The sequence below is a fragment of the Microbacterium testaceum StLB037 genome, from assembly GCF_900104345.1.
Lineage (GTDB): Bacteria > Actinomycetota > Actinomycetes > Actinomycetales > Microbacteriaceae > Microbacterium > Microbacterium testaceum_A.
The window spans coordinates 279,879-496,646 of sequence record NZ_FNJN01000004.1 but is presented as its reverse complement, the minus strand read 5'-3'; the positions used below and the strand labels follow the sequence as shown (position 1 = coordinate 496,646).

194 protein-coding genes, 3 tRNA genes, 1 other RNA gene and 1 pseudogene (1 of these 199 cut by a window edge) are annotated in these 216,768 nt (G+C 69.1%); 69 read left to right on the top strand and 130 right to left on the bottom strand.

Annotation, left to right across the window (positions count from 1 at the left end):
• Window positions 1–322: pseudogene (locus BLS25_RS11430) on the bottom strand (hypothetical protein); the annotation flags it as partial.
• Between the two features lie 97 nt (window positions 323–419).
• Here BLS25_RS11430 and BLS25_RS11425 point away from each other — a divergent pair.
• On the top strand, window positions 420–1,475 hold the full coding sequence (locus BLS25_RS11425; protein ID WP_074695770.1) for a hypothetical protein: 1,056 nt from the start codon (window positions 420–422) through the stop codon (window positions 1,473–1,475).
• A 723-nt stretch (window positions 1,476–2,198) separates the two neighbouring features.
• On the opposite strand, the gene BLS25_RS11420 is transcribed toward BLS25_RS11425, so the two are convergent.
• From BLS25_RS11420 to BLS25_RS11405, 4 genes are all read right to left on the bottom strand, one after another.
• Window positions 2,199–2,390 (bottom strand): hypothetical protein, encoded by a 192-nt coding sequence (locus tag BLS25_RS11420; protein ID WP_074695768.1) that lies wholly within the window; start codon window positions 2,388–2,390, stop codon window positions 2,199–2,201.
• Window positions 2,391–2,511: 121 nt separating this feature from the next.
• Window positions 2,512–3,051, bottom strand: coding sequence for a primase-like DNA-binding domain-containing protein (locus tag BLS25_RS11415; RefSeq protein WP_074695766.1), 540 nt, complete (start codon window positions 3,049–3,051; stop codon window positions 2,512–2,514).
• A 937-nt stretch (window positions 3,052–3,988) separates the two neighbouring features.
• Entirely contained in the window at window positions 3,989–4,306 is a 318-nt protein-coding gene (locus tag BLS25_RS11410; protein ID WP_074695764.1) for a hypothetical protein, read from the bottom strand.
• On the bottom strand, window positions 4,296–4,925 hold the full coding sequence (locus BLS25_RS11405; protein ID WP_176786357.1) for a uracil-DNA glycosylase: 630 nt from the start codon (window positions 4,923–4,925) through the stop codon (window positions 4,296–4,298). The genes BLS25_RS11410 and BLS25_RS11405 overlap by 11 nt, the downstream gene beginning before the upstream one ends.
• Window positions 4,926–5,130: 205 nt before the next feature.
• On the opposite strand from BLS25_RS11405, the gene BLS25_RS16685 reads away from it, so the two are divergent.
• The 5 genes from BLS25_RS16685 (at window position 5,131) to BLS25_RS11380 (ending at window position 7,713) form a co-directional block, all read left to right on the top strand.
• Window positions 5,131–5,502: a hypothetical protein gene (locus BLS25_RS16685; RefSeq protein ID WP_143017923.1), complete on the top strand. Its 372-nt coding sequence runs from the start codon at window positions 5,131–5,133 to the stop codon at window positions 5,500–5,502.
• On the top strand, window positions 5,499–5,822 hold the full coding sequence (locus tag BLS25_RS11395) for a hypothetical protein (protein WP_074695761.1): 324 nt from the start codon (window positions 5,499–5,501) through the stop codon (window positions 5,820–5,822). The genes BLS25_RS16685 and BLS25_RS11395 overlap by 4 nt, the downstream gene beginning before the upstream one ends.
• On the top strand, window positions 5,819–6,970 hold the full coding sequence (locus BLS25_RS11390; protein ID WP_074695759.1) for a WXG100 family type VII secretion target: 1,152 nt from the start codon (window positions 5,819–5,821) through the stop codon (window positions 6,968–6,970). Before BLS25_RS11395 ends, BLS25_RS11390 begins: the two co-directional genes overlap by 4 nt.
• An 18-nt stretch (window positions 6,971–6,988) precedes the next feature.
• Window positions 6,989–7,438, top strand: coding sequence for a hypothetical protein (locus BLS25_RS11385; protein ID WP_074695757.1), 450 nt, complete (start codon window positions 6,989–6,991; stop codon window positions 7,436–7,438).
• A 77-nt stretch (window positions 7,439–7,515) separates the two neighbouring features.
• Complete coding sequence (locus tag BLS25_RS11380; RefSeq protein WP_074695755.1) at window positions 7,516–7,713, top strand: antitoxin VbhA family protein; 198 nt, start codon at window positions 7,516–7,518, stop codon at window positions 7,711–7,713.
• Window positions 7,714–8,179: 466 nt separating this feature from the next.
• Here BLS25_RS11380 and BLS25_RS11375 read toward each other — a convergent pair whose 3' ends face one another.
• The 7 genes from BLS25_RS11375 to BLS25_RS11345 form a co-directional block, all read right to left on the bottom strand.
• Window positions 8,180–9,247 carry a PDDEXK family nuclease gene (locus BLS25_RS11375; RefSeq protein WP_074695753.1) on the bottom strand — a complete coding sequence of 356 codons (1,068 nt, stop codon included), beginning with the start codon at window positions 9,245–9,247 and terminating at the stop codon, window positions 8,180–8,182.
• 395 nt (window positions 9,248–9,642) lie between these two features.
• Window positions 9,643–10,302 (bottom strand): hypothetical protein, encoded by a 660-nt coding sequence (locus BLS25_RS11370; RefSeq protein WP_143017922.1) that lies wholly within the window; start codon window positions 10,300–10,302, stop codon window positions 9,643–9,645.
• A 67-nt stretch (window positions 10,303–10,369) separates the two neighbouring features.
• Window positions 10,370–11,512 (bottom strand): plasmid recombination protein, encoded by a 1,143-nt coding sequence (locus tag BLS25_RS11365; protein WP_176786356.1) that lies wholly within the window; start codon window positions 11,510–11,512, stop codon window positions 10,370–10,372.
• Between the two features lie 283 nt (window positions 11,513–11,795).
• Window positions 11,796–13,412: a Rep family protein gene (locus tag BLS25_RS11360; RefSeq protein ID WP_143017921.1), complete on the bottom strand. Its 1,617-nt coding sequence runs from the start codon at window positions 13,410–13,412 to the stop codon at window positions 11,796–11,798.
• A 245-nt stretch (window positions 13,413–13,657) separates the two neighbouring features.
• Window positions 13,658–14,059 (bottom strand): helix-turn-helix domain-containing protein, encoded by a 402-nt coding sequence (locus BLS25_RS17290; RefSeq protein ID WP_371129335.1) that lies wholly within the window; start codon window positions 14,057–14,059, stop codon window positions 13,658–13,660.
• Window positions 14,060–14,641: 582 nt separating this feature from the next.
• A complete protein-coding gene (locus BLS25_RS11350) occupies window positions 14,642–14,914 on the bottom strand; it encodes a hypothetical protein (RefSeq protein ID WP_074695743.1) in 273 nt (90 codons plus the stop codon).
• A 178-nt stretch (window positions 14,915–15,092) separates the two neighbouring features.
• Complete coding sequence (locus tag BLS25_RS11345; protein WP_074695741.1) at window positions 15,093–18,437, bottom strand: type ISP restriction/modification enzyme; 3,345 nt, start codon at window positions 18,435–18,437, stop codon at window positions 15,093–15,095.
• Between BLS25_RS11345 and BLS25_RS11340 the strand changes: the two genes are divergently transcribed.
• Both BLS25_RS11340 and BLS25_RS11335 read left to right on the top strand, forming a co-directional pair.
• On the top strand, window positions 18,436–18,789 hold the full coding sequence (locus BLS25_RS11340) for a hypothetical protein (protein WP_143017920.1): 354 nt from the start codon (window positions 18,436–18,438) through the stop codon (window positions 18,787–18,789). The genes BLS25_RS11345 and BLS25_RS11340 overlap by 2 nt on opposite strands.
• Window positions 18,786–21,275: an AAA family ATPase gene (locus BLS25_RS11335; RefSeq protein WP_074695737.1), complete on the top strand. Its 2,490-nt coding sequence runs from the start codon at window positions 18,786–18,788 to the stop codon at window positions 21,273–21,275. Before BLS25_RS11340 ends, BLS25_RS11335 begins: the two co-directional genes overlap by 4 nt.
• Window positions 21,276–21,309: 34 nt before the next feature.
• On the opposite strand, the gene BLS25_RS16680 is transcribed toward BLS25_RS11335, so the two are convergent.
• From BLS25_RS16680 to BLS25_RS11325, 3 genes are read right to left on the bottom strand one after another with little or no spacing between them, the layout of a single operon-like run.
• Window positions 21,310–21,471 carry a DUF4244 domain-containing protein gene (locus tag BLS25_RS16680; RefSeq protein ID WP_256335579.1) on the bottom strand — a complete coding sequence of 54 codons (162 nt, stop codon included), beginning with the start codon at window positions 21,469–21,471 and terminating at the stop codon, window positions 21,310–21,312.
• A gap of 34 nt (window positions 21,472–21,505) precedes the next feature.
• Window positions 21,506–22,414, bottom strand: a complete 909-nt coding sequence (locus BLS25_RS11330; protein WP_081349801.1) for a type II secretion system F family protein — start codon at window positions 22,412–22,414, stop codon at window positions 21,506–21,508.
• Window positions 22,411–23,391 (bottom strand): TadA family conjugal transfer-associated ATPase, encoded by a 981-nt coding sequence (locus BLS25_RS11325; protein WP_176786355.1) that lies wholly within the window; start codon window positions 23,389–23,391, stop codon window positions 22,411–22,413. The genes BLS25_RS11330 and BLS25_RS11325 overlap by 4 nt, the downstream gene beginning before the upstream one ends.
• Before the next feature lie 442 nt (window positions 23,392–23,833).
• Between BLS25_RS11325 and acs the strand changes: the two genes are divergently transcribed.
• Window positions 23,834–25,801: an acetate--CoA ligase gene (gene acs / locus BLS25_RS11320; protein ID WP_074695735.1), complete on the top strand. Its 1,968-nt coding sequence runs from the start codon at window positions 23,834–23,836 to the stop codon at window positions 25,799–25,801.
• Window positions 25,802–25,856: 55 nt separating this feature from the next.
• Here the strand turns inward: acs and BLS25_RS11315 are convergent, their stop codons facing one another.
• The 3 genes from BLS25_RS11315 to BLS25_RS11305 all read right to left on the bottom strand — a co-directional run bounded on the left by BLS25_RS11315 (window position 25,857) and on the right by BLS25_RS11305 (window position 27,416).
• The gene (locus BLS25_RS11315; protein WP_074695733.1) at window positions 25,857–26,600 is read right to left on the bottom strand and encodes a phosphatase PAP2 family protein; all 744 of its coding nucleotides are present in this window, start codon (window positions 26,598–26,600) and stop codon (window positions 25,857–25,859) included.
• A gap of 133 nt (window positions 26,601–26,733) precedes the next feature.
• Window positions 26,734–27,201, bottom strand: a complete 468-nt coding sequence (locus BLS25_RS11310; RefSeq protein WP_074695732.1) for a RidA family protein — start codon at window positions 27,199–27,201, stop codon at window positions 26,734–26,736.
• Complete coding sequence (locus BLS25_RS11305) at window positions 27,198–27,416, bottom strand: Sp36 family protein (protein WP_056229468.1); 219 nt, start codon at window positions 27,414–27,416, stop codon at window positions 27,198–27,200. The genes BLS25_RS11310 and BLS25_RS11305 overlap by 4 nt, the downstream gene beginning before the upstream one ends.
• A 118-nt stretch (window positions 27,417–27,534) precedes the next feature.
• Between BLS25_RS11305 and BLS25_RS11300 the strand changes: the two genes are divergently transcribed.
• The 4 genes from BLS25_RS11300 (at window position 27,535) to BLS25_RS11285 (ending at window position 32,992) form a co-directional block, all read left to right on the top strand.
• The gene (locus tag BLS25_RS11300) at window positions 27,535–30,228 is read left to right on the top strand and encodes a transglycosylase domain-containing protein (protein ID WP_074695730.1); all 2,694 of its coding nucleotides are present in this window, start codon (window positions 27,535–27,537) and stop codon (window positions 30,226–30,228) included.
• Window positions 30,228–31,151: a metallophosphoesterase gene (locus BLS25_RS11295; protein WP_074695728.1), complete on the top strand. Its 924-nt coding sequence runs from the start codon at window positions 30,228–30,230 to the stop codon at window positions 31,149–31,151. The genes BLS25_RS11300 and BLS25_RS11295 overlap by 1 nt, the downstream gene beginning before the upstream one ends.
• A 190-nt stretch (window positions 31,152–31,341) precedes the next feature.
• Complete coding sequence (locus BLS25_RS11290; protein WP_074695726.1) at window positions 31,342–32,784, top strand: hypothetical protein; 1,443 nt, start codon at window positions 31,342–31,344, stop codon at window positions 32,782–32,784.
• A gap of 131 nt (window positions 32,785–32,915) precedes the next feature.
• A tRNA-Pro gene (locus BLS25_RS11285) sits at window positions 32,916–32,992 on the top strand.
• A gap of 62 nt (window positions 32,993–33,054) precedes the next feature.
• On the opposite strand, the gene BLS25_RS16675 is transcribed toward BLS25_RS11285, so the two are convergent.
• The 4 genes from BLS25_RS16675 to BLS25_RS11265 form a co-directional block, all read right to left on the bottom strand.
• A complete protein-coding gene (locus BLS25_RS16675) occupies window positions 33,055–34,044 on the bottom strand; it encodes a hypothetical protein (protein WP_143017919.1) in 990 nt (329 codons plus the stop codon).
• Between the two features lie 636 nt (window positions 34,045–34,680).
• Window positions 34,681–37,005 (bottom strand): glycoside hydrolase domain-containing protein, encoded by a 2,325-nt coding sequence (locus BLS25_RS11275; protein ID WP_081349790.1) that lies wholly within the window; start codon window positions 37,003–37,005, stop codon window positions 34,681–34,683.
• Window positions 37,006–37,304: 299 nt separating this feature from the next.
• Window positions 37,305–37,685 carry a peptidoglycan-binding domain-containing protein gene (locus tag BLS25_RS17180; RefSeq protein WP_256335580.1) on the bottom strand — a complete coding sequence of 127 codons (381 nt, stop codon included), beginning with the start codon at window positions 37,683–37,685 and terminating at the stop codon, window positions 37,305–37,307.
• A 383-nt stretch (window positions 37,686–38,068) separates the two neighbouring features.
• On the bottom strand, window positions 38,069–40,099 hold the full coding sequence (locus tag BLS25_RS11265; protein WP_143017918.1) for a chymotrypsin family serine protease: 2,031 nt from the start codon (window positions 40,097–40,099) through the stop codon (window positions 38,069–38,071).
• A gap of 169 nt (window positions 40,100–40,268) precedes the next feature.
• Between BLS25_RS11265 and BLS25_RS11260 the strand changes: the two genes are divergently transcribed.
• Window positions 40,269–40,634 carry an META domain-containing protein gene (locus BLS25_RS11260; RefSeq protein WP_074695719.1) on the top strand — a complete coding sequence of 122 codons (366 nt, stop codon included), beginning with the start codon at window positions 40,269–40,271 and terminating at the stop codon, window positions 40,632–40,634.
• A gap of 143 nt (window positions 40,635–40,777) precedes the next feature.
• The gene (locus BLS25_RS11255) at window positions 40,778–41,557 is read left to right on the top strand and encodes an HAD-IIB family hydrolase (RefSeq protein ID WP_074695718.1); all 780 of its coding nucleotides are present in this window, start codon (window positions 40,778–40,780) and stop codon (window positions 41,555–41,557) included.
• A 19-nt stretch (window positions 41,558–41,576) separates the two neighbouring features.
• Here the strand turns inward: BLS25_RS11255 and BLS25_RS11250 are convergent, their stop codons facing one another.
• The 7 genes from BLS25_RS11250 to BLS25_RS11220 all read right to left on the bottom strand — a co-directional run bounded on the left by BLS25_RS11250 (window position 41,577) and on the right by BLS25_RS11220 (window position 49,076).
• Window positions 41,577–42,398, bottom strand: a complete 822-nt coding sequence (locus tag BLS25_RS11250; RefSeq protein ID WP_074695717.1) for a siderophore-interacting protein — start codon at window positions 42,396–42,398, stop codon at window positions 41,577–41,579.
• 10 nt (window positions 42,399–42,408) lie between these two features.
• Entirely contained in the window at window positions 42,409–43,182 is a 774-nt protein-coding gene (locus BLS25_RS11245) for a FadR/GntR family transcriptional regulator (RefSeq protein ID WP_074695716.1), read from the bottom strand.
• Between the two features lie 63 nt (window positions 43,183–43,245).
• The gene (gene galE / locus BLS25_RS11240; protein ID WP_074695715.1) at window positions 43,246–44,274 is read right to left on the bottom strand and encodes a UDP-glucose 4-epimerase GalE; all 1,029 of its coding nucleotides are present in this window, start codon (window positions 44,272–44,274) and stop codon (window positions 43,246–43,248) included.
• 49 nt (window positions 44,275–44,323) lie between these two features.
• Window positions 44,324–44,929: a thymidine kinase gene (locus tag BLS25_RS11235; RefSeq protein WP_074695714.1), complete on the bottom strand. Its 606-nt coding sequence runs from the start codon at window positions 44,927–44,929 to the stop codon at window positions 44,324–44,326.
• Window positions 44,930–44,936: 7 nt separating this feature from the next.
• A complete protein-coding gene (locus BLS25_RS11230; protein ID WP_074695713.1) occupies window positions 44,937–46,409 on the bottom strand; it encodes a malate:quinone oxidoreductase in 1,473 nt (490 codons plus the stop codon).
• A 98-nt stretch (window positions 46,410–46,507) separates the two neighbouring features.
• Window positions 46,508–47,578, bottom strand: coding sequence for an aspartate-semialdehyde dehydrogenase (locus BLS25_RS11225; protein WP_074695712.1), 1,071 nt, complete (start codon window positions 47,576–47,578; stop codon window positions 46,508–46,510).
• Window positions 47,579–47,789: 211 nt separating this feature from the next.
• A complete protein-coding gene (locus BLS25_RS11220; protein WP_074695711.1) occupies window positions 47,790–49,076 on the bottom strand; it encodes an aspartate kinase in 1,287 nt (428 codons plus the stop codon).
• Window positions 49,077–49,257: 181 nt separating this feature from the next.
• On the opposite strand from BLS25_RS11220, the gene BLS25_RS11215 reads away from it, so the two are divergent.
• Window positions 49,258–50,655 (top strand): threonine/serine exporter family protein, encoded by a 1,398-nt coding sequence (locus BLS25_RS11215; RefSeq protein ID WP_056229506.1) that lies wholly within the window; start codon window positions 49,258–49,260, stop codon window positions 50,653–50,655.
• Between the two features lie 69 nt (window positions 50,656–50,724).
• Here BLS25_RS11215 and BLS25_RS11210 read toward each other — a convergent pair whose 3' ends face one another.
• The 20 genes from BLS25_RS11210 to BLS25_RS11115 form a co-directional block, all read right to left on the bottom strand.
• Window positions 50,725–51,546: a hypothetical protein gene (locus tag BLS25_RS11210; RefSeq protein ID WP_143017917.1), complete on the bottom strand. Its 822-nt coding sequence runs from the start codon at window positions 51,544–51,546 to the stop codon at window positions 50,725–50,727.
• A gap of 10 nt (window positions 51,547–51,556) precedes the next feature.
• On the bottom strand, window positions 51,557–52,330 hold the full coding sequence (locus BLS25_RS11205; protein WP_225310381.1) for a phosphate ABC transporter ATP-binding protein: 774 nt from the start codon (window positions 52,328–52,330) through the stop codon (window positions 51,557–51,559).
• Window positions 52,331–52,889: 559 nt separating this feature from the next.
• Window positions 52,890–53,729, bottom strand: coding sequence for a sortase (locus BLS25_RS11200; protein ID WP_074695707.1), 840 nt, complete (start codon window positions 53,727–53,729; stop codon window positions 52,890–52,892).
• Window positions 53,730–53,857: 128 nt separating this feature from the next.
• A complete protein-coding gene (locus BLS25_RS11195) occupies window positions 53,858–54,655 on the bottom strand; it encodes a hypothetical protein (protein ID WP_074695705.1) in 798 nt (265 codons plus the stop codon).
• Entirely contained in the window at window positions 54,652–55,752 is a 1,101-nt protein-coding gene (locus BLS25_RS11190) for a hypothetical protein (RefSeq protein WP_074695703.1), read from the bottom strand. Before BLS25_RS11190 ends, BLS25_RS11195 begins: the two co-directional genes overlap by 4 nt.
• Before the next feature lie 164 nt (window positions 55,753–55,916).
• Window positions 55,917–57,512, bottom strand: a complete 1,596-nt coding sequence (locus BLS25_RS11185; RefSeq protein WP_074695701.1) for an Ig domain-containing protein — start codon at window positions 57,510–57,512, stop codon at window positions 55,917–55,919.
• A gap of 33 nt (window positions 57,513–57,545) precedes the next feature.
• Window positions 57,546–58,712: a hypothetical protein gene (locus BLS25_RS11180; protein ID WP_074695699.1), complete on the bottom strand. Its 1,167-nt coding sequence runs from the start codon at window positions 58,710–58,712 to the stop codon at window positions 57,546–57,548.
• A 63-nt stretch (window positions 58,713–58,775) separates the two neighbouring features.
• Window positions 58,776–61,406: a hypothetical protein gene (locus BLS25_RS11175; protein ID WP_143017916.1), complete on the bottom strand. Its 2,631-nt coding sequence runs from the start codon at window positions 61,404–61,406 to the stop codon at window positions 58,776–58,778.
• 155 nt (window positions 61,407–61,561) lie between these two features.
• Window positions 61,562–63,172 (bottom strand): phosphate ABC transporter substrate-binding protein PstS, encoded by a 1,611-nt coding sequence (gene pstS, locus BLS25_RS11170; RefSeq protein ID WP_143017915.1) that lies wholly within the window; start codon window positions 63,170–63,172, stop codon window positions 61,562–61,564.
• Window positions 63,169–64,506, bottom strand: coding sequence for a phosphate ABC transporter permease PstA (gene pstA / locus BLS25_RS11165; protein ID WP_074695695.1), 1,338 nt, complete (start codon window positions 64,504–64,506; stop codon window positions 63,169–63,171). Before pstA ends, pstS begins: the two co-directional genes overlap by 4 nt.
• On the bottom strand, window positions 64,506–65,525 hold the full coding sequence (gene pstC / locus BLS25_RS11160) for a phosphate ABC transporter permease subunit PstC (RefSeq protein WP_074695693.1): 1,020 nt from the start codon (window positions 65,523–65,525) through the stop codon (window positions 64,506–64,508). Before pstC ends, pstA begins: the two co-directional genes overlap by 1 nt.
• Window positions 65,526–65,784: 259 nt before the next feature.
• Window positions 65,785–67,449 (bottom strand): protein kinase domain-containing protein, encoded by a 1,665-nt coding sequence (locus BLS25_RS11155; RefSeq protein WP_074695691.1) that lies wholly within the window; start codon window positions 67,447–67,449, stop codon window positions 65,785–65,787.
• Between the two features lie 58 nt (window positions 67,450–67,507).
• On the bottom strand, window positions 67,508–68,047 hold the full coding sequence (locus BLS25_RS11150) for a hypothetical protein (RefSeq protein WP_143017914.1): 540 nt from the start codon (window positions 68,045–68,047) through the stop codon (window positions 67,508–67,510).
• A 287-nt stretch (window positions 68,048–68,334) separates the two neighbouring features.
• The gene (gene recR / locus BLS25_RS11145; RefSeq protein ID WP_056229546.1) at window positions 68,335–68,928 is read right to left on the bottom strand and encodes a recombination mediator RecR; all 594 of its coding nucleotides are present in this window, start codon (window positions 68,926–68,928) and stop codon (window positions 68,335–68,337) included.
• Window positions 68,928–71,906, bottom strand: coding sequence for a DNA polymerase III subunit gamma and tau (locus BLS25_RS11140; RefSeq protein ID WP_074695687.1), 2,979 nt, complete (start codon window positions 71,904–71,906; stop codon window positions 68,928–68,930). The genes recR and BLS25_RS11140 overlap by 1 nt, the downstream gene beginning before the upstream one ends.
• 332 nt (window positions 71,907–72,238) lie before the next feature.
• On the bottom strand, window positions 72,239–74,776 hold the full coding sequence (locus BLS25_RS11135; RefSeq protein WP_056229552.1) for a glycoside hydrolase family 65 protein: 2,538 nt from the start codon (window positions 74,774–74,776) through the stop codon (window positions 72,239–72,241).
• A gap of 122 nt (window positions 74,777–74,898) precedes the next feature.
• A complete protein-coding gene (locus BLS25_RS11130) occupies window positions 74,899–75,633 on the bottom strand; it encodes an HAD family hydrolase (protein ID WP_074695685.1) in 735 nt (244 codons plus the stop codon).
• 126 nt (window positions 75,634–75,759) lie between these two features.
• Window positions 75,760–76,992, bottom strand: a complete 1,233-nt coding sequence (locus tag BLS25_RS11125) for an acetate/propionate family kinase (RefSeq protein ID WP_074695683.1) — start codon at window positions 76,990–76,992, stop codon at window positions 75,760–75,762.
• Window positions 76,989–79,133: a phosphate acetyltransferase gene (gene pta, locus BLS25_RS11120; RefSeq protein WP_074695681.1), complete on the bottom strand. Its 2,145-nt coding sequence runs from the start codon at window positions 79,131–79,133 to the stop codon at window positions 76,989–76,991. The genes BLS25_RS11125 and pta overlap by 4 nt, the downstream gene beginning before the upstream one ends.
• A gap of 58 nt (window positions 79,134–79,191) precedes the next feature.
• The gene (locus BLS25_RS11115) at window positions 79,192–79,953 is read right to left on the bottom strand and encodes a DeoR/GlpR family DNA-binding transcription regulator (protein WP_074695679.1); all 762 of its coding nucleotides are present in this window, start codon (window positions 79,951–79,953) and stop codon (window positions 79,192–79,194) included.
• 41 nt (window positions 79,954–79,994) lie between these two features.
• On the opposite strand from BLS25_RS11115, the gene BLS25_RS11110 reads away from it, so the two are divergent.
• Complete coding sequence (locus BLS25_RS11110) at window positions 79,995–80,663, top strand: NUDIX domain-containing protein (protein WP_074695677.1); 669 nt, start codon at window positions 79,995–79,997, stop codon at window positions 80,661–80,663.
• 45 nt (window positions 80,664–80,708) lie between these two features.
• Here the strand turns inward: BLS25_RS11110 and ffs are convergent.
• The 7 genes from ffs to BLS25_RS11075 all read right to left on the bottom strand — a co-directional run bounded on the left by ffs (window position 80,709) and on the right by BLS25_RS11075 (window position 89,526).
• Window positions 80,709–80,805, bottom strand: an RNA gene (gene ffs / locus BLS25_RS11105) — signal recognition particle sRNA small type.
• A gap of 99 nt (window positions 80,806–80,904) precedes the next feature.
• Window positions 80,905–83,931 (bottom strand): alpha-mannosidase, encoded by a 3,027-nt coding sequence (locus BLS25_RS11100; RefSeq protein WP_074695675.1) that lies wholly within the window; start codon window positions 83,929–83,931, stop codon window positions 80,905–80,907.
• A 29-nt stretch (window positions 83,932–83,960) separates the two neighbouring features.
• Window positions 83,961–84,872: a carbohydrate ABC transporter permease gene (locus tag BLS25_RS11095; RefSeq protein ID WP_143017913.1), complete on the bottom strand. Its 912-nt coding sequence runs from the start codon at window positions 84,870–84,872 to the stop codon at window positions 83,961–83,963.
• The gene (locus tag BLS25_RS11090) at window positions 84,869–85,801 is read right to left on the bottom strand and encodes a carbohydrate ABC transporter permease (RefSeq protein ID WP_056229602.1); all 933 of its coding nucleotides are present in this window, start codon (window positions 85,799–85,801) and stop codon (window positions 84,869–84,871) included. The genes BLS25_RS11095 and BLS25_RS11090 overlap by 4 nt, the downstream gene beginning before the upstream one ends.
• A 2-nt stretch (window positions 85,802–85,803) precedes the next feature.
• Complete coding sequence (locus tag BLS25_RS11085) at window positions 85,804–87,162, bottom strand: extracellular solute-binding protein (protein ID WP_074695673.1); 1,359 nt, start codon at window positions 87,160–87,162, stop codon at window positions 85,804–85,806.
• 137 nt (window positions 87,163–87,299) lie between these two features.
• Window positions 87,300–88,505: an ROK family transcriptional regulator gene (locus BLS25_RS11080; RefSeq protein WP_056229609.1), complete on the bottom strand. Its 1,206-nt coding sequence runs from the start codon at window positions 88,503–88,505 to the stop codon at window positions 87,300–87,302.
• Window positions 88,506–88,593: 88 nt separating this feature from the next.
• Window positions 88,594–89,526, bottom strand: coding sequence for an ROK family protein (locus tag BLS25_RS11075; protein WP_074695671.1), 933 nt, complete (start codon window positions 89,524–89,526; stop codon window positions 88,594–88,596).
• 168 nt (window positions 89,527–89,694) lie between these two features.
• On the opposite strand from BLS25_RS11075, the gene BLS25_RS11070 reads away from it, so the two are divergent.
• The 3 genes from BLS25_RS11070 to BLS25_RS11060 are packed head-to-tail and all read left to right on the top strand — an operon-like array spanning window position 89,695 to window position 94,308.
• Complete coding sequence (locus BLS25_RS11070) at window positions 89,695–90,747, top strand: AAA family ATPase (RefSeq protein WP_081349786.1); 1,053 nt, start codon at window positions 89,695–89,697, stop codon at window positions 90,745–90,747.
• The gene (locus tag BLS25_RS11065) at window positions 90,744–92,000 is read left to right on the top strand and encodes a DUF58 domain-containing protein (RefSeq protein WP_235556986.1); all 1,257 of its coding nucleotides are present in this window, start codon (window positions 90,744–90,746) and stop codon (window positions 91,998–92,000) included. The genes BLS25_RS11070 and BLS25_RS11065 overlap by 4 nt, the downstream gene beginning before the upstream one ends.
• The gene (locus BLS25_RS11060) at window positions 91,987–94,308 is read left to right on the top strand and encodes a transglutaminase TgpA family protein (RefSeq protein ID WP_081349785.1); all 2,322 of its coding nucleotides are present in this window, start codon (window positions 91,987–91,989) and stop codon (window positions 94,306–94,308) included. The genes BLS25_RS11065 and BLS25_RS11060 overlap by 14 nt, the downstream gene beginning before the upstream one ends.
• A gap of 51 nt (window positions 94,309–94,359) precedes the next feature.
• On the opposite strand, the gene BLS25_RS11055 is transcribed toward BLS25_RS11060, so the two are convergent.
• The 4 genes from BLS25_RS11055 to BLS25_RS11040 all read right to left on the bottom strand — a co-directional run bounded on the left by BLS25_RS11055 (window position 94,360) and on the right by BLS25_RS11040 (window position 97,881).
• A tRNA-Ser gene (locus tag BLS25_RS11055) sits at window positions 94,360–94,451 on the bottom strand.
• A gap of 156 nt (window positions 94,452–94,607) precedes the next feature.
• The gene (locus tag BLS25_RS11050; protein WP_056229621.1) at window positions 94,608–95,534 is read right to left on the bottom strand and encodes an acetamidase/formamidase family protein; all 927 of its coding nucleotides are present in this window, start codon (window positions 95,532–95,534) and stop codon (window positions 94,608–94,610) included.
• Window positions 95,531–96,955, bottom strand: a complete 1,425-nt coding sequence (locus tag BLS25_RS11045; RefSeq protein ID WP_074695669.1) for an APC family permease — start codon at window positions 96,953–96,955, stop codon at window positions 95,531–95,533. Before BLS25_RS11045 ends, BLS25_RS11050 begins: the two co-directional genes overlap by 4 nt.
• Before the next feature lie 35 nt (window positions 96,956–96,990).
• Window positions 96,991–97,881, bottom strand: a complete 891-nt coding sequence (locus BLS25_RS11040) for a proline iminopeptidase-family hydrolase (RefSeq protein WP_056229628.1) — start codon at window positions 97,879–97,881, stop codon at window positions 96,991–96,993.
• A 78-nt stretch (window positions 97,882–97,959) separates the two neighbouring features.
• On the opposite strand from BLS25_RS11040, the gene BLS25_RS11035 reads away from it, so the two are divergent.
• On the top strand, window positions 97,960–98,703 hold the full coding sequence (locus BLS25_RS11035; protein WP_056229632.1) for a FadR/GntR family transcriptional regulator: 744 nt from the start codon (window positions 97,960–97,962) through the stop codon (window positions 98,701–98,703).
• Between the two features lie 3 nt (window positions 98,704–98,706).
• Here BLS25_RS11035 and BLS25_RS11030 read toward each other — a convergent pair whose 3' ends face one another.
• Both BLS25_RS11030 and BLS25_RS11025 read right to left on the bottom strand, forming a co-directional pair.
• Complete coding sequence (locus tag BLS25_RS11030; protein ID WP_081349784.1) at window positions 98,707–99,282, bottom strand: GNAT family N-acetyltransferase; 576 nt, start codon at window positions 99,280–99,282, stop codon at window positions 98,707–98,709.
• The gene (locus tag BLS25_RS11025) at window positions 99,279–99,650 is read right to left on the bottom strand and encodes a MerR family transcriptional regulator (protein ID WP_056229636.1); all 372 of its coding nucleotides are present in this window, start codon (window positions 99,648–99,650) and stop codon (window positions 99,279–99,281) included. The genes BLS25_RS11030 and BLS25_RS11025 overlap by 4 nt, the downstream gene beginning before the upstream one ends.
• Before the next feature lie 118 nt (window positions 99,651–99,768).
• Between BLS25_RS11025 and BLS25_RS11020 the strand changes: the two genes are divergently transcribed.
• Window positions 99,769–101,262, top strand: coding sequence for a SulP family inorganic anion transporter (locus BLS25_RS11020; RefSeq protein ID WP_074695667.1), 1,494 nt, complete (start codon window positions 99,769–99,771; stop codon window positions 101,260–101,262).
• Window positions 101,263–101,288: 26 nt separating this feature from the next.
• Here the strand turns inward: BLS25_RS11020 and BLS25_RS11015 are convergent, their stop codons facing one another.
• Window positions 101,289–102,224 carry an AraC family transcriptional regulator gene (locus tag BLS25_RS11015; protein WP_056229644.1) on the bottom strand — a complete coding sequence of 312 codons (936 nt, stop codon included), beginning with the start codon at window positions 102,222–102,224 and terminating at the stop codon, window positions 101,289–101,291.
• Window positions 102,225–102,664: 440 nt separating this feature from the next.
• Here BLS25_RS11015 and BLS25_RS11010 point away from each other — a divergent pair, with 440 nt between their 5' ends.
• Entirely contained in the window at window positions 102,665–102,991 is a 327-nt protein-coding gene (locus BLS25_RS11010) for a hypothetical protein (RefSeq protein ID WP_081349782.1), read from the top strand.
• A gap of 37 nt (window positions 102,992–103,028) precedes the next feature.
• On the opposite strand, the gene BLS25_RS11005 is transcribed toward BLS25_RS11010, so the two are convergent.
• Window positions 103,029–103,481 (bottom strand): MarR family winged helix-turn-helix transcriptional regulator, encoded by a 453-nt coding sequence (locus BLS25_RS11005; RefSeq protein ID WP_056229651.1) that lies wholly within the window; start codon window positions 103,479–103,481, stop codon window positions 103,029–103,031.
• A 217-nt stretch (window positions 103,482–103,698) separates the two neighbouring features.
• Here BLS25_RS11005 and BLS25_RS11000 point away from each other — a divergent pair, with 217 nt between their 5' ends.
• The 5 genes from BLS25_RS11000 to BLS25_RS10980 all read left to right on the top strand — a co-directional run bounded on the left by BLS25_RS11000 (window position 103,699) and on the right by BLS25_RS10980 (window position 108,235).
• Entirely contained in the window at window positions 103,699–103,887 is a 189-nt protein-coding gene (locus BLS25_RS11000; RefSeq protein ID WP_074695665.1) for a hypothetical protein, read from the top strand.
• 173 nt (window positions 103,888–104,060) lie between these two features.
• Window positions 104,061–105,257, top strand: coding sequence for a glycosyltransferase (locus tag BLS25_RS10995; protein WP_074695663.1), 1,197 nt, complete (start codon window positions 104,061–104,063; stop codon window positions 105,255–105,257).
• Between the two features lie 77 nt (window positions 105,258–105,334).
• On the top strand, window positions 105,335–106,429 hold the full coding sequence (locus BLS25_RS10990) for a type III polyketide synthase (protein ID WP_074695661.1): 1,095 nt from the start codon (window positions 105,335–105,337) through the stop codon (window positions 106,427–106,429).
• A gap of 38 nt (window positions 106,430–106,467) precedes the next feature.
• Window positions 106,468–107,130 carry a methyltransferase domain-containing protein gene (locus BLS25_RS10985; protein ID WP_081349798.1) on the top strand — a complete coding sequence of 221 codons (663 nt, stop codon included), beginning with the start codon at window positions 106,468–106,470 and terminating at the stop codon, window positions 107,128–107,130.
• Complete coding sequence (locus tag BLS25_RS10980) at window positions 107,123–108,235, top strand: FAD-dependent oxidoreductase (protein WP_074695658.1); 1,113 nt, start codon at window positions 107,123–107,125, stop codon at window positions 108,233–108,235. The genes BLS25_RS10985 and BLS25_RS10980 overlap by 8 nt, the downstream gene beginning before the upstream one ends.
• Before the next feature lie 167 nt (window positions 108,236–108,402).
• On the opposite strand, the gene BLS25_RS10975 is transcribed toward BLS25_RS10980, so the two are convergent.
• Window positions 108,403–109,230 carry a UbiA family prenyltransferase gene (locus BLS25_RS10975; RefSeq protein WP_081349781.1) on the bottom strand — a complete coding sequence of 276 codons (828 nt, stop codon included), beginning with the start codon at window positions 109,228–109,230 and terminating at the stop codon, window positions 108,403–108,405.
• A 238-nt stretch (window positions 109,231–109,468) separates the two neighbouring features.
• Between BLS25_RS10975 and BLS25_RS10970 the strand changes: the two genes are divergently transcribed.
• Entirely contained in the window at window positions 109,469–110,359 is an 891-nt protein-coding gene (locus tag BLS25_RS10970) for an SDR family NAD(P)-dependent oxidoreductase (RefSeq protein WP_074695656.1), read from the top strand.
• A gap of 55 nt (window positions 110,360–110,414) precedes the next feature.
• Here the strand turns inward: BLS25_RS10970 and BLS25_RS10965 are convergent, their stop codons facing one another.
• Window positions 110,415–110,909: a DUF2231 domain-containing protein gene (locus BLS25_RS10965; protein ID WP_056229941.1), complete on the bottom strand. Its 495-nt coding sequence runs from the start codon at window positions 110,907–110,909 to the stop codon at window positions 110,415–110,417.
• 71 nt (window positions 110,910–110,980) lie between these two features.
• Window positions 110,981–111,862, bottom strand: coding sequence for a manganese catalase (locus tag BLS25_RS10960; RefSeq protein ID WP_056229673.1), 882 nt, complete (start codon window positions 111,860–111,862; stop codon window positions 110,981–110,983).
• Window positions 111,863–112,106: 244 nt separating this feature from the next.
• Here BLS25_RS10960 and BLS25_RS10955 point away from each other — a divergent pair, with 244 nt between their 5' ends.
• The gene (locus BLS25_RS10955; protein ID WP_056229676.1) at window positions 112,107–112,562 is read left to right on the top strand and encodes an Hsp20/alpha crystallin family protein; all 456 of its coding nucleotides are present in this window, start codon (window positions 112,107–112,109) and stop codon (window positions 112,560–112,562) included.
• 203 nt (window positions 112,563–112,765) lie between these two features.
• On the opposite strand, the gene BLS25_RS10950 is transcribed toward BLS25_RS10955, so the two are convergent.
• Window positions 112,766–113,125, bottom strand: a complete 360-nt coding sequence (locus BLS25_RS10950) for a hypothetical protein (RefSeq protein ID WP_056229680.1) — start codon at window positions 113,123–113,125, stop codon at window positions 112,766–112,768.
• Window positions 113,126–113,283: 158 nt separating this feature from the next.
• On the opposite strand from BLS25_RS10950, the gene BLS25_RS10945 reads away from it, so the two are divergent.
• The 4 genes from BLS25_RS10945 to BLS25_RS10930 all read left to right on the top strand — a co-directional run bounded on the left by BLS25_RS10945 (window position 113,284) and on the right by BLS25_RS10930 (window position 116,504).
• Complete coding sequence (locus BLS25_RS10945; RefSeq protein ID WP_074695654.1) at window positions 113,284–114,216, top strand: helix-turn-helix transcriptional regulator; 933 nt, start codon at window positions 113,284–113,286, stop codon at window positions 114,214–114,216.
• A 115-nt stretch (window positions 114,217–114,331) separates the two neighbouring features.
• Window positions 114,332–114,658, top strand: a complete 327-nt coding sequence (locus BLS25_RS10940) for a DUF7882 family protein (RefSeq protein ID WP_056229691.1) — start codon at window positions 114,332–114,334, stop codon at window positions 114,656–114,658.
• Window positions 114,659–114,742: 84 nt separating this feature from the next.
• The gene (locus BLS25_RS10935) at window positions 114,743–115,936 is read left to right on the top strand and encodes an NAD(P)/FAD-dependent oxidoreductase (RefSeq protein WP_074695652.1); all 1,194 of its coding nucleotides are present in this window, start codon (window positions 114,743–114,745) and stop codon (window positions 115,934–115,936) included.
• A gap of 115 nt (window positions 115,937–116,051) precedes the next feature.
• Window positions 116,052–116,504 (top strand): SRPBCC family protein, encoded by a 453-nt coding sequence (locus tag BLS25_RS10930; RefSeq protein WP_056229698.1) that lies wholly within the window; start codon window positions 116,052–116,054, stop codon window positions 116,502–116,504.
• A 64-nt stretch (window positions 116,505–116,568) separates the two neighbouring features.
• On the opposite strand, the gene BLS25_RS10925 is transcribed toward BLS25_RS10930, so the two are convergent.
• On the bottom strand, window positions 116,569–117,561 hold the full coding sequence (locus BLS25_RS10925; protein WP_056229702.1) for an aldo/keto reductase: 993 nt from the start codon (window positions 117,559–117,561) through the stop codon (window positions 116,569–116,571).
• 158 nt (window positions 117,562–117,719) lie between these two features.
• Between BLS25_RS10925 and BLS25_RS10920 the strand changes: the two genes are divergently transcribed.
• A complete protein-coding gene (locus BLS25_RS10920; RefSeq protein ID WP_056229707.1) occupies window positions 117,720–118,190 on the top strand; it encodes a hypothetical protein in 471 nt (156 codons plus the stop codon).
• Window positions 118,191–118,243: 53 nt separating this feature from the next.
• Here BLS25_RS10920 and BLS25_RS10915 read toward each other — a convergent pair whose 3' ends face one another.
• From BLS25_RS10915 to BLS25_RS10900, 4 genes are all read right to left on the bottom strand, one after another.
• Complete coding sequence (locus BLS25_RS10915) at window positions 118,244–119,572, bottom strand: Cpe/LpqF family protein (protein WP_056229711.1); 1,329 nt, start codon at window positions 119,570–119,572, stop codon at window positions 118,244–118,246.
• 50 nt (window positions 119,573–119,622) lie between these two features.
• A complete protein-coding gene (locus BLS25_RS10910; protein ID WP_074695650.1) occupies window positions 119,623–121,047 on the bottom strand; it encodes a PepSY-associated TM helix domain-containing protein in 1,425 nt (474 codons plus the stop codon).
• 275 nt (window positions 121,048–121,322) lie between these two features.
• On the bottom strand, window positions 121,323–121,925 hold the full coding sequence (locus BLS25_RS10905) for a hypothetical protein (RefSeq protein WP_056229721.1): 603 nt from the start codon (window positions 121,923–121,925) through the stop codon (window positions 121,323–121,325).
• Window positions 121,926–121,976: 51 nt separating this feature from the next.
• Window positions 121,977–122,774: a hypothetical protein gene (locus BLS25_RS10900; RefSeq protein ID WP_074695648.1), complete on the bottom strand. Its 798-nt coding sequence runs from the start codon at window positions 122,772–122,774 to the stop codon at window positions 121,977–121,979.
• 74 nt (window positions 122,775–122,848) lie between these two features.
• Here BLS25_RS10900 and BLS25_RS10895 point away from each other — a divergent pair, with 74 nt between their 5' ends.
• Complete coding sequence (locus BLS25_RS10895; RefSeq protein ID WP_074695646.1) at window positions 122,849–123,853, top strand: epimerase; 1,005 nt, start codon at window positions 122,849–122,851, stop codon at window positions 123,851–123,853.
• A gap of 78 nt (window positions 123,854–123,931) precedes the next feature.
• Here BLS25_RS10895 and BLS25_RS16945 read toward each other — a convergent pair whose 3' ends face one another.
• On the bottom strand, window positions 123,932–124,090 hold the full coding sequence (locus BLS25_RS16945) for a hypothetical protein (RefSeq protein ID WP_176786354.1): 159 nt from the start codon (window positions 124,088–124,090) through the stop codon (window positions 123,932–123,934).
• Window positions 124,091–124,232: 142 nt separating this feature from the next.
• On the opposite strand from BLS25_RS16945, the gene BLS25_RS10890 reads away from it, so the two are divergent.
• On the top strand, window positions 124,233–124,505 hold the full coding sequence (locus BLS25_RS10890) for a hypothetical protein (RefSeq protein WP_074695644.1): 273 nt from the start codon (window positions 124,233–124,235) through the stop codon (window positions 124,503–124,505).
• Between the two features lie 4 nt (window positions 124,506–124,509).
• Here the strand turns inward: BLS25_RS10890 and BLS25_RS10885 are convergent, their stop codons facing one another.
• The gene (locus BLS25_RS10885; RefSeq protein WP_074695642.1) at window positions 124,510–125,484 is read right to left on the bottom strand and encodes a helix-turn-helix domain-containing protein; all 975 of its coding nucleotides are present in this window, start codon (window positions 125,482–125,484) and stop codon (window positions 124,510–124,512) included.
• A gap of 42 nt (window positions 125,485–125,526) precedes the next feature.
• On the opposite strand from BLS25_RS10885, the gene BLS25_RS10880 reads away from it, so the two are divergent.
• Entirely contained in the window at window positions 125,527–125,991 is a 465-nt protein-coding gene (locus BLS25_RS10880) for a GNAT family N-acetyltransferase (protein ID WP_074695641.1), read from the top strand.
• 65 nt (window positions 125,992–126,056) lie between these two features.
• On the opposite strand, the gene BLS25_RS10875 is transcribed toward BLS25_RS10880, so the two are convergent.
• The 11 genes from BLS25_RS10875 to BLS25_RS17175 form a co-directional block, all read right to left on the bottom strand.
• Complete coding sequence (locus BLS25_RS10875; protein ID WP_074695639.1) at window positions 126,057–126,950, bottom strand: SDR family oxidoreductase; 894 nt, start codon at window positions 126,948–126,950, stop codon at window positions 126,057–126,059.
• Window positions 126,951–127,003: 53 nt separating this feature from the next.
• On the bottom strand, window positions 127,004–128,812 hold the full coding sequence (locus tag BLS25_RS10870; RefSeq protein ID WP_074695637.1) for a glycoside hydrolase family 15 protein: 1,809 nt from the start codon (window positions 128,810–128,812) through the stop codon (window positions 127,004–127,006).
• A 130-nt stretch (window positions 128,813–128,942) separates the two neighbouring features.
• Window positions 128,943–129,440, bottom strand: coding sequence for a hypothetical protein (locus BLS25_RS16670; RefSeq protein WP_143017911.1), 498 nt, complete (start codon window positions 129,438–129,440; stop codon window positions 128,943–128,945).
• 727 nt (window positions 129,441–130,167) lie between these two features.
• A complete protein-coding gene (locus tag BLS25_RS16665) occupies window positions 130,168–130,617 on the bottom strand; it encodes a hypothetical protein (protein ID WP_143017910.1) in 450 nt (149 codons plus the stop codon).
• Between the two features lie 372 nt (window positions 130,618–130,989).
• Window positions 130,990–131,508: an RHS repeat-associated core domain-containing protein gene (locus tag BLS25_RS17285; protein WP_371129339.1), complete on the bottom strand. Its 519-nt coding sequence runs from the start codon at window positions 131,506–131,508 to the stop codon at window positions 130,990–130,992.
• 926 nt (window positions 131,509–132,434) lie between these two features.
• Window positions 132,435–133,094, bottom strand: coding sequence for an RHS repeat domain-containing protein (locus BLS25_RS10850; protein WP_074695629.1), 660 nt, complete (start codon window positions 133,092–133,094; stop codon window positions 132,435–132,437).
• A 6-nt stretch (window positions 133,095–133,100) separates the two neighbouring features.
• Entirely contained in the window at window positions 133,101–133,412 is a 312-nt protein-coding gene (locus BLS25_RS16660) for a hypothetical protein (protein WP_143017909.1), read from the bottom strand.
• Between the two features lie 257 nt (window positions 133,413–133,669).
• The gene (locus BLS25_RS16655; RefSeq protein ID WP_143017908.1) at window positions 133,670–134,272 is read right to left on the bottom strand and encodes a hypothetical protein; all 603 of its coding nucleotides are present in this window, start codon (window positions 134,270–134,272) and stop codon (window positions 133,670–133,672) included.
• 506 nt (window positions 134,273–134,778) lie between these two features.
• Window positions 134,779–135,282 (bottom strand): hypothetical protein, encoded by a 504-nt coding sequence (locus BLS25_RS16650; RefSeq protein ID WP_143017907.1) that lies wholly within the window; start codon window positions 135,280–135,282, stop codon window positions 134,779–134,781.
• Window positions 135,257–141,586, bottom strand: coding sequence for an RHS repeat-associated core domain-containing protein (locus tag BLS25_RS10835; protein WP_074695625.1), 6,330 nt, complete (start codon window positions 141,584–141,586; stop codon window positions 135,257–135,259). The genes BLS25_RS16650 and BLS25_RS10835 overlap by 26 nt, the downstream gene beginning before the upstream one ends.
• Window positions 141,583–142,164 (bottom strand): hypothetical protein, encoded by a 582-nt coding sequence (locus BLS25_RS17175; RefSeq protein ID WP_256335576.1) that lies wholly within the window; start codon window positions 142,162–142,164, stop codon window positions 141,583–141,585. Before BLS25_RS17175 ends, BLS25_RS10835 begins: the two co-directional genes overlap by 4 nt.
• Window positions 142,165–142,406: 242 nt before the next feature.
• On the opposite strand from BLS25_RS17175, the gene BLS25_RS10825 reads away from it, so the two are divergent.
• Complete coding sequence (locus tag BLS25_RS10825; protein WP_074695623.1) at window positions 142,407–142,967, top strand: Dps family protein; 561 nt, start codon at window positions 142,407–142,409, stop codon at window positions 142,965–142,967.
• A 93-nt stretch (window positions 142,968–143,060) separates the two neighbouring features.
• On the opposite strand, the gene BLS25_RS10820 is transcribed toward BLS25_RS10825, so the two are convergent.
• Together BLS25_RS10820 and BLS25_RS10815 are read right to left on the bottom strand one after the other, a co-directional pair.
• Window positions 143,061–145,655, bottom strand: coding sequence for a DEAD/DEAH box helicase (locus tag BLS25_RS10820; protein ID WP_074695621.1), 2,595 nt, complete (start codon window positions 145,653–145,655; stop codon window positions 143,061–143,063).
• A 105-nt stretch (window positions 145,656–145,760) separates the two neighbouring features.
• The gene (locus BLS25_RS10815; RefSeq protein ID WP_074695619.1) at window positions 145,761–146,531 is read right to left on the bottom strand and encodes a hypothetical protein; all 771 of its coding nucleotides are present in this window, start codon (window positions 146,529–146,531) and stop codon (window positions 145,761–145,763) included.
• 90 nt (window positions 146,532–146,621) lie between these two features.
• Here BLS25_RS10815 and BLS25_RS10810 point away from each other — a divergent pair, with 90 nt between their 5' ends.
• Both BLS25_RS10810 and BLS25_RS10805 read left to right on the top strand, forming a co-directional pair.
• Window positions 146,622–147,656: an LLM class flavin-dependent oxidoreductase gene (locus BLS25_RS10810; RefSeq protein WP_056230183.1), complete on the top strand. Its 1,035-nt coding sequence runs from the start codon at window positions 146,622–146,624 to the stop codon at window positions 147,654–147,656.
• Window positions 147,657–147,777: 121 nt separating this feature from the next.
• Entirely contained in the window at window positions 147,778–148,248 is a 471-nt protein-coding gene (locus tag BLS25_RS10805; RefSeq protein ID WP_074695617.1) for a GNAT family N-acetyltransferase, read from the top strand.
• Between the two features lie 75 nt (window positions 148,249–148,323).
• Here BLS25_RS10805 and BLS25_RS10800 read toward each other — a convergent pair whose 3' ends face one another.
• Window positions 148,324–148,707 carry a hypothetical protein gene (locus tag BLS25_RS10800; RefSeq protein WP_074695616.1) on the bottom strand — a complete coding sequence of 128 codons (384 nt, stop codon included), beginning with the start codon at window positions 148,705–148,707 and terminating at the stop codon, window positions 148,324–148,326.
• 117 nt (window positions 148,708–148,824) lie between these two features.
• Here BLS25_RS10800 and BLS25_RS17170 point away from each other — a divergent pair, with 117 nt between their 5' ends.
• The gene (locus BLS25_RS17170; protein WP_074695614.1) at window positions 148,825–149,991 is read left to right on the top strand and encodes a GNAT family N-acetyltransferase; all 1,167 of its coding nucleotides are present in this window, start codon (window positions 148,825–148,827) and stop codon (window positions 149,989–149,991) included.
• 4 nt (window positions 149,992–149,995) lie between these two features.
• Here the strand turns inward: BLS25_RS17170 and yiaA are convergent, their stop codons facing one another.
• The 3 genes from yiaA to BLS25_RS10785 all read right to left on the bottom strand — a co-directional run bounded on the left by yiaA (window position 149,996) and on the right by BLS25_RS10785 (window position 152,488).
• A complete protein-coding gene (gene yiaA / locus BLS25_RS10790) occupies window positions 149,996–150,463 on the bottom strand; it encodes an inner membrane protein YiaA (protein WP_074695817.1) in 468 nt (155 codons plus the stop codon).
• Window positions 150,464–150,889: 426 nt separating this feature from the next.
• Window positions 150,890–151,474, bottom strand: coding sequence for a hypothetical protein (locus BLS25_RS16645; protein ID WP_143017906.1), 585 nt, complete (start codon window positions 151,472–151,474; stop codon window positions 150,890–150,892).
• A gap of 57 nt (window positions 151,475–151,531) precedes the next feature.
• A complete protein-coding gene (locus tag BLS25_RS10785) occupies window positions 151,532–152,488 on the bottom strand; it encodes a hypothetical protein (protein WP_143017905.1) in 957 nt (318 codons plus the stop codon).
• A 300-nt stretch (window positions 152,489–152,788) separates the two neighbouring features.
• Here BLS25_RS10785 and BLS25_RS10780 point away from each other — a divergent pair, with 300 nt between their 5' ends.
• Window positions 152,789–154,096, top strand: a complete 1,308-nt coding sequence (locus BLS25_RS10780) for an HNH endonuclease (RefSeq protein WP_074695610.1) — start codon at window positions 152,789–152,791, stop codon at window positions 154,094–154,096.
• Between the two features lie 240 nt (window positions 154,097–154,336).
• Window positions 154,337–155,308 carry an NAD-dependent epimerase/dehydratase family protein gene (locus BLS25_RS10775; RefSeq protein ID WP_074695608.1) on the top strand — a complete coding sequence of 324 codons (972 nt, stop codon included), beginning with the start codon at window positions 154,337–154,339 and terminating at the stop codon, window positions 155,306–155,308.
• Here the strand turns inward: BLS25_RS10775 and BLS25_RS10770 are convergent.
• The 5 genes from BLS25_RS10770 to BLS25_RS10750 all read right to left on the bottom strand — a co-directional run bounded on the left by BLS25_RS10770 (window position 155,305) and on the right by BLS25_RS10750 (window position 159,431).
• A complete protein-coding gene (locus BLS25_RS10770) occupies window positions 155,305–155,871 on the bottom strand; it encodes a ribonuclease H family protein (RefSeq protein WP_056230202.1) in 567 nt (188 codons plus the stop codon). The two genes, BLS25_RS10775 and BLS25_RS10770, sit on opposite strands and share 4 nt — an antisense overlap.
• Before the next feature lie 90 nt (window positions 155,872–155,961).
• The gene (gene gnd / locus BLS25_RS10765) at window positions 155,962–157,023 is read right to left on the bottom strand and encodes a phosphogluconate dehydrogenase (NAD(+)-dependent, decarboxylating) (protein WP_074695606.1); all 1,062 of its coding nucleotides are present in this window, start codon (window positions 157,021–157,023) and stop codon (window positions 155,962–155,964) included.
• Between the two features lie 86 nt (window positions 157,024–157,109).
• On the bottom strand, window positions 157,110–157,613 hold the full coding sequence (locus BLS25_RS10760; RefSeq protein ID WP_074695604.1) for a bifunctional nuclease family protein: 504 nt from the start codon (window positions 157,611–157,613) through the stop codon (window positions 157,110–157,112).
• A gap of 37 nt (window positions 157,614–157,650) precedes the next feature.
• Window positions 157,651–158,271 carry a response regulator gene (locus BLS25_RS10755; RefSeq protein ID WP_074695602.1) on the bottom strand — a complete coding sequence of 207 codons (621 nt, stop codon included), beginning with the start codon at window positions 158,269–158,271 and terminating at the stop codon, window positions 157,651–157,653.
• Window positions 158,268–159,431: a sensor histidine kinase gene (locus BLS25_RS10750; protein ID WP_056230213.1), complete on the bottom strand. Its 1,164-nt coding sequence runs from the start codon at window positions 159,429–159,431 to the stop codon at window positions 158,268–158,270. The genes BLS25_RS10755 and BLS25_RS10750 overlap by 4 nt, the downstream gene beginning before the upstream one ends.
• A 146-nt stretch (window positions 159,432–159,577) precedes the next feature.
• On the opposite strand from BLS25_RS10750, the gene BLS25_RS10745 reads away from it, so the two are divergent.
• Both BLS25_RS10745 and BLS25_RS10740 read left to right on the top strand, forming a co-directional pair.
• Complete coding sequence (locus tag BLS25_RS10745) at window positions 159,578–160,639, top strand: ABC transporter permease (RefSeq protein WP_074695600.1); 1,062 nt, start codon at window positions 159,578–159,580, stop codon at window positions 160,637–160,639.
• Complete coding sequence (locus tag BLS25_RS10740; protein WP_074695598.1) at window positions 160,636–161,331, top strand: ABC transporter ATP-binding protein; 696 nt, start codon at window positions 160,636–160,638, stop codon at window positions 161,329–161,331. Before BLS25_RS10745 ends, BLS25_RS10740 begins: the two co-directional genes overlap by 4 nt.
• Here the strand turns inward: BLS25_RS10740 and BLS25_RS10735 are convergent.
• A complete protein-coding gene (locus tag BLS25_RS10735) occupies window positions 161,312–161,674 on the bottom strand; it encodes a hypothetical protein (protein WP_056230221.1) in 363 nt (120 codons plus the stop codon). The genes BLS25_RS10740 and BLS25_RS10735 overlap by 20 nt on opposite strands.
• 230 nt (window positions 161,675–161,904) lie before the next feature.
• Between BLS25_RS10735 and BLS25_RS10730 the strand changes: the two genes are divergently transcribed.
• Both BLS25_RS10730 and BLS25_RS10725 read left to right on the top strand, forming a co-directional pair.
• Window positions 161,905–162,186 (top strand): metal-sensitive transcriptional regulator, encoded by a 282-nt coding sequence (locus BLS25_RS10730; protein ID WP_056230224.1) that lies wholly within the window; start codon window positions 161,905–161,907, stop codon window positions 162,184–162,186.
• Between the two features lie 9 nt (window positions 162,187–162,195).
• Complete coding sequence (locus tag BLS25_RS10725) at window positions 162,196–162,537, top strand: heavy-metal-associated domain-containing protein (protein WP_074695596.1); 342 nt, start codon at window positions 162,196–162,198, stop codon at window positions 162,535–162,537.
• 41 nt (window positions 162,538–162,578) lie between these two features.
• Here the strand turns inward: BLS25_RS10725 and BLS25_RS10720 are convergent, their stop codons facing one another.
• A complete protein-coding gene (locus tag BLS25_RS10720) occupies window positions 162,579–162,872 on the bottom strand; it encodes a hypothetical protein (protein ID WP_074695594.1) in 294 nt (97 codons plus the stop codon).
• A gap of 100 nt (window positions 162,873–162,972) precedes the next feature.
• A complete protein-coding gene (locus BLS25_RS10715) occupies window positions 162,973–163,518 on the bottom strand; it encodes a PadR family transcriptional regulator (RefSeq protein WP_056230229.1) in 546 nt (181 codons plus the stop codon).
• Window positions 163,519–163,649: 131 nt separating this feature from the next.
• Between BLS25_RS10715 and BLS25_RS10710 the strand changes: the two genes are divergently transcribed.
• From BLS25_RS10710 to cydC, 4 genes are read left to right on the top strand one after another with little or no spacing between them, the layout of a single operon-like run.
• Window positions 163,650–165,089 carry a cytochrome ubiquinol oxidase subunit I gene (locus BLS25_RS10710; protein ID WP_056230233.1) on the top strand — a complete coding sequence of 480 codons (1,440 nt, stop codon included), beginning with the start codon at window positions 163,650–163,652 and terminating at the stop codon, window positions 165,087–165,089.
• Window positions 165,090–165,098: 9 nt separating this feature from the next.
• Window positions 165,099–166,130, top strand: coding sequence for a cytochrome d ubiquinol oxidase subunit II (cydB, locus tag BLS25_RS10705; protein ID WP_074695592.1), 1,032 nt, complete (start codon window positions 165,099–165,101; stop codon window positions 166,128–166,130).
• A gap of 7 nt (window positions 166,131–166,137) precedes the next feature.
• Window positions 166,138–167,847, top strand: a complete 1,710-nt coding sequence (gene cydD, locus BLS25_RS10700) for a thiol reductant ABC exporter subunit CydD (protein WP_074695591.1) — start codon at window positions 166,138–166,140, stop codon at window positions 167,845–167,847.
• A complete protein-coding gene (gene cydC / locus BLS25_RS10695) occupies window positions 167,844–169,529 on the top strand; it encodes a thiol reductant ABC exporter subunit CydC (protein WP_256335575.1) in 1,686 nt (561 codons plus the stop codon). The genes cydD and cydC overlap by 4 nt, the downstream gene beginning before the upstream one ends.
• 1 nt (window position 169,530) lies before the next feature.
• On the opposite strand, the gene BLS25_RS10690 is transcribed toward cydC, so the two are convergent.
• From BLS25_RS10690 to modA, 3 genes are read right to left on the bottom strand one after another with little or no spacing between them, the layout of a single operon-like run.
• Window positions 169,531–170,574, bottom strand: coding sequence for a sulfate/molybdate ABC transporter ATP-binding protein (locus tag BLS25_RS10690; RefSeq protein ID WP_074695811.1), 1,044 nt, complete (start codon window positions 170,572–170,574; stop codon window positions 169,531–169,533).
• Window positions 170,571–171,350, bottom strand: coding sequence for a molybdate ABC transporter permease subunit (modB, locus tag BLS25_RS10685; RefSeq protein WP_056230243.1), 780 nt, complete (start codon window positions 171,348–171,350; stop codon window positions 170,571–170,573). Before modB ends, BLS25_RS10690 begins: the two co-directional genes overlap by 4 nt.
• The gene (gene modA, locus BLS25_RS10680; protein ID WP_074695589.1) at window positions 171,347–172,105 is read right to left on the bottom strand and encodes a molybdate ABC transporter substrate-binding protein; all 759 of its coding nucleotides are present in this window, start codon (window positions 172,103–172,105) and stop codon (window positions 171,347–171,349) included. Before modA ends, modB begins: the two co-directional genes overlap by 4 nt.
• A 252-nt stretch (window positions 172,106–172,357) precedes the next feature.
• Here modA and BLS25_RS10675 point away from each other — a divergent pair, with 252 nt between their 5' ends.
• Together BLS25_RS10675 and BLS25_RS10670 are read left to right on the top strand one after the other, a co-directional pair.
• Window positions 172,358–173,203: a helix-turn-helix transcriptional regulator gene (locus tag BLS25_RS10675; RefSeq protein ID WP_056230250.1), complete on the top strand. Its 846-nt coding sequence runs from the start codon at window positions 172,358–172,360 to the stop codon at window positions 173,201–173,203.
• Between the two features lie 90 nt (window positions 173,204–173,293).
• Window positions 173,294–174,205 (top strand): SDR family oxidoreductase, encoded by a 912-nt coding sequence (locus BLS25_RS10670; RefSeq protein WP_074695587.1) that lies wholly within the window; start codon window positions 173,294–173,296, stop codon window positions 174,203–174,205.
• A 25-nt stretch (window positions 174,206–174,230) separates the two neighbouring features.
• Here the strand turns inward: BLS25_RS10670 and BLS25_RS10665 are convergent, their stop codons facing one another.
• Entirely contained in the window at window positions 174,231–174,626 is a 396-nt protein-coding gene (locus BLS25_RS10665) for a TOBE domain-containing protein (protein ID WP_074695585.1), read from the bottom strand.
• A gap of 74 nt (window positions 174,627–174,700) precedes the next feature.
• Here BLS25_RS10665 and moaA point away from each other — a divergent pair, with 74 nt between their 5' ends.
• Genes moaA through BLS25_RS10640 form a run of 5 tightly spaced genes read left to right on the top strand, consistent with a single transcriptional unit; the run spans window position 174,701 to window position 178,647 of the window.
• Window positions 174,701–175,921 (top strand): GTP 3',8-cyclase MoaA, encoded by a 1,221-nt coding sequence (gene moaA / locus BLS25_RS10660; RefSeq protein WP_074695583.1) that lies wholly within the window; start codon window positions 174,701–174,703, stop codon window positions 175,919–175,921.
• Window positions 175,918–176,700, top strand: a complete 783-nt coding sequence (locus BLS25_RS10655) for a HesA/MoeB/ThiF family protein (protein ID WP_074695581.1) — start codon at window positions 175,918–175,920, stop codon at window positions 176,698–176,700. The genes moaA and BLS25_RS10655 overlap by 4 nt, the downstream gene beginning before the upstream one ends.
• 14 nt (window positions 176,701–176,714) lie before the next feature.
• The gene (locus BLS25_RS10650) at window positions 176,715–177,938 is read left to right on the top strand and encodes a molybdopterin molybdotransferase MoeA (RefSeq protein ID WP_074695579.1); all 1,224 of its coding nucleotides are present in this window, start codon (window positions 176,715–176,717) and stop codon (window positions 177,936–177,938) included.
• The gene (moaC, locus tag BLS25_RS10645; protein WP_074695577.1) at window positions 177,935–178,414 is read left to right on the top strand and encodes a cyclic pyranopterin monophosphate synthase MoaC; all 480 of its coding nucleotides are present in this window, start codon (window positions 177,935–177,937) and stop codon (window positions 178,412–178,414) included. The genes BLS25_RS10650 and moaC overlap by 4 nt, the downstream gene beginning before the upstream one ends.
• Complete coding sequence (locus BLS25_RS10640; RefSeq protein WP_074695575.1) at window positions 178,411–178,647, top strand: MoaD/ThiS family protein; 237 nt, start codon at window positions 178,411–178,413, stop codon at window positions 178,645–178,647. The genes moaC and BLS25_RS10640 overlap by 4 nt, the downstream gene beginning before the upstream one ends.
• A 35-nt stretch (window positions 178,648–178,682) precedes the next feature.
• Here BLS25_RS10640 and BLS25_RS10635 read toward each other — a convergent pair whose 3' ends face one another.
• The 3 genes from BLS25_RS10635 to BLS25_RS10625 are packed head-to-tail and all read right to left on the bottom strand — an operon-like array spanning window position 178,683 to window position 181,262.
• A complete protein-coding gene (locus BLS25_RS10635; RefSeq protein WP_074695573.1) occupies window positions 178,683–179,111 on the bottom strand; it encodes a molybdenum cofactor biosynthesis protein MoaE in 429 nt (142 codons plus the stop codon).
• A complete protein-coding gene (locus BLS25_RS10630; RefSeq protein ID WP_074695571.1) occupies window positions 179,108–179,590 on the bottom strand; it encodes a MogA/MoaB family molybdenum cofactor biosynthesis protein in 483 nt (160 codons plus the stop codon). Before BLS25_RS10630 ends, BLS25_RS10635 begins: the two co-directional genes overlap by 4 nt.
• A gap of 58 nt (window positions 179,591–179,648) precedes the next feature.
• Entirely contained in the window at window positions 179,649–181,262 is a 1,614-nt protein-coding gene (locus tag BLS25_RS10625) for an SDR family oxidoreductase (protein WP_074695569.1), read from the bottom strand.
• 130 nt (window positions 181,263–181,392) lie between these two features.
• On the opposite strand from BLS25_RS10625, the gene BLS25_RS10620 reads away from it, so the two are divergent.
• Complete coding sequence (locus BLS25_RS10620) at window positions 181,393–182,874, top strand: MFS transporter (RefSeq protein ID WP_056230286.1); 1,482 nt, start codon at window positions 181,393–181,395, stop codon at window positions 182,872–182,874.
• A gap of 69 nt (window positions 182,875–182,943) precedes the next feature.
• On the opposite strand, the gene BLS25_RS10615 is transcribed toward BLS25_RS10620, so the two are convergent.
• From BLS25_RS10615 to BLS25_RS10605, 3 genes are all read right to left on the bottom strand, one after another.
• Window positions 182,944–184,944: a helicase HerA-like domain-containing protein gene (locus BLS25_RS10615; RefSeq protein ID WP_074695567.1), complete on the bottom strand. Its 2,001-nt coding sequence runs from the start codon at window positions 184,942–184,944 to the stop codon at window positions 182,944–182,946.
• Window positions 184,945–184,954: 10 nt separating this feature from the next.
• Window positions 184,955–185,653: a phosphatase PAP2 family protein gene (locus BLS25_RS10610; RefSeq protein WP_074695566.1), complete on the bottom strand. Its 699-nt coding sequence runs from the start codon at window positions 185,651–185,653 to the stop codon at window positions 184,955–184,957.
• Window positions 185,654–185,853: 200 nt separating this feature from the next.
• Window positions 185,854–187,191, bottom strand: coding sequence for a multidrug effflux MFS transporter (locus BLS25_RS10605; RefSeq protein WP_176786351.1), 1,338 nt, complete (start codon window positions 187,189–187,191; stop codon window positions 185,854–185,856).
• Between the two features lie 231 nt (window positions 187,192–187,422).
• On the opposite strand from BLS25_RS10605, the gene BLS25_RS10600 reads away from it, so the two are divergent.
• Window positions 187,423–188,130 carry a DUF3105 domain-containing protein gene (locus tag BLS25_RS10600; RefSeq protein ID WP_056230298.1) on the top strand — a complete coding sequence of 236 codons (708 nt, stop codon included), beginning with the start codon at window positions 187,423–187,425 and terminating at the stop codon, window positions 188,128–188,130.
• Window positions 188,130–188,801 (top strand): DUF305 domain-containing protein, encoded by a 672-nt coding sequence (locus BLS25_RS10595; protein WP_074695564.1) that lies wholly within the window; start codon window positions 188,130–188,132, stop codon window positions 188,799–188,801. The genes BLS25_RS10600 and BLS25_RS10595 overlap by 1 nt, the downstream gene beginning before the upstream one ends.
• A 243-nt stretch (window positions 188,802–189,044) precedes the next feature.
• Here BLS25_RS10595 and BLS25_RS10590 read toward each other — a convergent pair whose 3' ends face one another.
• The 3 genes from BLS25_RS10590 to BLS25_RS10580 form a co-directional block, all read right to left on the bottom strand.
• Entirely contained in the window at window positions 189,045–190,022 is a 978-nt protein-coding gene (locus BLS25_RS10590) for a carbohydrate ABC transporter permease (protein WP_056230304.1), read from the bottom strand.
• Window positions 190,019–191,371, bottom strand: a complete 1,353-nt coding sequence (locus BLS25_RS10585) for a carbohydrate ABC transporter permease (RefSeq protein WP_371129334.1) — start codon at window positions 191,369–191,371, stop codon at window positions 190,019–190,021. Before BLS25_RS10585 ends, BLS25_RS10590 begins: the two co-directional genes overlap by 4 nt.
• Before the next feature lie 129 nt (window positions 191,372–191,500).
• A complete protein-coding gene (locus BLS25_RS10580) occupies window positions 191,501–192,829 on the bottom strand; it encodes an ABC transporter substrate-binding protein (protein ID WP_056230307.1) in 1,329 nt (442 codons plus the stop codon).
• 238 nt (window positions 192,830–193,067) lie between these two features.
• Between BLS25_RS10580 and BLS25_RS10575 the strand changes: the two genes are divergently transcribed.
• Complete coding sequence (locus tag BLS25_RS10575) at window positions 193,068–194,078, top strand: LacI family DNA-binding transcriptional regulator (RefSeq protein ID WP_056230310.1); 1,011 nt, start codon at window positions 193,068–193,070, stop codon at window positions 194,076–194,078.
• Between the two features lie 52 nt (window positions 194,079–194,130).
• Here the strand turns inward: BLS25_RS10575 and BLS25_RS10570 are convergent, their stop codons facing one another.
• From BLS25_RS10570 to BLS25_RS10545, 5 genes are all read right to left on the bottom strand, one after another.
• Window positions 194,131–198,804, bottom strand: a complete 4,674-nt coding sequence (locus BLS25_RS10570; protein WP_256335574.1) for an ExeM/NucH family extracellular endonuclease — start codon at window positions 198,802–198,804, stop codon at window positions 194,131–194,133.
• A gap of 303 nt (window positions 198,805–199,107) precedes the next feature.
• Window positions 199,108–199,491: a 50S ribosomal protein L7/L12 gene (gene rplL, locus BLS25_RS10560; RefSeq protein WP_056230314.1), complete on the bottom strand. Its 384-nt coding sequence runs from the start codon at window positions 199,489–199,491 to the stop codon at window positions 199,108–199,110.
• Between the two features lie 49 nt (window positions 199,492–199,540).
• Complete coding sequence (rplJ, locus tag BLS25_RS10555) at window positions 199,541–200,029, bottom strand: 50S ribosomal protein L10 (protein ID WP_056230317.1); 489 nt, start codon at window positions 200,027–200,029, stop codon at window positions 199,541–199,543.
• A gap of 380 nt (window positions 200,030–200,409) precedes the next feature.
• Window positions 200,410–201,396: a type IV toxin-antitoxin system AbiEi family antitoxin domain-containing protein gene (locus BLS25_RS10550; protein WP_143017904.1), complete on the bottom strand. Its 987-nt coding sequence runs from the start codon at window positions 201,394–201,396 to the stop codon at window positions 200,410–200,412.
• Between the two features lie 223 nt (window positions 201,397–201,619).
• Window positions 201,620–202,021, bottom strand: coding sequence for an SIP domain-containing protein (locus tag BLS25_RS10545; protein WP_056230324.1), 402 nt, complete (start codon window positions 202,019–202,021; stop codon window positions 201,620–201,622).
• A 102-nt stretch (window positions 202,022–202,123) separates the two neighbouring features.
• Here BLS25_RS10545 and BLS25_RS10540 point away from each other — a divergent pair, with 102 nt between their 5' ends.
• From BLS25_RS10540 to BLS25_RS10525, 4 genes are all read left to right on the top strand, one after another.
• Entirely contained in the window at window positions 202,124–202,804 is a 681-nt protein-coding gene (locus BLS25_RS10540; RefSeq protein ID WP_056230328.1) for a YqaJ viral recombinase family protein, read from the top strand.
• A 99-nt stretch (window positions 202,805–202,903) separates the two neighbouring features.
• Window positions 202,904–204,598: an MDR family MFS transporter gene (locus tag BLS25_RS10535; RefSeq protein WP_074695560.1), complete on the top strand. Its 1,695-nt coding sequence runs from the start codon at window positions 202,904–202,906 to the stop codon at window positions 204,596–204,598.
• Entirely contained in the window at window positions 204,591–205,064 is a 474-nt protein-coding gene (locus BLS25_RS10530) for a MarR family winged helix-turn-helix transcriptional regulator (protein ID WP_074695558.1), read from the top strand. Before BLS25_RS10535 ends, BLS25_RS10530 begins: the two co-directional genes overlap by 8 nt.
• 169 nt (window positions 205,065–205,233) lie before the next feature.
• Window positions 205,234–206,253 carry an NADP-dependent oxidoreductase gene (locus tag BLS25_RS10525; protein ID WP_056230335.1) on the top strand — a complete coding sequence of 340 codons (1,020 nt, stop codon included), beginning with the start codon at window positions 205,234–205,236 and terminating at the stop codon, window positions 206,251–206,253.
• Window positions 206,254–206,255: 2 nt separating this feature from the next.
• Here BLS25_RS10525 and BLS25_RS10520 read toward each other — a convergent pair whose 3' ends face one another.
• Window positions 206,256–207,140 (bottom strand): LysR family transcriptional regulator ArgP, encoded by an 885-nt coding sequence (locus BLS25_RS10520; protein WP_074695556.1) that lies wholly within the window; start codon window positions 207,138–207,140, stop codon window positions 206,256–206,258.
• A gap of 69 nt (window positions 207,141–207,209) precedes the next feature.
• Here BLS25_RS10520 and BLS25_RS10515 point away from each other — a divergent pair, with 69 nt between their 5' ends.
• On the top strand, window positions 207,210–207,875 hold the full coding sequence (locus BLS25_RS10515) for a LysE/ArgO family amino acid transporter (RefSeq protein WP_074695554.1): 666 nt from the start codon (window positions 207,210–207,212) through the stop codon (window positions 207,873–207,875).
• 55 nt (window positions 207,876–207,930) lie between these two features.
• On the top strand, window positions 207,931–208,206 hold the full coding sequence (locus BLS25_RS10510) for an acylphosphatase (protein WP_056230345.1): 276 nt from the start codon (window positions 207,931–207,933) through the stop codon (window positions 208,204–208,206).
• Window position 208,207: 1 nt separating this feature from the next.
• On the opposite strand, the gene BLS25_RS10505 is transcribed toward BLS25_RS10510, so the two are convergent.
• The 11 genes from BLS25_RS10505 to BLS25_RS10455 form a co-directional block, all read right to left on the bottom strand.
• The gene (locus BLS25_RS10505) at window positions 208,208–209,251 is read right to left on the bottom strand and encodes an NAD(P)H-dependent flavin oxidoreductase (RefSeq protein WP_074695553.1); all 1,044 of its coding nucleotides are present in this window, start codon (window positions 209,249–209,251) and stop codon (window positions 208,208–208,210) included.
• Between the two features lie 29 nt (window positions 209,252–209,280).
• Window positions 209,281–210,084 (bottom strand): amino acid ABC transporter ATP-binding protein, encoded by an 804-nt coding sequence (locus BLS25_RS10500; RefSeq protein ID WP_074695551.1) that lies wholly within the window; start codon window positions 210,082–210,084, stop codon window positions 209,281–209,283.
• Complete coding sequence (locus BLS25_RS10495; RefSeq protein WP_056230356.1) at window positions 210,071–210,736, bottom strand: amino acid ABC transporter permease; 666 nt, start codon at window positions 210,734–210,736, stop codon at window positions 210,071–210,073. The genes BLS25_RS10500 and BLS25_RS10495 overlap by 14 nt, the downstream gene beginning before the upstream one ends.
• A gap of 88 nt (window positions 210,737–210,824) precedes the next feature.
• On the bottom strand, window positions 210,825–211,628 hold the full coding sequence (locus BLS25_RS10490) for an amino acid ABC transporter substrate-binding protein (RefSeq protein ID WP_056230359.1): 804 nt from the start codon (window positions 211,626–211,628) through the stop codon (window positions 210,825–210,827).
• A gap of 204 nt (window positions 211,629–211,832) precedes the next feature.
• Window positions 211,833–212,525, bottom strand: a complete 693-nt coding sequence (gene rplA, locus BLS25_RS10485; RefSeq protein ID WP_056230364.1) for a 50S ribosomal protein L1 — start codon at window positions 212,523–212,525, stop codon at window positions 211,833–211,835.
• Window positions 212,526–212,536: 11 nt separating this feature from the next.
• A complete protein-coding gene (gene rplK / locus BLS25_RS10480; protein ID WP_013585556.1) occupies window positions 212,537–212,968 on the bottom strand; it encodes a 50S ribosomal protein L11 in 432 nt (143 codons plus the stop codon).
• 298 nt (window positions 212,969–213,266) lie between these two features.
• On the bottom strand, window positions 213,267–214,391 hold the full coding sequence (gene nusG / locus BLS25_RS10475) for a transcription termination/antitermination protein NusG (protein ID WP_074695549.1): 1,125 nt from the start codon (window positions 214,389–214,391) through the stop codon (window positions 213,267–213,269).
• 60 nt (window positions 214,392–214,451) lie between these two features.
• Window positions 214,452–214,727 carry a preprotein translocase subunit SecE gene (gene secE, locus BLS25_RS10470; RefSeq protein ID WP_056230372.1) on the bottom strand — a complete coding sequence of 92 codons (276 nt, stop codon included), beginning with the start codon at window positions 214,725–214,727 and terminating at the stop codon, window positions 214,452–214,454.
• A 42-nt stretch (window positions 214,728–214,769) separates the two neighbouring features.
• Window positions 214,770–214,842 (bottom strand) — tRNA-Trp (locus tag BLS25_RS10465).
• 229 nt (window positions 214,843–215,071) lie between these two features.
• Window positions 215,072–216,433 (bottom strand): NAD-dependent succinate-semialdehyde dehydrogenase, encoded by a 1,362-nt coding sequence (locus tag BLS25_RS10460; RefSeq protein ID WP_074695547.1) that lies wholly within the window; start codon window positions 216,431–216,433, stop codon window positions 215,072–215,074.
• Between the two features lie 22 nt (window positions 216,434–216,455).
• Window positions 216,456–216,768, bottom strand: partial view of an APC family permease gene (locus tag BLS25_RS10455; RefSeq protein ID WP_074695545.1) — the 3' end only. Its footprint extends 1,250 nt past the window's final position; only the last 313 of its 1,563 coding nucleotides appear in the window; its start codon lies off the right edge, out of view; it ends in the stop codon at window positions 216,456–216,458.

Genomic DNA, 216,768 nt, shown 5'->3' with positions numbered 1-216,768 from the left:
CGACCGCCCACGAGACCAGGTACCACACGAGAGCCGCCGCGGCGATGTACCCCGTTACGAGGCCGACGATCGCGAGCTTCCGGCCGACGCCCACCCGGCGGCTGGCGCTGAACCCCAAGTGGCCGAGGAGTATGGCGGCGATCGCGCTGAGAATAGCCAACGGCAGGAACAAGAGCCCCAGGAGCGGCACGATGTTGAATGCCGTGAAGACGAGAGCGACCACTCCGAGGACTGTTGCCGAGGTCGCGAGACCGTTTGAGGCGGGGCGGACGGAGGCCGTCTGGGCGGTCTGCGGGGTGGGCGGCAGTGGGGGGATGGTCACAAGTCGAACCTATCGAGTCACGTGACGGGAGGAAGCGAGCTGGACGGGGAGCGAAACACCGGGCCGACGAGCTCCCCGCGGCTGAGAGAATCGACACGTGACGGACGATCTCCCGCCTCAGGACGGCTCCCGAGACGTCGCCTTCGAGGACCCGGATTGGTCTCCCACGCGTCTTTACGGCCTGTTGTCGCCGGAGGCTCGAGCTCTGTATGAGGTCGTCCCGGGTGCGCAGGAGCTGTTCCGCCCGACCGCGGCCTCCCAGGGGGCGCTGCGGCGGGGACTGCGGCAGGACGACGCTTTCCGCAATCTCCTTCGCGCGGCGATGCAGGGAACCGCCGAGCCGCGTGGGTGGCAGCGCAGCGAGTGGCCCGACGAGGAGGTCGCTCGAGCGGCCGCGGACCCGCAACTGCGCGCCGCCGCGTGGGCAGCGTCGAAGAGCCACGCCCAGATCGACTGGAAAGCGACCTGGAAGAGGCGCCAGCAGAAAGAAACGACGATCCAAGCGGTCTTCGCTTACTCCCTCATGGCCATCCCCACGGCGTTCCTCATCAACATTCCCTGGCTGGCGCTCATCGGGCTAGCGGGAGTGCTCTCCGTGGTGGGATATCTGATCTGGCGTCGGCGTATCGGAAACCAACCGAGACGCGAGCCGCGCCCCGTCCTCCGGGAAGAGAGCGCTCCGCCGAAGGATGACGACTCCCCACGGCCTCTCTTCGTCGTCGAGCGTGCCCCCTCGCAGCATCTCATCGCCCGCGGTACGGGTCTCGTCATCCTCGCGGGCGCGGTCATCCTCGCCGTCACCGCGATCGTCGAAGGCGGCCCCCTCGCCGTCGTCGGGGTCACCATGTGGTTGAGCACCCTCGGCGTTCTCGGTGCGGTCATCTTCGTCTGGGCGCTCTCGGTCGGGCGCGCGCGCATCGTCGGCTTCGATGATCACCTGGTTGTCCGCCCGGGACTGCGCCGCTCGCGGGTGGTCCCCGCGTCCGAGATCGCGTCGCTCGCGTCTCTGTCGGCCGGGCGGCTGCGGGGCAGGGACGCGCGGGGCCGAACGCTGTTCACGACGATGAGCGTCTACGACGACTTCCCCGACCTCGCCGCCTGGCTGAAGGTGAAGACGCCGCAGCAGTGGGCCGACCTTCAACAACGCCGCTGACGCTGTAGCGACGGTCACGGGGTCAGCTGTGGCTAGTGCCAGTCATGCTGCCGCACCTTAGCTGTCGTTGCGACGTCGACCCGACTGCGTTGGGAGGGCGGCCGCCCACGAGACCTCGTATCGCGGCGGGTCCGCTCAGCTGACAACCCCTTCACTATCTCGACGCCCACCACGTCGGCAGAGGCTCAACCACGAGCGCTGTGTTTCGATGCAGCGAATAGTGTGAGTCGGCTGGTGTGTGGCCCATAAAGCGCTTTGGGCGTCGGAAAGTGTGTCGAATTCGCCGACGGGGTGCGCGTTGCTATTGAAGGCTGTCCACACGCCGGCGGGACTTCGACTGATGAAGCCAAAGGGCCTATGGGCGCAGGCCCCGAGCACGAAGTCGTCTTCCACGCAGTTCCAATTCGGCTGCGTGGTGAAACCTCCCGCTCGGAACATGAGTCGCTCCTTTGCGTTTCCGATGTGATGGAGTATTGCACCGATATGGGCCGTGAGAACGTAATTCGCGCCAACAGAACCAAGCGGTCGACGCGTAGAAGGCGAGAGGCCCGGCGGTCTTGCCGCCGGGCCTAGCCGCGGGGAGCTGATCAGGAACCTCCGGCCTAGCCGGGATCGTAGACCACGGCGGGGAAATGTATAGGCCCCCACCGTCAGGGGACTGGCGAGGATCGCCAATCGCGTCCGCCGGCCAGGTATCGGGAGCGCGCGAGAAATGGGCTCGCGTCAGTAATGAATGGACGGACCGTTCGCGATCGGCAGCGAGGGCCGGTAGTGGACGACCTCCGCCTGCACGGTGACGGGGGCGACCGCGGCGGAAACCGCGGGGATGACAGTCAGGGCCGCTCCGACGGCAAGGGCCACGGGAACAGCGGCGGCAACGAGACGGGAAGACCGAAGCGAGTTCGTGAAGGACACGTTTGTTTCCTTTCGATAGGGTTTGGTAAGACGATCGTATAGCCAGTCTTTCCGCTGTTGATGAGGAGTTGGCTGAGAACGTGGGGGCTGAGCGCCTCGCGTGATTCCGCGCAGGCGTCGCTCACGACGCCTGCCGACGAAGCCCGTAGGTCGCGGCGCTTCCGCCCGGGCGCCACTTGATCCCGCGGGCCAGCGGCTCGTCGACGCGGGCGAGAGCGCCGATGCGAGCCCGTGTGTAGCGCCAGGCGCCGCGGCCGGGGAGGATGCGCCGCAGAGCCCTGCTGAACGCGAGCCGGGTCAGCTGATCCGCGGACGGGTGCCGGCGCCGCATCCAGTCGATGTAGATCTCGTGGACCACGACCGTGGGTACGAAGTCCCAGGTGAACTGGTCGGAGTGCTCACGCCAGAACGCCGCGACGTGGGCGTCGGGGGAAGGGGTCGCCACCGTGGCACTCGAGGGGTGCGGCAGAGCCGCGGCGACAGCGTCCCACATGGGCGCGGTGTTCGGATCCGCGCGCAGCTCGGCGGCGTAGCTGTCGAACAGGTCGGAGATCTGCTCGCGGACGCCGTGGAGCGTGGTGAGTCCCTCGAACGAGGCCTTGGGCTCGGACAGGAGTCCGCTGAGCGAGCTGATGGCGGTAGCGATGGTCTGCGTCTGCATGATGCTCCTTCGAGTGGAGATGGGAGTGTGGCCCACCGTTGCGGAGCCATCGGAAACCACCCGTCGGCGGCTTTGCCGTCGCCGGTACCCACAAGCTCGATGGGGCATGATCCGCGTGCAGTCGCAGCCGATGCACGCAGTCCCGATGCAGGCAATCTCGATGCACGCTGGGCTCGCTGGCGGGGCGCAAGGGCTGCGGAAGTACCACGTAGCCGGATGCATCTGGTACGCACCGGCGTCAAACAAATACCAGCTCAGGGGTGATATTTATGCACGCCAGGCTTTGCCACGTACCGGGAGCGATTTTCTTCCGGTACGCACTCCAGACCCCGTTCCCGCCCGGTTTTCCGGGGCTTTTGGAGAGAGAAAGAGTGAATGTACCGGGAGTACCACCTATATCTACAAACTCCACACGTACGCGCATGCGCACACACGTGCATGAGGTTGAGCGCGCCAGGTGGTACACGTGGTACTTCGGCGCAAAAGACCAGGTCAGCGAATGGAATCGAGCGAGTCAGCGTGGTACCGCAGCCGGTACGCCCACGCGCGAACTCGACCTGTATAGGAAGCCTGAACTGGGGTTTTTGCCATTCGACGCGGCGAGCACGCGTACCGGATGCCCTGGTACGCGATGCAGCGAGAGCGGTGAGCGAGACTAAAGCCCCCGAGGAGCAGATGCTCCCCGGGGGCTTCTTGAACCGTTCGCGCGCTGGGCGCCGAGCTCGGGCAGAGTGCGCCATCAGGGGCGCTCTCAGAATCTCCTTCTACCGCTGGTAGGCGAGATGCGGGGTGGGCCAGCCACCCCCGGTCTTAGCAGGGACGGGTGCCGCCCATACCGTTGTCCGCGACGCAGCCACCGCCGCCTCCGATCTGGCCACCCGCGGGGGGACCACCGCTGCCGGGTCGCGAGCCACCGGAGGACCCGGTGTGGGCGATCTCAGCGGTAGCAGCGCCAGCCGTAGGAGGAGCTATAGGTGAGCACGGCGTATGCCCCGGCGCCGTGGTTGATCCGGCAGACGTCGTCCATCGCCGCCTTGCCCGACACGGCGACCGATGACCCGGGCTTCACGCAACGCCACCCGTAGGGGTCGGATGCGTTCACCGTGACCGCAGACCAATCGTTGCCGAGCCACGCCTTGCATGCAGCGGTGATGTTGAGCCCGCCGATGTCCGATGCCGCCTGTGCGGGGCCGGTGAGAACGCTGGCCCCCGCCTCCGGCGCCGCGATGACGCCGACACTTCCGTCAACTGTCAACGACCAGCTCCGCCGCTTGCCGCACGGTCGCAGCGAACTCGTCCTTTCGCGCCTGCGAGATCACTCCCCGCTTGGACGGATGCCAGGTGGTCAGGACCACCGGGCTATCCGTCAGGTACGGCGCGACGTGCCTCCGCCACCCATTGCGGGCGTACGCGCCGCAGAGGACGACCACCTCGAGATAGGGCAGCAGAGTCAGCATCTCTCGCAGGTCCGCGCCACCTTGCGCGAGCTCGGCAGCGTTCGGCTTCACAGACGCGTCCCCGAGGTACCAGGGGACGATGTTCCAGTGCAGCGCCCCATCTGAAAGGTCGGCGGCCGCACGGCAGCGCCACACGAACGCCGCTGTCTCATCGTCGTTATCGACTGAGATGAATCCGGACCCGGAGAGGGGGTTTCCAGCATTGGTCATGGGCCCTGGAGCTTCGAGAACGAAGAGCACCTTCGCGTCGACGCCTGCTTCCGCCGGATCGAACTGAGGGACCGTCACGCCGCGATCTCGCTCGAGGGCGTTCGCCCATGCACGTAGTGGCTGCACGCTCGGCTCGGTGGCCAGCATCGCGAGGCGCTCGGCGACGCGGTTGGGGTGTGCAAACCCGCGGGGATGGTCGAGGAACATGTCCGGATGCTATCGGGCCAGAACAGGTCGCTTCGAGCTAGCCTCGTGGCGGAGAATCACCCAGCACAGCGTTGCCCGAGAAGATGTATCGCTCAGAGGCGAGCTCACATGGGAAAGTTCTAATCCACCGGCCGGCAGGTGAGTCGTATCGTCGAAAGTCGCAGATACGAAGGGGGCTCGTATGGTCTGGGGTGCGGACGAGGCTATGCAGCGTGTGCAGGACGATGTTCGCCGCGCGCAGAGCCGTGCGGAGCGGTACCCAGCTCTGCAATCAGCCCTCGATGGTGTTCGAGGTGGTGCGATCTCGGTTCGACGCGATCTGTCGGTCGAAGTGGATGCGTCGGGGGTTCTGCGAGATCTCCGCATCGGAGACGGTGCTCTCGAACGTGGTGGCGACCGCCTCGCTGGCGAGATTTTCGAGCTAATCAGCAAGGCGACCCGGGAGGCTCGGGCGCGAACGCTCGCGGCCACGACAGAGATCATGGGTGATGACGATCCCATCGTGAAGACCATCGCGGCGGAGCTCGACGCGCGGAACGCAGACGATGACCTCGGGCGCCCCGGAGGCACGCGATGAGCGCGGGGGACATTCGCGTCGACGCGGATCTGTTGCATGAGCACGCAGCACGGATCGAGCAGCTCTCTGGCGACGCCGCGCAGGCGCTGTCCGCACTACAGTCGATCAGTCTCTCCGGCGGGGCGTTCGGAGTGTTGTGCTCGTGGATGGTGCCGCCATTCTCGATGGCCACGGACGCGGTGGGAACCGCAATCCGGGCCGGCGAGGACGTGATTGAGCGAACCGGTGAGGCCGTCCGCGGGATGGCGAGCGATTTCCGGGAGTTCGAAGACTCCGTCATCGACGTCGTACGAAGTCTCGAGCAAGGACTCGGCGGATGAGCGATAACCCCCTGGTCGCGACCGCTGCCGCATCTCAGCCCACGGCGTTTGGCGGGGCATACCTGCTGCAGGACGCGGCCGACCTTTCTCACGCTCTGCAGTCTGGCGACTGGGTCGAAGGGGGAGTGGCAGCTTTCTCCACGGTCTTGGACACCGTCGGCGCTGTCATCGACCCCATCGGAACCCTCATCGCCAACGGGCTGGGTTGGGTGATCGACCACATCGAGCCGCTCCGGGGCTGGCTGCAGGACCTCTCCGGCAACGCCGCCGAGGTGCAGGCGTTCTCGCAGACCTGGGCCAACGCCGCAGGAAAGCTTCAGCAGGTCGGCGGAGACATCGCCCACCGGCTTGGTGACATCGAGGGGATGAGCGGGGAAGCGGTCGACGCCTACCGCGCGCACGGACAGCGCATGGCTGACTCCGTGTCGTCGATGGGAACGTGGGCGAACGCGGTCAGCTCAGGCCTGGAGATCGCGTCTACCCTCGTGCAGGCCGTGTACGAATTGGTCCGCGACGCCATCTCACAGGTGGTGGGAACAGCGATCAGCGCCGCCATCACCACGGCTGCGACAGCGGGCTTCGGCGCACCCGTCGCGGTAGGGCAGATCGTCACAAAGGTCGCCTCCCTGGCGACCAAGGTGGGTCGATTCCTCGAGCACCTGCTGACGTCACTGCGGCGCGCGGTTCCTCTCATCGACAAGCTCGCCGGAGCAGCAAGCAAGGTCGCCGGCCACATAGCCGACTGGCTCCGGGGCTTCCGCCCCGGCGCAGCGCCGTCGAAGGTGGAAGTCACCCCCGTCGTGCACCCGCCTGCGTCCTTCGGGGTAGCCCCGCGGATGCAGTATCGAAAGACCTTTCTCGAAGCGCACCCCGAGATTGCGCCTGGTGATGTGACGGTGCACCATGCCGTTGAGCAGCAAGTCCTCGTCAACATTCCGGGCCTCGTGACTCCAAGCCAGATGCATTCCCTTGAGAATTTGCGGGGAATCCCAAATGAGATAAATTCGCCCCTTCACCTCAAGACCATTCGCAGAGAATGGGATGTATTCTACGAAATGAACCCGGACCCATCGGTTCAAGACCTGCTCGACCACGCGACATACATCGACGACAAATACGGACACCTCTTTATCCCGCCGATTCGATGAGTTGATAGGCTGACTACCATGACGTACACGCGAGTCCAGCTGGAAGTGCCCTTCAGCTACGGCGACAAGGCGGTCATCGACCAAGACCCTTCGCACCGGCGTCATGGGCGGAAGCCTTACATCACTATCGACCTGAACGTGCTCGAGCTTCCGGTGCCCGATCTGAGCACGGTCTACGGCGCCTACCTCGCTACGCCTGAGCTCGCTGCTCAGTTGCGACAGTTCTCAGGGCTCAGGGAACGCCAGTTTACCCTCGGGCTCGACCCCCAGGCCGAAGAGCTGGGGCAGTTCGAGGGTAAAGAAATTCCCGAACTCATTTGCTTCGAGGCGATCGGCGATTTTCCTCGCGACGACTTCGCGCTACGCGAGAAGGTTCCCGGCCTGCTCATTTCCGAGCGAGCGTGGGATGTCATCAAGCGCTTCAACATCGGTGAAGCCGACGTCGAAGCCTACGAGCCAAATTCGTAGACGCCCCATGGTTCCCGCCTGATGAGGAGTCCGCATGACCACGCCTCCTCGCGCCATCCCTTCATGAGCAGGCGAGAGTGGTGAATGTCGCGCAAGGGCTCGCAGCGATTCAGAAGGGGCAGCAGCTTGCAGGTCACTTCCCCACCGACGCGATGCTGGATCGCGCTCGGCGAGTCCTCAGCGGCGAGCTCAGCCCAGACGAGGCTGAGGCCGAGATAAACGATGCGCTCGCGCGCATTGTCGCCCGCGAGAAGGGCGCCACGCGCGACGGCTGACCACTCTTACATGGTCTGCAGCAGTCGCGGTGTGCTTGGAGATGAGCTTGGTCCAGTCACCAAGACGAGCGTGACCACCGGACAAAACGTGTCCGCCACCAGCGGATCGCTAGTAGCAGCTCGGAGCCGATTTTCGATCGACGCGGTCAGATGTATCTGTGGATCGCCCAACTACGCCCTCTCTTGCCGGTGCTCGGCCGGCAGCGATTTGTAGGCCAGGAGTTGAATGTAACCGCAGGCACATCGGGCCGACCAAGAGCTAGGTCATGGCCTCGCACACAGATGGGCCCCGAAGCGCATTTGCGCCTCCAAGGGCCCACCGAGGTGTGCGCGACGATCCAAGCCCGTCGCTCGAGAGCAATCCTAGTGGTGCTGAAAGTCCTGGGCGGGCGACAAGTGCACGTAGCCCAGGGATACCCGGGTACTGCTCGACGCTATGGAGCGGTGACCGGGTACTCGGTTTACTTCAGGTACTAGCCGAGATTCGTTCGTAGCCGGAGAGATGCTGACCATCCCTTGGCAGACGCCACCCGTCCACTAGGTGCGTCATCTGCTCGCGTTCGAGCGCCGGATCGCCGTGCCAGTACCGTCGAGCCGCACGCCACTCGCCGGTCAACGCAATCGCCTGGGCCAACTCCCGAGAGAAGGTCGGGCCAACAACTAGACGAGTAACGCCCAGTGAGGCCTGTTCTTTCGCCCACCACGCGTACAGCCCTTCTAGAAGCGGGTATGGAACGAATGATGTTGCAAATCGAGGAAGGAACAGTAGTACGAAGCAGAGGACGTCTTGGTCCGCCTTGCCCTCGCGGAGTTTGGCGGTCCTCTCTTTGGTGGGAGGAAACAAAGTGTCGAGGCGCGCGAGTAAGCGATCAGTGCTCTGTTCGACGGCGTCAAGAGTCGCCGAGCGCAGTCCCAGTAGCTCGACGGATTCTTGGGCACGAGCGTCCCCAGGCGCGAGCGGCCGAGTCACTGTCAGCCACGTCTCTTTCGCGCAGTCATACTTCTCCAGCAGGCAGAGGCCTACGGCCAGGCCGTGTCGGCGCGCGAACTGCAGTGCGCGAAACGTCGTGGTGTCCACGCTCCGCGCCACGAACAGGATGCGGGGAGAGCAGCGTACGTCGGAGGGAAGACGGAGCCCGAACCGCCGGTGGAAAGCTGCGGCGAGGGTGAGGGAATCTTCGCCGACTGCGTGTGCCTGCGCTCGATAGGTGGCGTAGATGGCGTCCAATGCCTCGCGGTCCAGCTCGGCCACCCAAGCGCTGTAAGACACGGCTTGTCCGATCGCCGTGGCTGGCAGCCGGTCCCGCTTGACCTCTATGACCGTTGGGTGAGCGTGCGAGTCGAGTGCGAGCAAATCGAGAATGCGTCCTTCGGATGTGACCACCTGACGACCGATGATGAGTAGGTCGTCTTGGAGCAGTTCCGGACATGTCTCGATCAACTGCTCGAGGGTCGCCTCACGCTCAAACCCACTAGACGCGACCAGGGTGGCGCCGTCCGCCGTCAATCGCCAAAGCGGGGGTTTCATCGACATCTCAAATCCAGTCCTGTCTCGACTCATCTGCATAGATCTTCGGCTCCAGCCCGGTGGCTGTGGCGTGACCAACACCGTAGGCGTGTAGGCGCGAGCGTGGGCGAGGACTGATCACTCGAGGAGTGACCGTGCCCTGGCCAGGTGCTGGTCCCTTTGCGGTCGAGGACTGAGTCCATAGGCCCCAAAACGAAGAGGCAATGGCCGAAAACCGGACTGTGGCCACATGGAGGCCAGCCCGTGGCCGTCAAGTGACCAGTTTGCGGTCACGATCTGGACCAAAGCAAAATTGATGCCGGCGAAAAATATCCGGCTAATTCAAAGGATCGGCCCGCGAGCGCAGTCCTTTTCACGAAGCATCTTTCGCAATACGGCCATCGAGTTGGGCCAGGTGCATTTCAGGTCTGGGTCCGACTCTTCCTCACCAGGATCGCCTTGAGCGCGCCGATCTCGCCGCCCTGGCGGAACCACTCGACGGGTGACTGAGCGCCAAACGACTCCATCTCTGACTGCTTAGTCGACATGAGGCCGGCCAACGAGATCCAGTTCATGGTTCCAACCAGCTCGATGATTTCCGGGAGGTGAGGCAGTAGCTTGCCCGGCGACGAGAGGCTGAACTGCCACATGGGGAATCGACGCATGCCGGCGACCTCAACAGCGTGAAGCTTCCTGGTTTCCACGGCGTGATCGAGCTCGGCGGCTTTGAGATCGAGAAAGCCCCGAACGTCGTCGTTCGACATGCTGCTATAGACGTGCGCCACGAGCGTGTTCGCCACTACCGCTGGGAGGGAGCCTCGCCGAACCTTATCGCTGATATCTGTCAACTCTTCTCGCGTGAAGGCTCCGGATGCGACGAGAACGTCGGCCTCTGCGCCCGACAGCGGGGGCTCATCGCTGATCGGTCGCTCTGCAAGAAGCGCTTCCGTGAGCAGGCGGGCGATGTAGTCGCCGTCGCCGTTCACTCTGGTGATCGCATTCTCGAGCGCGTTCATCGCTTCTCTGCTGGGACGGGGCACTATGCGGTGCGTGTGCACAAATCTGCTCTCCGGGTTTGTCATATCGACAGGCTACGAGTTCCTCCGCAGGGCGGGAGGGGAACTGTGTGAGTTGCCCCTCCCATCCTGCTCAGAGCTCGAGGCCTCCAGCCTCTTTGTCCGTGGGTATGGTCAAGAATTCCTTCTCGATCCCAAGCTCGCTGCGCATTCTGTTCACATCCGCCTCGTATCTCGCACGCAAAGGGTGGCCACCAGCCTTGGTCCTATCGAGCCAGCGTTCGAAGAAGGGCGGCACCGCGCTGAGACGTGCAGCCAATTGACTAATCCTCTCGCGATCCGATTCCACTGCTGCGACGGCGTTCTGTGCCGATTCATGCAATTCGCGTGCGTGTTTCCAGGCTTTTCGAACTGCTTCGGATTGTTGCGCCGACATCGCACGGCTTTGGAGGACCTCATTCTCACGCGCAGTCGCTCGTTTTTCCCGTTCCGCAACCAGTCTTTCCTCCTCATCTAATCGAATCGCGCGTTCTGCCATCTCGCGCTTCATCCTCGTGCTGATGTCGCGCTCGAACTCGAGTTCGGTCGCGGTTCGATGGAGTTGTATCGCTCTGGCCTGAAATTCACTGCTGCTGAGATGCTCTTTCGAGCGTTCTGTAACGCGATACTCAACGTCGTATCCCTCTGCGGCGACTGCATTCCTGACGTCCCGATGTTGGCGTTTGAGGTCGGCGGGCCCTTTGAAGAACTCTTTCTGAGCCAAACGACCGTCTGAAGTCACCGGAGTCATCATCAACTGCAGCCCCGGGTTGACCTCATCTAGATGCATCGACATCCCGACGATGTTCCGCTGCCCAAACTCGGTTTGAGCCCACTGCACTACCGCGCGAGTGTACTTCGCAGCATCGGCGTTCAAGCCTTCCTCGCGCCAGCCGGGATTGTGCTGATCGAACCACTTAGGGTCTAGTTGGAGCACCACACCGCGGATGAGCACGGCATCTTTACGCAGCGACTTCGAGACTGTGCTCAATCGCCGCCGAAGGTAGTCATCGAACTCGTCGCTCGGAGGCCGTCCGTCGATCGACTCCGGGCGCCTGAAGCCGCCGTTCCCATCGTTGACAAATGTGCTGTTGAGTCGCGTCCGCTCCACTGCGATATTCGGATTCTTCTGGGGGAATGAGAAGCCGGCCGCTTGATCGACGTCTCTGGCGATGTGTCGGAAGAACGCTTTGGCGTGCCCGCCGCGTCCCACCTTGTGGGACACGTCGTAGGTCATCGTGTAACTCATCCTTCGTTCCCATCGACCCCGTTCGTGGTCTGTTCCGTCCTCGACGCAACAGACCACGAAGCCACCGGCGGCTCTCCCGAGGGGCTTCTCCTGTCGCTCACTCGAACAGCACCCTGATTCCTTCGGAGTGTGGTGTTCTCCTTCGCGTCAAAAGAAGGTGTAGCCCCATACACTTCTGAACCCGCTGCGCTCGTCAGAAGCTCCTGGCGCCCTCCGGGGGCCGCTGCGCGGGCACACGCCCTCCGCCGCGATACCCAACAATCGGCGCCCATCAGATGCCGCCTGTCAGCTGCGCAATTGCACCAGCGCGCTCGATGCGTGTCTTGTCCGATATCACCGCGCAAGCAGTCGAGTGGTGGATGTCCGGACCCTCCGGGCATCCCGACCCACACGAACACATCGCGCCCCGTTGAGCACTATCCGCGATAGTGCGGTGCCGCTGCTCGAGCAGAACCACCTGACGCCGAAGAACCGCATCGCGATCGGCTGCCGCCGCCTGCTCTGGAGTAAGCACTTCAATCGAGGCGAGCAACTCGCCGACCACCTCGGCGCTTCCGCGCGTCGGACTCGCGCGAAGCCTGTCGTGCTGGTCGAGCATCGGGCCCAACAGGACCTGACCGATCTCGTGAGTGGCTGCCTCGCGCTGTGCGTCGTCCTCGATCGAGTCGAGGGCAGAGGAGATCTGTCGCATGCTGGCCTTCATGCGCGCGACCGTCTGGTAAGACAGGAAGTCGTCCGTGTCGCTTACTACCCCCCGGTTAAGCAACATCTCGATGCTGTCGACGGTCACTTCGAACACAACTGGGAAGCGACCCCACGACTGATTACGATCTTCCGCGTGGTGGCGTTTGCCGCCCCTATCGATGTACTCACCTGCCAGACCATCGAGGAACTCGGCATAGGGCGTTGTCTTGGTGATGATGTTGACCGTGTGAACCAGACGAGTCGTTCCGTATTTGATGTTCACGTCAGTCGCGCTGGGGTGATCATCGAACACCTGCCAAACGGAGGAGCGACCACCCAAAGCCTCCATAAGGTCTAGTGCGTTGTAGTCGTCCCAGATGATGACCGGCTGGCCCGCATAGTTCTGGAGCGGCGCTCGGGGGTCGGTAGCCACGTGGTAACACTCAGCTGCATCGAGCCCGCGAAAGAGGGATCTCGCGAACAGCTTCGCGAGCGTGGTTTTCCCCGTGCGGCCCTTTCGCGGGTCGTCCGCTTTGCCGCCCATGAAGTAATTAGTGCGGTGTCGCGGGGCCGGCTGGTGAAGCCGACTATCTTGTTGAAGCTTCTGGAGATGCGTGAGATCTGCCACATAGACCTCCGGTTCGTTCTCGCGGACCCACTTCAGCGAGACCTCTCCGCGCATTATCCTCAAGCGCACTTCGTCGCGCGTCCGAGTAGCGGAAGATCCGCGCCGAACGCCGCGCGAGCGCGATGCAATGTGGCGGTCCAGCTCCGAGGAGAAGTCGAAGTTCGCAACCACGACCGAGCGGTCGTACTGATGCTTACCGGACTGCTTTCGGTTCTCGTGCGTGAGGTACTCACCGAAGTCGAAAAACGCTTTCTCTCTCGCGCCGTTGCCGCGATACTCGCCCTCCTCGCTCGGAATTTTCACCCGAGCTGAGGGGATCATCAGCCAGTTCGAAATTTGACGGATCGAGTAGTTGTCCTCGCACTGCAGCACCACGTGCACGTGCAGCGGCTTCAGGTCACCCACCTCGACCTGGCGCCCCTTCGACTTCTGATGTTCCACGTCCGCAGCATCGAACTGATCCTTATCGTGCCAGGCGTAAGCCCACCGCTTGATCGACGTCCTCTGGAGTCCACGGTCGAGTTGGGCCTGCGTCATCATGACTTCACGGGTCTCGGCATGCTGCGCGTACTGCATGACCGAGAACACCCGAGCGGTCCGTGTAGCTCGCTTTTTCTGGTGTTCAGTTTCGACCGACCTTAAGCGCTCGAAGAAGACGCGAGCGGAATCGAGGTTCGCAGCCTCACTAACCTCACAAACCTCAGTAACGAGCGGGGGGCACCCAAGGAGGCCCCCCGCGGACAGTTGCTGACTAGTGGTGGGTGGAGCCTCACAAACCTCAGAAGTTCGCGATTCGATCAAGGCGTGAGCAAGTTCGTTGGTCACGCAGCGGCTCCCAGGATTACCGCGAGCCGTTCTCGCTGAGCCTCTGTCAGCCGCGGCGCGGCCTCTACAACTCGAGAGATTGCGGACTCTACCGCGCGGTCGGCTGACGGCCGACCGACCACGGGAGTACTCATCGCATCAAGGTGTTCAGGGCGAACAAAGATGCGGCGACCCACGCGTTGTGACGGCAACGAGCCGTCTGACACGCGCTTTCTAAGGGTGGAGTAGCCGATGCGATGCAGGCGAGCAGCTTCGCTGAGGGTGAGGCGAGCATGTGGGGGCGATACGGTGAGAGCAGGCACTTGCCGCTCCTCTCTTGAGAGAAGAGCACCTGCACATCTCGTGGGGCGCCTGCCGGCGCGTTTTCCCACCAGAACCGCGAGTGGGCGGTTCGCCATTCACCAGTGTCAACCGATCGAGCTCACTGCGTGCTGGTGATTACGCTGACTCGAGGCTTTGGAGTTGTATTCAGCAGGAGGGATCCAACCCCGGGATCCTGCCGGGTGCGATCCGGTTCTCGGATCGCTCAAAACGTAGCACGAGTGAGCGCTCTGTCGCATTTTGGGTCTCGTATACGAGCAGAATGCAGGGGCCATCCCTCGTGCGTCTGTGACGCTAGAGAGCTCGTGTAGGGGTCACACGTGCACTAGGCGCTTCCCCGACTATCGGATGGACACCTGGCGGCGGCGCCATCGCCGAACAGCCAGCACTTGCTGCTGTGACAGTCTCGACCTGAGCAGGGAGGAGTACGCAACCTCCGCTTTCGGATCGCGTGGACAAGCGTGCTCAGCAGCCAGAAAAACTCAGCGTAGATACACGCTGTAGCCGGTCCTTCTTGTACCGCCACCCGTAAGGCCAACGCCGCCGACACGAGCCGACTCGACGAGCAAGCGACGCGCAGCCCAGTAGCGGGGCAAGGTGGATAGGGGAGTCCACGACCTCCCTATCCACCTCCGAGAACCCAGTCGAGCGAGCGCCGATCAGCCGCCGCACGAGGCCTTCATCACAGCTGCTCCAAGCAGTGCAGCAACGATTACCAGCAACAGGCCCACTAACGCGAATGCTGCAACGCGTGTGCTCCGTGCGGCGCGGTGGTGCTTGTTGTTATCCAGGAGGATGTCGAAGCCCGCGAGGATGGGCACCGCGATGACCGCAGCAATTGCGCTGAGACTCGCCGCGTCAATCAGGCTTCCGGTCACCCGCGCCGTTCCCATGATGGAGACGGCTGTCGAGAGTGCGACGAACCAGGCCACCGCGGCGATCGGTAAAAGGAACCAGACTCCGTATCGCGTGAACCTACCCGATATCGAGGACGACGTTGTTGATGTAGTTGGTCGCTGCACTGACGCACACTCCGTACTGCCCATGAATGCCCCATCCGGGTGCAAGCCGATCTTGGCACGCAGCGTCACCGTATCGGCAGTCAAGTGCTCATGACTGTGTCTCGTCCATCTCGACCCGTTCCAGATCATCGAAGTCGAATCCGACCTGACCCGCCTGCGAGGCGCGCGACTGTGTCACCGCATGCTTGGCAGCAGGGGTTGCAGAGGATTCATCTTCACCAAGCCCAGACAAGCCCTCTAGCGTCTCGCCGTTAAGAATGTCTTGTAGAAGCGTCGACTGGTCGACGCCGAGCTCAACCAACAGCCCGATTACATTCAACAGATCCACGAGGTCGCTGGTGTAGTCGGTGAGCCAGTGGTCTGGCTGAATTTTCATGAGATCAGAGATGCGTCTATCGCCGATGACCGGTCGTGACCGATCCGCCTTTCGGTAGGAGAACCACTTGTCGACGACGTTCACGCCGTCAACCGAATAGGCGCGCATCTCAGGTGTCACGTTATCGATCACACCCCCGCCCACTGAGAGACGCATCGCATCGGCATCATAAGCGAGGGAATTTGGGAATCCATCGGGAGTAGTCGGGATCGCAATTACGTTGTGCGGGGCCCGATCGGCGGGTAGCCGCGGCGAACCGCCAGAAGTCGTGAGCCGGTCTGCTTGCTTCATTCGCAATCCATACGTCTGGTACCAGATGCTCTGCTTGCCAAGCGACACCGCTCGATCGAACAGAGCAACTTGCCGGGGGAATGGAACCCGAATGCCGGGTGTGACCAGATCGCTGGCGAACCTTTGCGTGTAACCCGCGTTCGACGTGACACCGACGATATAGGAGACGACCTCCTCTGCGGTCACAGAGCGCATGTACGCCTCACTCAAGACTTCCAGCGCTGTCGAACGCACATTGGATACGGAAGCAGCCTTATCTGCCCAGAGTGGATATACCCGGCCCCCACCATGCCCACGATGGTGGTGCATGTCGGGGGGCGATGCCGCGACGGTAACAGCAGGTCCGTGAGTGGGGGAATCCGAGTTGGGCGCCGTTAGGTACACCTGTGCGTCTGACGCTGTCGCCCAAAGGGTCGGGTTCGGTCTATTCAACACCCGCTTGTCTGGGATTATCCACGCGCGGTCGAGATGCCTAAACGAGTAACGGATAGGGGCTTCCGTGCTGGTGTCGCTAGCAATGGGGAGCGGCCTGACGGAGTATCCCGGCAGTCCCTCTTTCAGCGCTTTGTCAACCCGCAATCCGGCGCCCTCAATGAACAACGCGCGCTGGCGGAGGAGGTCAGGCTCTCCCTGGAGTGCCTCAATCCTCCGGTTCAGGGTCCAGGCGTCGGAGCCAACGACCCACGTGCGGCCGGGCATAACGCCGGAGGCGTCATAAGCGAACAGGTCGCCGAGCAGGGGATGCCGTGTCCAGGTGAGATTGCCTACGGCGGTGAACGGCGCACGAGGGGACGTAGAAACGGGAGACCAGCCATCGTCGTCGAGCTTAATCTTCGCCAGTTCCTGAAACTTCTCGGCTCGGTCGCCAGCTGTCAGCGATCGGACTCTGACAGTAGCGGGATCCGAGCCACCCCCAGGGCGTCGCACTGCCATCACGATACATACGGGGTGCGGGACTGCTTGGAAGATGCGGGTGCTGACGGGAGGCATTAGCCCCTCAGGCGAGCACTCAATGACGAAGATGTCCGTCGCCTGATTTCGCAAAGATGCCCGCATCTGTTGAAAACCATCGCCGTCCAGAAACCCCGCGACGGTGATGAACGTAACGATTCCAGGCGCATCCTTAGGCACCGAGTCGAAAACCTTCCACGTCGCCCACCGCCAGAAGTAGACGTAGGAGTTCCGCAACTGCTTCACGTGCGGCCCGAGCTTCCACTCCTTCGGTGGCGTGTAATCATTCAGAGGCACAAGACCGTCATTCGCCCCAGTCTCGATCCACCCACCCTTACCCTTCGCCTTGTCCTTGTAGGGCGGGTTACCCAGGACGACCAGAATCTGCTCGTCCCGCTTGATGCGATCCGCGTTTCGCCGGGACTCAGCAATCGGTTCGTAAAATTGACCAATAGTTCTGTGTTCCGCGTTTGGATCGCTCAGAGTGTCTGCAACGTACGTGCGGAGTTCGTCGGCGGTGGCGGCTGAACCGAGCGCAGTGAGCTCCGCAAGGAGGCGCAGTTGAGCGACAGCGTAGGGACCGAGTTGGATCTCGAACCCAATCACCTTTTTTAGTCGTTCGGTAAGCGCCGGCCCTTGAGCTGCCGCTCCGTAATCGGCCGCGTGACGGTCCGCCACGAGGCGGAGTGCCTCCAGGAGGAACGCTCCCGTTCCCATCGCTGGGTCAATCAACGTAACAGCGTCGTCCGCTAGCCCCATCTGAAGGCCGAGCAGGCTTCGAATCGCCTCGTCCGTCAACCTCGTCATCGCAGCGACTACTGGAATCGGCGTGTAGTAGCTTCCCGTTTGCTTGCGCAGGTCGCTGTCGTAGGTTGCGAGGAAGTCCTCGTAGAAGTACAACCAGGCGTCGCGCTTGCTGCCCTTCTCCAGCTTGGGCCAGTCCACAGTTGAGAGCACCCGTTTCGCAGTATCCAGAACGGCTTTCAACCCGGATTCGTCCTCGGCGACAGAGCCAAGCACCTGCATGGCGCGCCCTACTAGCGAGTTCGTGGCGCCGAGTTGCTTGCCGATTTGGTCCGTGTCCTGCTCGATGGATATGCCCTTTGCCCGGGCGATCAGGAGGCCAAACATCACAGCTTGTGCGTATCCATCAGCGAACTGCTCGTCCGAAGCCGTTGGGAAGAGAAGATGTCTCCAGTCGTCGGCGGTGGATCGAAGAGTCCGTGCTCCATCGCTGAGTTCTGCCACGACCTCCGCCCGAAATAGACGGCACAGGCGCGCTGAGACGCGCGCCAGCTCGCCCGCATTTGACGGCGGGATCGGTTTCCAACTGAGGAACGCTTGAAGCATTCCCTCGAACCAGTCACCGCTGGCGAGCGCGTCCCCCGCGCTCCTCACGTCACCGTCAAGATGCTCGACGCGACCTACGAGTACCCCGTTCTGCCACAACGACCAGGACTGGGAGTCGGTGTAAAGCACGTTCGGAAGCAATTTCAATCGTTCAAACTGAGCTTTGTCGTGCCCCTTGTATGTGCGAGGATCGGCTCCCTTGCCGAGGGCCTTGATCTCCACGAACCCAGTCAGCGCGTTCCCCAGGGTCAAGGCGAAATCCGGCCTAGAGGAGACGTCCGCCATTTTGACTTCACCGATGACGTTTACATCCGCGAACCCTAGCAACTCGGCAATCGTCCGAAGGAAAGAGTCCAACGGAGTCCGCAACTGATCTTCAGGGTCGCCAGTCACGGACGGCTGCGCGAGCTTGTGCTTGAGTTCTTTCCCGAGCGCACGGACTGCGGGTTCGACCATCGACGGCATGAGCTTCACACTAGTGACACGACTGGGTGTGCGCCCGCCTGCCGGGCCCTCGTCGTGGATTCAAGGGCTGCCCGGACTCGCTATGCTCGGTCCGTCAATGACGCAACGGGGGGTCGCCATGCCAGATAGTTTTCAGCTGAACGGTGCAGGACTGGACTTGGAGTTGCAGGATTTCCTGCACCATATGTCGTCCGTGAATGCCGAAATGACGTCGATCCTCACCGAGCACATCCGCATCTTGCGGGCGGGGTCGTCCGATGATTCGCGCCGTGCCGCTCGCTCAGAATTCAACACCGCGGTCAGAAACCAGATACTGAGCAGCCTTGCTGAGCGATCGGAGATTGAGCGTTGACCCGCTACTTTTTGACTCGCGTCTCAGTCGAAGGTTTCCGCGGTGTCAACAACGAGGGCGCTCCCCTTACACTCGACTTCAAAACTGATCGAGTGAACTCGGTGTTCGCCCCGAATGGGTCTGGGAAGAGCTCTTTTTATGAAGCGCTGGAGTACGCGTTCCGGGGTCGCGTCGGGCGCCTCGGCGAGATGCAGTCCGCCGAGAACCCGGACAATTATGTAGCAAACCTCTTCCACTCACGCAGGCACTCAACCATCGTCGTGACTCTTGTCCCAGACGATGGGGGCTCGAGCATAGAGATCAAGATCGAGCGAGATGCCGGCGGCGTCCGGCGAGTGTCCTCCACGGATACCAGCTCGCCCGATTCGCTCCTCGCTTCCATGAACGAGGACTTCGCGCTCCTCGACTATGCCGCGTTCAACCGGTTCATTGAGGACACAGCACTCGATCGCGGCCGATCTTTCTCTTCGCTTCTTGGCCTCTCCGAATACGGTGACCTGCTCCGGTCGCTGAAGGCGGTGTCGAACTCCCAGACATTCAGAACAGACTTCAAGACGCCGGAGCTGGAAGCCAATCAGGCTAGCCTTCGAGAGCAGGCGGAACGCGCACTCCGTGACTTCTCTACTCATTACGCCTCACTGACCTCGAAGCGTGTTGACGACGTGTCGCTTGCACCGTCTTGGGGGCAAGATGTCGTGCAGGCATTGCGTGGCGTGAAGTTGCTTGCTCCGTTGCTCACTGAAGTGGAAGATCTCGATTCGGTCGACTTCGCCGTCCTCAAAAGAACTATTTTCGAAGCAGAAAATGGCGAGTTGCGCGAGCGCTATACGGGACTTCTTGAAAGAAAAAGCGCGTTGCTTGCATCTATACGCTCGCGCGCATCCGTGGAGGCATCTCAAGAACTGAAGATGCGAGTTCGGAGGTACGACGAAGCTTGCGCAGAGGCAACCGAAGCTCAACTGCAGAATCTTCTCCTGGCGGCCGAAGACTACTTGCAGGGCCACACTGAGGAGGAGTCAACGTGTCCGCTCTGCGAGCGTCCGGGCGCTGACAATCTTGGTGAGCGCGTGACCGAACGTCTGAGCGCACTACAGCAGATGCAACATCACTGGGCGTCAGTGCGTGAGGAGGTTGCTAGCGGCGCATTCATCGCGCGCCTCAGCGAACTAGAGAGCCGCGTCTCTCCGCGGCTCGACGATGAAGGTTCCATCGCAAGCGCGATCCGGGAACGTGTACAAACAGGTTCTGGGCTGAACCAAGAGCTCATCCGAGAAGGAGAAACCCGCCTTCAGAAACTCGAAAATCTGCTCGCCGCGCGATTGGCGGACGCGGATGCGGACCTTGAGCAGATGGAAGCGTCCTTGCCTCCCTCTCTAGTGCAGCTCGCGGAGCAAGTCGCTGCGGGTGAAGCGGCGAGGTCTGCCCTCTCCAGATATCGTGATGCTCGAGCGGCACTCGAAAAGGTGGAGACGGAACTGCGGTCGTTCGACGGCTGGAAGAGATTTGTCGACACCGCCTACCGTTCCTTCGCGGCGGCTGAAGCTGACATGTCGCAGCGAATCCTAGATGAGCTGCGCCTTGAGTATCAGGAACTCTTCAAGGGCGTGATGAGTGTGGGCGACATTGTGCCCACGCTGACGCGCTCTGCGGGAAGTGAACAGCTCGCTGTTGAACTGTCCGACTTTCACGGAGCCAGCTCCGTCTCGGCGCGCGCCGTGCTTTCGGAGAGCTACCGAAACGCCCTCGCGATCTCGGTGTTCCTATCCGCTGCGGCGCGCCACGGCAAAGCCCCGCGTTTCGTGATTCTCGACGACGTGACATCAAGCTTCGACGCTGGCCACCAATTCAAGCTCATGGAGCAGCTACGCACGCGATTGCAGCACGATGGCTCGAACGATGGTCTCCAAGTGATCTTGTTGAGTCACGATGTAACCCTCGAAAAGTATTTTGATCGTCTCGACGACGGCCGAAGTTGGCACCACCAGAAACTCCAGGGATGGCCCCCTCTCACACCGGTCACGGCTCACAATCAGAGCGCCGATCGACTCCGAACCGACGCCGAGCGCTACCTGCAGGCAGGACAGGTTCCGGAGGGATCCGGCCTGATCCGGCAGTATCTCGAGTTTGTTCTTCAGCAGGTAATTCGCAAGGTCCAGATCCCTGTCCCCATTGATCTTGCTGTGAACGACCACTCGAAGATGGTCGGTGCATGCCTAGACGCGATCGTCGACGCAGTGACGCTCCGTCAAGCGGCAGGCACCATCGTGCTCGAGACCCAGCAGATCGCGGACCTCACGGGCCACCACGTCCCGGCGATCGTGGCGAATTGGGTGAGCCACTACGGCACAGCTGCATCCGCGAGCTTTTCTCCAGCGTCGCTCCTCGGAGTGCTCGGGGACATCGACGCGATACGGCGGTGCTTCCAGTACGACGCCTCCGGAACCGGAGACTGGCGCTTCTATAAGTCTCTGACGCGCCGCTCGTAGCGAGCTCGACGCAAGCGTCTGGCCGGCGCTGAGTTTAAGTACGCCCCTTAGTCTCCACGGCGGCCATGGTCGCGATGGCGTACTCGGCGGTCGCCGCGCCCCGCTCGTCGAGGAACAGGGCGCCCGCGCGTGCGCTGGTCAAGGGCGGCAGATCAACGGGGCCGCGCTTCGAGACGGGTCGAGGGAATCGGATCATGGAACTACTCCTTCTTCTTTGTGGACGATCGAGGTCACGGCAGTGCCGTGGAGCGGAGGACCGCGAGCGCGGCAGGGACGACGGCGATGAGCAGGAATGCCGGCAGCGTGCAGAGCCCGAGCGGCACGAGCAGGCGGGTGGAGAGTCTCGCCGCAGCCACCCGACCGTCGGTTCGGGACCGGTACCGCGCGATCCACGCGTCCCCCCGGAGGAGTTCGGCCGCGGGCACTCCCGCTCGGGTCGCCAGGTCCAGCGTCTCGGCGACGGCGGTGCGGTTCATCGTGCCGACGCCCAGACCTTCGATCAGTCCGCGGGCCCGGTCGATCGACACGCCAGCCGAAAGGGCGACCGCCCAGAGCTCGGCCTCGAGTCCCGGGATCACCGGAGGGGGCTGAGCCCGGCGGGACAGCCTGCGCATCCAGACGTACGCTGCACCCATCAGGCCGAGCCCGAGGGCGAGGCATCCTTGCCCGAGCGGATCCCGGAGCAGAACACCGACGGGGTCGAAGCCGAGAAGACCGCCCAGAGGGATGCCGACGAGGGGAAGCCACCCGAGGAGCCGGGCCGTGGCGACCGGCTCCGCGAGAGCGACGCGGATGTCGGCCGAAACCTCCACCGCGTCACGGAGGGCGCCCACGACCGAGCGCAGGGCATCGGACAGGGGCGCTCCCGTGGCTACGGCCACGCTCCAGATCGCGGCGGTCCCGCTCCACGACTCACCCGCCGCCCGGAGGACGGCACCGACATCCGCCCCACGGGCAGCGGCGTCGGCCGCCGCGCTCAGCGTGGGGTCGCCGCCCTCTGCCAGGTATCTCCACGCGTACGCCGGGGCTGTTCCCCCGGACAGCAGGACGGCGAGGCGGAGAACCGTCTCGATCGGATCAGCGGTCCGAGGGTCGCGTCGCGCGCGAAGATGCGGCGTCCGCGAGCCGTGAGCGCTCACGTCCACTTCTCCGGCTCGATTCGGAGACGCCCCTCGTGCACGACGGGTCGTCCCCACCCGGTGACGCGACGTCGCCCGGCGATCCGTTCGACGTACACGACGGCGTCGATTGCCCCGGCACTCTGCCGCGCGCAGGTCTCGGCATCCATTCCGGCGAGCGCTGCCAGGGCTTCCAGTCGCGCCGAGACGTCGACGAGGCTACTCGCGTGGAGCGTCCCCGCTCCCCCGTCGTGCCCGGTGTTCAACGCCATCAGCAGTTCGCGGATCTCCTCTCCGCGACACTCCCCCAGCACCAGCCGGTCGGGACGCATGCGCAGGGCCTCCCTGACCAGCCGCGAGAGGGAGATGCCGCCGGCGCCCTCGATGTTGGCCTGCCGCGCCTCGAGCGCGACGTGATGCGGGTGGTCGGGGTGCAACTCCGCCACCTCCTCGATCGTGATGATGCGCTCGGTCGATGGCACCCGCGACAGCAGAGCAGCCAGGAGCGTGGTCTTGCCCGCGCCCGTCGCGCCGGCGATGAGGGTGTTCTCGCGTCGATCGACGAGACGTTCGAGCCTGTCCCGCTGGCGCGCTGAGAACATCCCCGCGCGCTGGAGAGCCTGCAGGTCGGGCCGCGCGAACGCCGGCACGCGGACGGAGATACTCGTGCCGCTCGCGGCCACGGGGGCGAGCACGGCGTGTACTCGCACGCCCCGATCGAGCCGGACGTCGACGCAGGGCGTGGCGTCGTCCAGGTGCCGCCCGCCGAGCGCGATGAGGCGGACCGCGAGGCGGCGGACCTCGGTCTCGGACGCCCGCCACGAAGGCACGTGCTCGATGCCGTCACCGCGATCGACGAAGAGCCCCCGATCGCCGTTGACGAAGAGATCGGTCACGCGAGGGTCGTCGAGGAACGGACGCAGGAACGCCACCGCCGGGTCGGGGGCGTCGACTGTCGCGGGGTCGAGGCCGCTGCAGGGCGGGGCGAGGGAGGTCACGACGACGACCGTAGGGTCGGGCCGGATCGATCCGCGGGCCCGCAGAAGCGATCAGTGGATTCGCCGCGAAGATCCCCACCTGTGGAGGAGCGAGCGACGAGAACGTCGCTCGAATCGTCATCGGGGAGGAACTCCGCCGGAAAAAGAAGGGGGCGGCATCCCTACAGTGGGGGGCGAGGGATGCCGCCACGCGCCGGGGAAAAATTGGGGGGCTCCCCCCGACGCGAGTGCCGGAAGCGATGTTCGGGCGCTAGCTAGAGTACGCGTGCAGGTGAGTCCGGCCAACTCAACCCGACCTATTCATTGCGATATATCACCTGTTTCCCACCGTCGGAGATCCCATCTATCGGAGGTGGCCGGTGTCGGAGGGGGTCGCTAGCGTGACCGGGGTGAGGACGCCGCGCGCAGGTGCGCGGGTCCGTGAACGCGAAGGAGCGCCGCGATGAGCAGCCAGATCGACCACCTCCTCAACGAGACCCGCCGGTTCGCGCCGTCGGCCGAGTTCTCCGCCCAGGCCGTCGCCCAGCACGATCTCTACGAGCGCGCGGCGGCAGACCGTGAGGGTTTCTGGGCCGATCAGGCCCGCGAACTGCACTGGCACAAGCCCTTCACCCAGGTGCTCGACTGGTCCACTCCCCCGTTCGCCGAGTGGTTCGCCGACGGGGAGCTCAACGTCGCCTACAACTGTCTCGACCGGCACGTCGAGGCCGGCAACGGCGACCGCATCGCTCTGCGCTGGGAGGGCGAGCCGGGCGATCAGCGCAACGTCACCTACGCCGAACTCACCGACGAGGTGAAGCGCCTGGCGAACGTCCTCACCGAGCTCGGCATCGAGCGCGGCGACCGCGTCGCCCTGTACCTCCCGATGATCCCCGAGGCGATCGCCTCCATGCTGGCGGTCGCACGCATCGGCGCCGTGCATTCCGTCGTGTTCGGCGGGTTCTCGGCCGACAGCCTGCGCGCGCGCATCGACGACGCCGGCGCCAAGCTGGTCATCACCGCCGACGGCGGGTGGCGGAAGGGCAAGGTCTCGCCTTTGAAGCCGGCGGTCGACCAGGCGCTCGCCGACCGCAACGGCTCCGGCGAGCAGGAGACCGTCGAGCACGTGCTCGTCGTCAAGCGCGGCGGCAACGAGGTCGACTGGGCGGACGGCCGCGACCTCTGGTGGCACGACGTGGTTCCGAAGGCCTCCGCGGACCACGAGGCCGAAGCCTTCCCCGCCGAGACCCCTCTCTTCATCCTCTACACCTCGGGCACCACGGGGAAGCCGAAGGGCATCCTGCACACCTCGGGCGGGTACCTGACCCAGGCCGCGTTCACCAACCGCGTCGTCCACGACGTGCACCCAGAAACGGACGTGTACTGGTGCACCGCCGATATCGGCTGGATCACCGGACACACCTACGTCACCTATGGTCCTCTTGCGAACGGCGCGACACAGCTGCTCTACGAAGGCACCCCCGACACTCCTCACCCGGGTCGCTGGTGGGAGCTCATCGAGAAGCACGGCGTGACCATCTTCTATACGGCGCCGACCGCGATCCGTTCGTTCATGAAGATCGGACGCGACGTGCCGCAGAAGTTCGACCTGTCGTCGCTTCGCCTGCTCGGTTCGGTGGGCGAGCCCATCAACCCCGAAGCCTGGATCTGGTACCGCGAGATCATCGGCGCCGACAAGGCCCCCATCGTCGACACGTGGTGGCAGACCGAAACGGGGGCGATGATGATCTCGGCCCTGCCCGGCGTCACCGAGACGAAGCCCGGCTCCGCCCAGGTCCCGATCCCGGGCATCTCGATCGCCGTCGTCGACGAGCAGGGCGAACCGGTCGGCAACGGCAGCGGCGGCCTTCTCGTGGTCACCGAACCGTGGCCGAGCATGCTGCGCGGCATCTGGGGCGACCCCGACCGTTACCGCGAGACCTACTGGGACAAGTTCGCCGACAAGGGGTACTACTTCGCCGGTGACGGCGCGCGCCTCGACGACGACGGAGACGTCTGGCTGCTCGGCCGCGTCGACGACGTCATGAACGTCTCGGGCCACCGCCTGTCGACCGCCGAGATCGAGTCCGCCCTCGTCGGCCACGAGGGGGTCGCCGAGGCCGCCGTCGTCGGGGCGAGCGACGAGACCACCGGCCAGGCGGTCGTCGCTTTCGTCATCATCAAGAGCCGCTACCTGAAGGAGCACCCCGTCGAGGGTCTGGGCGACGAACTGCGCACCTGGGTCGGACAGCAGATCGGCCCGATCGCCCGTCCCCGCGATGTCTACATCGTCGGCGAGCTCCCCAAGACCCGCTCGGGCAAGATCATGCGCCGCCTCCTCCGCGACGTCGCCGAGGGCCGCGAGGTCGGAGACACCACCACGCTCGCCGACACCGCCGTCATGAGCGTGATCAGCGCCCAGGTGAAGTGAGGTCCGATCCCGGATGCCGGAACTCACGGCATCCGGGATCGACTCGCCAACGAAATCAGCGGCCGATCGAGGTCCCGCGACCCGAGCGGGCAGTGCCCAGCCGGCGCGTCACGAGTGCGTCCACGCGGGGCACCACCGCAGCGCCGACGGCCCGCACGGCGGGGTAGACCCCCGCTACCCAGACGATCGACGCCAGAGCGTCGCCGGCGTAGTGCACGCCGATGACGACGACCGACACCGACATTCCGACGACCAGAACGACGCCCACGACGATTCCGAGCGCCCGCCAACGCGTCGACCACAGTGCGCAGATCAGGACCGCCGCGAAGGATGCCGTGAACGCCACGTGACCGCTCGGGAACGAGGGGTCGGCCGTCGCGCCGATGGCCTGGGTCATGGCCTCGGACATGCCCGGGCGCGGTCGGGCGACGACGAGCTTCGCGGCCTCCGCGAGGCCCCAGGTCACGGCGACCCCACCGCAGAAGGCGACCGCGACCTGCCACCGTCGCGTCAGCAGGCCGACCGCGACCGTGGCGACGATCATGATGCCCGCGGCGGGCAGCGGCTTGAGCGAGCGGTAGAACGCCTCGGCCACCTGTGTGAGCACGGGCGCGTGAAGGTGGTGCACCGCGTCGGAGAAGGCCACATCGAGCGGAACGAACCGCAGCAGGAATCCCACCGCGATCACGGCGAGCACGGTGCAGACGGCCCACACGACGGCGCGCCGGATGGAGGGCGAGGGAGCGAGGAGGGCGTTCTCGGGGGAGGACGGGCCGCCCACGCCGGAAGAGGAGGTCACGGGGGAATCCTGCTCCCGTTCACTTCTGAATCAGCCGAGTTCCCCCGCGGCCGAGAACGACGGAAGGGACGCCCCGAGCGACCGGAGCGTCCCTTCCGTGTGGAGGCCGGGGTGCCGGCATCCGGGATCGTCGTCAGGCGACCGTGAAGATCACCTCGACCTCGACGGGGCTGTCGAGGGGAAGGACGGGCACACCGACCGCGGAACGCGCGTGGGCGCCGGTCTCGCCGAACACCTCACCGAGGAACTCGCTCGCGCCGTTGATGACGCCGGGCTGCCCGGTGAACTCGGGGACGGATGCCACGAAGCCGGTGAGCTTGAGCACGCCGGTGAGGTTGTCGACGCCGCCGACGAGAGCCGCAGCCGCGGCGATCGCGTTCAGGGCGCACTGGCGCGCGTAGGTCTTCGCGTCGGCGGGGGCGATGAGTCCGTCGGACTCGCCGACCTTGCCGGTCGCAGGCAGGGCGCCCTGGACCATCGGCAGCTGACCCGAGGTGTAGACGACGTCGCCGTGACGCTTGGCGGGAATGTACGAGGCGACGGGCGGGACGACCGCCGGAACGTCGACGCCCAGCGCGGCGAGGCGCTCCGAGACGCTCACTGCTGTCCCTCGAACTGACGGGCGGCGGTCTCGGCGGCGCCGAGGCCGGCGTTGGCGGCGCCTCCACCGGTGGGGCGCTTGAAGTAGGCGACGAGTCCGCCCTCGGGGCCGGTCACCACCTGAACGAGCTCCCAGCCCTGCTTGCCCCAGTTGTTGAGGATCGCGGCGGTGTTATGGATGAGCAGCGGAGTGGTGAGGTACTCCCACGTGGTCATGTCGGGCTCCCGGAGGTGGCTCGGAGCGCGCAACGTCGTGCGCGCGGTGATGGACGCGTACGCGCGCGAGGGCCTGCCTTCGAGGCATCGCCCAGCAACGTCGCTTAGCATCAAGCCTATGCCCGAGAACAAACGAACGGCTAGCGGTGCCCTCGGCGGCATCGTCGGCCTCGTCGGCCTGAGCGCGGTCGCCGGACTCCTGGTCACCGCTGCCGTGACGCCGGCCATCGCCGTCTCCGGTGCCGCTGCCTCCAGCGCGATCACCGTCTTCGACAACATGCCCAGCTACCTGAAGCCCGACGAGCTCATGCAGCCGACGACGCTGACGGCCGGCGACCGGGTGCTGGCGAAGTTCTACGACCAGAACCGCTCCCCCGTCACCTTCGACCAGGTCAACCCGGTCATGTACGACGCGATCCTCTCGTCGGAAGACCCCCGCTACTACCAGCACGGCGGCGTCGACCTCATCGGAACGACCCGCGCCCTGCTCAGCAACGCCTCGGGCGGTGAGACGCAGGGTGGATCGTCGATCAGCCAGCAGTACGTCAAGAACGTGCTCGTGCAGCGGTGCGAGCGCGACGCCAAGGCCGTCGAGGCGACCGACACCACTCCCGCGATGACGCGCGACGAAGCCCTGCAGAAGTGCGCCCTCGAGGCCGTGCAGTCCGACGGCGCCGCCGGCTACCAGCGCAAGCTGCAGGAGATGCGGTACGCGATCCAGCTCGAGAAGGAGTACACGAAGGACCAGATCCTTCTCGGCTACCTGAACATCGCCAACTTCGGCGGCACCACCTACGGCATCGACGCCGCGGCGCGCTACTACTTCAACACCCCCGCCGCGAACCTGAGCGTCGGACAGGCGGCGGTTCTCGCGGGCATGGTGCAGAACCCCAACCGCTTCCGCATCGACCGCCCCGACGGCTCGATCAGCGACGGTGAGACCGCCTGGAACAAGGCTCCCGACGGCTCGATCGACGACGTCGACCAGAGCACCATCCAGGCGCTCTACACGCTGCGCGACAACGGCGAGATCACGCAGGAGCAGCTGGTCAACGCCGCCGACGGATACAGCGAGACCAAGGGCCGCCAGCTCTACGTTCTCAGCCGCATGGAGGTCGACGGCAAGATCACGCACGAGCAGTACGTCGCCGCGGCGATCGAACCCATCACCCCGGAGATCACGCCTACCAGCCAGGGGTGCGCCTCGTCCGCCGCGCCTTATTACTGCCAGTACGTGGTGTCGACGATCCTGAACGATCCGGCTTTCGGCACCGACACCGACGACCGCGTGCGCGCTCTCCGCCAGGACGGCCTGACCATCCAGACGACGCTCGACTGGCGCGTACAGGATGCCGCGCAGAACGCGATGATCGCGTACACGCCCGCGAGCGTCGACGGCATGAACTTCGGATCGACCGTCGTCAACCTCGAGTCGAAGACCGGTCGCATCCTCGCCATCGCGCAGAACACGAAGTTCACGCAGGATCCCGGGCAAGCGGAGTCCGATCCCTCGTACAACTCCGTCATCTTCGCGGGCGACAGCACGAACGGCGGGTCCATCGGTTTCAACGCGGGATCGACCTTCAAGCTGTTCACTCTCGTCGATTGGCTCGAGAAGGGCCACTCCCTCAATGAGACGCTGAACGGTCGTATGGGCCCCGTGCCGAACATGACGAACTCGTGCACGGGCAACTACGTGAACAGGAACAACGACCGCATCAACAACTTCGGCAACGACGGCGGGTACGTGGGAACGCCGATGATGTTCACACGAGACTCGCTCAATACCGGCTACCTGCAGATGGCAGCGGAGCTCGATCTGTGCGACATCGCGAAAACGGCCAAGAAGCTCGGCGTGACCCGCGGTGACGGCTCGGACATCACGATGCAGTACGCCAACAACGTGATCGGCAGCGACAATGTCTCGCCCATCGCGATGGCCGGCGCCTACGCCACGGTCGCCAATGGTGGGACACTCTGCCAGCCCAAGGTGATCGACAAGGTCACCGACAGCAGCGGCGCGGAGCGTGCCATCCCCGAGCGCACCTGCTCGGCTGCACTGACCCCGGAAGTCTCTGCAACGGCCGCCTACGCTCTGCAGGGCGTCATGGCCCGTGGCGGAACCGGTAACCGCGGCAACCCCGGCGATGGCACTCCCGTTCTCGGCAAGACCGGTACGCACGAAGAGTGGCAGACCTGGATGATCGAGTCGTCGACCAACACGACGACCGCTGCCTGGGTCGGCAACTACGAGGGTGGCGTCAACGTCTTCAAGAAATTCTGGGGCGGTCGCGCTCTATCGGACATCCGTTATCCCCTGGCGGCCGATGTGCAGCGCGCGTCCGACGACTTCTACGGCGGCGACCGGTTCCCCGACCCCTCGTCGAATCTGCTGCGTACGCAGCAGCGCGATCTGCCGAACGTGGTCGGTCAAAGCATCTCCGACGCGACCTCGACTTTGCAGGCGGCCGGTTTCCGCGTCTCGGTGGGTGACCCCGTCGATTCCCCATCGGGTCCCGACACCGTCGCCGCCCAGAACCCCGGCGGAGCAACGGCTCCCGCGGGCTCGCAGATCACGCTGAGCCCCGGCAACGGGCAGGGCGCCACTGTGCCGAACGTGGGCGGTCAGACCGTTCCCGCAGCTCAGGCGGCGTTGAACGCGGCCGGATTCTCGAACGTGTCGATCGGCGCATGCCAGGCCGATGGCAATGCTCCGAATGAGGGCCGCGTGACGGCGACGAACCCCGCCGCCGACACCGCGACGAACAAGAGCACCGCGATCGCTCTGTCCATCGTCGCGAAGAAGTGCTGATGACGCGTCCTCTCGTGACGGCCGCCCTCGCACCCCTCGGGGTCGCGGGGGCGGCCGCTGTCGGGGCCGCCGTGTGGGGAATGGGCATCGAGCGCTACCTCTTCACGGTCCGCTATCACGCCCTGCGCGTCCTCCCGAAAGGTGCCGAGCCGATCCGCGTGCTGCACGTCTCCGACGCGCACATGGCCCCCTGGCAGCACCGCAAGCAGGAGTGGATGGCCCGTCTGGCCGAGCTGTCTCCCGACCTCGTCGTGAACACGGGCGACAATCTTGGTCACCGCGACGGGCTCACCGGCATCCGCACAGCCTTCGCTCCCCTGCGCGACGTTCCCGGTCTCGTCGTGCACGGATCGAACGACTTCCAGGAGCCGGCTCCTCGCAACCCTCTGCGCTACTTCACCGGGCCATCCGGGCACCAGCCCGCGCACAAGCATCTCGATGTCGAAGCGCTCGACCGATACTTCGCCGATGACCTCGGTTGGAAGATCCTCGATGACACCGCGGTGTCGCTCGAGGTGAAGGGGCTGCGCGTCACCGCCTTCGGTGTCAACGACGCCCACCGCAAGTGGGACCACCCCGAGCTCATCCCCCCAGTTTTGGAACGCCTGGATGCCGCCGACCTCACGCTCGGCGTGATGCACGCGCCCTACCGGCGTACTCTCGACACGTTCACCGACCTCGGCGCCGACGTACTGCTCGCCGGTCATACGCACGGTGGACAGGTGCGGGTGCCGTTCCGCCGCGAGGCGCTCGTGTCGAACTGCGACATCCCGCTGGATCAAGCGCGCGGGCTCAGCGACTGGACCCACGAAGGGCGCACCGTGCCGTTGAACGTCAGCGCGGGGCTCGGTCACTCCATTTACGCGCCCGTGCGTTTCGCCTGCCGCCCCGAGGCGTCGCTGCTCACGCTGCTGCCGCGCTGAGAACTTCTCCACAGACGCGCCAGGGCCCGATCCGTTCACGGATCGGCCCCTTCGCACGTCGGGAGGACGTGTCGTTTCCCGAAGATCGAGTTCCTCGACCGAAGGGACTCCCCCGATGTGCCACCATCCACCCTCTCTCCGACGTCTCCCCGCCGTCTTGACGCTCGTCGCCGTGATGTTAGGCGTCGCCGTGGCGCCGGCTGCGAACGCCGCCGATCGAGGCACGGGCTTCGGTACCTGGGCTCCGCTCTCCCGCACCGGCTGGCACGGCTCCATGCGGGTGGCAGACGTTCACACGTACTGCATCCACCCCGGTCTCCCCGTCGCCACCGGAACCACGACCGACCACGGCGTCTCGACCGACGTCAACGGGCTGACCCCGCAGCAACTCGTCTCGATCAACTACCTCGTGAGCACCTACGGACAGACGGGCGACGCGGTGCAGGCCGCGAGCGTCGGTTGGGCGGTGAAAGCCATCGTCGACCGGGATACGACGCTGCACTCCTGGGGGTACGGCGGAAACGAGCTGACCGAGGCGATCGACTACATCATGCGGCGAGCGAGCCCAGAGAACAGCAGCGCGATCCAGCAGCGAACCATGCAGTATCTCGCCGAAGCCGAGGGCGTGCCCGTTCCACGAGCCGGCGGCTCGCTGACGCTGTCGATGGACGAAGACGATCCCACGCGGGGAGCGGTGACACTCGATGTCGACCCGACCGCCTCAGGAACACTCCGACTCGAGAACGCGGTCTTTGCAGACACGGGAAGCTCCGAGCGTGCCGGAATCCAGGGGGCAGCCACGTACCCGATCATCGCCCCGGCGACGGCGTCCGACGATGGACGGCCGTACGTCGCCCGCGCCGCGGGGACCTTCACCGTGCGTTCGGCGGCCATCCGGTACTACTCGACCCCGGGGCAGCAGGAATCGGCCGGGCCGGCCGAACCCACCACCTTCACCCTGACGACCCAAGACGCCTCACCGCGGCCCGTGCGCTTCTCACCCCGAATCGAGACGGCGGCCACCATCGACTCCCGTGGCCGGTTCGTCGATGACGTCATGGTGTCGGCCGGTGACGATGTCTGGCCGCGACAGAGCGACGGGTCTTTCGTCATCGTGAGCGCAACCGCCGACGTCTACCGGACGAATGCGTTTCCCGCCGAAGCAGCCGAGATCCCGTCGAACCTCAGCCCGGTAGGGCACCTCGAACTCCGCACCGACCCGAAGATCGGCCCCGCCGTCTATCGGACGGTGTCCGCCTCGCTGCCCGGTCCGGGCGTCTACACGGCGGTGTGGCGCATCGAACGCACGTCACAGGATCCTGATTCGGTCGTCAACTTCCCTCCGCGCTACTTCTGGATGGAGCGTTTCGCCACTCCCGCGCAGACGGAGCAACTGGCTTTCTCTCCGCCGCCGGCTGACCCCGAGCCCTCCCCGACGGCGACCCCCGCAACCGTCGCCGCGGTCATTCCGCCGACACCGCCGATACCCCCGCTGGTTCCGGCGGCACTCGCACTGACAGGGGTATCCGGGCCGTCGCTGGTGGTGACGAGCGGCGTCTCGGCTGTCGCTATCGCTGCAGGAATGTACGCCTGGCGGCGCGGTCGCCGACGCGAAGACCCACTGGACGGCTGACGTTTGCCGGGCGTGTGCGTGCGTCGCTTCGAGGCCCGCGCCCCGCTCCAGCAGAACGCGACTGATAGAACTCAAACTCCCAGAGTGGTTCGAAGCACTCCTCGGTGCAGGGTAGACTTGTCTAGTTGAAACGGGGTGTGGCGCAGCTTGGTAGCGCGCGTCGTTCGGGACGACGAGGCCGCAGGTTCAAATCCTGTCACCCCGACCACTTCATCAACAGAAGGGCCCTCCGCTCAGGCGGAGGGCCCTTCTGCCTATCGCGCCGCTCCCCTAAGCGGTCGCCACGGGCTCGAATGTGCTCACCGGTACACCTGAAGGCGTGACTGGGTAGGCTGACGCATTGTGGGTGATCCTCATCCCGACGGTGTCTGCCGGGAGAACCACCGCGACGCTACTCACAGTGACAGGATTCTTGTCCAGATCGCGGGAATTCTCGGAGCCAAGTGGGAACGTAATGGTCTCGATGGCCCCTGCGGAAAGGTCGCGCACGAGTTCCGCACTGATATCCGTTCGCGACGAGCTGGCATCTACGGTCAGCGCCACCCCTGCGGAAGTCGAGAGCGCATGAGCGTCGACCCGAGTCGCCGAGATTATCTCGACTCGAGATGACGCTGGTGCCGGATTTGGCCCCACCGAAAGCACGCGCACGTACGAAGGCACGATGACGCCGTTCGTCGTTGCCCAATCGGCCTCGACCGCGAGGGCCCACGGTGCGCAGGGGGTCGCTGCGGACGGAACTGGCACCGACGTCGGCACCTTCGCCTCATTGAGCACGTCGAGCGTGGTCACCTTTGGCGTACCAATGTTCTCAGTCGGATATAAATTCACAGGCGCCGCTCTAAACATCAACGCCGTTGTGCCCACCGGGACACTCAGAAGTGTCGAACCGTCGTCCAATATCTCATGATTGATCTCGAACACACCGACAGGCGTCACCGCGACGACGCCCTCCGCAACCTCGAAGAGACGACGGTCCCAAGACGCACGGCACTCGAATGCAGCGGTAGCTCCCCTGACTTCGACGACCTGCGGAAAGTATGCGAGGAACTCAGTCGACCACCCTTCATCGAAGCACTTGGACGTGACCAATTCGAGTGGCGTGAGCGCAACCTCTGTGGAAGCTCCGGCAGCAGCCGCGTCGGACAAGCCTGCCTCGAAAGTCGACGCTGCGGCCGACGTGGCTGACGTCGAAAACGTGGCGGCGAGCACCGCGCCTTGCAGCACTGCTCGTCGGGACAAAACGACACGGTTCAAACTCACCACTGAAGGCCTTTCTGATCGAATGACAGGAGGAGCCGGCGGGCGCGCGATGGTCTCGTGGCCTCGAAAAGCGTCGGCGTCATCTCTCCACACCACCGGGAAAAGACATTCCCGCCCACACGAGGAGTCCAACACTCACGACGAGCGAGGCACAGACGAGGGCCCCCATCAGCAGCCGGCGGTGTCGGTACGTCGCCGTGCGGGTCCGCCAGGACACGACGCCACCCGTGAACGCTGTAATGATCGGCAGGACAGACGCGGTGTGGGCCGCAAGCAAAGCAGCAACTTGTCGATCGTCACCCAGCCCAATCCCGGCGAACCCAAAGAGCAACCAAGCGACCGGAAGTGCAATGACGCATACGACCCCCGACCCGATTGTGATCACCACGTCCTGCTTGGCAGCGGGACGCAACACGTGCAGCACAAGTCCCAACACGATCAGCGCGAATCCGAGAGCGTAGGGCCACGCCGCCGTGCCGTCCATACGAACCAACGACGAGGTTCCTCCGAGTAGGAGATGCGCGACCACGACGACACATCCGATGAGAATGCCAACGGTCGCGAGAACCGAGAACCCGTCAGGAACCGAGCTCCCGCGATTGCCGAGATGGTCTGCGTTACTCCTCGTCTCGTCTCTCATTGAGCGCGCAGTCGTTTGATCGCATCCGAGAATCCGAGGCCGATTTGTGTGGCCTCCTCCGAGGTCGGCTGTCGGGCATTCACCAGCGCCCACGATGCCAGCTGGCCCCAGCCCGTTGTGAACACCGACTTCCCGGCCGCTGCGGCGACCTCATAGCTACCTCCGAAGCGGACCTCCATGAAGCGGCGATATCGCCAAACCGGGTCGTCCTGCACGTGCACGCCAATCTCTCGCACTGTGTCGTCGAGCGAACGGTTTGGTGTGTCGCGCAGCATTCGCGTGACGAGCAGCGCGTCGATGTCACCGAGCATGTCGTCGAGGCCGAATCCGGCAGAGGTGTTCCCGATACGGCTCGCCAACCAGGAACGTATGGAATCAGACGGAGCCGCCGTGAGGTAATCACCCCATGCTTGGGCAAGATCCAGGCCCCACGCGCCCAGGTCACTCACGGTCACAACGCTGCCAACTGGTTCCGCGTACTGCCAGTACCGCTGGTAAACCCGAGTGGACGCCGCCCAGTGCGTCATCCTCGCACGAGTGCTCGACGGCGGCAGCGGCATCTCATCGCGCACGTTCTGGTACAACAGGTAGTCCACGGAACTCAAATCCGCAGGAGCGACCGACTGCCAAGCAGGGTTGTTGTAATCCAAGTTCTGCAAATAGAACAGGGCGATCTTCCAGGCAGACTCTCGCGACTGCGCCTGGATTTCGGCGCGAGTAGTTAGCTCGGAGATGTACCAGAAGTAGTCCTCATCGAACGACAGCGTGGTGGGAGGCCCCCCGGTTCCGCTCGAGACGTACGTAAGAGGCGTTCGTGCAACATCGCCACGAGCTGCCGGCCGCGCACGCGCTGACTGGACGTTTTTATCGATCTCGAGGGCCGTGCCCGCCAAGGTCCCGTTCCATATTTGGTCGTACGACCACGACGGAGGCAGCGGAAAGCCGAGGTTACCGCCCCACCCCCATGACATCGACGCAACAAACGCTTCTTGAGCCAGACCTTCGTTGATGATGCGCGCGCAAACGTTTCGAGTGCCGTAGATTCCGATGCGGTAGTTAGACAGTGACGCCTGGAACCGCTTTGCGACTCCCTCGAAGTACGGCTTCACACGAGAAGAGATGGTGTCGTCGAGAGCGTCGAAGTCGACAGCGAAGAAGACCGTGGCTCCATCTGCGAAGCCGAGTTGGCGCAAACGCCTCAACGCCTGGAAGCCGTGATCCAGGCCCTTCTCGTAGCTGAAGTCATCCGGCCCGGTGTTCGCCTCCTGCATGATCGGGAAAGTCCTCAATCCAGCGGCGAAGATGTTCTCGAGCTCCCCCGGCGCATAACGCTTGCCCGCTACGCTCAGATAACGACCGACCGTACGATAGCCGTTCGCGTACAAGCTGGTGCACCAGGATGCCGTGAGTTGCGAAGCCATGTCGGATGCCACCCCCGTACGCGTCTCATCGCCCGTACTGATGAGCAGTGACGCCCACGTCTTGAAGTTCGCCGCCCCCGTCGATCCGAGCTCTGCGTAGCCCTGGAACGCCTTAGTGGCGGTGACGGTGGACGAATCGAACTGGCCATTGAGGGGCGCGTCATATCCGTTGAATCTGAGGGCGCATTGAAAGAGGCGCACCCAGTTCTTGGTTCCATCGACTGAGCCGGAGGAGACGTTGGCTTCCGACGCTAGGCCGCTTTTTGTACTGGGGCCGAAGCTGCCGTTGGCTTGCGAGTCTGAGAGCCCCAGTTCATACTGAATGACCGTCATGAGGCCCTGTTGCGTGCTTCGGGTGAACAGGCCGTCGCACGGCAGGATCGGTTGCTTCCGACTGCGGTACTTCCCGTTGATCCACTGCTGCGCCTCGCGAATCTCCGCCTTGCCCGAACCGATCAGCGAATACGCATCCAGCGTCATTAGCGCCTTGACCATTTTGGGTGTGAACTCTGTCGGAACCGTCTCAGAGAGCGCCGCGAGTCCGCAGTTGTAGAGGAACGACTTCAGGCCATTGTTGGTGACGGCGTCCAGACTCCCCCATTCGTTTCCGCCAAGGTACCCGTGACACCATAGCGCGCTCTGCGCTAGACGCCTGACGTTGTATTTACTGGTCGAGGGACTAATGACGGGATACTGCGCAATCAGAGCCGCCATCGTTCCATTGCCGAAATTGTCAGAGAATGACGAAATACCGAGCTCTTTTTGGAGACCCCGAATCATCCCGTAAATCGTTTGCCACCCAATCTGCCCGTCTTGAGTAAGCGTCCGTCCGAGTACTTCCGCTCCGTACGTCTTATTCAGCCACTCTTGAGTGGCAAGCACCTTGGAATCTGACGCCATGCGGAGGAATCCTCATTTCATAATGGGGCTGCTTGATGCAACTGTCGGCTACCCCGTCGGCATCGCACCACGGGACCGATGGTGATTCGCCCTAAGTCCGACTCAACCCGCGTCGGACCATTGGCCGGCAGTGGTGAAGAGCGAAGCGCCGCTGGCCGAACGACCAACACGCCGAGCTCCGCGCCCGGCCAGACCATCCATCCTCACGAAGTCTCGGATAGTCTGACCGGCGCGCAAGCTGTACGGCTCATGACCGCCGGCCGTACTGTCCGATAGCCGACCTGCGGTTTGGCGAAAAGCTATCCGTTTGTGCCTGCGTAGGAGTAGCTCGAGGCAGAGTAACACCCATTACCATTCGACCAACGCATCGCGTTCATGGTCTGGGGGCCATATACACCGTCGACCGCAATTCCGGCGCGGGACTGCACCGCACGCACCGCGTTCTGCGTTGCAGGGCCGTACGAGCCATCCTCGACAAGATTCGCTCCGTTGCAGCGATTCAGCTGGTACTGCAGGGCGATCGTCGCATTTCGCTCCCCTCCGGGCCACAGGTTGCACGACCGTTGCTTCGGGCTGGTATTCACGCTCGGAAAGACACCGGAAGGCCCGAGCGGCCGCTCCAGCGCGTAAATCGCACTGAAATTGCATGTTGGCACAGCGGCCTGCGCCGCGGCTGGCATGGCAATTGCACCAGCACTAACGAGAAGCGCGACCACAACGAGCCGAGCCATACGAAATTTTCGTGTCAAGTCCTTGCTCCTTTGCTTGTTTTGTGATTTCACCTTATCGACGTGCTTTGTGTTTTCGTATAGGCCGTTTGGGGGACAAATGACCTCAACTTCAAGGCGGAACCTCGTCACTGCTTCTGAATGTGCTGGCAAAACATCGTTCTGGGACGCCCCGCCCGCCGACCGCTCCGACGGACCGCGAACGAGACGCTCCCCCACCCGCGCCCGAAGGCGCGTGCTGCTGGCGATCACCCCCTGCGTGTTCCCGGGCATAACGAAGCGCCCCCGGCCCCTCCCGAAACGGGGAGGCACCGGGGGCGCTTGCTCAGGCGTGCTTAGCTCTTCGCCCGACGCATCGAGCGAAAGCCGAGGGCACCGATCCCACCGAGCAAGAGCGCGAGGGCGCCCCAGGCCAGCGGAGCGACGTCGCCGCCCATACCGGTGACCGCCAGGCCACCACCGTTACCGGCCGGGGCGGGGGTACCGCTCGGGGCCGGGGCAGCAGCCGCGACGACGGTGAAGTTCAGGTACGTGCCGTTCGACACACCCTGGACCGTCTGGACAGCACCAAGCTCGTACGCGCCCCCACCGAGAGCGGTGGGGAGCACGACCGACCACGTGCCGTTCTGCACCGTGGTGCGAGCGACCTCGTTCTGGTTGACCACGACAACAATCTCCGCGCCGTTGACTCCCGTACCCGACACAGACGTCGGAACAGCCGCACCGCTGTAGGTCGCGCCATCATGGATGCCGTCGATCGTCGGCGCCGGCGGGGCGATCGTGAAGTAGATCACAGCCGCGGCGGAGACCTGACCGTCGCGAGCCTGGGTCGCCGAGACGTTGTACGCACCGATGCCGAGGTCGACCGGGATCGACCACGTGCCGTCCGCACGCACAACCGCGCTGCCGTTCGCTGCGACGGCTGCCGGCGCCACCTTGACCTGGGCGTCGTCACCGGGCGCAGAGTCGTCGACCGTCTCGGCAGTCAGGGTCACTGTTGCACCGGGGAGACCGGTCCCCGTGAACTCATTCAGCTGATCAATGACGATCGAGCCGTTTCCGGGCGAGGTGATGACCGGCGGTGCCGCCTTGACCTCGACGGCCGCATCGACCGACGGCGACCGGCTGAAGCCGCTCTTCGCCGTCACCGAGAACGCGTAGGTACCGAGCTTGTCGGGGGCCGCGAAGCTCCAGTTTCCGGAGGCGTCGGTCAGGGCGTCGAAAGCTGCGCCGGAGGCGGGCTTGATCTCGACGGTCGTGCCGGCCGGTGCGGTGCCGGAGATGGTTCCGCCGACACCGATCTCGCCGCCGTTGGCGGGAGTGACGAGAGCCGGCGCGGCGATCTCGACGGCGACGGTGTAGCCACCGGTCCGCTCGAGGCCTGCCTGCAGGTCGGCCGCCCAGAGCAGCGTCCCCGCATCGTCGCCGCCCGAGACGACACCCACCGCGGTGTTGCCCTGGAAGACGGCACCGCCCGAGTCACCCTCGAGGACCATGACCTCGGCGCTCTCGACGGGGAAGCCGTAGACCTGGCGGTCGCCGACCTTCGCCCACCCTTCGAGCTCGAGCACGGTACCCGTGGTGTAACCGGTGGTGCGACCCGACTTCGAGACCTGACCCGCCTGTACCTTGCCGACGGAGGTCACCGCGATGGTCGAGAGCGAGAGGTCGCCCGAGCCCGCGGTCGACCAGTTCGTGATCTCCGGCTTGAGGTTCAGCGCGGTGTTCGTCACGTCGATGGCGGCGATGTCGACGGATGCCTTGTCGCCGACGGTGCCGGCGGAGTTGCCGGGTCCGCCGAACTGCGAGAAGCCGAGCGTGCCGAGAGGGGCGCGGAACGAGACGTCATCGTTGTTGGCGGCGCCGCCACCCGCGGGATCCCCTGTGGGGACAGTCAGCACGCTTGCGGTGAACGCGCCGTCGTCGTTGCAGTGGCCGGCCGTGATGACGGCGGGGGCACCGGTGGGCGTGAATCCCGTGAAGCCGATCGAGCACAGGCCGCCGGCGGCCGTGGGCGGAGCGGAGGGGTCGACGCTGAAGTATCCGGCACCCGCCACCACGTCGGTCTCAGCCTTCGGGCTGAACGGGCTGTCGATGTGCTTCACCACGACGTTCGACTTGGAGTCGGCGAAGGTCTTCGCCTCACCCTCGGCTTCGGTCGTGTAGACGACGACGCGGCCCTGGGTGTCCTTCGTCACAGCCTGAACGTCGTCGTTGGCCAGGAGCTGCTGCGCGGTCGCGTCGAATGCCGGACCGGAGGTCGGCGCGAGCGACTGGTCTTCCCCGGCGAAGGCCGCGGGGGCCAGCAGACCGGAGGCGGTGAGCGCGACGGCGGTGGACGCTGCGGCCCACCCCATACGCTTCATGTTTCGTGTCATCGTCTCATCTCATGTGTCGGTGAAAACGCGCGATGAGGCAGGACGGGAATCTCGATAGGGCCCCCACCCATCTCTCAGCGTCGAGCATTACCTTAGGGCAACCTGAGCATTGTTTATGAGCATTGTTTCGTTTTCCGGTATCGATGAGGAGATTCTCATGTCCCGCCGTTTCGTCGCCCTCACTGCATTCGCCGTCGGCGGCATGATTGCAACGGCGTGCGCCTCCCCCGCCAGCGATCCCTCCCGTGCGTCCGAGGAAGGCCGGTGGGTCGGGCAGGGTCCGGAATTCCTCACCCTCGAGGACGGGGTTCTCACCGGCAGCGACGGCTGCAACGGACTCAACGGCTCGTACTCCCGCGAGGGCGACACCCTCACCGTCCGTCTCGGGCTGTCCACACTGAAGGCCTGCATGGGCGTCGACACCTGGCTTCGCAAGGTGGCCACCGCGACGATCGCCGGAGACAAGCTCACCGTCTTCGACCGCGCGGGCGCCGAGATCGGCATCCTCACCCGGGCCGTCTGAGCCCCCGCGCCCGTCCGCTGCACGCCGGAAGGGGCGACGGGAGCCCGCCGGTAGAATCACTTCGTACGCGGGCCCCTCGGCGGCCCGCCCTCCGCCCGCACGCGACACCTCCGTGCGACGACCTCTCACTGCTCAGGAGCACCGTGTCCGACGCCTCGCCCCGCCTCGTCGCCTTCGACCTCGACGACACCCTCGCCCCTTCGAAGTCGGCGATCGATCCGCGCATCGGCGACCTGCTCCTCGCCCTCGCCGAGAAGGTCGAGGTCGCGATCATCTCGGGTGGACAGCTCCAGCAGTTCCGCAGCCAGGTGGTCGAGCGTCTGCCCCAGGCCTCCCCCGAGCTGCTCGCGCACTTCCACCTGATGCCCACCTGCGGCACCCAGTACTACCTCCTCACGCCCGCCGGCGTCGAGACCGTGTACGCCCACTCGCTCACCGACGACGAGAAGCAGCGCGCGCTCACCGCCGTTCGCGAAGAGGCGGAACGCCTCGGCCTCTGGGAGGCGAAGCCGTGGGGTGACATCCTCGAGGACCGTGGCTCGCAGATCACGTTCTCGGCCCTCGGGCAGTCGGCCCCCCTCGAGGCGAAGATGGCCTGGGACCCCACCGGCGAGAAGAAGAACAGCCTGCGCGAGGCCGTCGCCTCCCGCATCCCCGACCTCGAGGTCCGCTCCGGCGGCTCCACCTCGGTCGACATCACCCACCGCGGCATCGACAAGGCCTACGGCATGAACAAGCTCGTCGAGGCGACCGGTATCCCCCTCGACGACATGCTCTTCGTCGGCGACCGCCTCGACCCCGACGGCAACGACTACCCCGTCCTCGCGATGGGCGTCGAGTGCCAGGCGGTGCACGGGTGGGAAGACACCGCAGCGTTCCTCGAGAAGCTCATCCCGACGCTGCCCGCGCGAACCGCGGAGTGAGCCTGCGGAGCGCGAGCCGTCAGAGGATCTGACCGATCGGCTCGCGCTTCTCCGCCTGGAACCGGTCCTCGGTGCGCCCGTACGCCCAGTAGCCCGACAGCGACACCTGCTCGCGCCCGAGTCCCCACTGCGCGAAGACGAGATCGCGCATCCGCTTCATCGCCTCGCGCTCCCCGTGGGCGAACACGTGTCCTCGTCCGGGAAGCGGATGCCATGACGCCACGGCATCCGACAGGACGTTCGTCGCGCCCGCTGTCGCCCCGCCACGGTGGACCCATGTGATCTCGACCCCGGCGGGAGCCGTCAGCGCGAGCTGCTCGTCCGCGGCCTGCACCTCGACGAAGGCGGCGCCCACGGCATCCGGCGACAGAGCTTCGAGAGCCGCGGCGATCGCGGGGATCGCCGACTCGTCGCCGACGAACAGGTGCCAGTCCGCCGAGGGGTCGGGAGCGTAGCCTCCGCCCGGCGACGAGACAACGAGACGGTCGCCCGGCTGCGCGCGCGCAGCCCACGGTCCCGCGAGCCCCTCGTCGCCGTGCACGACGAAGTCGATGACGAGCTCGTCTCCCTCGACCGCGCGGACCGTGTAGGTGCGGGTCACGGGCAGATCCTCGGGCGCGAGGGTCTCGCGCAGTGCCGCGAGGTCGTACGGCGGCTCGAGGCCGAGCTCGGGCTTGGCGAAGGTGATCTTGACGTAGGTGTCGGTGTGCGGGCTCTCGCGGAACGCCGCCAGGTCGTGCCCCCGTGCGCGCACCCGAACGAGGTGCGGGGTGAGTCGCTCGGTCCCCACGACGTGGAGTACGTGCTGGGGACGCGGCGGGCGCGCGGGTCGATCGCTCATGGGGTTCCTTTCACGCGGACGGGACGGACCGCAGCGCGGCGCGAGCAGCGTCGGCGACAGCCGGTTCCGCCGCGTCGGCCGGACTCAGCGCCTGCGCCACTTCGGTGTAGTAGTCGGTGATGTGCGCCCGGACGGCCTCGCGGGCCGCCGCAGCGTCGCCTGCCGACATCGCCGCGACGATGTTCCGGTGCTCCGAGCGCAGCCGATCCGCCACGACCGGCCACGCGGCGAGGCGGGCCGCCCCCGCGCGCGTGTACGCCTCGATCGAACTGCGCAGCCCCGCCATCATCGCCGAGATCACCGCATTGCCCGACGCTTCGGAGAGAGCCTGGTGGAAGCGCGCGTCGAGGGCGAGGAACTCGTCAGGCGCGAGGTCGTCGGCATCCATCGCATCCAGGATGCCGACCACCTCGGCGAGGTCGACGTCGTCCTGCGCCAACCGCTCGGCGACATCGCACTCGAGCACGATGCGCGTACGCACGACGTCGGTCAGGGGGAAGCCGTTCGCCGCCACCTGGAGCCGGAGGAAGGCGGCGAGGCCGCCCCGCGGAGTCGTGACGATCATCGCACCGGCGGTGGGGCCGGAGCCGGTCGCCGTGCGGACGACCCCCAGCACCTCGAGCACCCGCACCGCTTCGCGGACGCTCGACCGGCCTACCCCGAGCTGCGTGGCGAGTTCGCGCTCCGGCGTCAACCGGTCGCCGGGGGCCAGTCGCCCGTCGCGCAGGTCGCTTTCGATGCGCTCGAGGACCACCTGCCAGGCGCGGGGGGCGGCGTTCGACATGGCATCCCCCGTCCTCGCGGGCGCTGCGATGTGGCCCGACCACACCACCCTATGCGCGGATCGTCAGGCGTCGGCGGTCGTGCGGTATCCCGCCGGGTTCGTGGTCTGCCAGTTCCAGTAATCGCGGCAGGCGTCGTCGATGCCGAGACGCGTGCGCCACCCCAGGACCTCGCCGGCCTTCGAGGGATCGCAGTACGTGGCGGCGACGTCGCCGGGGCGACGGTCGAGGATCTTCTTGGGCAGTTCGCGCCCGACGGCCTTCTCGAACGACGCGACCAGTTCGAGCACACTCACGGGGCGACCGGTACCGAGATTGAACACCTGGTGCCCGGGCTGCGCCTGCTCGAGGGCGGCGACGTGCCCCTCGGCGAGGTCGACGACGTGGATGTAGTCGCGCAGGCCCGTCCCGTCGGGGGTGTCGTAGTCGGCCCCGAAGACGCCGATCTCGTCGAGCGTACCGATCGCGACGCGCGAGACGAACGGCATGAGGTTGTTCGGGATGCCGGCGGGGTCTTCGCCGATCAGACCCGAGGGGTGCGCGCCGACGGGGTTGAAGTAGCGCAGCACGGTGACGTTCAGCTCGGGGTTCACTCGGGCGACGTCGGCGAGCACGACCTCGTTCATGCGCTTCGACTTGCTATAGGCGTTGGAGAGGTCGATGCTCGTCGTCGACTCCTCGGTGAAGGGGAGGTCGGCCGGGTCGGAGTACACCGTGCCGGTGCTCGAGAAGACGAAGCTCCGGATGCCGCGGGCGATGCCCACCCGCAGCAGGGCGAAGGTCGTGTCGAGGTTGTTGGAGTAGTACTCCAGCGGCTTCTGCGTCGATTCGCCGACGGCCTTGAACGCCGCCAAGTGGATGATCGCGTCGATCGGACCGTGCTCGTCGAAGGCGGAGGCCACGACGGCCTCGTCGGCCGCATCGCCCACGATGAGGGGCGCAGACTTACCGGTGATCTTCTCGACCCGCTCGGCGGCGACGGCGTGCGTTCCCGACAGGTCGTCGAGAAGGACGACATCGTGCCCGGCTTCGAGAAGAGCCACGGCCGTGTGAGTTCCGATGTAACCGGCTCCGCCGGCCAGGAGTACGCGCATGGTTCCAGGCTATCGCTCGCAAGCGCCGGGGCTGATCGCTCGGAGGGTCTCAGCGCCCGTCGAGCCGGCCGCCGGATTCGCGCAGATAGCACGCGGCGCACATCGACTCGTAGGTGACTTCGCCCTCGATCTGCCCCTCGTCGATCGCGACCTGGTCACCATCGAAGACGAACCGACCGCCGACCAGGCGCGCGTTGAAGATCGCCTTGCGTCCGCAGCGGCAGATCGTCTTGAGCTCTTCGAGGCTGTGGGCCAACTCCATCAGGCGCGCCGATCCCGGAAAAGCCTCGGTGCGGAAGTCGGTGCGGATCCCGTAGGCGAGAACGGGGATGCCGTCGAGCACCGCGATCCGCAACAGGTCGTCGACCTGGGTCGGGGTGAAGAACTGCGCCTCGTCGACGAGCAGGCAGGCCACCGGCGCGTGCCCCGCCGCGCTGTGGAACACCTCGCGCAGATCATCGCCGGGGGCGACGAGGAAGTCGACCGGACGCTTCACGCCCAGCCGACTGTCGATCTGGTCGGCGCCCTTGGTGTCGATCTCAGGCTTGGCCAGCAGAACCCGCTGTCCGCGCTCCTCGTAGTTGTACGCCGCCTGCAGCAGGGCCGTGGACTTGCCCGAGTTCATCGCTCCGTAGCGGAAGTACAGCTTCGCCACGCGGACCTCAGGGGTTGATCGCGAGCGCGTGGGCCGTGGCATCCAGCTCTCTGCGGGCCGCGTCGGGATTCGTGTTCAGCGTCTCGCCGTAGCTGGGGATGAGGTCGCGCAGGCGCGGCTCCCAGGCGGGCATGCGCTCGGGGAAGCAGGTCTTGATCAAACCGAGCATGATCGAGACGGCGGTCGAAGCTCCCGGCGAGGCGCCGAGGAGCCCGGCGATGGTGTGGTCGGCCGAGGTGACCACCTCGGTGCCGAACTGCAGCACGCCGCCCTTGTCCTTGTCGCGCTTCATGACCTGCGCGCGCTGACCGGCGTCGAGCAGCTCCCAGTCCGCGTCCTTGGCGGTCGGCATGAAGTCGCGCAGGCTGTCGACCTTCTTGGAGTGGGTCTTCAACAGCTCGCTGACGAGGTACTTGATCAGGCTCGGGTTGTCGACGGCGACCTTCAGCATCGGGCCGATGTTGTGCGGGCGCACCTGGGTGACGATGTCGAGCATCGAGCCGTTCTTGAGGAACTTAGGGCTGAATGTCGCGAACGGGCCGAACAGCAGCGACGACTCCCCGTCGATCACGCGCGTGTCGAGGTGCGGCACCGACATGGGGGGCGCCCCCACCGAGGCCTGCGAGTACACCTTCGCGCGGTGCTTCGAGACGATGTCGGGGTTCGAGGTCTTGAGCCACTGCCCGCCGATCGGGAAGACGCCGTACCCCTTGATCTCGGGGATGCCGGAGCGCTGAAGGAGCTTGAGAGCCCAGCCGCCCGCACCGACGAAGACGAACTTCGCGTTGATCGAGCCGGGCGTTCCCCCGATCACGTGGCGGTACGAGACCTCCCACGTGCCGTCCTTCTTCTTCTTGAGCTTCTTGACGTCGTGGTTCGTGGCGACCTCGACGCCCTTCTCGCGGAGGTTCGCGAACAGCTGACGGGTGAGCGAGCCGAAGTCGACATCGGTGCCGGCGGGCACGCGGGTGGCCGCGAAGGGCTCGCCCTTACGGCGCTTCTGCATGAGCAGCGGGGCCCACTGGTTGATGACGCGCGAATCCTCGCTGTACTCGATGCCGGCGAACAGCGGCTGCTGCTTGAGCACCTCGTAACGCTTGCGAAGGAAGGCGACGTCCTTCTCGCCACGGACGAAGGTCATGTGCGGCGTGGCGTTGATGAACGTCGAGGGCTCGTCGAGCACGCCCTCGGCCACGAGCGAGGCCCACAGCTGGCGGCTCTGCTGGAACTGCTCGTTGATCGTGACCGCCTTGGCGGGATCGATCGAGCCGTCCTTGCCCTCGGGCGTGTAGTTCAGCTCGCACAGGGCCGCGTGCCCCGTGCCCGCGTTGTTCCACGCGTTCGAGCTCTCTTGCGCGACGTCGCTCAGACGCTCGAGCACGGCGATCTTGAGATCGGGCTGGAGGTCTTTCAGCAGAGTTCCGAGAGTGGCGGACATGATGCCGCCACCGATGAGGAGAACGTCGACGTTTTCAGTCACCCGTCGATTCTAGGTGCGAGCCGAGAGGTGTCTCGACATCGAGAGAACCGTCGGTTCGATGTCGAGACACCTCGCACGCGGCATCCGGATGCCGTGTCTCAGGCGTTGGCGAGCCGCTTCTGCGCGACGATCTCGGCGATCTGCACGGCGTTGAGCGCGGCACCCTTGCGGAGGTTGTCGTTGCTGATGAAGAGCGCGAGGCCCTTGCCCTCGGGAGCAGACTGGTCGGCGCGGATGCGGCCGACGTAGCTGGGGTCGGTGCCCGCGGCCTGCAGAGGCGTCGGCACCTCTTCGAGGCGCACGCCGGGGGCGTCGGCGAGGAGCTCGCGCGCACGCTCGGGCGAGAGGTCGCGGGCGAACTCGGCGTTGATGCTCAGCGAGTGGCCCGTGAAGACGGGGACGCGCACGCACGTGCCGGCGACGCGAAGCTCGGGCAGCTCGAGGATCTTGCGGCTCTCGTTGCGCAGCTTCTTCTCTTCGTCGGTCTCGTTGAGGCCGTCGTCGACGAGATTGCCGGCGAAGGGGATGACGTCGAAGGCGATGGGGGCCACGTACTTCTCGGGGGTCGGGAAGTCGAGGGCCGAACCATCGCGGACGAGACGCTCGACCTCGCCCTGGGCGAGGACGCCCTCGACCTGACCGAGCAGCTCCTGGGCGCCGGCGAGACCGGAGCCCGAGACGGCCTGGTACGTGCTGACGATGAGGCGCTCGAGGCCCGCCTCGGTGTCGAGGACCTTCAGCACCGGCATGGCGGCCATGGTCGTGCAGTTGGGGTTGGCGACGATGCCCTTGACGGCCTCGTCGATCGCGTGCGGGTTGACCTCGCTGACGACCAGGGGCACCTCGGGGTCCATGCGCCAGGCGCTGGAGTTGTCGATGACGAGCGCCCCCGCCTCGGCGAAGCGGGGGGCGTGGGCGCGCGAACCGGTGGCGCCGGCGGAGAAGAGCGCGACTTCGACCCCTGCCGGGTCGGCCGTGGCGACGTCTTCGACGACGACGGAGTGGCCACCGAAATCGATCGAGGTGCCGGCGGAGCGAGCGGTGGCGAACAGACGCAGCTCGCGAATGGGGAACGAACGCTCGGCGAGGATCTCGAGCATGACGGTGCCGACCTGGCCGGTGGCGCCGACGACTGCGAGGGAGATTCCGGAATCGGAGATGCGGGTCATGCGAGGTACCTCGGGGTTCGGGTGATGGATGCCGCGACGGCGGCGTTCGGGTCAGGGTAGCGCGAGCGGTGGGATGGGTTCGTCGAGAGCGGTCCGAACTCCCGAGAATCCGTCGCGAATCCGCCGCACGATGGCGGAATCGCGTGGGTGTGGCGCGGCTTAGTCGGCGAACCTCAGGAGTCTCGTGCGGCGCCCCGGGGCGCGAGCCCGGTCAGCGACCGGTGCCGGCGTGGACCGTGGCCTCGGCGTCGCCGTCGAGACCGTAGGCCGTGTGCACGAGACGGGCGGCCTCGGCGAGGTCGACGCCGCGCACCACGACCGAGATGCGGATCTCGGAGGTCGAGATCATCTCGATGTTCACGCCCGCCAGGCTCAGCGCCTCGAACAGGGTGGCCGAGACGCCCGAGTGCGTGCGCATACCGGCGCCGACGACCGAGAGCTTTCCGATCTGGTCGTCGTGGACGAGGCTCTCGAAGCCGACCTCGGCCTGCTCACCGGCGAGCGCCTTGAGCGCCGTGGTGGCGTCGGTCTTGGGCAGGGTGAACGAGATGTCGGTGCGGCTGGTGGCGGCCGCCGACACGTTCTGCACGATCATGTCGACGTTGGCGCCGGACTTCGCGACGATCTTGAAGATGTCGGCGGCCTTGCCCGGCACGTCGGGCACGCCGATGACGGTGATCTTGGCCTGGCTGAGGTCGGTGGCGACGCCGGCGACGATGGGCTCTTCCATGGCTCCTCTTTCGGGGACGAGTGCGGAGGTCTTCGAGGCGTCGAGCACCCAGGTGCCCTCGTTCGAGCTGAAGGTGGACCGCGCGTGGATTAGCACGCCGTGGCGCCGCGCGTACTCGACCGCGCGGATGTACAGGACCTTCGCTCCGTTGGCGGCGAGCTCGAGCATCTCTTCGCTGCCGACGCGGTCGAGCTTGCGCGCGAGGGGGACGACGCGGGGGTCGGCGGTGAAGATGCCGTCGACGTCGCTGTAGATCTCGCAGACATCGGCCTTGAGCGCCGCGGCGAGCGCGACGGCCGTGGTGTCCGATCCGCCGCGACCGAGCGTGGTGATGTCGCGGGTGTCGCGGTTGAAGCCCTGGAACCCGGCAACGATGACGATCGCCCCCTCGTCGAGCGCCTCGCGGAGTCGGACGGGCGTGACGTCGACGATGCGGGCGGCGCCGTGCGTGGCATCCGTGATCATCCCCGCCTGGCTACCGGTGAACGAACGGGCCTCGAAGCCCATCGAGTGGATGGCCATGGCCAGCAGGGCCATCGAGATGCGCTCTCCGCTGGACAGCAGCATGTCGAGCTCGCGCGGCGCGGGGATCGGGGCGACCTGGCCCGCGAGGTCGAGCAGCTCGTCGGTCGTGTCGCCCATGGCGCTGACCGCGACGACGACCTCGTGGCCGGCGCGACGCGTGTCGACGATGCGCTTGGCGACCCGCTTGATGCTCTCGGCGTCGGCGACGGACGAGCCGCCGTACTTCTGGACGATCAGAGCCATGAGGAGAACTCCCGGAGGGGTCGTGCGTCGGGATGCCACGACGGGGCGCTCGTGCCGCGCCCGAGGATCATCCTAGAGGCGGGTGCATACCGCCTCTGTCATGCGCCGACGCCCGGCGAAACCGCAGGGCCCGTCGATAGGATCGAGCGCTCCCACTCCCCCGTTCCCTGGAGGCCCGCGGTTGTCCCCCACCCCGCGGCGACTGCTGTCGTCCCTGCGCCGTCTGGTGCACGTCGACGAGGCCTCGTCGCCCGACACGACGATGATCCCGGTCATCGACGAGGCGCTCTCGACGCGCATCCTCGACCTCGCCATCCGCATCGGCGAGACCATGCTCGTCGTCGGCGCTCCCGCCAACGAGGTGACCCTCACGATCGTGCGGGTATGCGCGGCCTACGGGCTCGATCCGGTGCACGTCGACGTCACCTACAACTCGATCACGATCGCCCACAGCCGCCCCGGCGCGACCCACCCGATCACCCTGCTGCGGGTGGTGCGCGGTTCGGTGCCCGACCACGCGAAGCTGCAGCGTCTGCAGGCTCTGGTGCAGGAGATCACCGGCGGTCTCGGGCTCGACGACGCGGTCGTGCGCTGCCGCGCCATCCGTCGCCTGCCGTTCCGCTACCGCCCCGCGATCGTCATCGCCTCGCAGGCGTCCCTCGCGGCCGGGGTCGCGATCATGTTCGGCGCAAACTGGCTCGCCCTGGTGCTGTCGTTCATCGCCGCGGCCCTCGCGGCGTCGACGCAATACGTGATGGCGCGGGCGCGCGTGCCGTACTTCTTTGCGCAGATCGCGGGCGGGTTCGTCCTGACCGTCTTCGCTGCCCTATCCCCGTTGCTGCGCTACACGGGCCTCGACGCGGCCGCGGCGATCCGGCCGTCGGTGATCGTGGCATCCGGAATCGTCCTGATGCTCGCCGGACTCACCGTGGTGGGCGCGGCTCAGGATGCCATCGACGGCTTCGCCCTGACGGCGACCGGACGCATCCTCGAGCTCACGACGCAGACCCTCGGCGTCGTCCTCGGCATCCTCGCCGGGCTCGAGACGGTGCGCGTGATCGGCATGGGCATGTCCCCACCCTCGAACGCCCTCCCCCTCGGCCCGGTCAGCGTGCAGTTCGTCGGCGCGGCCGTCATCGCGATCGCCGTCGCCGTATACAACGGCGCCGGCGCGCGCATCGTCGTCGTCAGCGCCGCTCTCAGCCTCGTCGCCTGGGCGGGGTACGTCGCCGCCTCGGGTCTCGGCTTCGAGGTCGCCGCCGCCAGCGGCGTCGGCGCATTCGTCGGAAGCTTCGCGGGCATCGTCGTCGCCTACCGGTTGCACGTGCCCTCGGTCGCGATCACGACCGCCGCGATCCTGCCCCTCGTGCCCGGTGCGGCGGTGTTCCGCGGCCTGCTCGGAATCGTCGAGTCGGGCGACGACCCCACCGTGCTCATGACCGGAGTGACCACGCTCGCCGGGGCCGCGACCATCGGCATCGCCCTAGCGGTGGGCGCCTCGCTCGGCATCTACCTGGGCCAGCCGGTGCGCGCGACGCTGTCGAGCGTCACACGCGTGCGGGCACGAGCACGGCGGTAGTCACGGACGAGGGCCGGGATGCCACGGCCCCCGCATCGCGCGGGCACCGGGCCGTGGCATCCGGGGTTCTTAGGGACAGGAGCCGGGTTCGCTCCCCGTCGCGGTCTCGACCGCGGGCAGGTCGACGTCGACGTCGATACGGAACCTCTGGTCGGTGACGCCGACGTCGCGCACGCGGACAAAGCGGGGCAGCGCCTCGGCAAGACACACGGGAGCGGGTTGCAGGGCGGCGAGATCGACACCCGTCTTCGCCCCCATCTCTGCGGCGGACATCGTTTCGCCACCCGCCGTGACCGAGGTGATCCCCATGCTGAACCGCCCCTTGTCGAAGTGCGGCGTCATCGCGAGGCTCACCGATTGCGGAGGAGCTCCACCGGGGACGGACGCGCCGACGATCATGTCACCGCCGGAGAAATCGACCCGCATCGCACCCTGCGCCTCGGGCGGGACCAGGAGCGCCGTCGCCTGCGCGGCGGAGAGCGTCACCGCACCGGAGAGGTGGTCGGCCCTCCAGGTGCCGTCGGTGTCCCCGAGTCCTTCGAGAGTCATCATGAAGTCGGAGTTGGCCGACCCGACGGCGAAGCTGCGGACCGTGAGTCCGACACTGTCGAAGCGTCCGGCGAGTTCCTGAAGGAGCACGGAACCGGGGATGTCGACCTCGATGCGTTGACTCTCGGGAAGGGCGAACATGGTCCTCGCCTCGGCGACGATGGCCCGCTCCCGCTCGGAGCGAACGAGCCCTTCCGCCGTCGCGAAGGCGGTCGTCGCCAGGACGACGAGGACGACGGCGAGAACCGCCACACGAATCCCCAGACCGGGACGACCCTGCTCGGAAGCCTCCGGCGTCCGCACGGGAGGTAAGACCTCGGTCCGCTCATCGAAAAGGGTCATGCGCCGCGTCCTATCCGAAGCGTCCGTTGACGTAGTCGTAGGTGCGCGGATCGATCGGCGAGTCGAACATCGCCGCGGTGTCGCCGTGCTCCACGATGTGGCCGGGCTGGCCCTGAGAGGCGAGGAAGAAGGCGCACTGCTGCGAGACACGCTGCGCCTGCTGCATGTTGTGCGTGACGATGACGATCGTCAGCTCTTTCTGGAGTTCGCCCATCGTCTCCTCGATCACGCGGGTCGAGGTGGGGTCGAGCGCCGAACAGGGCTCGTCCATGAGCAGGATCTTGGGGCGGATCGCGAGTGATCGAGCGATGCAGAGACGCTGTTGCTGCCCGCCGGACAGTCCCCCACCCGGTGCGCGCAGGCGGTCCTTGACCTCTTTCCACAGCCCCGCGCTCTGCAGCGACGTCTCGACGAGGTGATCCTTCTCGTCCCGCCCGGCACGGCGACCCGTGAGCTTCAGCCCCGCGATGACGTTGTCGTAGATGGACATCGCCGGGAAGGGGTTCGGCTTCTGGAAGACCATGCCGATGTGCTTGCGCGCATCGATCAACCGGTGACCGGGGTCGTAGATGTCGTCGCCGTCCAACAGCACCTCGCCGGCGAGGGCGGCCGAGGGCACCAGTTCGTGCATGCGATTGAGGATGCGCAGGAAGGTCGACTTGCCACAGCCCGAGGGACCGATGAGCGCGGTCACCTGCCCCGCGGGCATCGTGAGGGACACGTCGAGGAGGACCTGATGATCGCCGAACCAGGCCGAGATCGACCGCGCATCGAGCTCCGACAACGGGGGCCGCGCCGCCGCCTCGGCGACCAGGCGCTCCGCCTCGGCGAGGCGCTCCGGGGTGGCCGATGCGCCCCCCAGGAGCGAGACGGCGGAGGCTCGGACCGACGCGGACGACACGGTGTATCCCGCCGACGTGGTCGGAGCCGCACCCACGGGGGCGGCAACGGGCGACATCGGCGGGGCGAACGAGGGGTACGCACCGGCGTCCGGCGAGATCACGTCGGTGACCTCGCCGGCGGCCGCGGCGACCGATCGACCGAACAGACGCGTCGTGCGTCGTGCGCGGCGCGCCTGGGAGGCGACCGAACCCTCGGGCGGAAGGACGACCGTGGTCGGCACCGCCCCCATGGTCGTCTGCGTGAGCAGGTCGAGCTCGTCAGCCGAGACCACATCGGTCATGAACGGGTCCGGCGTGTGGTGCTCGAGGCTCAGCACGTCCGTGCGGAAAGAGTCCGCGGAGCCGTCCGCGACATCGGGCGCGGAGGACGAGGGATCGCCTCCGGGACCGTGCTGGTCACGAGGCTCGGGATCGATGATGGGGCACATTCGGGTTCTCCGGTCAGAGGAGGTTGGGAAGAAGACGGATGAGTTGGTCCGAGACGAAGACGCTCGCCAGCAGAAGGACGGGGGTGAAGACGACCCACGTCTTCTGCCAGCCCACACGCCGATACGCCCACACGGCGAGCAATTCGGCCACGACGAGGAACTGCAGCGCGAAGACCAGCGCCCACACCGTCGTCATGTCCGTCGCCATCGGCTTCGCCTGCGGCGGGAGAGCCATCGACGTGGTCTGACGAGCTCCCGTGGGCTGTGCGTCGCCGGTGCTCCGGGCATCCACGTACGCGACGCCCGTCGGCAGGTAGGGCGCGCCGCGGGCGGCCATGAGGATGAGCCGGCTCTCGCCCCTCACGGGGGCAGGCGGGGTCGGATCCCCGGCGTATCGGACGCCGAGGACCTCGAACGTCTGCTCACCCTGACCCGTACGGACCGTGAACGTCTCGCCCGGCTGCAGGGTCTGCAGGCGCGCGAAAGGGCCGCCGAACGCGGCCGTGCGCCCCATGATCACGCTGACGCCGGCTTGCCCGGGCAGCACCGTGTCGCGACGATGGCCGGGTCCCTGCATGAGGACGCCGGACGTCGTGCCCTCGGACACCACCTCGTCGATGCCGAGCTGAGGGATCGACAGCAGCGCCACGGGCGCGCCGTCGACGAGCAGATGGTCCTCGAAGTCGCCCTCACTTACGGGAGCGGTGCCCTCCGCCAGCTGAGCGCGATAGGTATCCCGCAGCTGCTGCTGCGAGGCGAAGTGGCTCACGTGACTCACCACGAGGAGGTTGATCAGAAAGACCAGGACGAGCACCGCGATCGAAGCCAGCGTCCCACGGACGAAGACCTGCATCGGAGACAACGGCGCGTACCCCGGTCGCCGACGCGGTGGACGGCGCGGCGGACGCGGGGGGCGCGGGGGTGCCGATGGGAACACGGGAGAGCCGCCCCCGTCCGTCGTCCGTCGTTCCTCGAAGAGGGTCATGACGCGGCCGCCGCGGGGACCGGCGGAAGAGCCGCGCGGACGACCCGCACGATCGCGAGGGCCAAGGCGATCGCGACCGCGGCGAGCACGATCACCCACGGGAACACCAGCACGAGCGCATCGCGCGTGACCGAGGTCGCCGCCGCTGCGTCCACGGTCTCGGGCGGGGTGAAGGTGACGTGGGCCGAGACGAGCGTCCACTGTCCCGCCCCGCTCAGGGTCGCCGCGACGACCCGCGTCTCCCCCGGCTGGAGAGCGGTGATGGGAACGCCGTCACGGGCATCGAGACGGTTGGAGAAGACCGTGCCCTCCATCCAGAAATCGGCCGTGGCATCGACCGGCTTCGTCGACGAATTGCGCACGGTGAACCACATGTCCACGGTGCCGTCCGCGGGATTGATGGCCGGCATCCCGTTGCCGTTCAAACCACTGACGAAGAGCCCGCCGCCGACGCTCACCTCGTTCGCCGGGGTGGTCTGTCCGGCCGGCGTGGTCCCCGGATCCGAGGAGGTTCCGGTGCCCGTCGATCCCCCCACGCCGGTGGAGCCACCCGTGCCGCGCGAGCCACCCGTCGACGATCCGCCGGACGACGTGCCCGTGGCGGGGCCGGAACCGGTCGTCGACGAGGAGGAGGGCGAAGGCGAGGGCGTCGATCCGTCGGTGATGCTCACGGTCAGCGGGGTGCCCGAATCGGCGTCGGACGCGAAAGCGGGCACGGCGAGGCCGACCGCCGCGACGGCCGCGAGCGCCAGAGAGACCACGAGTCGCTGCGACGCGCGTCGACGGGGCGTCACGGGGCGCCCACGCGCAGGTCTGCTGCGCTGTTCGCGTCGGACGCGGCGGCGTGCTCCATGTAGTCGACCCACTGCTGCGCGAGCGCTTCGTCACGCCGGCGACGCCAGCGCAGGAGCACGAAGACGATCGCGGCGAGCGCGAGAAGGAGCAGAAGCGTCCACGGCGGAGCGAACGTGACCGCGTCGCGCGAGACCGGCGTGACCGAGAGCTGCTGCGTCATGTCCGGGGAGTCGACGAACGGACTCAGCACCGTTCGCGCATCGAGGTAGAACCACTGCCCGACTCCGCCGATGGTCGTCTCGTAGGTCGAGGTGTTGCCGGGGAGCAGAACGGGGATGCTGCCGCCCTGCAGACCGGTGGCGGGAATGCCGAACCACGTGCTCGCACCGTTCGTGAGGTTGGCCGCCAACGCGACGTTGCCCGTGTTCGTGACGGTGTACCGCGCCTTCACCGACCCGCCCACGGGATTCCACCAATCGCCCTCGTGGGTCGCGTCGTAACTGGTGATTGTGAGCTGCGGCTGGAGCTCCCCGGATACGCGCGCGAAGATCGACGTCGCCACGCGGCGGTCGACGTTGACCTGCTGCCCGTTTTCGACGACGGATGCCACGAGGCCGCCGACGTGATCGCCGGGCGTCCCATCGGCGGGCACCGCGATGGTGAACGTGAGAAGGCGCACTTCGTCGGGCGCGAGCGAGAACCGGACCCGGTCGCTGCCGTCGTCGAAACGCAGCCAGGCGCCGACCGAGGTGGGGGCATCAGCGGAGGCGAGCAGCGAGAAGCTACCGTCTTCGCCGTTGTAGGCGTCGGTGGCGAAGACGGTGAAGTCCTGCCGTTCCGTGCCCGTGTTGCCGACGAGCACGCGATCGGTGATGCTCTGGCCGGGGTCGGCGGTGAAGGTGAACCGGGAGCGGCCGTCGGGGCGGCCGTCCTCACCGGCGGGACGTGTCGCGACACCGACGGTGGCGGCGGACGTGGCATCGCCCTCGGCGGCCGTCGCGGGCGCCGAGGGGACGAGGAAGGCGATCGTCGCCGCAGCGACGAGAAGAGCGGCGCCCAGAGCCGGGAAGCGGCGCCGCGAGGTCGTGGAGAGCACGGTATATCTCCGCAGATGGGGGCGACGTAGGCATGTCGCGGGGGTGAACGAGGCCTGATGGGGAACGAGCCGAGACATGTCACTGCGCGGGCGCCGACGCACCGTGCGGGGAGACCGGTGACGGCCTCCCCGCACGGTGTGCAGCGGGTCTATCCGAGATCAGCTCACTTGGAGGTGAGCGTCAGCGTCAGCGTCGAGGTGTAGTCACCGGTCTGGGCGTCCTTGGGAGCCTTGAAGGTGAGGTCGGCGTCGAACAGCGCACCGGAGGTGAGCGTGGAGACCGCCGAGCTGGATGCGATCTTCGACCCCGTGGTACCGAGGGTCACGCCCGAGACGAGCGGCGTGCCGGCGTAGGCCTTGGGAGCCAGCGTGAGAGCGGTGGCCGGGATCTCGTCACCCGCGGAGTTCTTGAAGGAGCTCCACGCGGCGTCGAGGTTCCAGCCCTTGAGGACGTTGCGGTCGTCGACCACGGTGACCTTGCCGAGGGAGGCCTGGGCGGTCTTGTCGCGCGCGACGCTGCCGAAGTCGACCTTCGTGGCCTCGGCGTTGAGCGACCACAGGTCGCTCGCGGTCACGGCGGCGGTCACGTCGACCGTGTCGGTGGTGGTGTCACCGGAGGCCGAGACCTTGGTGATCGTGTCCCACGCGAGGACCGCGAATGTCGCGTCACCGGGGGCGGTGAGCGCGATGGTGTGCTCACCGGCGGGCAGCGACGAGATGTCGACGGTCGCGTTGCCGTTGGCGTCGGTCGTGACCTGGCCGAGGTTGGTCGGGTCGGACCATGCCCAGGCGACGAGCGTCTTGTTCGCGTTGGCGGAACCGGCGGGAACCGTGACCGTCTTCGCACCCTTGGCGGGGTCGGCGATGTCGACCTTGTTCGTGGCCGAGCCCTCGGGCTTGGTCGGAGCGGTCGGAGCGGGAGCCGCCACCGTGCCCGAGAAGGCCTTCTCGTTCGAACCCGCGCTGTTGGTCGCGACGATCGTGACGCTGTACGCCCCCGCGGTCGTGGGCGTGCCCGAGACGACGCCGCTGGAGGCGTCGAGCGCGAGGCCGGCGGGCAGAGCGCCACCCGACTTGACCGACCAGGTGAGGGGTGCGGTGCCGTCGGCGGTGAGCGTCTGCGAGAACGCCGTACCCACCGTCGCGGCGTTGAGCGATGCCGTGGTGATGGAGGGGGCGGTGGCGGCCGCGGCGGGCGTGGCGAAGGTCCACGTCGCCAGTTCGGGCTTGGCGTTGGCCGTGACCGAGATGTAGATGAAGTCCGTCTCGAGGACCTGGTTGCCGTTGAAGAAGGCGATACCCAGCGAGTAGTCGCCGCCCGCGTTGGCGACGGCGCCGCTGCCCGAGGGCGAGCCCGTTCCGGTGCTGGTGTTGGCGCTCGGCATCAGGTTGGGCAGCTGGATGCCGCTCGGGGTGAGGCCGAGAGGACCGTACGCGTTCCAGGCCGCCACGTTGGCCTCCTGGCCGCGGGGCGAGATGAACGTACGGACGCTCCCGCTGTTCGCGGGGACGGTGAAGAAGCTGTTGTAGTCCTCGTCACTCGGGTCCGGCGAGCCCAGGACCGAGTCGTTCCAGCCGAGGACCTTGCCAGCGGGGATCTGCGTACCGTCGAGGTCCGAGATCAGGTAGACCGGGTGAGCGGAGCCCACGGTCGGGACGACCGCCGCCGACGCCGCAGCGGCGGGGACGATCGAGAGCGCAGCGGCGGTCACGACGGCGCCGAGGCCGAGGATTCCGCGCTTCGCGAGGGTGATCTTCATGAGGAGTGTTCTTCTCTTTCTCGTGGGTGAGGATCAGTTGTTGCGGGTGAGGACGGTGCCGGTGGGAGCCGAGAAGCCGAACTTGGCCTTGACGGCCTTCGTCGTCGTCGGCGAGCCCGAGCCACCCCAGTAGGTGAGGCTCGTGGTGGACGAGGTGTTGACCAGGGCGGCGACACCCGAGTCGAACGCCGCGTTGTCGGGCGTGATCTTGGCCGTGGGGACCACGATGTAGACCGTGCGGCCCCAGTCGGCGCTGTTGTAGTAGCTGGTGCTGGGGGTGAGGTTGGGCGCGGTGCCCGTGAAAGCGGCCACACCGGCGATCGCGCCCACCGAGACACCCGAGAACGTGTTGATGCGCGAGGCGCCGTTGGACTGACCGATGTAGTTCGCGACCGAGAGCGGGATGATCTGGATCTCGTTGCTGGCGGGCGTCAGCACACGACCGTCGTTCTCGGGGATCGAGTTGCTGCGCGTGTCGACGGCGGAACCCAGCGTGGTGGTGCTGAGGCCGATCTTGCCGAGGAAGGTGGTCCACGTGCCGGAGCTGGACTGCAGACCCAGCGGCTTCAGGGTGTAGCCGGTGCCGGCGAGGACCGCGCTCGCGGACGAGCTCGAGGTCGCCGAGTAAATGCTGCTCAGCTGGTCCTTCGAGAGGTCGTTGATCGCGTCGGTCGCCGCGGTCGCGTTGGCGCTGCCGGTCGCCGCGCCGACCTTGAACGCGTAGCCGATCGCATCCTGACCGAAGGGCACGTAGGTCAGCAGGGTTCCGGTGGTGCCACCGACCGAGGAGCTGCGGGCGAAGTCGACCTGGTCCTTGACGTTGACGTTGTTGAAGGTGAACGCGGTGCCGCTCGCGCCGCCGACCGACGCGATGAGGGCGTTGCGGCCCGCGCCGGAGCCGTTCGGACGGTCGAAGACGGGGCCGAAGGCCTTCGTCTGGATGCTGCCGACGCCTCCGGCGACGCCCAGCGTGAAGGCATCCCACGACGCCAGCGACTTGCCGTTGCCCGACACCTTGACCGAGGGACCGGTGATGTTGGTCCCGTTGGCGAGGGCGCTGACGGCGTCCTGCAGGGTGTCGGAGCCGACGATCGAGTAACCGTCGGAGATCGGGTCGGCGTTGGCCGCCGACGCCATGCCAGCGCCGGCAAGGGCGACACCAACGGCCGCGCCGAACGCGACGATTCGCTTGAGCTTCATTTCTTCCTGTTCTTTTCGGGTGCAGAGGATGGGTTACTGCGAAGAAGCCGGCAGGCGCGGGCCTCAGGTGACCCGTCTTCTCAGACGGGTGATCAGGGGCACCCCGGCCGCGCTCGCCAGTCCGGCGAGCACGCTCAGGGGCAGAGCGGCACCGAGCGCGCCGCCGTCGGGGTCCTCCGGGGTCTTCGCCCCGGCGAGCGCCCCGCTGGACGCACCGGATGCCGCCGTCATCGCGGAGTCCGTCGACGAGGGCGCGGCCCCGGCCGCCGCGGCGGTGCTCGCAGCGCTCGACGACGCCGCTCGCGTGGTCACCGCCGTCTGCTGCGAGGGGATGTACGCGCCGGACGTCGACGACGACTCCCCGGTCGACGAGGGCCGCGGGCCGTTCTGCATCACGTCCGCGGCATCCCGCGCCTGCTCGATCCAGGCCGCGGGCAACGCGACGTAACCGTCGGGGAGCTCTCCGGCCGCCGTCCCGGGGGTCTGCGCCTGGGTGCCCACGGCGAAGCGGACGAGGTCCGCGTACGCCGCGCGCAGCGAGGGATCGGTGGCCGTCGGATTGGTGGCCGCGTAGACGGGCATGGTGAGCGGGTAGGCGTCACGGGAACCGGAGGCCACCGACGACTTCGGGTCGAAGGCGACGACGCGATCCCCCGCGCCCGCCGGCGTCATCACATCGGCCGCCGCACGCATCGAGGCGCTCGTGGGAGCGGCGAATCCGCCGGAGGGATTACGCAGGGATGCCGTGACCACCTGGAACCGTGCGGCGGCGGCCGCACTGGTGAGCCCGAGTAGGCGCTGGCTTCCGGGCAGCATGCGCGGGTTCTTGCCGTATTTCGGCGGGACGGTGTTCGGATCCCATTGCCCCGGTCCCTGGCCGTCTCCGCGGAGCGTCAGATACGCGATCGCGGAGAGGTCGTTGGCGTAGGGGCGCCAGGTCACGAGGTTGATGGGTGCCTGATTCTTCGGCACCACCTCGACGGGGTCGGCCTTCGGGAAGTCGTCCCGATCGAGCGAGAACGCCACCTTGCTGGGATTGATGTCGGCGTTCGTGGAGTACCACGGGTTGACGACCATGCCCCACGGGTCCGGCTTGCTGGCGAGGAAGTCCATCGCATCCTGGTCGGAGGAGATGTACTTCCACACCGCGCGAGCGGCATCCGACCGCCCCTGCGGAACGATGACGTCGGCGATCGCGGCGCCCTGGAGGTCCTGGGCCCTCCACTCGGGATCGTTGACCGCGAGGAAGTCCTCATCGCGAGTGATGTTGTACTCGTTCGTCCCCGTCAGATATCCCTGGTCGGCCCCGGTGGGAATCGACGAGCGGTAGGAGTAGCTGAGGAGCTTCGCCAGCAGACGCGGGGTGAGGTTCACGCCGCGGAATGGCGTGCGCGCCTTGGCCTTCCACTCCTGGGGGACGGTTTTGTCGTTGGGGTTCGGAAGCCTGTCGATCGCCAGCGAGATGGCCACGCCGCTCAAGGCCACGGGGGCGTACGTCAGCGGGTCCTTGCCCTCGGTCGTGAGCGCGTAGCTCGTCAGGGCGAGGGGCGCCTGCGCGTTCTTGGCGGCAGAGAGCAGGGCGTCCGACTCGGCGCTCGTGATGAGCGAGTAGACCGAACCGTTCTTCTGGTTGCAGACCGCGGGCTGCCACGAAGCGACCGCGAGTGCCGCGAGCTCGCTGCCCGCGACCTGTCGCTCGGCCTGTCCGATCGGGCAGCCGGCGCCGACGGGTGCGAAGTCGAGCTTCACCGAGAGCGCGTGCTGCCACGAGTCGGCGAAGAGGCCCGACTGGGTGATGTTCGTCGACCCGTTATCCGAGGTCCCGCGCGGGAGGACGACGAGCCAGCACGACGCTCCGACGGTGGCGCCGGACGTCGTCACCGGGTTTCCGCATCCGAGTCCGTTCGACTGGACGGCCGTCTGCACCTCGAAGGTGACGGAGCCCTTCCCGTCGTCTCCCGAACCGACCCACGGGATCTCGTTGGTGGTGTACGAGGTGAAGAACTGGTTGGCGTTGACGTCGACGGCGGAGTTGATCGTCTTGCCGCCGGTCTTCGGGTCGCGCGTGATCGAGTCGACCCGGGTCCCGTCGCGAGCGATGAACGGGATCGACGTGTAGGGCGGATAGATGATCGAGCCGGGGGCGGTGAATTCCACATCGGCCGCGGGCACCTCGTCCATCGAGGAATAGTTGCGGTACGCGTCGCGGGTCGCCCCGACGCTCCCCGCCCCTCCGTACTGACACGTCGTGCGATCGGGACGCTGGGCGTTCTGCGGATCGTCGCCCCAGCACATGAACACCTGGAGGAAGTTCTCGCCACCGTTGCCCCCCGCCGACGGCGCCGTCGACTTCTTGCCTCCGGTCCAGTCGAGACGGATGCCCTGAGCGACCAGGCCCCGGGTCTGCGAGACGGAGACGGAGAGGTCGGGCAGGGGGGCCGTGTCGAGCTGAGGGTCCTGCTGCTTCGCCGTGATCGTCACGGCGGAGGAGGTTGCGGCGGTGGCGGACTGGCCGCCCGACACCACGCCTCCCGAGACCAGCGCGAAAATGGAGACGCCCGCGACCAGACCCGCCGCGAGCGGGCCGAGCGCCCGACGCACGCCTCGACCGGACTGGCCCGCGCGTCTCGGACGGCGCGTCCGTGACCGGGTCGTCGAGGCCTCGGCGTCGCTGCGCTCGCGGGGGTCAGACACAGGTGAATTCCTTAAATTCTGCGGGTGACTTTCCACCCGCGATGAGCTAGAAGCGCGGAGGTGACGGTGGCATGAACGCGCCCCCAACGAGGTACCGATGCGGCGGGCTCGAGGCGCGAACGCTTCCGCCGCGGCTCCGGCGGACGCCGGCTCGGTCATCGACGGTTCGTTCGCGCGCCGGATCGTCGGATGATCACGGGCGGGATGAGGATGGCCGCGAGCATGAGCAGCCCGGCGACGAGCATGATGGACTGCGGGGTCCCCCACCCGTCATCCGCCAACGTGAACGGCGACGACACCGCTGCGTTCACGGCCGCCCCTCCCCCGGAGACCAGCACGCCGTTCGCGTCATACACGGGGGCGCCCGCCGCATCACCGGCAGCGGCTGAACCCGCGGCCGCCGCAGCCCCGCCGGCCGAGCCGCCACCCGAGGCGCCCGCCGCCGCGGCAGCGCTGTTGGCCCCACCCGAGGCCCCGCCCGCGCCCGTCGCCGGTGTGGTTTCCTGGGCACCGCCCGTTCCCTCCACGCACTGCGTGGATCCCTTCTTGTCGCAGTCGGGAGGGTTGGGAGCGGAGGCGGCGAGCTGATTGTTCGCCGGGGAGTCGCCCGGCTTGAACGTCGGGTTGTTGCACTTGTTGAAGTCGACCGGCCCCTCTGTTCCGGGGATCGACTTCAAGACGTCGGAACCCGCCTGGACGAGGTTCATCGGCAACGGGGAATACCCGAGGGCGGAAGCCTGCTGCTGGCCCTCGCACAGCATGTAGTTCGCGAAACGACTGAGGGTCTTGCCCTTCTCGACCGTGAAGATCTTGTTCGTCTGGGTGGGGACGATCATGTACGAGTAGCTCGACATCGGATACGCCCGAGGGTCGCCGCTGTTGTACACGCCGTCCAGGTTCTGCGTGAGGTCGGGGTTGATCGCGGCGGACATCAGCGCCACGGCGACCGACTGGTATGTCGGCTCGACGTAGTACCCGGCCTTGTTGAGCACCTTCACGACGGGGAACCCGGACTTCATCGCGTACGAGTACTCGACGTAGGTGATGGCCCCCTCGCCGTAGTCCTGGCTCACGTAGCCCGCCACGCCCAAGGAGCCGTTCTGTCCCTTGAATGAGGCGTTGACCTGCGGGAACTGCGAGCGCATGCCCTGCGTCCAGATGTTGCCGAACTGCTTGGACATCCACAGGGTGAACTGCGCGCTCGTCCCGGAGCCGTCCGAACGATAGACCGGCGTGATGGTCTTATCCGGCATCGCGAGGGCGGGGTTGTCGGACTGGATCGCCGGGTCGTTCCACTTGGCGATCTGACCGCTGAAGATCTTGGCGATCACCTCGCCAGACAGTCGCAGGTTCGTGACGCGCTTGCCGCCGATCTTGAGGTTGTACATCAGCGAGGTGCCACCCGCCACGATCGGCATGTACGCGAACTTCCCCTGCAGCGGGGTCCCGTCGCTGAACGTCGTCTCCGGCGCGGAACCGTCCTCGGGGTTGTCCTGGAAGGGGATCTCACTGATGGCGAAGTCGACGGTGCTGTTGCGGAAATCCGTGCGCCCGGCACTCGACCCCGTCCCCGAGTAGTTCACCGTCATGCCGTAGTTGCTGGCCACGTTCTTGCGCCACTGATCGAGCGCGTTCTGCGACCAGGTCGAGCCGGATCCGGAGATTGGCACGTACCCGTCGGCCTGTGCGGGCGACGGGGCCAGCGCGACGAGGGAGACGACCGCGAGCACCGCGGCGAAGCGGGCCAGGCGGGGACGGACATTCACGACGGGTTCTCCTCGGTGGATCGGTTGAAGCGTGCGGTGAGCGCGCGCAGCGAGAGGCGACGCTCGAGGTCCTTGGGCGGACGGCCCGGCGGCATGGTGCGTTGCCCGGCACGCGAAGCGGCGACGGCGGACTCCCCCTCGGTGCGGACAAGATCCCGAGCCGACGCAGCGGAGGCGGCACGGCGCTGACGGTCCGAGAGTTGGCCGGGCCCTCGTCCACCGATGAGGCGGGCGACGATGAACAGGGTCAGCACGAGCAGCACGAGGGTGGCGGCGGCGCCGAACCCGCGGGCGATCATGCTCGGCTCGGGGGACTTCACGAAGTCGAACACCTGTAGCGGGAGCGAGATCATCGGACCCGAGAAGGGGTTCAGGTTCATCTCCGCGGTGACGCCCGAGGTGAGCAGCACCGGAGAGGTCTCGCCGATTCCGCGGGCGGTGCCGAGGATCACGGCCGTGACGAGACCGGAGCGCGAGGTGGGCAGGACGACGCTCCACACCGTGCGCCACCGGCTCGTGCCGAGCGCGTACGACGCCTCGCGCAGGTTGTGGGGCACCAGGCGCAGCACCACGTCGGAGGCCCGGATGATGATCGGGAGCATCATCACGCTGATGGCGAGGGATGCCGCGAACCCCGAGCGCTGATTCGTGATGAGGGTCACGACGGCGGCATAGACGAACAGTCCCGCGACGATCGAGGGCAGAGCCGTCATGGCATCCGAGATGGTCCGCACGAAGCGGGCGAAGCGTCCGCCGATCTCGTTCAGGAAGACGGCCGTGGTCACCCCGAGCGGGATCGTGATCGTCAGGGCGATGCTGATCTGGATGAGCGTTCCGACGATGGCGTGCGCGATGCCGCCCATCGTCAGCGGGTCGAGGGGACCGGCGAGCTTCATCGTCTCGGTGAAGAAGTTCAGGAGGAACAGGGCCGACGAGCCCCGCACGAGGGTGAAGAACACCACGAAGGCCAGCGCCCCGAGCAGGAGCACGCCCGCGGAGTAGAACAACGCGGTCATGACCCGCTCGCTGATGGCGAGACGGTCGGCGCGCATCGCGGTCAGGACCGCGTAGATGCCGAGGAAGCCGATGAACGACAGCACCACCCACCCGACGACACCCGTCATGGGGGTGAGCCATCCGAACATCAGTGTCGAGACGGCGACGGCCGCCGCCCCGCTGCCGATGAGGTCGAAGCGGTCGCCGAAGGGAACCGTCCGCAGATCGCGTCGCTCCCCGACGGCGCCCGTGCGATGCGGAATCGACGTGCGCGAGGTGTGACGCGGAGACTCGTCTCCAGCCGTGGCCGTCGGGGCCTCGGGGGTGAGGATCGCCATCAGTTGCTCTCCGCTCCGGACCGGCTGCGCGCGACGATCGTCGACGCGGTGAAGTTGACGATCAACGTGATGATGAACAGCACGAGCCCCGCCGCCATGAGGGCGGACAGGCCGAACTGGCTCGCCTCCCCGTAACGGAGGGCGATGAGCGCGGACACCGAGTTGGTGCCGGTCTTCAGCAGCTCGGTGTTGATCGTGAAGATCGGCGAGATGATCATGACCACGGCGATGGTCTCGCCGAGGGCGCGTCCGAGGCCGAGCATGGTGCCGCCGATGATGCCGCCCCGGCCGAAGGGGAGTACGACGGCGCGGATCATCCCCCACCGGGTCGAACCGAGCGCGAGGGCACCCTCCCGCTCGCCGAGCGGCGCCTGCGAGAACGCCTCGCGCATCACCGAGGTCTGGGTCGGCACGACCATGAGCGCCACGACGATCCCCGCGATGAACGCCGAAGAGGTGTAGGCACCGGCGTCCGTCAGCCGTGCGCCGGCCTCGTCGGCGACGCGGAAGATCGGGATCCAGCCGAAGTAGGTCGAGATCCACTGGGCGACCGGGATGACGCCCGCCTGGAGGAAGAACACGCCCCACAGCCCGAACACGACACTGGGCACGGCCGCCATCAGGTCGACCATCGTGATGAGAAGGCCCCGCGCCCGTGGCGGCACGATCTCACTGATGAGCAACGCCGTCCCCATCGCCAGCGGCACAGAGATGGCCATGGCAACCAGGGCGATGGTCACCGTCCCGAACAGCACGGCGGCGACACCGAACGTGCCGGTCTCGGGCGACCATTCCTGCGTCGTGAGGAACGACGGACCCGCCACCGCGAGGGCGTCGCCGGCGCGCGCCGTGAGGAAGATCCCGACGGCGAGCATCACGGCGACGGTGATGGTTCCCGCGGCATACGCGGTGGTCCGGAACACCCGATCGGCGATAACGGGAGCGCTCTTCAACGAGCGTGGTTTCGGCTTCGCCGCGTCCGTCGTCGGCGGTAGCACCGCCGTCCTGGTGTCCGTCATGCGCCCTCCATCGATCGCGCCGGGAGTCGGCCGCGCCTCACGTCGCTCAGCCTCGAACGACGAGGGGAGGATCGCGGGGCGCCGGTCGACCGGCCGGTGTCGCGACTCGCTCGCTTCCCGTGGAACCGGCTCGGGTCGCCGGCATTGCGAGGCTAGGAGTCAGCCGTGAACGGCACCCGGTTCGACTGTCCACGTCGGCTGGCGGGGTGGTGAACGAGAGACGCTCGAAGGTGAACGAGGGACGACGCCGGTCGAGGCGTCATCGAGGTCCGCCCGTCGGCGTGGCGGTCGGGACAGGCGTCGGCGTGGACGACGGAGACGGCGGGGCCGGCGTCGGAGTCGCCCGGGCTGCGGCCACGAGGATCGTCACGGCGCTTCCGAGACGGGCGGCGCTCCCCGCCGCGGGTTCGACGCCGACGACGGTCCCCATCGGTCGGTCGGAGGCGACGGTCGTCTGCGCCGGGACGAACCCCGCTGCGCGCATCGACGAGGCCGCTGCCGCGGCATCCATTCCGACGACGTTCGGGACGAGATTGGATCCGGATGCCACGACCAGACGCACCGCGGAACCACGCGCCACCGCCGTCCCGGGGGCCGGGTCGGAGGAGAGCACCGTCCCCGCCGACTGGGGCGCGTCGCGCTCGGTGATGTCGCCGACGACGAACCCCGCCGCCGCGAGCGCGAGTCGCGTGTCGTCGAGGGAGCCGAAGGCGGGCACGAGCGCGGTGGCGATCGGTGCGGGCGTGCCAGGGTCGGACGCGGTCGGTTGCGGTGTCGATGTCGTCGTCGCGGTGGGCACCGGAGCCGAGGCCGCCGCGGACGGCTCGGCCGCGGGCGCCGCACGACCGGCGTTCGCCATGAGGGGGACGGCGGCCGCCGTGCCCGCCAGCAGCAGCACGATGGCCGCGATCGCTCCCCACCGGGGTCCGTGTCGCGTCGACTCGTCCACCGGCGCGGGGGCCGGTGCCGAACCGGCACCGAGAGGGGCGGCCGCCAGGACCCGTGTCGACGACACCTCGTCATCGCCGGGGACGCGCACTCGCGCGGGGGTGACCGCCTCGAGGACCGCCGCGCGCATCTCGGCGGCGTCGGCGAAGCGGTCCGCCGGCTCCTTGAGCATCGATCGCACGACGACGCGGTCGAGCGCACCGGGGACGGAGCGGACGGCCACGGACGGGACGGGAGGCGGGGCGTGCAGGTGCGCCCGGATGACGGCGGACCGGTCACTCCCCGTGAACGGGGCGCGTCCCGTGAGCGCGAAGTACAGCATCCCGCCGACCTGGTACAGGTCGCCTCGCGGGCCGACGGGCTGCCCGCTCAGCTGCTCGGGCGAGGCGAACTCGGCGTTTCCGACCACTCCCGCGGTGACCGGCGACACGGAACTGCGCAGAACGTCGTCGCCGTGGGCCGTCTCTCCCGCCGCATCGGCGAGGCCGAAATCGAGGAGCGTCGATCGGGGAAGGCCGTTGTCGACGACGTGCACGAGCACGTTCGCTGGCGACACATCGCGGTGCACGAGACCGACCGCGTGAGCGGCACCCAGCGCATCGAGGATGTCCCCGGCCACCGCCGCGGCGTGGACCGCGGAGAGCGGACCGGTGGCACGGACGTGCTCAGCGAGGGTCACGCCTTCGACGATCTGCTGGGCAATCCATGCTATGGGGATGCCGTGCTCGCGGAAGGTCCCCATGTCGACGACGGCGACGATCGTCGGGTGGGAGACGTGCGCCGTCCGCCTGCCCTCGCGGAGGAAGGCCTCGCGGACGGTGTCGCTCTGAGAGAGGTGGGGATGCAGCAGTTTGACGGCGACGGTCTGACCGGTCACCTCATCCCGGGCGCGGAAGACGGATGCCGTTCCCCCGGTGCCGAGGAGCCCTTCGACGCGGAACCTCCCCGCGACGAGACCGCCGGCATCGTCTACCATCAGTCGGCTCCCTCAGACCGGCCGACCGGCTGCCGCAACCCCGCGCGCCGACGAGCGATCACGCGGGCTGCGCCGACACGCGCGACCGACGTCCGGAGGCGCTGCCGATGCTGACGCCCTCGACGACGTCGGCGGACCGGAACACCGCGACGGCTGCGCGGCCGGCCGCGGACGCCTCGCCGGCGGACTCGTACCAGCGCGCGGCGGTCGCGATCGGCCGATCGCCGCGGCGCAGCACCCACGCGTGCTTGGTCGCCACGGGGCCGCGGACCGTCGACACCTGCATCTGGTCGGCGCGGGACTGCTCCACCCGGGCCGCGTCGACCGCGACGGACGGCGACGCGAAGACCGTTGCGCAGCGAGCGAGCTCGCGGTTGTTCGTCGCGAGGAGCCGCCAGACGCCGAAGACCCCGATCGGGGCGAGAGCACCCGCGGCCGTGGGGCTCTCCATGAGGGCGAGCTGAGATGCCGCCAGCTCGGGGAGGAGGTACGAACGGAAGAGCAGCCACGCGCTCAGGCGCGGGTCGCGCGCCGAGCGGAAGGTGTCGAACACCACGCGCGCGTGCGCGGTCGGTCGTGTGGAGAGCGGTTCGCTCACGGAAGGCCCCTGTCTGACGGACCTCTGCGTCGGGGCTTCGGGTCCCCCACGCTGTTCCGCAGAGAAGAACGTCCTCCCCCCGCATGGCCGTGGCGCGAGCAGAGGGTGAACGAGCGGTTCACCACCCCGCAACGATTCGTCGCGAACTCATAAGCGACGTTCACCAGCCGGTTCATCCGGCATGGTGACGTCCGGCGGGTACGTCAGCGACACACGTGCGACGGAACGCGCGTCAGGAGACGCGCGCCCGAGGACGGACCCTCCGCGAACACGCCGCGGTGGTCGGCTCAGAGCGTGCGGCGCCCTTCGAAGGCGCGGCCGAGAGTCACTTCGTCGGCGTATTCGAGGTCGCCGCCGACGGGGAGACCGGATGCCAACCTCGTCACGCGGATCTCGAGGGTGTGCAGCAACCGGCTGAGGTAGGTCGCCGTCGCCTCGCCCTCGAGGTTGGGGTTCGTCGCCAGGATGACCTCTTGAACGGTGCCGTCGGCGAGCCGTTGCATGAGCTGGGTGACACGCAGGTCGTCGGGGCCGATGCCCGCGATGGGGCTGATGGCGCCGCCGAGCACGTGGTACAGCCCGCGGAACTCTCGGGTGCGCTCGATGGCCGCGACGTCTTTGGCGTCTTCGACGACGCAGATGAGCGTCGCGTTGCGGCGGGGGTCGCGACAGATCGAGCAGCGATCCTGCTCGGAGACGTTGCCGCAGATCTCGCAGAACTTCACCTTGTCGCGGATCTCGCCGAGGAGCGTCGACAGGCGCGATACGTCGAAGGACGGCGACTGGAGGATGTGGAACGCGATCCGCTGCGCAGACTTCGGGCCGATGCCGGGGAGGCGTCCGAACTCGTCGATCAGGTCTTGGACGATGCCGTCGTACATCAGTTGAACCTCGTCGGGGGCTCGTAGGGTTCGTCGCGCACGTAGGTGGCGCCGAGCATCTGGCGGACCACGGCCTCGCCGTACCGCTGGACTCCCCCGCTGAGCGGGGCCATGCGCGGGACGACCACGGGCGGGATGGGCGCCTCGACCTCGTCGACCGGGGGGATGACGTCGTCATCGTCGACCTCGTCGGGGGCGGGCACCGAGGGGGTGACCTCGCGCGGCGGCAGGACGGCGCCCTCGTGCACCGCCGCAGGAGCGACGGCCGTGGCTTCATCGGGCTCGTCGTCGACCGCGAGCGCCGTAGACGGTGCCACGGGAGCCCGGAGGGCGGTCGGCGCGGAACCGTCGGATGCGGGAATCGGGGCGACGGCCCATTCGGTGACCGACGACGAGTACGGCGCGGAGGTCTGCGAGCCACGCGGACCGGACGCCGGGGCCCCCGAGGTGGGACCGTGCGTCGGCGCCGAACCCGCCGGACCACGAGACGGCCCGCCGGGACCGGAGCCTCCGGGCCCGCCCGAACCGTCCTGCTCGAGGCGCGCGAGGTATTTGACCCGGATGCCGAGGACGGCCTGGATGGCCTGGCGGAGGTCTTCGCTCGGACCGCCCTCGGGGGTGCGCGTCTTGAAGGCCGTGAGGTCGCTGGCCGTGCGGAACGCCAGGGTGAGCACGTCGCCCTCGAAGGCGGCGACCGCGGCGGTGGAGACGACGAGCCACGACGACCGGCTCGCGACCTCGAGCTGACCGAGCACTTCGGGCCACGCGTCGCGCACGTGGCCGAGCTCGATCGGACCGACCGGGGTGGCTGGAGGCGTGGGCGCGGTCGGTTCGAGAGGAGACGCGTCGTCGGCGGGCGGGGCGTCGGCGCTGGCGGCGTCGGCGGCCGGAGCCTCGGCGAGCGGAGCGTCGGCGCTCGGAGCATCGACCGACGAAGCGTTGGCCGTCGGGCCGTCCCCAGCCTCAGCGACGGTCGGCGAGGACGCGGAAGACGGTGCATCGTCGGGAGACGACGCGCCCACCTCGGACTCCGCTGCGGTCGACGCCGACGTGGAGTCGGCGTCGCGCTCTGCGGCGACGGTCTCGGGAGTGGGAGCCGTGTCGAAAGGATGGGCCTCGTCGGAGGAGACCGCGCGGGCACGACCAGCCGCGGAGGAACCGGTTCGCGCGGGAACAGCCGCCCCCGGCATCGACGCGCGGTCGGGCTGCTCCTGCCCCCGGCGATCTACGGCGGCGGCGGGCGCGGACATCGGCTCGTCGTCGTCGAACGGCGGAGGAGCGTCGTCGTCGGTGAACGGCGGCGGGGCGTCGTCATCGCTCGGCAGGGGCTCGGCGGACGTGTCGGGTCGGCCGGGAGCAGCGTCTCTCGAGGGCGCGACGGCGGCCGACATCGCTTCGGACGGGGCCGAGTCCGGCGACGCCGCCGCGGCGGGGGCGACGGAGGGGGATGCCACCTCGGGCGCCGCGATCCGCCCCGGAGACGCCACGGTCGGCGATGCGACGGCGGCGGAACCAGAGCGAGGCGAAACGGTGGGGGAGCCCACCGTCGGCGACGCGATACCCGGGGACGCCACACCCGGCGAGGCGACACCCGGGGAAGCCACACCCGGCGAAGCCACACCCGGCGAAGCGACACCGGGAGATGCCACCGGCGCGGACGCCGCGCCCGGCGCCGCGATCCCCGGCGAGGCGAACCGAGAACCACCCGGGCTCGCGACCGCGGGGTCCGCCGGAGCCGCACCCGGGGTGGCGATGTCAGCGGAGGGCGATGCCGGACGCCCCGTGGCCGGGGCGGGGGCGGACGCTCCGCCGCGTGCCGCCTCGAGGTCGTGCGCCATGGCGGGCGATGTGCCCTGGGCGACCCCGGCGTGGGTGAGCACGCGCGCAACGAGAAGCTCGAGCTGCAATCGCGGGGACGTGGCCCCGGTCATCTCGTCGAGAGCCGCGACGACCAGGTCGGCCGTGCGCGAGAGGCGCGCGGCGCCGAAGGCTGTCGCCTGGCGCGACATGCGCTCGAGTTCGTCGTCGGGCACCCCGCGCAGCACCGCCGAGGCGCCGGCACCGGTGGCGGCCACGACGATCAGGTCGCGAAGCCGCTCGAGCAGGTCGTCGACGAAACGACGCGGATCTTGACCGGTCTGAACGACCCGGTCGACGGCGGCGAAGGCTCCTCCCCCGTCGTTCGCGGCGAAGGCGTCGACGACCTCGTCGAGCAGCTCGGAGTGCGTGTAGCCGAGCAGAGCGACCGCGCGCTCGTAGCGCACAAGCACGTGCCCGTCGGCGTCGGCGTCGCTGCCCGCGATGAGCTGGTCAAGCAACGAGAGGGTGTCGCGCGGCGACCCTCCGCCGGCGCGGACGACGAGGGGTAGCACGCCGGCTTCGACGCCCACGCCCTCGGTCTCGCAGAGCTCTTGGACGTACTCGAGCATCGCGGCCGGCGGCACGAGCCGGAACGGGTAGTGGTGCGTACGCGAGCGGATGGTGCCGAGCACCTTCTCGGGCTCGGTCGTGGCGAAGATGAACTTCACGTGCGCGGGCGGCTCTTCGACCAGCTTGAGCAGGGCGTTGAAGCCCTGCTGCGTGACCATGTGCGCCTCGTCGAGGATGAAGATCTTGAAGCGATCGCGCGCCGGGGCGAAGATCGCGCGCTCACGCAGGTCGCGGGCGTCGTCGACGCCGTTGTGGCTCGCCGCGTCGATCTCGACCACGTCGAGCGAGCCGCCGCCGCCGCGCCCCAGCTCGACGCAGCTGTCGCACGTTCCGCACGGGGTGTCGGTGGGGCCGGCTGCGCAGTTGAGGCAGCGGGCGAGGATGCGGGCCGACGTGGTCTTTCCGCAGCCGCGCGGACCGGAGAACAAGTACGCGTGACCCACGCGGTCGCTGCGCAGGGCGGTCATGAGCGGCTCGGTCACCTGCGACTGCCCGATCATCTCGCCGAACGCCTCGGGGCGGTAGCGGCGGTACAGGGCTGTGGTCACTCCCCCAGCCTACGGCGTACCTCCGACATCGCCTCCGCGGCCGCTCCCCGCGCGGTTCACCCTCCGCGTGGGGGGTGTATCGAGCACCGGATGCCGGATCCCCACGCCGCGACGCCGCCGCCGCCACGCCGCTCGACGCTCGACCGACCCGCCCGCCGTCACCGGAACAGGAGACGTCTTCGGAACAGGCCGGTTCTTCTCTCGCCGCCCTGTTCTCGTCGCATCCGCCTGTTCTCATGCCATCCGCCGCGCCCCCGACGCCGGCGCCGCACCGCTCCCCCGAAACGCCGAACGCGGCGACACCCCGGAGGATGCCGCCGCGTCACGGAGACTCAGAAGCCGCCGTCGAGTCCGACCGCGATCGGGCCGGTGTCGTCGCCGACGATCGGGATCGCCGTGGTGACGATCGGGACCGACGCCGACAAAAGCGTCCCGTCCTCGCGCACCGATCCCTCGAGCTGCCGGATCGACGGGCGTCCCGGACGCACCGGACCCTGGCCGTGCAGCGCGACGCGCACCGTCTCGCCCGGGCTGACGGTGTAGTCCACTCCGCGCACCGCGAAGGTGACCGCTTCGCCCTCTCCCCCGGCGCGCAGGGTCAGCGCCGACGCGGTGAGGGTGATGTCGAGACGCGTGCCGTGCCAGTGCAGCACGTACGACAGCTCGGGCCAGTCGGCGGGCAGACGCGGGTCGAAGGTGAGCAGACCGAAGTGGTCGCGCATGCCGCCGAAACCGCTCACGAGGGCCGTCCAGACGCCACCGGCCGAGGCGACGTGCACCCCGTCGGAGGCGTTGTGGTGCAGGTCGCCGAGGTCGACGAACGCCGCCTGACGGAAGTACTCCAGCGCGAGGTCCTGGTAGCCCACCTCGGCCGCGAGGATCGACTGCACGACCGCCGACAGCGTCGAATCGCCCGTGGTCAGCGGGTCGTAGTACTCGAAGTCGGCGAGCTTCTCGGCATCCGTGAAGTGGTTTCCCTGCAGGAACAGCGCGAGCACCACATCGGCCTGCTTGAGCACCTGGTACCGGTAGATCACCAGCGGGTGGAAGTGCAGCAGGAGCGGGCGCTGATCGGGCGGGGTGTTCTCGAGGTCCCAGATCTCGCGCTCGAGGAAGACGGCGTCCTGAGGATGGATGCCGAGGGCCTCGCTGAACGGGATGTGCATGGCCTCGGCGGCTTTGTCCCAGCGCTCGGGCTCGGAGGGGTCGAGGTTCATGCGGTCGGCCATCTGGGCGTAGGCCTCGGGGCTGTTCTCGGCGAGATCGCGCACGGTGCGCGCCGCGAAGCGCAGGTTGAAGCGCGCCATGACGTTCGTGAAGAGGTTGTCGTTCACGACGGTCGTGTACTCGTCGGGCCCGGTGACGCCGTGGATGTGGAACGAGTCGTGCTCGCCCTCGTCGGCCGCGTCGCTCGAACGCCAGAACCCGAGCGTCGACCACAGGCGCGCGGTGTCGACGGCGATGTCCACCCCCTCGCGGGCGAGGAACTCCTCGTCTCCCGTCGCGCGGACGTACTTGGCCAGGGCGAAGGCGACGTCGGCGTTGATGTGGTACTGCGCGGTGCCGGCGGCGTAGTACGCGGAGGCCTCTTCGCCGTTGATGGTGCGCCAGGGGAACAGCGCCCCGGCCTCGTTGAGCTGGTGCGCACGCTTCCGCGCGGCGGGGAGCATGAGATAGCGCATGCGCAGCGCGTTGCGCGCCCAGAGCGGCGATGTGTACGCCAGGAACGGGAGGACGTAGACCTCGGTGTCCCAGAAGTAGTGGCCGCTGTAGCCGGATCCGGTGACGCCCTTGGCGGGAACGCCCTGTCCGTCGGCGCGGGCCGCGGCCTGCGCGAGCTGGAACAGACACCAGCGGGTGGCCTGCTGCAGGTCGCCGTGACCGCCGATGCGCACGTCGGAGCGGTCCCAGAAGTCGGCGTACCAGGCGATCTGCTTCTCGACGAGCTTGTCGATGCCCGTCTCGACAGCGCGGTCGAGCGTGCGACGGCAGCGGTCGAGAAGCTCACCCGTGGGGACACCCCGTGAGGTGTGGTAGCTCACGAGCTTGGTGATCGTGGTCGGGACGCCGGCCCGGGCATGGACGCGATAGACGTTCTTGGCGATGTCGGGCTCGATGAGCTGTCGCGAGGTGTACTCGTTCTCGGTCTCGACGAGGTGGTCGGCGATGACCGCCAGGGTCATGTTCGACTCGCTGACCTCGTAGCTGAGCGCCGAGCGGTTGCCGTCCTGCCAGTACTCGCGCGGCTGCAGCACGCGGTCGCTGAGCTTCTCGGTCTTCCGCGGGTCGAAACCGGACTGCTTGGATGCCATCGGCGAGCCGCCGTAGATGCCCTCACCGTCCTGCCGGTTCAACAGCTGGCTGCTGACGGTGACGGGAGCGTCGGCGTCGAGCACCGTGACGGTCAAGCGGAGCACCGCGAGGTGCTTCTCGTCGAAGGACACGAAGCGTTCGTCCTCGATGCGGACGCGCTTGCCCGAGGGGGTGACCCACAGGATGTTGCGGCGCAGGATCCCCTGGCGCATATCGAGCACGCGCTCGTACTCGCGGACGTCGGCGACATCGAGCGAGAGCGGCTCGTCGTCGACGTAGACGCGCATGACCTTGGCATCCGGAGCGTTGATGATCGTCTGCCCGACCTCGGCGAAGCCGTAGGCCTGCTCGGCGTGACGGATGGGGAACGTCTCGTGGAAGCCGTTGATGAACGTGCCTTGCTCGAGGGCGAACCGCCCCTCGATCGAGTTGCCGCGCAGGCCGAGGTAGCCGTTGCCGACGGCGAAGAGGGTCTCGGTGACCCCCACGTCGTCGATCGAGTACTCGGTCTCGACGAGGCGCCATTCGTCGACGGGGAAGCGATCGCGATCGATCATCGGGGGCGTGCCTTCCGGTGGCAGGGTCGAACGTCGACGCGAGACGGCGGGGGGCCGCTCGCGCGGGTGGTGCGCGGTGTCGCCGTGCGGGACGGCGCGGGGGTGTCGCGGGTGGTGACGGCTCAGTCTACGAACGCGGCGAGGTCGTCGACGACCACGGTGGCCCCGGCGGAGCGGAGGTCGTCGGCTCCGACGCCCCGGTCGACCCCCACGACGACGCTGTAGCCGGCGGCGACGGCGGATTGCACGCCGCTCAGCGCGTCTTCGACGGCTACGGACCGCGCGGGGTCGACGCCGAGCAGCCGAGCCGCTTCGGCGAAGACATCGGGGGCGGGCTTCGACGAGAGGTGATCGCGCTCGGCGATGACACCGTCCATCACGACGGGGAAGCGATCGCGGATGCCCGCGGCTTCGAGGACCTCGACGGCGTTCTTCGAGCTCGAGACCACTGCGATGGGGGTCCCCGCCGCCTGGAGCACGTCGAGGAGCGCGACCGACCCCGGGTAGGGGGCAATCCCCTCGCGACGGAGGATCTCGGAGAAGACGACATTCTTTCGGTTGCCGACCCCGCACACGGTGTCTTCGGACGGATCGTCGGAGGGGTCGCCCCACGGCACCTCGACGTCGCGGCTGCGCAACAGACTCGCGACCCCGTCGTACCGCTTCTTGCCGTCGACGTACTCGAAGTAGTCGCGATCGGTGTAGGCCGGCTCGATCTTCCACGCCGCGAAGAGCTCGTCGAACATGGTCTTCCAGGCCCTCATGTGCACCTCGGCCGTGGGTGTGAGCACGCCGTCGAGATCGAAGAGCACACCCTCGAATGCGGTGAGGTCAGGCAGGTCGGGGCTGTCGGTCACGGCGGGCTCCAGGTCGGGATGCGGTGCGTGGGCGGCGGGGCCGCGGCGCTCTCAGGGTAGCGGGCGGGCCCCACCGGGGCGGGTCGTGGCGTCGGTTCATTCAACCCGGTAGAGGGTCGATGGGGGTCAGCTTGCGACGGACAGCGTCTGCCGAGCGATCTCGAGCTCCTCATCGGTGGGTACGACGAGCACCTCGACGCGCGAGGAGTCGGCGGAGATGCGCCGGATGCCGCGACCGCGCGTCGCATTGCGCTCGGCGTCGATCTCGACCCCGGCGAATCCGAGCGTCGCCATGGCTTCGGCGCGCACGGCGGCGGCGTTCTCGCCCACTCCCGCGGTGAACGAAATCACGTCGACCCCGTTCAATTGGGCGAGGTAAGCGCCCGCGTACGCGCGCAGGCGGTGGATGTAGACGTCGAAGGCGAGGCGCGCCGCAGGGTCTCCCGCCTCGCGTCGCTGCTGGATGTCGCGCATGTCGGACACCCCCGCGATGCCGAGCAGGCCCGAGCGCTTGTTGAGGAGCGTGTCGAGGTCGGCGGTCGACATGTCGGCGCGCCGCGCGAGCTGCAGCAGCACCGCCGGGTCGAGGTCGCCCGAGCGTGTGCCCATGACGAGCCCCTCGAGCGGAGTGAGACCCATCGACGTGTCGACCGAGCGGCCGCCCTCGATCGCGGCGACCGAGGCGCCGTTGCCGAGGTGGAACACGATCTGCTTCAGCTCGGCGAGCGGGCGCCCCACGAAGGCGGCCGCGGCCTCGCTGACGAACTTGTGGCTGGTGCCGTGGAAACCGTACCGGCGGATGCGGTGAGCCTCGGCGACCTCGCGGTCGATCGCGTAGGTGTACGCCTCGGGGGCGAGCGATTGGTGGAAGGCGGTGTCGAACACGGCCACGTGCGGGACGTCGGGGAACGCCTTCTTCGCCGCGACGATCCCGGCGAGGTTCGCGGGGTTGTGAAGCGGCGCCAGCACCGACAGCTCGTCGATGTTGATCTCGACGAGGGGGGTCACCACGGTGGGCGCGAAGAACCGCGCACCTCCGTGCACGACGCGGTGACCGACCGCGACCGGGGCGTACTCGTCGAGCGAAGGCCCGTGCGCGGCGAAGGCGTCGAGCATGACCGCGAAGCCCGCGGTGTGGTCGGGGATCTCGCGCTCGATCGTGTACGTGGCATCCGTCACCGTGGGTGCCGGAGCGTCGGGGGCGGCGAGGGCGGCCGCCGTGACCGTGTGGGTCGTAACGCCCGTGCCCTCGCCGATGCGCTCGACGAGACCGGATGCCAGCACGCGCTCGTGCGCCATGTCGAGCAACTGGTACTTGAACGACGACGAACCGCTGTTGACGACGAGGACGACGCTCACTGGGTGCCCCCCTGGGCCTGGATCGCGGTGATGGCGATGGTGTTGACGATGTCGTCGACGAGGGCGCCGCGCGAGAGGTCGTTGATGGGTTTGTTCAGGCCCTGCAGCACGGGGCCGATGGCCACCGCGCCGGCCGAGCGCTGCACGGCCTTGTAGGTGTTGTTGCCCGTGTTGAGGTCGGGGAAGACGAACACCGTCGCCCGACCGGCGACCTCGGAGTCGGGCATCTTGGCCCGCGCGACGGCGGCGTCTGCCGCGGCGTCGTACTGGATCGGCCCCTCGACGAGCAGCTCGGGCGCGCGCTCGCGCACCAGGGCGGTCGCGGTGCGGACCTTCTCGACGTCTGCTCCCGTGCCCGACTCCCCCGTCGAGTACGACAGCATGGCCACGCGCGGCGCGATGCCGAACTGCTCGGCGGTCGCGGCAGAAGACACCGCGATGTCGGCAAGCTGCTCGCTCGTGGGGTCGGGGATGACGGCGCAGTCGCCGTACACGAGCACGCGATCGGCGAGGGCCATGAGGAACACGCTCGAGACGACCGAGACGCCGGGGGCGGTCTTGATGATCTCGAACGCCGGGCGGATCGTGTGCGCCGTGGTGTGGGCGGCTCCGGAGACCATGCCGTCGGCCAGGCCCAGGTGCACCATCAGCGTGCCGAAGTACGACACGTCGGTCACGGTGTCGGCGGCCTGGGCATAGGTGACGCCCTTATGGGCGCGGAGCCGCGTGTACTCGGTTGCGAACTTGTCGACGTGCACGGCGTCGAAGGGGCTGAGCACCTCGGCGTCGCGGATGTCGATGCCGAGCTCGATCGCGCGCCCGCGCACCTCGATCGGTTCGCCGAGGATCGTGAGGTCGGCGATGCCGCGCGAAAGCACGGTGGCGGCGGCGCGCAGGACGCGGTCGTCGTTGCCCTCGGGCAGCACGATGCGGCGCTTGTCGCTGCGGGCGCGGTCGACGAGGCCGTACTCGAACATGAGCGGGGTGACCACGCTCGGGCGGGCGACGCCCAACTCGCGCGTGAGCAGCTCGGTGTCGACGTGGCGCTCGAAGAGCGCGAGCGCGGTGTCGTACCGGTGCTGCGAGTCGGCGGCGAGGCGACCGCGCGTGTTCATGATGCGCACCGCGGTGTCGTAGGTGCCGAGGTCGGTCGCGATGATCGGCAGGGGCGAGCCGAGGCCGTCGATCAGGCGCACGATCGCGTCGGGCAGCTCGAACCCGCCGTTCAGCACGATGCCCGCGAGCGAGGGGAACGTGCCCGAGGCGTTGGCCAGCAGGGCGGCGATGAGCACCTCGCTGCGGTCGGCCGGGATGACGACGACCGCCGACTCCTTGAGTCGCGGCAGCACGTTGACCATCGACATGCCGGCGACGACGACGTCGAGGACCTCGCGGGTCAACAGAGCCGGGTCGCCCTTGATGAGCTCGCCCTCGACCGAGCGCAGCACGCCGCGCACCGAAGGGGCGATGAGGAAGCGGTCTTCGGGGAGGGCCCAGACGGGCACGCTGCGACGCTCGGCCGGAGCCCCGACCGGAACCGCGTCGACGACCTGACGCACGGATGCCGTGATCTCGTCGAGGTGGTCGGGATCGGCGCGGTTGGCGATCACGGCGAAGAGCGCGGCCCGCTCGTGCTGCAGCTCGGAGACGGCGAGCGAGGCGATCTGCCCGACCTCGTTCGGGGTGCGCGCGACCGACATGCCCAGCGTCTCGCTGTGACCCTGCTGCGCGCGACCGCCGAGCACGAGCAGCACGGGGGCGCCGAGGTTCGCCGCGATGCGGGCATTGTAGGCGAGCTCTGCGGGGCTGCCGACGTCGGTGTAGTCGCTACCGATGATGACGACCGCGTCGCACTGGGCCTCGACGGCCTTGTAGCGCTCGACGATGCGGGCCAGCGCGGCATCGGCGTCGTCGCGCACGTCGTCGTAGGTCACGCCCACGCAGTCGTCGTAGGCGAGGTCGACGCTGTCGTGATCGAGCAGCATCTCGAGCACGTAGTCGCGCTCGGCGGTGGAGCGCGCGATGGGCCGGAACACCCCCGCGCGCGGGGTCACGCGGCTCAGGGCGTCGAGCACGCCCAGAGCCACGGAGGACTTGCCCGAATGACCTTCGGCCGACGTGATGTAGATGCTCTGCGTCACGGAGCCAGCCTATTGCGGGCCTCCGACACCGCCGCGGGGTTGCTTCGGCGTCGAGTGATCAGGAGCGGTGCGCGGACAGGATGCGCGCACCGGCCGAGCGGAGGTCCCCGGCGAGCGCCGCGTCGGGGTCGAGGTCGGCGATGATCCCGGAAACCCCGTCGAGCGGGAGGATGCCGAAGCGCGACGCCGTCCCGAGCTTCTCCTCACTCGCGAGGACGAACGTCTCGGCCGCGCGGGCCGCGAGCGCGCGCTTCATGGCCGCCTCCTCGGCATCCCCCGTCGTCAGTCCCGTTTCGGGGTGAACCCCCGTCACACCCAGGAAGAAGAGGTCGGCGCTGACGCTCTGCGCTGCTTCCATCGCCGCGGCTCCGCAGGCGACCGCCGAATGCTTGAAGAGGCGCCCACCGAGCACGATGACCTCGGCGTCGTGATCGAGGAGCGCGGCGGCGATCGTCGGCGAGTGCGTGATGATCGCGCCGCCGAAAGAGCGTGGCAGCAGGTCGACCATCGCCAGGGTCGTCGTGCCCCCGTCGAGCAGGACGGTGGAGTCGGGCTCGATGAGGGCGACCGCGGCGGCGGCCACGCGCTCTTTACTCCCCCGAGCGACCTCGCGACGGGCGGAGTAGTCGGCGACGGCCGGCGACACCGGGAGAGCCCCGCCGTAGACGCGGACCGCGAGGCCCGCGGCATCCAATTCTCGAAGATCTCGGCGGATGCTGTCTTCGGAGAGTCCCCACTCGACGGCGATGTCCTTCACGACGAGACGCCCGTCGCGCCGGAGCCGGTCGAGAAGGGCGTCTTTGCGGGCGGCGGCGAGCATGGTTCACATTGTTGCACGTTTCTGCACTATCGTTCCGGATCATGGATAGCGCTCGCCCCGGCACCACCGTCCCCGATCACCGCGGTCGCAGCGGGCTGCACCTCACGGGTCTCGCCCTCGACCGCAACCCGCGGGTGGAGGTCACCGACGTCGACCTCCTCGCGGCCGGCTGGCACGTGCTGCGGGCGACGACGTTCCGCTACCGCGGAGACGACGGCGAGTGGACGACCCTCACGCGCGAGACCTACGACCGGGGCAACGGGGCGACGATCCTGCTCTACGACCCCGACCGGCGCACCGTTCTGCTCACCCGGCAGTTCCGCTACCCCGCCTATGTCAACGACCACCCCGACGGCATGCTCATCGAGACCGCCGCGGGCCTGCTCGACGACGACGATCCGATGACCGCGATCCGCCGCGAGGCCGACGAGGAGACGCGGGTGCGGGTCGACGAGGTGCAGCACGTGTTCGACGTCTACATGAGTCCGGGATCGGTCACCGAGCGGCTGCACTTCTTCGCCGCGGCCTACGACGGCGCCGAGCGCGAGGGCGACCGCGGGGGCCTTGCCGAGGAGGACGAAGAGATCGAGATCGTCGAGTACGACATCGACGTCGCGCTGGCGAAGATCCGCGACGGATCGATCCAGGATGCCAAGACCATCATGCTGCTGCAGTGGGCGGTGCTCGACGGGCCCTTCGCCCGGCGCTGAGGCACGGCATCCGAAATCGGGCTCCGGGCTCCGGTTTCCGGGCAAAGAAAAGACCCTCCGCGCACCCGGTAGAGCCTGGTTACCCTTGCTACGTTTCCGTCCTGGGGGAGTTGGCCGGGATACCGCCACGCGGAGAGCCGAGTACAGCCTACCCGACGCGAACGGGCGCTCGTGGTCGCCGCCTCCGAGGACGACGGAACGGCCGGGGCATCAGCGCCCCGGCCGCCCCTCATCCGCCGCGTCAGCGCTTCAGACGCAGCGTCACCAGCTGGAACGGACGCAGGTCGAGCTCGACCACTCCGTCCGTCGTCCTCGCCACCGCCGTTGCCTCGACCTCGCGCTCGAGCAGGTCCGTCTCGACGACACCGGCGAGAGCGAACCCGGCCTCGAGGTGCGCGCGCGTGCGCTCCCCCAGAGCCTCGTAGAGGCGCACGAGCACATCCCCCGAGCCGTCCTGAGCGAGCTTGACCGCCTCGACGACGACACCGGGCCGGTCGATCGCGACGAGCGGGGCGACCGCCGTCTCGGCGGCATCCGGAATCGTCCGCTCGGGCAGGTTCGTGCGGTACCCCTCCGTGACGGCGTCGATCACGTCGGCCCCCACGACGATGCCCACCTCGAGGTGATGAGCGCCCTGGTCCTGACCGGGGTCGGGGAAGGTCGCCGCGCGGATGATCGAGAGGCGCACGAGCGACGAGGTCCCACCGGCGGCGCGCTCGTGGCGTGTGATGTCGTGGCCGTAGGTGGAGTCGTTGGTGACGGCAACGCCGAAGCCCGGCTCGGCGACCCGCACCCAGCGGTGCGCGGCCGTCTCGAAGCGTGCCGCATCCCACGAGGTGTTCGTGTGGGTGGGGCGGACGATGTGCCCGAACTGGATCTCCGAAGCCGCGCGATCGGTGTGGACGTCGACGGGGACACCGAGCTTGAGCAGCTTCTGCTGCTCATGCCAGTCGACGTCGAGCGACAGACGCACGGTGCGGGAGCCGTTCGCCAGGGCGATGCGCGTGACGATCGTGGACGCGCCCGTGCTGCGCTCGATGACGACAGCGTGGCCGTCCAGGCGCACGGCGTCGGCGGAGTCGAGGGGGGTGACGTGGCGCCGGTAGGTCTCGTCGATGTCCCATGCGTCCCACTGGGTGGGCGTATCGCGGAACACCTCGAACAGCCCCGCCGCGCGATCCGCCGGCACGACCTCGCGGCCGCTGGCCACCTCGACCAGCGAGGTGAGCAGACCGCGTCCGTCGATGACCGCGCGCACGATGCCGTTGTCGAGGACGAAGCCCTCGCCGTCCGCCCGCGGGGCGACGTCCCCCGCGGGTGCCGCGGAAGCGATCGCGAGGGCGGGAGCGCCGGCGCGGCGGTGCGGGGCCGCGTTGGCCACGACCGCGTGGTCGCCGGTGCCGACGAGCGCGCGCAGGCTGTCGGTGATGATCTGCTCGAGCTCGGTCGCGATCGCTTCGTAGTTGCGCTCGGCATCGCGGTGGACCCAGGCGATCGAGGTGCCGGGCAGGATGTCGTGAAACTGCTGCAGCAGCACGAGGCGCCAGAGGCGCCGCAACGCCTCGGCCGGGTACGTCGCGCCCACCCGCACCGCGGCGGTCGCCGACCACAGCTCCGCCTCGCGCAGCAGGTGCTCACTGCGGCGGTTGCCCTGCTTGGTGCGCAGCTGGCTGGTGTAGGTGCCGCGGTGGAACTCGAGGTACAGCTCCCCCGCCCACACGGCCGGGTCGGCGTACTCGGCCTCGGCCGTCTCGAAGAACTCCCGCGGGGTCGAGTGCTTCACGATCGGGGCGCCCTCGAGCGAGCCCGTGCGCGCGATCGTCGCGGTCATCTCGCGGGTGGGGCCGCCGCCGCCGTCGCCGAAGCCGTAGGGAAGGAGCGAGGTGCGCGCCCGGCCCTTGTCGGCGAAATTGCGCTCGGCGTGCGCGAGGTCGGCCGCTGTGACCTCGGAGTTGTACTTGTCCACGGGCGGGAAGTGGGTGAAGATGCGCGAGCCGTCGATGCCCTCCCACCGGAAGGTGTGGTGCGGGATGCGGTTCGTCTCGTTCCACGAGATCTTCTGCGTGAGGAACCAGCGGGCTCCCGCCGCCTTCATGATCTGCGGCAGAGCGCCGCTGTAACCGAACGAGTCGGGTAGCCACACCTCTTCGGTGTCGATGCCGAACTCCTCGAGGAAGAACGACTTGCCCTCGACGAACTGGCGGGCCATCGCCTCGCCGCCGACCATGTTGGTGTCGGACTCGACCCACATCCCGCCCACCGGCACGAAGCGTCCCTCGGCGACGCGCGCCTTGAGGCGCTCCCACAGCGCCGGGTAGTGCTCCTTCATCCAGGCGAACTGCTGCGCCGACGAACTGGCGAAGACGAACTCGGGGTCTTCGTCCATCAGCGAGAGCACGTTGCTGAAGGTGCGCGACACCTTGCGGGCGGTCTCGCGCACCGGCCAGAGCCACGCCGAGTCGATGTGGGCGTGGCCCACCGCGTGAAGGACATGGGCGCTGGATGCCGCGGGCGCGGCGAGCAGCGGAGCGAGCACGTCGCGACCGGCCTGCGCGGTCCCGGCGACGTCGTGGGGATCGACCGCGTCGATCGCGGCATCCATCCCCTCGAGGAGGGCCGCGCGGCGCGCCGAGGTCGCGTCGAGCTCGGCCAGCAGACCGTGGAGCAGGCGGAAGTCCTGCAGGAGTTCCCACACCGCGACGTCGCGGAGTCCGATCGACATCTCGCGCAAGACGTAGAGGGGGGCGTCGCCCGCCGTCACGGGGTCGCCGACCGGGGTCGGCTCGAAGGTGAAGAGGCTCCCCACGTCGGGGTTCGACGCGGCCTCGACGAGGACGTCGATCCGGCCGTCGGCGTCGACCGCGGCGGCGGTGGCGTTGTTGAACGGCGAGATGCCCTTGATCGGGGCCCCGTCGCGGTTCCAGATCAGCGCCTCGCACTGGAAACCGCTCTGCCCGGCCGTGAACCCGAGGTCGACGACGAATTCGGCGACGGTGCCCGCGGGAAGGACCCCCGAGTCGTCGCGCCACGCGGCGGGGGTCTCTCCCGACACGGCGAACCAGGTCGTCCCCCACGCCCGGCCCCACGGCGTTCCGATCGCGAAGGGGCGGTATTCGGCATCCCGAGCCTCGTCGAAGGTGACCGGCTCGCCGGGGGCCTCCCACGCCGAGATCTCGAGGGGCTGACGGTCGCGGTAGACGGCGGGGGCGAGACGCTCGCGGACGAAGCGTTCGATACGCATCTCGATGAGCGCGGTGCGGTCGTGCATGAAGTGGGTTCCTTGTCTGGGGGGACGGGTCAGCCCTTGACCGCGCCGGCGAGAGCCGACGGGCCGCCGAGTCCGCGCTGCACGAGGACGTACAGGCCGAGCACCGGAAGGGAGTAGACGATCGAGTAGGCCGCGAGCTGGCCGTAGGCCACGGCTCCGAACGACCCGAAGAAGTTGAAGATGCTGACGGCGGCCGGCTGGTAGTCGGGGCTGAGCAGCAGCACGAAGGGGACGAAGAAGTTCCCCCACGCCTGGATGAAGGTGAAGATGAACACCACCGCGATGCCCGGGCGCATGAGGGGCAGCACGATCTGCACGAGCGTGCGCATCGACCCCGCGCCGTCCATCCAGGCCGCGTGCTCGAGCTCGACGGGAACCCCGTCCATGAAGTTCTTCATCATCCAGATCGCGATCGGCAGGGCGCTCGCGGTGAGGAAGAGGATCGTGCCGCCGATCGAGTCGATCAGGTTGAGCTGGACGAACAGGCTGTAGACGGGCACCATGATCGCCGTGATCGGAAGGCACGTGCCGAACAGCACCGCGTAGAGGAAGGGCTTGCCGACGCGCATCTTGTACCGCGAGAGCGGGTAGGCCGCCAGCGAGGCGAGCACGACCGTGGCGATCGAGGTGCCCCCGGCCAGAAGCACGCTGTTCCACAGGGGCTGGAAGAGCAGGTCGGGCTTCATCACGGCCGCGAAGTTGTCGAGGGTGACGACCTCGGGCATCTTGATCGCCAGCGTGGGCTGCGCGTCGAGCGAGGCCGTGACGAGCCACACGAGCGGGACCACGAACAGGATGCCGACCACGATCAGGAGCGTGTTGGCGACGACGCGGAGGGCGCGCGTGCGCGGCGACGACAGCGACGCCTTCTTGCGCGCGGGGGCGCGGCGGGCCGAGCGGACGCGCGCTCCGGTCACCTCGGGGAGGGTGGCGGTGGTCATGACGAGACCTCCTCGCGCAGAGCGCGGACGTAGAAGAACGAGAAGATCGCGCCGATGAGCAGCATGATCGTGGCGATCGCGGTGCCGTAGCCGAGCTCGCCGAACTTCAGACCCTGCTGGTAGGCGAGGATCGGCAGCGTCGTGCTCTTGGTGCCGGGGCCACCGCCGGTCATGACGAAGATCAGCGTGAAGACCGACAGGGTCTGCAGCGTCACGATCATCGAGTTCGTGCCGATGGTCGAGCGGATCATGGGGATCGTGATGAGGAAGAGGCGCTTGATGCCGCTCGCCCCGTCGACCTCGGCCGCCTCGGTGATCTCGGGCGGCACGTCGGCGAGGGCCGCCGAGTAGACCATCATCGAGAACGCCGTCCCGCGCCAGATGTTGGCGAAGATGACCATGAGCACCGGCATCGTGAAGAGCCAGCTGACGGGGTCGAGACCGAAGAAGCCGAGGATCACGTTCAGGGTTCCGTTGTCGCGGAAGAACGCGTACGCGGCGAAGGCCGCGACGATCTCGGGCAGGACCCACGCGGTGACGACGATCGTGCCGACCACCGCGGTGACGACGCGATTGCCCGAGCGCATCATGAGGGCCAGGGCGAGCCCCAGGATGTTCTGACCGATCACGGCCGAGAAGAACACGAACACGATCGTGTTGACGACCGCCACGGGGAAGTCGGGGGCCTTGAAGAGCTGGGTGTAGTTGTCGAGGCCGATGAACTGGCTCGCGACGGCGGTCGAGCCCGACAGGGTCGCATTGGTGAGCGAGCCCCACAGCGACACGAGGATCGGTCCGAGCAGGAACACCGCGAGCAGCAGCGCTGCGGGAAGGAGCGGGAGCGCCCGGGCCGAGGACCGGAGGCCGCGCGTGGTGGCGCGCGACCTCCGGTCGGTTCCGGTCGCCCCGGTCTGAGCCAGGGCGGTCACGATCAGCCCTGCTGGGTGTTGTCTTGACCGACGATGCCGATGACGGCCTGGTCGTAGGCTGCGGCGGCGTCGTCGACGCTGGACTGCCCGGTCATGACGGCTTCCATCGCGACCTGGATCTGGTTCGAGATCTTGTCGTAGTCCTCGGTCGCCGGGCGGAAGTGGGTGGTGTCGACGAAGCTCGAGAAGGTCTCGAAGCTCGGGTTGGCGTCGAGGTACTCGCTGGACTGGGCGACGTCGGCGCGCACGGCGATCTGGCTGTTGTTGATGTCGTAAGACGTGGCGTTGTCCTTGTTCACCGCGGTGGAGAGGAAGTCCCAGGCGGCGTCCGCGTTCTTGGTGTTCTTGCCGATGGCGAGCGTCCACCCGCCCGACATGCTCGTGGTGCCGGGCGCCTGACCGTTCTGGGTGGGCATCGCGGCGATGCCGAGCGTGTCGCTCCACGCGGGCCACGGGGCGGTGCCGCCGTCGACCCACGCGGCCGACTGCCACGAGCCGTCGAGGGCGATCGCGAGCTTGCCCTTCGGCAGCCAGTCGGCGGTCACACTGGTGAAGATGTTGGGGTCGAGCGCCTGCTGGAGCGAGGGCCCGAGTCCGCCCTGGTAGACGTCGGAGACGAACTTCAGCGAGTCCTTGAAGCCCTGGCTGCCGACGACCCACTTCTTCGAGGAGATGTCGTAGAGGGTGTCCTCGGTGCCGTAGAGGAGCATCTCGAGCCCCTGCATGGATGCCGCTTCACCGGCCGTCTTGCCCGAGTACACGTTCATCGGGATGACGTCGGGATCGGCCGCCTTGACCTTCTCGGCCGCCGAGAGCACGTCGGCCCAGGTCTTGGGCTGCCACGGGACGGAGATGCCCGCCTTGGCGAAGATCTCCTTGTTGTACCAGAGGCCGCGGGTGTCGGTTCCGAGCGAGACGCCGTAGGTCTTGCCGTCGGGGCCGAGGCCGGCCTGCTTGGCGCCGTCGGCGAACTGCGACCAGTCGCTCCACTTCGCGAGGTAGTCGTCGAGGGGCAGCAGGTACCCCGCCGCGGCGTCGGACTGGATCTTGAAGGTGTCTTCGTACTGGACGTCGGGGGCGGTGCTGGCCGACTTGTTCATCAGCGCGAGCTTCGTGTAGTAGTCGGCGCCCTCGGCCTGGATCGGCACGAGCTCGACGGTCATGCCGGGGTGCGCGGCCTCGTACTGCGACTTCGCGGTCTCCATCAGCGTCTGCATCTGGTTGAAGGTCGCCGTGGTCTGGTACGCGACGCGGATGGTCTTCGCGTCGCCGGCGTCTCCGCTGCCCGCGGAACAACCGGCCAGGGCCGCGGTCAGGGCGGCGGCGGTCAGAAGACCGGTCACCATCGTCAGTTTCTTCATGAAAGCTCCCTTGCTCGGGTGGAGACACCACGTCGCCAGAACCTTTTATAAATCAAATGGACTAACTCGGCAAGTCCGAACGGCGCAGCCCATGTAACGATCGGGAAACACGCGGCTCCGCGCGCCAGGGGTCGGGCTCAGAGGGCGATCATCATGCGCGTCGGCCGGGCCGCGAAGGCGCCGTCGAGCATGAGGCAGGCGGCCCCGACGGCCGCGACGTCGGTTCCGACCCTCGAGCGACGCACGACGATCTCGCGCGTCGCGGTCGAGGCCGTGTCGACGGCGACGCGCTCGGCGACGACATCGCCCAGCACCCCCGCCAGGCGCTCCCACACGGGGCCGCCGAGGACGACCTCGTCGACGTCGATCAGGTTGTTGGTCACGACCAGCGCGCGCGCGATCCGCTCCCCCGCCCGCCGCAGCACCGCGGCCGGCACCTCCTCGCCCTCACGGGCGTCGCGCACGAGCCGGTCCAGGTCGGGGCGCGTGTCGCCGGCCGCCGCGGGAGCGTACCCGGCCTCGGCCAGCAGCACACGCGGCTCGATCGACACCCCGAGGCACCCGCGAGCGCCGCACGCGCAGGGCGGGCCATCGGGATCGACGATCACGTGGGCGATGCCGCCGGCGTTGCCGGTGCGTCCGCGCACCGGCGCACCCGCGATCGCGAGCCCCACACCGACACCCGCGCCGTAGTACAGGAACATCGCGTCCCCGAGGGCATCGGAGCGGTCGAACCACATCTCCCCCACCATCGCGGCCGTCACGTCCTTCTCCACGATCACCGGCAGGCCCGTGACGGCGCCGAGGTCTTCGCGCACGTTCACGTTGTGCCACTCCGGCAGCAGGGGCGGATCGAGAAGGCGTCCGCCGCGCGCGTCGAAGGGACCCGGGGCGGCCACACCGACCCCGAGGACGAGCTCGCGGGGGATGCCGGCGCGCTCGACGATCGCGTCGACAGCGGCACCCACGGCATCCACCAGTCCGGCGGGAGTCGACACCGCCGGGCGGGCGATCTCGTCGTGCGCGATGACCTCACCCGCCATGTCGACCACCACGACCGTGTCGACCACCGGGTCGAGGTGCACCCCGACCGCGAACCGCGAGCGCGGCTCGAGCTTGAGCAGCGTGCGGGGCTTGCCGGGACCCGAGATGACCTTGCCGGCCTCGACGATCAGCCCTTCGTCGGCCAGGCGACGGGTCACGTTGCTGAGCGTCTGGGCGCTGAGACCCGTGCGCGCCGACAGTTCGACCCGGCTGAGCCCCTCGGGCGAGCGGCGGATGTGATCCAGCACGAGAGCCTGGTTGTACTCCCCGACGGCGGGCAGGTTGGATCCCGTACGCATGACCCCTGCCCTCGTTCGCCGGTCCGCGGCGCGGGCCCTCTCGTCCAGATTACGCCCGCCCATCAGCGCGCCACCCTCTGCGGAACCGTCAGGACTGCAGCGCCAACGCCGCCGCCCCGAGCAGCGGACCGTCTCCGTCGAGGCCCGAGCCGACGATGCGGCAGCGCCGCGCGTACGCGTGCAGCGAGGCGGCCTGGGCGGCCGCACGCACCTGGTCGACGTAGTCGGGCGCGACCTGCGAGAAGCCCCCGGCGATGGCGACGGCCTCGAGATCGCACAGGGTGGCCGCCGCGGCGATGGCCTGCCCCACCGCGGTCGCCGACCGGGTCACGGCGGCGATCGCGACGGCGTCCCCCTCCGCGTGGGAGGCGGCGAGATCGAGACCGGTCTCGCCCTGCCAACCCTGCGTCTTCGCCCAGGCGACGGTGCCCGGCCCCGCGGCCACGGCTTCGAGGGTGGCCGCGACGACCTCGTCGCCCTCGATGGTGCGGACGAAGGTCTGTCCCAGATGACCCGCGTTGCCGCTGGCGCCGCTGACGGGGCGACCGCCCAGCACGAGGCCGCCGCCCACTCCCGTCGACACGACGATCGCCATCGCGTCGTCGCAGCCGACCAGGGCACCGCGCCAGTGCTCGGCGAGGGCGATGCACGTGCCGTCGAGGGCGAGGTGGATCGGGCCGTCGACGAGTCCCGAGAGCACCTCGTCGATGGGCAGACCCGCCGCGAGGGGCAGGTTGAGGGGCGACACCGACCGCGAGGGCAGGTCGACCGGGCCCGCGCTGCCGACGCCGATCGCGGTCACCGTGGCCCCGGGCACGGCGGCCAGCGCCGCGGCGGCGGCCTCGCGCACGTGGCGGGCGATCGTGTCGCGGTCGTTCTCGCGACCGGTGGGGCGTCGGGTGACGCTCGCGCGGACCACCTCGCCCGAGGCCGAGACCAGGGCCGCGTCGACCTTCGTTCCGCCGATGTCGACGGCGAGCACGTGGGGGTCGGCGGGCAGGGACGGGGTGGTGTGCGACATGCGCGGGCTCCTCGGGTGGACCAACGCTCCCCGATCCTAGGGGCGCTCCACTCTCGCCGAGTGCCGCCTGTGCACCCGCGGTATTCCGACCCCCGCCGCCGCGACGCGGGTTACGATCGGGTCACGGCGGCGACGACGCGCCTCCGCCTCCGCGACACAAGGGATGCCATGGACGAGACGGTCACGCCCGAGGCGACTACGCGGCTGCGCCGCGCCGACACCGCCGGCGGCCCCGCCCGCCCCGGGGTCGACACCGCTCTCGACGCAGAGACTTTCGCCCGCCTGACCGGGGAGATCCTGGCATCCGTCTCGAAGGTGATCGACGGTAAGCCCGAGGCCGTCCGCAGCGCCCTGATCGCGTTGCTGGCCGAGGGGCACCTGCTCATCGAAGACGTCCCGGGCGTCGGCAAGACGATGCTCGCCCGGGCGCTCGCCGCCACGGTCGACGCCGACGTCCGTCGCATCCAGTTCACCCCCGATCTTCTGCCCGGCGACATCACCGGCGTGTCGGTGTTCAATCCGGTGCAGCGGCAGTTCGAGTTCACCCCCGGCGCGGTGTTCGCCCACATCGTCATCGCCGACGAGATCAACCGCTCCTCCCCCAAGACGCAGTCGTCGCTGCTCGAGGCCATGGAGGAACGCCAGGTCACCGTCGACGGGCGCACGCACGTCCTGCCCTCGCCGTTCCTCGTGGTGGCCACGCAGAACCCGTTCGAGATGGAGGGCACGTACGTTCTCCCCGAGGCGCAGCGCGACCGCTTCCTCCTGCGGATCTCGATGGGATACCCGGATGCCGCGGCCGAGGCCCTCATGCTCCGTCAGCGCGACGCGGTGAACCCCCTCGACGGGTTGACGCCGGTCGTCACCGCGCGCCAGGTGACCGCGATGATCGCCTGGGCCCGGGGGGTCCACGTGGCCCCCGCGCTCGAGGAGTACGTCGTCGCCCTCGCGCAGGCGACGCGCAGCCATCCCGACATCCGCCTGGGCGCGAGCCCTCGAGCGACCCTGCAGCTCGTTCGCGCTGCGAAGGTCCGCGCCGCTCTCGACGGCCGCGCCTACGTGATCCCCGACGACATCACCGCTCTGCTGTCGCCGGTGTTCGCCCACCGCCTGATCGCCAACCGGTCCGCCGCGGGCGGCCGCGCCGGAGCCGCGGTCGTCGCCGACGCCCTGGACCGGATCGCGACGAGCGTGCGCGTCCCCCTCGCCCCGCGGCCGTGAGCGCCGGCGTGAAGCGCCTGTGGCCCTTCACCCTCCGGGGCACGGGGGCGGTCCTCCTCGCCGTCGCGGGGTTCGTCATCGCGCAACGCGCCGGCATCCCGGAGTTGCTGTACTTCGCGACCCTGCTCGTCGCCCTGCTGGCGGCATCCGCGATCGCTCTGCTGCTGACGCGCGGGACGGGATCGGTGTCGCGCGTCGTGACTCCCGAGACCCCCGAGGTCGGGGGCTCGGCGGCGGTCGTGGTCCGCGCGGGCCTCTCGAGCGCCCTCCCCACCGGTCCGGGCCGGTGGAGCGACACTCTTCCCGCGGGTCTGACCGGACGCGCCGAGGGGGCTTCGGCTCCCCTCGCCTCCACGTTGGCCGGCGGTGCCGGCACGGTCGAGGTGCGCTACGACGTGGTCGGTGCGTCGCGCGGCATCCATTCGATCGGCCCGCTCGAGGTGACCACGACCGACCCGTTCGGTCTGGTGCGTCGGCGACTCGCCCTCGGCCGCACGACCGCGGTGACGGTGGCCCCGGCGATCGTGGATCTCGCGCCCCTGCCCTCCGCCTCGGGTGAGGCCGGCGGCACGCGACAGACCGCGGCGCTGCAGCTCGGTCAGGGCGCCGACAACCTGGTCGCGCGCCCCTACGCTCCGGGCGATTCGATGCGGCGCATCCACTGGCGGGCGACCGCGCATCGGGACACCCTGATGGTGCGTCAGGAGGAGCAGGAATCCTCTCCCGCCGCCACGGTCGTCATCGACCGTGCGCTCTCGCGGTGGTCGTCGCAGGCCGCGCACGCCCCCGGGAGCGACCCCGCGTTCGAGACGGCGGTGACCGCGTGCGTGTCGGCCATCGCCCATCTCGTGCACGAGGGCTACACGGTCGACGTCGTCGACAGCGACGGCACGCTCCTCACCGATCCCGTCGAGGGCGGGGACGACGTCGAGGCGCGAGCGGCCGCCGCCGGGTTCGCGAGCCTGCGCGCCCGCGCCGACGACCCCTCCCACCGCGTCGTGCCGGCGACCGTGTCCGCCCTGCTCGGTCCGGTCGTGGTGATCACCGGAAGCCTGTCGCCCGAGGACCGCGCGACGCTGGGCGCGGCGGGCCTGCACTCGGCGCTTCCCGTCCTGATCGTCGTGGCCGAGCACGCGGACCTCGACGCCCTCCAGGTCGCCGGCTGGCGTGCGACGCACCTGCTCCCGGCCGGGGACGTGGCCCTGGCGTGGGACGACGCGATGGAACAGGGGTACGCCCGTGTCGGCCGCTGACTTCACCGTGCTGCGCTCCCCCCGTCGGCGCCGCGACGCCACCCTGCTGACCGTCGGCCTGTTCGCCGCGATCGCCGCGGCGATGCTGCCGGTCTTCTCGGTCATCGCCCCGGGCGCGTGGGTCGCGGGAGCCGTCCTCGTGGCCGGAGGCGCTCTCGGCGCGGGGCTGATCGTGCGGCTCTCGCGCCTGCCGGCGGTGCTCGCCAGCGTGGCCGAGCTCGTCGTCTGGATCGTTCTGCTCACCGCGATCTTCGGGCGGACGACGGCGATCCTGCTGGTGATCCCCACTCCCTCGACCTTCGCCTCCGTTCCGGGTCTGATCGCTCAGGCCTCGGCCGAGATCCGCGACGGCGTCGCCCCCGTGCCCCCGGACGAGGGCCTGGCGTTCCTGCTGGTCGCGGCGATCGGCGCGCTCGCGATCGTGCTCGACCACGTCGTCCTGACGGCCCGGATGCCGTTGCTCGCCGGAGTCGGACTGGTCGCCGTCTCGCTCATCCCGACGATCGCGATCCCCTCCGACGTCGACATCGCGAGCTTCGTGCTGCTCGCAGCGGCGCTGTTGTTCCTGCTGCGGATCGACACGCGCGCGCGAACCGCGGCCCCGCCCCGACGCGACGGACGCTCGCCCGATCCGTCGCCCCGCCGCCTGTTCGGGGTGTCGGCGACGGCCCTGGGGGTTGCGGCGGTGGCCGTGATCGTCGCCGTGGTGGCCACTCCCCTGCTGCCCCAACCGGGCCTGCGGTTCGCCAGCGGCGGCACGGGCGGGCTGGGAACCACCATCAACCCCAACCTCGAACTCGGAAACGATCTGCGCCAGCCCCGCGACGTCGAGGTGCTCACGGTCCGCACCACGGGTCCGACGGCCCCGTACCTGCGCGCGGTCACGCTCTCGCGCTTCGACGGCGCGGTGTGGCAGCCCGACAGCTTCGACACCGTCGCGGTCCCCCCGAGCGGCGCCGTGTTCGACCGGGTCGGCGTCGACGGCGACATCACCCTCGCCGACTGGACGACCACCGTCACCGTCGATCAGCTCGACAGCCCGTGGCTGCCGGTGCCCTATCCGGCCTCGACGGTCACGGGCCTCAACGGCGACTGGCTCGGCATGCCGCAGAACCGCACGGTCGTCACGCGCGCGGGGTCGACGCGAGAGCAGGTCTACGAGGTGCAGGCAAACGTTCCGCGCCCCACCCTCGAGCAGATCCGTTCCAAGACGGTGGGCGACACGGATCTCGATCCCGCTCTGACCGCTCTTCCCGCCGACGTGCCGGCCGTCATCGGCGACACCGCCCGCGAGGTGACCGCCAACGCTCAGACGCCGTACGACAAGCTCGTGACGCTGCAGAACTGGTTCCGCAGCAGTCAGTTCCGCTACTCCCTCGATGCCCCGGTCGACGCCGGATTCGACGGGGCGGGCCTCGACGCGGTGGCGCAGTTCCTGCAGGTGCGCGCCGGATACTGCGTGCACTACGCGTCGGCCTTCGCGGTCATGGCGCGAACCCTCGGCATCCCGGCGCGCATCGTCATCGGATATCTCCCCGGCACCGCCTCGAGCCTTCCCCAGCAGGGCGGCACGGAGTACACGGTCACCTCGAGCCAGCTGCACTCGTGGCCCGAGGTGTACTTCGAGGGCATCGGGTGGGTGCCGTTCGAGCCGACGAACAGCCTCGGCGTTCCGACGAACTTCGCCTCGGGCTCGACGGGCGGTAACAACACGGCCCCGAACGCCCCGAGCCAGGATGCCGAGACCCCGGCCGACCAGCCCTCGACGGCCCCCTCGACGGCGGCTGAGAACGACCCCGGGGCGCAGACCACCGGCGGCGTCTCGGTGACCGCGCGTCAGAGCACGGCGTGGGTCGCCCCGGTCCTCGGGGTCCTCGCGCTGCTGCTGCTCGCCGGGATCCCGGCCGCGGCCCGGATGGTGCTGCGTCGTCGACGCCTCGCCGCCGCGCGCAGGGGCGACCCGGTGGCGGCGTGGACGGCGATGCTGGAGGACGCGGTGGATCTCGGCATCCCGGTCTCGTCCGCTCTGTCTCCGCGCGCCTTCGCGGCACGGCTCGTCGAGGAGCAGGGCGCGCCGGCCGACGACGTCGATCTCCTGCGTGACGCGGTCGAACGGGTGAGCTACGCGGGCGACAGCCTCGACCCCGCTCGGGGACCCGCCCTCGTCTCCGCCGTCGCGGGCGTGCGCGCGGCTCTCGACGCGAGAGCGACGCCGCTGCGGCGGGCGCTCGCGCGTGCGTACCCTCGCTCGCTCGTCGTGCGGCCCGGCGCCGTCGGCGCGGTCGAGCGCGAGAGCGTGTCGCGGTAGTCGCCGCGTGAAAGGCGAAGAGCGCCACCCTCTCGAGTGACGCTCTTCGTGTGGCGGAAGTGACAGGATTTGAACCTGCGAGGCGAGTTACCCCGCCTACATGGATTCCAGCCATGCTCCTTAGGCCGCTCGGACACACTTCCAAGGGACGATCCTACACGGCGCTCCGGCCCCGCTCGAATCGGTGCCGGGTCTCCGCATCCCCGCAGGTACCGCGAGACTGCATCTCGCCGACAAGCCGGTTGCAGGCTGCGCACGTTTCGCCAGCGAGGTGCTGTCTCAGCGGGATTCGGCCCGGGTCAGAGCACGCTCTTCGGCAGGCGGTGAAGCGTCACCGCTCCCACGGCGCGGAACGGATGCAGCGGGTCGGGCACCTCCGAGCCCGTCGGTCCGCCCAGTTCGCTGTGCACGAGGGCGCTCATGACCGCGTACGCGTCCATCCGATCCCATCCGCGCACCTCGACGAGCTCGTCGAAGACGTCCTCGTAGCCGCGCCGGACGCTCTCCTGCACCGGGTCGCCCAGGCCGACGAAGACCCACTCCTCGTCGGTCTCGACGCGGGGCGCGCGCAAAGCGGCATCCGGGATCAGATCGATCGAGACCACGGCGACCCCCGCCGCTTCGATCGCGACGAACGACGACTCGCCTCGGGCCATCACGGCGTGGATGTCGCCGATCGAGAGGAGGGCTCCCTCGACCTCGACGGGCAGGTAGACGGTGGCACCCGGGGCGACGTCGGTGAGGTCCATGTTGCCGCCGAGAGCGGTCGTCGGCATGACCGTCGAGTTCGCCCCGGTGACGGGCGCTGTGCCGATGCACCCGATCATCGGGCGGGCGGGCACCACGTGCCGGTCGGTGAGGTGCACGCCCTCGGCGTCGATCGGGATGCGCCGGCTGACGACGTGATCCGGCATGCGGTGCTGCAGCGCCCCGGCGCCGGGGAGGCTCTGCGACCACCCGTAGTCCCCCAGGCGGATCTCGTGCACGTGCACCGTGAGGGCGTCGCCGGGCTTCGCCCCCTCGACGTACACGGGACCCGTCACCGGGTTGATGGGGGCCTTCAGCGCCCCGAGGTCGCCGTGCTCGTGCAGCTCGGCGTACACCGCGTCGTCGGTCTCGAACGCGATCCTCTCGCCGGTGCCGGGCCGAATGCGCAGCGCCGGGGGCACAGACGCGTCGTAACCCGGGCGACCGTGCTCCTTGCCGAGCCAGTGCTCCTCGGTCATCGGGAGGCCACCTCTCCGCCGCCCTCGCCGGCGGTCGCCGTCGCGTGCTCGGGCACCGGGCCGGGGGCCCCGCCGTTCGTGCGGGCGAAGATCAGGTAGACGATCCCACCGACGACCAGCCACAGGATGCCGCCGATCTTGGCGGTCATGTCGGCGTTGAGCAGCACGTATCCGATGATCAGGAATCCGACCAGGGGCACCACGAGGTGCAGCAGGTAGTTCTTCGACTTCTTCTTGCCGAGGTAGTACGCCGCGACCGACACGTGCAGCAGCATGAAGCCGAGCAGGGCGCCGAAGTTCACCAGCGACGAGATGACGGCGATCTGGCCGACGAAGAACAGCACCAGCACGAGCGAGATCGCGCTCACCAGCAGGATCGCCGCCATCGGCACCTGGCGCGAGGTGACCTTCGAGAGGAAGGCGGGCAGGCGCCGGTCGCGGCTCATCGAGTAGAGCAGGCGCGAGGTCGCCGCCTGGGCCGCGACCGCGTTGGCGATACCCACCGCGATGACGTTGACCGCGAGGAAGGCTGTCGCCCACCCGCTGCCGGCGGCCTTGGCCACGAGCACGAAGAACGCGTTGTTGACCTCGTCGTCACCGAAGGCGATCGTGCCGTTCGCGAGAGCGCTGGCGAACCAGGTCTGGGCGATGAAGAGCACCGCGACCACGAGCAGGGCGATGATCATGGCGCGACCGCCCGACTTCCGGTCACCGGTGGACTCCTCGGCCATCGTGGAGATGCCGTCGAAGCCGAGGAAGCTCAGCACTGCGATCGAGAGGGCGGTGGCGATGAGCGCGGGGTTGACCTTCTCGGCATCCCACAGCGGAGCCATCGTGAACTCGGCGCCCGGGATCGTGCCGGACGACAGGGCGACCATGGCGATCACGACGAAGATCACCACGAAGGCGAGCTGGATGGCGAGCATGACGCGGTTGGCGATTTTGATCGAGCCGATGCCGAGCACGTTGATGACGGTGTTGATGACGACGAAAGCCACGGCCCAGATCCACTGCGGCACGTCGGGGAAGATGCCCGCCATCGACGAGGCGGCGAAGACGTAGAGCAACGTGGGGACGAGCAGGTAGTCGAGCAGGATCGCCCAGCCGGCGAAGAAGCCGACCGTGGGGTGCAGGCCGCGACCGACGTACGAGAACACGGAGCCGGCGATCGGGAACGCCTTCGACATCTGCGCGTAGGCGAGGGCGGTGAAGATCATCGCGATCACGCCGGTGAGGTACACCAGCGGAACCATGCCGCTCGCGGCGTTGAACACGACGCCGAAGATCGCCCACGGGGCGATGGGCACCATGAAGACGAGACCGTAGACCACGAGGTCGAAGGTGGACATGGAGCGCTTGAGCTCCTGCTTGTAGCCGAACGACTCCAGCGACTGCTGGGCCTCGGGGGCGGGGTGCGACATCGGGTCTCCTGGTTCGGGTGGGGTGGGGGCGGGTGTCAGGGAAGGGGCGCGAGGAAGTCGGCGATGACCGCGCGGAAAGCGTCGGGCATCTCGAGGTGGGTGCAGTGGCTCGCTCCGGCGAACACGTGCGAACGGGCGCCGGGGATGTGCGCGACGAAGGGCTCCCACGTCTCGGGGGTGGCCTCGTCGAACTCGCCCGCGACCACCAGGGTGGGCACGGCGACCTGGGGCAGGCGGTCGATGATCGTCCAGTCACGGCCCGTCCCGACGACGTGGAACTCGTTCGGGCCGTTCATCGTGAAGTAGACCGTGGGGTCGGCGAGCATCTGCTGCTCGCTGTCGACGAAGTCCTGCGGCATCGGCGTGACGCGGCACACGTGACGCTCGTAGAAGACGCGCGTGGCCTCGGCGTACTCGGGGTCGTCGAGGGTGCCGGCGGTCTCGTGCCGGTCGAGGGCCTCGCGGGCCTCATCGGGGAGTTCGGCGCGCAGTCGCGCCGCTCCCGCGAGCCAGAGGGCCATGGATGCCGGGGAGTTGCAGATCTCGAGGCTCCGCAGCCCCGCGGGCTGACGCACGGCGATCTCGGCGCCGAGCATGCCACCCCACGACTGACCGAGCACGTGGTACTCGTCGAAGCCGAGGGCCTCGCGCAGGTTGTGGAACTCGTCGACGAAGAGCTGCGGCACCCACTGCGAGGCCGGGGCGTCGGGGTGGTGCGAGCTCTTGCCGCACCCGATCTGGTCGTAGTGCACGACGGTGCGCCCGGTCAGATCGGCGAGGGCGTCGAGGTTCGAGACGTAGTTGTGCGCCATCCCCGGGCCGCCGTGCAGCACGAACAGGGGCGCTGCGCCGGTGGGCTCGGACGGTTCGGTCAGACGGGCCCAGGTGTAGCCGTCGCGGAAGGGGACGGTGATCTCGCGTTGCATGGAGTCATCGTGGACCCCTTAAAGGTGCGTTGGCAAACCTTTTCTGCGGAATTAACATGGGAGAAACGACGGGAGCCCATGGCCGACACCGACGACGCCTCCCTGGTGGAGCGCGTGACCGAGCGACTGATCACCGCCGTGGCGGTGGGAGAGTTCCTCCCGGGCACCCGTCTTCCCGCCGAGCGCGACCTCTCGCCCCTCCTGGGCGTCGGGCGGACGACGGTGCGCGCGGCCCTCGACGACCTGTCGACCCGGGGCCTGATCGAGCGCCGTCGCGGCCGGGGCGGGGGCACCTTCGTCGCCCAGGACTGGCCCGCCTCGATCGTGGTCGGTGTCGACCGGTGGTTCGAGGAGCGCTGGAGCGACCTCGTCGACGCGTGCACCGCGAGCTCGATGCTGCACTCCTCGCTCGCGCGCCTGGCCGCCGAGCGGCGCACCGACGCCGACATCACCGCGATGCGGGGCCGCCTCGACGACTTCCACGCCGCGGAGTCGGGCGACCCGAAGCAGCGCGCCGACAGCCTGCTGCACCTCGCCATCATCGACGCCGCGCACAACACCGCACTTCGCGACATCCTCCTCGAGCACGAGCGGCACCTCTCGCTCTCGGCCCCGGCCCACCCGTGGGGCGATCGCGGAAGCCACCGCCGCATGGAGACCCGCGCCGCGCGCGAGCATGACGCGATCGTCGACGCGATCGTGCAGGCCACCCCCGACGAGGCCGCCGAGCTCGCCCGCCGACACGTGCAAATCGACCTCGAGCTGTTCACCGAGGCGCGGGAGTTCGCCCGCCGCCGTGCGGCCGAGGCCGCGACCGGCTGAGCCTCAGCCGCGCAGGCGCTCCTCGAGACCCGCGCGCACGGCGGGCCATTCGTCGCGCAGGATCGAGAAGTACAGCGTGTCCGAGACGCTCCCGTCGGGGGCGATGCGGTGCTGTCGCAGGCGCCCCTCGCGCGTCGCGCCGAGGCGCTCGATGGCGCGAGCACTGCGCTCGTTGCGCGCGTCGCAGCGCAGCGCCACGCGATTGACCCCCCACCCCTCGAACGCGTGCGCGAGCAGCAGCAGCTTCGCGGCGGGGTTGGTGCGACCGCCCTGGAAAGACCGGCCATACCAGGTCGTGCCGATCTCGACCCGCCCCTGCGCGGGCACGTACTCGTAGAACGTCGTGGCGCCGCGGACCTGGCCGGTCTCGGCATCCCGCACCGTGAAGGCGTACAGACCCGGGGTCGCGTTGTGCTGCTCGACGCGCGCGGCGTAGGCCTCGACCGAGTCCGCCCAGGGCGTGGTCATGCGACTCCACAGCTCGGCGTCGGTCAGCGGCCAGGCCTCGGCCGCGTCGGCGGCTCGAGCAGGAGACATCCGGATGCCGTGACCCTCGAGCGTGATCTCGCGCGCGGTCACCGTGCCTCCAACTGGGCGATGAACTCGTCGGCCGCGGCGACCTTGCGGCGGAGGTCTTCTCGCCGCCGGTGCGCTTCGTCGCGGATGTCGGCGAGCTGCGCGCGGAGTGCGTCGTCGGAGGGGTCGGCCTCGAGACCGTCGACCACGGCCAGCAGCTCACCCATCTGCTCGAGGGAGTAGCCGAGCGGCTTCATGCGCCGGATGAGGAGCAGTCGCGACTCGTCGTCGGCCGTGTAGAGACGGAAGCCGCCTTCGGTTCGAGCCGAGGGACGCAGCAGACCGATCTCGTCGTAGTGACGGAGCGTGCGGATCGACAGCCCCGTCCGCTCGGCGAGCTCGCCGATCTGCATCGGTCGCACCTCGGTCATCGCATCCCCGATCCCGCAACCCTCTCGTTACGGTAGAGTCTCCTTCGTCGCGATCGCGACCCCCCTATTCTTCCCCGCGCCGACGCGGGTCCCCTCCCCTACCTCCTGGAGACTCTCCATGACCTCTGCCATCGCGCGCCCGCGCACCGAGCCCACCGTCCTGCAGGCCCTTCGCTCCCCCCGCCTGCTGACCCGCGAGGTGCTCGCCGGCCTCGTCGTCGCCATCGCCCTCATCCCCGAGGCGATCGCGTTCTCGATCATCGCCGGCGTCGACCCACGCCTCGGCCTGTTCTCGTCCTTCGTCATGGCGGTCGCCATCGCGTTCCTCGGCGGACGCCCCGCGATGATCTCGGCCGCGACCGGCGCGATCGCTCTCGTCATCGCCCCCGTCGCCCGCGAGCACGGGGTCGACTACCTGCTCGCGACGGTGATCCTCGGCGGCATCCTGCAGGTGATCCTCGGCCTGCTCGGGGTGGCCAAGCTCATGCGCTTCATTCCGCGCAGCGTCATGGTGGGCTTCGTCAACGCGCTCGCGATCCTCATCTTCACGGCGCAGGTGCCGCAGCTGATCGGCGTGCCGTGGGCCGTCTACCCGATCGCCGCGGCGGGCCTCGCGATCATGTACCTCCTGCCGCGCGTCACCAAAGTCGTTCCCGCCCCGCTCGTGGCGATCGTGCTGCTGACCGGCGCCGCGGTCGTCTTCGGCATCTCGGTCCCCACGGTCGGCGACCAGGGCGCGCTGCCCGAGAGCCTGCCCGCCCTTCTGATGCCGAATGTCCCGCTGACCGGCGAGACGCTCGCCATCATCCTGCCCTTCGCCGTCGCCATGGCGATCGTCGGCCTGCTCGAATCGCTCATGACCGCCGCCCTCGTGGACGACATCACCGACACCCCCTCGTCGAAGACGCGCGAGTCGCTCGGACAGGGCGCCGCGAACGTGCTGTCGGGTCTGTTCGGTGGAATGGGCGGCTGCGCGATGATCGGCCAGACGATGATCAACGTGAAGGCGTCGGGGGCGCGCACCCGTATCTCGACCTTCCTGGCCGGCGTCTTCCTGCTCGTGCTCGTGCTCGCCTTCGGCGATGTCGTCGCCGTCATCCCGATGGCGGTGCTGGTGGCCGTGATGATCGTGGTGTCGATCGCGACCTTCGACTGGCACAGCATCCGCCCCTCGACTCTTCGTCGGATGCCGCTGAGCGAGACGATCGTGATGATCCTCACGGTCGCGATCACGGTGTGGACGCACAACCTCGCGATCGGCGTGGGAGTGGGCGTGGTCGCCGCCGCCGTCCTGTTCGCCCGCCGGGTCGCCAGCGTCACCTCCGTGACGCGCGAGGTGGAGGGCGACACCGCCCGCTACACCGTGGAGGGCGAGCTGTTCTTCGCCTCGAGCAACGACCTGACGACGAAGTTCGCGTACCACGACGACCCGCGACACGTGGTCATCGACCTCTCGCGCTCGCACGTGTGGGATGCCTCGACGGTCGCCGCTCTCGACGCGGTGCAGACGAAGTACGCCCACCTCGGCACGACGGTCGAGATCGCGGGCATGAACGCCACCGCCGCCCGGTTGCACGCGCGCCTGAGCGGAGGGCTCGGCGCCGGGCACTGACGTGGGAGCAGCCCGGGCTCTCGGCTCTACGACCTCAGCGTGGTCGACGGCGTCTCGCCGAACTCTCCGCGGTACATCGCGGCGAAGCGTCCCAGGTTCGAGAACCCCCAGCGCGCGGCGATCGCTGCCACCGTCTCGACGGAGGGATCCGCGCTGCGCAGCTCAGCACGCGCGGCATCGAGCCGGACGCGGCGCAGGTACTGCATCGGCGTACGGCCGGTGGCCGCGCGGAAGGCGTACTGCAGACCACGCGGAGACAAGCGCGCCGCCTGGGCGATGTCCGACAGCACGACCGGCTCGGCCGCGTGGGCCTCGACGTACGCCTTGGCCCGGCGCACCGGCGCGGGCAGGGGGCGCGACGGGCGGCCCGCGGCCAGCGCCTCGGTGAAGGTCGTGGGGAACGCCAGCAGGGACGCCTCCAGAAGCAGGGTGCGCGCCTGCTGCTCGATGATCGGGGTGCGCTCGGGCGAGCGCAGCAGGATGTCGCGCGCGTACTCCCAGGTGCGCGACCAGTACCGCAGACGCTGCTCGCTCACCGGCGCGTAACCGGTGGGCCGGACCCTCAGGGTGTCATCGCCGGACATGCGGCGCGCGGCCTCGTCGAACTCGGTCCGCGCGAACGAGACGGCCGTGCCCGCGATACGACCCGTGAACGCGATCTCGAGAGGGCGATCCACCACCATGAACGGCACGGCCGTGTCGATCCGTTCGCGGCGGTACGTGCCCGACACCCGCGGGCCGGCGATGCGCCCCACCACGACCTGATCGAGCGGGTCGGACTCGACGAGCATCGTCGACCCGATCGTGTAGTCGCAGAAAGCGAAACCGGGCTCGGATGCCGCGTGCCAGGCGAGCGCCGGCTGGATCACCTCGGCGCGCGAAATGCGCGCTCCGGGAACCACGGTCTGCCAGAGGTGCTCCACCGTCTCGGCGTCGCGGGTTTCGATGTTGGTGTGCTCCACGCCTTGTTTCCTAAATAGTCCGAGGATGTGCGGCAAGACCATTGCGCCCAGTGGCGGGGGCCACTATGGGAACGCTCTCACGCAGTACAGCTTCCGGAGACTGCGGCGTCGTGGATGCCCCCCATCCGCATTCCACGCTATCGCTCATAGGAAAAACAATGCGCAATTCGGCGCATTCGGCCCCGAGGCGCGAATCGACATCCTCAATACGAAAAATGGACGGCGTCCACATTGACCGCGATCACGGACGCGGGCGAGCATTCCCCCGCGGCACGCGTGCCGTGCACCGACCGCTCCTCGTTCCCCGGCGGGTGGTCGTCCGGCGCCTCGGGGCGGAGCTCGTGACCCCGCTCCGAGGCTCGGGTCAGCGCCCCATAATGGGAGGGGCCGCCATCCGGCGTCCGGCTGTCGAAGGGACCCCGCCCATGCCGTTTCGGACGATGAGCACGCTGCAGGAGTGGGTCGACGACTTCCGGGCCCTCGGCTACGACGATGCCGGCATTCTGCGCGTCATCCCTCAGGACAGCGAGGACGGCGCGGATGCCGGACTCATCGCCGCCCAGCTGAAGAGCGTGTCGACGACGTTCTTCGTCGCCCCCGGCCCCGAGGCCCACTCCACGGAATGGGCCGTCACCTTCGAGCCCCGCGAAGACGCCGCGCCGCTTCCCGCCGGCCGTGTGATGGCGCTCGCCGGCGAGCTGGCGACGCTCTCGGCCCTCTGCTCGTTCTTGCAGGCTCGTTCGGAAGCGTTCCTCGCGAACATCTGAGCGCTCTTCACGCCGCGGCCGGTACCGCCTCGGGGTCTCAGCTGCCGGCGTGCGCCGTGATGTGCGTGAGCAACCGCGCGACGCGTCGAGCCTCTTCGGGATCGAGTTCGGAGATCGCCTCTTCGACGGCCGCGTCGAACGCGCGCAGCTGCGACCACGGCGGAGTGTCGAGATCGACGATCGCGGTGATGTGGTTGACGCGACGGTCCTCGGCGTCGAGGTCGCGGCGCACGGCTCCGCGCTGCACGAGCCGGTCGATGAGCGTGGTCACGCCGGCCGACGTGATGCCGAGATGGTCGCGGACGTGCGTGGGCCGGGCTCCGGGGTTCTCCGCGACGAAAAGCAGGGCGCGCGCGTCGAGCTCGTTCAGAGACAGCTCACGACGGGCCTCCGCGGCGGCGACGCGACGCGCTTCTCCATAAGAGAGAAGGGCGCGACCGAGCTCCGACCCCGGCGAGGGGGGAAGCGAAGTATCGGGGGACGAGTGCACGACGCATGATCGTACCCACTCCGCCCCAGCGCGCGCGTAGCTTGCACGGAGCGCCCCCGCGTGTTCCACGGGCCCCCACCGGGGTGAACCGGGGGCCAAGCGCACCCGGTGACGCCTGTCAAGCCGGTCTCGGCCCCCGCCACCGCGGTCTATGACGGAGGAAGAGCCGTCGGGAGACGGCCGGACCCCGTCGGGAGACGGGAATGAGGAGAACACCATGATCTACGGACAGCAGAGCGAACGACAGACGGGCTCGGTGTGGAGCATCGCCATGACGGCCGCCATGGGCAACGGCATCGGCCCGCGCTCGATCGAGGAGACACCCGCGCCGCGCTCGGCGAAGCGGTGGCCCTGGTCGCGCACGGCCCCGGCCGGCGAACCGATGGTCGTCGCGCCCCGCACCTAATCACCCACCCCTTCACCCGGCGCGTCGGCTTCTTCCCCCGGAAGTCGGCGCGTCGGCTCGTGTCCGGGCGTTCACACGATGGTCTCTGCCGTGTAACCCACCGCACGGGGTCGAGGCCTCAGCATGGGACGACCGCATCCGCGGTGGTGGATCCCGGCTGGAAAGCGACCCCGATGACCCGACCCGTGCGCGTGCTCTCGCTCTACGAAGGCTTCTTCGCTGGAGGGGCGAGGATCCTGCATTCCGACGTCGTGGCGGGCCTCGCCTCCGACGGATCGCAAGAGCATCGCGTGCTGTCGCTCACCTCGGCCGCACGCCGCGATGCTTCTCTCCAGTTCGCCCGCGACGACACCCGATTCCGCCGCCTGCAGGACCGCGGTGTTCGGATCGACACCTTCGATCGTGTCGCGGGCGATCGACCGCTGACTCCCGAGGAGTTCTCGCGGGTCGAACTGGAGCACGCCGCTCGACTGTTCGACGAGGCCGACGTCATCCTCTCGCTCAAGGAACAGCCGTTGAGCCTCGTGGTCGCGCTCGAGCGCGCCGGACTGCTGCCCGACCGACCCGTCGCGGCCTGCCTCCACCGCTCCGACCCCACCCATTCCGGCCCCGCGCTGGGGTGGCTGGTCGAGGCCGCGGGTTCGGGCGCGGTGAGTGCGACGATCTCGTGCGCCGAATCCACCTCCCGCGCCTACGCGCGCGCCGGCGTCTCCGCCGGTGAGGCGTGGGTCATCGACAACGGCATCGACACCCGTCGCTTCCGCCCCGGCACGCGCGCCGAGCGCCGACGGATCCGCGGGGGTCTCGGCATCCCGGACTCCGCCCCCGTCGTCCTGCTGGCCGCGCGCTTCGACGCCATGAAGGACCCGGGGCTGTTCCTCCGCGCCGTCGCGGCTCACGCGCGGACCGCGCCGAGCACGCACTACGTGGTGTGCGGGTCGGGTATGACCCGCACCAACCCCGCGTTCGTCTCGCTGCTGGCCGACAGCGGTGTCGACGACGGGGTGGCCCTGCACGCCCTCGGGCTTCGCGAGGACATGCCGGAGCTGTACCGGATCGCCGACGTCGTCGCGCTGACCAGCGCCTTCGGTGAGGCGTCTCCGCTGTGCCTCGTCGAGGGAGCGGCATCCGGAGCCGTCCCGGTGACCACGGACGTCGGAGACGCGGCGCGCCTGGTGGAGGGGTTCGGGCTCGTGACCGCGCGCGAGGTCGACGCGATCGTCGAGGCGTGGGGAGACGCCCTCGCCCTCGGCCCGGCGTTGCGGGCAGCCGCTCTCGCGGCCCGGGGGCGGATGGACCGGGGACGCATGATCGCCGACTACCGGACGACCGTCGAGGGCCTGCTCGTCTCGCGCATGCTCGCGGCCTGAGACCCGCCACTGTAGACGGCGGGTCGACACGACGCCATCCCCGCCGAGGAGCGGAAGAACCGTGTCTACAGTGAGTCATGACCGCCCGCATCCTCTCGATCGGCACGGCCCTGCCCGACACTCGTGTCGACCAGTCGACCCTGCGTGACCTGTTCGCCGCTCAGCCCGGATTCGACCGCAAGGCCCAGCGTCTGGTGGGCGCCGCGTTCGATGCGGCGGCCATCGACACCCGCCACGTGGTGCTCCCGCAGCTCGCGGGCGGTGAGGGCGGAGCGCTCGGGGTCCTCGACGGCGACACCCTGCTCATGCCCCCGACCGGAGCGCGCAACGACGAGTACCGCCGCACCGCTCCGCCCCTGTCCGCGGAAGCCTCACGGGCCGCGATCGCCGGGTCGGGGCGGACTCCGGATGCCATCACACACGTCGTGACCGTCTCGTGCACCGGGATGTTCGCGCCCGGACCCGACTATCACCTGGTCCGTGATCTCGGCCTCTCCCCCACCGTCGAGCGCTACCACCTCGGCTTCATCGGCTGCGCGGCGGCGATCCCGGCCCTGCGCCTCGCGGCGCGCATCGTCGGCGACGACCCCGACGCGGTCGTCCTCGTCTCGTGCACCGAACTGTGCTCGCTGCACTGGCAGACCTCGTCCCACCCCGACCAGATCGTCGCCGCCTCGGTGTTCGCCGACGGGGCGGGGGCCGCGGTCGTGGCATCCGGAGACCCCTCCCGGGCGGGCTTCGACTTCGACGGTTTCGCGACGCACGTGACCGACGAGGGCGAGAAGGACATGGCGTGGACCGTCGGCGACTCGGGGTTCGAGATGACGCTGACACCTGAGGTTCCGCGCATCATCGGCCGCGAGATCTCGGCGATCGCCGCCGACGTGATCGGCGACCTCGACGAGGTCGACGCGTGGGCGGTGCATCCCGGCGGGCGCAGCATCCTCGACCGGGTGGAGAACGCCCTGTCGCTGGATGCCACGGCCCTGGCCCCCTCGCGGGAGGTGCTGCGTCAGCACGGCAACATGTCGAGCGCGACGCTGCTGTTCATCCTGCGCGACCTACTCGCGGACTCCGCGCGCGGCGACGGAGACCGCGTCGCGGCTCTCGCGTTCGGCCCGGGGCTCACGGTGGAGGCGGCACGTCTGACGCTGCGCCGCCCGGCGGCGTGACGGGGTTGTCTCAGCGCGAAGTCGCGCTGACCGAGCTGATGGACGACCCCGACTGCGATCCCCGGGCGCTCGCGGCCACCTACCGCCGATTCGACCTCGTGAACCGCCTGGTCTCGGCCTGGGGGCACGTCTACCGCACGCGGGTGCGCCCCGAGCTGCGCGCGCTCGGTCGCCCCGCGCGCATCCTCGACCTGGGGTGCGGTGGAGGGGACGTGCTCGTGCGGCTGGCGGGTTTGGCCGCGCGCGACGGCTTCACGGTCGAGTGCGTCGGAGCCGACCCGGACCCCCGCGCGATCTCAGCCGCTCGCGACCGCGGCCGCCCCGGGGTGCGCTTCGTCGCGCAGGACTCGACGGCCCTGCTCGCCGCCGGGGAGCGTTTCGATCTCGTCATCTCGAACCACGTGCTGCACCACCTCGACGCGGCGGCGCTGGCGAGCTTCACCGGTGACTCGCTCGCCCTGTCGACCGGCACCGTCCTGCACGCCGACATCGCCCGCGGGCGTCTGGCGTACGCCCTGTACACCGTCGGCATCGCGCCGCTGTCGGCGGGCACGTTCCTGCGCGTCGACGGCCTCCGTTCGATCCGCCGCAGCTATCGCGCGCCCGAACTCGCCGCGGCTCTCGGCTCGCCCTGGCGCGTGGAGACCCCGGCGCCGTTCCGGGTGCTCGCGGTCGCCCCCGGGGAGGCCGGGAATGACTGAGGTCCTCGTCGTCGGCGCCGGCCCCGTGGGACTGGCGTTGGCCGCCGACCTGCGTGCGCGCGGCGTCGACGTCGCCCTCGTCGAGCGCCGTACCGAGGTCGGCGCGGGAACGCGGGCGATCGGCATCCACTCCCCCGCCCTCGCCCTGCTCGAGGCCTCGGGCGCCACGGACGGGATCCTCGACCGCGCGGAGCGGATCGCCCGCGGAGAGGCGCGGGCCGGCGGACGCTTGCTCGCCGCGATCCGCTTCGACCGCCTGCGGGCGCGGCATCCGTACGTCGCGGCGCTGCCGCAATCCGACACGATCGAGGTGCTGACGGCCCTGGCCCCGCCGGTGCGGCGCGGCGTGACCGTGGAGTCCCTGCGACAGGACGACGACGGCGTGCAGGTCGGGGTCGCGAGCGGCGGCGAGCTGCGCGCGAAGGTCGTGGTCGTGGCCTCCGGATGGGCGGGACGCTCGCTGGTGTACCGCGACGGGGCCGTGCGCACCCACCACTACCCCGACCGCTACGTCATGGCCGACGTCACCGCGCCGGGCGGACCGGTCGCGCGCGTGCACCTCGAGCGCGACGGCGTGGTCGAATCGTTCCCCCTCCCCGGCGGGCGCCGACGGCTCGTCGCCTGGGCGGGTCGGGAAGAGGTTCCGGATGCCGCGGGCTTCCTCCACGACGCCGTGGCTCGACGCACGGGGCTCGAGATCGACACCGCGGGCGCCTCGACCTTCGCCGTCCGGCGGGCGGTGGCTCCCGCACTGCGTCGGGGCCGGGTGATCGTCGTCGGCGACGCCGCGCACGAGGTGAGCCCGATCGGCGGACAGGGCATGAACCTCGGACTGCTCGACGCGCTGACCCTCGCGCCGCTGCTTGCCCCGTGGGTCCGCGCGGGCGACGAGGCGGGCCTGGACCGTTGGGAGCGCGACCGGCTCGCGTCCGCCCGCCACGCCGCGCGCCTGGCGTTCCTCAACACCCTGCTCGGTCGGGCCGCCGCCCCCGTCGCGCACGCGGTGCGTACCGCGGCGCTGCGCGCGGGCCTGCGTGGACCGGGCGGGGCGCTGTTCACCCGGGCGTACGCGATGCGGTTCGACAGGGCGGCACCCGGGACCTGAGCCGCCGGGCGGGGAAGACATGGCCGGGGGAAGACGTGCACAGCGGCGGATGCCGTGCGCGGCACGCCGCCGAAGACGCCGTTGCCGCGGCGTGCCGGGGTCGGCGCCCGCCGTTGGGCGCGGCCGACGATCAACCGGCCTCATCCGCGACGTCGATCGGCCGACTCTCAGGCGGCCACGAGCTGGGCGGCCAGCACCAGGGCGGCGAGCATCGTGAGTTGGAACACCGCGCGCCCGGGAGGGCGCACGAACACCAGCACCGCGGCGCCGACGGCGAGCGCGAGAACGGCGACGAAGAAGGCGACGCTGAGGGCCGTGGCATCCGTCCCGAAGAAGACGGCGAGCGCCCCGGCGGCGATCCCCACCGCCGCGAGCACCACGGAACGGCGCGCGCCCAGTCGGTGCGGCAGGCCCCGCACCCCCGTGCGGCGGTCGTCGTCGAGATCGCGGACGACGTTGGTCAGGTGGACGGCGGCACCGAGGGCCGCCCCCGCCAGCGACGCCCACCACGCCGCGAGCATCGGCGGCGAAAGGGACAGGGTCGCGAACGAGGGGAAGAGTCCGAAGCTCAGCACGAAGGGCGCAATCGAGACGGGCGTCGACTTGAGCCCCGCGTTATAGGCCCAGGCCGAGGCGAGAGCGACGGCGTGAGCAGCGACGAGGCCTGGTCCGAGCGGCAGCGACAGCACGACGGCGAGGATCGCGGATGCCACGGCCACCGCGAGCGCGCGCTCCGGGGTGACCGCTCCCCCGGCGATGGGCTTGTCGGTGCGTCCGACCGCGGCGTCGCGGGCACCGTCGATCGCGTCGTTCGAGAGACCGACCGAGACCTGACCGGCGAAGACCGCGGCGACCAGCACCGCGAGGCGCCACGGCTCGACGCCCGCCGCGATGCCGAGGGCGAGCGACAGGACGGTCACGACGAGCGTGGGCCCGGGGTGGGTCGCGCCCCACAGGGCCCGCAGGGGCGACCTCGGGGTCACGCTATCCGTCACGCGTCCGACGCTACCGCGCGGCGGCGGTTCGCCGGCCTCCGTCGTGCATAGCGGCGGAGATCTTTCACGACGCGCCGCGGACCGGCATCCGGGGACGGCGTGTCGACCGCGCGGCCCGCCGTCGTGCACGCGCCGGTGGCTGCCGCCGTCCGTCAACCCCCGCGGCATCCGACCCGTCGCCGCCTACCGTCGCGAGAGCCGGGGCAGCAGCGTTCCGCACAAGCCTCGAGGAGCCCCGATGCCCCAGGTCGTCGTCATCACCGGAGGATCCCGCGGGATCGGCCGCGCCACCGCATTGCGCTTCGCCCGAGCGGGGGCGCGTCTCGTGCTGGTGGCCCGAGACGATGAGGCGCTCGCGTCGGCCGCGGCGGAGTGCCGAGCCCGCGGCGCCGAGGTGCAGACGGCGTCGATCGACCTCGCCCGCGCCGATGGCCCCCGGCGCGCTGTGGACCTCGCTCTGATGCGGTTCGGGCGGATCGACGTGTGGGTCGCCTCCGCCTCCGTCTTCTCGTACGGCTCGGTCGAGGACACCCCCGACGAGGTGCGCGACCGCGTCATCGAGACGAACCTCACCGGGCACATGCGCGCGGCCCGCGCGGTCATCCCCCATTTCCGCGCGGCGGGCCGAGGCACGATCGTCTTCGTCGGCTCCCTGTACGCGCAGGTGGCGGGCCCGTACGTCTCGTCCTACGTCGCCGCCAAGCACGGACTGCTCGGGTTCACGCGGTCGCTGCGGCAGGAGATGCTCGCGCATCGCGGCATCCGGGTGAAGATCGTGCTCCCGGCGAGCATCGACACGCCCATCTACCAGCGCGCCGCCAACTCGACGGGGCGCACGCCCTTCCCGCTCCCGCCGGTGGTGTCGGCCGACCGCGTCGCCCGGGCCATCGTGCGGGTGGCGCGCGGACCCCGACACGAGGTCGGGGTGGGAGCCGCGCAGTTCGTGACCCGCCCCCTGCAGTTCTTCGCTCCGCGCGCGTACGACCGCTTCATCCGTGCGCTGCAGCATGCCCTGGGGCTGCGCCGTCGCCCCGCCGCAGCGACCACCGGAGCGGTGCTCACCCCGCAGCACGACCCCGGCGCGGTGAGCGGGGGCTGGTCGCGCATCCCGCTTCGCCGCCCGCGCTGACCAGACCGGGAAGGACCCCGGAGGCCATGTGGCATCCGGGGTCCCGTGGACAGCTTCAGGCTGCGGTCTCGAAGCCCTCTCGCTGCGTGTTCTCGTCGGCGACGCGGACGCCCCAGCGGTACGCGAGCTTGCCGCCGAGCCAGCCCGAGACGCTCAGGCCCGCCGCGGCGATCGCGCTGAGCAGGAACGCCACCACCGGCACGCGCCCGAGGTCGAGCAGTCGCACGACCAGCCCGATCGAGAACAGGACCATCGCCGTGACGTTCAGCACGAGATGCGCGAGCGCCGTGCGGTGAGCGGGGGTGCCCTTCGGGATGCGCGACATGTCGAGCAGCCCGAGCACCGAGGCGCCCACGGCTCCCCCGAGCCCGATGGCGATGAGCCAGCGCGAGCCCTGCGCGAATCCACGCGGATCGTCGGCGGCCAGGCCGAGCAGATCGAACACCAGGCTCGACGACCAGGCCCCGATAGGGATGGTCACCGCCACCGGGTGGAACGGGTGCCCGTACGGCCCCGCCACGATCGCCCGGGGCACCTTGGCCGCTCGCATCGCGGGGAAGCTCGCCCCGCTCCGCGGCGCCGAGACCGTCGAGGGCCCCGGCGTCGCGGCATCCGTCCCGCTCATTCCTTGTGCAGCGCGTCCTGCGCGCGCCCGGCGAGCTTCTCGACCGTGTTCGGCAGCTCGGTCGTCCCGTAGAACCGCACGTCGGGCTTGGTGGGCGGGGGCATGGGCACGCCAGCGGGGGGCTCGGGCAGGTAGGTGAACTCGCCCTTGCCGTCGGGGGTCGGGCCCGAGGCCCACGTGCCGTCGCCGGCCTGGGCACCGTCGCTGAAGTTGATGTACTGGTACGCCACGTCGCGGTCCTCCTTGTCGAGAGGGAAGTTGCTGGGCACGGGGAGCTTCTCGTAGCCCTCGGCCTGCAACTCGGCGGCGGCCGCTGCCCACTGGTTCTGGTGCATCGTGTCGCGCGCCAGCAGGAACGCGAGCAGATCCTTCACGCCGTGGTCGTCGGTCTGGTGATAGAGCCGCGCGACCTGCACACGGCCCTGCATCTCGGCGTTCGCGTTCGCGGTGAAGTCGGCGAGCAGATTGCCGCTCGCGGTGATGAAGCTCCCCTGCCACGGGTTGCCGTTGGAATCGACGGGGCGCGCGCCGGCGCCCGCGACGATCCCGTGCTGGATGTCGGTGCCGCCGATCACGGCCGCCACGGTCGGGTCGTCTTGCACGGCCTCCTCGGTGATGCCGAGCGGCGACTTCTCAAGCAGCTGGGCGATCATGATCGCGAGCATCTCGACGTGGCCCATCTCCTCCGCGCCGATGCCGAACACCAGGTCGCGGTACTTGCCGGGCATGTGCATGTTCCAGGCCTGGAACTGGTACTGCATCGCGACGGAGATCTCGCCGTACTGCCCGCCGAGCACCTCCTGGAGTTTGCGGGCGTAGACCGCGTCGGGCTTGTCGGGGGTGGCGGAGTGCTGCAGTTCTTGCCGGTGGAAGTACATGTCTCTCCTCACGGCGCCGGGGGGATGGCCGGGTGACCGGTGGCGCGTGAGGGCTACGAAACGTCTGTTTCCGCCCTTCACGCGCGGGGGTTGTGGGGCGCCGCGGCGTGGGCCACAATGGCGCGCCCGAGTCTTGGCACTCTCATGGGGTGAGTGCTAATCTGAATGCAGTTGAGCCGTATTGACTCAACTTCACAGAACATCCGGGATGCCGAGTCCCGACCGATCGAAAAGGAGAACGACCATGGCCACCTACGACCCCTTCCGCGACCTCGACCGCCTCGCGTCGACGCTCCTCGACGCCCGCCGCGGCGGTGGTCCGCGACGGATGCCGATGGATCTCTACCGCGACGGCGACCACTACGTGCTGGCCGCAGACCTGCCCGGTGTCGACCCCGGCTCGGTCGACATCGACGTCGACGGCCAGCTGCTCACCATTCGCGCCGAGCGCACCCTCGGCTCGGGTGAGGGCGTCAAGTGGATCACGCGTGAGCGCGAGACGGCGTCGTTCGTCCGCCAGCTCAACCTCGGCCAGGGCATCGACACCGACGGCATCAGCGCGTCGTACCGCAACGGCGTGCTGAGCGTGACGATCCCCGTCAGCGAGAAGGCGAAGCCCCGCCGCATCGCCGTCTCGACCGACGAGCGCGACGGCGTCATCGAGGCGCACGAGAGCACGCCTCAGCTGATCGAGCAGTAACGGCGCGACCTCGAGGGGCGGTCCTGCGGGGCCGCCCCTTTCGCGCGCCTGGGCGCGATGACGACGTCGCTTGTCAAGGGTCTGGCCTTTGCGCCCGCGCGATCGGAGAGTGCCGCAGTGCCCCGCCCGTCCGTCGCCGCGTGCGCGAGGGACACAGCGAAGCCCCGGGCGTCGCGAACGGGCCCGGGGCATTCGAAGGTGGGTCAGAGGTCTTCGGGAGCGAGATCGCCCTGGCCTTCTTCGCCGAGTTCGACCACGCCCGGGTCCATGCCCTGGGAGTCGGTGCCGGTGGACTCGGGGTGGATGTCCTCGAGCGGGATGTCGCTGTCATCGGCGGGGATCTCCGCCGGGTCGGCGCCCGTCGCGGTCGCCGGGTTGATGTCGTCGGGGTCGGCGCCCTCGTCGAGGGCCGTCGTGGCGTCCCACTCCGCCTGCGCGGGGTCGAGCGTCGGGTCGGGCTCGATGGAGGTGTCGCCGTCGCGCAGGGGCTGCACGCCCGCGATACCCACGTCGGCGGCCGGGGTCGTCGCGTCGGGGGTCGGGTCGATCGAAGCGTCGCTCATGGGGGGTCCTTTCGTGGGACGCACGTCACCGCCGGGATCAGCGGTCCCCTCATCAAACGGGGCGCACCGCCCGCGACCCCGCCCCTTGACACGCACGTCCCCGCCTTCGTACGGGGAAGAGACGGGATGCCGCCCCTCGCCGCGGCGGAAGGAACACCATGGCTGACAGGCTGACGGTCCGCTCGCACGGGATCGACGACGTGGAGCGCGTCTGGCAGCGCTTCGTGCCGAGCGCACGACTGGAGCGCGTGGACCCGCAGCGGGTGTCGTTCTCGTGGAACTCCGTCGAACTCCCCGGGTTCTCGGTCGTGGCCTACGAGCTGGCTGCCTCTGTCCACTCTTCCGTCCGGATGGACGAGCAGATCATGGCGTGCCGGATGATCGGCGACGACATCCGCGTCGAGGCCGAGGGGCGCTCGCTCGATCCGCGCCGCCCGTGGCTGGCGGCCGACGGAGGCGCGGTAGCGCACTGGAGCGGAGCCGCCCGCGTGCGCGCTCTGGTGTTCGATCGCAGCGACGCCGAGCGCCTCGCTCGCATCGTCTCGGGCGACGACCGCCTCGTGTTGCGGCGCCTCAACCCGGCCGCACGCGACCGCGCCGCCGCGACGCAGTGGGAGCGCAGCTTCGCTCACGTCTCCGCCTCGCTCGAGGCCGCGCACGACGACCCGATCCTCTCGGCCGAGTTGCAGCGTCACGCGCTCCTGACGACCCTGTCGACGTTCCACACCCCCTACGTCGACGCCCTGCAACGCTCGCACCAGCGCAGGGCCGCCCCGCGCACCGTGCGCCGCGCGATCGCCCACATCGAGGCGCACGCGAAGGAACCCCTCACGCTCGAGGACATCGCCGTGGCATCCGGGATCTCCTCCCGCGGACTCCAGCACGCGTTCCGCCGCGCGCTCGACACGACGCCGATGGAGTATCTGCGCCTGGTCCGCGTCGTCGGCGCGCACGAGGAGTTGCGCGCGGGCGTCCCGGTATCGGTCGCCGAGGTGGCCCGGCGCTGGGGCTTCTCGAGCGCCTCGCGCTTCGCGCGCTATCACCGCGAGCACTACGGGCAGAACCCCGCGCAGGTCGCGCGCATGTTCTGACGCCGTAACGCCTTCGGTCTCGTCGTTGCGCGCGGCGTGCCGGGCCGTGCCCGATCGCACACAGCGAATGCACAGTGAAAAGCGGAGCGGGCACGGTGCCCGCGAGAGGACCACGTTGGGCAAGTTCATCTACGAGAGCGGCGTTCGCAACGAATTCGAAGACCGTCTCCTCGCACACCTGCAGGTCGTCGTCGGCAACAAGCTGCGACGGGGCGAACCGTTCTACTTCGTGTGGAAGGACGACATCAGCACGGGAGGCGGCCGCACCTCGGTGTGGGTCCACCCGCGCTCGAACCTGGTCTTCAAGTTCAACGGAGGACGCCCGCCGACCCTGAACCGCGCGTGGCTCGAGGCCCTCATGTCGACGGCGAACTCGCCCACCGGGCTCTACGTCGTGCCCGAGCCCGCCGAAGACGCCGCCCCACCGGAGTCCTTCGCCTGACACATCGGCCGCGGACCGCGGGTGTCAAGGCGCTGGCCGTAAGCCGCTCGAGGCCCCACCGTGAGGGAGACGAGAGGATCCCCCATGACCGACTCCCCGCGCATCGTCGTGATCGGCGGCGGAAACGCCGGCCTGTCCGTCGCCGGGCGCCTGCACCGCGCGCGCCTCGGCGAGATCACCGTGATCGAGCCGCGCACGACCCACGTCTTCGCCCCTCTCCAATCGCACATCGCCGGAGGCGCCGCGCGCGCGTCCGAAGCCGCGCGGCCGCAGGCCGACGTCATCCCTCCGGGGGTGCGGTGGCTGCGCGATGAGGCCTTCACGGTGGATGCCGACGCCCGGCGCGTGCACCTCGTCTCGGGCGGGCGGATCGACTACGACCAGCTCGTCGTCTGTGCGGGAATGCGCATGGCCTGGGAACAGATCCCCGGTCTCCCCGAGGCCATGACCGCCCCCACCGGAATCTCGAACTACGACTACCGGCTCGCCGCGAAGGCCTCCCCCGTGCTGCGCGACCTGCGCTCCGGGACGGTCGTCTTCACGCAGCCACCCGAACCCGCCTCCTGCGGAGCGGCCGCGCAGAAGCCCATGTACCTCGCGTGCGACTGGTGGCGGGCGATCGGGGTGCGCGACGACATCCGCGTCGTGTTCGTCTGCCCCGACCCCGTCCCCTTCGGGGTCCCGGCGATCGACGACGAGCTTCGCCGCAAGCTCGACGAGTACGGCATCGAGGTGCGGTACAGCCAGGATCTTCGACGGGTGGATGCCGACTCCCGCACGCTCGTCATCGGCCGGGGCGACACCGAGGAGACGATGGCGTACGACGTCCTGCACGCGGTCCCCCCGCAGCGGGCGCCGGAGTGGATCGCGGGCAGCGGGCTGGCGGCATCCGACGATCCGCATGGCTTCGTCGATGTGGATCCCGAGACCTTCCAGCACGTGCGCCACCCGCAGATCTGGGCCGTGGGCGACGCAGCGACCGTCGCGACCCGACGCTCGGGAGGGGCGATCAGACAGCAGGCGAAGGCGCTCGTGAAGAACATGAAGGCCGCGATGGCGGGGCGTACGCCCTCCGCGAAATACAACGGTTACAGCGTCGTCCCCTTCACCGTCTCGCGCGGCACCGTCGTGTTCGCAGAATTCGACCGGAGGGGCCGACTGCAGCCGACGGTGCCGTTCTGGCGCTCGCTCTACCGCGAGCGGCGACTGTCGTGGCTCGCGGATCGACGCATCCTACCGTGGGTCTACTGGCACCTCATCCTGCGCGGCCGCGCCTGACCGCCGCCCTCCCGCGTATAGGCCACGAGGCGCGATCCCTCAACCCCCGGGCCTCGAGACCGGCGGCGAACGAAGACTGGGGGCAGCCCCGGAAACCACACGAAAAGAGGACACCATGGCACAGGTCATCGAAACCGTCGACGTCAACGTTCCCGTCCGCGTCGCGTACAACCAGTGGACGCAGTTCGAGGAGTTCCCCCACTTCATGAGCTTCGTGGAGTCGATCACGCAGAAGAACGAGACCCTCACGCACTGGAAGGTCAAGATCGCCGGTGCCGAGCGCGAGTTCGACGCCGAGATCACCGAGCAGCACCCCGACGAGCGCGTCGCGTGGAACAGCGTGGGCGGCGACGAGAACCACGCCGGCGTCGTCACCTTCCACCGCCTGTCCGACGACGAGACGCGCGTCACGGTCCAGATCGACTGGGCGCCCTCCGGCGTTCTCGAGAAGCTCGGTGCCGCCTTCGGCGCCGACGATCACTCCGTGAAGAAGGACCTCGAGAACTTCAAGAAGTACATCGAGTCGCGCGGTGCCGAGTCCGGCGCCTGGCGCGGCGACGTCAGCTGACGTCGACCGATGAGAGAAGCCGGGCCCGTCCGTGAGGACGGGCCCGGCTTTCGTCATGAGCGGCTCACCACTGGGGGTGGATCTCCGCCCGCAGTCGTCGGTCGTACACCTCGCGCACGAGCGCGTCGAAGGCCTCGACGTCGAACCCGCCGTCGAGGAGGTCCGCCGCGCGAGCGTTCGAAGCCGCCTGATCGGTGGAACGGGCACCCGGGATCACCGAGGTGATCCCCTCGCGCGACGCGATCCACGCCAGCGTGGCGGCCGGAAGCGTCACCCCCTCGGGCAGCGACGCCTTGAGCTCGTCGACCGCGGCCACTCCCTCGTCGAAGGGGACGCCCGAGAACGTCTCGCCCTTGTCGAAGGCCTCGCCGTTGCGGTTGTAGGTGCGGTGGTCGTTCTCATCGAACGTCGTGGAGCGCGTGTATTTGCCCGACAGCAGGCCGCTGGCGAGCGGTACGCGGGCGAAGACCGCGACGTTCTTCTCGGCCGCGAGCGGGAGAACCTCGTCGAGGGGCTTGAGCCGGAACGGGTTGAAGATGATCTGCAGGTTCGTCAGGTTCGGGCGTCGAAGCGCCGACAGGGCCTGGTCCATCGTCTCGACCGAGGCGCCGTAGGCGGCGATCACGCCCTCCGACACCAGCTGGTCGAGGGCGTCCCACGTCGCGTCGTCGTCGATGACCGCCGACGGCGGACAGTGCAGCTGCACCAGGTCGAGCGTCTCGGTGTCGAGCAGGCGCCGCGAGCGATCGAGCCAGACGCGGAAGTTCTCCATGACGTAGTTCTCGGGCACCTGGTCTTCGCGGCGCCCCATCTTGGTCGCGACGGTGATGTCATCGGCATCCCGTCCCTTCAGGAACTTTCCGATGATCTGCTCCGACCGGCCGTCGCCGTAGACGTCGGCCGTGTCGAAGAGAGTGACGCCGGCGTCGGCCGAGGCGGCCAGGACGGCGCGCGCGTCGTCTTCGGACACGTCGCCCCAATCGGCGCCGAGCTGCCAGGTTCCGAGACCGATCGCCGAGACCTGACGGCCGGTACGGGAGAGAGGGCGCTGCTGCATTGCGGTTTCCTTTCGAAGCGTGGTTCGAGCCTAGCCAGCCCCTCCGACGCCCGGGCCGGCATGCGTCCACCGAGTCACCGCCATCCGCGCGAGCGCAACCCCGGCCCCTCGCGACCCGGACGCACCTAGCGTGGCGGCACACCCACGGAAGGAACACCATGGACACTCCCGCCGACCGACTCCCCGGAGCCGACGAAGAGAACCTCGTCCCCGAATCCGACGGCCTCGCCGCCGACGTGCCCGCCGGCGCCGCCGGCGCGGACTCGGGTGCCGTGGACGCCGCCCGCATCGATCCGGACGACGAAGCACGCCTCCAGGGCATCTCCAGCCAGAACGACCTCCCCGGTGTCGGCACGCGCGCCGCTGACGGCCTGACCGAGCGCGGAACCGACGACGCCCGCGGCGAGGGCGGCTCGACGTCGCGCCACACCGAGGACACCGGTCGCTCCGACCGCGAGCCTGACGACGGCACGAGCCGCACCCCCGCCTCCCCGGCCCCGGCCGCCGACGGCGGTGAGCCGCACGTCGACGACGACGACCCCATCGCGGCGTTCCAGCCCGGTGTCGGCCGCGACTCCGCCGCCTCCAGCAAGATCGCGCAGAACCTGCCCGATCCCGACGACGCCTGACCGGGAGCGTCGCCGCCCTCGGTCCCGTGTCGGGGCGGAGGGCGGCCACGCGGTCAGTGGGCGAGACGCAGAGCGTCCTCGGCGAGGTGGAAGAAGTCGCTCATCGCGCCGGCGACGGCCTGCGGGTCCTCGTCCGCCATCAGCAGCACCACCGTCGCCTCCGTCGCGTCGTCACGCACGAACCAGCTGCCGCTCAGCACGCCGCGGCTCGACCCGCCCTTGAAGGCGACGTACGGCCACGACCCCACGTCGAGGCCCTGCCCGGGGTTCTCGCTCAGGATGCCGAGCACCTCGGCATCCTGCGTCTGCTGCAGCGAGCGATGCACGGCGGCGACGTCCCGTGCGGCGGCGAACCAGTCGAACCCGTCCTGCCACTGCGCCGTCGTGACCGCGGCCCCGTCGACCGCCAGGGGCGCCGCGGCGATCCGGTCGAGCAGGGCGCGTCGTCCGGCCTCGTCGGCCCCCGCCCACTCGGCGCGCACCGCGGGGTCGCCCCAGCCGAGCGTGAACAGCTCCTTCGTCGAGAGGAACGGCGACAGCGACGCTGGGTCGTTGTGCCCCGATCGCACGACCGCCGCCTCCACCCGCTCGCGACCGAGGCGCGTGATGAGCAGGTCGGTGGCGGTGTTGTCGCTGATGCGGATCATCGCCGAGGCCGCGTCGCGCACCGACACCTCCGTCCCGGTGGGGGCGTCCTGCAGCTCACCGGACGGCAGGCTGCGGTCGACGTCGCGGAGCACGAGGGTCTCGTCCCACGTCAGGTCGCCCGAGGCGACGGCATCCGATACCGCGAGAAGGACGTAGAGCTTGAAGACCGAGGCCAGCGGCGCCGACCGATCGGGGTCGAGGGCGAGGGCTTCTTCGTCTCCGCGGAGCACGAGGGCGCTGACCTGACCTGGGAGCGCGGCCAGACGCTGTTCCACCTCGCCGAGAGAGGTCGACGGCGTCCACGGCTTCGCCACCGGGCCGAACACCATCCCCGTGATGCGGCTCGCCCCGTCGATCGTGAGCGACAGGTCGAAGGGGTCGCCCAGCGCGCCGGCGAGCGTGGCCACGGCCTGCGTCTCGGTGCCCTGGTACGCCGTCACGGTGAAGGGGGCGGCGGGACGCAGTTGCCGATTGACGAGCTCGGCGACCTGCTCCGCCGGGACCTGAGCGAGGAAGTTCTCGTGCAGCACGCGCGACCACTCCCCCGCCGTGGTGTCGGCCTCGCGCTCCAGGATGTCGATGATCCACGTCACCCGCTCCCCGACCGGGGTATGGGGGATGTCGACGGATGCCGCGGGGCTCGAGCGCGTCTCCGGCGCGGCGCTCGCGCAGGCGGTGAGCGCCGCGACGGCGACGAATGAGAGGGCGGCGGCGAGGCGACGGGCGAGTGTCACGGTGAATCCTTCCGGGGGGGGATTCCCACGCTACGCACGCCGCCCCCTCGTCACCTCCCTCGTGCGGCGGATCTTCGTCCCCGCCACCCGAGGACCGCGTCGATCACCACGAACACCGCGAGGGTGTAGCCGACCAGCGGCAGAACGAGACCGATCGCGACCGCCGCGACGACGACCGCCCCGGTCCCCCACCAGGGCGCGTGACGCAGCACTCCGCGGGCCGGCGCCGCGGCGGTACCCCCGGTCGGGCGGCGCTTCCACCACATCGCGTAGCCGAGCACGACGAGCGCGGCGATGCCGACCGCGAGCAGGAACAGCACGAGCTGGTTCGCCAGGCCGAACATCGTCCCCATGTGCAGGTCGACGCCCCAGCGCGAGAGCTTCGCCAGGAGCGGGAAGTCGGCGAAGTCGACCCGGTCGGTCACCCGCATGGTCGAGGCGTCGATCGCCACGGCATCCACCTCGGTCGGGAAACTGCGATGGATCTCCTGCACCACCCAGGCCTTCCCCTCGGTCGCGGGCGGGCGGATCTCGAGGTCGCCCGAGTTCACGTTCACCCCGCGCGCCACGGCCCAGACCGCGTCGAAGGTCGCCGGGTCGGAGGCCGGCCCGGTCGCCGAGTGTCCTCCGTGGTGCGAGTGCTCGCCCCCGGTCGGAGCCGCCCCGTCGATGGTGGTCGTGAGGGCGGGCGTCCCCTCGCCGACGAGGGTCCGCAGGTCGGAGACGTGGGCGCCCGCGAACGTCGACCACGTGATGCCGGTCGCCGAGAAGAACAGGGCCCCGACGACGACCCAGATCCCGACCGCGGAGTGCCAGCCCGACAGGCGCCGGTACCCCGTGTGCCGGCGATTCGGTCGCAGCAGATCGCGACGCCCGCGACGGCTGCGCACGAAGCGCCCGATCCACAGTCCGAGCCCCGCGAGAGCGACGATCCCGAGCCAGGATGCCGCGAGCTCGCTGTACCAGCGTCCGACATCGCCGAGATGCAGCGAGCGGTGCAGATCGCTGATCCAGTGCCGGAGCGGGAGGGCCCCGCTCGTCCCGTACGCGGGGAGGTCGCCGCGGATCGCCGTGGTGGCGGGATCGACGAAGATCGCTCGCGTCGTGCTCTCGGGCAGGGTGTCGTCGGCGAACATCACGCGCGTGGTGGCCCCCGGCTCGGGAGCCGGTCGGACGGCGACGGGGGTCGCCCCGCTCCCGACGTAGCTCTCGGCCGCTCGCACCTGATCGGCCAGCGGAACGGCGGGCGCGGTCGATTCCGCGGTGAGCTCGTGCGGGTACAGGACGTTCTCGAGGGTGGGGGTGATCGCGTACAGCGCGCCGCTCAGGGCTGCGACGAGCAGGAACGGCCCCACGAGCAGCCCCGCGAAGAAGTGCAGGCGTCGGAGGAGGGCGGTGAACCACCCCCGAGAAGCGGCCCTCGGGGAGGGCTCGGGAGGGGATGCCACGGCCGGGCCGGAACCGGCGGCGGTCATGCGGCGCTCAGCGTGGGCGTCGGGGTGGAAATCCGCGCCGACGCGGGGGCGGCGACGGGGTGGAGAGGACAGGGGAACATCGGGAATCGCTTTCCGAGCGCGAACGCGCTCGTGGGTGATCGCCCGGCATCGCCCCCTCGAGGCGAGGGTCGGTGTGCGGGCGGAGAAGAGGGGGGCGGGCGCGGCAGGGCACGCCGACGATCGCGCCGCCGTCGAGGCGAGGCCCGACGCGGCGGTCGACCGCTCCGCCATCTCGGCGACGGGCGGAGCGGGACTCAGGATGCCGCGAGAGGCGGACCGCGCCGCTGCGCGGCCGAGACGACCAGAGCCGAGGTGGGCCGCACCGCGGCGACCACGACGGCCGCCGTGCGGCGCACCGACGGTGCCGTTGGCAGACCTGCCAGGACCCGGACCCGGGCGCGGAGCCAGGCGACGCTTCGCTCCGCGAGCACGCGCAGGGCCACGAGGGTCCGCTCGCCCCGGTGGAGGGCGACCGTCGTGGCGAGGGCTGCCACGGCATGGCCCAGCCACATCGCGGCATCCGGGGTCATCGCCGGCAGGGCCGACCCGCCCGTCAGAACCGGCAGGGCCGAACCGTGGACGTGCGCCGCCGCGGCGAGGTCGTAGCTGCCGAGGACGAAGAGCGAGTGGAAGAGCACCTGACTGACCGCGACGGCCACCGCGAGGCGCCACGTCGAGAGGCGGCGGCCGGCCAGCGCCGTGCACACCACGAACGACAGGGCGAGCGGGACGACGACGCCGAACACACCGGGGACCTCTCCCCCGCCGCTGACGTGCGAGAGCAGGGCGACGAACGTGGCGACGGATGCCGCAGCACCGCCGCGACGGACGCGTGTCGCCCTGGCCTGTCGTCGCATGGGATTCATCATGTCAGGCGAGCGCTCGCGCGTCGGACGGGTGCTGAGGCGTCACCGCCCGAACACGAGATACGCCCCGCCGGCCAGGACGACGAAGAGACCACCGACGACCGCGAAGTAGGTCGCCGTCGCGTGCCGAGTGGTCTGGGCCACCTGCTCCCGCATCGGGAGCGCCGCAAACGGCCCCGGCCCCGGGAGGCTCCCGGCCGCAGCGCTCAGCGAGACGTCCAGCGCATCGAGGATCCCGAACACCCGCCGCCACACCAACGGGTCGGGCACCGACAGACGCCCGGGGCGGTAGAGGAACAACCACCCCTCGGCGATCTCGAGATCGAGCGGCAGTCCGTCCTGATCGAGGAGGTCGACGATTCCTGCGGTGACGACCGCCTGCGCCCACTCCGCGTTCTCGGGCGCGACGTGCAGGGCGGCCCGTTCGGGTTGGGCCGAGACGGACCGCGGGGCGAGGCCGGGCAACGCGGGAAGGGGCCGGACCGCCCGCGCGCTGCGCGTCTCGACGACGAGACCGGGGGTCGCTCGCGGCAGACGCACGGCCGCGTAGCCCCACTCCGCGCTCATCTGGTTCATCTGCACCGAGTACGTGTACGCGCTGTTGCCGACCTCGAGCCCCGCAGAGCCGGGGAGGCGCACGACGTCTCCCGCGCGCTGGGTGAAGCGCGACCGCCCCGCGGCATCCCGGAACACCACCCCGGGCAGGGGCTGCACGGTGACGAGCGGGTGGTGCTGCCAGCCGTTCGCGGCCGCGAACGCCAGGGTCCCCGGCGCACCGGGGTTCAGGGCGTCGTACGCCACGTTCGTCGGCACGGGGATCCAGTGGGCATCGGCGGTCACGGACCCATCCTGCCCGGCGCATCGGGGCACCGCGACGACCCCTAGGCTGAACCCACCGTGCCCAGGAGGATGCCGTGACCCCACCCCGTGTCGTGATCGCCGGCGCGAGCGGCTTCGTCGGTCACGCTCTCACGGGCGCCTTCCGCGCCGACGGCTACGAGGTCGCCACGGTCGGACGCTCCGGGGACGCGGTCTGGGGCGATGCCCCGGGGATCGCCCGGCTGGTCGATGGCGCCGACGTGCTGATCAACCTCGCCGGAAAGATCGTGTCCTGCCGGTACACCGACGCGAACCGCGACGAGATCCTCCGCTCCCGGGTCGACACCACCCGAGAGCTGCACGACGCCGTCGCCGGGGCGCAGCACCCTCCCCGCGTCTGGATGAACGCGTCGACCGCGACGATCTACCGCCACGAGATGGCGCACGGCAACGACGAGATCGACGGCGTCGTCGGCGACGGCTTCTCGGTCGACGTGGCTACCGCGTGGGAGCGCGCGCTCTTCACGGGAGAGCTCCCCCGCACACGCCGTGTGGCTCTGCGCATGGCCATCGTGTTCGGCGACGGGCCCGCGACGCGGGTGCTGTTGGCCCTGCCACGGCTCGGACTCGGCGGGACGCAGATCGACAGCTGGTGGTTCCCGCACCGCCGCTACCGCGGCATCGGCGCTCACCCGACCGGCCCCGTCCTGTCGGGGTGGTACCGGACCTCGGGCCGTCAGCGCTTCAGCTGGATCCACATCGACGATGTCGTGGCATCCGTCCGCTTCATCCGCGATCGAGACGACCTCGACGGGCCCGTCAACCTCTCCGCCCCCGGCGTCACCGACAACCGCACCCTCATGCGCGAGCTTCGCCGCGTCGCCCGGGCGCCCTTCGGACTCCCCGCCTTCCGGTGGATGCTCGATCCGGCGATGGCCGTCCTGCGGAACGAGCCCGAACTCGTCCTCAAGAGCCGGTGGGCGGTTCCCCGCAAGCTGACGGAGGCGGGATTCGCGTTCGGGTACCCCGAGATAGGCCCGGCTCTCGACGCCGTCGCCGCGGTGCGCCCCGCCCGGGCGCGCGACCTCTTCGCGGCCTGACGCGCGTACGCACGACGCCCCTGCCCAATGCGATCGTCGGTCAGGGGCGTCGGTCGTCGGGTCGCGCGCCGGCGGTGGTCAAACCTTCCGCCGGACGAAGCGCAGGACGGCCGCGATGATTCCCACGATCAGGATGATGAGGCCGATCCAGAGCAGGAATTTCACGGCCTCGACGAAGATGCCGAAGAACAGGAGCACGAGGCCCACGATGACGAGGATGATGGCGAGAGCTGGCATGGACCCATTGTCCGCGTGACCGGGCGAACGCTCAGCCTCCTTGACACGGAGAGCGGATGACGGGATGCCGCGTGTCAAGACCGCGGCGGGCTCGGCATGCGAGGTCTAGCGTCGGGGTCATCAACGATCTCAGGAGGCGGCAATGACCGAGCGCGACGTCAACGGACACGACTCAGGACACGGCACCGGTCCCGGTGAGGGCGAGTACACGGATGTGCAGCTGCCGGACGGCACCGCCGATCGCGGGAGCGCCGACCTCCCCGGCGAATACGTCGACCGCGAGAACGCCGATGGCAGCGAATCACGGCCCCGCACCGACGACGCCGGCGCCTACACCGACGTCGAGCAGTCCGGCGGGCACGAGTCGCGCGAGAACCTCGACGACCCCGGCGAGTACACCGACCGCGATCGCTGAGCCCTCAGCGGCGGAGCGTCGTCTCGGGGTCCGTGCGGTACACCGCCCGGTACGCGGCGACGAACGACGCGGCGTCGGCGAAACCCCATCGCGCGGCCGTCGCCTCGACAGTGGTCGTCGCGGGGTCGGCCTCGACGAGGTCGGCGTGCGCGGCGCTGAGGCGCGCGAGCCCGAGGTAGCCCTCGGGGGTCGCCGAGATCTGGCCGTTGGCGGCGAAGGCGCGTCTCAGTCCCGACACCGACGTCCCCGCCGCCCGCGCGGCGTCGTCGATCGTGACCGGGAGCGAGGCGTGATCGTCGATCCACGCCGCGGCACTCGAGTAGATCGACGCCTGCTCGAGGGCCGACGCGCGTCTCTCGCGCGGGTCGCCCACGAGCGCGAACGCCTCCAGCGCGGCCACCGCGAGCGTTCGGCCGAGGTGGGCGCGCACGAGGGGCTCCGACATCACGGGAATCTGCGTGAGGGCCCACTGCTGCGTCGCCAGCCAGTAGTCGCGCAGTCGCCGCGAGACGGGACCGGCCGCGGCGAAGCGGACGCGCAGCGTCTCATCGCCGTAGACGGTTCGCGCCGTCCGGGTGAGCCACTCGGCGTCGAAGGCCACGACGTCCACGCGGGTGTGGTCGGCTCGGGCGATCAGGTCGTCACCCGGCTGCAGGATGCCGGGTTCGATGCTGTACTCCCCCTGCTCCTGCCCGATCCGCCACGCGTACCCCGGCGTGGACGAGCAGATGTAGAACCGGTCGGACTCGTGGGCGACGTCGACCCGAGCGCGCCATTCGAGGCGCCGCAGGGCGAAGGACCCGTCGCCGACCGAGTGCTCGGAGTACGCCGCATCGTCGGCCTGCAGATCGACGTGACCGTACTGCGAACGCAGCCAGGCGTCGGTGGCGGCGATGTCGTCGGTGTGGACGCGCTCGTTGAAGAAGTCGTTCATGTGCGGGGCGGCCGAACGCCCGAAAGACACGGCAGCACTGCCCATGATAGTTAACCTCACCCTCCGAGAAACCCCGAAAGGATCCCGATGGCCGACTCGCCCACCATCCGCCCCATCGACACCGACGACGCCGGCGAGGTGCTGACGATCCAGCGTGCCGCCTTTGCGAGCGAAGCCCTCATCTATGGCGATCCCGACATGCCCCCGCTCACGCAGACCCTCGAGGAGCTGCGCGCCGAGCTGGTGGAGAACCTGGGGTGCGTCGCCGTCACGGACCACCGCATCGTCGGAGCGGTGCGCGCGCGCCGCGACGGTGAGCTGTTGCTCATCGGCCGCCTGGCCATCGCCCCGGATCAGCAGGGCGAGGGCCTCGGGACCCTGCTGCTCGCCGCCGTCGAGGAGCGGGGGCGTGAGGCCGGAGCCACCGAGGCGGAGCTGTTCACCGGCGGCCTGAGCGAGGCCAACCAGCGCCTGTACGAGCGCGAGGGCTACCACCGCTCCGAAGAGACCGCCGACGGCGAGATCTTCTATCGCAAGCCGCTCAGTGACTGACGGAGATTCCGGATGCCGCGAAGGCCGCCGCCCCGATCGGGACGACGGCCTTCGCGGCGTGAGGCTTACGGCGTGGGCATGCCGCCGTTGACGTTGAGCGTCTCGCCGATGACGTAGCTGGATTCGGCCGAGGCGAGGTACACGTACGCCGGGGCGAGTTCGGCGGGCTGACCCATGCGGCCGAGAGGCGTCTCTTCGCCGAACTCGTCGACCTTCTCGTCGGGCTGGCCGTCGGTGACCTGCAGCGGCGTCCAGATGGGGCCGGGCGCCACCGCGTTCACGCGGATGCCCTTCGGCGCGAGCTGCTGGCCGAGCGCCTTGGTGAAGGTGTTGATCGTCGCCTTCGTCGAGGCGTAGTCCACGAGGATCGGCGCCGGCGAGTACGCCTGGATCGAGGTCGTGTTGATGATCGTCGAGCCGGGCTGCAGGTACGGTACGGCCTCTTTGCAGATCCAGAACATCGCGTAGACGTTGGTCTTGAACGTGTCGTCGAACTGCTCGTCGGTCAGGGTCGTGACGTCCTCGTTGAAGATCTGCTTGCCGCCGTTGTTCACGACGATGTCGAGGCCGCCGAGGCCCTCGACCGCTTCCTTCACCAGCGTGCGCGCGTAGTCGCGCTCGCGCAGGTCGCCGGGGATCTGCACGACGGTGGCGCCCGCCTCGCGGAGGATCCCGGCGATGCGATCGGCATCCTCCTTCTCCTGCGGCAGGTACGACATGGCGACCGAGGCGCCCTCACGGGCGAAGGCGATCGCGGTGGCGGCACCGATGCCCGAGTCGGCGCCCGTGATCAGGGCCTTGCGGCCCTTGAGGCGCTCGGTGCCGACGTAGGTGTCCTCACCCAACTCGGCCTTGGGCGTCAGCTCGGCGTCGAGGCCGGGCTCCTTCTGGTCCTGCGACTGCGGGTCGATGTCGGCGTACAGCTTCGACGGGTCGGTGAACGTGTACTGCGTGCTCATGGCGAGTCCTTTCGTGGGGGATGGATGCCGGAGCGAGGGGCCCCGGCGGAGGTTCAGCGGTCGCCGAGTTCGGCGTCGTCGACGACCTCGCGGATGACGAGCGCGGCGTTGATGAGGGCGAGGTGACTCAGGGCCTGCGGAAGGTTGCCCCAGAACGCACCGTCGGCCTCGGCGATCATCTCGGAGTAGATCCCGACGTCGTTGCCCTGGGCGACGAGGGTGTCCATCGCCTCGATGGCCTCGGCGTGACGGCCGACGCAGGCCAGGGCGGTCGCCCGCCAGAAGGCGCACGCGACGAAGGTCTGCTCCTCCTGGTCCATGCCGGTGTAGCGGTAGACGAGGTGGTTCTCCGTGGTGAGACGCTCGGTGATGGCATCCACCGTTTTCGACATCCGCTGACCCCGGTCGAAGCCGGTGGGAGCGTGCAAGAGGACGGATGCGTCGAGGTCTTCGCTGCCCGGGGCGAGGGTGTACGCCTGGAGCTCCTCCGACCAGCAGTGCTCGTCGACCCAGTGATGGATGCGGTCACGCTCGGCACGCCAGCGGTCGCCGTTGTCGGGGATGTGCCCGCCCTCGGCGAGCCACTGCGCATCGTCGAGGGCCTTCCAGCAGCCCATCTTCGACGAGGTGTAGTGCCGCAGTTCCGGCAGCTCCCACATCCCCGAGTCCTCGCGGCGCCACAGGTCGCACGTGCGGTCGGCGACGTCGGCGAGCAGTCGCCCGGTCTGGATGTCGAGGCGGTTGCCGGCCTCGACGTAGGTGCGGCAGAGGGCGATGAGATCGCCGTAGACGCCGAGCTGCAGCTGGCCCTGGGCGGGGTTGCCGGTGACGACCGGCTGGTTGCCGTTCCACCCCGGCACCTGGTGCTTCTCGAGCCCGATCTCGGCATCGCCGTCGAGGGTGTACATGACCTGCACCTCGGGACCGTTCTTGCGGATCGTGCGCAGCAGCCACGAGATCGCGGCGTGCGTCTCTTCGCGCAGGCCGAAACCGACCCAGGCGTGCGCGGTGTAGGCGAGGTCGCGCACCCAGGCGTAGCGGTAGTCCCAGTTCTTGCCGCCGCGCGGGTTCTCGGGCAGCGACGTCGTCGCCGCGGCCGCGATCGCACCGGTCGGGCTGAACAGCAGGAGCTTCAGGGCGAGGGCGCTGCGTTGGACGTCGTCGGCCCAGGGTCCGTCGTACGAGAATTCGTCCGACCACATCTTCCAGCCGCCGATGGTGCGATCGATGCCGCGGTCGACGTTCTTCGCGTCGGGGATGCGCAGGGGCTCCCCCTCGGTGGCCGCGATCACGAGGAGGTGCCGCGACCCCTTCTCGGTCGTGAAACCGCCGTCGATGCTCTCGTTCTCGGCATCCGGATCACCGTGAAGACCGTGCTCGTGACCCGTCACTGCCAGCGACACGTGGCCGATGCGCATGATCGAGAAGCCGTCGATGCGCTCTGTCCAGGGGGCGGCGGAGCGCAGCATGGTGCCGGGCTGCACGCACCACGCGAACTCGACCTCGCCCTTCACGCCGTCGACGCGGCGGGCGAGCTCTGCCCAGGGCAGTCGGCCGGCGATCCCGGTCACCATGGCGTCCGTCAACGTCGCGACCCCGGAGGCCGTGGTGAAGGTGGTCTCGAGGACGTTCGTGCGCGGGATGTACCGGCGGGTGACCTCGTACTCCTCGACCGGAGCCAGCTGGATACAGCCCCCCGCGGACTCGTCGACGAGACGCGCGAACACCGGCCGCGAGTGGATGTTCGGCAGCGGAAGCCAGTCCACTCCCCCGTCGAGCCCGATGAGGGCCACGGTGCGTCCGTCGCCGATCGCGGCGTAGTCGCGCAGGGGACGGGACGGGGCGGGAGGAGTGAGAGGCACGTCTTCACGCTAGGAATGACGTGGCAGGGCTCCCCCGGGGTTGTTGATTGGATGCCGAGCGGCTAGGGGAGCAACGCGCCGCCTCGCCGTCGGCGCCGCGCCGGGGTCCGGAGCGTGGTTCGGTTCCCCTTCAGAGATCGGAGAGGGCCCGCAGGATCCGAAACTCGGGATACGAGTCCAGTGCGCGCTCCCGTGATGTCGTGCGGTAGTACTCGTTCCAGTAACTGCGGATCCGCGCCTCCGTCAAGGCGAGATGAGCGGGATTGTCGGCGACGTAGCGACGGAGGTTGTCGCGGTCGACGAGGTGCATACTCGCGTCCAGCTCCGCGAGAATCTCGATGACGTAGTCGGACGCCAGGTCGACGATGTACGGAATCGTCCAGAGCGCGCCGGACTTCGCGAGCGGCCCCACGGACGCCTGCCTCACGAAACCGTTCGTAGAGTGAGAAGCGATGGCGGCGCAGATCGTCGAGCGGGTCTCTGCCCGCGCTCCCCTCGCACTGAGGCCGAGAAACCGACGCCGCGGAATGAAGCCGTGTCTTTTGGGCAGCAGAAGTTTCTCACCGGCGATGAGCACTGGGCCGGGCCTGTTGTCGACATGGATGCCATAGCTCATGCTGACGGTCATCCTCCGCGCCGTCGCTTCGACTTCTTCTCCGAGCTCGGAGGGAAAGCCGGAGCGTAGTTGAGCTCTGAGTGCCGCCGCTGATGGACCTGCTGCCGATCGTGATGCGTCTTTCACCTCTGACCTTTCTCCGTCGTATGTGCGGAGGGTGGAGCGACCGTCAGAACCGGAGGCCGCGGTGTCGAGCACACGCAGTCCGAAGCGACGGCTTGCAACCGTTGACCCTCGTCGATTTCGCCTCCCCGTTACATGTCGTTGTAGGGGTAGCAGCAAACCTCATGACTTATCTCATTTCGCTTCTCGTCTTGCTCGAGTAGACCCCACGCACACAACGCTTGCTCACGTGTAGCTAAGTCCACGGCAAAGAATCCAATCGCGTTCCACTCGATCTGGCCTCCCATGATGATGAGGCGTGGTCTTCACCTCGTCTCCCCGAAAAATCCAACACACGACAATGGGAAACAACTGGGTCAAATATTTTAAGCTAGTCCCTCCAATGAATCGGTGGCCATCAATCACAGTATTCAGGAGGCAGACTTACCGGAAAATCTCGCTCACCCTTGGACCCGTTGCAGGGACGGCAGGCGGTGTACGCGTTCAGACCCGTTCTTTCCGCATTTCATTTCTTTCGATAAATTTGGTCATAGTTCCCCTCCCTCAATCCAGCTTCGAGTTCGAAATAGTTCAGACATCGACTTGGTCGTCGAAATTCGGGCGACCGAGCCACTGCTCAATCTCCATCGCCCAGACGATCAAAGGTGAATACGCGATCGAGGAATGGTTCGTCGTACCCAGAAGCAAAAAAGAGCATTCGCTCCTCGCCGGTGAAAATGTTTCGCTGCATGCGCAAAGGGATGTCAATGCGGCAGGTTTCAGGTGACGATGAGACCATGTGGAGCGAAAGCCCTTCGAAGTCGGACCTCAACATCCACTCGCCCCGGAACACGGAAGTAGCCCGCCAATCGACATCTTCGAGTAGACGTTCCGGTGCCTGAAGTGGACCGCCGCACCCAACACTATCCGGCCATCCAGATAATTCGGCAGTTGAGTTGGCCTGCAGTTGCATGTTCACCTTGTGGCCAGAGGAGTCAAGGTAGCGCCACAAGCCGTCGACATCACGCTCCACCGGCACCACCTGACTCCAGGGGACGGCCAGTGCCCAAAGAATCAGGATCCCCATTACCGAGACGATTACCCACGCGACGGATCTGACAGCAAGCCGCGAGACTCCAACCATTTCATTCCCTCGGTCCACGTAAATTCCTGCTCGGCCTGCGAGAATGGGCCTGTTTCTTCCACGAGGCCGTTCCACCATTCCAAGTCGCCAATCCCCCTAAATGGTGAGCCCAAAGTCAAGTAGTTCTCGGCTACCCAGGTCACTTGCACCTTTCCCTCCCCGACTTGGCGCACCCCCGTCGGGCGTAGCGTGTAGGTACCAACTACGAGCAGCGTCCTCTCCTCGGAAGACGACACCGGGTACAACAACAATGTCTTTGCATCCCGCCACAGATTGGTATTCCAAGGCACCGGATCACCCGCTTTGTATCCACCTCTAATCTCTTGCACGGACGGGGAACTTCAATCTCCGCGAAGAGCGGCTCGCGAGTCGTTTACCGGAACGCGAGCGCGGCGGACTCACGGTCCGCTTTGACGAAGGCCCCCCGGACCGCCCGCTCGACATCCCCAAGGTGTGTGCCGGAAGCTGCCCGAGCGTCGAACGCCCGGCATTCGCCCGGTTGCGGAACCGAACCTCCTCGTTCCGCGCCTCACTCCGATACGCCGTCTGCCGCGAACCCGAACCGCCACCCACACGCGTCAGCGCAAACCCGAACGCATCCGCGTACGACACCGGCGAGTTCTTCACGTACGCGTACCGGTTCAGCGACTGCGGGTCATCGAGGTCACCGCGCCATGAATCCGCCTCCGACCACGACCCCACCCCCGGGTCGTAGGAGCGCGCGAAGTACTCGTCCACACCGAGGGTGGCATGGCCCGGCTGTCCGTCGTAGCCGACCGCGGCATCCCACCCTGACGTGGCGAATGTCGCACCGCCGAAGTCGCCGTACGACACCAGGTCGGCGAGCACTCTCCCGCTCGTCGCCGTCGCCGTCACATCGCGCGCGTCGCCGAGCAGCCACGACACCCCCGACGCACCCGACTGCACCAACGCGCCACCAGCAGCGTCCCGCAGAAGACTTGATGCCCCCTGACGAGAGCTCGAACCCGCAGCCGGTCGCAGCCCATCCCACGCCCGCGTCGACTCGTCCGTCCCGAAACGCCCCAGTGGGAAAATAATTCTTATCAACACCGGGGTGAGGCCGCGCTACCGTCTGGCCAAATCCAGGTCCCAGGAGACAGTCCAGGGTCCGCGATATCGTAGGACGCGCTTGGCACGTACACCGAAGGGTCAGAAACGCTGATGAATACAAATATCAGGATACGGCCACCGTCTAATGGAACTGGGTGCAATTCATGAGAGATAGCCCCGGCTGGAGGTTGACTGAAGGAGAATTGCACTCCCGGGGAGAGCACAAAAAGGCCCTCCACCGTTGCCGCGGTGTTATCCACACGCCGAGGGCGGAAGGTCGCATAGTCGATCTCGATCCTCTCAACGTCTGATATTGCGTCACCGCACCAGCGGAATACGACTTCGCCGGATTGGATACTCAGTTGAAGCGGGAGGTCGTTCGGCCTACTGGGAACACAACCAACCACCGCCGCCAGACTTGTTAGCAGCAGAGCAGTGGCTATCCCGCGCGCTCCGGCACGAAATCTACGATTTGCATACACGTCCTTACCCCCCTTCCTCCAGCCCGGCATCAATCTCGAAATAGTTCAGACAGGCGTAACTTCCCGAAAATAGCGTTGATGTTGCGAGAGAAGAACCGTAGGCGGCAAGAAACCCGACATTGCCCCATCCTGCCCACTGCTCGGAATGTCGCATCTCGTGCGAAAGCAGGTCATCATCCGCTAAAACTCTGGAAAAACTTCTGTCCGTCACAAATACGTCTCCGAAAGCAGTCCCGCCTCCAGCCGGGTTCGTATCCGAGACGCACACAATGAGACCGTTTTTCGCCATCCGACACTCGACGCCGTCGCCGTGACGTCGCGAGCGTCGCCGAGCAGCCACGACACCCCTGACGCACCCGACTGCACCAACGCGTCACCGGCAGCGTCCCGCAGAAGACTTGATGCCCCGTGGCGAGAGCTCGAACCCGCAATAGGTAGCAGCCCATCCCACGCCCACGTCCACTCGTCCGTCCCGAATGCCTCGGTGTCGCTCGACCCGACGCGGCGGGCCAACCCGTCATAGGCGTACGCGTTGACGCGGTCCTGCGTCGAGGTCCCGGTCAGCCGACCGTCGGCGTCATGCGCGAAGGTCGTCCGCTGCCCGTCCACGACCGCCGACCACATCGACCCCGCAGCATCGTACGTGTAGCGCGCGCCATCCGAGGTGGAGGTCACCCGCCCCGCCGTATCCAGCGTTGCCGTCACGGCGCGGTCACCGGGCGCCCACCCCGTGCGATTACCCGCGGCGTCGTACCCGTAGCGAGACGTCTCGCCACCGGCCGTCGCCGAATCGGTCAGCCGCGCGAGGTCGTCATACTCGTAACACTCTCCACGCGATTTCGGAATTCTGTGGTCAACCTCGGGCAAGTCGGATCACTCTCCCCTCGCGAGGCCCTCGCCATCGAACCTTCGAGACGCGTTGAGATAATTTGTGTAAATCGCGAGCGCTCGAGGATCTCGGTCAATTACAGCTTCACAGTGCCCGTCCTCCAATACCATTTCTGGATAGCCCCACTCCGCGATGGGCATCCAGTACAAATTTTCCGAGGGGTAGCCCAGGAATCGATATACCCACCACTCAGGTATTCGGGGGTTCTCTACCGAAAACTGAACTGCTGGAACAAAGCTGGGGTAAAAGGTGTCCGTGTGGATGAGGTACTCTACAGAGTCCGTGGTGAACTGCATTCCAAGCACCGAGTAGGATCGACCCTCGGTTATCGGGAAAGTGGTTTGGTCATACGGTGCGAGTTCACGCCAAGTCGGAAGTAACACTCGAGAAGTGCTGGTGCATCTCACCAACATATTTGTCCACTCCTGTCCGCCTTAATTGCAGGTCATTTCTGCTGATGGCGGCCTACATGGGCATGCAATCGCCTACTCGAACACGTGTCAGCTCGTCTCGCCCGCCGTCGAGTTCCCGTTCGCCCCATGTGAATTCCACCTCAAGCGTTCCAGGAGTTCGCGCGCACGTTAGCATACAGTTGCCGCCAGATTGAATGATCGTTGCCAGGGCCGCTCGGGCGAAGCGGGCTGAGAAAGTCCTCAAAAGTCATTGGCGTGACGGCCTGAGATTCGAGGTCAAGCGGGAACCTCGACCAGATGAGCACTACGTCCCAATCGCGGTCGCCATAGAGGCACCAGGACTCCGAGTCGCCAACAATCGCGATCCCCTCAAACATAACGTCCGGTACGTTGTACTGTCCCGCGCTATTTTTTCGATTGAGGCGCATGGCCACTTTGTACGCATCCTCTAAACCTTCGACGCTAATAGAGAACGCTGGGTAGACACCGAAATATTGAATTGCTTCATCGCGTCCCCATCCGAGTATCGCGATATTTTCATCCCCCGCCTCCGATGCAATAGATTGCAGCACCGCGCCAAACTCTGGGGATAGGGCTGTTAGAAAGTCGTAAGTATAGGCGTTTCCGCTATCCCGGAATGGCCACGTCGGCAAGCTCGGACTCGAAACACAAAGCTTTGCAATTTTGGCACGCACCAAGTCAAATTCATCCTGATTTTCGGCGAACCTTGCTAGACCTTGCATGGTCACTCTCCTGGCAATCTGATTGTTATTCGCGGTCCTGATTTTGGAATAAAGTCAGCACTCCAGCGGCATCCCGCAGAAGACTTGATGCCCCCCCCCCCCCCCCCCCCCCCCCCCCCCCCCCCCCCCCCCCCCCCCCCCCCCCCCGCCCCCCCCCCCCCCCCCCGACGAACGCCTCGGTGTCGCTCGACCCGACGCGGCGGTTCAGGCCGTCGTAGGCATAGGTGGTGGAGCGGCCCGGCGTCGAGGTGCCGGTCAGCCGGCCGGCGGCGTCGTGCGCGAACGTGGTCCGCCGCCCGTCCACCGTCGCCGACGACCTCGAGCCCGCGGCGTCGTACGCGTAGATTGCGCCGTCCGACGTGGCGGTCACCCGACCCGCCGCGTCCAGCGTCGCGGTTACTGCGCGGTCGCCATCTCGCGCGTCACTCGGACCAGTGCGACAGATCACCGAGCCATCTCCTCCCACACCAAAGTCTCCTTGAGGGGCGCAAAGGGTCCGCTCAAGGTCACGAGCATGGTGCCTGTGTCACAACACCAGTGGGAGACAGCCAGTTTCCGTTCGATATCTGCGCCTTGGATGACACTGTGAACTGCGGATTCGGCCCCGTCAACTCGCTTGCGGAATCTCCGAAGTAGATAAAGATCAGACTGCCGTCGCCTATCTCGAATTCTTTGCCTTGAAAATCCAGCCCACTTGGACCCGTTCGAAGGGAAAAGGCTTCACGATTGTGCAGAGAAAAACTTCCGTAAGCGGACACGATCTCATCTTCCCCGTCCTCCGACAAACTGCTGCGATGGTGGACTGAAATATATCTGTAAGGCCCTATTTCAGACCCGCACCACACGAACTCCAGCCCGCCTCTACCCTCTGTCGCAAAAATTGGGAAAGAATTGTTCGAGCTCCATAGACAAGAGGTTAGGGTACTTCCCAGACTGGCAATTGCAACGAGCGACGCCAACACGCGCATCCCATTACGAAGCATTTCATTTCTTTCGACAAATTTGGTCATAGTTCCCCTCCTTCAATCCAGCTTCGAGTTCGAAATAGTTCAGACATCCGGTGTTCCCGGTGAGAGCCTGCGAAACTCCCGCAGATCCTATGTAATAGACCCCAAAACGAACCGCACCCCACCCGGCCCATTGTTCGGAATGACGCACTTCGTGATCGAGCAGGTCCTTGTCGGCTATTACATCTTGTATTCGCTTCGTGGTCACAAAAACGTCCCCGAACGTCGTGCCTCCACCCCCGGGATTGCTCGAAGCTTGACAGATCAGTAGGCCGTTTGGCGCATACGCACATGACCGCACTCCGTGAGCAGAGGCAACCAGCACACCTATCCCGCTCATTGGCAGGTTTGCAACTTGCCGTAGTTCAGGAATCTTTTGCATCAAGTCCGTAGCGTTCACTGAGAACGGTAATATCTGTGCGCCGCCCACCGCTCCGAAGAGGCGAAGAACCGCGTTCAGTGCGGGCGCCTTGGAGCCGGTCGATCCTCCTCTACTCGACGCGATGGCAGCCCGATCGCGTTGGCTGCCGCGACAGCTCCAGTCCACCGGCCCGCAACCGCGGACGGTCTGGATGTGCCGCAGCGATTGCAGTCCGCCGGATCGTGACCGCGGCTGATGCACCGTGCCCTTGGGTACCGGGCCGCCGAACCGCCCGTTCGACGTCCCCAGGGTCTGGACCGGGGGCTGTCCGATCGTGGTTCGGTGGGCGTTGACGCGATTGCGGAACCGGATCTCCTCGTTCCGCGCCTCACTCCGATACGCCGTCTGCCGCGAACCCGAACCGCCACCCACACGCGTCCGCGCAAACCCGAACGCATCCGCATACGACACCGGCGAGTTCGTCACGTACGCGTACCGGTTCAGCGACTGCGGGTCACCGAGCTCGCCGCGCCACGAATCCGCCTCCAACCACGACCCCACCCCCGGGTCGTACGAGCGCGCGAAGTACTCGTCGAGGCCGAGGCTAACGTCACCGGGCTGACCGTCGTAGCCGACGGCGGCATCCCACCCCGACGTTGCGAAAGTCGCACCACCGAAGTCGCCGTACGACACCAGGCCGTCGAGCACTCCCCCGCTCGACGCCGTCGCCGTGACGTCGCGAGCGTCGCCGAGCAGCCACGACACCCCTGACGCACCCGACTGCACCAACGCATCGCCGGCAGCGTCCCGCAGGAGGCTCGACGCCCCGTGACGAGAACTCACCCCCGCCACCGGCAGCAGCCCGTCCCACGCCCGCGTCGACTCATCTGCGCCGAACGCCTCCGTGTCGCTCGACGCGACGCGGCGGTTCAGGCCGTCGTAGCCGTACGCGATCGAGCGGTCCTGCGTCGAAGTACCGGTCAACCGGCCGGCAGCGTCGTGCGCGAACGTCGTCCAGCGCCCATCCACCACCGCCGACGACCTCGACCCCGCCGCGTCGTACGCGTAGCTCGCGCCCTCCGAGGTCGAGGTCACCCGACCCGCGGCATCCAGCGTCGCCGTGACAGCGCGGTCGCCGGTCGCCCAGCTCGTCCGGTTGCCGGCGGCGTCATACCCGTAACGCGACGTCTCGCCACTGGCCGTCGCCGACTCGATCAGCCGCGCAAGGTCGTCATAGTCGTAGGACTGGGCCGAGGCATCCATCGCCCCATCGGGGGCGGTGATCGTGCGTGCTTCGGTGGCGACGGACCCGTCGGCGTTCCACGCGTAGTCGTACGTCAGCGACGCACCAGCGGGCGCGGCCGTCTCGGGAGACGGCAGGGTCCGCCGGTCCAGGTAGGCCGCGGTCTTGACGCACTTCTTCGCGGAACCCGCTGCGGGGACCGTCCGCTTGTCGAGGTAGTCCCCGACGCCGCGGCATCCATCGACTTGCGTCTTCAGCGCCGGAACCGTCGTCGCCGAAGCGGGCGCAGACCCATCGGCCGCTGGAGGTGTCGCATGCGACACCCGCGTGACCTGCCCGACCGCGTCGTACGCGACCGACGTCGAGACGCCGTTCGGCCGCTCGATTCCCGTACGCCGGCCGACCGCGTCGTAGGAGTAGTGGACCTCACCGTAAGGAGTGGTCTGCGTCGTCGCGCGCCCCGCAGCGTCGTACGCGAACCGCGTGACCGTGCCGTCGGGCAGGGTCGTGGCCGCGGTAAGACCGGTGGCGGTGTACTCGTGCGTGAGCTTCTGCCCGTTGGAGTCGAGCTGCTCGCGCATGCGGCCGACCTCGTCGTAGATCCACCCGGTCACCCCGGTGGGGTCGGTCATCGCGATGCGCCGCTGCTCAGCGTCGTATTCGAACGTGGCATCCCCGTCAGTGCGGGTGAGAGTGACGATATCGCCGCGCGCGTCGTAGCGGTACGCGGCGATCAGACCGACCCCGTTCGACTCCCGCTGCACCCGCCCGGCGGCGTCGTACGCCGTTTCGGTCCTCTCGCCCGCGGGCCCCCTCTCGACGACGGGGCGACCGGCCGCGTCGTACTCCCACCCCGTCGTGGCGCCGGTCGGTCCCGTCATCCCGGTCAAGAGGCCGGTCGCGCTGTAGGTGTATGTCGTGGTGACATTGGTGTCGCTGTCGGCGGGAGCTGCGGCATCCGCGGCTTCGGTCACGGTCGTCAGGTTGCCGACCGCGTCGTACGCGTACGTGGTCGTGACGCCGTTCGCGTTCGTCGCGCTCGTGCGGCGGCCGGCGCGGTCGTAGGCGAACCGCTGCTCAGCACCGAGCGCATCGACGGTGCGCACCACCCGACCGACGGAGTCGTATTCGACGCGGGCCTCGGCCCCCAGCGGATCGGTCTCGACGACGACCCGACCCACCGCGTCGTAAGTGGTGCGGGTCACGGCACCGAGCGGATCGGTGACGCTCGTCGTGCGACCGGCGGCGTCGTACGTGAACGTCGTTCGGCCGCCGTCGGCGTCGATGATCGCCGTGATCTGTCCGGCGGCGTCGTATTCGTAGTGTTCGACGGCGCCGGTGGCATCCGTCATCGCCACCACCTGGCCCGCCGCGTCGACTTCGAACAGCGTCGGGTTGCCGAGGCGGTCGATCGTGCCGACGAGGTTGCCGTCGACGTCGTAGACGAACTCGCTGGTGAACCCGGCGGGATCGGTGACCTTCGTCACCCGATCCAGTGCGTCGTAGGCGTAGGCCGTCACCCCGCCGGCGGCGTCGGTCTCGGTCGCCACCCGTCCGACCTCGTCGTACGTCACACTCGTCGAGACACCGGTCGGATCGGTGGTCTTCACGGTTCGTCCGAGCTCATCGAGGGCAAGAGAGGTCACCGCCCCAGCGGCATCGGTGACGGCGGTCGGGATGCCGGTGGCATCGACCTCCTGCTCCCAGCGGCCGCCGTTCGGGTCGACGACGCCGGTCTCGCGGTACGCGGCATCCAGCAGCAGTTGTGTCGTTGCGCCCTCGGGGTCGGTCGACGAGACGAGGTTGTCCTCGCGGTCGTACGCGTACCGGGTCTCGCCGCCGTCCGCCGCGATGGTTTTCACCATGCGCAGCAGGGCGTCCCACTCGTACCGGGTCACGGCACCGGTGGCATCCGTCGCCGAGGTCAGGTTGTCGTTCCGGTCGTAGGTGAACGTGGTGCGCGCGCCCGTCGGGTCGACGGTCGCGACGATCCGGTCGCCCGCATCCCACTCCCACGTGGTGACAGCGCCGAGCGGATCGGTCACGGCTGTCAGCCTGTTGCTCGCGTCGTACCCGTAGGTCGTGCGATGCCCCAGCGGATCGATGAGCGTGGTGAGGTTGCCGCGGGCGTCGTACTCGTACCGGGTCCTCGCCCCCGACGGCGCGATCGCCGCCGAGAGGTCGCCGCCGGGGGTGTACTCGTACCGCGTCGTCGTCCCATCGGGCCGGTCCTCGCCCGTGACGAGGCCACGCGCGTCGTAGGTGTACGCCCAGGTGCGTCCGAGCGCGTCGGTTCGGGATGCCACCTGACCCGAGGGGGTCGAGGTGTACCGGGTGTCGTGGCCCGCGGCATCCGTCTCGCTCGCCAGATTGCCCGCCGCGTCGTAGACGTACCGCGTGGTGCGTCCCGCCTCGTCGGTGTGCGAGGTGACGTCGCCACGCGCGTCGAACTCCCACCGCGCGACCTGCCCGGCCGGGTTCTCGACGCTGGTGATGCGGTACCGGTCGTCGAAGCCGAAGACGCTCTGCCGGCCCTCGTTGTCGGTGTAGACGGTGCGGCCCGCCTCGTAGACGAAGCGCCGCTCGGTGCCCTCCGCGTCGCGCTGAGAGACCACTCGGCCCTGGTCGTCGTAGACGTTGACGAGGTAGGTCGAACCGGAAGCGTCGGTCGCGGTGAGCATGCGATGCGCCGCGTCGTACGTGAACGAGCGGGTGCCGCCGGTCGCGTCGGTGATCGAGGCGAGGTTTCCTGCGCCGTCGTACGCGAGGCGCCACGTGCGCCCGTCGGGGAGGCGGAACGCCGTGACGCGGCCGACGCCATCGCTCTCCAGCGTCACCGTCTGCCCCGCGGCATCGGTCACCGAGGTCAGGGGCACGAACTGGTGCACGTTCGGGTCGGCGGCGCCGTAGGTGAGAGTGGTCGTGTCGCCCGAGGGGTCGGTGTGGCTGACGAGCTCTCCGATGCCCTCGATATCGGCCGCATCGAACACCCACGACGCGCCCTCACGGTCGGCGAGGCGCAGACGCCCCGCCCCCGCCTCGACGAGGGTCAGGTCGGGATCATCGGCCGAGGTGTAACCGCCCGCCCCGTCCGGGGTGAAGACGTCCGACGCGCCGTCGCCGCGCACGGTCAGCACGGACCCGTCGGAGAAGCGCTGCGCCCGTGCGCCGAGGCTGAACGACCACCCCGCCCCCACCCGTGAGAGGCGACCGTCCTGCGCGTTGTAGACGAGGGTCGCCTCGATCGCCTGCGCACCCGGCCCGCTGAGCGCGAACAACGGGAACGATTCCACCAGGTTGCCGGTCGAAAACGACACCGGGTCGGCGCCGTAGATCTGGTGGTTCTGGTAGCCGAGGTTCCGCCAGCGGGCGAGCTCCGCCTGCGAGGGAGGAGAAGGCCACCCCCCGGTCGCCGGGTCGGAGCAGTCGAACCCCTGCGTTTCGAGGTAACCACCGAGAGAGCGGAACGCCCCGTCCACGATGCTGCCGAACCCGTGATCGATCACCGGCCGGTCGAAGTTGTGGTCGAGGTACAGCGCCTCGACGTGCGCGTACGCGCCCGGCAGGTTCGCGTACTCCGCGAAAGGGAAGTTCCTGGTGGATGCCGCCCGCTTGGCCGGACGCCCGGTGTACGCCGGCATCTGGTCGACGAACGACTGCGCCAGAGCGTTGTCGCCGCCGCGTCCCCGCGAGAACGCCAGCGTCCCGCCCTCCCGCTCGGTGCCCCACGCGAAGCCGCGGAACGTGTTGAAACCGACGCCCACGGTCGCATCGGGCTTCGCCGCCTCGGCCACCCGTGCCCGGGTGTCGCGCGAGACATAACGCACGCCCGCGGGTCGCGTCACGGTCACCCGAGCGAGGCACCGGTCCTCGAGCATCCCGCGCAGGCGGTCGACGAGATCCCAGTTGTACGGGAACTCCGACGCCGGCGCGGGCGTCTGCACCGACCCCTCGTCGTTGTCGGGGTCCAGCACGATCCGCGGACCAGGGACAGGAACGAACGGGATGCCGATCACCACGAACTGCGACAGGTGATCCGACTCGCCCCGCACCGTGCCCGTCTCGGCGTCGAAGTACGACGGCAACAGCGACCACGGCTCACCCGGGTCGGAACGGGTGTAGATCTGCAGCGTCGCGGGATCAACCCCCGCCTCGGCGACCCGGGCCGCATCGACCGCGAGCGTCAGCGAGATACCCGGGGTGACGTCGTACACCGGGGGTCCGTCTGCGGACTCATCGTCAGGGACCTCGCGCAACTCCGCAGGGAACGAGGTGAGCCGCTCGCCGGCGGCATCCGTCGCCGTGATCTCGACCACATCCGACACGACGGCGCCGGCCGTCTCAGCCGCCGCGGTGCGCAACGCCATCGCCTCGTCGGCGGGTTGGCGGGCTTCGAGCGTGACGCGGCGGTCGACGTCGTGGCCGGAGAAGACCGCGCTCACACCGAGCTGGTCGGCACGGAGGGTGGACGCGGCGCCGGGGTCCAGAGTGGCCGAACCCGCCGGCGCCGGCGTCTCCGAACGCGGCTTCTTCACGTTCGCCGTCGATGCTTCGTCGGGCGACGCCGCCTGACGCACGCGCTCCAGCACCTCAGCCCGGGCCACGGCCGCGAGCTCCGCCGCGGTGGCGGGCGGCTCCGCGACAGCGCCGCCACCGAAGACCACCGCAGCCGTGACGACGGCCGCTACAGCGCGACGGATCACGCGCTCGTCCCCGTGCCCGCCCGGCGGCGACGCGTGCGCAGCGCGACCCCCACGGCCAGAGCAATCGCCGCGGCGACGGCGACCCACAGCGCCACGACGCCGCCCGTCACGGCGAGATCGTTCACGCTCTTCACACAGGCGGCCAGCTCTGCGGCATCCGAGACACCGTTGGCGTCGTAATCCTCCGTCCCGTCAGCGCACGTGCGCGTGCCACAGATGACGAACTCGACCCAGTCCCCGATCCGATCGCCGTCGGCGTCCTCCCTGGCGTTCGAGCAGGTGTCGGAGCCGCAGACGAGCCGCTCCGCGTAGTCGGGGATGCCGTCGTCGTCTCTGTCGGAAGTCGGCGAGGCGCACGTGGTGTCACCGCAGGCCGGAACCTCAGTGGCATCCGGGATCCCGTCACCATCGCGATCCTCCACCCCCGTGGCGCATGTCGCCGACCCGCACACCACACGCTCGACAGCGTCGGGGATGGTGTCGCGATCAGCATCCGCCGACGCGGACGCGTGAGCCGGCGACGGCATCGCCGTCGCCACCACCGGCCCCACAGCCAAGGCGACCAGCAGAGCGGTCACGGCGGACAGCGAACGAAAAGGAGTAACGGAGCGCATCGGATCCTCTCGACGGAACGCAACTGAACGTTCCCTCTCCGAACCTGATGGCCCCGCCCAACGAACACCCGCCAGAACGGCGAATCACCCACTTTCGGTGACGGTGATTCACCCGGTTACCGCGCCTCCGCAGACCTCGCAACCCCCCGACGCCCCTCTGATGCCGCGCCTAACGTCTCTATCGACCGCCAGCGAAAGGAACGCGCATGTCCACCACCACCAAGGACGCCCCCACCAAGAACCGTCGCCGCCCCGCGCGCGGAGGCAGCGGTCCCGAGACCACCGACGAGCAGAACGCCGAACAGGGCTTCCAGGCGTCGGAGAAGCTGACCGACGCGCTCCAGGCCGTGCTGGTCGACCTCATCGAGCTGTCGATCCAGGGCAAGCAGGCCCACTGGAACGTCGTCGGCAAGAACTTCCGCGACACCCACCTGCAGCTCGACGAGATCATCGACGCCGCCCGTGAATTCGGCGACGAGATCGCCGAGCGCATGCGTGCCCTGCACGCTCTGCCCGACGGCCGCAGCGACACCGTCGCCGAGACCACGACACTGCCCGAGTTCCCCCAGGGCGAGGTCGACACCGCCGAGGTCATCGACCTCATCACCGAGCGCCTCGACGTCACCGTCGGCACGGTGCGCGACGTGCACGACGACGTCGACGACGAAGACCCCACGAGCGCCGACATCCTGCACGGCGTGCTCGAGCGCCTCGAGCAGCTGTCGTGGATGGTCAGCGCGGAGAACCGCGTCGCCCGCAAGTCCTGACGACGACGCGACGAAGACACCGGATGCCGGGGCCTCAGGGCCTCGGCATCCGTCGTTCGCGGGCCCCCGGTTCCGACAGGGGCGGCCAGGGCGTCAGAGCCGCAGCACCTCGGTGACGCGCACGATCGCCGTGCCCTGCTCCTCGGAGGCGGCGAGGTCGACCTCGGCGCGGATGCGCCAGTCGTGGTCGCCGGCGGGGTCGTCGATGATCTGCTCGACGCGCCAGACGCCGTCAGAGGCCGACGACTCGTCGATGACGACGAGAGCGGAGGATCGCGCCGCTCCCCCGGTGCCGATCTCGTCGTGCTCGTCGAAGTAGCTGTCGAGGGCGCTCGGCCAGTCGACGTCGGGGTCGAGCTCGACGAGCTCGTCGTCGCGCTGCAGGGCGGCGAGCTGCACGCGGCGGAACATCTCGTTGCGCACGAGCACGCCGAACGCGCGCCGGTTGGTGAGGATCGACGGCGGAGCGGGAGGCACCACGGGGGCCGTGGGGTCGTCCGCGGGGTTGATGAGCTGCTCCCACTCGTCGACGAGGCTCGAGTCGACCTGCCGCACGACCTCGCCGAGCCACGCGATCAGATCGAGCAGGTCGGGGGTCTGCGCGTCGACCGGCACGGTCTGGCGGATCGCGCGGAACGCGTCGCTGAGGTAGCGCAGCACGAGGCCCTCGCTGCGCGCGAGCTGGTACAGCGAGACGTACTCGCCGAACGAGCAGGCGCGCTCGTACATGTCGCGCACGACCGACTTCGGCGACAGCTCGAAGTCGCGGATCCACGGCTGGCTCGAGGCGAACACCTCGTACGCCTGCGCGAGCAGCTCGTCGAGGGGCTTCGGCCAGGTGATCTCTTCGAGCAGCTCCATGCGCTCGTCGTACTCGATGCCGTCGCGCTTCATCGCCGCGACGGCTTCGCCGCGCGCGCGGAACTGCTGCTGCGACAGGATCGGGCGCGGGTCGTCGAGGGTCGACTCGATGACGCTGACGACGTCGAGCGCGTAGTGCCCGGTGCCGACCGAGGACGCCGGGGGCACGGCATCCGGCCCCCTCCCGAGCTCGACCTCGGGGTCGAGCATCTCGATCGCGGCGAGCGCGAACGGCGACAGCGGCTGATTGAGCGCGAAGTTCGGCTGCAGGTCGACGGTGAGCCGAATGCGTGAGGGGTCACGATCTGTCGCCCGAGCCCCATCCGAAGCGACACTTCCTGACCCCTCACGCGAGGGCGGGACGACCTCGACCACGCTGGCCTGAACCAGGGTGCGGAAGATCGCGATCGCCCGCCGCGCGAGCTCGTACTGGCGGGCGCGCGGTTCGTGGTTGTCGAAGACGAGCGAGCGGATGTTGCCGAACACGTCGCCCCCGCGGGCGATGACGTTGATGAGCATCGCGGCGCTCAGCTTCATCTGCGGCTGCAGCGGTTCGGGCTCGGCCGCGACGAGGCGGTCGTAGCTCTGCTCGGTCCAGTTGACGAAGCCCTGCGGCGCCTTTTTGCGCACGATCTTCTTCTGCTTCTTGAGGTCGTCGCCGGCCTTGAGGATCTGCGCGGCGTTCTCGATCTCGTGGTCGGGTGCCATGACGACGACGGTTCCGGCGGTGTCGTAGCCGGCCCGGCCCGCGCGCCCCGCGATCTGATGGAACTCGCGCGCCGAGAGCTGGCGCATGCGGGTGCCATCGTACTTGGTCAGCGCGGTCATGAGCACCGTGCGGATGGGCACGTTGATGCCGACGCCGAGGGTGTCGGTGCCGCAGATGACACGCAGCAGCCCCCGCTGTGCAAGGGTCTCCACGAGCCTGCGATACCTCGGCAACATGCCGGCGTGGTGCACGCCGATGCCCGCACGCACGTAGCGCGACAGCGTCTTGCCGAAGCCGGTCGTGAAGCGGAAGCCGCCGATCGCCTCGGCGATCTCGTCGCGCTGCTCGCGGCCGATGATCCGGATCGACGACAGAGCCTGCGCCCGCTCCATGGCCGCTGCCTGCGAGAAATGCACGACGTAGACAGGCGCCTGTTTCGTATCGAGCAGCTCCTGCACCGTCTCGTGCACGGGGGTGCGCGCGTACTCGAAGTGCAGCGGCACGGGGCGCTCGACGCCGGTCACCCGCGCGGTGGGCCGACCGGTGCGACGCGAGAGGTCGTCGGCGATGTCGGTGACATCCCCCAGGGTCGCCGACATGAGGATGAACTGCGCGCGCGTGAGCAGCAGCAGCGGCACCTGCCAGGCCCAGCCGCGGTCGGCCTCGCCGTAGTAATGGAACTCGTCCATGACGACCTGGTCCACGTTCGCGTCGGCGCCTTGCCGCAGGGCGAGGTTCGCGAGGATCTCGGCGGTGCAGCAGATGATCGGGGCGTCGGAGTTGACCGACGAATCGCCCGTGACCATACCGACGTTCTCGGCGCCGAAGATGTCGACGAGGGCGAAGAACTTCTCGCTTACCAGCGCCTTGATCGGTGCGGTGTAGTACGTGCGTCCACCCCGGGAGAGGGATGCCGCGTGCGCGGCCACCGCGACGAGCGACTTGCCCGTGCCGGTCGGGGTCGACAGGATTACGTTCGCACCCGAGACGATCTCGATGACCGCCTCGTCCTGCGCGGGGTAGAGCGTGAGGCCGCGGGAGTTCGCCCACTCGACGAAGCCCAGGTACGCGGCATCCGGATCAGCGCCGACGGGAACGTGCTCGAGGAGGGGGGTCACTCCCCCAGCCTCTCATCCGCGGGGAGCCCCCGAACCCGCGGACGGGGCCGAACCTCCCGCCGGCGAGGCGGGCGTCGTCGTCGGGGCGCGTCAGCCGGGGGCGCGTCAGCCGCGGTCGCTGAAGACGCCGACGTTCTCGCCGTCGAACACGAACTGCATGCTCGTGCCGATCGGGAACCGCTGCACGAACGCGTCGGGCATGCCGTCGGCGACGACGAACTGCACAGTCGCCGGGAAGACGCCGGCTCCGCACCCTCCGTAGACGAAGTTGCCGCGGAATCCGCGGGTGTCGTCCGCACCCACCTCGTCGGCGTCGAGCAGGTAGAGGCAGGGGTTGCGGTTGTCGGTCGCGTCGGTGGGAGCCCGGCCCGTGAAGGCGGCGACGCCGTAGTAGTTCTCGTAAGCGCGCTCCGCGCCGGTGCGCTGGCCGAAGACCGGGGGGACCGCGGCGTCGGGAGCGGGCACGAGGGTGTCGACCTGCGGAGCGCCCGCCGCGGCGGTCACGGGGACGACCGTGAGGCTCGCCGCCGTCGCCGCGCTGGCGAGGGCGGCGACCACCGCGAGAGAGGCCGCCCAGATCCAGAGCCGCCGTTTCGATCCCACGAGGGCGGGGCGGTCGCGATCGCCGTCGTCGCCGTCTTCGTAGTCGTCGCCGTCCTCATCGTCGTCGGGGGCGACGAGAGCGGCCCGTGAGCCGGCGGCGGCGGCCGCGGAGGTCAACGGCACGCGCGGCGCGGGTGGCAGGCGATCCTGCCGTTCGAGATCCTCGAGCTCGCGCAGCCGCGCGACGGCGGTCGCGTCGTCGGCGATGTCGGCGTGGGGACCGTACGCTCTCGCGCGGAGCAGTCGCAGCTCCTCGCGCACGTCATCGTCCATGTCCTGAATGGTTCCACACCTGCACGGCGTCCGGGGTCGTGCGCGGTGTATGCGTGGGAATAGATCGCGCTCTGTCGCGTTGCACCCGGTATGCGCTCCTTCGGCACACTCTCCTTCGGCCACTACGGCCCCCTCGGCGGCGGCCGCCAGCTCACCGCCGGCGACTCGATGCTCCAGGCGATCGACCTCGCCCAGGGCATGGACGACCTCGGGGTCAACGGCGTCTCATTCCGCGTGCACCACTTCGCCCGCCAGCAGGCCGCCCCCATGCCTCTGCTCGCCGCCATCGCCGCCCGCACCTCGCGCATCGAGGTCGGCACCGGCGTCATCGACATGCGGTACGAGAACCCGCTCATGCTCGCCGAAGAGGCGGCATCCGTCGACCTCATCAGCGGTAACCGACTCGCCCTCGGCGTGAGCCGTGGCTCACCCGAAACGGTTGTCCGTGGCTACGAGGCGTTCGGATACACCGGCTCCGAAGACCCGCGCGGCGGCGACATCGCCCGCGAGCACTTCGACCTGTTCCTGCGCGCGATCGACGGCGAGGGGCTCGCCGAGCGCGACCCCCTGAGCCCCTTCGGTGGAGGCACCGGTCTTCAGCGCATCGAGCCGCACTCCCCGGGCCTGCGCACGCGCATCTGGTGGGGCGCCGGCACCACGGCGACTGCCGAATGGGCCGGACGCCTCGGCGTGAACCTCATGTCATCGACCCTGCTCACCGAGGCCGACGGAACGCCGTTCGACCTCCTGCAGGCCCAGCAGCTCGACGCCTTCCGCGCCGCGTGGCGCGAGGCGGGTCACGAGGGCGAACCGCGCACCTCGGTGAGCCGCAGCATCTTCCCGATCGTGACGGCCGAGGACGAGATGTACTTCGGCGGCTCAGCCGGCAGCGACCAGATCGGCGTGATCGACGGCATGCGCTCGACCTTCGGCAAAACGTACGCGGCCACCCCCGACAAGCTCGTCGAGCAGCTGCAGAACGACGCCGCGGTGATGAGTGCCGACACGCTCATGCTCACGATCCCCTCGCAGATGGGTGTGGAGTTCAACCTGCGCCTGGTCGAGAACTTCGCGAAGCACGTCGCTCCCGCCCTCGGCTGGCAGTCGACGCTCGCGACGGTCTGAGCGAACCTCGAACGGACCCGGATGCCGATCACCTCGGCATCCGGGTCCGTTCGGCGTTTCGGGGAGACGCGACCGTCGTCGTCGCGCGTGGGACACCGCCGGCGGCTCGTACGGTAGGCGGGTGAGCGTCGTCATCCGCACCGCAAGCTTCCCCCACGACGCAGGATCGGTCTCCGCGCTCGTCGGCGACTATCTGCGACGGACCGAGGCCGAGAAGGCGGAGCACGGACTCGTCGATCCGCGCGCCGCGATGCCCGCCCGTTACATCCGTGAGATCGACGACCCCGCTACCGTCTTCGCCGACCGCCGCGTGCTGGTCGCCGCGGTCGACGGTGTCGACTGCGGAGTGCTGGCGGTCGGATCCTCCGGAGGCGTGACCGAGATCTCCCGGTTCTGGGTGCCCCCCGGCGCCCGCGGACACGGGGTCGGGTCGGCGCTGCTCACGGCCGCGCTACGCGGAGCGACGCGGCCGGTGCACCTCTCGGTGTGGGAGTGGCGCGAGCCCGCCCTGCGGATGTACCGCACCGCGGGCTTCGGGATCGTCCCGCCGTGGGATGAGCGACCGGGGCTCGTGTGCCTCGAGCTGCGATGAGGTGAACCGCACCGGCACTCCCAGGCCGGGCTCGTCAGCGCGCGGTGTCGGTGACCGTGACGCGCGCGACCGGGATCACCGGTAGCCCGTCAGCCCCTGCGAGCGGGCGATCGTCTGCGACACGAGGTACTCGCCCCACGCCACCGCGTACGCGCCGAGAGCAGCCCACACCCACGCGGAGGGCAGGATGCCGATGAGCCCGAGCAGCGCCGCGATCGTCAGCACGACGACGACAGCCAGCACCGGCACGATCGCGCGGGCGCCGATGACACCCGCGGAGGTACGCCAGATCACCAGCAACGCTCCCGCCGTCGCGACGAGGAGGATGACGGGGGTGAACCACGGCCCCAGGGCGCCCATGGTGATCGCGGCGCCGACACCGGCGGTCGTGAGCGAAGCGGTGCGGAGGGCGCGGATCCTCGTCGGGGAGGGCGAAGCGGCGATGGGATGCTCCTTCAAAGGGGCGGAAAGCGCGGAGGGACCCGACGCCGTCAGCGAAGGCGGACGAGATCGGCGTTTCCAGCGTACCCACGCCGCGATATGACTCCGCCGGGCGTTCGTGTCTACGGTGGGCGGGTGGGTATCTCTCTGACGCGCGCCGCCCTGTCCGAGCCGGACGACCGGGCCGCGCTGACGGCATTCCTCACCGCGAACACGTTCCCGTTCCACATGCGCACGCGTCCGACCGCGGAGCAGGTCGGTGAGGCCATCCGGGCGGGTGCATGGGAGGGCGACGACATCCAGACCTTCTGGATAGACGACGAGAAGGACGGTCGCGTCGGCGTGCTCCGTCTCGACGATCTCGACGACGCCACGGCGATGGTCGATCTGCGCCTCGCCGATGCTGCCCGGGGTCGCGGGCACGGTTCCGCCGCGCTCCGGATCGCCACCGACCTCGTCTTCTCCCGGCACCCCGCGGTCATCCGCCTCGAGGGCCAGACCCGCGAGGACAACGTCGCGATGCGGCGGGTCTTCGAACGCTGCGGATGGGTGTTCGAGGCGTACTACCGCGACGGCTGGCCCGTCGAGGGCGGTGAGCCCGTGGCATCCGTCGCCTACAGCGTCCTGCGTCGCGACTGGGCGAGCGGGATCACAACGCCGGTACCGCGCGGCCCCGAGGTGACCCTCGCCGGAGAGCTGCGGTGCGCTGACGACGATCAGGCGGACCGCGTGCGCGCTCACCTGGACGAGCACCTCGCCCTCACCCGGGCCGAGCCGGGGTGCCTCTCGTTCGACGTCACCCCGACCGAGACCGACGGCGTCTGGCGGGTGTCGGAGCGCTTCCTCGACGAGGCTGCGTTCGACGCCCACCAGTGCCGTGTCGCGTCGAGCACGTGGGGACGCGAGACCGCGGGGATCCAGCGCTCCTCCGTCATCCGCGGGAGGGCTCTGGATGCCGACGCCCTCATCGCCGCGGCCTGGGCCGCCGAAGAGATACTCCTTCACCCGGCCGTGCGCGCGCATGCGGGAGAGCTCGAGCGGCTTCTCGATCCCGACTTCGTGGAGATCGGTCAGTCCGGTCGCCGATGGACGCGGGACGAGATCATCGCCGCACTTCGAGAAGAACCGGGGGCCGACCCTTCGCCCGCCATCGCAGAGCGAGCCGCACGGGTGCTCGGACCCACCACCGTCCTGCTCACCTATCTGCTGAGGTTCGAGGACCGCGTCAGCCGCCGGTCGTCCCTCTGGCGGTGCGACCCCGCACCGCGGTGCCTGTTCCACCAGGGGACGCCGGTCGGCTGACGCCTCACCCCATGGTCGGGTAGCCGGTGTGCTCGACGGGCGCGGTGTCGGGGTGGACGTTGCGGAACGCCGCGAGGTCGCGGACGTTCTTCTGCACCGCCACGACGGCGAACAGGCTCATGGCGAAACCAATGCCGTAAAACCCCTTCTCCGACAGGAGGAGTTCGGCGTTCCAGAGGCCGACGGACATGAGGGCGAGGGCGACAATCAGCATTCCCCACGCGACGCCGAGGTAGGCGCCGGTGACCGGGATGTCTTCGGCGCGGTCGCGCACCGCCTTCTGCACCGAGATGGCGGCGAACAGCCCGAGAAGGAACACCGAGAGGTAGAAGCCCTTCTCGGCGAGCGTCATGTGCGCGTTGTACAGGCCGATGAAGTACACCGAGGCCCCCAGCCCCAGCGCCACCCATGAGGCCCCCACGAACGCTCCGGTCGGGCGACCGAGCATCTGCTGCGTGTGGATATCCGTCATCTTTCCCACCCCTTCGTCGGGTCCCCTGACGGGGACATATGCCGTGGCCGAGAAGCTAGCGGAAGTTTTATGCCGAAAACGCCATGCGGGGGGATCTGTGGAGTGAGACCGGGCTTCGTCAGCGCCGATTGACAGGCTTCTGCCGTCCGGCATCCTTTCCGTTCTCCTTCTCGAAGGCGCGGACCGCACGGAGCGTCCGCACGATCGACAGCACGGCCACCCCCGCGAACACGACGAAGACGATGACCCCGAGCCACTGCCAGGTGGAGTCCCCAGCGATCCCGACGAGGTGGACGATCTGGTTCGGATGAGCAGCCAGCTTGACACGTGACGCTCGCTCGATGCATGCGCGATGTCAGCGAATTCGAGGTCGGCATGCCGCAGAAGTGCTTAACCTACGCAGTCTTCTCCACGTCAGACGGGCTCTCAGGCTCGGTGTCGTCGCGCCCATTCCGGATTAGGGCGTGGCGCGTCGACTGGCCCCGCGGTCCCGCTCGCGTCGCCCATCGACGCAACTTGCATCACTTCGACGAAGAGAGCGCTCAGGCGAAGAAAACGAACCACAGCTAGCACGAGCGCCAACTCGAACACCCACCGGACTATCACGGGTGTCAGAGGAGGCTCGTTGGTCACCGGCGGTACAGACGGGTCTAGCAACAACGCCGTCAACGCTACGAGTGCGCACAGCAGAGCGGTCCTAAAAATGCTGCGCCAGTTTTTAGCGAGATCGGGGCCACCCGCCTCGCGCAACGCATCGGCCCGGGCACCTTTGGCTGAACTCATTTGTCCGATCGCGACGGCGCTGAACGAACCGAGCAGGGAAACCACAATCGCGGCGGCCGAGTACACGGCTCGACGATCAGGCGCGCTCGCGGTGCCAAGGACGTCAAGCCACGGCCATAGGCCTACAACGGCGAGGTGCACGGCGACCACCGCGACGGAGAGGGGATAGTCGACCCAGATGCGGTCAAGCCACAGATCGCGAGCGGCGCTCGTGAGCCTGCGAATCATGACTTGACCTCCTTCTGCCGGACGTTGCTCCGATAGTGACAGGAACCCCCGACACTGCTATGCCTCGACAATCTTTCGCAGCTCGGCTTCGTGCTCGAGCGCGACCTCAACGATGGCCCGCACGGCCGACTCGTTGCGAATCGGACTGCCGTCCTCGGATGTCGTAGAGATATGCCGCTTTGCGGTGATCTTCTGTTTCGCGAAGTCTACGTCCACGCCGTGCCGCTTGTCGTCCGCCTCGATGTACACAAGCCGGCCCGTCGCACTGCGCACTTCGTTATTGTCGGAGGCTTCGGCGATGACCTTAGCTTCCTCACGCACCGCTGCGCGCCCCGCTGCCATGTCCTTGGCTCTGCCCGGCTGCAAGATGACAGTCACGACCATCGAGCCGTACTCCTCCTTGACTGCTCGCAGCACGGAGGAAAGCTTCGAACCTCGCTTCTCGAGGGCATCCGCTCGGTTCGTGTGCACCTTGACGGAGATCCGGTCGAGCTCCGCCGACTGGTTGATGAGGTTTTGGATCTCCCGCGAGACCATCGGCTCGGTGTCGACCGTGAATCCATCAGCCAGGATTTTGAGGCCGTTTAGCCACTGTGCAAACCCACCCGGCGTGGGCGCCGTCGTGGAGCCCTGAATCAGGCCGATGACATTGCCGTACGGAAGGAACGCAACGATCGACGTCTCAAGCAACTGGGCGGAGTCCTCAAGCTGCAGCTCACCAACGGTGTCCTTCTGACTGTTGTATACATCGAGCCAAGAATCTTGGTCCCGCACCAGCATTAGTTTCAGGTGGTTCTGCCCGTCGACCCTCATGACCTCTCCAATGAGCGTCTTTTCGGGTCCCTCCCAAACTCGTTCGCGCAGCGGCACGCTAGCAAGCGCTTCGAGGATTTCTTGCCAATCCGCGTGGATCATCCGCTCGTTCGTCGAGAAGTTCACGTATTTCACGATCTCGTAAAAATTGATCGTGCGCTCGCGAACCTTCGGACCGCTCCGACTACCGTTTCCCGCCACTGAGGCCCCCTAGCTCCAACGCTGTGTCGCTCCACGGTATCGGTGAGGGACATTCAGCTGGGACGAACCAGCGGCGTTTTAGCTATAAGCGTTTGAACCCGCGAACGAATGCGTAAATGAACGGCATGATCCTCCCTCCGCGTCAGTCCATGCGCCGCCGGATGAGGGACGGGGTCGGGGAGTGGGTCACACCTCCTTTCTACCGAGCGAGCTGCGGTCGGCGATACCTCGGCCGCAGCTTCTTTTCACGCCGTCACCGACGCCGACGGCAATGTCGGAGGTTGGTGGAAGCATGTCTACATGAGCCACCCCGCAGCTTCTCCGCACGAGGCGGACGACGCGGTGCTCGACGATGTGGTCGCCTCTCTCGTACGGATCGAGGCGACGATCTCCGCGCTCGAGGCGGAGCGGTTCCGACAGCTGGCGCGCGCGCACGCCGTCGCTGTGGGGCGAAGCGCTCACCGGCCCCGCACCGTGCAGGAGCGCGAGGTCGCCCTGCGCTCGATCGCGGCCGAGGTGGGCCTCGCGCTGCGGTGGCACGATCGCACGGCGCAACGACGCCTTACCGAGGCCGGCGCGCTGGTCGAGGACTTCCCCGCGACGGTGACCGCGCTGGAGGAGGCGAAGATCACGGCGCGGCACGCCGAGGTGATCCGCGAGGTCGGGGCACCCCTGCTCGAATCGGAGAGCCGCCAGGAGTTCGAGCGCCGCGTCCTGACCCGCGCCGAGCGCGACACGGTCGCCGGCACTCGCGCCTTCGCCCGGGCGGTCGCCGACGAACTCGAGCCTCGCTCGATCACGGAGCGTCATAGCGACGCGGTGGACCGACGCCGCGTCTGGGTCGACGACGACATCGACGGGATGGCGCAACTCGGCGTGATAGACAGCGCGACGAAGATCCGGGCGATGTTCGATCGACTCACGCGACAGGCGCGCGCTGTGCGCCGGGTCGCCGATGCGGGCGGCGGAGAGATCGGCGTCACCGACGCCCGGTCAATCAATCAGACCCGCGCCGACCTGCTGTGCGACCTCGTGCTCGGCGGTCGACCGGTCATCGACCCGACGCACGATCACCTCCCGGGAGGGCTGGGAGCGATCCGGGCGGAGGTCTCGGTCGTCATTCCGGTGTTGACCGCCGTCGGCGCGAGCGAGCGCGGCGCGATGCTCGACGGGTGCACCCCCGTCGACGCCGATACGGCGCGCCACCTCCTCGCCGAAGCACCGGGGTGGGAGCGCCTGCTCACCGACCCGGTCACGGGCGTGGTCCTCGGGGTCGACCGTTACCGTCCGACTCCGGCGATGCGTCGGTTCGTGCGCCTTCGCGACGTGCACTGCCGCTTTCCCGGGTGCCGTCAGCCCGCCCGTCGCTGCGAGATCGACCACAACCTCGACCACGCGAGGGGCGGACGGACGACGCTGTGCAACCTCGCGTGCCTGTGCAAGCGCCACCACGTCCTCAAGACCGAGACACCCTGGACGGCCGCCCAGCAGTCCGACGGCAGCATCGTGTGGACGAGCCCGCTCGGGCGCCGCACCACCGACCCACCCGAACCTCGGGTCGCGTTCGCGCCCAGCCCCGGTTCCGACCCCGACCCCCCGCCGTTCTGAGCCGCGACCGATTGCCCCGCCGCGGCGATCCCACCCTTCGGCGGTGGCCGTCCTGCCTGTGCCGCGCGGATCCCGCCACCCGGCACGCGCCGTCGTGAGCACGCGCCGTCGTGGGCACGCGCCGTCATGGGCACGCGCCGTCGTGGGCACGCGCCGTCTCCGGCTGGGCGACCGCGGTCTCCCTCCGCCGAGCGCGAACACCCTCGCCCCGCCCCCGCTTCGGGTGATTGGCTGACCCGCATGAGACGCATCCTCATCCTCGGCGGGACCGCGTGGCTCGGACGCGCCATCGCGACGCACGCCGTGGCGCAGGGCGCCGAGGTCACGCGCCTCGCCCGCGGCGAATCCGGCGACGCGGCGCACGGCGCCCGGCTGATCCGCGCCGACCGGGCAGCGCCCGGCGCCTACGACGAAGTCCGACACGAGTGGGACCAGGTCGTCGAGCTCTCGTGGGACCCGGGGCTCGTGGCATCCGCCCTCGATGCCCTCGCCGACCGGGCGGCGCACTGGACGCTCGTCTCGAGCGTCTCGGTGTATTCCCGCTCCGACATGCCGTTCGCCGACGAGACGGCGGAACTCGTGGAGCCGACCGATCTCGGACAGTACGCGGATGCCAAGGTGCACGCCGAACGGATCACCTCGGCCCGGCGCGGCGACCAGGCGCTCCTGGCGCGGGCCGGGCTCATCGTGGGGCCGGGCGACCCCACCGATCGCTTCGGCTACTGGCCCGCCCGCTACGCCCGCGGCGGGCGGGTCCTCGCGCCCGAGGCGACCGGTCGCCACGTCCAGGCGATCGACGTGGACGACCTCGCCGCGTGGATCGACCTCGCCGGCTGGACGGGCATCACGGGTCCGGTCAACGCGGTCGGCGAGGAGCTCCCCCTCTCCGCGGTGCTCGCGGCGGCCCGCGACGCGGCCGCTCACGACGCACCCGAAACGGCGACCGAGACCGTCACCCTCGACGACGACACCCTCACCGCGCGGGGCGTCGCCTTCTGGGCCGGGCCGCGTTCGCTGCCCCTGTGGCTACCCGAGAGTGCGGGAGGCTTCGCGCGCCGCAGTGACGCCGCTTTCGTGGCATCCGGAGGGCGTCGCCGCTCTCTCGCCGAGACGATGGGCCGCACGCTCGACGACGAGCGCGAACGCGGACTGGACCGCCCCCGCCGAGCGGGACTCACCCCCGCCGAAGAGGCGGAGGTCCTCAGCGCCTAGCGGCCGTTGCGGTCGGCTGCGGAACGGGGAGGCGCCGACGAAACCTCGAGCTTGTCGAGGCCGCGCAGCGAGGTCCAGATGAGCTCCTCACCCTTGGCGGCGTGCTGCGAAGCCCGCACCGCACGCTCGTCGGCCCACGAGTTGAGCACGTGGCCCGAGTGCCCGCGCACGTGCTCGAGCACGACGTCGGGGAGCCCGGCGGCCCGCCGAGCGTCGCGCGCCGCGATCAGCGCTTCGAGGATCCCCTGGTTGGCGACCGGCTTCTTCGCGCTCGTGACCCAGCCGCGACGGCGGTGGCCGTCCATCCACGTCGAGTACGTGTCGATCGCGTACTTCGAGTCGGCCTGCACGACGAGCTCGCGCACGTCGGCGTGATCTGTGATGGCGTACAACAGGCCGAGCAGCTCGCCGATGTTGTTGGTGCCCTCGGGGATCGACCCGGCCGCCCAGTGTCCGTCTTCGCCGACCCAGGCCCAGCCGGCGGGGCCGGGGTTGCCCTTGCACGCGCCGTCTGTGGCGACGACGTAGCGGTCGGAGGACGCGGGCGATTCGGTACTGCTCATCCCTCTAGTCTCCCCCGGAGCGCTGCACGCGAACGACGACGCCCCCGCCGACGGTGCGAATCACCGGCGGCGAGGGCGGGGTCGACGACGTCAGTTGCGGCCGCTCTCGGCCTTCTTCTGACCGGCCTCGAGCACGTCACCCGCGGGCAATTCCTGGTGCCCGCCGAACTGCAGACGCATCGCCGAGAGCACCTGGTTTGCGAAGTGGTCCTCGCCGCGCGAGGCGAAGCGCTCGAACAACGACGCCGCCAGCACGGGCACGGGCACGCCCGTGTCGACGGCGGCCTTGACCGTCCAACGCCCCTCACCCGAGTCCGACACGCGACCGGCGAGGCCGTCGAGCGTCGGGTTCTGCGCGAGGGCGGCGGCGGTGAGGTCGAGCAGCCACGACGAGATGACCGAGCCGCGGCGCCAGAGCTCCGTGACCCGGGCGGTGTCGATGTCGAACTGGTAGAACTCCGGCTCTTCGAGCGGCGCGACCTCGGCGGAGTGCTCGCCCTGGTGCAGCCCCGCGTCGGCGTTGTTCAGCACGTTGAGGCCCTCGGCGAGGGCGGCCATGATGCCGTACTCGATGCCGTTGTGGACCATCTTCACGAAGTGACCGCTGCCGGAGGGGCCGCAGTGCAGGTAGCCGCGCTCCTCGGTCGTGTAGTCGCCGGTGCGCCCGGGCGTGCGCTCGACCTCTCCCGGTCCGGGCGCGATCGTGCGCAGGACGGGCTCGAGGTGCGCGACGGCCTCGTCGTGGCCGCCGACCATCAGGCAGTACCCGCGCTCGAGACCGAACACGCCACCGCTGGTGCCCACATCGACGTAGTGGATGCCGCTGTCGTCGAGCTTCTTCGCCCGGCGCACGTCGTCGCGGTAATTCGAGTTGCCGCCGTCGATGATGATGTCGCCCGGCTCGAGCACCTCGGCGACCTCGTCGACGACCTTTCCGGTGAGACCGGCGGGGATCATGAGCCAGACGGCGCGGGGCTTCTGCAGCTTCGATGCGAGGTCCGCGATGCTCGTCGCCCCGGTCGCCCCCTCCGCGACCAGGGAGGCCACGGCATCCTGGTTCACGTCGAACACGACGCAGTCGTGACCGTCTCTCATGAGTCTGCGGACGATGTTGGCGCCCATTCGTCCGAGTCCGACCATGGCGAGTTGCATTGGTTCCCCGTTCGTCGTGGATCACGGACCGCGGCACGCGGCCCTTCCGCGAGTCTAGGAGCGTGCGGGGGCACCCGGGATCGGTGCTAGCCCTGGAAATCGTCGGGATCGACGTGGTCGAGGAACCTCCGGAATTCCTCCACGCGATCCTCGTCGGCCCCGTCCCCGTCGAGCTCGACGGCGTCGTCGGGTACTCCGGCCTCGTCGAAGACGGCGTCGGCCACGAGGATCGGCGCATCGGCGCGGGCGGCGAGGGCGATGGCATCCGAGGGGCGGGAGTCGAAGGTGCGGGGCCCGACCGGGGTGTTCAGCACCACCCGCGCGTGGAAGGTCCCCTCGTCGAGGTGGGTGATCTCCACCCGGTCGACCGACGCGGACAGCTCGCCGAGCATCGCGGTCATGAGATCGTGCGCGAGGGGGCGCGGCGATCCCGTGCCCTCGATCGCCACGAGGATTGACATCGCCTCTTGCGGTCCGATCCACACGGGCAGCACGCGATCGCGTCCTCGAGCCGCGTCGATCGGTTTGAGCAGGATGACGTGCTGCTGGGCGGGGTCGAGGGCGACCCCGACGACGCGCACCCTGATCATGGGGCCATCGTAAAGGCCCGCGCACCCGCGTGGAGGATCAGCGCAGGATGCCGAGGGCTCGAGCCGCCGAGACGGCGGCGGTGCGAGAAGAGACGCCGAGTTTCGAGAACACGTGCGCGAGGTGCGACTTCACCGTCGCGTCGGTGATGTGCAGGCGCGCGGCCACCTCGGCGTTCGAGGCGCCTCGCGCGACGAGACGCACCACCTCGATCTCGCGCACCGACAGGGTCACCCGCGGCTCGCGCAGACGGGCGAGGAGGCGCCCCGCGATCGCCGGGGCCAGAGCGCTCTGCCCGGCCGCAGCGGCACGGACGCCGGCGAGGAGCTCGTGCGGCGGGGCGTCCTTGAGCAGGTACCCGCTGGCTCCCGCCTCGACGGCGCCGAGGATGTCGCCGTCGGTGTCGTAGTTCGTCAGCACGAGCACGTACGGTGGCGCGGCGAGCGCGCGCACCCGTCGGGTGGCCTCGGCTCCCGCCGCCCGTTCGCCGAACTGCAGGTCCATCAGCACGAGCTCCGGCGCGAGCGACGCGGCGAGGGCGACGGCCTCGTCGGGGGTGGCCGCCTCGCCCACCACCTCGATGTCGGCTTCGGCATCGAGCAGGGCGCGCACACCCGCCCGCACCACCGGGTGGTCGTCGGCGATCACGACGCGGATCATGCCGCCCCTCCCGGAAGGACGACGGTGATGGTCGATCCCGCGTCGGGCGCGCTGTCCACGTCGAGCACGCCGTCGAGCTGATCGACGCGCTCGCGCATGGCGCGCAGCCCGAAGGAGTCCGTTCCGAATGCCGCCTGCTCGGCGCCGCTCGCGTCGAACCCGATGCCGTCGTCGGTCACGGTCAACCGCGCACCCCCCGCCTGCGGGACGAGTCGGATGCGCACGCTCCGCGCCCGCGCGTGCTGGGCGATGTTCGCGAGGGCCCCCTGGGCGATGCGGAGCAGAGCGGTCTGCGCGTCCATGGGCAGCGAGACCGCGGCATCCACTTCCACCTCCACGTCGACGCCCTCGCGGGCGCCCCACCCGGCGGCGAGACGCTCGAGGGCCGAGCCCAGGCCGCGATCGAGGCTCGGCGGAGCGAGCTCGCGAATGAACCGACGCGTCTCGGCGAGACCGTCGGCGGCCGTCTGGCGCGCGAGACGCACGTGCGCGATCCCGGGGCCGTCGGCGTCGGCCCGCTCCGCCGCGTGCAACAGCATCTGGATGCTCGACAGCCCCTGGGCGACGGTGTCGTGCAGTTCGCGGGCGAGTCGCGCGCGTTCGGCGAGCGTCCCCTGCTCGCGCTCGGCGGCGGCGAGCCGACCGCGCGTGGCGATCAGTTCGGACATGAGCGCCTCGCGCTCCGCGGCCCGCCTCTCCAGAGCCCCGTAGCCCAGGCCGATCAACAGCGCCACCCCCGCCCCGACGACCGGACCGACGACCCCGCCGACGGTGAGCCCCCCGTGCACGGCGAAAGCGGCGATCGTGAGGGCCGTGGTGCCGACGACGGCGAGCGGTCCGGCCGCCCCCGGCAGGACGTGCAGGTACAGGAAGAACAGGGGGAACACGAGGTACGCCGCTTCGGGCACGAGCCACACCAGCGCCGCCCACACCACCGTGAGCGCCACCACCCACACGACGCTGCGCCGCGAGCGCCCCGAACGCGCGACCCAGAGCCCCGCGAGGTACACGACCCCCAGCACGCCGGCGAGCACGAGGGCGAGCAGCGATCCGTTCGTCAGCAGGACGCGCGCGACGACGAGGGCGAGCAGGCCCCCGAAGAGGGCGTGCAGGCCCACGCGCAGCCCCGTGAAGACGGGGGCGAGGGGTCGATGGCTCATGTCACGCTCCAGGCTACGGATGCCCGGACCCCGGCGGATCATCCGAAAGGTGGAGAGAGAGTTCGCCCACCCCGCCGATGCCCGCGAGCGCGCCCCTGGCGAGGCTGGAACGGTGCCGGCGAGAGTCGTCGGCGGAAGGAGACGACGTGTACGTCGCATGGCGCGATCTGCGGTTCGCCCGCGGGCGATTCGCCCTCATCGGGGCGGTCGTCGCCCTCATCACCCTGCTCGTCGGCTTCCTCTCGGGGCTGACGGGCGGCCTCGCCGCTCAGAACGTCTCCGGCGTGCTCGCCCTCCCCGGGGACCGGCTGGTGCTGCACCCGGTCGACGGCGCGAGCGCGACCTTCGCGGACTCGACCATCGAGGCCGACACCGTCGCCGCCTGGCGCGCGGCGCCCGGAGTCGACACGGTCACCCCCGTCGGCATCACGCAGACGCGGGCCGAGGGTCCCGGCGCCTCGACCGCTGTCGCCCTCTTCGGGCTCGACGCGGGTACGGCCTTCGCCGCCCCGCGCCGCGACGACGAGGTCGACCTGTCGGCGGGCGCCGCGAAGGCGCTCGGGGCGGCGGTCGGCGACGACGTGTCGATCGCGGGCTCGTCGTACCGCGTGGCCGCGATCGGAGGTGACGAGTGGTACAGCCACACGCCCGTCGTCGCGCTCAGCACGGCGGCCTGGACGACCCTCGCCCAGCGTGTGGGTGGGACGGGGCAGCCGACGGTGCTCGCCGTCACCGGCTCCCCCGCGTGGGATTCCGTGGCCGCCGACACCGGCACCACGGCATCCACTCCTCTGGCGAGTCTCACGGCTCTGTCGACGTTCCGGTCCGAGATCGGTTCGCTCGCGCTGATGATCGCGATGCTCTTCGGCGTCTCGGCCCTCGTGGTCGGAGCCTTCTTCACCGTCTGGACGATGCAGCGCTCGGCCGACATCGCCGTCCTCAAGGCCCTCGGGGCGAGCACCCCCGCCCTCGTGCGCGACGCCCTCGGCCAGGCGTCGGTGGTCCTCATCCTCGGGGTCGGTGTCGGGATCGGTCTGACCGCCCTGCTCGGGGCCGTCGCCGGCGGCACCCTGCCCTTCGTCCTGAGTCCGCTGACGACCCTCGCGCCCGCGGCGGTCATGATCGCGCTCGGCCTTCTCGGCGCGGCCGTCTCTCTGCGCACCGTCACCTCGTCCGACCCTCTCACCGCCCTCGGGAGCACCCGATGATCCTTCTCGACGACGTCACCCTCACCTACCCCGACGGAGACGCCCGCGTCACCGCCGTCGACCGCGTCACGCTGGAGGGACGGCCGGGGATCGTCACCGGCATCACCGGTCCCTCGGGATCGGGCAAGTCCAGCCTGTTGGCCCTCGCCGCCACCCTGATCCGTCCCGACTCCGGACGGGTGATCGTCGCGGGAACGGATGCCACCCGGCTCAGCGCCTCGGGAGCGACGGCGCTGCGACGCGATCGCATCGGGATCGTGTTCCAGCAGCCCCAGCTGCTTCCCGCCCTCACCGCCCGTGAGCAGGTGCGGGTGATGGCGGAGCTCGGGGGCTCCGGTCGGCGCGAGCGACGCTCTATGGTGCGCTCGCGGGTCGACGAGCTGCTGGACGCGGTCGGGCTCGGCGCCGTCGCGGACCGTCGTCCCGCACATCTGTCAGGTGGTCAGCGCCAACGCGTGGCGATCGCCCGCGCCCTCGCGCACGAGCCGCGGGTGCTGCTGGTGGACGAGCCGACGAGCGCCCTCGACAGCGCCCGGGGCACCGAGATCATGGCGTTGCTGTCGCGGCTGACGCGCGAGCGCGAGACGGCGACCCTTCTGGTGACGCACGATCTGGTACACGCCCATGCCCTCGACGAGATGGTCGAGGTCGTCGACGGGCGGGCGGCCCTCGTCACCAGCCGTACGCGTTGAACCACTCGCGACGGCGATCGGCTTCGGAGCGCGATTCGTCGCCGCGCCACGAATCGTGTGGCTCCAGGAGGCCCTCGCCGTCGCGGCTCACGAACGCCCAACAGACGGGGCACAGCGCGCGGCCGCCGGGGAACCCGTCGTCGAGGACCGGGGCGGGTTCGGCGGGGGTCCCGGCCGCGGCGCACTCCGGCGGGTCCGCCTGCAGGTCGTTCCACAGCAGGCGTCCGCCGGTGCGGTGGTGAAGGCCGCGGTGGCCGTCCTCACGGGTGCAGATCTCGCCGTTTCTTCGGCTGAGGCACAGCCTCCGGGCGGCGCCCGGAAGCGCTGCCAGTGTTCGCGTCATCCTTCGATTCTCGCCGTTGCGAGCGCAGCGGGGGCAGGTGCGGGATGCGCACGGGGCGATGGGGGCCGGTGGGGAAGGGATCGGCGGTCATCGCTGACCACCACCGGTGCGACGAGAGAACATGTCGACCTCCTGATGGTTCGACCATCCGCCCGCGAGCCGAGGATTCCGAGGGGGTTGACAGGACCGGGGACGGTGCTATGCATACCCCACGGGGGTATCATCGGGGTATGCACGGATACGAGGGCCACAAGGACGACCTCCTCAAGCGCCTGCGACGGGCCGAGGGCCAGGTGCGCGGCATCGCGCGCATGGTCGACGACGACCAGTACTGCATCGACATCCTCACCCAGGTCTCGGCGGTGACGAAGGCGCTCGAGAACGTCGCCCTCTCCCTGCTCGACGATCACCTGTCCCACTGCGTCGCCGAAGCCGCCGCGCAGGGCGGCCCCGTCGCGGAAGAGAAGCTCAAAGAAGCCAACCAGGCCATCGCCCGGCTGGTCCGCTCGTAAGGAGAACCCATGACCGAACAGCGCATCGACCTCGGCCTCACCTCGCCCCGCTCCTCCGGCGGCGGCTGCGGCGACGGATGCGGGTGCGGCCACGGGGCCGCGGCATCCCCCGCCTCCCCCTCCCGCGCGGACGCGGGGGCCTCGACGGTCCTCCGCGTCGAGGGGATGACCTGCGACCACTGCGTGCGCGCGGTGACCGAAGAGCTCAATGCCCTCGACGGCGTGGAGGTCGTCGACATCGACCTGCGCGCGGATGACGCGTCGCTCGTACGCATCACCTCGACGGGCGCGGCCGACCAGGCCGCCCTGAGCGCCGCGATCGACGAAGCGGGCTACACGCTGGTCCGCTGACCGAGGACGCACCGACGACCGGCGTCACCACGCAGGCGGGCTCAGAGGACGCGACGCACCAGGGCGTCGACCGCCGCGTGGAAGGTCATGTGCTGCGACACCTCGACGGCGCGGTCGTAGCGCGGGCCGCCGAGCGCCACGAAGACGGCACCGACGACCTCGACGTACCCGACGATGTACCCCTCGCGGGCGACCTCGTACAGGTCGAGGTCGATGCGCGTCCACGGGATCTCGGTGAGAGCGGGAGGGGCCGCGAGCGGTGTCGCCCCGGCTTTCGCCGCCGCACGGGCGCCCTTCGACGATCCCGGTCGACTGAGGGGTGCTTCCATGACCATGCGAGAACTCCTTGAGTCGTACCGGGGTGTTCTCACAGTGCGCTGTCGCCCCCTGATCCGCGCCGCCCTTGACGTAATGGCGAAACGGCGATACGCCGGGTCAGACGGCGCTACGCGCGGGTCGCCCGCGGCGCGGACGGTCCTCGGACAGGTCGAAGGACTCCGCTCCGGCGGCGAGCTCCTCGACCTCGTCGAGCCAGCGCAGGTCCGCCTCGAGCCTCTCGCGGCGCGCCGCGCGCACGATCGCCGCGGGCACGGCATCCGGCAGCTCCTCGTCGACCTCGGCGAGCGCCGCGCGGGTCGCGTCGCGTTGCACCGACAGGATGCCGGGGACGTCGGCCCCGGGGAGCGTCACCGCCAGCGCGAGCTTGAGGGCGACGTCGTCGCGACCCTCGACCAGCGAGGCACCGGACAACCAGGCTCGCGCCTCGGCGCGGCCGTCGTCCGTCAGGTCCCAGAGCACGCGCGCCTCGTCGTCGATGCCGGCGCCCTGGACGAGGCCGTCGCGCTCGAGGCGTTCGAGGGTGGTGTACACCTGCCCGACGTTGACCCGTGCCCCCGTGCGCCGTTCGTACTCGGCGCGCAGCTGCGAGCCGTAACAGGCGCCGCGATCGAGGATCGCGAGCAGGCTCAGACGAACGGACACGACGCCTCCTGGCGGGTCTGAAATGACTTGCCGAGTATATCGTTCGACGCCGAGGGATCCCCCGACGCGCCGCGGAGCCCCGGCGTAGCATGTGGTCTGACCACACAATCCGGTTCGATCGGAGGCTCCTGATGGAGTGGCTCGACCCCCTCGCCCTCGCCCGCTGGCAGTTCGGGTTGACGACGCTGTACCACTTCCTCTTCGTGCCCCTGACCCTGGGAATGTCGCTCGCCGTGGCGATCTTCCAGACGGTCTGGTACCGCACGGGAGACGTGCGGTGGCTGCACATCACGCGCTTCTTCGGGAAGATCTTCCTGATCAACTTCGCGATGGGCGTGGTCACCGGCATCGTCCAGGAGTTCCAGTTCGGCATGAACTGGTCGGCCTATTCCCGCTTCGTCGGCGACGTCTTCGGCGCCCCGCTCGCCTTCGAGGGCCTGCTCGCCTTCTTCCTCGAGGCGACCTTCATCGGCCTCTGGATCTTCGGGTGGGACAAGCTCCCCCGCCTCGCCCACCTCGCGAGCATCTGGATGGCGTCGATCGGCGCCACCCTGTCGGCGTACTTCATCATCGCCGCCAACGCCTTCATGCAGAACCCGGTCGGGTACCAGATGTCGGCGGACGGCCACCGCGCCGAGCTCGTCGACTTCTGGGCGATGCTCACCAACCCCGTCGCCCTCGCGGCCTTCCCCCACACGATCTTCGCGGGCTGGATGTTCGCGGCCATGGTCATCGTCGCGGTCTCGGCCTGGCACATGGCACGCGGGCGCAACACCGAGATGATGCGCAAGACGCTCCGCTTCGGACTGTGGTCGACGGTGGTGTCGTTCGTCCTCGTCGCTATCGTCGGCGACCAGCTGAGCCTCGTGATGGTCGCGACCCAGCCGATGAAGATGGCGGCGGCCGAAGCGACCTTCAACACCGTCTGCGGGCAGGATGCCTCGTTCTCGATCTTCACGCTCGGCACGCCGGACGGAACGAGCGAACTGTTCAGCATCCGCGTGCCGTTCCTGCTCAGCATCCTGTCGACGCACTCGCTCGACGGTTGCGTCGAGGGCATCAACGACCTCAACACCCTCTACAGCCAGCAGATGTTCCCCCAGTTCGCCGACCAGGTCGACGGCAACTTCGCCCCCGTGCTGTGGGTCACCTACTGGGCGTTCCGCTGGATGATCGCCCTCGGCGGCATCGCGGCGCTCGTCAGCGTCGTCGGCCTGTGGGTCACCCGCAAGAAGGCCAAGCGCCCCGTCGCCGGCTGGATGTGGCGCGTCGCGATCTGGGCCGCTCCCCTGCCGATGCTCGCGAGCCTCGTCGGGTGGGTGTTCACCGAGATGGGCCGTCAGCCCTGGATCGTGTTCGGCCTGATGCTCACGCAGGACGGCGTCTCGCCGAGCGTGCCCGGCTGGAGCGTGCTGATCTCGCTCGTCGCCTTCACCCTCGTCTACCTCACCCTCGCAATCGTCGAGTTCGGTCTCATCGTGAAGTTCGCGCAGAAGGGCCCCGAGCCGCTGCCCGACCCCGATGCCGAACACGACGACTCGGTCGAGAACACCCCGACCACGGTCTACTAGGAGCCCCTCATGGACCTCGCATACCTCTGGTTCTGGATCGTCGCCTTCCTCTTCGTGGGCTACTTCGTGCTCGACGGCTTCGACTTCGGCGTCGGCATGTCGATCCCGTTCCTCGGCAAGGACGACATCGCCCGCCGGCAGATCATCAACACCATCGGCCCCGTCTGGGACCTCAACGAGACCTGGGTGATCGTCGCCGGCGCCGCCCTGTTCGCCTCGTTCCCCGAGTGGTACGCGACCCTGTTCAGCGGGTTCTACCTGCCGCTGCTCGCGATCCTCATCGCCCTGATCGCCCGCGGCGTCTCGTTCGAGTACCGCCACCAGCGCGACTCGCTGAAATGGAAGCGCGCGTTCGACCGCATGATCTTCTTCGGCTCGGCCGCCCCGGCGTTCCTGTGGGGCGTCGCCTTCGCCAACATCGTGCAGGGGGTCCCCCTCGACGCCGGCCACGAGTACGTCGGCACCGTGCTGACGCTGCTCAACCCCTACGGCATCCTGGGCGGGCTCACGACCCTCACCCTGTTCTTCGTGCACGGGGTGTACTTCGTGGCCCTCAAGACCGACGGCCAGGTGCGCGCCGACGCCCGCTCGCTCGCGAAGAAGGCGGGAGTGCTGGCCATCGCGCTGGCCGCCCTGTTCCTCGGCTGGACGATCGTGAACGCCGCGAATGCGGAGGCGCCCCTGCTACTCGGTGTCGTCGCCCTGGCCGGTGTCGCCGCCCTGACCCTCATCGGGTCGTGGATCGCGAACCTCCGTGATCGCGAAGGCACCGCCTTCACCCTCGGCGCCGTGACGATCGTCGCCGCCGTCGCCGCCCTGTTCTTCGCCCTCTTCCCGAACGTCATGCCCTCGACGCTCGCCGCGGGCTCGAGCCTCACGATCGACAACGCCTCGAGCACCGACTACACGCTCACGATCATGAGCTGGGCGGCGCTGATCTTCCTGCCGCTGATCCTGGCGTACCAGGGCTGGACGTACTGGGTGTTCCGCAAGCGCGTCACCCGCGCCCGCATCGAGAAGGCCGCGCTCGTCGCCCACTGAGACCGTCATGAAACCCGTCGACCCCCGGCTGCTCCGTTACGCCACCGCCTCCCGCGGCTTCTTCGCGGTGACCGCGGCGATCGTCCTCGCCCAGACGGGCACGATCATCGGATTCGCCTGGGCGCTCACCAGCGCCCTGGTCGGCGTCATCGCGGGCCGACCGGTCGGCGAGCTGTGGGGGTTCGTCGGGGTCGCGGCATCCCTCGTCCTGCTCCGCGGGCTCCTCGGGGCGGCCTCGGAGCGCGTGTCGGCCCGGGGGGCGGCCGCGGCGTCGCTGCAGCTGCGGGCGGCCGTGATCGGCGCGGTCGGACGCCTCGGCCCCGCCTGGCTCGCTCGCCGCAATGCCGCCTCGCTCGCGGTCACGGCGGGCCACGGTCTCGAGGCGCTCGACGCCTACTTCGGCCGGTACCTGCCGCAGCTGGTCGCCACCGCCATCACGATGCCGATCCTCATCGGGGCGATCACGCTCGCCGACCCGCTGTCGGGCCTGATCGTTGTGCTCACGATCCCCCTGATCCCCCTGTTCATGGTGCTGATCGGCTGGGCGACCCGCGGCGTGCAGCAGAAGCAGTACCGCACCCTCGGCCGCCTGGCCGCGCGCTTCGCCGACACCGTCGAAGGCCTCGGCACCCTCAAGGCCTTCGGTCGGCAGCATCGCGCGGCGGACTCGATCGAGACGATCACGCGCGACTACAAGCGCGAGACGATGACGGTGCTGCGCGTGTCGTTCCTGTCGGGGTTCGCACTGGAGTTCCTGGCCTCGATCTCGGTCGCGATCGTGGCGGTCACCATCGGCTTCCGCCTGCTCTCGGGCGATCTGAGCCTGCTCGTCGGTCTGTTCGTGCTGCTGCTCGCCCCCGAGGCGTACCTGCCCCTGCGCCAGGTGGGCGTGCAGTTCCACGCCGCGTCCGAGGGGGTCGCGGCGACCGACGAGATCTTCGACACGCTCGACGCCGCGCGCTCCGCTCGAGAAGAGCGGGGTCCGGATGCCATGACCTCGACGCTCGGATCGACGGTGACGCTCGAGGGGGTCCGGGTGCACCGCGAGGGACACGCGCTGCCCCGCGTATCGCTGTCGGTAGGGCCCGGAAGGGTGGTGCTCGTGACCGGCCCGAGCGGCGTCGGGAAGTCGTCGCTGATCGCCGCTCTCCTCGGGTACGTCGCGTACGACGGCCAGGTGCGCGTCGACGGCGTCTCCGTCTCGCACGCCCGCGACGCGGTCGCCTGGGCGGGCCAGCGGCCGGGGCTGGCATCGGGCACGGTCGCCGAGAACGTGTCGCTCGGGTCACCCCTCGACTCCGGGTGCATCTCCGCCGCCCTGGCCGACGCGGGCGCATCCGACATCGGCCCCGGGATCGTGCTCGGTGCGGGAGGAGCGGGCCTCTCGGGCGGCCAGGCGCAACGCGTCGCCGTCGCGCGGGCCCTGTACCGCGCGCGAATCGGCGCGGTGCCGGTGCTCGTGCTCGACGAGCCCTCCAGCGCCCTGGATGCCGACACCGAGGCCCACCTGTGGAAGACCCTCCGCCGCGAGGCCGACGCCGGCCGCGGCGTGCTCCTCGTCTCGCACCGACGCTCCGCCCGCGCGATCGCCGACGAGGTGGTCGAGCTCACGCCCCCGTCCCTTTCGCGTGAGGGGTCGGAATCTGTCGCTTCAACGGGGTCCCAGGCGACAGATTCTGACCCCTCGCGCGCACGCGGACGGCAGGTGCGGTCGTGAACGCGCGTGTCCGCGGCATCCTGCGCTCGGCGATGCCCTCGCGGCGACGCTTCGCGCCCGCGGTGCTGTCGGGTTTCGGCACCGCGGCGAGCTCGATCGCACTCCTCGCGGCGAGCGCGTGGCTCATCGCGCGGGCCGCCGAACAGCCCCTCGTGATGTACCTGTCGATGGCGGTGGTCGGGGTCCGCGCGTTCGCCCTGTCGCGGGGAGTGTTCCGCTACCTCGAGCGCCTCACCGGACACGACGCGGCCCTGGAACAGCTCGCGGGAGTTCGCGCCGATCTCGTGCGCGACCTCGTCCCCCTCGCTCCCGACGGACTCGCGCGCTCGCGGCGCGGGGGGCTGCTCTCGAGCGTCGTCGACGACGTCGACGAACTGCAGAACCTCCCCCTGCGCGTGATGCTCCCCCTCGCGGTCGCCGTCCTCACCTCGCTCGCCGCCGTGGTGTTCACCGCGATCGTCTCGTGGCCCGCGGCCGTCGTGCTGTTCGTCTGCCTGGCGGTCGCGTTCGCCGTCGCGGTCGTCGTGGGCGGGGCCACCGGCGCGCGCGCTGAGCGCTCGATCGCCCCCCTCCGCGCCGCCGTCGCCGACGCGGTGCACGACCTGCTCGCGAACCTCGACGTGCTGACGGCGTACGGAGCGCTGGATGCCGCGACCGAGCGCGTCCGCCGTGCCGATGCCGCTCTGCGCCGAGCCGTCGTCCGACGCGGCGGAGCCCAAGGGCTCACCTCGGGGGCCGTCTCGGTGCTCGCCGGGGTCGCCTCGCTCGCCGCCCTGCTCGTCGCCGCCCCGTCGCTCGCCGGTGGATCCCTGTCGGGCCCGGGGCTCGCCGTCGTCGTGCTCGTGCCGATGGCCGTGTTCGAGGTGTTCGGGCCGGTGCCCCTCGCCCTGGCCTCCTGGCGCCAGGTGCGCTCCGCGGCGGAACGTATCGCCGACGCCGTGCCCGAAGCCGTCCCCGACGGACTCCCCCGCGACGAGCACGCCGCAACCGGTGCGGCACCGATCCTCGGCGCGGGCCTCGAACTGACCGGCGTCCGCGCGCACTGGCCGGCACGCAACGACCTCGACGCCGACGCCGGCCGCCTCGACGACATCGCCCTGCGCTTGGGGCCGGGCGAGCGCGTCCTCGTCACGGGTCCGAGCGGAGCGGGCAAGACCACGCTGGCGCACGTGCTCACGCGCTTCCTCGACTACGACGGCTCGTACCGGGTCGGCGGCATCGAAGCCCGCGACATCTCGGGCGACGATCTGCGCCGCACCGTCGGGATCATCGAGCAGTCGCCGTACCTGTTCGACGAGTCCGTGCGCCAGAACCTCCTCTTCGCGCGCGAGGGCGCCACCGACGACGAACTGTGGACGGTGCTCGAGCGCGTCGGCCTCGATCCCTGGGTCCGCGAGCGCGGCGGCCTCGACGCCCGAGTCGGCGACCGGGGTGGGCTGGTGTCCGGCGGGCAGGCTCAGCGTCTCGCGCTCGCGCGGGCGGTGCTGCGCGACTTCCCGGTGCTCGTGCTCGACGAGCCCACCGCGGGCGTCGATCCCGCGGCATCCGACGCTCTGCTCGTCGACCTGCTCGGTGCGATCGGACGGGACCGGGCCGTCGTGCTGGTCTCGCACGTCGATGTGCCGGAGGGGCTGGTCGACCGCGAGGTGCGGCTCGAGAACGGGCGCGTGGCGGCGGCCTGAGTCAGCGTGACGCGACGAAGCGGACGCGCTCCGGCGGCACGCTCCACAACACCGTGTCGCCGGGCCGGATGGATGCCGCCTCGATCGGCGCCACCTCGGCGGAACCCTCGTCGGTGACGACGCGCACGCCCGTCGGCGTGGGCTCCACGGAGACCACGCGGACCGGAGTCCCCTCTCCGAGTCGCGCGTCCGTCGCACGGTAGACCGCCGCGAGAGCGGCACCGTCGGTCGCGGCGAGCGCACGAGACGCCGGATCCGCCGACGCGAGCCGGAGCGCGCCCCGCACGAACGCCCCGCCGCGGGCCTCGCCGACGAGCCGCTCCAGACCGGCGATCCGCGCCGCGACGTCGGTGAGCGGTGCCGATAGCACCTCGCGAACGGGCCCCTCCTGCGTCACCCGCCCGCGCTCCACGATCACGAGGCGGTCGGCCAGGGCGGCCGCGTCGATCGCGTCGTGGGTGACGGCGACGGTCGTCACGCCCGCGAGCCGCTCCCGCAGCATCGCGCGGATCTCCGAGGCCGTGAGCGCATCGAGCGCGACGAGGGGTTCGTCGAGCAGGACGACCCGCGGCTCGGCCGCCAGAGCCCGGGCAACCGCGACGCGTTGCTGCTCGCCGCCCGACAACTGTGCGGGGCGCCGATCGCCCGTGCCCGGCAATCCGACGCGGACCAGCCACTCCTCGGCGGCGTCGCGGGCGACGGATGCCGGCACCCCGGCCGCACGCGGACCGAAGGCGACGTTCTCGCGCACGGGGAGGTGCGGAAAGAGGCGCGCCTCCTGCCCGAGCAGCACGATCCCCCGGTGCATCGGGGCGGTCCGCGTGCGCGGCGGGCGGTCGAGGACCCGCCCGTCGACCGAGATCTCCCCCTCGTCGAGCGGCGTGAGCCCGGCGAGCGCGCCGAGCAGCGTCGATTTTCCCGCGCCGCTCCGGCCCATCACGGCGACGGTCTCGCCCGGGGCGACGTCGAGCGTGGCGTCGACGACGAAGTCACGGCGACGCACGCGGATGCGGGCGCGGAGCTCAGCGGCATCCGGAATCGTCATCTGCCCACCCCCGGTCGCCACCCGCGCACGAGCAGCAGCACGGCGACGGCGGTGATCAGCAGCAGCAGCGACAGAGCGACCGCGGTGCCCTGGGACACTCCCGCTCCGTTGAACGCGGTGTAGATCGCCAGCGGCATCGTCTGCGTGACACCGGGGCGGTTGCCCGCGAACAGCGCGGTCGCCCCGAACTCCCCGATCGCTCGAGCGAAGCACAGCACCACTCCGGCGACGATGCCGGGAGCGGCCAACGGCAGGGTGACGCGCCGGAGGATCGTCGCGCGCGACGCCCCGAGCGAGGCGGCGGCGCGTTCGAATTCGACCCCCGTGCTGCGCAGCGCCCCCTCGACCGCGAGGACGAGGAACGGAAGGGCGACGAACACCTGGGCCAGCACGACAGCGGTGGTGGTGAACGGCAGGGCGAGGAAGCCGAACCAGCCGTTGCGCCCGAACAGATACAGCAGGGCGACGCCGCCGACCATCGGGGGCAGCACGAGCGGCACGGTGACGACCGCGCGCAGCAGAGCCGCCGTCCGCGCGGGACTGCGGGCGATGAGAAGGGCGAGAGGGATGCCGACCACCGCGCACACAGCGGTGGCCGCGGCCCCCGTTCCCAGCGACAACGCCAGGGCCGAGAGGGCGGCCTCCGATGTCACGTCGCTCCAGAGCGTCGCCCACTCCACCCGCGCGATGAGGGCGGTGAGCGGAACCAGCAGGAACAGCAGGCCGAGCACCGCCGGCACGATCAGCCAGCGGGGGATGTATCCGGCCGCTCTCACGGCGCGCGGAAGCCCGCGTCGGCGAGCACGCGTTGCCCGTCCTGCCCGAGCACGAACGCCACGAACGCGGCCGCGGCCTCGGGGTTCGGGGCACCGGTCAGGGCGGCGATCGGGTACCGGTTGACGACGGCGCCGGCACCGGCCGGCACGATGGTCTCGACGTCGTCGCGACCGTTGACGTCGGTGGCGTAGACGAGACCCGCGTCGGCCTCGGAGGCGGCGACCTTGGTGAGCACGGCGGTGACGTTCTGCTCGGAGCTGGCGGGCGTGACGGCGACGCCGGCGTTCGACAGGAGGGTCTGCGACGCCGCGCCGCACGGGACCTCGGGGGCGCACAGCACCGTCGTGACCCGGGCCAGGTCCGCGAGGGTGGCCACGGCGCCGGGATTGCCCTTCGGCACGGCGATCACGAGGGTGTTGCCGGCAAACAGCTGGGGGTCGGGTGCCTGCTCCTTCACCTTCGCCATGTTCTTCTCATCGGCCGAGGCGAACACGTCGGCCGGCGCGCCCTCGCCGATCTGCGTCGCGAGGGTGCTCGATCCGTCGTACACCGCGCTCACCGTGACCCCGGGATGGGCGGCCTCGAACGCTGTGGCGATCTCGTCGAACGACCGCTGCAGCGAGGCGGCGGCGTACACCTCCACCGTTCCCGAGAGGGAGTCCTCGGATGCCGCGGGCGCGGGCGCGGAGCTCGCGCAGCCGGCGAGCAGAGCCGCCGCGGCGGCGACGACGGCAAGACGGAGGGGGCGGCTCATGACGGTCCTTTCGGCGACGCCGGCGGCTCGCTGTTGCTTCAGTATTCCGCATCTGCGGATTGCGAATGTCATATCATCCGCGAAACTCGCGAAAAAGTCATCGCGCTGACATCTCCACCGCGCAATGACACTTACGCGTCAGCGACATGCTCTCTCGCACGGCTCGCACCGCGAGCACCGCTCAGAGGTGGACCGGCGAGTCCTGGCATCACGGCCGTCGACGCGATAGGAACGGGAGATGCGAGGAACACCGTGAGCGATCTGCCGAGCCTCGGCGATTTCCTTCAGCGCCGCCGCGAGGCCCTTCAACCCGAGGACGTCGGGCTCGCGCGCGGCGTGAGGCGGCGGACGGCGGGGCTCCGACGCGAGGAGGTAGCCCTGCTCAGCCACATGTCGACGGACTACTACGCACGCCTCGAACGGGGCACCGGCCCGACGCCCTCCGAGCAGATGCTGACCTCGCTCGCGCAGGGCCTGCACCTGAGCCTCGCCGAGCGCGACCACCTCTTCCGGCTCGCGGGGCACCAACCGCCGTCGCGACATTCGGGGGCCGAGCACGTCAGCCCCGGAATGCTACGCGTGCTCGACCGTCTCGACGACACCCCCGCCGAGATCGTCACGGAGCTGGGTGAAACGCTGCGCCAGAGCCGCCTCGGCATCGCCCTGCTCGGCGACGCGTCGCTGCGCTCGGGGCCGGCGCGGAGCGTCGGCTACCGCTGGTTCACCGATGCGGCCGCGCGCGCCGCCTACCCGCCGGCCGAGATCGCGTCCCTCTCGCGGCTCTACGCGGCGGGCCTGCGCGAGCTCGTCGCCGCTCGCGGTCCGCACTCGCGCGCGGCGGAGCTCGCCGACGATCTGCGGGTGCGCAGCACCGAGTTCGCCTCCCTGTGGGACGCCCACGAGGTCGGCGCCCGCCCGCCGGACGTGAAGAGGTTCCACCACCCCGAGGTGGGGCACCTGGATCTCTCGTGCCAGACCCTGCTCGACCCCGACCACTCGCACCGTCTGCTCGTCTACACCGCTCAACCCGGGAGCGAGAGCGCCGAGAAGCTGCGCCTGCTCGCCGTCATCGGTTCTTCCTCGGTCACCCCGCGCTGAGGGGTGGATCGCCGATCAGCGGCTGAGCGGGCACTGGTCCGGTCGATGAGGGCGCGGGAGCATCGGACCACCGACGTGAAAGGACCGACCATGTCCCCCACCCCCTCCCCCCTCCGCGGCCGCCTCGCGGTCGTCACCGGCGCCAGCGACGGCATCGGCACCGTGATCGCCACCCGTCTCGCCGCCCTCGGCGCCGACCTCGTCCTCCCCGTCCGCTCTTCCGAGAAGGGACGCCGCGCGCTCGAGACCCTCCGCCGGGAGGTTCCGGATGCCGTGGCATCCACCCGCGCCCTGGATCTGGCGAGCCTGGACTCCGTTCACGCCCTCGTCGACGGGCTCCGCTCCGAGGGCCGGCCCGTGCACCTCCTGGTCAACAACGCCGGCGTGATGACCCCGCCGCAGCGCAAGGAGACCGCGGACGGCTTCGAGCTGCAGTGGGGGACGAACCACCTCGGCCATGCGGCCCTCACGCTGGGCTTGCTGCCGCTCCTGCGGGAAGGCCGAGCGCGCGTCGTGCACCAGACGAGCATCGCCGCCCGTCGCGGCAGATTCGACGAGGCCGCCATCGACGCTCCGACCTATAACGCGATGGCGTCGTACGTGCAGTCCAAGATCGCCATCGGCCTCTTCGCCGAAGAGCTGCAGCGACGCAGTCGCACCGAGGGGTGGAATCTCTCCAGCGCCCTCGCGCACCCCGGCGTCTCGCCCACCAACCTGCTGGCGGCGCAGCCCGGCGCGGGCCGTGAGCGCGAACTCGGCGTCCGTCGAGTCATCCGCGTGCTCTCGCGTCTGCACATCACCGGCTCCGTGGCATCCGCCGCCGAACCGGCCGTTCTCGCAGCGACCACGCCGTCCGCGGACGGCCTCTTCTTCGGTCCGTCGCGGCTCATCGGCGGCCCGGCGCGGCCCGCGGACCTGTGGACGCCGTTCCGCGACGCGGGCGATGCCCGCCGCCTGTGGGAGCTCACCGTCGACGCGATCGGCCCGCGCTTCGACGGGTGAGCCGCCCGCGAGGCGATCCGGCGTGTCAGCCGCGCGGGGCCTCCACGGTGACGACCGTCGCCTTCACCGACGCGACGGCCAGCGACCCCGGCTCGAGAGCAAGCTCTTCGGCGGCCTCGGCCGACATGAGCGACACCACCCGGTGGGGTCCGCACTGCAGGTCGACCTGGGCCATGACCCCGTCGATCTGCACGCGGGTGACGATCCCCACGAAGCGGTTGCGGGCGCTCGAGGCGATCGCGGTCGGGTCATCGGGCTCGGCCGCGAGCGCCACCGCCCGCGCGGCCAGCGCCGCCCCGGGGATCTCCGTCGGCGACGCCCCGGTCGTCGGCAGCGCACCCTGGTCGATCCACCGGCGAACGGTGTCGTCGCTGACTCCGAGCAGACGCGCAGCCTGCGCGATCCGGAAGGTGTTCGGCATCCCCCGACCGTACCCCTCCCGTGAGACTCGGGCCCGTCGCCCTCCCCCTCCCCGCGCTGACCTAGGCTCGACCCATGGATGCCGAGCACGCGAGCCCAACGCGACGGCCGGTGGCCGTGGCCCTCGGCGCGACCGTGACGTCATCGGGGGCCACCGCGCTCCCCGCGACCGGCGCCGCCTCTCCGGCATCGGGCGCGACCGCCCTCCCGGCGACCGGCGCCCCCTCTCCGGCATCCGGCGCGACGGCCCTCGCCGCGACCGGCGCCCCGCAGTCCGGCGGACTGCTCGACCGCTTCGGCCGCGTCGCGACCGACCTACGCGTCTCGGTCATCGACAAGTGCAACCTGCGTTGCACGTACTGCATGCCGGCCGACGGGATGCCCTGGCTCCCGCAGACGCAGTTGATGTCGACCGACGAGATCCGCCGCATCGTCCGCGTCGCCGTGCAGTCCCTCGGTGCGGAGGAGCTGCGGATCACCGGCGGCGAGCCCCTCGTGCGCAAAGACCTCGAGTTCATCATCGCCGGCATCCGCGAGGACAACCCCGACCTGCCCATCTCGATGACCACGAACGCCGTGGGTCTCGATCGCCGCGCCCAGGCGCTGAAGGACGCGGGCCTCACCCGCCTCAACGTCTCGCTCGACACCCTGCACCCCGAGACTTTCGCCGAGCTCACCCGCCGCCCGCACCTCGACAAGGTGCTCGCGGGCCTCCAGGCCGCGCGCGCCGCGGGCCTCGGGCCCATCAAGATCAACGCGGTCCTGCTGCGCGGCATCAACGACACCGAGATCGTCTCGCTCGTCGATTGGGCCGTGACCAACGGGTTCGAGATGCGCTTCATCGAGGACATGCCCCTCGACGGAGACCGATCGTGGATGGCGACGAACGTCATCGCCGCGCGCGACATCCGCGCCGAGATCGAGACGGCGTTCTCTCTCACCCCCGATCCGCGCGGACGCGGCGCCGCCCCCGCCGAGCGGTGGGAGGTCCGCCGCCCCGGAGAGACCGCCGTCGCCGGACACATCGGCATCATCTCCTCGGTCACCGAACCCTTCTGCGCCGCCTGCACACGTACCCGGGTGACGGCCGACGGCAAGGTGCGCTCGTGCCTGTTCTCGCACGAAGAGACCGACCTTCTCTCGACCCTGCGTGCGGGAGCCGACGACGCCGGTATCGCGCAGGTCTGGCGCGAGGCCATGTGGGCGAAGCCCCGCGCCCACGGCTCCGACCGCGTAGGGCTCGCGCGCCCCGACTTCGTGCAGCCCGAGCGCACGATGAGCGCGATCGGCGGATGAAGCCGCTCGTCGAACCGGTGGCGTCGCTCGCCCCCGAAGAACTCATCCGCACCGCTCGTCACGCCGTGCTCGCCGCGATCGGCGAGGAGGGCCAGCGCCGCCTGGCCGCAGCGCGCATCGCGCTCGTCGGAGCCGGCGGCCTCGGCTCGCCCGTGCTGCTCGCGCTGGCCGCGGCCGGGGTCGGCGAGCTCGTCGTCATCGACGACGACACCGTCGAGCGCACCAACCTGCAGCGCCAGCTCGCGCACCGCATCACCGACATCGGCACCGCCAAGACGGCATCCGCCGCTCGTGCCGTGCGCGACCTGTCGCCCCTCACCGTCGTCCATGAACGAACGGTACGACTGACCTCCGACAATGCTGCCGAGCTCTTCGCAGGGGCGCACCTCGTCATCGACGGGAGCGACACCTTCGACACGCGAGAGGCCGTCGCCGCCGCGACCGAGGATCTCGGCATCCCCCTCGTCTGGGGAGCCGTGCAGGAGTGGGCCGCCCAGGTGACCGTGTTCTGGTCGACTCCGCCCGAGGGGCACGCGCCCGTCGTGCTCGGCGACCTCTTCCCCACCGGTTCCGCCGGAGAGCCGCCCACGTGCGCCCAGGTCGGCGTGCTCGGATCGCTGTGCGTGCAGGTCGGGGGGATGCTGGCGACCGAGGCGATCAAGCTCGTCACCGGCGCGGGAGAGCCTTTGCTCGGCCGGCTCGTCGTGATCGACGCCCTGCGCGCCCGTCACGACGTGATCCCACTCTCGCCCGCCGCCCGCCCCGCCGTTTCGTCCTGACCCCGGAGGCCCCGATGACCCCGCTGCTCACCGTCGAGGACCACCGCGCCCGCGTGCTCGACGCCGTCACCCTCCTGCCCGTCGAGACCGTGCGCCTCGCCGATGCGGCCGCCCGCACGCTCGCCGCCCCCGTGCGCACTGCTCACGACCTGCCCGGCTTCGACAACTCCTCGATGGACGGCTTCGCGGTTCACGTCGCCGACGTCGAGGGGGCGGATGCCGAGAACCCGGTGACCCTGCGCGTCGTCGCCGATCTGCCGGCCGGGTCGTCCGACGACCCGTCGTTCGGTGCCGGCGAGGCGGTGCGCATCATGACGGGTGCGCCCGTGCCCACCGACGCCGACGCGATCGTGCCGTTCGAAGACACCGCGGGAGGCCTCGCCGATTCGCTGGGCACCGTCGAGGTGCGGCGCGCGCCCGCGGCATCCGGAGCCTTCATCCGCCGCCGCGGCGGCGACACCCGCGCAGGCGAGGTCGTCCTGTCGGCCGGGGAGCGCCTGGGACCGTTCGCGCTGGCCGCGGCCGCCGCGGCAGGCGTCGCCGAGCTCGAGGTACACCGCCGCCCGCGGGTCGCCGTCGTGTCGACCGGCAGCGAACTGGTCGTCCCCGGGGTCGTCCCAGGGCGCGGTCAGACCCCCGACTCCAACTCGACGCTGCTGGCGGCCCTCGTCGCGGAGACGGGCGCGGAGGTCACGGTGACGTCGAGCCTGCAGGACGACGCGAACGCCATCCACGCCCTGCTCGATCACGCGGCCGACGTCGACGTCATCGTCTTCAGCGGGGGCGTGAGCGCCGGGGCCTACGAGCCCGTGCGCCAGGCTCTCGAGGGGCGCATCGCGTTCGAGAAGGTCGCGATGCAGCCCGGCAAGCCCCAGGCCTTCGGAGCGCTCGATGACGGCCGCCTCGTCTTCGGCCTGCCCGGCAACCCCGTGAGCGTCGCGGTGTCGTTCGAGGTGTTCGTGCGCCCCGTCCTCCTCGCCCTGCAGGGCCGCACCGTGATCGACCGGCGGATTGCCCGGCTCACGGCATCCGAGACCTGGAACACCCCGCCCGGCCGTCGCCAGTACCTCCCGGCGGCGATTGACCTCGTCGCCGGCACCGTGCGCCCCGCCACCGCGGGCGGATCGGGCTCGCACCTCGCCGCCTCCCTCGCGCGCGCCGAGGCCTTCGCGATCGTCCCCGCCGAGGTGTCCACCGTGTCGGTGGGCGACCCGCTCGATGTCATGCTGATTCCATGACCTTCACCCACCTGGATGCCGCGGGCCACGCCCGCATGGTCGACGTCACCCTCAAGCAGCCCACCGTCCGCACCGCCTCGGCGCGCGGCTTCGTGCGCTGCGCCCCCGAGGTGGTCGCCGCCCTCCGCGATGGCACGGCCCCCAAGGGAGACGTGCTCGCGGTTGCCCGGATCGCCGGCATCCAGGCCGCGAAGTCCACTCCCGCCCTCCTCCCGCTCGCGCACGTGATCGGAGTGCACCGCGCCTCGGTCGACCTCGAGATCACCGACGAGGGCGTCGAGATCGAAGCCACCGTCGGCACCGCCGACCGCACGGGCGTCGAGATGGAGGCCCTCACGAGCGTCTCGGTCGCGGCGCTGGCGATCGTCGACATGGTGAAGGGCATGGACAAGGGCACGGTCATCGAGAACGTGCGCATCGTGTCGAAGACCGGCGGTAAGTCGGGCGACTGGGTGCGTCCCGGAGAAGACGCATGAGCGTCCGCGTACGCTACTTCGCCGCCGCGGCGGAGGCGGCGGGAACGGATGCCGAGGACCGGGCCGAACCGTCTCTGACGGCGCTACGCGAGGCCGTCGTCGCCGACCACCCGGCTCTGGGCGAGATCCTGGGTCGCTGCGCCGTGCTCGTCGACGGCACGCGCCACGACGACGATGCCCCGCTCGCGGGTGTCACGCACGTCGACGTACTCCCGCCCTTCGCCGGAGGCTGAGCCCTGCCCGACCCCGGCCGCGTCGCCCGCGGCTCTTAGCCGCCCAGGCCCTTCCACTCCGTCGTGCCGTCGGCCTCGACCTGGCGCTTCCAGACGAGCAGGTCGGTCTTGATCGTCTCGATCACCATGCGGCACACCTCGAACGCCTCGGCGCGGTGACCGGATGCCACGGCGATCACGACCGCCGCCTCGCCCACGCCCAGCCGGCCCACGCGGTGGCTGACGGCGACGATCGCGTCGGTGCCGGCGGCCGCACTTTCGGCGATGCGGTGCAGGGTCTGCTCGGCATCGGGGTGCGCGCTGTACTCGAGCGCCACGACGGCGCCCGAAGCGTCGGGGTCGATGTCGCGCACGCGCCCGACGAAGGTGGTGACCGCTCCCGACGACGAGTCCTCGACGGCGTCGAGGTGGGCGTCGAGGTCGAGGGGCGTCTCGGACAGGCGGGCGATGCGGACGGCGCTCATGAGTGGTCTCCTCCGGCGAGCTGGTCGAGCACGTGGGGCGCGAGCTCGGCGATGACGGCGATCCCGGATGCCACGGCACGGGTCGACCCGGGAAGGTTGACGATCAGGGTGCCCGGGTCGACGATGCCCGCGAGGCCGCGCGAGATGACGGCCATCGGCGTGTCGGCGAGCCCGCGGCGCCGCAGCTCTTCGGCGATGCCGGGGATCTCGCGGTCGAGCACGCGTGCTGTGCCCTCGGGCGTGCGGTCGGTGGGGGCGATGCCCGTGCCGCCGGTCGTGACGATGAGCCCCGTCCCCTCCGCGATCAACGCACGCAGGGCGGTCGCGACACTGTCGACCCCGTCGGCGACCACGACCGCGTCGGCGCAGTCGAATCCCGCCTCGCGCAGCAACGACACGGCCAAGGGTCCCCCGCGGTCTTCGCGGAGGCCCGCTGCCGAGCGATCGGACACGGTCAGGACGCGAGCGTGATGGGGCACGCGGCTCAGCCTACGGGCGCGATCGATGGCGTGGGCCCGGTCTCGGGACGCGATCGGCCTAGGCCGAGGGAGCCGCGGTCGTCTCGACCTCGGCGATCTCGGGGGCGATGCGTCCGGCCTTCGCCTTCGGGGCGAGGTCGTCGCGCTGCACGTGTTCGGCGGCGGCGGTGATGCGCCGGGCCATGCCGCTGAAGATCAGCCCGTGGAAGGGCAGCACCGACAACCAGTAGAGCCGCCCGGCGAGCCCGGTCGGGAAGAAGAGGGCCCGCTGGTCGAACCGCGCACCGTCGCCCTCGGGCGTGGCCCGCAGCTCGAGCCACGCGCCTCCCGGCACCTTCATCTCGGCGCGCAGGCGCAGCAGGTGACCCGGTTCGATCGCCTCGACGCGCCAGAAGTCCAGGGCGTCGCCCACGGTGACCACCGACCGGCTGCGGCGGCCACGGGCGAGGCCCACCCCGCCGACCAGACGGTCCATCCAGCCGCGGATCGCCCAGAGCAGCGGCGAGGAGTACCAGCCGTTCTCTCCGCCGATCCCCTCGATCACCGACCACAGTTGGGCGGCGCTCGCTTTCGTCGTCATGGTGCGGATGTCGGTGTAGACGAGTCGACCGGCCCACTCGGGGTCGCTGGGCAGCGGATCGCTCGGGGCACCCGACACCTCGGCGTCTTGCCAACTGGTCTCGATCGCGTCGTCGTTCACGCGCCCCAGCGCTCGGCGCACGGCCTCGCGGTACGGCATGAGCCCGCCCTCGGGGCGGGGCACGAGGTCGTCGATCGCGCGGTCTTTGACCACGCAGTCGTTCTGCAGGGACTCCACGAGCGGCCGAGCGATGGACTTGGGGATCGGGGTGACCAGGTTGACCCAGTGCGAGGCGAGGCGGGGCGTGAGCACCGGCAGCGAGGCGATCGCGCGCTGGGGCAATCCGGCCTCCATCGCGTAGCCGTTCATCATCTGGCCGTAGCGCAGCACGTCGGGCCCGCCGATGTCGACCGCCCGGTTGACGTTGGGGGCCACGCGCGCGGCGCCAAGCAGGTAGTGCAGCACGTCACGCACGGCGATCGGCTGGATGTGGTTGCGCACCCACTTGGGTGCGGGCATGTACGGCAGCACGTCGGTGAGGTGGCGCACCATCTCGAAGGACGCCGAGCCCGACCCGATGACGACGCCCGCCTGCAGCACGAGGGTCGGCACACCGCTGTGCAGGAGGATCTGTCCCACTTCGACGCGCGATCGCAGGTGCGCCGAGAGCGTGGCGTCATCGGGGTGCAGGCCCCCGAGGTACACGATGCGAGAGACGGATGCCGCGGACGCCGCGTCGGCGACGGTCTGGGCGGCCACGCGGTCGGTGGCCTCGAAGTCGCGGGCGCTGCCCATGGAGTGGATGAGGTAGTAGAGCACGTCGACGCCCTCGACCGCCGCACGGACGGCCTCGGCGTCGGTCGCATCCCCCGCGGCGGTCTCGACGTCGTCGCCCCAGGGGAAGGCCTCGACCCGTCGCGGATCGCGGGCGAGCACGCGCACCCGGTAGCCCGCCGACAGCAGGCGGGGAACGAGCCTGCCGCCCAGATAGCCGGTGGCGCCGAGCACCAGGGCCCTCGGAGCCGTCCCGTCGGAGCGGGGCTGGGCGACGAGCGCGGGTTCGCGGCCGGTGGGGGCGGAGAGCTCGGTCATGCCCGACACCGTACGCCGGACGTCCGACATCGCCGGGGGCTTGACGACCGCCCGACACGCCTTGTTAGCACGACCGCCCCGCGCATGCCTCGGACTGGAAACGAAACGCGGATCGGGTAACGCTAGAAGGATGAACGAGAAATCCCCCTCGGCATCCGAAGCCCCCCGGCTCGAAGTCGACGACGTCATCGTCGTCGACAAGAAGCGCGTGCGCACCGCCATCGGCGGCACCGTCGTCGGCAACTTCATGGAATGGTTCGACTTCGGCATCTACGGCTACCTCGCCGTCACGCTCACCGCCGTCTTCGCCTCCGACCTGCCCGACCCGTGGGGCCTGCTCGTCACGCTGCTCGGCTTCGCGATCTCCTTCCTCGTCCGCCCCTTCGGCGGTTTCGTCCTCGGCCCCCTAGGAGACCGCATCGGTCGGCAGAAGGTGCTCTTCCTCACGATGGCGATGATGGCCTCGGCCACCGCGCTCATCGGCATCCTGCCCACCTCGGCGCAGATCGGGCTCTGGGCGATCATCCCCCTCTATCTGCTGAAGATGGTCCAGGGCTTCTCCACCGGTGGGGAGTACGCCGGAGCGACCACCTACGTGTCGGAGTTCTCCCCCGACAAGCGGCGCGGCTTCTGGTCGTCGTGGCTCGACGTGGGCTCCTACGTCGGGTTCGCCGCCGGTGCCGGAGCGGTGGCCATCACCACGGCCATCGTCACGAACGTCTCGGGCCCCGACGCGATGACCGAGTACGGATGGCGCATCCCGTTCCTGCTCGCCATCCCCCTCGGCATCGTCGCGATCTGGTTCCGCCTGAAGATCCCCGAGACGCCCTCCTTCGAGCAGACGCACGCGGCCGAGGCCGAGAACGAGATCGACAAGGACGACCCGATGTCCCGCCAGGGCCTCGCCGGGATCGTGCGGCACCACTGGAAGTCCCTGCTCATCGCGATCGCCCTCGTCGCGGCGACCAACACCGCGGGATACGCCCTCACCAGCTACATGCCGGTCTACCTCGAGAAAGAAGTCGGCATCTCGAACGTGGGCTCGGCCGTCGCGACCATCCCCGTCCTTCTGCTGATGTCGGCCATGCTGCCGATCTTCGGCCGGCTCAGCGACCGGGTGGGCCGCAAACCCATCTACGTCGCGGCCGCCGGGTCCGCTCTGGTCCTGCTGATTCCGGCCTTCCTGATCATGCAGATCGGCGAGCTGTGGGCCGTCATGATCGCCCTGGTGCTCGCGGCGGTGCCGGTGGCCTTCTACGCGAGCATCGCGGCATCCACTCTGCCCGCGCTCTTCCCCACCGCCTCGCGCTTCGGGGCGATGGCGATCGCGTACAACGTGTCGGTGTCGTTGTTCGGCGGCACGACCCCGTTGTTCAGCCAGGCGCTGATCGACTGGACGGGCAACACGCTCATGCCGGCGTTCTACATCATGTTCTTCGCCGCGATGGGGCTGGTCGCGCTCCTGGCCATGCCCGAGACGGCCAAGCGCCCCCTGCTCGGTTCCGTGCCCACGGTTGAGACCCCGGCCGAGGCGAAGGCGCTCGTCGCCCGTCAGGACGACGATCCGCTGATCGACACGTCCACCATGCCCCTCGAGCTGAACCGGCCGTAACCGCCGACGACGAGAACGGGACGGGATGCCGGGTGATCGGCATCCCGTCCCGTTTTTGTCCTCCGGGATTCAGCGGCGTCGGCCGTTGCCGAACAGTCCGCGGATGACGCCGTTCACGATGCTCTTGGTCGCCCCGCGTCCGAGCAGACCGTCGAGGCCCGCGGTGGGGGCGCTCGTTCGGCTGCGCGGGGCGGCGGTCGACCTCAGGATGCGGTCGTACTCGCGTTGCGCCTTCTTCTGCGCCTCGGCGTTCGCCTTGTCGATCGCGGCCTTCTGCTTCGCGTACTCGGCGGCGTCGGCGGCCTCTTTCTTCGCGCGTTCAGCGGCAGCCTCGGCCTCGGCCGCCGCCTGCATGCGGGCGCCGAGGATCTCGCGCGCCGACTCACGGTCGATCGGGGTGCCGTAGGTGGAGAAGAGGGGGGATGCCGACACCGCCGCCGCCATGGCCTCGGCGGGGATGGGCGACATCGAGGCGCGCGGGGCGAAGATGCGCGTCCACGCCACGGGCGTGGGGGCTCCCCGTTCGCTCATGACCGTGATGATCGCCTCGCCGGTCCCGAGCTCCTGCAGCACGCGCTCGAGGTCGTATCCCGAATCCGGGTACGTGCGGACGGACGCGCGCAGCGCGGTGGCGTCGTCGGGGGTGAACGCGCGCAGGGCGTGCTGCACGCGCGAGCCGAGCTGGGCGAGCACGTCTCCGGGCACGTCCTTGGGCGTCTGCGTGACGAAGAACACGCCCACGCCCTTCGACCGGATCAACCGCACGGTCTGCGTGATCGCCTCGAGGAACGCCTTCGACGCGTCGCGGAACAGCAGGTGCGCCTCGTCGAAGAAGAACACGAGCTTGGGCTTGTCGACGTCGCCGACCTCCGGCAGCGCCTCGTAGAGCTCCGCGAGCAGGTACATGAGGAAGGTCGAGTACAGCTCGGGCCGCGCCGCCACGTTCGGCACCTCGAGCAGGCTCACGATGCCCGCCCCCGCGGCATCCGTCCGCAGGAACACCGAGACGTCGAGTTCGGGCTCACCGAAGAAGCTGTCAGCGCCCACGGCCGCGAACGCGACCAGCTCGCGCAGGATCACACCCGCGGTCGCCGCCGACAGCCCGCCGATTCCCTTGAGCTCGGCCTTGCCCTCGTCGCTCGTGAGGTAGGTGAGCACCGCGCGCAGGTCCGAGAGGTCGACGAGCGCCAGCCCCTTCTCGTCGGCGTAATGGAAGACGAGGCCCAGGCTGGACTCCTGCGTCGCGTTCAGCCCGAGCACGCGGCTGAGCAGCAGCGGACCGAACCCCGACACGGTCGCCCGCACCGGGATCCCCGAACCGACGTCGTCGCCGAGGGCGAAGAACTCGGTCGGGAACGACCGCGCCGACCAGTCCTGACCGAGCGCGGAGGTACGCGCGAGGAGCTTCTCGCTCGAGGTGCCCTCGGCCGCGAGACCCGACAGGTCGCCCTTGATGTCGGCGGCGAACACCGGGACCCCGTTCTCGGACAGCTGCTCGGCGAGCAGTTGCAGCGTGCGTGTCTTGCCGGTGCCCGTCGCCCCGGCGACGAGCCCGTGCCGATTGGTCATCGCGAGGGGGATGCGGACGGGGACGGATGCCACCGGCCCGCCGTTCACGAGCACGCCCAGGTCGAGAGCGGCTCCGGTGGCGACGTACCCCGCGGCGATCTTGTCGACCTGGGCGGCGGAGAGCGGGCCCTCGACGGGGGCTGCGGGGGTCGGGGCTTCGGTGGGGGCCGGGGCTTCGGTCGGGGCCGGGGCCGGGGGCTCGGCGGCGCTCACGGGTGCCGATGCGGGCGCGGCCGGGGCCGGGGCTGGGGCCGGGGCTGGGGCTGGGGCATCGCGCTCCTCCGGCGGCACGACCGGCGCGGGGCCGGGCGCCGCTCCCCCGGCCGCTCGAGCCCGCGCCGCCGCCGCGGTGGCCTCCGCCGCCGCGAGGTCGGCTCGCGCCCGCGCGAGTCGCAGTTCGGCCTCGGCCGCCTCCGCCTCGGCGCGCAGCCGCGCGACCTCAGCGTCGGCCGTCGTGGGCTCGTCGGAGGGTACGGAGGGCACGTCGCCGGGCTCGCTCATGCGCGACAGCCTACGACGCGGCCGCCGCCCTGGCATCCGCCTTGCGCGCCCGCCGCATCGCGAGACGGTCTTCGTCCCGCGCCCGAAGTCGCGAGAACGCCGCCGCCAGGATCAGCGCCGCACCCGCGCCGATCAGCGCGCCGCCCGCGGTGTCCGAGAGCCAGTGCGCGTGCAGGTACGTGCGGCTGAAGGCCATGAGCACGACCCAGGCGACACCGACGATCCGCACCCAGAGGTGCGGGAAGAGCACGGCCGCGACGACCGCGATCGTCGCCGCGTTCGCCGTATGCCCCGAGGGGAATGATCCGTAATCGCTGACGATGAGGATGTCCTCCGGCCGCGCGCGGCCGAAGGTGTGCTTGACCACCTGCACGAGCAGAGCGCTTCCCACCGAAGCGGTCAGGAAGTACAGCGCCGACCAGCGTCGGCGCGACAGGTACAGCGCCAGCGCACCGAGGATGGGCACGATCAGCACCGCGGTGAGGTGGCCTCCGACGGCGTCCATCGCGATCGCGAAGACCAGCAGGGGCTGAGACGGGGTGGACGCGAAGAGCTGGTTCCACCACACGTCGATCGCGAAGGGACTGGGCCCGCGGAAGAACACCCACGCGCCCAGCGCGCACGCGAGGGCGATGAGCACCACGCCCACCGTCGCGCGGAAGCGCTGCGGGCGCGTGTCGAGCACGTCGTCGATCGCGGAGGCGTCCATCGCCTCATGATGCCGCCCCCGCGACGACGACGGAATGGGTGGGCATCGCGCGCGTCCCCCGGGGATGGCTCTGCTACTGTGTGCGCCGCGCGAGCCCGGCAACGGCCACCGCGTCGGCGCCATCCCGCTCTGCGGCGATCGCGATCCCTCCCGGCTCGCTGCTCGCGCTGGCCGGGCCGAGGACCCGGCCGCCGCGGCGATCAGGGCGCGAGACGCTCGACCGTGCGCGGACGCACCAGGATCCACAGCGACAGCACGCCGATGAGGGCGCAGCCCAGCATCACCGAGGCCATGGTCGTGGCCGTGATGCCCGAACCGGTGGCGAGCAGGCCCACCAGCGGAGAGATGATGCCGGCCACACCGAAGTTCGCCGCGCCGATGATCGACTGCGCGGTCCCCGCGGCCTTGCCGTGGCGATCGAGCGCGAGCACCTGAGCGCACGGAAAGGTGAAACCGCACGCGGTCATGAAGAAGAACAGGGGCACGATGGTTCCCCACAGCCCGAGGCCGAGCTGGTCGGTCAGCACGATCGCGCCGCCGGCGAGCACGAGGACCGCCGTCGACACGGCGAGAACCCACTGCGGCCCGAAGCGGGCGGCGAGGCGCGAAGCCACCTGCACACCCACGACGACGCCGATCGAGTTGGCCGCGAACAGCACGCCGTATCCCTGCGCGCTGAACTGATAGGTCACCTGGAAGAGGAACGAGGATGCCGACAGGTACGAGAACAGCCCGCTGAAGGTCATCGCCCCGATGATGAGCACGCCGATGAAGACGCGGTCGCGGAAGACGCTCGCGTAGCGCTGCCAGACGGTGGTGGCGCCGGGACCCCCGCGGCGGGCGGGAGGGAGCGTCTCGGGCACGAACAGAATCGCCGAGACGAGCATGACGGCGCCGTACACGGCCAGCACCACGAAGATGCCGCGCCAGTTCATCACGAGCAGGAGGGCCGAGCCGGCGAGTGGTGCGAGCACGGGCGCCACCCCCGACACCATCGCCATGCGCGACAGCATGACCACGAGGCGGCGGCCACCGAACAGGTCGCGGATGATCGCGGCGGCCACGACTCCACCGGCGGCCGCGCCCGCGCCCATCAGCACGCGGGCGATCGAGAGGGTCTCGAGAGTGGGCGCCGAGGCCGCGAAGATGCTCGCGGCCACGTGCAGCGCCGTGACCGAGAGCAACGGCAGGCGGCGGCCGACCTTGTCGCTGAGCGGTCCCACGATGAGCTGCCCCAGCGCGAAGCCGATCATCGTGCCGGTCAGCGTGAGCTGGATCGCGGCCGCCGTCGTCTGGAAGTCGGCCTCGAGCACGGGGAACGCGGGCAGGTACAGGTCGATCGTGAACGGGCCCAGGGCGGTGAGCGCGCCGAGCACGAGGATGTACAGGAAGCGCCGCGATGCCGGGATGGCGTCGCCCGGGTGCAGCACGATCGGCGCCGTGGCGGGGTTCTTGCCGATCGCGCGGATCGCGCCGGTGTTCGTCTGCGGGGGGCGGGACGACGAGGGGATGACGGGGTGGGAGGCAGTATCGAGCACGCGTCTGGTTTCGTTTCGCAACACGGACAGCCCGACGAAATCGGGCTGAGAAAAGAGGGGGATCGTCGAACCTCGAATCGATTCGACATCGTCATACTACCGTGACCACCCGCACCCCACCATCCCGGGCTCGCGGGTTCCTCCCAGGCCATCGGCCCATTCACCCGCATAGGCTGGGGGCGTCGGCGGATGCCGATGTGTCCCGCCCCGAAGAGAGACAGAACACAGCGCATGACCTCCCCCTCCGACAAACGAGCCAGCGGCAACCCGGCCAAGCAGGCCCAGATCGACCTCACGGTCAAGCAGCAGCGTGAGCAGAAGCGCCAGGAGAAGCTGGCCGAGTACCAGAAGCAGGTCGCGAAGCGTAAGCGCGGCAAGCTCGTGTGGTGGGTCGTGGGTTCTACGGCCGCCGTCGCGGTGATCGGCCTCGTCATCGCCTCGTTCGCCTTCGCCCCCGCTCCCCCGACCAGCTACCAGGCCGGCAACAGCACGGGCCGCGAGATCAGCGGCGTCGAGACGTTCCAGAACCGCTCCGACCACGTGCAGGGCGCGGTGACGTACGAGCAGAACCCGCCCGCCGGCGGACCGCACAACCCGATCTGGCTCAACTGCGGCGTCTACACGCAGCCCCAGCAGAACGAGAACGCGGTGCACTCGATGGAACACGGCGCCGTGTGGATCACCTACGACCCCGCGCGGGTCGACCAGGCCGGCATCGACGCCCTCAAGGCGGTCATGCCCTCGAGCTACGCCTTGCTCTCGCCCTACCCCGACATGGACACCCCCATCGCGGTCAGCGCGTGGAACCACCAGCTCAAACTCGACGACCCGAACGACCCGCGCATCACGGAGTTCTTCACGGAGTACTGGCGCAGCCAGAACGCCCCCGAGCCGAACGCCGCGTGCTCGGGCGCCATCGACGGTCCGGGCAAGGCCTGATGAGCGACGACGCCCCGGTCGCGCGTCCCGCGGTCCGCTGGGTCGTCGTCGCCCTCGTCGCGGTCGCCGTGATCGCCGTCGCCTTCGCGGTCGGACGCTTCACGGCGTTCGGCGCGACGGCGGCGCCCGCGCACCCGGGCGAGAACTCGGCCGAAGCCGGCTTCGCCCGCGACATGCAGGTGCACCACACGCAGGCCGTGCTCATGGCGATGGAGATCTACCGCAAGACCGACGACGACGAGCTCCGCACGCTCTCGTACGACATCGCCACCGCCCAATCCGGCCAGCGCGGCGAGATGTACGGATGGCTCGTGCAGTGGGGCCTCCCCCAGTCCTCGAGCCAGCCGCTCATGACGTGGATGGAGAAGTCCGGCGAGCACAGCCACGGCGACACCGCGGCGCTCACGCAGGAGCAGCTGCTCTCCGAGATGGGCATGGCCACCGACGCCCAGCTCGACGAGCTGCGCAGCGATCAGGGGCGCCCCGCGGACTGCCTGTTCCTCGAGCTGATGATCCGCCACCACCAGGGCGCCATCCCCATGGCTCAGGCCGTCATCGAGCTCGGCTCCGACGCGCGTGTGAAAGAGGTCGCCGGCGCGATCGTGACCGGCCAGTCGGCCGAGCTCGACGCCATGCGCGACATCCAGTCGCGCCTCTCCTGCAGCGCCTGACGCGAACGCTCCCCCGCCACACGGCATCCGCCCCCTCTGGCCCCCACGCATAACGGCACCCGCGACGAAGAACCCGTCATACGCGCGGATCGCTTTCATCCGCGGGCTCGCTCTGTGGGCCGCGGGGTCCGTGTCGGCGCACAGCGCCCCGGAACCTGAGCGGCGGCGGGCGCCGCGCCCCGCCGGGAACGCCGAGGGGCGCGGCACCCTTCCGGATGCCGCGCCCCTCGGGTCGTGACGGGCTCAGCCCTTCGTGGCACCCGCCAGCAGGCCGCGCACGAAGAAGCGCTGCAGGAGGAAGAACACGATCAGCGGAACCAGGATCGAGATGAACGTTCCCGCCGACTGGAGGAACCACTGGTCGCCCCAGGTACCCGACAGCGAGTTGAGCGATTGGGTGAGGGGCAACGATGACGATGGCGCGAAGATCGTCGCCACCAGCAGGTCGTTCCACACCCAGATGAACTCGAGCACCGCGAACGAGGCGAGCGCGGGAGCCGCGAGCGGCAGGATGAGGCGGAAGAAGATCTGCCCGTGGCCGGCTCCGTCGACACGAGCGGCCTCGATCACCTCGGCCGGGATCTCGGCGATGAAGTTGTGCAGCAGGAAGATGGCCAGCGGCATCGCGAAGATCACGTGCGCGATCCACACGGTCGCGAAGCTGTGCTCCACGCCGCGCAGGTCGAAGCCCGGGAAGATCGTGACTTCGTTGATCGTCAGACCGCGCGAGAACAGGCTCAGCAGGGGCACGAGGGCCATCTGCAGCGGCACGATCTGCAGCGCGAAGATGAAGATGAAGAAGAAGTTGCGGCCCTTGAAATCGATCCACGCGAACGCGTACGCGATGAGCGACGCGACCGCGAGGGCGAACAGCACCACCGGGATCGTGATCGCCAACGAGTTCAGGAACGACTGCGCGAGCGTGAGCGCGGTCCCTCCCGACGTCAGGGCGAGGCGGTAGTTCTCCAGGGTGAACGACGGGTCGGTGAAGACCGTCCACCACCCCGACGACTGGGTGTCGGAACCCGGGCGGAACGAGGTGACGAAGAGGCCGAAGGTCGGGATCGTCCAGAAGAAGGCGATCACGACGGCCGCGATCGTCGCGCCCTTCGAGGTGAGGCGCTTGCGCGCCATCGCCTCGTGCTTGCGCGTGTCGCGTGCCACCTGGCGGGCGGAGCGGGTGTCGGTGGTGGGTTCGATCACCACGGTCGAGGTGGTCATCGCACTTCCCTCTGCTTCCGGATCTGGCGCACGTTGAAGATGATCAGCGGCAGCACGAAGATGAACAGCACCACGGCCAGCGCCGCGGAGTGCCCGTAGCTCTGGAAACGCTGCTGCTGATTGACCATCTCGAAGGCGAGGACGGTCGAGTCGTTACGCCCACCGGTCATGACGGCGACGATGTCGTAGATCTTCAGGGCGCCGATGGCGATGGTGGTCAGCACGACGATCAGCGAGGACCGGATGCCGGGGACGGTGACGTTGATGAAACGCTCCCAGGCGCTCGCCCCGTCGAGTTCGGCGGCTTCGTTCTGCTCCGGCGGAACCGCCTTGATGGCGGCCGAGAGGATGACCATCGCCAGGCCCGTCTGGCTCCAGATGAAGACGACGACGAGCAGGAGGGTGTTGATCAGGGGCGACGCGGCCAGCCACGAGACCGGCTGACCGCCGAAGGCCGTGACGATCGCGTTCAAGACACCGATCTGGTCGCCCTGGCGGAAGTCGTAGACGAACTTCCAGATGATGCCGGCCCCGACGAACGAGATCGCGAAGGGCATGAAGATGAGCACCTTCAGGTACTTCTCGCCCGCCGCGCGGTCGATGAAAACCGCGTAGGCCAGTCCGATCGCGGTGGCGATGGTGGGAGCCAGCAGCACCCAGATGAGGGTGTTGATGACAGACCAGAAGCCCTCGGGGTTCGTGAAGGTCCAGATGTAGTTCTCGAGACCGACGAAGTTGTCACCGGTCTTGTCGAAGAACGACTGGAAGAAGGTGGTGATCGCCGGGTAGACCAGGCCGAGCAGCAGCAGGATCGAGGCGGGGGCCGCGAACAGGATCAGCTGGAACAGGTAGCCCGCGCCCTGGCGCGAGCGGTAGTCGGCGTAGAAGAGGATCGCCCCGAGGAGGATCGCGATGCCGAGGACGTAGATGACGGCGTTCTGGTACGGGCGCAGCAGCATGAACGCGAGCACCGGGATGCCGAAGCAGGCGATGAGCCGCAGCCAGAAGTAGCCCTTGCCGGAGCGGGGCGCGTACTCGATGAGCAGCAGCAGGAGCCCGACGACCGCGCCGAACGCGACCACGACGAGCGGGATCTGGACGAGGGGGCTGAGGCCACCGAGCCAGATGAAGAAGCTGTTGAGGCTGAAGCCGATGGTGGTCGGCTTGGTGTCGGCGGGGGCCCGCGTCACCATGAAGAGGAAGAGCGCCACCGCGAGGATGAGCCCTACGAGGACCACGAGCATGGTGGTCCGATTGCGTGCGCCGGAGCCGCGCGTCTGCCGCTCGGCTCGTCCGCCCGGCGGAGGTGACGCCGTCGGCGCCTTCTCCGCGTTCTTGATATCGGTCATGACGTCCCTCCCGAACACGCCTTCGTGCTCATCGTTGAGTGCCCGTGTGGTGCGTGCGGGCGGATTAGAAGTATGGACCCGGATGGGCCGCCCGCGTGGCGGGCGGCCCATCGGTGGTGCAGCGGGCGGTTAGTTGTTATAACCGGTCTGGATGTCGCTCAGCACCTGGTCGGTCGGCGTACCGTCGATCCAGCTGACCATGCCCTTCCAGAACGAGCCCGAGCCGACGGTCGCCGGCATGAGGTCCGACGCGTCGAAACGCAGCGTGGTGTTCGGGTCCTGGACGACCTTCATGGCCTCCTGCAGGAACTCGCTCGAGGCGAGCGAGGGGTCGGCGCCCTTGTTGGCCGAGATCACGCCGCCGAGCTTGACGCGGGCGTTGGCGAAGTCGGGGGTCGACATGAACTCGGCGACCTTCTGGACGTTCGCGTCGTCCGAGAACGTGGTGACGAACTCGCCGCCACCCTCGACCGCCAGCTTGCCCTCGGTCACGCCGGGGAGCAGGAAGGCGTAGACGTCACCGTCGGGTGCGACCTTGACGTCGCCGCCCGAGGCGTTCTTGACCGTGAGGAAGTTGGACGACAGGAACGACGCCTGGTGGGTCATCGGGCAGCTGCCGTCGGCGACCTTGGCGGCCACGTCGGCGAAGGCGACCGAGTTGATGCTCTTGACGTCACCGAAGCCGGCGTTGACGTACGACGGGTTCAGGAGGATCTTGCCGGTGGCCTCGAAGGCCTCCTTGATCGGTGCGTCGGTGAACTTGACCTCGTTGGCGACCCACTGGTCGTAGACGTCGGGGCCGGACTGACGCAGGACCATGTCCTCGATCCAGTCGGTGCCGGGCCAGCCCGAGGCGTCACCCGAGGCGAAGCCCGCGCACCACGGAGCGGCGCCGGTCTTCTGCTGGATGGTCGCCGTGAGGGTCATCAGCTGGTCGAGCGTCTTGGGAACCTCGACGCCCCACTCCTTGAACTTCGCCGGCGAGTACCAGACGTAGCCCTTGAGGTTGGCGAGCATGGGTGCGGCGTAGAACGTTCCGTCTTCGCTGCCGTAGGACTTCCAGTCCTCGCCCCAGTACTGGTCGACGTTCGACGACACGGTGTCGGACGCCTTCTTCACGTCGCCCGTGCCGATGAGGGTCTTGAGCAGACCCGGCTGGGGGACGATCGCGATGTCGGGGGCGTCGCCACCGGTCACCTTGGTGACGATGTTGCCCTCGAAGCTCTTGTCGCCGGTGTAGACGACCTTGATGCCGGTGTCCTTGGTGAACTGGTCGAACGACTGGTTCAGCAGGTCGGCCTCGCTACCGGTGATGCCGCCGGAGATGCGGACGGTCGTCTCGCCTCCGGAACCGCTCGTGCCGCCGCTGTCGCCTTCGGCGCAGCCTGCGAGAGCGATCGCACCGACCGCCAACAGCCCGACGGGCGCCAGCAGGCGATACCGCTGTGACATACCCATGTGGTCTCTCCTCTTTGAGTGTCTTGGTGCACCGGATCCCGTCGGGAACCGATTCCAGGCAACCGTAGAGCCAATCCACAAGACTTGCAACCGGCCGCAGGTCACGAACGGATAACTAGCGGAAAGACGCGGAAACTCACCGGTATACCGGGCCGGGACCGGTTCCACTTTGGATGATTCTCGGATACTCTTTTCGACGTCGACACGGACGTCGACACATCACGAGGAAGATCACGGCATGAGCGGAATCGCCGATGTGGCACGCCTGGCCGGCGTGTCCAAGTCGACGGCAAGCCGCGCTCTCACGGGCGGCGGCTATGTCTCCGACCTCACTCGTCAACGCGTCACCGACGCCGCGGCATCCCTCGGCTACGTCCCCTCCACGAGCGCGGTGAGCCTCGCGACGGGGCGCACCCGCACGATCGCCCTGATCGTGCCGAAGGTGAACCGCTGGTACTTCGGGTCCATCGTCGAAGGGGTCGAACGCACCCTCATCCCCCTCGGCTACGACGTCACCCTCTACGTGGCGGAGCCGGGATCCAACGACCGCGAGAGCCTGTACTCCACGTACCTGGCCCGCAAGCGGTTCGACGGCATCATCGCCGTCGCCCTCGAGCCGGACGACGCCGACCTCGAACGCCTCGCGAACATCGGCAAGCCGGTGGTGAGCATCGGCAACGCCCTCAGCGGTGTGCCCACCCTCGGTCTCGACAACATCGCGATCACGCGCATCATCACGCAGCACCTCATCGCACTCGGACACACTGACATCGCCTTCGTCGGCAGTACCCCCCGCAGCGACGCTCCCGCCAAGGACGTCGACGAGCGCTCGATCGGGTACCGGAACGCGATGAACGACCACGATCTGGCCGTCCGCATCCGCAGCGTGCCCTCCACCCTCACGATCACCGACGCGTACGCGGCCGCCGCCTCGTTCCTGGCCGACGCGGCCTCGCGTCCCACCGGCGTGGTCGCCGCCTGCGACGAGGTCGCGATCGGCGTGATCATCGCCGCGCGGCGGATGGGAATCTCGGTCCCCACCGAGCTCAGCGTCGTCGGGATCGACGGTCACGACTACGCCGAGATGTTCTCCCTCACCACGATCGAGCAGTTCCCGCAGGCGCAGGGTGTCGAGGCGACCCGCCTGCTCCTGTCGATGATTGAGGGGACCGGCGAACCGGCCTGGCGGACCGAGGCCGAGACCCGGCTCGTCGTCCGCGCCTCCACCGCTCCCCCGCGCGTGTCCTGAGAAGACGGGACCCCGGATGCCGTGGCATCCGGGGTCCCGTTTCTCTCACTGATCAGTCAGCGCGACGCGTGGCCCGTCGGCGGGCTACGAGGCCGAGCCCCAGCAGCGCGAGCGCGGCGAGCACGCCCGCACCCATCCACGTCGTGTCGGCGCCCGTCGTCGGCAGCGAGCCGGACGCCGAGCCCTGACCGGACCCGTTCTGTCCCTGGCCCGCGCCCCCACCGGGGGTGCCCGCACCGTCACCGGCTGCGGTTACCTGCACGGGCACCACCACGGCGGTCCCGGTGGGCTGCGCGGTCAGGCGCAGCTGCAGGGTCCCGACGGCGTCCGCGGGCACGCCCACGGTCACGGTCGCCGAGCCGTCGACCACCGCGACGCTGGTCGCCGCGGGCGCGGCGAGCGCCGCGATCCGCGCCGACGGGGCGGCGAGGGCCATCGTCCGGGCCGTCGCGCGGGGCGACACCGTCTCGGCGCCGAACGAGGCGTCGAGCGTCGTGTTCGCCGGGGCGCCGAGCGAGGTGAGGTCGAGGTTCGACACGGTCACCGTGAGATCGGTCCCCGGTGCCGCGGCGCGGGCACCCGACACCTGCACGCCGCGCGCGGTGAAGTCGGGGGTCAGTCCCGGGTTCTCGCTCAGGTACTGGATCCACGCGTCGCGGTCGATGAGACCGGAGTCGCGGGTGTCGGTTCCCTTCGCGAAGACCGAGAAGCTGTCTCCTCCGCCGAGCAGGAAGTTGAACGAACCCACGCGGTACCCCTTCGCCGGGTCGACGGGCACGCCGTCGATCCAGACTCCGGTGATGCGCTGCCCCGCGGGGAGCGCCGCGTCGTAGGTGTAGCGGAGGTTCTCCGAGACACCGAGCGACAGGTTCGCGTTGTCGGCGCGCTTCGAGAAGTCGCCCCACTGCTGCTCGAGGACCTGACGCACCTGGTCCCCGGTGAGGGTCGTGGTCCAGAGGTTGTTGAGGAAGGGCAGGACCGCGTTCGCCTCGGCGAGCGTGATCACACCGCCATCCGCCCCGTAGAGCAGCTCATCGCGCAGGCCGCCCGCGTTGACGAACGAGATCTCGGCACCGCCTCGATCGGCGTCGTCCAGCGAGTCGAGCAGCGCGTCGGCCACGAGCCCGCCGAGAGCCGACTGCTTCGTCCGATCGCCGCGCGTACCACCGGCGTAGACGCCGTCGACGTACGCGCCGCCGCTGAAGGCCGTGGTGATGTCGGCGCTGACCGAACCCACCTGCTGCTGTCCGACCACGTCGGCTTCGGCACGGGCCGCCTTCACGATCCCGTCCACTTTCGCGACGCGAGGGTAGGTGCGGACGAGTTCCGCGTCGAGAGCCGCGTTGACGGCCGCGTCCTTGCCTCCGAGGCGCGCGACGTTCCGCGCGGTGTGATTGACCACGTCGCCCTGCGCATCGACGTCGAGCACGATCTGACCGACGTTCTCGCCGTAGTTGCCCGTCTGGACAATCGGGCGCGTGCCCTCACGGCCCGGGATCGGCGCGTCCCACGCGTACAGCTGGTGCGTGTGGCCGGTGAAGATGGCATCCACCTCGGGAGAGGTCTCGTTCACGATCTTCGCGAACGGTCCCCCGGCGGCGACGGCCTGCTCGAGAGTCGTCGTGGCCTGACCGGCACCGGAGCCCTCGTGGTACTGGGCGACGATCACGTCGACCTGGTCGTCGATCTCGGCGACGACGCGGTTCACCTCGGCGACGGGCTCGCGGAATTCGATCCCCTGGATGCCGCTGGGCGTGACCAGCGTCGGGGTCGACTCCGTGATGGCTCCGATGACGCCGACGCGCACACCGTCGACCTCGAAGATCGCGTACTCCTGCAGCAGAGGCTTGCCGTCCTTGAAGACGTTCGCGGCCAGGTACGGGAAGTCGGCGAGGCCGTCGACGCGACCGGTGAGGTCGTTCGCGCCCTTGTCGAACTCGTGGTTCCCCGCGGCCGAGGCCTTGAGGTCGAGTGCGTTCAGCACGTCGATGGTCGGCTTGTCACCGAAGTACGACGAGGCGAACACCGAGGCGCCGATGTTGTCGCCGTTGGAGATGAACAGCGAGTTCTTCTCGCCGTACTGCGCGCGAACCTGCTCGACGGTCCCGGCGAACCGGACGGTGTTGGCGTCGATCCGACCGTGGAAGTCGTTGATGCCGACCAGGTTCACCTGGGTCGTCGGAGACAGGTCGAGACCCACGATGACCGGGTCGTGATCGCTGGAGCGGTACGGCGTCGTGTCGTAGAAGTTCAGCGCGTTGTAGTTGTAGCGGCTGTACTCCAGGGCGAGGGCCTCGACGGCGTTGATGTTCCAGATGTCGGCGCCGGTCACCAGCTCGCGCGCAGAGGGCGAGGCCAGCACGTGATCGAGCGAACCCGACTGACCGCTGAACGAGTACGAGTACTTTCCGGTGCCCGCCTCGAGCGGCTCGAAGCCGAAGTCGCGCAGCTTCTGGATCGGGTCTTCCTGCGAGTACGAGTTGAAGTCGCCGAGCAAGAAGACGTCGTCGGTGCCGACCGCGGCCGAGCGGGTCTTCGCGAAGTTCCCGAGGGCCTCCGCCTGACGCACCCGATCGCCGTTGAACGCACCCTGGATGCCGTTGGCGTTGTCGCCCGTCGCCTTGGGGTCGCTGTCGCCCTTCGACTTGAAGTGGTTCACGATCGCCAGGATCTTGGCATCCGGGAACGCGACCGGGGCGAACGCCTGCGCGAGCGGTTGGCGTGCGTTGCGGAAGGCGGCGTCGTCGAGGATGACGCTGTCGCCGACGGGAGCGGCCACGGCCTTCTTGTAGATGAAGGCCGTGCGGATCACGTCCTCGGTCGCGGGCAGGGCCGCGGGCGAGGGGACGAAGGCCCACTGCTCCGAACCGAGCGCGGCGTTCAGGGCACCGACCAGGGTGGACAGCGCCGCGTCGCGGCTCTTCCCGAACTTGGCGGAGTTCTCGATCTCTTCGAGCGAGACGACGTCGGCACCGAGACCGTTGATGGCGGCGACGATCTTGTCCTGCTGGCGCGTGAGGTTCTCGTCGTTCGCGGCGCCGCGGGGGCCGGGAGCGGGGCACGTGTTCGCGGTGATCGGGTTGCCCGCGCGGTCCTTGTAGACCGAAGTGCAGTTGACGCTCGCGGCGGTGGTGGTGAAGTAGTTGAGGACGTTGAAGCTCGAGATCTTCAGATCGCCGCCGACCGGCGCGGGTGCCGAGGTGCGGGTGTTCGCGAAAGTCGCCGGCTGCACGTCCTTCGCGTTGTCCACCGTGAGCTGCTGTGTCGGCTGGAACTTCCAAGTGTTGTTGCGGTAGTCGAGGATGACCGGCTTCGTGAACGTCGTCGGGGCGCCCACGCGCACGGGCTTCGTCAGCGACACATACGGCAGGGGGATGCCCTTGTTGGCGTCGTTCAGGAAGTTGACCGACGCACCGTCGTCGAGGACGACACCGCGGGCGCCGTTGTCGGCGACGGCTTCGTCGTAGTCGAGGGTGCCCGGCCGCGCGACGTCGGTGGGGGTGCGCAGCGGCGTGGTGCCGGCAGCGAGGCCGACCTCGGCGTACTGGTTGGTCGAGTACGAGTTCGTGACGGTGAAATCCCCCTGCGGCGCGAGGAGCATGCCCTCGAAGCGCTCGCGCTCCTCATCGGTCTTCGGCCACGAGATCTTGGCGGGCTGCACGGCGGCGGCTTGCTCGGTGAGCACGCTCACCCCCGCTGCCTCGGCGGAGATCTGCGTCTGACCGGAGAACTCGTTAGCGGTTCCCGTCACCTCGACGTGCTGACCGATCGCGACCGTGGCGGTCGCGGCCGAGCCGTAGACGAAGATCGCGTCGGATGCCGTGTGCGTCTTCGGATCGATCTCGCCACCGGTACCCGGGGTCTGGATGAAGAAGCCGTTGTAGCCGCCGGTCGGGTACGCGGCGGTCACGATGCCGCGCGTGGTGACGGTCTGGCCGGCGAGCGGCGTGGTGGCTCCGGTGCCCTGGATCTCGCTGATCGGGACGACCGCGCCCGGCGTGACCGGGGGCGCCTGTGTCACCGAGGCGGACGGCGAGGGCGACGGCGATGCCGAGCCCGACGGGTCGGGGGTGGGCGTGGTCCGGCCGGAGCCTTGCGGTGTGACCGTCGTGGTGTTGGTGAAGTCCTTCGAGTTGTCGTTGGTGTCGACGAAATCGGTGCGGACGAGAGCGTTGGGCTTGCTGTTGGCCCCGTCGACGATCGCGGGAGCCGTCTCGAACGAGATGCCGTTGCCATATCCGAGGAAGTCGACGACTCGAGCGTCCGCGACGGAGCCCGACGGAACGGCTAGGGGTTCGGGCACGTTGGCGAGGAAGAGCTGACCGGAGGTGCCCCCCGGGTTGAGCGTGCTCGTCAGGTCGGTGGCGGGAAGAGCCGCGCCGGCTGGGGGCGTTCCGTTGCCCGGCAAGCCGATCAGGTAGTAGCCGCCGGCATCGATCGAGCCGCTGAGCCGCTGCGTATTCGCTGCGGTGGGAACGGAGGAGCTCGACTCGGAGCGGTACTGGAGCGACCACCCGCTCAGGTCCTGCGCGGTGTCGCCCGCGTTGTACAGCTCGACGAACTTCTGGTTGAAGAAGGCGCCGGCGCTCCCGCCCTTCAGGTAGGCCTCGTTGATCACCACCTTCGAGCCGACGGCGGCCGAAGCCGGGAGCGGCACGATCGCTGAGCCGAAGAGGGCGACGCCGAGGGCGGCGCTCAGTGCGGTGGTGAAACGGCGTGCGGACACGCGCGAAGCATCGGAAGGCATGGGTCTCCAAGTACCGGCGCGCGCAAGGCGACGTCGGCGGTGGGGGAATCGACGGGGGGTCTCAACGACCGTAAACGATCCCCATACCCTTTTCCCAGACTTCTTTATTTCGATCAGGTGAACATCGGTGTCTCGTCGCATGAAACCGGGTCTCACACCCGTCCGGTCGCCGGGCCCCCGATCGGCCGACCGCTCTCGACGCTCACGAGAAACGACGAAGGCCCGGATGCCATGGCATCCGGGCCTTCGCTTATCGCGTTGAAGCGACCGCTTGAAGCGAGATTACTTCAGGGTCACCGTGGCGCCGGCAGCCTCGAGGGCCTCCTTGGCCTTCTCGGCGGCTTCCTTGTTCGCGCCCTCGAGCACGGCCTTGGGAGCACCATCGACGACGGCCTTGGCCTCGCCGAGGCCGAGCGAGGTGAGCTCGCGGACCGTCTTGATGACCTGGATCTTCTTGTCGCCGGCAGCCTCGAGGATGACGTCGAACGAGTCCTTCTCTTCCTCGGCCTCTGCGGCGCCCGCGCCACCGGCAGCGCCGGCAACGGCGACCGGAGCGGCAGCGGTGACGTCGAACTTCTCCTCGAACGCCTTCACGAACTCGCTGAGCTCGACAAGGGTCAGACCAGCGAACTGGTCGAGCAGCTCGTCAGTGGTGAGCTTCGCCATGATGTTTCTCCTAATAGGTGGGGTTTGTGGGGTGAAGACCGTGCGGGGCTCAGGCAGCCTCGGCGGTCTCCAGCTTCTCGCGGAGGGCGTCGATGGTGGCCGCAGCCTTGCCCATCGTCGCCTTCATCATGCCCGCGGCCTTTGCCAGCAGAACCTCGCGGCTCTCCAGGGAGGCGTACTTGTCGACCTCGGCGGCGCTGAGGGCGTTGCCCTCGAAGACGCCGCCCTTGATCACGAGAAGCGGGTTCGCCTTGGCGAAGTCACGCAAAGCCTTAGCGGTGGCGACGAAGTCACCGTGCACGAACGCCACGGCCGACGGACCCTTGAGGTCGTCGTCGAGCGCCGTGATCCCCGCGTTGTTCGCGGCGATCTTGGTCAGCGTGTTCTTCACCACGGCGTAGTCCGCGTCCTGACGGATGTTGTTGCGCAGCTGCTTGAGCTGAGCAACCGTCAGACCGCGGTACTCGGTCAGCAGGACGGCGTTCGAGTTCTCGAAGTTCTTCGTGAGCTCGGCGACCGATGCATCCTTCTGCGCCATGGTCACTCCTTGATGGGTACGAGGCGCTCCGCGATGACGAAGCGCCAGCCGAAGACACCGGGGTCTGGACAAAAAGAAGAGCTCCGGCGCAGGCGCACGGAGCTCGGAAGAGATTCGTTTACCTGCGTAGGTCCTCTGCTTTTCAGCAGACGCTTCGATCGACGTGCGAGCACGACGATGACCGACGGTCTTTGGCTTGGCCCCTACTGTACCCGATCCCCCACGCCCTCGCCACTCCGCGCCCCTCGCCGCCCGCCCGTGACGGCACCCGAGCGTCGAGACCGCACCCGATCGTCAAGGCCGCACCCGTTTGCCCGCAAACGAATGCACCTTCGTCAGACGAGTGCGTCCTGACGGCGGCGTCGCCAACCGCCGGGGAGTCAGCGCGGCGGATGCACACCGAAAGCGGACAGGCGCGCAGCAAGCGTCTCCGGTGTCGCGATGTCCGCGAAGCCCCCGCGGCACAGCCGCCATTGCGTGACGCCCCGGATCCAGTCTTCGCGCCGCTTCTCGTCGAGCACCACGTCCTCGATCGAGCGCCCCTGCCTCATCGCGACGTCGCGGTACTTCACCTCGCCGTCGAACTCCCAGAAGGTGCGGACCTGACGCAGCCCGATATCGACGAAGTAGTCCGAACCTCGCGGCCCGGCGACGGCCACCTGCAGATCGAGGTCACGGAAGCCGAGCCGGTACAACTGGAGACGACTCACGCTCTCTCCGGGCAGCTCCGCACGACCGTCGGCGAACTCGACGACCCAGCTCGCGTCACGCACCCCTCGCTGCCCCCGCGCACGGGCGACCCGCTCCCGCAGGCGCTCACGCCAGTCGTCCTGCACATCGGCACGAAACCGCCGGCGTTCCACCGCGAAGCGACGAAGAGCCCTGTCGACACACGACAGGGCCATCTCACGCGTCTCGGTCCGAGAGACGTCGAACACCGTCCGCTGGATCGAGGTGCACCGGATGCCGTCGACCTCGACGACGTCGTCCTCGCTCAGAGCATCCGTGTGCCGGCGGACGTATGACCCGCTGGGCGGGTGCGCAGAGCGGGGGACCACCATCTGCACGCGCTGCTCCCGGAATCGGTACAGCGGAAGACCATGGAGCACCGCAGCGGAAAGGTGGGAGACGACGCCCTCCGCACCGCGTGCCCTGTCGAGCGCCGCCAGCACGGCGAGGCGATGGCGGTCGACGGGCCGCGCAGATGCCCACTCGTCGCGCGCGACGTACACGCCGGGTTGAATGCGCGTCCACGCCGCCCGGTCGCCGCCCGTCTTCAGTTCCGCTTCCGACACTCCACGATCGCGCAGTTCGGCGCGCGTGAACAGCGACCGTCGCGCGACGACGACCTTCGGCTCCACAGGCATCCGCCCACCCTGCCCTCCTCGACGATCCCTCCGGGCGCGCTCTCCACAGGCCCGTCCCTGTGCAGGAGCGGCGCACGCCACCGAAGACGCATTCGATTACCCAGGACGCACCCGTTGGGCGACGAAGCGGTACGTCGTCGGCAGACGAATGCGTCTTCGGCGACCGCATGCCGGCGGCGGCGGCACCCCGGCGACGGCGACGACACCCCAGCGGGGCGCCGGGTCAGGAGACGCGGGGCTCGGGCAGCAGGGCGCGGGTCATGCGCACGATGCGCGAGGGCGTGCGGGCGCCGAGCCACACCGTGCAGAGGGGGGCGTCTCCGCAGGCCCACTCGGCGCACCACGCGTGGATCGCCTGTGCCAGCCGCTCGCCGCGCGGGCGCAGTTCGCCGCCGAGCGTCCGGTCCAGCCAGCTCACCCGGCCGGCCCCGGTGTCGAACGGTTCGATCTCCGCCGTGCCGCACACCTCGACCAGCACTGTCGCGTGCACATGGGGCGACAGCGCCGCGGCGATCCGACGCATCTCGGCGACGTTCCGGGCGTCGCCGCCGAGCAGGACGGCCCCCTCCAGGTCGCGCCAGAGTCCCCCGTCGGGGCGGCGCAGAGAGGACGATTCCGAACCCATGCAGACAACTTAGGTCACCCTTACCTGTCGCACAAGACCCCGGATGCCGACGCGCCGCGCCTCGCATGCGCTCCACGGGCGAGCGGGGTTAGGGTCGAACGCATGTCCCCCGAGCTCGTCGCATCGCGTAGCGCCGACCTCGACGCTCGCATCGTCGCGGACTCGCGCGATCGCGTCGCCTGGATCCGCGCGCGCAGCCGGGGCATCACCGCGACCGACGTCGCCACGCTGACCAGCCCCAACGCCATCGCACGGGCGGCGGATGCCAAGCTCATGGGCTCGAACTTCTCGGGCAACGCCTTCACGGCTCACGGTCGGCGTCGCGAGCCCGAGATCGCCGCATGGGTGGCGGCGACCCACGGCATCCGCCCCTCCTCCGCCCTGTATCACGCGGTCGTCGAGAAGCGTCATCTCGCGACCCCCGACGGTGTCGTCGTCGACGGCGAGGGCCGCATCGTGCTCGCCGAGATCAAGACGACGAACAAAGCGTGGCGCTCGATCCCGAAGACCTACATGCGTCAGATCTGGTGGCAGCAGCACGTGCTGGGCGCCGAGCGCACCCTCGTCGCCTGGGAGCAGCACGACGGCTTCGTCCCCCTGCACGACGAACCGCGGTGCCAGTGGATCGATCGCGACGACCGCGAGATCGCCAAGCTCGTGGGCCTCGCGACCTCGCTCATCGACGAGCTCTACCGCCGCACGATGGAGGCGCGCCAGCCGCGCCCCGAACCGGTCCGTCCGGAGCCCACGGAGAGGTATCGCGCTCTCGCTCTCCTCGATTAATGGTTGACGCAAGTCAATCAATAGGCGTATCGTTGACATCAGTCAACTAATCGCGCCATCGTCGTCGCGGCATCCGTCCCCCTTTCGTGGAGCTCCCGCATGACAACCTCTTCTCTCGAGGCGCCCGCCCAGCGGCGCGTCCTCCCGGCCCTCCTCGGCCTGCTGCTCGGCACCTTCGTGTCGATGCTCGCCTCGACCGTCGTCTCGACATCGCTGCCGGTCATCGTGCACGACCTGTCGGGCGACCAGAACGCGTACACCTGGGTCATCACCGCGACCCTGCTCACCACCGCGATCTCGACCCCGATCTGGGGCAAGCTCGCCGACCTGTTCAACCGCAAGGTGCTCATCCAGATCGCCATCGCGATCTTCGTGCTCGCCACCGCGGCCGCCGGGTTCTCGCAGAACACCGACATGCTGATCGGGTTCCGCGCGGTGCAGGGTCTCGGCGCCGGCGGCCTCGCCGCCCTGAGCCAGGTGATCATGGCCGACATCATCAGCCCGCGCGAGCGCGGCCGGTACATGGGCCTCTTCGGCGCGGTGATGGCCGTCGCCACGGTGGGTGGCCCCCTGCTCGGCGGTGTCATCACCGACGCCTTCGGATGGCGCTGGAACTTCTTCGTCGCCCTCCCCTTCGCCGTCGCCGCCCTGCTGATCCAGCAGCGCACGCTGCACCTGCCCGCCCGTGCCGCCCGCAAGGTCAAGATCGACTACCTCGGCATCGTGCTGCTCTCGGCCGCCGTGTCGCTGCTGCTCATCTGGGTCACCAACGCCGGCAGTACCTTCGAGTGGGCCAGCACCGAGACCGTCCTCATGGTCGGCGGGGCCGTCGTGGCCGCGATCCTCTTCGTGGTCGTCGAGCTGCGCTCCTCCGAGCCCCTCGTGCCGCTGACGCTGTTCCGCGACGCCACCTTCACGCTCGCCACGATCGCGTCGATCGCGACGGGCCTGGCGATGTTCGGCACCTCGGTGTTCCTCAGCCAGTACATGCAGATGGCACGTGGCGCCACGCCCACCGAGGCCGGCGTGATGACCATCCCCATGATCGGCGGCCTGCTCGTCTCGTCGATCGTCGTCGGTGCGCTCATCTCGCGCTTCGGCCACTGGAAGCCGTTCCTCATCGCCGGCGGCGTGCTGCTGATCGCCGGCACGTTCCTGCTGTCGACCGTCCACTACGACACCAACTTCGCCCTCGTGTCGCTCTACATGGCCCTGCTGGGCGCCGGCGTCGGCATGACGATGCAGAACCTCGTGCTCATCGTGCAGAACACCGCCAACCCGTCGCAGATGGGTGCCGCGAGCTCGGGCGTGACGTTCTTCCGCAGCCTCGGCGGCACGATCGGCGTCTCGGTGATGGGTGCGGCCCTGGCGAGCATGGCGACGAGCCTGTTCACCGACCGCGCCGCCGACCTGAAGGCCGCCATCGTGGCCCTCGGCGCCGACGGAGCCGCGGTCGCGCAGAGCCTGCAGTCGGGAGCCATCCCGCAGGTCTCGGCTCTCCCCGAGGGGGTGCGCGTCATCGTCGAGGACATCTACGCCCAGTCGATCGCGCACTCGTTCCTCATCGCGGTGCCCGTCGCGGTGGTGAGCCTCATCGCGATCCTGTTCCTGCCGAACCGCCCCCTGACCCGCATGACGACCACCGAGCGCGTCGCCGCGAGCGAGGCCGACTTCGCCACCGTGTCCGTCCCCGAGGCCATGGCGACGCTCTCCGCCACCGGCACCATCCCGACACAGGATGCCGGCTCCCCGCGCCGTGCACGCCGTGAGGCCGAGATGGGAGAGGATGGCTGACGTGACGAGCGATAGGGACGACGAGCGCCGCGAGGCCGTACAGGCCCTGGAATCGTCGTTCTCGGAGCTCATGACCGTGTTCCGCCGCTTCGTCTCCGAGGCGGCGGAACGTGTGAGCCCGGGAATGCTGCCGGCGACGTTCAAGGCCCTCTCGGTCGTCAGCCGCTTCGGTCCGCTCACCCTCTCTGCCCTGGCCGAGCGCCTGGCCGCCGACAAGGGGTTCCTCAGCCGCTCGATCACCGAGCTCGAAGACCTCGGCCTCGTCACCCGCACGCCGGACCCCACCGATCGCCGCTCGCGGCTCATCGCCGTCACCGAGGTCGGCCACGCGCGCCTCGCGGAAGCTCGCGCCCCTCACGAGAGTCGCTTGTTCGACGCGATCGCCGACTGGACGATCGACGACATCCGCCACCTCTCCACGCTGCTGCACGCTCTCGCCGTCGGCGAAGTTCCCGTCCGCGACTGACCGCGCCCGCGGCTTCACCGTTACGCACGGGACGACGGGGATGGATGCCGCGGACTCGGGCTTCGCGACACGGTGACCGAGGCGTAACACCGCCGAGACAATCCCGGGGTTGACTGTGGGGACCGCGGCGAGGTCGCCGCGGAGCGACCGCAGCGAGAGAGAGCGCCCGATGAGATTCCGATCGACGCGTCCCGAGACCGCCCTCCAGCCCGTCCCCCCGGTGCCCGAGACGATGCGTGCGGTGGTCCTCGACGCCCCGGGCGCGGCCGACGCCCTCCGCGTCGCCGAGGTCGCCGTGCCCGTTCCGGTGCTCAGCGAGGTGCTGGTCCGAGTGGTCGCCGCCGGGATCAATCCCATCGACGCGAAGACCCGCGCCGGGCGCGGTCTGTCCGGGGCGATCTCGTCGTGGCCCGCCGTCCTGGGTCTCGACGTGAGCGGGGTGGTCGTGCGGGCACCGTTCGACGCGCACCCCTTCCCCGTCGGCACCGAGGTCTACGGCATGGCCACCGTGCCGCGCACGAGCGGGTCGTACGCCGAGTACGTCGTGGTGCCCACCCTCTCGCTCGCGCGCAAACCGGCGTCGCTCTCGCACGTCGAGGCCGCCGGGGTTCCGGTGGCCGCGCTCACCGCGTGGGGCATCGTCGTCGAGACGGCCCTCGCGCACCAGGGCCAGCGCATCCTCGTGCACGCGGGAAGCGGCGGTGTCGGCCACTTCGCGGTGCAGTTCGCCGCCTATTTCGGGGCTCACGTGATCGCGACGGGTTCCCCGCGCAACCTGGACTGGCTTCGAGAGCTCGGGGCCGCCGAGGTGATCGATTACACCTCCGTACGGTTCGAAGAGGTCGTCGACGACGTCGACGTCGTGATCGACCTGATCGGCAACGTCTCCGACGACACGGGGACGCGGTCCCTCGAGGTGGTGCGCCCGGGCGGACTCCTCATCGAGGTGCCCACCGGAGCCTGGCCCGGCTTCCGCGAGGCGGCCGCGGAGCGCGGCATCCGCTCCACCGATTACAAGACGATCCCCGACGGCGGGGCTCTCGCCACGATCACCCGCCTCCTCGATTCCGGTGCGGTGCGCGTGTACGTCGAGCACGTCTTCGAACTCGACGACGCCGCCGCGGCGCACACCGAGCTCGAACGCGGGCACACCCGCGGCAAGATCGTGCTCAGCGTCAGCGACGACTGACCTCAGCCCGCGAGCATCCGGCGCCCCTCGTCGACCACCTCGTCGGCCACCTCGTCGAGCAGAGGCGAGGTGAGGTTCCACTGCTGCCAGTAGAGCGGGACGTCGATCGGGTCGTCGCCGAGTCGCACGAGCTCGCCCGCGCTCAGCGCCGCGTCGGACTGGAACCCCGGAAGCAGTCCCCACCCGAGTCCCAGCTGGACGGCCGTCGCGAAATCTTGGGATGCCGGGACCCGGTGCCGGGGCGGAGCCGCCGCGGGGACCCCGCGGCGCGCGAGCCACTGCGTCTGCAGGTCGTCGCGCCGGTCGAAGTCGACCACGGGGGCGGCACTCAGGGCCGTGACGTCGACGCCGGATGCGAACCATCTCGCGGCGAACGAGGTGGTGGCCACCGCCTCGTACCTCAGCACCCCGAGCGGACGCACACGGCACCCGGCGACGGGGGCCTCGCGCGAGGTCACCGCGGCCATCACCGTCCCCGACTCGAGCAGCCCCGCCGTGAAGTCCTGATCGTCGCGGTGGAGGTCGAAGACGACGGCGCGCCGCTCCGCCACGCGCGCCAGCGGCGGGAGGAACCAGGTCGCGAGCGAGTCGGCGTTGACGGCGAGGGGCACGGATGCCACCGCCCCACCCTCGGCGCCGATCGCGGCGAGGGCATCGTGCTCGAGCAGGGCGAGCTGTCGGGCCAGGCGCACGACCGCGTCGCCGGCCTCGGTGGTGCGCACGGGCTTGCTGCGCACGAGGACCACCCGCCCGAGCTGGTCCTCGAGAGCCCGCACGCGTTGGCTCACGGCCGAGGGGGTGACGTGCAGGCGTCGGGCTGCGGCATCCAGGGTCCCCTCTTCAATCACGACGGCGAGGGTGCGGGCGAGATCGAGGGGAATCGACATGAAGGAATGCTAATGCTCCTGAAGAATCCTGAGCTGGCCTACGGCACATCAGCCCCCTAGCGTCGAGACGTGCTCACTCCTCTGCTCGCCGGCCTCGGCCTCGGCTTCTCGCTCATCATCGCCATCGGCGCGCAGAACCTCTTCGTCCTCCGACAGGGCATCCGCCGCGAGCATCTGCTCGCCGTCGTCGCCGTCTGCGCGGTCTCGGACGCGGTTCTGATCCTGCTGGGGGTTTCGGGCATCGGCCTGGTGCTGAACGCCGTGCCGTGGCTCATCGTCGTCGTGCGATGGGCGGGGGCGGCGTTCCTTCTCGGGTACGGCCTCCTCGCCGCCCGGCGCGCCCTGCGCCCCAGCGGCGCGACACTGCACCTCGACGCCGGCGCCCCGGCATCCCCTCCGGCTCGGGATGCCGGGAACACGACAGTACGCACGCGCCCGGCGCGAACGACCCTCGCCACCGCCGTGCTCACTTGCCTCGCCCTGACCTGGCTCAATCCGCACGTCTACCTCGACACGGTGTTCCTGCTCGGATCGGTCGCCTCGACGCACGGTGACGGACGCTGGGCCTTCGCGGCGGGTGCGTGCGCGGCGAGCCTCGTGTGGTTCTCGGCGCTCGGCTACGGGGCCCGGTACCTCGGCCGCTGGCTCGACACTCCCCGCGCGTGGCGCGTCCTCGACGGCATCATCGCCGTGGTGATGTGCGCGATCGCCGTCTCGCTCGTGCTCCCCCACTGAGACCGCTGAGACCGCTCGCTCGGCGGATCGGCCGCCGCTCGGGGAGAATGGGCCGATGCGAACGGCGACGATGACGGTGAGCGGCCGCGTCCAGGGTGTCGGCTTCCGGTACTCCCTTCGGGCAGAGGCCGAGCGGCTCGGTGTCGGCGGGTGGGTGCGCAATCGCCGCGACGGCTCGGTCGAGGCGTTCCTCGCCGGAGACCCCGACGCCGTCGAGGCGGTGATCGCCTGGGCGCACGACGGACCGGCCGGAGCCCGCGTCGACGACGTCGACGTGATCGAGGGCACCGGGGAGTCGGCATCCGGATTCGAGATCCGCCCCACGGCCTGAGTCAGCCGGGCAGCCCCGCCCGCAGTTCGTCGATGACGTCCTCGGCGTCGTCCAGGCGGGACAGACCCGCCGACTGCCCCGCCCACAGCGACACGAGATCGCCGTCACCGCGCGCCGTCGCCGCGGCGCGGAACACCCCGGTGAGCCAGTTCTGCGCCGGGAAGGGGGCGATCAGGCCCGAGGCCTCGATCTCGCGCATGGCACGGTTCGGGATGCCACGCGCCAGCCGCCCGCTCATGGCTCGCGTGAGCACCGTGTCGGTGTCGGCCGCCGCCGAGATCGCCTCGCGGTGCGCCGCGGTGGCCGCCGACTGGCTGGTCCGCAGGAACGCGGTCCCGACCTGCACGCCCTCCGCCCCGAGCGCGAAGGCCGCTGCCACCCCGCGACGATCGGCGATCCCCCCGGCCGCGATCACGGGGATGTCCACGGCATCGACGACCTGCGGCACGAGAGCGAACGTGCCGACGAGCGACGACGACGCCTCCCGCAGGAACGACACCCGGTGTCCTCCCGCCTCCGAACCCGTCGCGACGACGGCATCGACACCCGCCGCCTCGAGGGCGACGGCCTCGGCGACCGTGGTCGCGGTGCCGATCACGCGGATCCCGCGCTCCCTCGCGGCGTCGAGGGTGCCGGCATCCGGGATCCCGAAGACGACGCTGAGCACGTCCGGACGCGCCTCGAGGACCGCGTCGAGCTGCGCGGCGATCGGCGGGAGGAAGGATGCCGGGGGTTCCGGCACCTCGACCCCGGCTGCGGCGAACAGGGGCGCCGCGGCGTCGAGGAACGGCCGCACGTCCAGGTCGGCGGGACCCACCTCGTCACCGCGCGGGAGCCACAGGTTGACCGCGACGGGGCGCGGCGTGGCCGCCCGCAGCTGCGCCACGGTCTCGTGGATGCGACCGGGCGCGTACCCGTAGAGGCCGTACGAGCCGAGCCCTCCCCCGTCGCTCACCGCGGCGGTCAGCGCGATCGACGACAGCCCGCCGAAGGGACCGAGGACGAGAGGGAGATCGATGCCGAGCAGGGTCTCGAGGCGGCTCATGCCTCGACGCTACTCCGCCCGACAGGAGGTCACGCGCGATCGGCGTCCGAGGGGTCGGGCCCGTCGAGGGGACGCAGCAGCCGGTTGAGGAAGCGCTGCGTGCGCTCCTTCTTCGGCTGGCGCAGGAGCTCCGACGGAGCACCGCGCTCGACGATGACCCCCTCGTCGAAGAACAGGACCTCGTCGGCGACCTCGCGGGCGAAGCCGAGTTCGTGGGTGACGATGACCATCGTCCACCCCTCGTTCGCGAGTTCGCGCAGGACGGTGAGGACCTCGCCCACGAGCTCGGGGTCGAGGGCGCTCGTCGGCTCGTCGAACAGCAGCAGAGAGGGCTGCAGGGCCAGAGCGCGCACGATGCCCACGCGCTGCTGCTGGCCACCGGACAGCTCCGACGGATACGCGTCGCGCTTCTCCGACAGACCCACGCGCGCCAGCAGCGTCTCGGCGCGGGCGATCGCCTCGGCCCGGGGCACGCCGTGCGCCTGAATCGGGCCCTCGATGACGTTCTGGATGACCGTCAGATGGGGAAAGAGGTTGTGGTGCTGGAAGACCATCGCCGATCGATCGCGCAGGGCGGTGCGGTCGCTCTTGGACACCTTGCGCGAGAAGTCCACGACCGGTCCCCCGTCGAACGCCACCACACCGGCATCCGGGGTCTCGAGGCCGTTCAGGCAGCGCAAGACCGTGGTCTTTCCCGAGCCCGAGGGGCCGATCAGGACGAGCACGTCGCCGCGGCGGACCTCGAGCTCGACGCCGTCGAGCACGCGGTTCATGCCGAAGCTCTTCTGCAGGCCCGAGACGGCGAGCAGCGGGGCGGTGTCAGTGGGCGACATGGCGGTCCAGCCTCTTTTCCAGGGCGTTCTGCCCGAACGACAACACCAGGCAGAACAACCAGTAGATCAGCGCGGCTTCGAGGTACACCGCCATGAACTCGTACGAGAAGGCCGCGATGGCCTGCGCCTGGCGGAAGAGCTCGGTGACGAGGATGAGGGATGCCAACGAGCTGTCCTTCACGAGCGAGATGAACGTGTTCGACAGGGGCGGCACCGACACGCGAGCGGCCTGCGGGAGGATGATGCGCGTCAGCGTCTTGCGCGGCGAGAGCCCCACCGTGTGCGCCGCCTCCCACTGCCCGCGCGGGACCGACAGGATCGCCGCGCGGATCACCTCGGCCGCGTATCCGCCGACGTTCAACGAGAAGGCGATGACGGCTGCGGGGAAGGGATCGATCGTGAGGCCGAGCGAGGGAAGACCGTAGAAGATCACGAACAGCTGCACCAGCAGGGGCGTGCCGCGGATGATCGAGATGTAGAACCGGGCGACGCCCGACAGCACCGCGTTCCGCGACAGCCGCAGCAGCGCCATGGCCAACGCGATCACGAGACCGATCGCGAACGAGGCCAGGGACAGCGGGATCGTGCCCGTGATCCCGGCCAGAACCATCGGCCAGAACGAGTCGACGAGCAGGGTCCAGATGTCGTTCATGGGCCTCCTTCCTCACGCGCGAGCGGATCATCCGCCTCCCACGCTACGGCGGGAGGGCGGATGATCCGCGGGGGTTTACTCCGAGGGGTTACTTCGTGACGTCGGCCCCGAAGTACTTGTCGCTGATCGACGCGAGGGTGCCGTCGGCGCGGAGTTCGTCGAGCGCACCGTCGACGGCATCCGCCAGCTTGTCCTGACCCTTCTTGAACGCGAAGGCGCTCTCGGAGGAGTCCTCCGTGGTCGCCGCGATCTTCAGGCCCGTGGGGCTGTTCGTCTTCTCGTAGTCGAGGTAGGTCAGCTGGTCGTTGACCGTGGCGTCCACGCGACCCTGCTTGAGCAGGGCGACCGCCTGGGCCCAGCCCTCGACGGCCTCGACCTGGGCTCCGCTCGAGGTGGCGAGTTCGTACCAGTTGCTCGTGAGCGACTGGGCGGTGGTCTTGCCCGACAGATCGGCGAAGCTCGAGATGGCGCTGTCGCTATCGGTGGTCACGATGACACCCCGCGAGACGGTGTACGGCGAGCTGAAGGTGTACTTCTCCTGGCGCTCGGGGTTGATCGAGACCTGGTTGGCGATGACGTCGAAGCGACCGGCGTCCAGGCCCGCGAAGATCGCGTCCCACTGGGTCTCCTGGAACTTCACCTGCAGGCCGAGCTTGTCGGCGACCGCCTTCGCGATCTCGACGTCGAAGCCCGTCAGCTCCCCCGCGCCCTCGTGGTACGAGAAGGGACGGTAGGTCCCCTCGGTGGCCACGGTCAGCGTGCCGCCCGAGACGAGGCCGAGGTCTGCTCCCGCGTCGGGGTTCGCTGCGGTGGAGCCGCCACTGCAGGCGGTCAGAGCGAGGGCGCTCAGACCCAGGGTGGCGGCGAGGACGGTCAGACGGCGACGGGGCATGGCTGTTCCAGACGTGTGTGATGTGGGGACCGCGCGGTGCGGGCGCGGGAGTGTCGGCGCGAAGCGCGCCCTCCAGCACAACACGATCGGGCGCACGGACCTTCCCGCATGACGCCGTGTTGCACGATCGTGCAGGCGCGGCGCCCCTCGGACACGCGAAAACCCCGCCGGCACAGGGCACGGCGGGGTGTTCGGTGACGGATGTCAGACGATGACGTTGACGTCCAGCGGGATGCCGGGGCCGAACGTGGTCGACACGGCGCCCTTCTGGATGTAACGACCCTTCGAGCTCGAGGGCTTGAGGCGGACGATCTCCTCGAGGGCGGCGGCGAGGTTCTCGTCGAGCTGCTCGGCGGTGAACGACGCCTTGCCGACGACGAAGTGCACGTTGGCGTGCTTGTCGACGCGGAACTCGATCTTTCCGCCCTTGATCTCCTCGACGGCCTTGGCCGGGTTGGGGGTCACGGTGCCGGTCTTGGGGTTCGGCATGAGGCCGCGGGGTCCGAGGACCTTACCGAGGCGACCGACCTGGCCCATGAGCTCGGGGGTCGAGACGGCGGCGTCGAACGACGTGTAGCCGGCCGCGACCTTCTCGATGAGCTCGGCTCCACCGACCTCGTCGGCGCCGGCGGCGAGAGCCGCCTCGGCCGCGGGGCCATTGGCGAAGACGATGACGCGCGCGGTCTTACCCGTGCCGTGGGGGAGGATGACCGTGCCGCGGACCATCTGGTCGGCCTTACGGGGGTCGACCGAGAGCTTCAGCGCGACCTCGACGGTCGAGTCGAACTTCTTCGAGCCGGTCTCCTTCGCGAGGGCGACCGCCTCGGTCGGGGTGTAGAACGTGTCGGCCGCGATCTTCTCAGCTGCGGCGCGGAATGCCTTGGACTTGGTAGCCATTGTTATCTCCCTCAGTCCTCGACCGTGATGCCCATGGAACGGGCGGTGCCGGCGATGATCTTCGAGGCGGCCTCGATGTCGTTCGCGTTCAGGTCGGGCTGCTTCGTGGTGGCGATCTCGCGAACCTGGTCCTTGGTGAGCTTGCCCACCTTGACCGTGTGCGGCGTGGACGAGCCCTTGGCCAGTCCGGCTGCCTTCTTGATGAGCTCCGCCGCCGGCGGGGTCTTCAGGATGAAGGTGAAGCTGCGGTCTTCGTAGACCGTGATCTCAACGGGGATGACGTTGCCGCGCTGGGCTTCGGTCGCCGCGTTGTAGGCCTTGCAGAACTCCATGATGTTGACGCCGTGCTGACCGAGCGCCGGACCGATCGGCGGCGCGGGGTTGGCCGCGCCTGCCTTGATCTGGAGCTTGATCAGGCCGGTCACCTTTTTCTTGGGTGCCATATCCTTTTCCTCTCTCGAGCGGGGGCCTCGCGGCTCCCTCTCTCCCGCACATCCGGCGGTTCCGGACAGCGGTCGTTGCGCACTGACGCACGCAACCTTGCCATTGTACGCGACGCCCGGCGTTTCGGCATCCCTCGCTCCCTCTCTCCCCCGCTCGCGCGCCCGCCGCGCTCCCCCACCGCCATCCCACTCCCACCATCGTGAGGGCGCGGGAGCGACGGCGGGGCGGGAGCGCGGGAGCGACGAACGCCCCGCCGGCCGGAGCCGTGCGGGGCGTTCGTGAGAGACGCGGGTGGCGTCAGATCATCTTGGTGACCTGGTCGAACGACAGCTCGACCGGAGTCTCGCGCTCGAAGAGCGACACCAACACCGTGAGCTTGCCGCTCTCGGGCTTGATCTCGCTGATCGTGCCGGGCAGGCCCGCGAACGAGCCTTCCTTGATCGTGATGGTCTCGCCGGTCTCGAAGTCGACCTCGGCGGGGATGACGCGAGCCGTGGTGGCCGAGCCCTTGGCCGCGGCGCCCTTGACGGGAGCGGACTCCTTGACCTCGACGAGGCTCTTCAGCATGTTGAAGGCCTCTTCGAAACGCAGCGGCGTCGGGTTGTGGGCGTTGCCCACGAAGCCGGTGACACCGGGGGTGTGACGGACGACCGACCAGGTGTCTTCGTTGAGGTCCATGCGCACCAGCACGTAGCCGGGGATGCGCACGCGGTTGACCATCTTGCGCTGGCCGTTCTTGATCTCGACGACGTCCTCCATGGGGACCTCGACCTGGTAGATGTCGTCCTCGACCTCGAGCGTCGACTTGCGCTGCTCGATGTTGGCCTTCACCTTGCGCTCGAAACCGGCGTAGGAGTGGATGACGAACCACTTGCCGGGGAGCGAGCGCAGCTCGGCGCGGAACGCCTCGTACGGGTCGGCGTCTTCGTCGGTGTCGTCGGCGTCGACATCGGTCGCGGCGTCGGCCGGCGACTCGGCTGCCTCGGCCTCGTCGACGACGGATGCCGCGGCGGAGACCTCGTCGACGAAGTCCTCGTCGAGCACGGGAGCGTCGGGCTCGCCGTTGACGTCGGGGCCGTCGTAGGGGGTGACCTCGTCGGCAGCCTCGGCGGCCTCTTCGGCCTGCTCCTCGGCGAGGGCGTCGGTGAGGACCTCGGCGGCGGCCTCGGCCTCGCTGGTCTCGTCGATCTCGAGAGCGTCGTTCACGATCGCGTCCGCCTCCGGGTCGGTGATGTCGATGTCGCCGAGGTCGGCGTCGTCGGTGTCGGTCTCGTCGTCGACGATGTGGACGGCCGTGTGCTCGGCCGAGTCGGAGGCGCGCTCCTGGGACTCGAGCACGTTGCCCTCTTGGGCTTCGTCGTCCTCGCTGGACTGCTCAGCGGCCGTCGCCCAGTCGGCGTCGTCGACATATCTTTCAGACACTGTGATCTCTTCCGTTCAGTGGCGGCCGCTCCTGGCGCCGCGCGTCCGCCCAGACGCCGGTCAGGCGCCGGCGGTACCGGGGACGCCGAAGACGGCGGTGGTGATCCACACGAACAACACGTCGAGGCCGTAGACGATCGCCATCATGACGACGACGAACCCGAGGACGACGGCGGTGAACTTGATCAGCTCCTGCCGCGTCGGCGTGACGACCTTGCGCAGTTCCGCGAAGACCTGACGAATGAAGAGGGCGATCCGCGCGAAGAAGTTGAGCTTCTTCTCGCGGGGCGCGCCGCGCTCAGCGACGATCTCGCCCTTCGCCTCGTCCTGCGTCATCGAACCACCTAGGTCTGTGTCTGTGCCAGCGTGCGCTGTGCGCAGGGCGGACAGGAATCGAACCTGCAACCTGCGGTTTTGGAGACCGCTGCTCTGCCAATTGAGCTACCGCCCTAAGATCCCGAGGGATCCAGGATTCGAAACCGGCCCTCTTTCCGCCTGGAATCCCTCGGGGAGGAATGCCACGTGCCCGGGGGCACGGCGAAAGAATGCAGATTTCGACTGCACTCCCCAGTCTATGTCATGTCCTCCGGGCTGGCGAACCGAGGCCACTCGAGGGACACCGCGCGTAGGAGAGTCGGCGTCTCCCGACACGAAGGACCGTGTCGGGAGACGCCCGGGAATCACGCCGTGCGGATGAGCTTCTTGTTGACGAACTCGTCGGCCGCCAGCAGACCCATCTCGCGCGAGGTGCCGCTGCGCTTGACCCCGCCGAACGGCAGCTCGGGCGAGTCGGCGAGGACCACGTTGACGTAGACCATGCCGGCCTCGATGCGATCCGCGATGCGCTGAGCCTGCTCGGCATCCGTCGTGAAGACGTACGAGCCGAGGCCGTATCCGGTGTCGTTAGCGAGATCGACCGCCTCGTCCTCGCTCGAGACGCGGTAGACGGTACCGACGGGCCCGAAGAACTCTTCGCCGTACGCGTCCATCTCGCTCGTGACGCCGGTGAGGACGGTCCCAGGGAAGAAGGCGCCGTCGCGGGTTCCGCCGACCTCCACGGTCGCCCCCTGGGCCACCGCGCGCTGCACCTGCTCGTCGAGGCGCTCAGCCGCCGCGAGAGACGACAGAGGGCCGAGCACGGTGTCGTCGGCGAAGGGGTCGCCGACCTTCGCCTCGCCCAGCGCCGCCGTGAACTTCTCGAGGAAGGCGTCGTAGAGCTCGTCGATCACGAGGAACCGCTTGGCGCCGTTGCACGACTGCCCGTTGTTGTCGAGGCGCGCGTCGACGGCCGACTGCACAGCGGCATCCAGATCATCCGTCGACAGCAGGATGAAGGGGTCGGACCCGCCGAGCTCGAGCGCGACCTTCTTGAGGTTGCGGCCCGCGATCTCGGCGACCGCCGCACCCGCGCGCTCGGAACCGGTGACCGAGACGCCCTGGACGCGACGGTCGGCGATGATGGTCGCCGCCTGGTCGTTGGTCGCGCGGATGTTCACGTACGCGCCCTCGGGGAGCCCGGCGTCGCGGTAGATCGCCTGGAGCGCCTCGGCCGACTCCGGGCACTGCGGCGCGTGCTTGAGGAGGATGGTGTTGCCGACCGCGAGGTTCGGGGCGGCGAACCGGGCAACCTGGTAGTACGGGAAGTTCCACGGCATGATGCCGAGCAGCACGCCCAGCGGCGACCGGCGGATGACCGCGGTGCCCGCGCCCAGGATCTCGAGAGGGCTGTCGCCCGTGATCTTGTCGATGTTGTCGGCGTAGTACTCGGTGATGTCGGCGGCGAAGTCGACCTCGCCGAGGGCGGCCTCGAGCGGCTTGCCCATCTCGCGCACGATGATCGCGGCGAGATCGTCACGCCGATCACGGTGCAACTGAGCGACGCGGCGCAGGGCCTCGGCGCGCTCGGCCGGGGCGGTGCGCGACCAGACGCGGTATCCGTCGTGGGCGGAGGCGATGGCCTCTTCGACCCCGGAATCGCTCAGCGTGTCGTACTCGGCGAGGGTCTCACCGGTGGCGGGATTGACGACGGCGTAGTCGCTCATGGTGCTCCTTTTCGTTTCGTTGTCAGGACGTGATGCGGCGGCGGCGGGCGCTGGCGGGCGCTTCGCGACCCAGGGTCTCACCCCGGAAGAAGCCGGGGCTGGCGATGCGCTGCGCGACCATGAGGACGAGGCCCGCGACGATGATGACGACCGTGATCACGAACACGAGACCCACACCGCCGATCTCCGAGCCCGAGCCGTAGTCGGGGCTGGCACTGTCGATGAGGGTGGTCACGAACAGCACCGCGAGGATCACGCCGCCCACGAGGGGCGCGAGCAGCGTCAGGAGGACGTTGCGCACCGAGTCGAACCACTGCTTGCGGAAGTACCAGACG

Coding starts and splice junctions, on each gene's coding strand:
- BLS25_RS11415 (WP_074695766.1), bottom strand. CDS start 3,051: ATGCAGACGCAGACCATCGCTACCGCCATCAGCTCGCTCAGCGGACTC.
- BLS25_RS11405 (WP_176786357.1), bottom strand. CDS start 4,925: ATGTTCCTCGACCATCCCCGCGGGTTTGCACACCCCAACCGCGTCGCC.
- BLS25_RS16685 (WP_143017923.1), top strand. CDS start 5,131: ATGCAGCGTGTGCAGGACGATGTTCGCCGCGCGCAGAGCCGTGCGGAG.
- BLS25_RS11395 (WP_074695761.1), top strand. CDS start 5,499: ATGAGCGCGGGGGACATTCGCGTCGACGCGGATCTGTTGCATGAGCAC.
- BLS25_RS11390 (WP_074695759.1), top strand. CDS start 5,819: ATGAGCGATAACCCCCTGGTCGCGACCGCTGCCGCATCTCAGCCCACG.
- BLS25_RS11385 (WP_074695757.1), top strand. CDS start 6,989: ATGACGTACACGCGAGTCCAGCTGGAAGTGCCCTTCAGCTACGGCGAC.
- BLS25_RS11375 (WP_074695753.1), bottom strand. CDS start 9,247: ATGTCGATGAAACCCCCGCTTTGGCGATTGACGGCGGACGGCGCCACC.
- BLS25_RS11370 (WP_143017922.1), bottom strand. CDS start 10,302: ATGACAAACCCGGAGAGCAGATTTGTGCACACGCACCGCATAGTGCCC.
- BLS25_RS11365 (WP_176786356.1), bottom strand. CDS start 11,512: ATGACCTACGACGTGTCCCACAAGGTGGGACGCGGCGGGCACGCCAAA.
- BLS25_RS11360 (WP_143017921.1), bottom strand. CDS start 13,412: ATGCAGTACGCGCAGCATGCCGAGACCCGTGAAGTCATGATGACGCAG.
- BLS25_RS17290 (WP_371129335.1), bottom strand. CDS start 14,059: ATGGCGAACCGCCCACTCGCGGTTCTGGTGGGAAAACGCGCCGGCAGG.
- BLS25_RS11340 (WP_143017920.1), top strand. CDS start 18,436: ATGAGCTTCACACTAGTGACACGACTGGGTGTGCGCCCGCCTGCCGGG.
- BLS25_RS11345 (WP_074695741.1), bottom strand. CDS start 18,437: ATGCCGTCGATGGTCGAACCCGCAGTCCGTGCGCTCGGGAAAGAACTC.
- BLS25_RS16680 (WP_256335579.1), bottom strand. CDS start 21,471: ATGATCCGATTCCCTCGACCCGTCTCGAAGCGCGGCCCCGTTGATCTG.
- acs (WP_074695735.1), top strand. CDS start 23,834: ATGAGCAGCCAGATCGACCACCTCCTCAACGAGACCCGCCGGTTCGCG.
- BLS25_RS11305 (WP_056229468.1), bottom strand. CDS start 27,416: ATGACCACGTGGGAGTACCTCACCACTCCGCTGCTCATCCATAACACC.
- BLS25_RS11300 (WP_074695730.1), top strand. CDS start 27,535: ATGCCCGAGAACAAACGAACGGCTAGCGGTGCCCTCGGCGGCATCGTC.
- BLS25_RS11295 (WP_074695728.1), top strand. CDS start 30,228: ATGACGCGTCCTCTCGTGACGGCCGCCCTCGCACCCCTCGGGGTCGCG.
- BLS25_RS11275 (WP_081349790.1), bottom strand. CDS start 37,005: ATGGCGTCAGATTCCAAGGTGCTTGCCACTCAAGAGTGGCTGAATAAG.
- BLS25_RS17180 (WP_256335580.1), bottom strand. CDS start 37,685: ATGCCAGCCGCGGCGCAGGCCGCTGTGCCAACATGCAATTTCAGTGCG.
- BLS25_RS11265 (WP_143017918.1), bottom strand. CDS start 40,099: ATGAAGCGTATGGGGTGGGCCGCAGCGTCCACCGCCGTCGCGCTCACC.
- BLS25_RS11260 (WP_074695719.1), top strand. CDS start 40,269: ATGTCCCGCCGTTTCGTCGCCCTCACTGCATTCGCCGTCGGCGGCATG.
- BLS25_RS11250 (WP_074695717.1), bottom strand. CDS start 42,398: ATGAGCGATCGACCCGCGCGCCCGCCGCGTCCCCAGCACGTACTCCAC.
- BLS25_RS11245 (WP_074695716.1), bottom strand. CDS start 43,182: ATGTCGAACGCCGCCCCCCGCGCCTGGCAGGTGGTCCTCGAGCGCATC.
- galE (WP_074695715.1), bottom strand. CDS start 44,274: ATGCGCGTACTCCTGGCCGGCGGAGCCGGTTACATCGGAACTCACACG.
- BLS25_RS11225 (WP_074695712.1), bottom strand. CDS start 47,578: ATGACCCGCATCTCCGATTCCGGAATCTCCCTCGCAGTCGTCGGCGCC.
- BLS25_RS11220 (WP_074695711.1), bottom strand. CDS start 49,076: ATGGCTCTGATCGTCCAGAAGTACGGCGGCTCGTCCGTCGCCGACGCC.
- BLS25_RS11210 (WP_143017917.1), bottom strand. CDS start 51,546: ATGACCCTTTTCGATGAGCGGACCGAGGTCTTACCTCCCGTGCGGACG.
- BLS25_RS11200 (WP_074695707.1), bottom strand. CDS start 53,729: ATGCAGGTCTTCGTCCGTGGGACGCTGGCTTCGATCGCGGTGCTCGTC.
- BLS25_RS11185 (WP_074695701.1), bottom strand. CDS start 57,512: ATGAAGATCACCCTCGCGAAGCGCGGAATCCTCGGCCTCGGCGCCGTC.
- BLS25_RS11180 (WP_074695699.1), bottom strand. CDS start 58,712: ATGAAGCTCAAGCGAATCGTCGCGTTCGGCGCGGCCGTTGGTGTCGCC.
- pstA (WP_074695695.1), bottom strand. CDS start 64,506: ATGGCGATCCTCACCCCCGAGGCCCCGACGGCCACGGCTGGAGACGAG.
- pstC (WP_074695693.1), bottom strand. CDS start 65,525: ATGACGGACACCAGGACGGCGGTGCTACCGCCGACGACGGACGCGGCG.
- BLS25_RS11155 (WP_074695691.1), bottom strand. CDS start 67,449: ATGGTAGACGATGCCGGCGGTCTCGTCGCGGGGAGGTTCCGCGTCGAA.
- recR (WP_056229546.1), bottom strand. CDS start 68,928: ATGTACGACGGCATCGTCCAAGACCTGATCGACGAGTTCGGACGCCTC.
- BLS25_RS11135 (WP_056229552.1), bottom strand. CDS start 74,776: ATGATCGATCGCGATCGCTTCCCCGTCGACGAATGGCGCCTCGTCGAG.
- BLS25_RS11115 (WP_074695679.1), bottom strand. CDS start 79,953: ATGCTCGCCGCCGCCCGCAAAGACGCCCTTCTCGACCGGCTCCGGCGC.
- BLS25_RS11110 (WP_074695677.1), top strand. CDS start 79,995: ATGGATAGCGCTCGCCCCGGCACCACCGTCCCCGATCACCGCGGTCGC.
- BLS25_RS11100 (WP_074695675.1), bottom strand. CDS start 83,931: ATGCACGACCGCACCGCGCTCATCGAGATGCGTATCGAACGCTTCGTC.
- BLS25_RS11095 (WP_143017913.1), bottom strand. CDS start 84,872: ATGACCACCGCCACCCTCCCCGAGGTGACCGGAGCGCGCGTCCGCTCG.
- BLS25_RS11085 (WP_074695673.1), bottom strand. CDS start 87,162: ATGAAGAAACTGACGATGGTGACCGGTCTTCTGACCGCCGCCGCCCTG.
- BLS25_RS11080 (WP_056229609.1), bottom strand. CDS start 88,505: ATGCGTACGGGATCCAACCTGCCCGCCGTCGGGGAGTACAACCAGGCT.
- BLS25_RS11075 (WP_074695671.1), bottom strand. CDS start 89,526: ATGTCGCACACCACCCCGTCCCTGCCCGCCGACCCCCACGTGCTCGCC.
- BLS25_RS11070 (WP_081349786.1), top strand. CDS start 89,695: ATGGACGAGACGGTCACGCCCGAGGCGACTACGCGGCTGCGCCGCGCC.
- BLS25_RS11050 (WP_056229621.1), bottom strand. CDS start 95,534: ATGACCGAGGAGCACTGGCTCGGCAAGGAGCACGGTCGCCCGGGTTAC.
- BLS25_RS11045 (WP_074695669.1), bottom strand. CDS start 96,955: ATGTCGCACCCCGCCCCCGAGGCCCAGCAGTCGCTGGAGTCGTTCGGC.
- BLS25_RS11040 (WP_056229628.1), bottom strand. CDS start 97,881: ATGCAACGCGAGATCACCGTCCCCTTCCGCGACGGCTACACCTGGGCC.
- BLS25_RS11035 (WP_056229632.1), top strand. CDS start 97,960: ATGGCCGACACCGACGACGCCTCCCTGGTGGAGCGCGTGACCGAGCGA.
- BLS25_RS11025 (WP_056229636.1), bottom strand. CDS start 99,650: ATGACCGAGGTGCGACCGATGCAGATCGGCGAGCTCGCCGAGCGGACG.
- BLS25_RS11020 (WP_074695667.1), top strand. CDS start 99,769: ATGACCTCTGCCATCGCGCGCCCGCGCACCGAGCCCACCGTCCTGCAG.
- BLS25_RS11010 (WP_081349782.1), top strand. CDS start 102,665: ATGAGCACGCTGCAGGAGTGGGTCGACGACTTCCGGGCCCTCGGCTAC.
- BLS25_RS11000 (WP_074695665.1), top strand. CDS start 103,699: ATGATCTACGGACAGCAGAGCGAACGACAGACGGGCTCGGTGTGGAGC.
- BLS25_RS10995 (WP_074695663.1), top strand. CDS start 104,061: ATGACCCGACCCGTGCGCGTGCTCTCGCTCTACGAAGGCTTCTTCGCT.
- BLS25_RS10990 (WP_074695661.1), top strand. CDS start 105,335: ATGACCGCCCGCATCCTCTCGATCGGCACGGCCCTGCCCGACACTCGT.
- BLS25_RS10985 (WP_081349798.1), top strand. CDS start 106,468: ATGGACGACCCCGACTGCGATCCCCGGGCGCTCGCGGCCACCTACCGC.
- BLS25_RS10980 (WP_074695658.1), top strand. CDS start 107,123: ATGACTGAGGTCCTCGTCGTCGGCGCCGGCCCCGTGGGACTGGCGTTG.
- BLS25_RS10970 (WP_074695656.1), top strand. CDS start 109,469: ATGCCCCAGGTCGTCGTCATCACCGGAGGATCCCGCGGGATCGGCCGC.
- BLS25_RS10965 (WP_056229941.1), bottom strand. CDS start 110,909: ATGCGAGCGGCCAAGGTGCCCCGGGCGATCGTGGCGGGGCCGTACGGG.
- BLS25_RS10960 (WP_056229673.1), bottom strand. CDS start 111,862: ATGTACTTCCACCGGCAAGAACTGCAGCACTCCGCCACCCCCGACAAG.
- BLS25_RS10955 (WP_056229676.1), top strand. CDS start 112,107: ATGGCCACCTACGACCCCTTCCGCGACCTCGACCGCCTCGCGTCGACG.
- BLS25_RS10950 (WP_056229680.1), bottom strand. CDS start 113,125: ATGAGCGACGCTTCGATCGACCCGACCCCCGACGCGACGACCCCGGCC.
- BLS25_RS10945 (WP_074695654.1), top strand. CDS start 113,284: ATGGCTGACAGGCTGACGGTCCGCTCGCACGGGATCGACGACGTGGAG.
- BLS25_RS10935 (WP_074695652.1), top strand. CDS start 114,743: ATGACCGACTCCCCGCGCATCGTCGTGATCGGCGGCGGAAACGCCGGC.
- BLS25_RS10930 (WP_056229698.1), top strand. CDS start 116,052: ATGGCACAGGTCATCGAAACCGTCGACGTCAACGTTCCCGTCCGCGTC.
- BLS25_RS10925 (WP_056229702.1), bottom strand. CDS start 117,561: ATGCAGCAGCGCCCTCTCTCCCGTACCGGCCGTCAGGTCTCGGCGATC.
- BLS25_RS10920 (WP_056229707.1), top strand. CDS start 117,720: ATGGACACTCCCGCCGACCGACTCCCCGGAGCCGACGAAGAGAACCTC.
- BLS25_RS10910 (WP_074695650.1), bottom strand. CDS start 121,047: ATGACCGCCGCCGGTTCCGGCCCGGCCGTGGCATCCCCTCCCGAGCCC.
- BLS25_RS10905 (WP_056229721.1), bottom strand. CDS start 121,925: ATGCGACGACAGGCCAGGGCGACACGCGTCCGTCGCGGCGGTGCTGCG.
- BLS25_RS16945 (WP_176786354.1), bottom strand. CDS start 124,090: ATGCCAGCTCTCGCCATCATCCTCGTCATCGTGGGCCTCGTGCTCCTG.
- BLS25_RS10890 (WP_074695644.1), top strand. CDS start 124,233: ATGACCGAGCGCGACGTCAACGGACACGACTCAGGACACGGCACCGGT.
- BLS25_RS10885 (WP_074695642.1), bottom strand. CDS start 125,484: ATGGGCAGTGCTGCCGTGTCTTTCGGGCGTTCGGCCGCCCCGCACATG.
- BLS25_RS10880 (WP_074695641.1), top strand. CDS start 125,527: ATGGCCGACTCGCCCACCATCCGCCCCATCGACACCGACGACGCCGGC.
- BLS25_RS10875 (WP_074695639.1), bottom strand. CDS start 126,950: ATGAGCACGCAGTACACGTTCACCGACCCGTCGAAGCTGTACGCCGAC.
- BLS25_RS16670 (WP_143017911.1), bottom strand. CDS start 129,440: ATGACCGTCAGCATGAGCTATGGCATCCATGTCGACAACAGGCCCGGC.
- BLS25_RS16665 (WP_143017910.1), bottom strand. CDS start 130,617: ATGGGGATCCTGATTCTTTGGGCACTGGCCGTCCCCTGGAGTCAGGTG.
- BLS25_RS16660 (WP_143017909.1), bottom strand. CDS start 133,412: ATGCAGTTCACCACGGACTCTGTAGAGTACCTCATCCACACGGACACC.
- BLS25_RS16655 (WP_143017908.1), bottom strand. CDS start 134,272: ATGCAAGGTCTAGCAAGGTTCGCCGAAAATCAGGATGAATTTGACTTG.
- BLS25_RS16650 (WP_143017907.1), bottom strand. CDS start 135,282: ATGACCAAATTTGTCGAAAGAAATGAAATGCTTCGTAATGGGATGCGC.
- BLS25_RS10825 (WP_074695623.1), top strand. CDS start 142,407: ATGTCCACCACCACCAAGGACGCCCCCACCAAGAACCGTCGCCGCCCC.
- BLS25_RS10815 (WP_074695619.1), bottom strand. CDS start 146,531: ATGGACGATGACGTGCGCGAGGAGCTGCGACTGCTCCGCGCGAGAGCG.
- BLS25_RS10810 (WP_056230183.1), top strand. CDS start 146,622: ATGCGCTCCTTCGGCACACTCTCCTTCGGCCACTACGGCCCCCTCGGC.
- yiaA (WP_074695817.1), bottom strand. CDS start 150,463: ATGACGGATATCCACACGCAGCAGATGCTCGGTCGCCCGACCGGAGCG.
- BLS25_RS16645 (WP_143017906.1), bottom strand. CDS start 151,474: ATGATTCGCAGGCTCACGAGCGCCGCTCGCGATCTGTGGCTTGACCGC.
- BLS25_RS10780 (WP_074695610.1), top strand. CDS start 152,789: ATGAGCCACCCCGCAGCTTCTCCGCACGAGGCGGACGACGCGGTGCTC.
- BLS25_RS10775 (WP_074695608.1), top strand. CDS start 154,337: ATGAGACGCATCCTCATCCTCGGCGGGACCGCGTGGCTCGGACGCGCC.
- BLS25_RS10770 (WP_056230202.1), bottom strand. CDS start 155,871: ATGAGCAGTACCGAATCGCCCGCGTCCTCCGACCGCTACGTCGTCGCC.
- gnd (WP_074695606.1), bottom strand. CDS start 157,023: ATGCAACTCGCCATGGTCGGACTCGGACGAATGGGCGCCAACATCGTC.
- BLS25_RS10760 (WP_074695604.1), bottom strand. CDS start 157,613: ATGATCAGGGTGCGCGTCGTCGGGGTCGCCCTCGACCCCGCCCAGCAG.
- BLS25_RS10755 (WP_074695602.1), bottom strand. CDS start 158,271: ATGATCCGCGTCGTGATCGCCGACGACCACCCGGTGGTGCGGGCGGGT.
- BLS25_RS10750 (WP_056230213.1), bottom strand. CDS start 159,431: ATGAGCCATCGACCCCTCGCCCCCGTCTTCACGGGGCTGCGCGTGGGC.
- BLS25_RS10740 (WP_074695598.1), top strand. CDS start 160,636: ATGATCCTTCTCGACGACGTCACCCTCACCTACCCCGACGGAGACGCC.
- BLS25_RS10735 (WP_056230221.1), bottom strand. CDS start 161,674: ATGACGCGAACACTGGCAGCGCTTCCGGGCGCCGCCCGGAGGCTGTGC.
- BLS25_RS10730 (WP_056230224.1), top strand. CDS start 161,905: ATGCACGGATACGAGGGCCACAAGGACGACCTCCTCAAGCGCCTGCGA.
- BLS25_RS10725 (WP_074695596.1), top strand. CDS start 162,196: ATGACCGAACAGCGCATCGACCTCGGCCTCACCTCGCCCCGCTCCTCC.
- BLS25_RS10720 (WP_074695594.1), bottom strand. CDS start 162,872: ATGGTCATGGAAGCACCCCTCAGTCGACCGGGATCGTCGAAGGGCGCC.
- BLS25_RS10710 (WP_056230233.1), top strand. CDS start 163,650: ATGGAGTGGCTCGACCCCCTCGCCCTCGCCCGCTGGCAGTTCGGGTTG.
- cydB (WP_074695592.1), top strand. CDS start 165,099: ATGGACCTCGCATACCTCTGGTTCTGGATCGTCGCCTTCCTCTTCGTG.
- cydD (WP_074695591.1), top strand. CDS start 166,138: ATGAAACCCGTCGACCCCCGGCTGCTCCGTTACGCCACCGCCTCCCGC.
- BLS25_RS10690 (WP_074695811.1), bottom strand. CDS start 170,574: ATGACGATTCCGGATGCCGCTGAGCTCCGCGCCCGCATCCGCGTGCGT.
- modA (WP_074695589.1), bottom strand. CDS start 172,105: ATGAGCCGCCCCCTCCGTCTTGCCGTCGTCGCCGCCGCGGCGGCTCTG.
- BLS25_RS10670 (WP_074695587.1), top strand. CDS start 173,294: ATGTCCCCCACCCCCTCCCCCCTCCGCGGCCGCCTCGCGGTCGTCACC.
- BLS25_RS10665 (WP_074695585.1), bottom strand. CDS start 174,626: ATGCCGAACACCTTCCGGATCGCGCAGGCTGCGCGTCTGCTCGGAGTC.
- moaA (WP_074695583.1), top strand. CDS start 174,701: ATGGATGCCGAGCACGCGAGCCCAACGCGACGGCCGGTGGCCGTGGCC.
- BLS25_RS10655 (WP_074695581.1), top strand. CDS start 175,918: ATGAAGCCGCTCGTCGAACCGGTGGCGTCGCTCGCCCCCGAAGAACTC.
- BLS25_RS10650 (WP_074695579.1), top strand. CDS start 176,715: ATGACCCCGCTGCTCACCGTCGAGGACCACCGCGCCCGCGTGCTCGAC.
- moaC (WP_074695577.1), top strand. CDS start 177,935: ATGACCTTCACCCACCTGGATGCCGCGGGCCACGCCCGCATGGTCGAC.
- BLS25_RS10640 (WP_074695575.1), top strand. CDS start 178,411: ATGAGCGTCCGCGTACGCTACTTCGCCGCCGCGGCGGAGGCGGCGGGA.
- BLS25_RS10635 (WP_074695573.1), bottom strand. CDS start 179,111: ATGAGCGCCGTCCGCATCGCCCGCCTGTCCGAGACGCCCCTCGACCTC.
- BLS25_RS10625 (WP_074695569.1), bottom strand. CDS start 181,262: ATGACCGAGCTCTCCGCCCCCACCGGCCGCGAACCCGCGCTCGTCGCC.
- BLS25_RS10620 (WP_056230286.1), top strand. CDS start 181,393: ATGAACGAGAAATCCCCCTCGGCATCCGAAGCCCCCCGGCTCGAAGTC.
- BLS25_RS10615 (WP_074695567.1), bottom strand. CDS start 184,944: ATGAGCGAGCCCGGCGACGTGCCCTCCGTACCCTCCGACGAGCCCACG.
- BLS25_RS10610 (WP_074695566.1), bottom strand. CDS start 185,653: ATGGACGCCTCCGCGATCGACGACGTGCTCGACACGCGCCCGCAGCGC.
- BLS25_RS10600 (WP_056230298.1), top strand. CDS start 187,423: ATGACCTCCCCCTCCGACAAACGAGCCAGCGGCAACCCGGCCAAGCAG.
- BLS25_RS10595 (WP_074695564.1), top strand. CDS start 188,130: ATGAGCGACGACGCCCCGGTCGCGCGTCCCGCGGTCCGCTGGGTCGTC.
- BLS25_RS10590 (WP_056230304.1), bottom strand. CDS start 190,022: ATGACCACCTCGACCGTGGTGATCGAACCCACCACCGACACCCGCTCC.
- BLS25_RS10585 (WP_371129334.1), bottom strand. CDS start 191,371: ATGACCGATATCAAGAACGCGGAGAAGGCGCCGACGGCGTCACCTCCG.
- BLS25_RS10580 (WP_056230307.1), bottom strand. CDS start 192,829: ATGGGTATGTCACAGCGGTATCGCCTGCTGGCGCCCGTCGGGCTGTTG.
- BLS25_RS10575 (WP_056230310.1), top strand. CDS start 193,068: ATGAGCGGAATCGCCGATGTGGCACGCCTGGCCGGCGTGTCCAAGTCG.
- rplL (WP_056230314.1), bottom strand. CDS start 199,491: ATGGCGAAGCTCACCACTGACGAGCTGCTCGACCAGTTCGCTGGTCTG.
- rplJ (WP_056230317.1), bottom strand. CDS start 200,029: ATGGCGCAGAAGGATGCATCGGTCGCCGAGCTCACGAAGAACTTCGAG.
- BLS25_RS10550 (WP_143017904.1), bottom strand. CDS start 201,396: ATGCCTGTGGAGCCGAAGGTCGTCGTCGCGCGACGGTCGCTGTTCACG.
- BLS25_RS10545 (WP_056230324.1), bottom strand. CDS start 202,021: ATGGGTTCGGAATCGTCCTCTCTGCGCCGCCCCGACGGGGGACTCTGG.
- BLS25_RS10540 (WP_056230328.1), top strand. CDS start 202,124: ATGTCCCCCGAGCTCGTCGCATCGCGTAGCGCCGACCTCGACGCTCGC.
- BLS25_RS10535 (WP_074695560.1), top strand. CDS start 202,904: ATGACAACCTCTTCTCTCGAGGCGCCCGCCCAGCGGCGCGTCCTCCCG.
- BLS25_RS10530 (WP_074695558.1), top strand. CDS start 204,591: ATGGCTGACGTGACGAGCGATAGGGACGACGAGCGCCGCGAGGCCGTA.
- BLS25_RS10525 (WP_056230335.1), top strand. CDS start 205,234: ATGAGATTCCGATCGACGCGTCCCGAGACCGCCCTCCAGCCCGTCCCC.
- BLS25_RS10520 (WP_074695556.1), bottom strand. CDS start 207,140: ATGTCGATTCCCCTCGATCTCGCCCGCACCCTCGCCGTCGTGATTGAA.
- BLS25_RS10510 (WP_056230345.1), top strand. CDS start 207,931: ATGCGAACGGCGACGATGACGGTGAGCGGCCGCGTCCAGGGTGTCGGC.
- BLS25_RS10505 (WP_074695553.1), bottom strand. CDS start 209,251: ATGAGCCGCCTCGAGACCCTGCTCGGCATCGATCTCCCTCTCGTCCTC.
- BLS25_RS10500 (WP_074695551.1), bottom strand. CDS start 210,084: ATGTCGCCCACTGACACCGCCCCGCTGCTCGCCGTCTCGGGCCTGCAG.
- BLS25_RS10495 (WP_056230356.1), bottom strand. CDS start 210,736: ATGAACGACATCTGGACCCTGCTCGTCGACTCGTTCTGGCCGATGGTT.
- BLS25_RS10490 (WP_056230359.1), bottom strand. CDS start 211,628: ATGCCCCGTCGCCGTCTGACCGTCCTCGCCGCCACCCTGGGTCTGAGC.
- rplA (WP_056230364.1), bottom strand. CDS start 212,525: ATGGCTACCAAGTCCAAGGCATTCCGCGCCGCAGCTGAGAAGATCGCG.
- rplK (WP_013585556.1), bottom strand. CDS start 212,968: ATGGCACCCAAGAAAAAGGTGACCGGCCTGATCAAGCTCCAGATCAAG.
- secE (WP_056230372.1), bottom strand. CDS start 214,727: ATGACGCAGGACGAGGCGAAGGGCGAGATCGTCGCTGAGCGCGGCGCG.
- BLS25_RS10460 (WP_074695547.1), bottom strand. CDS start 216,433: ATGAGCGACTACGCCGTCGTCAATCCCGCCACCGGTGAGACCCTCGCC.